Source organism: Lentibacillus saliphilus (assembly GCF_019093865.1).
GTDB lineage: Bacteria > Bacillota > Bacilli > Bacillales > Amphibacillaceae > Lentibacillus_B > Lentibacillus_B saliphilus.
In genome coordinates this window covers 1-230,686 of the sequence record NZ_JABJXD010000001.1, presented here as the reverse complement: position 1 = coordinate 230,686, position 230,686 = coordinate 1, and the positions used below count along the sequence as shown (strand labels likewise).

243 protein-coding genes, 1 other RNA gene and 1 pseudogene (1 of these 245 cut by a window edge) are annotated in these 230,686 nt (G+C 39.2%); 139 read left to right on the top strand and 106 right to left on the bottom strand.

Going from position 1 to position 230,686, the window contains the following annotated elements:
• The 95 genes from dprA to glnA all read left to right on the top strand — a co-directional run.
• Positions 1–452, top strand: the 3' portion of a protein-coding gene (gene dprA, locus HPC67_RS01220; protein ID WP_217585618.1) for a DNA-processing protein DprA. The gene continues 448 nt to the left of window position 1, outside the view; only the last 452 of its 900 coding nucleotides appear in the window; its start codon lies beyond the left edge, outside the window; the stop codon is at positions 450–452.
• A gap of 319 nt (positions 453–771) precedes the next feature.
• Entirely contained in the window at positions 772–2,850 is a 2,079-nt protein-coding gene (gene topA / locus HPC67_RS01215; RefSeq protein WP_217585617.1) for a type I DNA topoisomerase, read from the top strand.
• Between the two features lie 344 nt (positions 2,851–3,194).
• Positions 3,195–4,106 (top strand): tyrosine recombinase XerC, encoded by a 912-nt coding sequence (gene xerC, locus HPC67_RS01210; protein ID WP_217585616.1) that lies wholly within the window; start codon positions 3,195–3,197, stop codon positions 4,104–4,106.
• 25 nt (positions 4,107–4,131) lie between these two features.
• A complete protein-coding gene (gene hslV / locus HPC67_RS01205) occupies positions 4,132–4,680 on the top strand; it encodes an ATP-dependent protease subunit HslV (RefSeq protein WP_281417495.1) in 549 nt (182 codons plus the stop codon).
• Between the two features lie 14 nt (positions 4,681–4,694).
• Entirely contained in the window at positions 4,695–6,092 is a 1,398-nt protein-coding gene (hslU, locus tag HPC67_RS01200) for an ATP-dependent protease ATPase subunit HslU (RefSeq protein ID WP_217585615.1), read from the top strand.
• A 33-nt stretch (positions 6,093–6,125) separates the two neighbouring features.
• Complete coding sequence (gene codY / locus HPC67_RS01195) at positions 6,126–6,905, top strand: GTP-sensing pleiotropic transcriptional regulator CodY (RefSeq protein WP_217585614.1); 780 nt, start codon at positions 6,126–6,128, stop codon at positions 6,903–6,905.
• Positions 6,906–7,174: 269 nt separating this feature from the next.
• Positions 7,175–7,573 carry a flagellar basal body rod protein FlgB gene (gene flgB, locus HPC67_RS01190; protein ID WP_217585613.1) on the top strand — a complete coding sequence of 133 codons (399 nt, stop codon included), beginning with the start codon at positions 7,175–7,177 and terminating at the stop codon, positions 7,571–7,573.
• A gap of 2 nt (positions 7,574–7,575) precedes the next feature.
• Entirely contained in the window at positions 7,576–8,028 is a 453-nt protein-coding gene (flgC, locus tag HPC67_RS01185) for a flagellar basal body rod protein FlgC (protein WP_217585612.1), read from the top strand.
• Between the two features lie 15 nt (positions 8,029–8,043).
• Positions 8,044–8,346 carry a flagellar hook-basal body complex protein FliE gene (gene fliE, locus HPC67_RS01180; protein ID WP_217585611.1) on the top strand — a complete coding sequence of 101 codons (303 nt, stop codon included), beginning with the start codon at positions 8,044–8,046 and terminating at the stop codon, positions 8,344–8,346.
• A gap of 86 nt (positions 8,347–8,432) precedes the next feature.
• Complete coding sequence (gene fliF / locus HPC67_RS01175) at positions 8,433–10,028, top strand: flagellar basal-body MS-ring/collar protein FliF (RefSeq protein ID WP_217585610.1); 1,596 nt, start codon at positions 8,433–8,435, stop codon at positions 10,026–10,028.
• An 11-nt stretch (positions 10,029–10,039) separates the two neighbouring features.
• The gene (gene fliG / locus HPC67_RS01170; RefSeq protein WP_217585609.1) at positions 10,040–11,050 is read left to right on the top strand and encodes a flagellar motor switch protein FliG; all 1,011 of its coding nucleotides are present in this window, start codon (positions 10,040–10,042) and stop codon (positions 11,048–11,050) included.
• Positions 11,043–11,804 carry a flagellar assembly protein FliH gene (fliH, locus tag HPC67_RS01165; RefSeq protein WP_217585608.1) on the top strand — a complete coding sequence of 254 codons (762 nt, stop codon included), beginning with the start codon at positions 11,043–11,045 and terminating at the stop codon, positions 11,802–11,804. Before fliG ends, fliH begins: the two co-directional genes overlap by 8 nt.
• The gene (gene fliI, locus HPC67_RS01160) at positions 11,801–13,120 is read left to right on the top strand and encodes a flagellar protein export ATPase FliI (RefSeq protein WP_217585607.1); all 1,320 of its coding nucleotides are present in this window, start codon (positions 11,801–11,803) and stop codon (positions 13,118–13,120) included. The genes fliH and fliI overlap by 4 nt, the downstream gene beginning before the upstream one ends.
• Entirely contained in the window at positions 13,120–13,560 is a 441-nt protein-coding gene (gene fliJ / locus HPC67_RS01155) for a flagellar export protein FliJ (RefSeq protein WP_217585606.1), read from the top strand. The genes fliI and fliJ overlap by 1 nt, the downstream gene beginning before the upstream one ends.
• A 4-nt stretch (positions 13,561–13,564) precedes the next feature.
• A complete protein-coding gene (locus tag HPC67_RS01150) occupies positions 13,565–14,152 on the top strand; it encodes a MotE family protein (protein ID WP_217585605.1) in 588 nt (195 codons plus the stop codon).
• A 23-nt stretch (positions 14,153–14,175) separates the two neighbouring features.
• Complete coding sequence (locus tag HPC67_RS01145; RefSeq protein WP_217585604.1) at positions 14,176–15,471, top strand: flagellar hook-length control protein FliK; 1,296 nt, start codon at positions 14,176–14,178, stop codon at positions 15,469–15,471.
• Positions 15,472–15,480: 9 nt separating this feature from the next.
• The gene (gene flgD, locus HPC67_RS01140) at positions 15,481–15,948 is read left to right on the top strand and encodes a flagellar hook assembly protein FlgD (protein ID WP_217585603.1); all 468 of its coding nucleotides are present in this window, start codon (positions 15,481–15,483) and stop codon (positions 15,946–15,948) included.
• A 69-nt stretch (positions 15,949–16,017) separates the two neighbouring features.
• Positions 16,018–16,356 carry a TIGR02530 family flagellar biosynthesis protein gene (locus HPC67_RS01135; RefSeq protein ID WP_217586217.1) on the top strand — a complete coding sequence of 113 codons (339 nt, stop codon included), beginning with the start codon at positions 16,018–16,020 and terminating at the stop codon, positions 16,354–16,356.
• Positions 16,357–16,440: 84 nt separating this feature from the next.
• Positions 16,441–17,235 carry a flagellar basal body rod protein FlgG gene (gene flgG, locus HPC67_RS01130; RefSeq protein WP_217585602.1) on the top strand — a complete coding sequence of 265 codons (795 nt, stop codon included), beginning with the start codon at positions 16,441–16,443 and terminating at the stop codon, positions 17,233–17,235.
• A gap of 27 nt (positions 17,236–17,262) precedes the next feature.
• Positions 17,263–17,508, top strand: coding sequence for a flagellar FlbD family protein (locus tag HPC67_RS01125; protein ID WP_425514289.1), 246 nt, complete (start codon positions 17,263–17,265; stop codon positions 17,506–17,508).
• Positions 17,495–17,920: a flagellar basal body-associated FliL family protein gene (locus HPC67_RS01120; protein WP_343327783.1), complete on the top strand. Its 426-nt coding sequence runs from the start codon at positions 17,495–17,497 to the stop codon at positions 17,918–17,920. The genes HPC67_RS01125 and HPC67_RS01120 overlap by 14 nt, the downstream gene beginning before the upstream one ends.
• 29 nt (positions 17,921–17,949) lie before the next feature.
• Entirely contained in the window at positions 17,950–18,945 is a 996-nt protein-coding gene (gene fliM / locus HPC67_RS01115; protein ID WP_217585601.1) for a flagellar motor switch protein FliM, read from the top strand.
• Entirely contained in the window at positions 18,938–20,104 is a 1,167-nt protein-coding gene (gene fliY, locus HPC67_RS01110; protein ID WP_246569570.1) for a flagellar motor switch phosphatase FliY, read from the top strand. The genes fliM and fliY overlap by 8 nt, the downstream gene beginning before the upstream one ends.
• Before the next feature lie 24 nt (positions 20,105–20,128).
• Positions 20,129–20,491, top strand: coding sequence for a response regulator (locus tag HPC67_RS01105; protein WP_217585599.1), 363 nt, complete (start codon positions 20,129–20,131; stop codon positions 20,489–20,491).
• Between the two features lie 17 nt (positions 20,492–20,508).
• On the top strand, positions 20,509–21,144 hold the full coding sequence (locus HPC67_RS01100; RefSeq protein WP_217585598.1) for a flagellar biosynthetic protein FliO: 636 nt from the start codon (positions 20,509–20,511) through the stop codon (positions 21,142–21,144).
• Positions 21,137–21,802, top strand: a complete 666-nt coding sequence (fliP, locus tag HPC67_RS01095) for a flagellar type III secretion system pore protein FliP (protein ID WP_217585597.1) — start codon at positions 21,137–21,139, stop codon at positions 21,800–21,802. The genes HPC67_RS01100 and fliP overlap by 8 nt, the downstream gene beginning before the upstream one ends.
• 32 nt (positions 21,803–21,834) lie before the next feature.
• Positions 21,835–22,104 (top strand): flagellar biosynthesis protein FliQ, encoded by a 270-nt coding sequence (gene fliQ, locus HPC67_RS01090; RefSeq protein ID WP_217585596.1) that lies wholly within the window; start codon positions 21,835–21,837, stop codon positions 22,102–22,104.
• Positions 22,105–22,107: 3 nt separating this feature from the next.
• Positions 22,108–22,887, top strand: coding sequence for a flagellar biosynthetic protein FliR (fliR, locus tag HPC67_RS01085; protein WP_217585595.1), 780 nt, complete (start codon positions 22,108–22,110; stop codon positions 22,885–22,887).
• A 2-nt stretch (positions 22,888–22,889) separates the two neighbouring features.
• On the top strand, positions 22,890–23,972 hold the full coding sequence (gene flhB, locus HPC67_RS01080) for a flagellar biosynthesis protein FlhB (protein WP_217585594.1): 1,083 nt from the start codon (positions 22,890–22,892) through the stop codon (positions 23,970–23,972).
• 18 nt (positions 23,973–23,990) lie between these two features.
• Positions 23,991–26,024, top strand: coding sequence for a flagellar biosynthesis protein FlhA (gene flhA, locus HPC67_RS01075; protein ID WP_217585593.1), 2,034 nt, complete (start codon positions 23,991–23,993; stop codon positions 26,022–26,024).
• A complete protein-coding gene (gene flhF, locus HPC67_RS01070; protein WP_217585592.1) occupies positions 26,021–27,130 on the top strand; it encodes a flagellar biosynthesis GTPase FlhF in 1,110 nt (369 codons plus the stop codon). The genes flhA and flhF overlap by 4 nt, the downstream gene beginning before the upstream one ends.
• Positions 27,123–27,986, top strand: a complete 864-nt coding sequence (locus HPC67_RS01065) for a MinD/ParA family protein (RefSeq protein ID WP_217585591.1) — start codon at positions 27,123–27,125, stop codon at positions 27,984–27,986. The genes flhF and HPC67_RS01065 overlap by 8 nt, the downstream gene beginning before the upstream one ends.
• Before the next feature lie 5 nt (positions 27,987–27,991).
• Positions 27,992–29,056, top strand: a complete 1,065-nt coding sequence (locus HPC67_RS01060) for a protein-glutamate methylesterase/protein-glutamine glutaminase (protein ID WP_217585590.1) — start codon at positions 27,992–27,994, stop codon at positions 29,054–29,056.
• A gap of 1 nt (position 29,057) precedes the next feature.
• Positions 29,058–31,085: a chemotaxis protein CheA gene (locus HPC67_RS01055; RefSeq protein WP_217585589.1), complete on the top strand. Its 2,028-nt coding sequence runs from the start codon at positions 29,058–29,060 to the stop codon at positions 31,083–31,085.
• 25 nt (positions 31,086–31,110) lie between these two features.
• The gene (locus tag HPC67_RS01050) at positions 31,111–31,581 is read left to right on the top strand and encodes a chemotaxis protein CheW (RefSeq protein ID WP_217585588.1); all 471 of its coding nucleotides are present in this window, start codon (positions 31,111–31,113) and stop codon (positions 31,579–31,581) included.
• A gap of 4 nt (positions 31,582–31,585) precedes the next feature.
• Positions 31,586–32,224: a chemotaxis protein CheC gene (locus HPC67_RS01045; RefSeq protein ID WP_217585587.1), complete on the top strand. Its 639-nt coding sequence runs from the start codon at positions 31,586–31,588 to the stop codon at positions 32,222–32,224.
• Positions 32,214–32,714, top strand: coding sequence for a chemotaxis protein CheD (locus HPC67_RS01040; protein WP_281417483.1), 501 nt, complete (start codon positions 32,214–32,216; stop codon positions 32,712–32,714). The genes HPC67_RS01045 and HPC67_RS01040 overlap by 11 nt, the downstream gene beginning before the upstream one ends.
• A gap of 35 nt (positions 32,715–32,749) precedes the next feature.
• Entirely contained in the window at positions 32,750–33,532 is a 783-nt protein-coding gene (locus HPC67_RS01035; RefSeq protein WP_217585585.1) for a FliA/WhiG family RNA polymerase sigma factor, read from the top strand.
• 33 nt (positions 33,533–33,565) lie between these two features.
• Complete coding sequence (locus HPC67_RS01030; protein WP_217585584.1) at positions 33,566–34,951, top strand: flagellar assembly protein A; 1,386 nt, start codon at positions 33,566–33,568, stop codon at positions 34,949–34,951.
• A 27-nt stretch (positions 34,952–34,978) separates the two neighbouring features.
• Entirely contained in the window at positions 34,979–35,281 is a 303-nt protein-coding gene (locus HPC67_RS01025) for a hypothetical protein (protein ID WP_217585583.1), read from the top strand.
• Between the two features lie 13 nt (positions 35,282–35,294).
• Entirely contained in the window at positions 35,295–35,732 is a 438-nt protein-coding gene (locus tag HPC67_RS01020) for a DUF6115 domain-containing protein (protein WP_217585582.1), read from the top strand.
• 180 nt (positions 35,733–35,912) lie between these two features.
• Positions 35,913–36,683 carry a 30S ribosomal protein S2 gene (gene rpsB / locus HPC67_RS01015; RefSeq protein ID WP_217585581.1) on the top strand — a complete coding sequence of 257 codons (771 nt, stop codon included), beginning with the start codon at positions 35,913–35,915 and terminating at the stop codon, positions 36,681–36,683.
• A 149-nt stretch (positions 36,684–36,832) separates the two neighbouring features.
• Positions 36,833–37,717 (top strand): translation elongation factor Ts, encoded by an 885-nt coding sequence (gene tsf, locus HPC67_RS01010; RefSeq protein ID WP_217585580.1) that lies wholly within the window; start codon positions 36,833–36,835, stop codon positions 37,715–37,717.
• Between the two features lie 92 nt (positions 37,718–37,809).
• Positions 37,810–38,532: a UMP kinase gene (pyrH, locus tag HPC67_RS01005; protein ID WP_217585579.1), complete on the top strand. Its 723-nt coding sequence runs from the start codon at positions 37,810–37,812 to the stop codon at positions 38,530–38,532.
• 2 nt (positions 38,533–38,534) lie between these two features.
• Positions 38,535–39,092 (top strand): ribosome recycling factor, encoded by a 558-nt coding sequence (gene frr, locus HPC67_RS01000; RefSeq protein WP_217585578.1) that lies wholly within the window; start codon positions 38,535–38,537, stop codon positions 39,090–39,092.
• Positions 39,093–39,292: 200 nt separating this feature from the next.
• Positions 39,293–40,054, top strand: coding sequence for an undecaprenyl pyrophosphate synthase (gene uppS, locus HPC67_RS00995; protein ID WP_217585577.1), 762 nt, complete (start codon positions 39,293–39,295; stop codon positions 40,052–40,054).
• Positions 40,055–40,069: 15 nt separating this feature from the next.
• Entirely contained in the window at positions 40,070–40,852 is a 783-nt protein-coding gene (locus HPC67_RS00990; protein WP_217585576.1) for a phosphatidate cytidylyltransferase, read from the top strand.
• A 209-nt stretch (positions 40,853–41,061) separates the two neighbouring features.
• Positions 41,062–42,324 carry an RIP metalloprotease RseP gene (rseP, locus tag HPC67_RS00985; protein ID WP_217585575.1) on the top strand — a complete coding sequence of 421 codons (1,263 nt, stop codon included), beginning with the start codon at positions 41,062–41,064 and terminating at the stop codon, positions 42,322–42,324.
• Positions 42,325–42,402: 78 nt separating this feature from the next.
• Positions 42,403–46,698, top strand: a complete 4,296-nt coding sequence (locus HPC67_RS00980; RefSeq protein ID WP_217585574.1) for a PolC-type DNA polymerase III — start codon at positions 42,403–42,405, stop codon at positions 46,696–46,698.
• A gap of 281 nt (positions 46,699–46,979) precedes the next feature.
• The gene (gene rimP / locus HPC67_RS00975) at positions 46,980–47,450 is read left to right on the top strand and encodes a ribosome maturation factor RimP (RefSeq protein ID WP_217585573.1); all 471 of its coding nucleotides are present in this window, start codon (positions 46,980–46,982) and stop codon (positions 47,448–47,450) included.
• A gap of 13 nt (positions 47,451–47,463) precedes the next feature.
• Positions 47,464–48,573 (top strand): transcription termination factor NusA, encoded by a 1,110-nt coding sequence (nusA, locus tag HPC67_RS00970; protein ID WP_217585572.1) that lies wholly within the window; start codon positions 47,464–47,466, stop codon positions 48,571–48,573.
• Between the two features lie 15 nt (positions 48,574–48,588).
• Entirely contained in the window at positions 48,589–48,870 is a 282-nt protein-coding gene (rnpM, locus tag HPC67_RS00965) for an RNase P modulator RnpM (protein WP_217585571.1), read from the top strand.
• Positions 48,860–49,165, top strand: a complete 306-nt coding sequence (locus HPC67_RS00960) for a L7Ae/L30e/S12e/Gadd45 family ribosomal protein (protein ID WP_217585570.1) — start codon at positions 48,860–48,862, stop codon at positions 49,163–49,165. The genes rnpM and HPC67_RS00960 overlap by 11 nt, the downstream gene beginning before the upstream one ends.
• A 16-nt stretch (positions 49,166–49,181) precedes the next feature.
• A complete protein-coding gene (gene infB / locus HPC67_RS00955) occupies positions 49,182–51,287 on the top strand; it encodes a translation initiation factor IF-2 (protein ID WP_217585569.1) in 2,106 nt (701 codons plus the stop codon).
• Entirely contained in the window at positions 51,284–51,562 is a 279-nt protein-coding gene (locus HPC67_RS00950) for a DUF503 domain-containing protein (protein WP_217585568.1), read from the top strand. Before infB ends, HPC67_RS00950 begins: the two co-directional genes overlap by 4 nt.
• A 164-nt stretch (positions 51,563–51,726) precedes the next feature.
• A complete protein-coding gene (gene rbfA / locus HPC67_RS00945) occupies positions 51,727–52,068 on the top strand; it encodes a 30S ribosome-binding factor RbfA (RefSeq protein ID WP_217585567.1) in 342 nt (113 codons plus the stop codon).
• Positions 52,069–52,111: 43 nt separating this feature from the next.
• A complete protein-coding gene (truB, locus tag HPC67_RS00940) occupies positions 52,112–53,005 on the top strand; it encodes a tRNA pseudouridine(55) synthase TruB (RefSeq protein ID WP_217585566.1) in 894 nt (297 codons plus the stop codon).
• 47 nt (positions 53,006–53,052) lie between these two features.
• The gene (locus HPC67_RS00935; protein ID WP_217585565.1) at positions 53,053–53,994 is read left to right on the top strand and encodes a bifunctional riboflavin kinase/FAD synthetase; all 942 of its coding nucleotides are present in this window, start codon (positions 53,053–53,055) and stop codon (positions 53,992–53,994) included.
• A 141-nt stretch (positions 53,995–54,135) separates the two neighbouring features.
• Positions 54,136–54,405: a 30S ribosomal protein S15 gene (gene rpsO, locus HPC67_RS00930; RefSeq protein ID WP_217585564.1), complete on the top strand. Its 270-nt coding sequence runs from the start codon at positions 54,136–54,138 to the stop codon at positions 54,403–54,405.
• Between the two features lie 137 nt (positions 54,406–54,542).
• Positions 54,543–56,648 (top strand): polyribonucleotide nucleotidyltransferase, encoded by a 2,106-nt coding sequence (locus HPC67_RS00925; RefSeq protein WP_217585563.1) that lies wholly within the window; start codon positions 54,543–54,545, stop codon positions 56,646–56,648.
• A gap of 122 nt (positions 56,649–56,770) precedes the next feature.
• Positions 56,771–57,730, top strand: a complete 960-nt coding sequence (locus HPC67_RS00920; protein WP_217585562.1) for a polysaccharide deacetylase family protein — start codon at positions 56,771–56,773, stop codon at positions 57,728–57,730.
• A 23-nt stretch (positions 57,731–57,753) separates the two neighbouring features.
• Entirely contained in the window at positions 57,754–58,977 is a 1,224-nt protein-coding gene (locus HPC67_RS00915) for a M16 family metallopeptidase (protein ID WP_217585561.1), read from the top strand.
• Between the two features lie 58 nt (positions 58,978–59,035).
• Positions 59,036–59,275 carry a YlmC/YmxH family sporulation protein gene (locus HPC67_RS00910; protein ID WP_217585560.1) on the top strand — a complete coding sequence of 80 codons (240 nt, stop codon included), beginning with the start codon at positions 59,036–59,038 and terminating at the stop codon, positions 59,273–59,275.
• A 135-nt stretch (positions 59,276–59,410) separates the two neighbouring features.
• Entirely contained in the window at positions 59,411–60,280 is an 870-nt protein-coding gene (dpaA, locus tag HPC67_RS00905) for a dipicolinic acid synthetase subunit A (protein WP_217585559.1), read from the top strand.
• Positions 60,281–60,298: 18 nt separating this feature from the next.
• Positions 60,299–60,907: a dipicolinate synthase subunit B gene (dpaB, locus tag HPC67_RS00900; RefSeq protein WP_217585558.1), complete on the top strand. Its 609-nt coding sequence runs from the start codon at positions 60,299–60,301 to the stop codon at positions 60,905–60,907.
• Positions 60,908–61,948 carry an aspartate-semialdehyde dehydrogenase gene (locus tag HPC67_RS00895; RefSeq protein WP_217585557.1) on the top strand — a complete coding sequence of 347 codons (1,041 nt, stop codon included), beginning with the start codon at positions 60,908–60,910 and terminating at the stop codon, positions 61,946–61,948.
• A gap of 15 nt (positions 61,949–61,963) precedes the next feature.
• Entirely contained in the window at positions 61,964–63,196 is a 1,233-nt protein-coding gene (gene dapG, locus HPC67_RS00890; RefSeq protein WP_217585556.1) for an aspartate kinase, read from the top strand.
• 24 nt (positions 63,197–63,220) lie between these two features.
• Positions 63,221–64,105, top strand: coding sequence for a 4-hydroxy-tetrahydrodipicolinate synthase (gene dapA, locus HPC67_RS00885; protein ID WP_217585555.1), 885 nt, complete (start codon positions 63,221–63,223; stop codon positions 64,103–64,105).
• A gap of 160 nt (positions 64,106–64,265) precedes the next feature.
• Entirely contained in the window at positions 64,266–65,000 is a 735-nt protein-coding gene (locus tag HPC67_RS00880) for a ClpP family protease (RefSeq protein ID WP_217585554.1), read from the top strand.
• The gene (locus HPC67_RS00875; RefSeq protein WP_217585553.1) at positions 64,997–65,203 is read left to right on the top strand and encodes a YlzJ-like family protein; all 207 of its coding nucleotides are present in this window, start codon (positions 64,997–64,999) and stop codon (positions 65,201–65,203) included. Before HPC67_RS00880 ends, HPC67_RS00875 begins: the two co-directional genes overlap by 4 nt.
• A 420-nt stretch (positions 65,204–65,623) precedes the next feature.
• Positions 65,624–67,933 carry an FtsK/SpoIIIE family DNA translocase gene (locus tag HPC67_RS00870; RefSeq protein ID WP_217585552.1) on the top strand — a complete coding sequence of 770 codons (2,310 nt, stop codon included), beginning with the start codon at positions 65,624–65,626 and terminating at the stop codon, positions 67,931–67,933.
• Between the two features lie 82 nt (positions 67,934–68,015).
• A complete protein-coding gene (yfmF, locus tag HPC67_RS00865) occupies positions 68,016–69,293 on the top strand; it encodes an EF-P 5-aminopentanol modification-associated protein YfmF (protein WP_217585551.1) in 1,278 nt (425 codons plus the stop codon).
• On the top strand, positions 69,286–70,569 hold the full coding sequence (gene yfmH, locus HPC67_RS00860; RefSeq protein ID WP_217585550.1) for an EF-P 5-aminopentanol modification-associated protein YfmH: 1,284 nt from the start codon (positions 69,286–69,288) through the stop codon (positions 70,567–70,569). Before yfmF ends, yfmH begins: the two co-directional genes overlap by 8 nt.
• A 6-nt stretch (positions 70,570–70,575) precedes the next feature.
• Positions 70,576–71,295, top strand: coding sequence for an elongation factor P 5-aminopentanone reductase (gene ymfI / locus HPC67_RS00855; protein ID WP_217585549.1), 720 nt, complete (start codon positions 70,576–70,578; stop codon positions 71,293–71,295).
• A 100-nt stretch (positions 71,296–71,395) separates the two neighbouring features.
• On the top strand, positions 71,396–71,641 hold the full coding sequence (locus tag HPC67_RS00850; protein WP_217585548.1) for a DUF3243 domain-containing protein: 246 nt from the start codon (positions 71,396–71,398) through the stop codon (positions 71,639–71,641).
• 225 nt (positions 71,642–71,866) lie between these two features.
• Positions 71,867–72,655, top strand: a complete 789-nt coding sequence (locus HPC67_RS00845; RefSeq protein WP_217585547.1) for a DUF3388 domain-containing protein — start codon at positions 71,867–71,869, stop codon at positions 72,653–72,655.
• Between the two features lie 25 nt (positions 72,656–72,680).
• Complete coding sequence (locus tag HPC67_RS00840) at positions 72,681–73,586, top strand: helix-turn-helix domain-containing protein (protein WP_217585546.1); 906 nt, start codon at positions 72,681–72,683, stop codon at positions 73,584–73,586.
• Positions 73,587–73,686: 100 nt separating this feature from the next.
• Entirely contained in the window at positions 73,687–74,265 is a 579-nt protein-coding gene (gene pgsA / locus HPC67_RS00835; protein WP_217585545.1) for a CDP-diacylglycerol--glycerol-3-phosphate 3-phosphatidyltransferase, read from the top strand.
• Positions 74,262–75,530, top strand: coding sequence for a competence/damage-inducible protein A (locus HPC67_RS00830; RefSeq protein ID WP_217585544.1), 1,269 nt, complete (start codon positions 74,262–74,264; stop codon positions 75,528–75,530). Before pgsA ends, HPC67_RS00830 begins: the two co-directional genes overlap by 4 nt.
• Positions 75,531–75,678: 148 nt before the next feature.
• The gene (gene recA / locus HPC67_RS00825; protein ID WP_217585543.1) at positions 75,679–76,701 is read left to right on the top strand and encodes a recombinase RecA; all 1,023 of its coding nucleotides are present in this window, start codon (positions 75,679–75,681) and stop codon (positions 76,699–76,701) included.
• A 348-nt stretch (positions 76,702–77,049) separates the two neighbouring features.
• Positions 77,050–78,612, top strand: a complete 1,563-nt coding sequence (gene rny, locus HPC67_RS00820; protein ID WP_217585542.1) for a ribonuclease Y — start codon at positions 77,050–77,052, stop codon at positions 78,610–78,612.
• Between the two features lie 204 nt (positions 78,613–78,816).
• On the top strand, positions 78,817–79,614 hold the full coding sequence (locus HPC67_RS00815; RefSeq protein ID WP_217585541.1) for a TIGR00282 family metallophosphoesterase: 798 nt from the start codon (positions 78,817–78,819) through the stop codon (positions 79,612–79,614).
• Between the two features lie 102 nt (positions 79,615–79,716).
• Positions 79,717–79,977, top strand: a complete 261-nt coding sequence (locus HPC67_RS00810; protein WP_217585540.1) for a stage V sporulation protein S — start codon at positions 79,717–79,719, stop codon at positions 79,975–79,977.
• Positions 79,978–80,208: 231 nt separating this feature from the next.
• Positions 80,209–81,777 (top strand): tRNA (N6-isopentenyl adenosine(37)-C2)-methylthiotransferase MiaB, encoded by a 1,569-nt coding sequence (gene miaB, locus HPC67_RS00805; protein ID WP_217585539.1) that lies wholly within the window; start codon positions 80,209–80,211, stop codon positions 81,775–81,777.
• Between the two features lies 1 nt (position 81,778).
• Positions 81,779–82,210, top strand: coding sequence for a YlbF/YmcA family competence regulator (locus HPC67_RS00800; RefSeq protein WP_217585538.1), 432 nt, complete (start codon positions 81,779–81,781; stop codon positions 82,208–82,210).
• Between the two features lie 399 nt (positions 82,211–82,609).
• Positions 82,610–83,176: an outer spore coat protein CotE gene (locus HPC67_RS00795; protein WP_217585537.1), complete on the top strand. Its 567-nt coding sequence runs from the start codon at positions 82,610–82,612 to the stop codon at positions 83,174–83,176.
• Between the two features lie 156 nt (positions 83,177–83,332).
• Positions 83,333–85,891, top strand: a complete 2,559-nt coding sequence (mutS, locus tag HPC67_RS00790) for a DNA mismatch repair protein MutS (protein ID WP_217585536.1) — start codon at positions 83,333–83,335, stop codon at positions 85,889–85,891.
• 104 nt (positions 85,892–85,995) lie between these two features.
• The gene (gene mutL, locus HPC67_RS00785) at positions 85,996–87,846 is read left to right on the top strand and encodes a DNA mismatch repair endonuclease MutL (protein WP_217585535.1); all 1,851 of its coding nucleotides are present in this window, start codon (positions 85,996–85,998) and stop codon (positions 87,844–87,846) included.
• A gap of 61 nt (positions 87,847–87,907) precedes the next feature.
• The gene (locus HPC67_RS00780) at positions 87,908–88,357 is read left to right on the top strand and encodes a Dps family protein (protein WP_217585534.1); all 450 of its coding nucleotides are present in this window, start codon (positions 87,908–87,910) and stop codon (positions 88,355–88,357) included.
• Positions 88,358–88,376: 19 nt separating this feature from the next.
• Positions 88,377–89,312, top strand: a complete 936-nt coding sequence (miaA, locus tag HPC67_RS00775) for a tRNA (adenosine(37)-N6)-dimethylallyltransferase MiaA (RefSeq protein ID WP_217585533.1) — start codon at positions 88,377–88,379, stop codon at positions 89,310–89,312.
• A 36-nt stretch (positions 89,313–89,348) separates the two neighbouring features.
• On the top strand, positions 89,349–89,576 hold the full coding sequence (hfq, locus tag HPC67_RS00770; RefSeq protein ID WP_217585532.1) for an RNA chaperone Hfq: 228 nt from the start codon (positions 89,349–89,351) through the stop codon (positions 89,574–89,576).
• Between the two features lie 245 nt (positions 89,577–89,821).
• Positions 89,822–90,754 carry an AAA family ATPase gene (locus HPC67_RS00765; RefSeq protein ID WP_217585531.1) on the top strand — a complete coding sequence of 311 codons (933 nt, stop codon included), beginning with the start codon at positions 89,822–89,824 and terminating at the stop codon, positions 90,752–90,754.
• 321 nt (positions 90,755–91,075) lie between these two features.
• A complete protein-coding gene (gene hflX, locus HPC67_RS00760) occupies positions 91,076–92,326 on the top strand; it encodes a GTPase HflX (protein ID WP_217585530.1) in 1,251 nt (416 codons plus the stop codon).
• Positions 92,319–93,584, top strand: coding sequence for a methionine gamma-lyase family protein (locus HPC67_RS00755; protein WP_217585529.1), 1,266 nt, complete (start codon positions 92,319–92,321; stop codon positions 93,582–93,584). The genes hflX and HPC67_RS00755 overlap by 8 nt, the downstream gene beginning before the upstream one ends.
• Before the next feature lie 77 nt (positions 93,585–93,661).
• Complete coding sequence (gene glnA, locus HPC67_RS00750; RefSeq protein WP_217585528.1) at positions 93,662–94,999, top strand: type I glutamate--ammonia ligase; 1,338 nt, start codon at positions 93,662–93,664, stop codon at positions 94,997–94,999.
• Positions 95,000–95,072: 73 nt separating this feature from the next.
• On the opposite strand, the gene lexA is transcribed toward glnA, so the two are convergent.
• On the bottom strand, positions 95,073–95,696 hold the full coding sequence (gene lexA, locus HPC67_RS00745; RefSeq protein WP_217585527.1) for a transcriptional repressor LexA: 624 nt from the start codon (positions 95,694–95,696) through the stop codon (positions 95,073–95,075).
• Positions 95,697–95,974: 278 nt separating this feature from the next.
• On the opposite strand from lexA, the gene HPC67_RS00740 reads away from it, so the two are divergent.
• From HPC67_RS00740 to HPC67_RS00700, 9 genes are all read left to right on the top strand, one after another.
• Entirely contained in the window at positions 95,975–96,613 is a 639-nt protein-coding gene (locus HPC67_RS00740; RefSeq protein ID WP_217585526.1) for a YneB family resolvase-like protein, read from the top strand.
• A 90-nt stretch (positions 96,614–96,703) separates the two neighbouring features.
• Positions 96,704–96,937: a DUF896 domain-containing protein gene (locus HPC67_RS00735; protein WP_217585525.1), complete on the top strand. Its 234-nt coding sequence runs from the start codon at positions 96,704–96,706 to the stop codon at positions 96,935–96,937.
• An 89-nt stretch (positions 96,938–97,026) separates the two neighbouring features.
• Positions 97,027–99,030: a transketolase gene (gene tkt, locus HPC67_RS00730; RefSeq protein WP_217585524.1), complete on the top strand. Its 2,004-nt coding sequence runs from the start codon at positions 97,027–97,029 to the stop codon at positions 99,028–99,030.
• A gap of 148 nt (positions 99,031–99,178) precedes the next feature.
• A complete protein-coding gene (gene sirA, locus HPC67_RS00725) occupies positions 99,179–99,631 on the top strand; it encodes a sporulation inhibitor of replication protein SirA (RefSeq protein ID WP_217585523.1) in 453 nt (150 codons plus the stop codon).
• 50 nt (positions 99,632–99,681) lie between these two features.
• On the top strand, positions 99,682–99,903 hold the full coding sequence (locus HPC67_RS00720; protein ID WP_217585522.1) for a YneF family protein: 222 nt from the start codon (positions 99,682–99,684) through the stop codon (positions 99,901–99,903).
• A 331-nt stretch (positions 99,904–100,234) separates the two neighbouring features.
• Complete coding sequence (locus HPC67_RS00715; RefSeq protein WP_217586214.1) at positions 100,235–100,942, top strand: cytochrome c biogenesis CcdA family protein; 708 nt, start codon at positions 100,235–100,237, stop codon at positions 100,940–100,942.
• 63 nt (positions 100,943–101,005) lie between these two features.
• Positions 101,006–101,431 carry a Na(+)/H(+) antiporter subunit B gene (locus HPC67_RS00710; RefSeq protein ID WP_217585521.1) on the top strand — a complete coding sequence of 142 codons (426 nt, stop codon included), beginning with the start codon at positions 101,006–101,008 and terminating at the stop codon, positions 101,429–101,431.
• A 183-nt stretch (positions 101,432–101,614) separates the two neighbouring features.
• Positions 101,615–101,983 (top strand): response regulator, encoded by a 369-nt coding sequence (locus HPC67_RS00705; protein WP_217585520.1) that lies wholly within the window; start codon positions 101,615–101,617, stop codon positions 101,981–101,983.
• 19 nt (positions 101,984–102,002) lie between these two features.
• Positions 102,003–102,500 (top strand): CcdC family protein, encoded by a 498-nt coding sequence (locus HPC67_RS00700; RefSeq protein WP_217585519.1) that lies wholly within the window; start codon positions 102,003–102,005, stop codon positions 102,498–102,500.
• Between the two features lie 29 nt (positions 102,501–102,529).
• On the opposite strand, the gene HPC67_RS00695 is transcribed toward HPC67_RS00700, so the two are convergent.
• Complete coding sequence (locus tag HPC67_RS00695) at positions 102,530–103,015, bottom strand: DUF2621 family protein (RefSeq protein ID WP_217585518.1); 486 nt, start codon at positions 103,013–103,015, stop codon at positions 102,530–102,532.
• A gap of 204 nt (positions 103,016–103,219) precedes the next feature.
• On the opposite strand from HPC67_RS00695, the gene HPC67_RS00690 reads away from it, so the two are divergent.
• From HPC67_RS00690 to HPC67_RS00665, 6 genes are all read left to right on the top strand, one after another.
• Positions 103,220–104,302, top strand: coding sequence for an ATP-binding protein (locus tag HPC67_RS00690; RefSeq protein WP_246569567.1), 1,083 nt, complete (start codon positions 103,220–103,222; stop codon positions 104,300–104,302).
• A 209-nt stretch (positions 104,303–104,511) separates the two neighbouring features.
• A complete protein-coding gene (gene acnA, locus HPC67_RS00685; RefSeq protein WP_217585516.1) occupies positions 104,512–107,220 on the top strand; it encodes an aconitate hydratase AcnA in 2,709 nt (902 codons plus the stop codon).
• 139 nt (positions 107,221–107,359) lie between these two features.
• Positions 107,360–107,494 carry an FbpB family small basic protein gene (locus HPC67_RS00680; RefSeq protein WP_217585515.1) on the top strand — a complete coding sequence of 45 codons (135 nt, stop codon included), beginning with the start codon at positions 107,360–107,362 and terminating at the stop codon, positions 107,492–107,494.
• A 137-nt stretch (positions 107,495–107,631) separates the two neighbouring features.
• Positions 107,632–107,859 (top strand): small acid-soluble spore protein Tlp, encoded by a 228-nt coding sequence (gene tlp, locus HPC67_RS00675; protein WP_217585514.1) that lies wholly within the window; start codon positions 107,632–107,634, stop codon positions 107,857–107,859.
• Between the two features lie 104 nt (positions 107,860–107,963).
• Complete coding sequence (locus tag HPC67_RS00670; RefSeq protein WP_217585513.1) at positions 107,964–108,386, top strand: acyl-CoA thioesterase; 423 nt, start codon at positions 107,964–107,966, stop codon at positions 108,384–108,386.
• Between the two features lie 5 nt (positions 108,387–108,391).
• Positions 108,392–108,691, top strand: coding sequence for a hypothetical protein (locus HPC67_RS00665; RefSeq protein ID WP_217585512.1), 300 nt, complete (start codon positions 108,392–108,394; stop codon positions 108,689–108,691).
• A 22-nt stretch (positions 108,692–108,713) separates the two neighbouring features.
• Here the strand turns inward: HPC67_RS00665 and HPC67_RS00660 are convergent, their stop codons facing one another.
• From HPC67_RS00660 to plsY, 3 genes are all read right to left on the bottom strand, one after another.
• Positions 108,714–108,998, bottom strand: a complete 285-nt coding sequence (locus HPC67_RS00660) for a HesB/YadR/YfhF family protein (RefSeq protein ID WP_217585511.1) — start codon at positions 108,996–108,998, stop codon at positions 108,714–108,716.
• Positions 108,999–109,004: 6 nt separating this feature from the next.
• Positions 109,005–109,262 carry a membrane protein insertion efficiency factor YidD gene (yidD, locus tag HPC67_RS00655; protein WP_217585510.1) on the bottom strand — a complete coding sequence of 86 codons (258 nt, stop codon included), beginning with the start codon at positions 109,260–109,262 and terminating at the stop codon, positions 109,005–109,007.
• Between the two features lie 73 nt (positions 109,263–109,335).
• Positions 109,336–109,917: a glycerol-3-phosphate 1-O-acyltransferase PlsY gene (gene plsY / locus HPC67_RS00650; RefSeq protein ID WP_217585509.1), complete on the bottom strand. Its 582-nt coding sequence runs from the start codon at positions 109,915–109,917 to the stop codon at positions 109,336–109,338.
• A gap of 277 nt (positions 109,918–110,194) precedes the next feature.
• Here plsY and HPC67_RS00645 point away from each other — a divergent pair.
• The 15 genes and pseudogenes from HPC67_RS00645 (at position 110,195) to HPC67_RS00575 (ending at position 129,898) form a co-directional block, all read left to right on the top strand.
• A pseudogene (locus HPC67_RS00645) lies at positions 110,195–110,614 on the top strand (CoA-binding protein).
• A gap of 553 nt (positions 110,615–111,167) precedes the next feature.
• Positions 111,168–113,120 carry a DNA topoisomerase IV subunit B gene (gene parE, locus HPC67_RS00640; RefSeq protein WP_217585508.1) on the top strand — a complete coding sequence of 651 codons (1,953 nt, stop codon included), beginning with the start codon at positions 111,168–111,170 and terminating at the stop codon, positions 113,118–113,120.
• A gap of 15 nt (positions 113,121–113,135) precedes the next feature.
• The gene (gene parC / locus HPC67_RS00635) at positions 113,136–115,580 is read left to right on the top strand and encodes a DNA topoisomerase IV subunit A (RefSeq protein WP_217585507.1); all 2,445 of its coding nucleotides are present in this window, start codon (positions 113,136–113,138) and stop codon (positions 115,578–115,580) included.
• Between the two features lie 169 nt (positions 115,581–115,749).
• On the top strand, positions 115,750–116,892 hold the full coding sequence (locus tag HPC67_RS00630; protein ID WP_217585506.1) for an acyl-CoA dehydrogenase family protein: 1,143 nt from the start codon (positions 115,750–115,752) through the stop codon (positions 116,890–116,892).
• A gap of 25 nt (positions 116,893–116,917) precedes the next feature.
• Positions 116,918–118,267 (top strand): acetyl-CoA carboxylase biotin carboxylase subunit, encoded by a 1,350-nt coding sequence (locus HPC67_RS00625; protein ID WP_217585505.1) that lies wholly within the window; start codon positions 116,918–116,920, stop codon positions 118,265–118,267.
• A 27-nt stretch (positions 118,268–118,294) separates the two neighbouring features.
• A complete protein-coding gene (locus HPC67_RS00620) occupies positions 118,295–118,504 on the top strand; it encodes an acetyl-CoA carboxylase biotin carboxyl carrier protein subunit (RefSeq protein ID WP_217585504.1) in 210 nt (69 codons plus the stop codon).
• A gap of 28 nt (positions 118,505–118,532) precedes the next feature.
• Complete coding sequence (locus HPC67_RS00615) at positions 118,533–119,309, top strand: enoyl-CoA hydratase (protein WP_217585503.1); 777 nt, start codon at positions 118,533–118,535, stop codon at positions 119,307–119,309.
• A gap of 17 nt (positions 119,310–119,326) precedes the next feature.
• Positions 119,327–120,856 (top strand): acyl-CoA carboxylase subunit beta, encoded by a 1,530-nt coding sequence (locus HPC67_RS00610; protein WP_217585502.1) that lies wholly within the window; start codon positions 119,327–119,329, stop codon positions 120,854–120,856.
• Between the two features lie 223 nt (positions 120,857–121,079).
• Entirely contained in the window at positions 121,080–124,724 is a 3,645-nt protein-coding gene (locus HPC67_RS00605; RefSeq protein ID WP_217585501.1) for a dynamin family protein, read from the top strand.
• 15 nt (positions 124,725–124,739) lie between these two features.
• Positions 124,740–125,609, top strand: a complete 870-nt coding sequence (locus HPC67_RS00600; protein ID WP_217585500.1) for a 5'-3' exonuclease — start codon at positions 124,740–124,742, stop codon at positions 125,607–125,609.
• A gap of 19 nt (positions 125,610–125,628) precedes the next feature.
• On the top strand, positions 125,629–126,288 hold the full coding sequence (locus tag HPC67_RS00595; protein ID WP_217585499.1) for a CPBP family intramembrane glutamic endopeptidase: 660 nt from the start codon (positions 125,629–125,631) through the stop codon (positions 126,286–126,288).
• Positions 126,289–126,420: 132 nt separating this feature from the next.
• Entirely contained in the window at positions 126,421–127,203 is a 783-nt protein-coding gene (locus HPC67_RS00590; RefSeq protein ID WP_217585498.1) for an MBL fold metallo-hydrolase, read from the top strand.
• Positions 127,204–128,440: 1,237 nt separating this feature from the next.
• A complete protein-coding gene (locus HPC67_RS15705) occupies positions 128,441–128,734 on the top strand; it encodes an RNA polymerase sigma factor (RefSeq protein WP_343327782.1) in 294 nt (97 codons plus the stop codon).
• A gap of 4 nt (positions 128,735–128,738) precedes the next feature.
• The gene (locus HPC67_RS00580; RefSeq protein WP_217585497.1) at positions 128,739–129,227 is read left to right on the top strand and encodes a hypothetical protein; all 489 of its coding nucleotides are present in this window, start codon (positions 128,739–128,741) and stop codon (positions 129,225–129,227) included.
• A 14-nt stretch (positions 129,228–129,241) separates the two neighbouring features.
• Entirely contained in the window at positions 129,242–129,898 is a 657-nt protein-coding gene (locus HPC67_RS00575; protein ID WP_217585496.1) for a hypothetical protein, read from the top strand.
• Between the two features lie 526 nt (positions 129,899–130,424).
• On the opposite strand, the gene HPC67_RS00570 is transcribed toward HPC67_RS00575, so the two are convergent.
• Entirely contained in the window at positions 130,425–131,576 is a 1,152-nt protein-coding gene (locus HPC67_RS00570) for a tyrosine-type recombinase/integrase (protein WP_217585495.1), read from the bottom strand.
• A gap of 285 nt (positions 131,577–131,861) precedes the next feature.
• On the opposite strand from HPC67_RS00570, the gene HPC67_RS00565 reads away from it, so the two are divergent.
• On the top strand, positions 131,862–132,830 hold the full coding sequence (locus tag HPC67_RS00565; protein ID WP_217585494.1) for a helix-turn-helix domain-containing protein: 969 nt from the start codon (positions 131,862–131,864) through the stop codon (positions 132,828–132,830).
• Positions 132,831–133,174: 344 nt separating this feature from the next.
• Here HPC67_RS00565 and cydS read toward each other — a convergent pair whose 3' ends face one another.
• Genes cydS through HPC67_RS00555 form a run of 3 tightly spaced genes read right to left on the bottom strand, consistent with a single transcriptional unit; the run spans position 133,175 to position 135,671 of the window.
• Entirely contained in the window at positions 133,175–133,288 is a 114-nt protein-coding gene (gene cydS / locus HPC67_RS15960) for a cytochrome bd oxidase small subunit CydS family protein (RefSeq protein WP_425514288.1), read from the bottom strand.
• A 17-nt stretch (positions 133,289–133,305) separates the two neighbouring features.
• On the bottom strand, positions 133,306–134,328 hold the full coding sequence (locus HPC67_RS00560; RefSeq protein ID WP_217586213.1) for a cytochrome d ubiquinol oxidase subunit II: 1,023 nt from the start codon (positions 134,326–134,328) through the stop codon (positions 133,306–133,308).
• A 2-nt stretch (positions 134,329–134,330) separates the two neighbouring features.
• Entirely contained in the window at positions 134,331–135,671 is a 1,341-nt protein-coding gene (locus HPC67_RS00555) for a cytochrome ubiquinol oxidase subunit I (protein ID WP_217585493.1), read from the bottom strand.
• A 363-nt stretch (positions 135,672–136,034) separates the two neighbouring features.
• Between HPC67_RS00555 and HPC67_RS00550 the strand changes: the two genes are divergently transcribed.
• Positions 136,035–137,042, top strand: a complete 1,008-nt coding sequence (locus HPC67_RS00550; RefSeq protein WP_217585492.1) for a serine hydrolase domain-containing protein — start codon at positions 136,035–136,037, stop codon at positions 137,040–137,042.
• A 225-nt stretch (positions 137,043–137,267) separates the two neighbouring features.
• On the opposite strand, the gene HPC67_RS00545 is transcribed toward HPC67_RS00550, so the two are convergent.
• The 6 genes from HPC67_RS00545 to HPC67_RS15700 form a co-directional block, all read right to left on the bottom strand.
• The gene (locus tag HPC67_RS00545; RefSeq protein ID WP_217585491.1) at positions 137,268–138,797 is read right to left on the bottom strand and encodes an FAD-dependent oxidoreductase; all 1,530 of its coding nucleotides are present in this window, start codon (positions 138,795–138,797) and stop codon (positions 137,268–137,270) included.
• A gap of 96 nt (positions 138,798–138,893) precedes the next feature.
• Complete coding sequence (locus tag HPC67_RS00540) at positions 138,894–139,862, bottom strand: P1 family peptidase (protein WP_217585490.1); 969 nt, start codon at positions 139,860–139,862, stop codon at positions 138,894–138,896.
• Between the two features lie 150 nt (positions 139,863–140,012).
• Positions 140,013–140,252: a ferredoxin family protein gene (locus HPC67_RS00535; protein ID WP_217585489.1), complete on the bottom strand. Its 240-nt coding sequence runs from the start codon at positions 140,250–140,252 to the stop codon at positions 140,013–140,015.
• Positions 140,253–140,392: 140 nt separating this feature from the next.
• Positions 140,393–140,599 (bottom strand): DUF6501 family protein, encoded by a 207-nt coding sequence (locus HPC67_RS00530; RefSeq protein WP_217585488.1) that lies wholly within the window; start codon positions 140,597–140,599, stop codon positions 140,393–140,395.
• Positions 140,600–140,650: 51 nt separating this feature from the next.
• Entirely contained in the window at positions 140,651–141,607 is a 957-nt protein-coding gene (msrA, locus tag HPC67_RS00525; RefSeq protein WP_217585487.1) for a peptide-methionine (S)-S-oxide reductase MsrA, read from the bottom strand.
• A 198-nt stretch (positions 141,608–141,805) separates the two neighbouring features.
• The gene (locus tag HPC67_RS15700; RefSeq protein ID WP_217585486.1) at positions 141,806–142,321 is read right to left on the bottom strand and encodes a YqfQ family protein; all 516 of its coding nucleotides are present in this window, start codon (positions 142,319–142,321) and stop codon (positions 141,806–141,808) included.
• Positions 142,322–142,648: 327 nt separating this feature from the next.
• On the opposite strand from HPC67_RS15700, the gene HPC67_RS00515 reads away from it, so the two are divergent.
• Complete coding sequence (locus HPC67_RS00515) at positions 142,649–142,978, top strand: YolD-like family protein (RefSeq protein ID WP_217585485.1); 330 nt, start codon at positions 142,649–142,651, stop codon at positions 142,976–142,978.
• An 8-nt stretch (positions 142,979–142,986) separates the two neighbouring features.
• Here the strand turns inward: HPC67_RS00515 and HPC67_RS00510 are convergent, their stop codons facing one another.
• The 7 genes from HPC67_RS00510 to HPC67_RS00480 form a co-directional block, all read right to left on the bottom strand.
• Positions 142,987–143,208 carry a YozE family protein gene (locus tag HPC67_RS00510; protein ID WP_217585484.1) on the bottom strand — a complete coding sequence of 74 codons (222 nt, stop codon included), beginning with the start codon at positions 143,206–143,208 and terminating at the stop codon, positions 142,987–142,989.
• Between the two features lie 28 nt (positions 143,209–143,236).
• The gene (tatC, locus tag HPC67_RS00505; protein ID WP_217585483.1) at positions 143,237–143,983 is read right to left on the bottom strand and encodes a twin-arginine translocase subunit TatC; all 747 of its coding nucleotides are present in this window, start codon (positions 143,981–143,983) and stop codon (positions 143,237–143,239) included.
• A gap of 78 nt (positions 143,984–144,061) precedes the next feature.
• The gene (locus HPC67_RS00500; protein ID WP_217585482.1) at positions 144,062–144,238 is read right to left on the bottom strand and encodes a twin-arginine translocase TatA/TatE family subunit; all 177 of its coding nucleotides are present in this window, start codon (positions 144,236–144,238) and stop codon (positions 144,062–144,064) included.
• A gap of 29 nt (positions 144,239–144,267) precedes the next feature.
• Positions 144,268–144,468: a twin-arginine translocase TatA/TatE family subunit gene (gene tatA / locus HPC67_RS00495; protein ID WP_217585481.1), complete on the bottom strand. Its 201-nt coding sequence runs from the start codon at positions 144,466–144,468 to the stop codon at positions 144,268–144,270.
• Between the two features lie 107 nt (positions 144,469–144,575).
• The gene (mobA, locus tag HPC67_RS00490) at positions 144,576–145,160 is read right to left on the bottom strand and encodes a molybdenum cofactor guanylyltransferase (protein ID WP_217585480.1); all 585 of its coding nucleotides are present in this window, start codon (positions 145,158–145,160) and stop codon (positions 144,576–144,578) included.
• 20 nt (positions 145,161–145,180) lie between these two features.
• A complete protein-coding gene (locus tag HPC67_RS00485; RefSeq protein WP_217585479.1) occupies positions 145,181–145,669 on the bottom strand; it encodes a dihydrofolate reductase in 489 nt (162 codons plus the stop codon).
• Positions 145,670–145,705: 36 nt separating this feature from the next.
• Positions 145,706–146,659, bottom strand: a complete 954-nt coding sequence (locus HPC67_RS00480) for a thymidylate synthase (protein WP_217585478.1) — start codon at positions 146,657–146,659, stop codon at positions 145,706–145,708.
• Positions 146,660–146,837: 178 nt separating this feature from the next.
• Between HPC67_RS00480 and HPC67_RS00475 the strand changes: the two genes are divergently transcribed.
• Positions 146,838–147,875, top strand: coding sequence for a C40 family peptidase (locus HPC67_RS00475; protein ID WP_217585477.1), 1,038 nt, complete (start codon positions 146,838–146,840; stop codon positions 147,873–147,875).
• A 135-nt stretch (positions 147,876–148,010) separates the two neighbouring features.
• Here HPC67_RS00475 and HPC67_RS00470 read toward each other — a convergent pair whose 3' ends face one another.
• Positions 148,011–148,607: an HD domain-containing protein gene (locus HPC67_RS00470; RefSeq protein WP_217585476.1), complete on the bottom strand. Its 597-nt coding sequence runs from the start codon at positions 148,605–148,607 to the stop codon at positions 148,011–148,013.
• Positions 148,607–150,277 carry a formate--tetrahydrofolate ligase gene (locus tag HPC67_RS00465; protein WP_217585475.1) on the bottom strand — a complete coding sequence of 557 codons (1,671 nt, stop codon included), beginning with the start codon at positions 150,275–150,277 and terminating at the stop codon, positions 148,607–148,609. The genes HPC67_RS00470 and HPC67_RS00465 overlap by 1 nt, the downstream gene beginning before the upstream one ends.
• A 445-nt stretch (positions 150,278–150,722) precedes the next feature.
• Between HPC67_RS00465 and HPC67_RS00460 the strand changes: the two genes are divergently transcribed.
• Both HPC67_RS00460 and HPC67_RS00455 read left to right on the top strand, forming a co-directional pair.
• Positions 150,723–150,923: a cold-shock protein gene (locus tag HPC67_RS00460; RefSeq protein WP_217585474.1), complete on the top strand. Its 201-nt coding sequence runs from the start codon at positions 150,723–150,725 to the stop codon at positions 150,921–150,923.
• A 175-nt stretch (positions 150,924–151,098) separates the two neighbouring features.
• Positions 151,099–151,773 carry a queuosine precursor transporter gene (locus HPC67_RS00455; protein ID WP_217585473.1) on the top strand — a complete coding sequence of 225 codons (675 nt, stop codon included), beginning with the start codon at positions 151,099–151,101 and terminating at the stop codon, positions 151,771–151,773.
• A 19-nt stretch (positions 151,774–151,792) separates the two neighbouring features.
• Here the strand turns inward: HPC67_RS00455 and HPC67_RS00450 are convergent, their stop codons facing one another.
• From HPC67_RS00450 to HPC67_RS00410, 9 genes are all read right to left on the bottom strand, one after another.
• Entirely contained in the window at positions 151,793–152,317 is a 525-nt protein-coding gene (locus HPC67_RS00450; protein WP_217585472.1) for an isoprenylcysteine carboxyl methyltransferase family protein, read from the bottom strand.
• Position 152,318: 1 nt separating this feature from the next.
• The gene (locus tag HPC67_RS00445; RefSeq protein WP_217585471.1) at positions 152,319–153,404 is read right to left on the bottom strand and encodes a type III polyketide synthase; all 1,086 of its coding nucleotides are present in this window, start codon (positions 153,402–153,404) and stop codon (positions 152,319–152,321) included.
• Between the two features lie 189 nt (positions 153,405–153,593).
• On the bottom strand, positions 153,594–154,727 hold the full coding sequence (locus HPC67_RS00440) for a THUMP domain-containing class I SAM-dependent RNA methyltransferase (RefSeq protein ID WP_217585470.1): 1,134 nt from the start codon (positions 154,725–154,727) through the stop codon (positions 153,594–153,596).
• 116 nt (positions 154,728–154,843) lie between these two features.
• Positions 154,844–155,220: RNase P RNA component class B (gene rnpB, locus HPC67_RS00435), an RNA gene on the bottom strand.
• Between the two features lie 56 nt (positions 155,221–155,276).
• Positions 155,277–155,576: a cell division regulator GpsB gene (gene gpsB, locus HPC67_RS00430; RefSeq protein WP_217585469.1), complete on the bottom strand. Its 300-nt coding sequence runs from the start codon at positions 155,574–155,576 to the stop codon at positions 155,277–155,279.
• 222 nt (positions 155,577–155,798) lie between these two features.
• Positions 155,799–156,203: a cytidine deaminase gene (locus HPC67_RS00425; protein ID WP_217585468.1), complete on the bottom strand. Its 405-nt coding sequence runs from the start codon at positions 156,201–156,203 to the stop codon at positions 155,799–155,801.
• Complete coding sequence (locus HPC67_RS00420; protein ID WP_217585467.1) at positions 156,200–156,568, bottom strand: DUF1798 family protein; 369 nt, start codon at positions 156,566–156,568, stop codon at positions 156,200–156,202. Before HPC67_RS00420 ends, HPC67_RS00425 begins: the two co-directional genes overlap by 4 nt.
• Positions 156,569–156,619: 51 nt before the next feature.
• Positions 156,620–156,862, bottom strand: coding sequence for a hypothetical protein (locus HPC67_RS00415; protein ID WP_217585466.1), 243 nt, complete (start codon positions 156,860–156,862; stop codon positions 156,620–156,622).
• 386 nt (positions 156,863–157,248) lie between these two features.
• Positions 157,249–158,220, bottom strand: a complete 972-nt coding sequence (locus HPC67_RS00410; protein ID WP_217585465.1) for a DUF2515 family protein — start codon at positions 158,218–158,220, stop codon at positions 157,249–157,251.
• A gap of 122 nt (positions 158,221–158,342) precedes the next feature.
• Here HPC67_RS00410 and recU point away from each other — a divergent pair, with 122 nt between their 5' ends.
• Together recU and HPC67_RS00400 are read left to right on the top strand one after the other, a co-directional pair.
• Positions 158,343–158,942, top strand: coding sequence for a Holliday junction resolvase RecU (gene recU, locus HPC67_RS00405; protein ID WP_217585464.1), 600 nt, complete (start codon positions 158,343–158,345; stop codon positions 158,940–158,942).
• A gap of 3 nt (positions 158,943–158,945) precedes the next feature.
• A complete protein-coding gene (locus tag HPC67_RS00400) occupies positions 158,946–161,636 on the top strand; it encodes a transglycosylase domain-containing protein (protein ID WP_217585463.1) in 2,691 nt (896 codons plus the stop codon).
• 185 nt (positions 161,637–161,821) lie between these two features.
• On the opposite strand, the gene nth is transcribed toward HPC67_RS00400, so the two are convergent.
• The 12 genes from nth to HPC67_RS00340 all read right to left on the bottom strand — a co-directional run bounded on the left by nth (position 161,822) and on the right by HPC67_RS00340 (position 174,402).
• The gene (nth, locus tag HPC67_RS00395) at positions 161,822–162,469 is read right to left on the bottom strand and encodes an endonuclease III (RefSeq protein WP_217585462.1); all 648 of its coding nucleotides are present in this window, start codon (positions 162,467–162,469) and stop codon (positions 161,822–161,824) included.
• A 3-nt stretch (positions 162,470–162,472) separates the two neighbouring features.
• Positions 162,473–163,156 carry a DnaD domain-containing protein gene (locus tag HPC67_RS00390; protein ID WP_217585461.1) on the bottom strand — a complete coding sequence of 228 codons (684 nt, stop codon included), beginning with the start codon at positions 163,154–163,156 and terminating at the stop codon, positions 162,473–162,475.
• A 109-nt stretch (positions 163,157–163,265) separates the two neighbouring features.
• Complete coding sequence (gene asnS, locus HPC67_RS00385; protein ID WP_217585460.1) at positions 163,266–164,558, bottom strand: asparagine--tRNA ligase; 1,293 nt, start codon at positions 164,556–164,558, stop codon at positions 163,266–163,268.
• An 18-nt stretch (positions 164,559–164,576) separates the two neighbouring features.
• Positions 164,577–165,764, bottom strand: a complete 1,188-nt coding sequence (locus HPC67_RS00380) for a pyridoxal phosphate-dependent aminotransferase (RefSeq protein ID WP_217585459.1) — start codon at positions 165,762–165,764, stop codon at positions 164,577–164,579.
• Positions 165,765–165,776: 12 nt separating this feature from the next.
• Positions 165,777–166,301 (bottom strand): cell wall elongation regulator TseB-like domain-containing protein, encoded by a 525-nt coding sequence (locus tag HPC67_RS00375; protein WP_217585458.1) that lies wholly within the window; start codon positions 166,299–166,301, stop codon positions 165,777–165,779.
• 237 nt (positions 166,302–166,538) lie between these two features.
• Positions 166,539–169,334: an ATP-dependent DNA helicase DinG gene (dinG, locus tag HPC67_RS00370; protein ID WP_217585457.1), complete on the bottom strand. Its 2,796-nt coding sequence runs from the start codon at positions 169,332–169,334 to the stop codon at positions 166,539–166,541.
• 101 nt (positions 169,335–169,435) lie between these two features.
• Positions 169,436–170,479 carry a biotin--[acetyl-CoA-carboxylase] ligase gene (locus tag HPC67_RS00365; protein WP_217585456.1) on the bottom strand — a complete coding sequence of 348 codons (1,044 nt, stop codon included), beginning with the start codon at positions 170,477–170,479 and terminating at the stop codon, positions 169,436–169,438.
• A complete protein-coding gene (locus HPC67_RS00360; RefSeq protein ID WP_425514287.1) occupies positions 170,455–171,660 on the bottom strand; it encodes a CCA tRNA nucleotidyltransferase in 1,206 nt (401 codons plus the stop codon). Before HPC67_RS00360 ends, HPC67_RS00365 begins: the two co-directional genes overlap by 25 nt.
• Positions 171,657–172,787 carry an N-acetyl-alpha-D-glucosaminyl L-malate synthase BshA gene (gene bshA, locus HPC67_RS00355; protein WP_217585454.1) on the bottom strand — a complete coding sequence of 377 codons (1,131 nt, stop codon included), beginning with the start codon at positions 172,785–172,787 and terminating at the stop codon, positions 171,657–171,659. The genes HPC67_RS00360 and bshA overlap by 4 nt, the downstream gene beginning before the upstream one ends.
• Positions 172,784–173,200 carry a methylglyoxal synthase gene (locus HPC67_RS00350; protein ID WP_217585453.1) on the bottom strand — a complete coding sequence of 139 codons (417 nt, stop codon included), beginning with the start codon at positions 173,198–173,200 and terminating at the stop codon, positions 172,784–172,786. Before HPC67_RS00350 ends, bshA begins: the two co-directional genes overlap by 4 nt.
• 47 nt (positions 173,201–173,247) lie before the next feature.
• A complete protein-coding gene (gene dapB, locus HPC67_RS00345) occupies positions 173,248–174,024 on the bottom strand; it encodes a 4-hydroxy-tetrahydrodipicolinate reductase (protein WP_217585452.1) in 777 nt (258 codons plus the stop codon).
• A 27-nt stretch (positions 174,025–174,051) separates the two neighbouring features.
• Positions 174,052–174,402: a nucleotide pyrophosphohydrolase gene (locus HPC67_RS00340; RefSeq protein WP_217585451.1), complete on the bottom strand. Its 351-nt coding sequence runs from the start codon at positions 174,400–174,402 to the stop codon at positions 174,052–174,054.
• Positions 174,403–174,543: 141 nt separating this feature from the next.
• On the opposite strand from HPC67_RS00340, the gene HPC67_RS00335 reads away from it, so the two are divergent.
• Complete coding sequence (locus HPC67_RS00335; protein WP_217585450.1) at positions 174,544–175,416, top strand: YitT family protein; 873 nt, start codon at positions 174,544–174,546, stop codon at positions 175,414–175,416.
• A 48-nt stretch (positions 175,417–175,464) separates the two neighbouring features.
• Here HPC67_RS00335 and HPC67_RS00330 read toward each other — a convergent pair whose 3' ends face one another.
• From HPC67_RS00330 to HPC67_RS00150, 37 genes are all read right to left on the bottom strand, one after another.
• A complete protein-coding gene (locus tag HPC67_RS00330; protein ID WP_217585449.1) occupies positions 175,465–176,151 on the bottom strand; it encodes a zinc metallopeptidase in 687 nt (228 codons plus the stop codon).
• 49 nt (positions 176,152–176,200) lie between these two features.
• The gene (locus HPC67_RS00325; RefSeq protein ID WP_217585448.1) at positions 176,201–176,458 is read right to left on the bottom strand and encodes a sporulation protein YpjB; all 258 of its coding nucleotides are present in this window, start codon (positions 176,456–176,458) and stop codon (positions 176,201–176,203) included.
• Positions 176,459–176,521: 63 nt separating this feature from the next.
• Positions 176,522–177,106: a lipoprotein heptaprenylglyceryl N-acetyltransferase LhaT gene (lhaT, locus tag HPC67_RS00320; RefSeq protein ID WP_217585447.1), complete on the bottom strand. Its 585-nt coding sequence runs from the start codon at positions 177,104–177,106 to the stop codon at positions 176,522–176,524.
• A gap of 73 nt (positions 177,107–177,179) precedes the next feature.
• On the bottom strand, positions 177,180–177,956 hold the full coding sequence (locus tag HPC67_RS00315) for a c-type cytochrome (RefSeq protein ID WP_217585446.1): 777 nt from the start codon (positions 177,954–177,956) through the stop codon (positions 177,180–177,182).
• 19 nt (positions 177,957–177,975) lie between these two features.
• Positions 177,976–178,650, bottom strand: coding sequence for a menaquinol-cytochrome c reductase cytochrome b subunit (qcrB, locus tag HPC67_RS00310; protein ID WP_217585445.1), 675 nt, complete (start codon positions 178,648–178,650; stop codon positions 177,976–177,978).
• A gap of 6 nt (positions 178,651–178,656) precedes the next feature.
• Positions 178,657–179,169 carry a QcrA and Rieske domain-containing protein gene (locus HPC67_RS00305; RefSeq protein WP_217585444.1) on the bottom strand — a complete coding sequence of 171 codons (513 nt, stop codon included), beginning with the start codon at positions 179,167–179,169 and terminating at the stop codon, positions 178,657–178,659.
• Positions 179,170–179,302: 133 nt separating this feature from the next.
• Positions 179,303–179,761, bottom strand: a complete 459-nt coding sequence (locus tag HPC67_RS00300) for a DUF2487 family protein (protein ID WP_217585443.1) — start codon at positions 179,759–179,761, stop codon at positions 179,303–179,305.
• Between the two features lie 87 nt (positions 179,762–179,848).
• Positions 179,849–180,418: a ReoY family proteolytic degradation factor gene (locus HPC67_RS00295; protein WP_217585442.1), complete on the bottom strand. Its 570-nt coding sequence runs from the start codon at positions 180,416–180,418 to the stop codon at positions 179,849–179,851.
• Positions 180,419–180,457: 39 nt separating this feature from the next.
• Entirely contained in the window at positions 180,458–181,717 is a 1,260-nt protein-coding gene (locus HPC67_RS00290; protein ID WP_217585441.1) for a tetratricopeptide repeat protein, read from the bottom strand.
• Positions 181,718–181,775: 58 nt separating this feature from the next.
• On the bottom strand, positions 181,776–183,077 hold the full coding sequence (aroA, locus tag HPC67_RS00285) for a 3-phosphoshikimate 1-carboxyvinyltransferase (protein WP_217585440.1): 1,302 nt from the start codon (positions 183,075–183,077) through the stop codon (positions 181,776–181,778).
• On the bottom strand, positions 183,074–184,165 hold the full coding sequence (gene aroB / locus HPC67_RS00280) for a 3-dehydroquinate synthase (protein WP_217585439.1): 1,092 nt from the start codon (positions 184,163–184,165) through the stop codon (positions 183,074–183,076). The genes aroA and aroB overlap by 4 nt, the downstream gene beginning before the upstream one ends.
• Positions 184,165–185,331 (bottom strand): chorismate synthase, encoded by a 1,167-nt coding sequence (gene aroC, locus HPC67_RS00275; protein ID WP_217585438.1) that lies wholly within the window; start codon positions 185,329–185,331, stop codon positions 184,165–184,167. The genes aroB and aroC overlap by 1 nt, the downstream gene beginning before the upstream one ends.
• Before the next feature lie 26 nt (positions 185,332–185,357).
• Positions 185,358–186,137, bottom strand: coding sequence for a CheR family methyltransferase (locus HPC67_RS00270; protein WP_217585437.1), 780 nt, complete (start codon positions 186,135–186,137; stop codon positions 185,358–185,360).
• 89 nt (positions 186,138–186,226) lie between these two features.
• Positions 186,227–186,673, bottom strand: coding sequence for a nucleoside-diphosphate kinase (gene ndk / locus HPC67_RS00265; protein WP_217585436.1), 447 nt, complete (start codon positions 186,671–186,673; stop codon positions 186,227–186,229).
• Between the two features lie 80 nt (positions 186,674–186,753).
• Complete coding sequence (hepT, locus tag HPC67_RS00260; RefSeq protein ID WP_217585435.1) at positions 186,754–187,725, bottom strand: heptaprenyl diphosphate synthase component II; 972 nt, start codon at positions 187,723–187,725, stop codon at positions 186,754–186,756.
• Positions 187,726–187,765: 40 nt separating this feature from the next.
• Positions 187,766–188,473, bottom strand: a complete 708-nt coding sequence (menG, locus tag HPC67_RS00255) for a demethylmenaquinone methyltransferase (protein ID WP_217585434.1) — start codon at positions 188,471–188,473, stop codon at positions 187,766–187,768.
• Positions 188,470–189,237, bottom strand: a complete 768-nt coding sequence (locus HPC67_RS00250; protein WP_217585433.1) for a heptaprenyl diphosphate synthase component 1 — start codon at positions 189,235–189,237, stop codon at positions 188,470–188,472. Before HPC67_RS00250 ends, menG begins: the two co-directional genes overlap by 4 nt.
• A 136-nt stretch (positions 189,238–189,373) precedes the next feature.
• Positions 189,374–189,595, bottom strand: coding sequence for a trp RNA-binding attenuation protein MtrB (gene mtrB / locus HPC67_RS00245; RefSeq protein WP_217585432.1), 222 nt, complete (start codon positions 189,593–189,595; stop codon positions 189,374–189,376).
• Positions 189,596–189,715: 120 nt separating this feature from the next.
• Positions 189,716–189,988 (bottom strand): HU family DNA-binding protein, encoded by a 273-nt coding sequence (locus HPC67_RS00240; protein ID WP_217585431.1) that lies wholly within the window; start codon positions 189,986–189,988, stop codon positions 189,716–189,718.
• A gap of 355 nt (positions 189,989–190,343) precedes the next feature.
• Positions 190,344–191,822 carry a stage IV sporulation protein A gene (gene spoIVA, locus HPC67_RS00235; RefSeq protein WP_217585430.1) on the bottom strand — a complete coding sequence of 493 codons (1,479 nt, stop codon included), beginning with the start codon at positions 191,820–191,822 and terminating at the stop codon, positions 190,344–190,346.
• A 223-nt stretch (positions 191,823–192,045) separates the two neighbouring features.
• Positions 192,046–192,768, bottom strand: coding sequence for a hypothetical protein (locus HPC67_RS00230; RefSeq protein ID WP_217585429.1), 723 nt, complete (start codon positions 192,766–192,768; stop codon positions 192,046–192,048).
• Between the two features lie 17 nt (positions 192,769–192,785).
• Entirely contained in the window at positions 192,786–192,983 is a 198-nt protein-coding gene (locus HPC67_RS00225) for a DUF2768 domain-containing protein (protein ID WP_217585428.1), read from the bottom strand.
• A gap of 228 nt (positions 192,984–193,211) precedes the next feature.
• Positions 193,212–193,472: a stage VI sporulation protein F gene (locus tag HPC67_RS00220; RefSeq protein WP_217585427.1), complete on the bottom strand. Its 261-nt coding sequence runs from the start codon at positions 193,470–193,472 to the stop codon at positions 193,212–193,214.
• A gap of 66 nt (positions 193,473–193,538) precedes the next feature.
• Positions 193,539–194,576, bottom strand: coding sequence for an NAD(P)H-dependent glycerol-3-phosphate dehydrogenase (locus HPC67_RS00215; protein WP_217585426.1), 1,038 nt, complete (start codon positions 194,574–194,576; stop codon positions 193,539–193,541).
• Positions 194,577–194,588: 12 nt separating this feature from the next.
• The gene (der, locus tag HPC67_RS00210; protein WP_217585425.1) at positions 194,589–195,899 is read right to left on the bottom strand and encodes a ribosome biogenesis GTPase Der; all 1,311 of its coding nucleotides are present in this window, start codon (positions 195,897–195,899) and stop codon (positions 194,589–194,591) included.
• Between the two features lie 132 nt (positions 195,900–196,031).
• Positions 196,032–196,217, bottom strand: a complete 186-nt coding sequence (locus tag HPC67_RS00205) for a capping complex subunit for YIEGIA (protein WP_217585424.1) — start codon at positions 196,215–196,217, stop codon at positions 196,032–196,034.
• Complete coding sequence (locus HPC67_RS00200) at positions 196,214–197,113, bottom strand: YIEGIA family protein (protein WP_217585423.1); 900 nt, start codon at positions 197,111–197,113, stop codon at positions 196,214–196,216. The genes HPC67_RS00205 and HPC67_RS00200 overlap by 4 nt, the downstream gene beginning before the upstream one ends.
• 4 nt (positions 197,114–197,117) lie before the next feature.
• Positions 197,118–197,702, bottom strand: coding sequence for a YphA family membrane protein (locus tag HPC67_RS00195; RefSeq protein ID WP_217585422.1), 585 nt, complete (start codon positions 197,700–197,702; stop codon positions 197,118–197,120).
• Positions 197,703–197,801: 99 nt separating this feature from the next.
• The gene (gene rpsA / locus HPC67_RS00190; protein ID WP_217585421.1) at positions 197,802–198,926 is read right to left on the bottom strand and encodes a 30S ribosomal protein S1; all 1,125 of its coding nucleotides are present in this window, start codon (positions 198,924–198,926) and stop codon (positions 197,802–197,804) included.
• Positions 198,927–199,062: 136 nt separating this feature from the next.
• Entirely contained in the window at positions 199,063–199,653 is a 591-nt protein-coding gene (locus tag HPC67_RS00185; RefSeq protein WP_217585420.1) for a lysophospholipid acyltransferase family protein, read from the bottom strand.
• 14 nt (positions 199,654–199,667) lie between these two features.
• Entirely contained in the window at positions 199,668–200,348 is a 681-nt protein-coding gene (gene cmk, locus HPC67_RS00180; RefSeq protein WP_217585419.1) for a (d)CMP kinase, read from the bottom strand.
• A gap of 111 nt (positions 200,349–200,459) precedes the next feature.
• Positions 200,460–201,116 (bottom strand): flagellar brake protein, encoded by a 657-nt coding sequence (locus tag HPC67_RS00175; protein WP_217585418.1) that lies wholly within the window; start codon positions 201,114–201,116, stop codon positions 200,460–200,462.
• 169 nt (positions 201,117–201,285) lie between these two features.
• The gene (gene ypeB, locus HPC67_RS00170; RefSeq protein ID WP_217585417.1) at positions 201,286–202,629 is read right to left on the bottom strand and encodes a germination protein YpeB; all 1,344 of its coding nucleotides are present in this window, start codon (positions 202,627–202,629) and stop codon (positions 201,286–201,288) included.
• A 15-nt stretch (positions 202,630–202,644) separates the two neighbouring features.
• On the bottom strand, positions 202,645–203,457 hold the full coding sequence (gene sleB, locus HPC67_RS00165; RefSeq protein WP_425514296.1) for a spore cortex-lytic enzyme: 813 nt from the start codon (positions 203,455–203,457) through the stop codon (positions 202,645–202,647).
• A 298-nt stretch (positions 203,458–203,755) separates the two neighbouring features.
• Positions 203,756–204,445, bottom strand: coding sequence for a glutamic-type intramembrane protease PrsW (prsW, locus tag HPC67_RS00160; RefSeq protein WP_217585415.1), 690 nt, complete (start codon positions 204,443–204,445; stop codon positions 203,756–203,758).
• A 66-nt stretch (positions 204,446–204,511) separates the two neighbouring features.
• Positions 204,512–205,513 (bottom strand): YpdA family putative bacillithiol disulfide reductase, encoded by a 1,002-nt coding sequence (locus tag HPC67_RS00155; RefSeq protein WP_217585414.1) that lies wholly within the window; start codon positions 205,511–205,513, stop codon positions 204,512–204,514.
• A gap of 113 nt (positions 205,514–205,626) precedes the next feature.
• On the bottom strand, positions 205,627–206,904 hold the full coding sequence (locus HPC67_RS00150; RefSeq protein WP_217585413.1) for a Glu/Leu/Phe/Val family dehydrogenase: 1,278 nt from the start codon (positions 206,902–206,904) through the stop codon (positions 205,627–205,629).
• Between the two features lie 221 nt (positions 206,905–207,125).
• On the opposite strand from HPC67_RS00150, the gene HPC67_RS00145 reads away from it, so the two are divergent.
• From HPC67_RS00145 to HPC67_RS00135, 3 genes are read left to right on the top strand one after another with little or no spacing between them, the layout of a single operon-like run.
• Positions 207,126–207,353, top strand: coding sequence for a spore coat associated protein CotJA (locus HPC67_RS00145; protein ID WP_217585412.1), 228 nt, complete (start codon positions 207,126–207,128; stop codon positions 207,351–207,353).
• 4 nt (positions 207,354–207,357) lie between these two features.
• Positions 207,358–207,609 carry a spore coat protein CotJB gene (locus HPC67_RS00140; RefSeq protein ID WP_217586212.1) on the top strand — a complete coding sequence of 84 codons (252 nt, stop codon included), beginning with the start codon at positions 207,358–207,360 and terminating at the stop codon, positions 207,607–207,609.
• 29 nt (positions 207,610–207,638) lie between these two features.
• Entirely contained in the window at positions 207,639–208,208 is a 570-nt protein-coding gene (locus HPC67_RS00135; protein WP_217585411.1) for a manganese catalase family protein, read from the top strand.
• Positions 208,209–208,315: 107 nt separating this feature from the next.
• On the opposite strand, the gene HPC67_RS00130 is transcribed toward HPC67_RS00135, so the two are convergent.
• The 4 genes from HPC67_RS00130 to HPC67_RS00115 are packed head-to-tail and all read right to left on the bottom strand — an operon-like array spanning position 208,316 to position 211,766.
• On the bottom strand, positions 208,316–208,636 hold the full coding sequence (locus HPC67_RS00130; RefSeq protein WP_217585410.1) for a hypothetical protein: 321 nt from the start codon (positions 208,634–208,636) through the stop codon (positions 208,316–208,318).
• Complete coding sequence (locus HPC67_RS00125) at positions 208,633–209,217, bottom strand: CPBP family intramembrane glutamic endopeptidase (RefSeq protein ID WP_217585409.1); 585 nt, start codon at positions 209,215–209,217, stop codon at positions 208,633–208,635. Before HPC67_RS00125 ends, HPC67_RS00130 begins: the two co-directional genes overlap by 4 nt.
• The gene (locus HPC67_RS00120) at positions 209,201–210,742 is read right to left on the bottom strand and encodes a RecQ family ATP-dependent DNA helicase (protein WP_343327781.1); all 1,542 of its coding nucleotides are present in this window, start codon (positions 210,740–210,742) and stop codon (positions 209,201–209,203) included. Before HPC67_RS00120 ends, HPC67_RS00125 begins: the two co-directional genes overlap by 17 nt.
• The gene (locus tag HPC67_RS00115; RefSeq protein ID WP_217585407.1) at positions 210,732–211,766 is read right to left on the bottom strand and encodes a YpbB family protein; all 1,035 of its coding nucleotides are present in this window, start codon (positions 211,764–211,766) and stop codon (positions 210,732–210,734) included. The genes HPC67_RS00120 and HPC67_RS00115 overlap by 11 nt, the downstream gene beginning before the upstream one ends.
• 142 nt (positions 211,767–211,908) lie before the next feature.
• Between HPC67_RS00115 and HPC67_RS00110 the strand changes: the two genes are divergently transcribed.
• Positions 211,909–212,157 (top strand): ferredoxin, encoded by a 249-nt coding sequence (locus tag HPC67_RS00110; RefSeq protein ID WP_217585406.1) that lies wholly within the window; start codon positions 211,909–211,911, stop codon positions 212,155–212,157.
• A 102-nt stretch (positions 212,158–212,259) separates the two neighbouring features.
• On the opposite strand, the gene HPC67_RS00105 is transcribed toward HPC67_RS00110, so the two are convergent.
• The 13 genes from HPC67_RS00105 to HPC67_RS00045 form a co-directional block, all read right to left on the bottom strand.
• Complete coding sequence (locus HPC67_RS00105; RefSeq protein WP_217585405.1) at positions 212,260–213,507, bottom strand: hypothetical protein; 1,248 nt, start codon at positions 213,505–213,507, stop codon at positions 212,260–212,262.
• Positions 213,488–214,033 carry an RNA polymerase sigma factor SigX gene (locus tag HPC67_RS00100; RefSeq protein ID WP_217585404.1) on the bottom strand — a complete coding sequence of 182 codons (546 nt, stop codon included), beginning with the start codon at positions 214,031–214,033 and terminating at the stop codon, positions 213,488–213,490. The genes HPC67_RS00105 and HPC67_RS00100 overlap by 20 nt, the downstream gene beginning before the upstream one ends.
• A 214-nt stretch (positions 214,034–214,247) precedes the next feature.
• Entirely contained in the window at positions 214,248–216,011 is a 1,764-nt protein-coding gene (locus tag HPC67_RS00095; RefSeq protein WP_217585403.1) for an ATP-binding protein, read from the bottom strand.
• Positions 216,011–216,727, bottom strand: a complete 717-nt coding sequence (locus HPC67_RS00090; RefSeq protein ID WP_217585402.1) for a response regulator transcription factor — start codon at positions 216,725–216,727, stop codon at positions 216,011–216,013. Before HPC67_RS00090 ends, HPC67_RS00095 begins: the two co-directional genes overlap by 1 nt.
• 139 nt (positions 216,728–216,866) lie before the next feature.
• Positions 216,867–218,051 (bottom strand): c-type cytochrome biogenesis protein CcsB, encoded by a 1,185-nt coding sequence (gene ccsB / locus HPC67_RS00085; RefSeq protein WP_217585401.1) that lies wholly within the window; start codon positions 218,049–218,051, stop codon positions 216,867–216,869.
• 23 nt (positions 218,052–218,074) lie between these two features.
• On the bottom strand, positions 218,075–219,715 hold the full coding sequence (resB, locus tag HPC67_RS00080) for a cytochrome c biogenesis protein ResB (RefSeq protein WP_217585400.1): 1,641 nt from the start codon (positions 219,713–219,715) through the stop codon (positions 218,075–218,077).
• Between the two features lie 29 nt (positions 219,716–219,744).
• On the bottom strand, positions 219,745–220,317 hold the full coding sequence (resA, locus tag HPC67_RS00075; protein WP_217585399.1) for a thiol-disulfide oxidoreductase ResA: 573 nt from the start codon (positions 220,315–220,317) through the stop codon (positions 219,745–219,747).
• A gap of 54 nt (positions 220,318–220,371) precedes the next feature.
• A complete protein-coding gene (locus HPC67_RS00070) occupies positions 220,372–221,100 on the bottom strand; it encodes a pseudouridine synthase (RefSeq protein ID WP_217586211.1) in 729 nt (242 codons plus the stop codon).
• A 71-nt stretch (positions 221,101–221,171) separates the two neighbouring features.
• A complete protein-coding gene (locus HPC67_RS00065; RefSeq protein WP_217585398.1) occupies positions 221,172–221,702 on the bottom strand; it encodes a spore maturation protein in 531 nt (176 codons plus the stop codon).
• A gap of 2 nt (positions 221,703–221,704) precedes the next feature.
• A complete protein-coding gene (locus HPC67_RS00060) occupies positions 221,705–222,289 on the bottom strand; it encodes a nucleoside recognition domain-containing protein (protein WP_217585397.1) in 585 nt (194 codons plus the stop codon).
• Positions 222,282–223,358: a D-alanyl-D-alanine carboxypeptidase family protein gene (locus HPC67_RS00055; protein WP_217585396.1), complete on the bottom strand. Its 1,077-nt coding sequence runs from the start codon at positions 223,356–223,358 to the stop codon at positions 222,282–222,284. The genes HPC67_RS00060 and HPC67_RS00055 overlap by 8 nt, the downstream gene beginning before the upstream one ends.
• Positions 223,359–223,477: 119 nt before the next feature.
• Entirely contained in the window at positions 223,478–224,065 is a 588-nt protein-coding gene (gene scpB / locus HPC67_RS00050) for an SMC-Scp complex subunit ScpB (protein WP_217585395.1), read from the bottom strand.
• A complete protein-coding gene (locus HPC67_RS00045) occupies positions 224,065–224,796 on the bottom strand; it encodes a segregation/condensation protein A (protein WP_217585394.1) in 732 nt (243 codons plus the stop codon). The genes scpB and HPC67_RS00045 overlap by 1 nt, the downstream gene beginning before the upstream one ends.
• A 148-nt stretch (positions 224,797–224,944) precedes the next feature.
• Here HPC67_RS00045 and HPC67_RS00040 point away from each other — a divergent pair, with 148 nt between their 5' ends.
• Entirely contained in the window at positions 224,945–225,028 is an 84-nt protein-coding gene (locus tag HPC67_RS00040; RefSeq protein ID WP_217586210.1) for a YjcZ family sporulation protein, read from the top strand.
• 51 nt (positions 225,029–225,079) lie between these two features.
• Here HPC67_RS00040 and HPC67_RS00035 read toward each other — a convergent pair whose 3' ends face one another.
• The 7 genes from HPC67_RS00035 to HPC67_RS00005 form a co-directional block, all read right to left on the bottom strand.
• Entirely contained in the window at positions 225,080–225,454 is a 375-nt protein-coding gene (locus HPC67_RS00035) for a GNAT family N-acetyltransferase (RefSeq protein WP_217585393.1), read from the bottom strand.
• 167 nt (positions 225,455–225,621) lie between these two features.
• Positions 225,622–226,092: a M50 family metallopeptidase gene (locus HPC67_RS00030; protein WP_217585392.1), complete on the bottom strand. Its 471-nt coding sequence runs from the start codon at positions 226,090–226,092 to the stop codon at positions 225,622–225,624.
• Positions 226,093–226,111: 19 nt separating this feature from the next.
• Positions 226,112–226,546 carry a peptidylprolyl isomerase gene (locus tag HPC67_RS00025; RefSeq protein WP_217585391.1) on the bottom strand — a complete coding sequence of 145 codons (435 nt, stop codon included), beginning with the start codon at positions 226,544–226,546 and terminating at the stop codon, positions 226,112–226,114.
• A 27-nt stretch (positions 226,547–226,573) separates the two neighbouring features.
• Positions 226,574–227,881: a diaminopimelate decarboxylase gene (gene lysA / locus HPC67_RS00020; RefSeq protein WP_217585390.1), complete on the bottom strand. Its 1,308-nt coding sequence runs from the start codon at positions 227,879–227,881 to the stop codon at positions 226,574–226,576.
• Positions 227,882–227,973: 92 nt separating this feature from the next.
• The gene (locus HPC67_RS00015) at positions 227,974–229,449 is read right to left on the bottom strand and encodes a spore germination protein (RefSeq protein WP_217585389.1); all 1,476 of its coding nucleotides are present in this window, start codon (positions 229,447–229,449) and stop codon (positions 227,974–227,976) included.
• 24 nt (positions 229,450–229,473) lie between these two features.
• On the bottom strand, positions 229,474–229,905 hold the full coding sequence (locus tag HPC67_RS00010) for a stage V sporulation protein AB (protein ID WP_217585388.1): 432 nt from the start codon (positions 229,903–229,905) through the stop codon (positions 229,474–229,476).
• Positions 229,898–230,500, bottom strand: a complete 603-nt coding sequence (locus HPC67_RS00005; RefSeq protein ID WP_217585387.1) for a stage V sporulation protein AA — start codon at positions 230,498–230,500, stop codon at positions 229,898–229,900. The genes HPC67_RS00010 and HPC67_RS00005 overlap by 8 nt, the downstream gene beginning before the upstream one ends.
• Positions 230,501–230,686: the final 186 nt, after the last annotated feature.

Here is a 230,686-nt window from a genome sequence, read left to right as displayed (position 1 = left end):
TGGCGAAAGGAATTGATAGCTTTGCTCATCAAGTTGCACTTGCTAAAGGTGGGAAGACAATTGCAGTTCTAGGCAGTGGGTTTGAGCATATATATCCAAAAATAAATACAAATCTATTTCACCAAATGTGTTCTCAAGGACTTGTTTTATCCGAATATGCTCCTACAACCCCACCTAGAAAACACCATTTCCCAGAAAGGAATCGGATAATTAGTGGCTTGAGCTTTGGCACTCTCGTAATAGAAGCGACCGAAAAAAGTGGTACTCTTATCACAGTTGAACAAGCCCTTGATCAAGGAAGAGAAGTTTACGCTGTCCCGGGCTCACCATTAACTAAACAAACAATAGGGTGTCATCAGATGATTCAAGATGGCGCTAAACTCGTGTTTTCTTCTAATGATATTTTAGATGACTGGAAAAATACACGAATCGGATTGTTTTATAATATATAGGTAGTGATTGATTATTTGACAAAAGCAGTCTATGTATTTAGTATTAGTAGCGATTTAATAAAACATTGATCGATATGTATTAAATGTATCTTCTTTTATTTTTCTTAACGCTTTTTCAAATCAGTATAGCGATGTCGAGGAGCTATCTTAACAACTACGTTCCTTGATAACGTCCAATTTTGATTGGGTGATGATCGTAATAGTACGTCTTTAAGAGCCTTTACTTGAATAAAGCGTGGATATCATTAAATAAACACATAAATAGATTGTGTAGCAATGACTGAATGGTTGTTAAAACCTCAGTACAGGAGGAAGAATTATGTCTGATTATCTTGTGATCGTTGAATCTCCCGCTAAAGCAAAAACAATTGAACGCTATTTAGGCAAAAAATATACGGTTAAAGCATCCATGGGACATGTGCGAGATTTACCAAAAAGTCAAATGGGTGTTGATGTTGACAACCAGTATGAACCGAAATATATTACCATTCGCGGGAAAGGCGACGTATTAAAGGATTTAAAAAAAGCGGCTAAAAAAGCAAAAAAAATATATCTCGCAGCTGACCCGGATCGCGAAGGTGAAGCAATTGCATGGCATTTGGCACATGCTCTTAATGTAGATGATCAATCTCAATGCCGTGTCGTATTTAATGAAATTACGAAGGAGTCTGTTAAGGACTCATTTAAACATCCAAGAAAAATCAATGAAGATCTCGTTGACGCTCAACAAGCTAGACGAATTCTTGATCGCCTTGTAGGCTACAACATCAGCCCACTTCTTTGGAAAAAGGTCAAAAAAGGATTAAGTGCTGGTAGAGTACAATCAGTTGCAGTTAAGATGATTATTGATCGGGAAAATGAGATTAAGCAATTTAAACCTGAAGAATATTGGTCAATTACAGCAGATTTTTTAAAGGATCAAGAACCATTTGAAGGATCGTTTTACGGTGTTGACGGTAAAAAGCAAGAACTAGCAAATGAACAAGATGTTGATAAAATCATGAACACGTTAAGTGAGGACGAATTTACGGTTGATAAGGTTAATAAACGGGAACGGAAGAAGAATCCCGCAAAACCATTCACAACCTCGTCCTTACAACAGGAAGCGGCTCGAAAAATAAATTTTCGTGCTAAAAAGACGATGATGATTGCACAGCAGTTGTATGAAGGGATAGATTTGGGGCGTAAGTCAGGTGGCATACAAGGTCTTATCACATATATGCGTACCGATTCAACTCGTATTTCCGAAAGTGCTAAGCAAGAAGCTAAAACATATATTAAAGACTCGTATGGTGAATCCTATTTAGGGACGTATAAACAAGGGAAGAAGCAAGAAGGCACTCAAGATGCCCACGAAGCCATTCGACCAACATCCGTATTACGTGATCCTAAATCATTAAAGAGTATATTATCAAGAGATCAGTATCGGCTATATAAATTAATTTGGGAGCGATTCTTGGCGAGCCAGATGGCACCGGCGGTTCTTGATACAATGACGGTCCACCTTTTAAATAATGACGTAGAATTTCGAGCAACTGGATCAGTCGTTAAATTTAATGGGTTTATGAAGATTTATGTTGAAGGCACGGACGATAATAAAAAAACAGAGGATAAACGATTACCTGAGCTTGAAGAGGGAATTCGTGTTAAAGCCGCTAAAATTACGCCAAATCAACATTTCACTCAGCCGCCACCACGCTATACTGAAGCGAGACTTGTACGGACAATGGAGGAAAAGGGAATTGGTCGTCCTTCCACATATGCGCCTACGCTTGATACAATTCAACGTAGAGGCTATGTGAGCATGGATAATAAACGCTTTGTTCCAACAGAACTTGGAACCATTGTTATTGATATTGTTGAAGAATTTTTTCCGGAAATTATTAATGTTGATTTTACTGCTAAAATGGAAAATGATTTAGATTCGGTCGAAGACGGTCAGAAGAACTGGATTCACCTAATCGATCACTTTTATCAAGATTTTAGCAAGAGGTTAGAAAAAGCAGAGCAAGAAATGGAAACGATTGAGATTAAAGATGAACCAGCAGGGATTGACTGTGAAAAATGTGGTCATGAAATGGTTTATAAAATGGGGCGTTACGGGAAGTTTCTTGCATGTTCCAATTTCCCGGATTGCCGCAACACGAAACCGATTTTAAAAGAAATTGGTGTTCACTGTCCAAAATGTAAGACAGGTAACATTGTTGAAAGAAAATCAAAAAAACGTCGGGTGTTTTACGGCTGTGATCAATTTCCAGAATGTGATTTCGTATCATGGGATAAACCAATCGCTCGGCCATGTCCTAAATGCAATGAACTACTTGTGGAGAAAAAAAGCAAAAAGGAAACACAGGTTCAATGTACGTCTTGCGATTACAAAGAATCAACACAAAATTAAGGTTCACGCACTTAATTTTGAACTGTACGTCCAAACATAATTGGTCGTACAGTTCATTTTTCATGATTATTGTTAATTGAGGTTATAAAAAATAATAATTTGGAAATATTGATAATAACCTACATTGATTTTAGAATAATGCCATTCTTAAATGTTGACTATTGTATTTATACACTTTATAATTACCTATTGGTAAGTGATTTCACTTTACACCTGGTTGTAAATGAACTATTCTCACAATGTCTAACATGTACATCAGAATGTTGTTACAATTTTGTTAAATCCATTGCCTCTTATTGGGGATTATGCTATGCTTTAAGTGTGTAAAATTCTGAGGTGGAAGCATGAAAGCATTATTAAATGATCGCATAGCGTTCGTTGAATATTTAAAAGTTGAAAAGGCAGCATCACCGTACACAGTTGCGTTTTATCAAAAGGATTTGGATGCCTTTTTTGCATTTATGGCAGAAGAAGCAATCGAAGATGTGAAACATATTGATAAGAAGGTCGTACGGTTATTTTTGACGCGATTGTATGAAAGACGATTAAGTCGAAAATCTGTTGCTCGAAAAATGTCTAGTCTTCGTAGCTTTTTTAGATTTCTTGAACGTGAAGGCCGCGTCAACGCGAACCCATTTACAACAGTTGTACTTCCCAAAGGGGAACAAACAATTCCGGGATTTTTATACGAAGCCGAATTGGAGAAATTATTTGATGTCAGTGACTTAAGCACACCATTGGGACAGCGCAACCAAGCTTTATTAGAGTTGCTTTATGCAACGGGTGTCCGCGTAGGAGAATGTGCAGCTGTAGAGCTTGAAGACATTGATTTTTTTATTGGTGCAATGCTCGTAAGAGGGAAGGGAAGAAAAGAACGATATGTCCCCTTCGGCAGATTTGCTGCCATCGCCTTAGAAATGTACATAGAGGATGGGAGAAATCAGTTGCTCTCTAAATCAGGCATTACAACAGATGCATTATTTTTAAACGCTAAAGGAACAGCATTGACGCCTCGAGGGATTAGATTGATTTTGTCAAATATGGTTGAAAAAGCAGCAATGACGATACATGTTCACCCTCATAAGTTAAGACATACGTTTGCAACGCATATGCTTAATGAGGGAGCAGACTTAAGGATTGTTCAAGAATTGCTGGGACATGAGCATTTATCTTCCACACAAATATATACACACGTTTCAAAGGAACGACTACGCCATGTTTACATGGAAAGTCATCCAAGAGCGCAAGATTCTTAACTTTAGGGTTAATGGGGTGATCAAGCTGGATCAAAGCATGCATGCGACAACGATTTTTGCCATCACGCACAACGGTCAAAGTGCGATGAGTGGAGATGGTCAAGTTACGTTAGGCAATGCTGTCGTTATGAAGCATAAAGCGAAGAAAGTACGTCGCCTCTATAATGGTAAAGTTCTAGCCGGATTTGCTGGATCAGTGGCCGATGCCTTCACACTTTTCGAGAAATTCGAAGGTAAGCTTGAAACATACGATGGCAATTTAGCCAGGGCATCTGTTGAGCTTGCAAAAGAATGGCGAAGTGATAAAGTCCTGCGTAAATTAGAAGCAATGCTTATCGTCATGAACAAGGATAAGATGTTTCTTGTTTCAGGAACAGGAGAAGTGATTGAACCTGACGATGGTATTTTGGCAATCGGGTCAGGTGGCAACTTTGCTTTAAGTGCAGGTCGGGCCCTTGCAAGGTATTCTGAACAAATGTCAGCCAAAGACATTGCACAAGCTGCACTTCAAATTGCTGGAGAAGTTTGTGTGTATACAAATGATCAGATTACATTAGAGGTACTTGAAGAGTAGGGAGGTCTTTCTTGATGGAACGTAATTTGACCCCGAAGAACATTGTGGAACAGCTCAATCGTTATGTTATAGGACAGGAAAGTGCCAAGCGATCTGTCGCTGTTGCTTTAAGAAACCGATACCGACGTATGCAATTAGAGGATTCTATCAAAGATGAAATTGTTCCTAAGAACATATTAATGATTGGACCCACAGGCGTAGGGAAGACCGAAATTGCAAGACGTCTTGCCAAATTGGTAGCGGCGCCTTTTATAAAAATAGAGGCGACCAAATTCACCGAAGTTGGTTATGTTGGGCGAGATGTGGAATCGATGGTGCGCGATCTTGTTGAAATGGCCGTGCACATGGTTAAGGAAGAAAAAATGAAGCACGTTCAAGGGAAAGCAGAAGCGGAAGCGAATAAAAAGCTTGTGACATTGCTTGTACCCCAAGCTAAAAAACAAGCAAACTCGATGAGAAATCCGCTCGAGATGCTGTTTTCTAATCAAGAAGATTCAGATCAGGAAGATAAAGCGGACCAACCCGACGAGGACGTTAAGAACAAACGGAAACATGTAGAGCAACAGCTTCACAAAGGTGAATTGGAAGAATCAATTGTTACAATTGAAATCGAGGAACAACCACCCTCGATGTTTGATATGCTTCAAGGATCTGGAATGGAGCAAATGGGTATGAATATGCAGGATGCATTCAGTCAGTTTATGCCCAAGAAGAAGAAAAAGCAAAAGCTACCAGTATCAGAAGCGAGAAAGATACTGATACAGCAAGAAGCTCATAAACTTGTGGATATGGATGAAGCAGCAAATGAAGCGGTTAGGCGTGCGGAACAATCTGGAATTATTTTTATTGATGAAATCGACAAAGTTGCTGGAAAGCAAGATAATTCCCCTAACGTCTCACGAGAAGGTGTTCAACGAGACATTCTACCTATCGTAGAAGGTTCAACAGTTGTTACAAAATATGGCCCAGTGAATACAAGTCATATGCTCTTTATTGCAGCGGGTGCTTTTCACATGGCGAAACCTTCAGATCTCATCCCTGAACTTCAGGGTAGATTTCCAATTCGTGTAGAATTAGATAAGCTATCGGTCGATGATTTCAAGCGCATATTAAATGAACCGTCTAATGCGATGCTTAAGCAATATAAAGCGCTTTTGGAAACAGAAGGTATAAATGTTAATTTTACAGACCAAGCTGTAGATAGACTGGCAGAAATCGCATATCAGGTCAATCAGGAAACTGATAACATTGGAGCGAGACGCCTGCATACCATACTTGAGAAGCTTCTTGAAGATCTTTCTTTTGAAGCACCAGACATTACAATGGAAAAAGTGGACATCACAGCCGAGTATGTTGACAAAAAGTTAAACAATATTGTAGGAAATAAAGACTTGAGTCAATTTATTCTATAAAAAAACTTATGACTTGAATGGAGGATCATCATTATGAAACTATTGGATCGAGCAAGAAAAATCAATGCAATGTTGCAAAAAACTGCAGGAAAACCTGTTAACTTCGTGGAAATGGGTGAGTCACTGCGTGATGTGATTAAGGGGAATGTCTTTATTTTAAGCAGACGTGGTAAGTTATTAGGTTATGCCATTAATCAAGAAATTGAAAATGAACGTATGAAATCTATGCTTGAAGATAGACAATTTCCTGAAGAATACACACAACGTTTATTTAATATTTATGAAACAACAGCTAACTTAGATATCGATAGTCCGCATACAGCTTTCCCAATTGAGAACAAAGAACTATTCAAAGAAGGACTAACGACAATCGTCCCTATTATGGGCGGTGGTGAGCGTCTTGGTACCCTCATTTTAAGTAGATTATCTGATGAATTCAGCGATGATGATTTATTACTTGCTGAATATGGTGCTACTGTTGTAGGTATGGAAATTCTTCATGAAAAAACAGAAGAAATTGAAACAGAAGCTAGAAGTAAAGCAGTGGTACAAATGGCAATTAGTTCATTATCTTATAGTGAACTTGAAGCAATTGACCACATTTTTGAAGAACTTGATGGAAAAGAAGGTCTACTTGTTGCAAGTAAAATTGCCGACCGTGTCGGTATCACACGTTCAGTGATTGTTAATGCGCTCCGTAAGCTAGAAAGCGCTGGTGTTATTGAGTCGAGATCACTCGGAATGAAAGGGACATACATTAAAGTACTTAACGATAAGTTCCTTGTTGAACTAGAAAAACTACGTTCAAGATAATTTAATTTTACAGAACAGCTGCCCTCAGTAAAAACTGAGGGCAGCTGTTTTTTATTTACATAAATCAGATTATATTTAATTTTTAAATATTATTTTGTGATATTTATACCTATACCAGACCAAAAGGCATGGTCCATTATACCTATTTCCTAATTCCTACGAGAAAATTGTCGAAAGCCGATGGACATTGTCGGTTTTATATTTTACAATGTGGATATATCATACGGAAAAGCAAGAATTTACTATTCTTTATGCAGGGAGGGAAACATATGAACTTGTTTGGTGGAACACTTCGAAACCTTGAACAATCCCTTGATTATGCTGCCGTTAAAAACAAAACAATTGCAAACAACATTGCAAATGTAGACACCCCAAATTACAAATCTCAAAACGTGCGCTTTAAGGATGAATTAGATAGGTTTATGGGCTCATCTATTAAGGCGAAGCAGACACACCCACGTCATCTCTCCTTTGAGTCTCAATTAGATCAAAAGCCTTATGACATCTATACAAACCCTTCGACACTGTATAACCATAATGGAAATAATGTTGATATCGATAAAGAGATGTCAGAATTAGCTAAAAACCAAATTTACTATCAAGCTGCGGTAGATCGGTTAAACGGTAAATTCGGCAGCTTACAAACGGTTATTAGAGGAGGTCGATAACGATGTCAATATTTAATGCATTAAATACGAGTGCAAGCGCGCTGACTGCACAGAGATTAAGAATGGATGTCGTTTCTTCAAATATCGCAAACGCTTCAACGACAAGAGCAACATTGAATGAAAATGGGAATTACGAACCATATCGCAGGAAGATGGTGACGGTCGCGCCAAAAAACGACAGTTTTCAATCTTTTCTACACAAGGCTTCTCGAGTGCCTTCCTCAGGTGGAGGTGTGAAGGTGACTGGTATTATCGACGATGAATCACCCTTTAAAGTTGTTTATAATCCAACACACCCTGATGCTGATGAGAATGGTTATGTTCAAATGCCGAATGTTGATCCACTGAAAGAAATGGTTGACATGATGAGTGCAACGCGAAGCTATGAAGCGAATATTACGTCATTAAATGCAAGTAAAAATATGCTAATGAAAGCTTTAGAAATTGGGAAATAGTGAGGTGATAAATAAATGAAGATGGTACAACAAGTCGCGAACAATCCGACTTATACAAACAGAGTTCATGACACATTATCAAAGAAACAGAATGACCAAGTGTCTTTTTCCAGTGTCTTAAAACATGCCATAGAAGATGTTAATAAAGCTCAAGTTTTGTCAGATCAGAAAACGGATGCTTTTTTAACAGGGAAAATAGATAATTTACATGACGTCATGATTACTGCTCAAAAAGCTGGAATCATGTTAGAGACGTCTGTGCAGATTCAACAAAAAGCCATTGATGGCTATAACGAAATTATGAGAATGCAAATTTAACGATGAGTGATTCGAAATAGGACCTAATACATATAAAAAGCATCCAATTTACATAAAAATGAAGTTTAGAATTCGGCGGGGGAAATATGAAGAATATGATGAAGGACTACAAAGATAAAGCCTCGACTTTTTGGAACGGCCGAACGAAGACGCAAAAAACGGTCTTTGTTGGATCATTAGTGTTAACCGTCATACTACTTTCAACGATTATCGTCATGACAACAAGCACGAACTATGTTCCCCTGTATAAGGAATTGTCGCTTCAAGAGGTTGGGCAAATTAAAGAGGAACTTGATGCAAGAGGTGTTTCTTACGAGTTAAGCTCAAGCGGAACGACAATTCGTGTACCAAAGGAGCAGGCGGATAGCTTACTTGTTGATCTAGCGGCATTAGGTATCCCTAACAGTGGTAATATTGATTATTCTTTTTTTAGCGAAAATAAATCTTGGGGTACGACAGATAATGAATTTAATATTATGAAGCTGGACGCTATGCAAACAGAACTAGGGAATTTGATTAAGCAAATCGAAGGTATCAATGAGGCAGAAGTGATGATTAATATGCCAAAAGAACCTGTTTTTATTAGTGATATGCGAGAAGAAGCATCAGCATCCATCGTCATTAATACGAAGCCCGGCTTTCGATTTCAAGGGAATCAAGTCGATTCGCTTTATCATCTCGTATCAAAGGCTGTACCAAATCTGCCAGCAGAAAATATCGTCATCATGAATCAGTATTCTGAATACTATGACCAAACATCGAACGGTGGCTACCAGCAAGAAACGACGTATACATATCAACAAACCGTTAAAAAGGATATCGAACGTGATATTCAGCGTAGAGTTCAACAAATGCTTGGAGCAATGGTTGGTAGCGACAATGTCATTGTATCTGTTACAACAGATATTGATTTCACACAAGAGAATCGGATAGAAGAACTCGTTCAACCTGTTGATGTAGAAAATATGGCAGGTCTTCCTATCAGTATTGAAACGATACAAGAGTCATACACCGGTAATCCGCCTGTAGGAGGTACCGCTGGAACAGGCGATGAAGATGTATCTAACTATCCAGGAGCAGATGATGGATCGAACGGCGAATATGAAATGTCGAAAGAAACGGTTAATCATGAATTCAATAAGATTCGAAAGGATATTGTTGAAAGCCCCTATAAAATTAGAGATCTCGGTATACAAGTTGCGGTTGATAATGTGACAAACCGAACAGAAGATAATGTTCAATATTTATCAGCTGAAGATGAGGAAGCTGTTCAAGCTGGTATTTCATCTATCTTAAATTCAATGATTAATACCTCTATTGATCAAGACTATGGAGAGATTAATCCAGAGGACAAAATATCGATTGTGTTTCAAGAATTTAGCGATGATATCAAAGTACCTGATACACCTGAAAACATCATTCCGATGTGGCTTTATATCACGGGTGGTATCCTTTTATTCATCATTCTAATGTTATTGTTCCTTCTAATTAGAACCAAACGAAAAGAAAAAATAGATGAAGCAACTGTATCCGAAACAACAGCATCAACTGCAACGGAAATACCTGAAATAGAACAACAAGACACAGAAGAAACGGTGAGAAAAAAGCAACTCGAAAAAATGGCTAAAGATAAACCGGAAGAATTTGCAAAATTATTGCGCGGCTGGATATCTGATGATTAGGAGGTGCCATGATGGTAAGACAAAAAACGTTATCTGGCAAACAAAAGGCTGCCATTTTGCTTATTTCCATGGGGCCTGATGTTTCTGCGCAAGTTTATAAGCATTTAACTGAAGAAGAAATTGAAAAATTGAGTCTCGAGATTTCATCAGTCAAGAAAGTTGATAACAAGATAAAGGAAGATGTGCTCGATCAATTTCACCAAATTGCTCTTGCCCAAGACTATATATCTCAGGGCGGAATAGGTTATGCGAAAACAGTGCTAGAAAAAGCATTTGGAGAAAATGAAGCATCAAATATTATTAATCGCTTGACATCTTCCTTGCAAGTAAGGCCATTTGATTTTGCGCGCAAGGCGGATCCGATGCAATTATTAAACTTCATTCAAAATGAGCACCCGCAAACGATCGCACTTGTGCTTTCTTACCTTGATGCAGAGCAAGCAGGACAAATATTGTCAGGGCTACCAGAAGAATTACAAGCAGATATCGCAAAGCGTATCGCGACGATGGATTCAACCTCACCTGATATTATCAGTCAGGTTGAACAAATTTTAGAACGAAAAATATCATCGTCTATCACAGAGGATTATACACAAACAGGTGGTATACAATCTGTCGTTGAAGTGCTAAATGGCGTTGACCGTAGTACAGAACGTACGATTTTAGATGCGCTAGAAATTCAAGATCCTGACTTGGCTGAGGAAATCAAAAAACGGATGTTCGTCTTTGAAGATATCGTCATTCTGGATAATCGTGCAATTCAGCGTGTTGTCCGAGAAGTTGATAATGAAGATCTACGTTTAGCCCTTAAGGTAGCGAGCGATGAAGTGAAGGATATCGTCTTTAAGAATATGTCGCAACGTATGGCAGAAACCTTTAAAGAAGAAATGGAATTCATGGGTCCAGTTCGCTTGCGTGATGTAGAAGAAGCACAAACGAGAATCGTAGGATCAATTAGAAGACTAGAAGAAATTGGCGAGATTGTCATTGCGCGTGGTGGTGGAGATGATATTATTGTCTAATGCCTTTACTAATGGTAATCATAAGGAAAAAATCATTGGTATTAAAAAAATTCACCCGAAGCATCACGAGCGTGAGTTTGCAGAAGATAACGACCAGGTTGATGTTATAACGACTAAAGAAAATGAATTACAGCAATTAGTGAACCGTATAGAAAATCTGAAAGCTGAAGAACAAAAGCTTATTACACAAACAAAAGCATCAGTAGAAAAAGAACGTGCAGCCTGGGAAACAGAAAAACAACAACTGATGTTGCAAGCGAAAGAGCAAGGTTATCAAGCGGGGTATAATGCTGGCGAACAAGAAGCGATGAATACGTATCATGAACGTTTAACAAAGGCCAATACATTGATTGAGCAAAGTCGGGTAGATTATCATGCCACAGTTAGCAAGAGTGAGGATGCGATTATCCATTTGGCCATGAAGACCGCAGAAAAAATTATTTGCCAAAAATTAGATGAACACCCCGAGAGTTATGGGGATATCGTTAAATCTGCGATACAAGAGTTGAAAAGCCAAACGGTTATATCGGTATATTTGCATCCAGATAATTATGAGCATGTGTTAAAGCAAAAAGAAGAATTATCCAATCTTATCAATCCAAAGGCTCAGTTATCAATCTATGTGTCATCCGATTTAACAAAACATAATTGTTTAATTGAACATCCTTATGGACAGATTGATGTCGGGGTTGATACGCAGTTGAAACAAATACGACACGCCCTTCAAGAAAAGGTAATGGAGCAGAGCCAATGAACATCGATACATATTTAACTGTAATCGACAAAGCAGACCCATATAAGAGGTACGGAAAAGTGTTACGCGCAGTGGGACTCATGATTGAATCGTTAGGTCCAGATGTAAGCTTGGGTGAAGTGTGCTATATCCATCCAAAACAACATAATAGTTCACCCATATTATCAGAAGTGGTCGGTTTTGATCAGGAGAAAATTATCCTCATGCCTTACTCTGAAATTGGTGAAATTGGACCAGGGTGCCTTGTAGAAGCTACCGGTCATCCATTAACGATAAAGATTGGTCAAGGTTTAATAGGAAAAGTATTGGATTCTTTAGGGGATCCACTTGATCAACAAAGGTTGCCAAAAGGACTCGCGAATTACCAAACAGAACGCACACCACCAAATCCGCTTTCAAGAGCACCAATTCATAAGCCAGTACAAGTCGGTGTGAAAGCAATTGATGCATTATTGACTGTAGGGAAGGGTCAAAGGATTGGGATTTTTTCAGGTAGTGGAGTTGGTAAAAGTACTTTGCTAGGCATGATTGCCCGTAATAGCAGTGCAGATATTAATGTGATTGCACTCATTGGAGAGCGTGGCAGAGAAGTACGTGAATTTCTTGAGCACGACCTTGGTGAAGATGGCCTTGCTAAATCCATTGTCGTCGTAGCAACTTCTGATCAACCAGCTTTAATGAGAATTAAAGGTGCATATACAGCAACAGCGATTAGTGAGTATTTTCGCGATCAAGGCTACCATGTCAATTTACTCATGGATTCCGTAACAAGGGTTGCTATGGCACAGCGTGAAGTCGGTTTAGCGACTGGAGAACCCCCGACGACAAAAGGGTATACCCCTTCAGTGTTTGCAATTTTACCGAAGCTACTTGAACGCACTGGTACAAGTGCACAAGGTGCAATCACCGCTTTTTATACAGTATTGGTAGATGGTGATGATTTCAATGAGCCAATTGCAGATACAGTGAGAGGCATCCTTGATGGCCACTTCGTTCTTGACCGTAAGTTGGCTGAGCAAGGTCAGTTCCCAGCGATAAATATTTTAAAATCCGTGAGCCGAACAATGAATCAAATTGTCACAACTGAACATAGGCAAGCAGCCCAGGATATTCGCACAATGATGGCAACATATGAAAATAATGCTGAGCTTATCCAAATAGGTGCCTATAAACATGGATCAGATCGCTCAATTGACCAAGCAATTGTCCATTACCCTAAAATTCAAGCCTTCTTGAGACAGGACACATTTGAGTATTACACACTGGGGGAATCAATTGAGCACATGCAGCAATTGCTCCAAGGAGGTTCTACTTAATGACAGATACGTTGGCACTCTCGAAAATTTTGCGGCTTAGAGAAACAGAAAAGAAAGATGCCCAAAAACGATACGAACAATCAACGCGTACTTTTGAGGAAATCGCTACGGAACTGTTTCAGCTCTTAAAGAAGAAAGAAAAAGCTGAGGATTCGTATGACCACCATATTAAGCAGTCCAGTCAAATTGAAACAATAAGAGAACAGCTCTCTTATATAGATGTATTGAATGGCAAGATTATTGCGCTGCAACAAGATGTACAGGTCGCAAGAGAAAAGATGGAAAACCATCAAGAAAAGCTAACACACGCACACGTTGAAGTGAAAAAGTATGAAACGATCATTCGTCGTCGAGAGTGGGCACACGAAAAACAACTGGCGCGAATCGAAACGAACATGATGGATGAAGCTTCTACACAACAGTATTTAAAAAACAGGTGATGAGATGGCGAACGAACAAACTAAAAATAATATTAATAAGCAAAAATCACCGTGGATCTGGATACTGTTCATAGTGATCATTCCAACTTGCGTGGCTGTAGCACTTTCAATCATCGTATTACAATATGCTGGTGTCAATATGTCTGAGTGGGCAAAGGAGAAGGCAGAACAGATTCCAATTGTGTCATCATATGTATCCACAGAGGAAGAAGCTGAATCTGAGCCAGTTGACGAAGCTATGTGGAAAAAACGCCTTGCAAATAAAAATGAAGAAATTGATCAACTCAATAACGAAATTCGTGAGTTAGAGCATGCGATTGCAGGCCTTGAACAAGATGTCGCTAGCTTTAAATCCGCAGATGTCAATGAACATAAACAACAAGAACAACATGAAGAGCTTTTGTCGTCTATCGCACAAACCTTTAATAAAATTGACGGCCAACAGGCAGCGTTAATCATGAAAAACTTGGATAATGACCTCGCAGTACATATTCTAAAGCAATTGTCGAATGATGCACGAAGTCGTATTCTAGAAGCTATGCAACCTGAGCAGGCAGCAGAGCTCACACAGATTTTTGTGAACATAGATTAGTCCTCTTGAAAGGGGGTGAAATGATGAGTGACGTACACGCGATTAAACAGTCAATGCCCGATGCCGTTACACCATTTGTGAAAAAGATGACAAAGCAATCTGATTCATTGCTTTCATTCCAACAATTGTTGGCTGTCATTCAGCCTGTACAAACGGGTACGGAATCTGAAACAGTTCATGGTGAACAGGATGTCCATAAAGCGCTTGAATCTGGTGATCAAGAGCTTATGCTTAGTGAATTGGTTGATATGGTTAATGGTGTTCCTATTGCAGAAATGATGCATTCCGAACCTATAAAAGGATTCAATCGAGAATCTTTGCTGCAGATGTCTCAATCTAATGGTGTCGATATGTTATCGATGACGGCAAAGGTGGATGTGGAAGGTAAAGGTAATCACCATGCCATAGAGTCAATTAAAAAAGAGGCTATGGCGATTCTTGCAACTTTTTTAACAAAAACGGATCAAGAGGCACCTAAATTAGACGGGCTTAAGGATCAACAAAGCGTGCATCAAGCGGCTATTAAACTATTAAAGCTACTGGAACACTATCAGCAGCTCACCAAACAAGCCAATTTAGGAGCGACAGGACAAACGGGGCAAAGTGTTCAGCAAAGCTCTGATAACACAGGATCACAGCTAGGTGCTATTTGGGATGAGCTTGTTCAAACCTATGAAAAGCGCATGCAGCTAGCGTCAAAGCACCATTACAATGTGCATGCAACCGTGTCAAGTTCTGATATATCCAAGTGGTTAAAGGGTGTTTTAATCCAGTCTACAAGTCTGAATGGTCAAGAGCAGTTGGCTGCGCAAAATGTATCAACAACTACTATGCCGATGTCACGTGTTGAACAATATGTGATCCATATGACACAAAACGTCGATACAAATCAGTCAAACAAGCCAGTTATGGAGCAATTTCAAAAAGCAATCCAATCGAGTCGGTTTCTTGCACAGAACAATGGGCCAATGACATTAAATTTTGCGTTACGCCCTGAACATCTTGGTGACATGACTGTTCGTCTTGCCCAAATTAATGGCGAGTTGACTGTGAAAATTTTAGTCAGCACGGGCGCAGCAAAGGAAATGATGGAAAAAAACATCCATCAGCTTAAGCATATGTTTTCACCACATCAAGTCGTTATTGAACGGCAGGAAATGCAGGTGAATGCAAATCAAGGGCTTTATGCTGACCAGGATGACCATCAAAGCCATGATCACGATGAGCAATCTCAACAATCTGATCAAGATCAATCTAATCATCATGATGGTGATCGATTTAAAGAAGCGCTCGATGACATACTTAATCAGAAAGTGTAGGTGGGATGATTGACAAAAATAGACCCGTCACTTTATTTACACAATCAAACGACATCACGGACCCCAAGTTCTGAATTGGGGAAAGATGAATTCATGAAAATCTTAATGGCACAGCTTCAAAACCAAGATCCGCTGAATCCGATGGAGGATCGTGAATTTATTTCTCAAATGGCGTCATTTTCTTCACTTGAACAAATGATGCAGATGTCCAATTCTATTGATCATCTCGTTCAAAATCAACTTACATCGCCAGTTATTCGTTATAGCCACATGATTGGAAAAGAAGTGTCCTATCAGTCTTACGATGAAGAGACGGACGAGCCTGGTGACATTATGACGAGTAAGGTTATATCCGTAAGTCAGAAAGATGGTTGGGCGATACTGGAGCTTGAAAATGGTGAAAAAGTGTATGCTGATGCCGTTGTAAAAGTTATCGATCCCGAACAAAAAGAGACTCCTGACCAAAGTGATAAATAAAGGAATTATCGTGAAAGGGAGGTTATGAAAGTGGCAAATTACATTCACCAACTACAGCAACATCATACGATGCCACTGCCAAATACACATAAGCGCCCTATTAAAAGTCAAGGCCAAAGACGATTTAACGATGTTTTAATCGAAAATTTAGATTTAACCATTAGTAAACATGCGAAACAACGGATGGAAGAGCGCAATATAAAACTCAATGCAAAACAATGGCAGCAAATGAACGAAAAAATGATCGAAGCTAAGCAAAAAGGCGTTACGGATTCACTTGTATTTACAAATGATGCTGCACTTATCGTCAGTACGAAAAACAATACGATTGTGACAGCAATGAATCGTGATGAAGCATCTAGTAAATTGTTCACAAACATTAATGGCGCAATTTTGATAAATGATTAAAAGACTGGCCCCATTTTTGGGAAGTCGATAGTGCTGTGGACTGATAGAAGCAGCGCATATCAATTATAAAAGGAGAGTTTGTAAATGCTAAGATCAATGTATGCAGGCATTTCAGGTATGAAAGGGTTCCAAACTAAGCTTGATGTTATCGGTAATAACATTGCCAACGTCAATACAGTTGGATTTAAAAAAGGTCGCGTTACATTTCAAGATATGCTCAGTCAAACGACTTCTGGTGCATCTGGACCAACAGCAACTAGGGGTGGGATTAACCCGAAGCAAGTTGGGCTCGGCGTGCAACTAGGCTCGATCGATAATCTCCATACGCAGGGATTTAGTCAAACGACAAATAATCCATTGGACCTCCAGCTTGAAGGGGACGGCATGTTTGTCGTAGATACAGGAAACGGCGAAGCTTATACACGCGCTGGTAATTTTTACCTTGATGAAGACAGCAACATTGTTAATGCGGATGGCTTCTTCTTATTAGATGTTAACGGTGATCGGATAACGATTCCCGATAATGCGAAAAGTATCAGTATTGAACAAGATGGTTCAATTACAATTGTAGATGATACAAACACACCGCAAAATCTAGCACAAATTGGATTGGCTATGTTCTCTAATCCAGCAGGTTTAGAAAAGGCTGGGAGCAACCTATTTTTTGCAACTGAAAATGCTGGATTGGTTGCAGGCATGGTTGCACCTGAGACTGATGGTGCGGCATCCATCGTAAGCGGTGCGCTTGAGATGTCAAACGTTGATTTAGCAGAGGAATTCACAGAAATGATTACCGCACAACGTGGCTTCCAAGCAAACACAAGAATTATTACAACGTCCGATGAAATTCTTCAAGAGCTCGTAAATCTAAAACGATAATAGGGGGAAAGGGCATGTAATGACACATTGGAGTCATTACATGCCCACCATCATATGATTGAGTTAACACGATTGAATGGCGAATCATTTAAGCTAAATGTATTTTTAATTGAACAAATTCAGTCTTGTCCAGATACGACGATTACGTTAACCAGTCGCAAGAACCTCGTCGTATCTGAATCAGAAGATGACGTCACGACACGCATTATGCGTGTTTATCAGATGATTGGCTTATACGGCTTCCAGGCGAGGACAGGTGATGAACATGAGTAATCTGAAAAAAGCAATGCTAGTTTCATTGGCAATCATTTTAATTATGGGAATGATCGCGGTCGTCATTATTTTAAAAATTAATGATAGCAAAACAGTAGATGGCGAACGGTCAATTGATGATATTGTTGCTAATTCCCATGATACAGCTGAAATTACAACAGACCTAGATGATGGTACATTCGTCCGGATTCAGTTTCGGATTATATCTGATGGAAAAGAAGCAACCAAAGAAGTCGCAAAACGTGAATTTCAATTCCAAAACATTTTAATTAAAGAATTAGCAACAATGACAGAAACAGACTTCAAGGAAGGTCTAGCTGAACTTGAAGTTGCTGTGAAAGAGAAATTAAATGAAGTGATGACAGAAGGAACAATAACAGATGTATATACCATTAAAAAAATCCTTCAATAAAAAACACCCCGCAATGGAGGTGAGGGCCTTTGGTAGAAGAAATACTATCACAAAATGAAATAGACGCGTTATTGTCGGCGATTACCTCTGGCGAGATGGATGCGGATGAACTGAAGAAGGAAGATAAAGAGCCTAAAGTACGCGTTTATGATTTCAAGCGTGCACTCCGTTTTTCAAAGGACCAGATTCGGAGCATCTCTCGTGTTCATGAAAACTATGCTCGGCTTATGACCACTTTTTTCTCGGCTCATTTACGTACATATGTCGATATAACAGTAGCATCTGTGGATCAAATTCCGTATGAAGAATTTATCCGCTCGATACCAGAAATGACCGTCTTAAACGTTTACAGTCTAGCACCACTTGAAGGTAGAATCTTAATGGAAATCAATCCAAATATTGCCTTTAGTATGTTAGATAGAGTATTAGGTGGAGCAGGCACAAGCGTCAATAAAATTGATAACTTAACTGATTTAGAGACGAGCTTAATGACACAACTGTTTGAAAAAGCAATGGTGAATCTTGAGAATGCGTGGGCATCGATGGTCAATGTGACAGCTAACTTGGAAGAATTTGAAGTGAATCCACAATTTTTACAGCTCGTTTCTCCAAATGAAACAGTTGTCGTTGTATCACTTAATACCGAGATTGGTGAAACGAGTGGCATGATCAATATTTGTATACCACATATTGTTTTGGAACCGATCATTCCGAAGCTATCGGTTCATTATTGGATGCAAGCTCATACAAAGGCAAGAGACCCAGATTCATATGAAAAATTAACAAAAAATCTTCAAAAAGCAGATGTTGAAGCGGTTGTTGATCTCGGTAAAACGTCGATTACGATTCAACAGTTTCTGAACCTACAAAAAAACGATGTTATTACACTCAATCAACCGATTGATCAGCCGTTGGAATTTACTGTGAATGGCGAGCCGAAATTTTATGTTCAACCTGGGTTGTTTAAAAATAAACGATCTGTCCAAGTCCTAGAGGAAATAAAAGGGGGGAATGACGATGAATGATGGAATGTTGTCGCAAGATGAAATTGATGCACTTCTAAATATAGGCAATACAGAAGATGATGCAGAGCTTGATTCAACTGATGATCAAATTGTTGGCGAATATTTAACAAGCATTGAGGAAGATACGCTTGGAGAAATTGGAAATATATCATTCGGTAGTTCCGCAACAACTCTATCAACCTTGCTCAATCAAAAAGTAGATATTACGACACCTCATGTATCGATGATCAAAAGAGGAGATGTTGATGAAGAATTTAATTTTGATCATGTGACAATTGAGGTGAAATATGTAGAAGGTTTTACAGGTAAAAATGTCTTCGTCATGAAAAAGGAGGATGCCGCTGTTATTTCTGATATTATGCTTGGTGGCGACGGTACATCACCAGACGAAACATTAAATGACATACATATTAGTGCGGTTCAAGAAGCGATGAACCAAATGATGGGTGCAGCTGCGACAAGTATGTCAACGGTATTTGATATGAGAATCGATATCTCACCACCGACCATCCAAATGCCTGAACCACCAGACGAAATGGATGTGGAGGTTCTGCCTGAGGATGATATGTTTGTAAAAGTATCCTTCCAGTTAAAAGTCGGTTCACTCATAGATTCGAATATTATGCAACTTATACCGATCAAATTTGCTAAAAGTTTAACGGATATGTTGCTCAATGCACCAGAACCTGAATCACAACAGTCAATGTCGGAAGCTGCTGCTGCAGTTGATGCACCGCCGACACCAACATATGAAAGAGAAACATCTTACTCAACGGAGGAAGGCACAACAATCCAACAACCACATGAAACACAGCACATCGGTCATCCTGTTGATCACACGACGATTGAAAAAGCTGCTTTTACACAATTTGAACCTGTATCTCTTCAGGAGAGCGGTCAACGCAATCTTGACATGCTTCTTGACATTCAATTGCAAGTATCAGTAGAGCTTGGTCGAACGAAACGGACGATCAAAGATATTTTAGATTTTTCATCAGGGTCAATCATTGAGTTAGACAAGCTTGCTGGGGAACCAGTAGATGTATTAATTAATAATAAATTAATTGCAAAAGGTGAGGTTGTCGTAATCGATGAGAACTTTGGTGTTAGAATAACCGATATTGCAAGTCAATCTGACCGATTATTAAAATTAAAATAGTCATTAATTTAGGGGGAAGTAAACATGTCAAATAACATATTAATCGTAGACGACGCCGCATTTATGCGCATGATGATCAAGGATATACTTGTCAAAAATGGTTTTAATGTTGTCGGAGAAGCACCAGATGGCGCAGTCGCTGTTGAAAAATATAAAGAATTACAACCTGATCTCGTTACGATGGATATTACGATGCCAGAAAAAGATGGTATTGAAGCACTAAAAGAGATTAGAGCGATTAATCCTGATGCGAAAATCATTATGTGCTCGGCGATGGGACAGCAGGCAATGGTTATCGATGCGATACAATCAGGTGCCAAAGATTTTATTGTTAAGCCATTCCAGGCAGATCGCGTCATTGAAGCGATACAGAAAGCACTAAGCTAAAGAAATGAGTGAGATGATTGGCGCGAAAAACAGTTATCATTGTGTTCGTTAGCCTAATTGGTATATGGATGACCTTTGGCAGTGCTGTGCACGCTGAGAGTATAAAAGATTGTTTAGAAGGTGACATAGGTTGTGCAGAACTTGATGGGCATGGTGAACTCGACAGCAATCAAACAAATGCGACAACACCACAAGAAGCTGAAAGTACTGGATCCTTAATATGGAAACTCATTCAAATGGTGTTGGCGCTTGGATTCATTCTCGTCCTTATATACGGGCTACTCTATTTATTAAATAAGCGCAGTAAGACTTTTTCAAAAGTGCAGACGTTAGAGAATATGGGTGGCATATCAATCGGACAAAATAAATCAATGCAGATTGTAAGAATTGGAAAACAGTATTTTGTTGTTGGGGTAGGAGACAATGTACAGTTGCTTCACGAAATAACTGATGAAGACGTCAAGAAGCAATTGATTCAAAGTGGTGAACAGTCAACCGAACGTCAATTCAATCATTTGTTGCCAGGCTTCAAAAAAAAGCAAGCTCAACAGTCAAGCACCTCTTTCAAATCACTTTTTGCAAAGGAACTTGAACAAATGAAGAACAATAGACAACACATTATTAATGAGCACAAGGACGAGCGCCATGAATGATTTCATAAATATGTTCTCAGGCACAGATCCCGAAGCGGTTTCAACATCAGTTAAATTATTATTATTATTAACTGTATTGTCACTAGCACCGAGCATCCTCATATTAATGACGAGCTTTACCCGAATCGTCATTGTTCTATCATTTGTTAGGACGTCATTGGCGACGCAGCAAATGCCACCAAACCAAGTGCTCATTGGTCTTGCACTTTTTTTAACATTTTTTATTATGGCGCCTACGTTTAGCGACGTTTATAGTGAAGCGCTTGAGCCGCTTTTTAATGAAGAGATCACGCTAGATGAGGCTTATGATCGTGCGAGTAGCCCGATAAAAGATTTCATGGCCGAGCATACGAGGGAAAAAGATTTGGCTTTATTTATGAACTATGCTGAGCTTGAAAGACCAGAGACAGTTGACGATATTCCATTAACAACGCTTGTTCCGGCATTTGCGATTAGTGAACTAAAAACAGCGTTTCAGATGGGGTTTATGATCTTTGTACCTTTCTTAATCATCGATATGGCTGTAGCGAGTGTTTTAATGTCAATGGGGATGATGATGCTACCACCGGTCATGATTTCTCTTCCATTTAAAATTTTACTGTTTGTGCTTGTTGATGGTTGGTATTTAATTACATGGTCATTACTCGATGGTTTTTAACGAAACTTTACTAAAAAAGAAGGTGCATCTGAATGACGAATGAGTTTGTTCTGTCGCTAGCGGAAAGAGGAATATATACGATTTTGCTCGTTGTTGGCCCGTTACTCATACTCGCCCTCGCCGTTGGTCTGTTGGTCAGTATATTTCAAGCAACGACGCAAATACAAGAGCAGACACTTGCGTTTATCCCGAAAATTGTGGCTGTTCTAATCGGTTTAGTATTTTTTGGACCATGGATGCTCTCTCATATTGTTGAATTTACAACAGATCTCTATCTTAATATAAATAGATATGTAGGGTAGACAATGCTAGAATCTATTAATTTAGCCATTTTACCGACATTTTTACTTATTTTTGCTAGAGTTGCTGCGTTTTTCGTTGCAATGCCTTTGTTTTCTTATCGTACAATACCGGCACCGTTTAAAGTCGGTATGAGTTTTTTTCTTGCACTCATGATGGTTTATACGGTTGACGTGCCAGATGAAGCTATTTTAACAATGTATCCGGTCCTTCTTTTGAAGGAGGTTGTGGTTGGACTGTTTATCGGTCTTATCGCATACATCATTTTGTCTGCGGTTCAAATTGCCGGTGGTTTTATTGATTTTCAGATGGGGTTTGCCATTGCAAACGTAGTTGATCCACAGACAGGTGCCCAAAGCCCTTTAATCGGACAATATTTTTATATTATTGCACTCTTGTTTCTCTTATCTGTTGATGGTCACCATATTATCATTGATGGTATTTATAATAGTTATGCACTTGTTCCGCTTGAAGGCTTGATTGACTTCGGGCAGCAATCAATTGCAATGTTTGTCATAGAAACATTCAACAAGATGTTTGTAATTGCATTTCAAATTGCAATACCGATTGTAGGCTGCTTATTTCTCGTTGATGTTGCCCTAGGATTAATTGCAAGAACGGTTCCCCAGCTCAATGTGTTTGTTGTTGGATTGCCTTTGAAAATCTTTGTTAGTTTTTTAGTTCTCTTGTTTTTTATGAGTCTTTATATCTTTTTAGCTAAACAGCTATTCACACTATTATTTAGTACGATGCAAACATTGATGCAATTATTCGGGGGGAGCTAGTCGTGCAACTGCTAAAACTTGATTTACAATTTTTTGCGGGCGAAAAGACAGAAAAAGCAACTCCGAAGAAAAGAGAAGATGAACGCAAAAAAGGTAAGGTCGCTAAGAGTCAAGATATTAACACAGCCGTACTCTTATTGTTTTGTTTTATTATTCTTATCGTGTTTGGCAGCTTTATGAAAAACGGCATGCTGACAATGTTTCATCACACATTTACAGAATACATATATTGGGATGTCACCTTTGAGACGGTTCAACAAGTCCTGGTGGAAGCTTTGATTCAAATGGGACAAATACTTGCGCCAATAATGACGATTGCCATTATTGCAGGTGCCGCAGCGAACTTGGCACAGTTTGGCTTTTTGTTTACAGCAGAGCCCTTGAAATTCGACTTGAAAAAAATCGATCCAATTCAAGGTGCTAAGCGGATTTTCTCAATAAGAGCCCTTGTTGAGTTATTAAAATCATTTTTTAAAATCGTTTTTATAGGGACAATTACTTTTTTTATCATTTGGCTGTATAAAGACGATATGATGATGCTTGCTTTGAAAAATGCTGAGGATGCTCTCGCCTTCTTTGGACGAACAACGGTCATGATGGGGATTGCATCGACTCTCGCACTGTTATTCTTGTCAGTGTTCGATTATGCTTACCAGCGCTATGACTTTGAGAAAAACATGAAAATGTCGAAGCAGGATGTGAAGGATGAGCATAAAAACATTGAAGGTGATCCACTCATCAAATCGCGCATTAAAGAAAAACAGCGGCAAATGGCTACGCGTCGGATGATGAGTGAAGTGCCTCAAGCTGATGTCGTCATTACAAATCCAACGCATTATGCGATTGCAATTAAATATGATGAAGAGAAAGCGGATGCTCCATATGTTATTGCCAAAGGGACCGACCAGCTTGCCTTGAAAATTAGAGAGGTTGCAAAGGCGCATGATGTCATCACAGTTGAAAATAAGCCACTTGCTCGGTCGCTTTACGACGTTATTGAAATTGGGGACGTTATACCCGAGCAATTTTATCAGGCGGTTGCTGAAATACTTGCGTATGTGTACAGGTTAGACAAACAATTATAACGAGAGGGGGAAAAAATAATGAAAGCACGGGATTTGTCCGTTTTATTAGCAGTTATTTTAATTATTGTTATGCTTGTGATCCCACTTCCAGGCTGGATGCTTAGTATTTTAATTTTATGCAATATTACGTTAGCACTAGTGGTTATACTCGTTTCTATGAATACTAAGGAAGCATTGCAATTTTCAATTTTTCCTTCTTTGCTCTTACTATTGACCTTGTTTCGGTTGGGACTTAACGTATCTACAACACGTTCAATTTTGTCAGAAGGCAAAGCTGGTGGTGTTGTTGATACGTTTGGTTCTTTTGTAATTGGCAATAACCCGCTTGTTGGTTTTGTCGTTTTTGTCATACTCGTTATCATTCAGTTCCTCGTTATAACAAAGGGGGCTGAACGTGTTTCTGAGGTTGCAGCACGTTTTACCCTTGACGCTATGCCAGGGAAACAGATGAGTATTGATGCAGATATGAATGCCGGCTTAATTTCAGAGCAACAAGCGAAAGAACGGCGAGAGAAGGTAGAAGCAGAGGCTGACTTTCATGGCGCTATGGATGGTGCAAGTAAATTCGTTAAAGGAGATGCGATTGCTGGTATCATCATCGTTCTCGTCAATATTATTTTTGGTCTAATTATCGGAATGGCGCAAAATGGTCTTAGTTTTCAAGAAGCAATTAATATGTATATGCGTTTAACCGTTGGCGATGGACTTGTAAGTCAGATTCCTGCACTTTTAATTGCTACGGCAACGGGCATTGTCGTAACCCGTGTCACAACAACTGGTAACTTAGGTAGTGATGTCACAGATCAGTTACTCCAATTTCCTAAACTATTATTTATTGCAGCAGGGGCGATCTTTTTACTTGGCTTGACCCCAATCAATTTCTTACTTACGACAATTCTTGCAGGTTTTCTCGCACTTGGTGCCTTCTTCTTACTAAAGAAATCAGAAGAAGACGTTGTACCTGAAGAGGTTGAAGCAGAACAGGCGGAATCAAATGCTATGCAGTCACCTGAAAATGTGGTTAATTTACTGACAATGGACCAAATTGAATTTGAATTTGGCTATGCGCTAATTCCGCTTGTAGATGCTGACAAAGGTGGCGACTTACTTGATCGAATTGTAATGATTCGTAGACAGTTAGCGATAGAGCTTGGTATTGTTGTGCCCGTTGTTAGAATTCGAGACAACATTCAACTCAATCCTAATGATTACGTGTTAAAAATACGCGGCAATGAAGTCGCAAGTGGTGAACTGCTTTTGGACCATTATTTAGCCATGTCGCCAGATATGGATGATGATGGTGTAGATGGTATCGAAACGAGAGAACCAGCGTTTGGCTTGCCAGCAAAATGGATTAGTGAGGATCAAAAGGATGAAGCTGAGTTATTAGGCTATACTGTCGTTGATCCACCTTCTGTTGTTTCGACTCATATTACTGAAATCATCAAAACACATGCTCATACACTTCTCGGTCGTCAGGAAACAAAACAATTGATCGATCATTTGAAGGAAAGTTATCCAATCCTTGTGGAAGAAGTTACACCTGAGCCTTTGAGCATTGGCGATATTCAGAAAGTGCTCGCTAAACTTTTGAAAGAGCACGTATCTGTTCGAAATTTGCCGATCATCTTTGAAACACTTGCTGATTTTGCGAAGATGACAAGTGATACTGATTTAATGACCGAGTACGTCAGGCAAGCACTCTCGCCACAGCTGACGAAGCAATATGCTGGCGCTGATTTATCACTTAAAGTCGTTACAGTTTCTGGTAAGATTGAAAAAACAATTGCCGAGAGCATTCAACAAACTGAACACGGCAACTATTTGGCTATGGAGCCGGAAACACAAGAAATGATTATTAAAACAGTTCATGAAGAGGTTGAGAAGCTTTCGTTAGAAGAGGAAACACCAATTGTTCTTTGTTCACCAGCAATAAGAATGTATTTAAAACAATTGCTGGATCGCTTTTTCCCTCAAGTTGTTGTTTTATCCTATAATGAACTTGAACCTAATGTTCAAATTCAAAGCGTTGGGGTGGTGAATGTAGCATGAAAGTGAAAAAATATATTGCGCCAACCATGCCAGAAGCAATGCAGCAAATTAGAAAAGAACTGGGATCAAATGCAGTCATTCTTAATTCTAAAGAAGTGAGCAAGGGTGGCTTTTTTGGGATTTTAAAGAAAAAACATATAGAGGTTGTTGCTGCACTTGATCCATCGCCATTGGCTTCAAAGGCAAGAGACTCAGCACAACAACACGTGTCTGTACATAAAGGGGCCGATGGAAATGATCGTCAAAGTGATGTGCTCTCTGAAATAAAGCAGCTTAAGCAAATGTTTTTATCGACGAACCAGTCTAATGGTCATTATCCACCCGCTTATCAAATCATGTTTCACTATTTACGAGATCAGGACGTCTCACCTGAAATTTGCACATCGCTTATTGAAACGGTATTGAGCGAACATCCGGATGAAACTGATGAACGTATCGTATATCGGTATGTGAAGCAAGCGTTGACAGAGCAATTGCAACAACACTCATTCGGACAGATGTATTTTGATAAAAAAGTCATCCATTTTGTTGGACCTACAGGTGTTGGCAAAACGACTACATTAGCTAAAATTGCTGCAAAGGCAATGATTGGACACAATAAAAAGGTTGCGTTCATAACCGTAGACACGTACCGAATTGCCGCTATTGATCAATTAAAGACGTATGCTCGGATTTTAAATGTTCCAATTGAAGTGGCGTATGATATTGAACAGTATCGTCATGCTGTTGAACGTTTTAAAGATTATGATCTAATCTTTGTTGATACAGCAGGACGTAATTTCCAGTCTGAACGTTATGTTAAGGAATTAACTAATAGTATCGATTTCAATGACAACATTGATACATTTCTCGTATTGTCTATGACGGCTAAATCACAGGATATGCTCAACGTTCATGATCAGTTTAACCATCTGCCTATTAAAGGTTTGATTTTTACGAAGGTAGATGAAACACGGCAATACGGAGGATTATTAAATATGACGCTGTCCAATAATCGATCGTCAATTGCTTACATGACGAATGGACAAGACGTTCCAGATGATCTGATTGAACCAACGCCAGAGTATTTGGCTGGCCTTATTATGGAGGGTTTCCATAATGGGTGATCAGGCGGAAGGGCTACGAAGAATGTTGCAAATGCCACATCAACAAAAGCATGCTAAAACTATAGCAGTTGCCAGTGGCAAGGGCGGGGTAGGTAAATCAAACATTTCATTAAATCTTTCACTTGAGCTCATTAACCGTAATAAAAAGGTATTATTATTTGATTTAGATATCGGAATGGGTAACATTGATGTCTTACTCGGCCTTGATACAACGTATTCGTTTGTGGATTTGTTTGAACAAGATATCCCTATCACCGATATCATTGCAACTGGTCCAAAGGGATTATCTTATATTTCTGGTGGACGAGGCCTTAATCGTTTCTTTGTTGTTGATGAAGCTAAGAAAGCGTTGTTCTTCAATACATATGAAGAGCTTGTAAAAACGTATGACTATATCATTTTAGATATGGGAGCAGGGGCAACTGCAGATAGTTTATTGTTTATTTTAGCAGCTGATGAATGCTTTATCGTGACAACACCAGAGCCTCCATCGATTACGGATGCATACAGCATGATCAAACACATTGTGGGGCATGGGTTTACAAAACCAATTTCTATCCTGATGAACCGTTCAGTCAATGAAAAACGTGGAATAGCAGCATTAAACAACTTCCGTGCGGTCGTTAAACAATTTTTACAAATAGATGTGACAGCGCTTGGTGTACTTCCAGATGATAAAATTGTAACAAAATCAGTTATGAGACAGACGCCCTTTCTTTTAATGAATGATAAGGCACCAATATCGAAAGCGATTAAACATACCGTTGACTATTATTTATCTAATTTAACGAAGCCGCCCAACAGCCGGTCTTTATCATTTGTCAGTAAACTTAAACAACTTATGATGGAGAGGTAATAGCTATGGAACCGATACGTGTACTCGTCGTAGATGATTCAGCATTTATGCGGAAGATGATTACCGACATATTAACAGAAGATGATCGCATCGAAGTCATCGGAACAGCACGAAATGGACAAGATGCACTTAATAAAATCCATACTTTATCACCAGCTGTTATAACCCTTGATGTCGAAATGCCAATTATGGACGGTATTGCGACTTTGCAACATATTATGGCACATAACCCGATGCCGGTCGTTATGCTCTCGAGTGATGATAACGCACAAAAAACTGTACGGGCAATGACGAATGGCGCTGTTGATTTTATAAAAAAACCATCTGGGGCAATTTCTTTAAATATATCAGATATTCAGCAAGATATAATTGAAAGAGTCATTGGTGCATCAGGTGCAAAAATACCGCCGAATGAAGTCAGGGATCCTATTATGACAGATCAGCAATTTGTTAATGTATCCCCTTTTAAACAGCCGGATTTAAAGACAATGGTAGCAATTGGTACGTCTACAGGTGGTCCGAATGCATTACAGCATGTTTTAACAGTGCTACCGGAAGATTTCCCAGCCCCATTGCTCATTGTTCAACATATGCCTGCGCGCTTCACGAAGTCTTTAGCAGATCGCCTGAACACATTGTCTAACATCCGAGTTAAAGAAGCTGTTCACGGTGATATCGTCGAAAAAGGCACTGCATATATTGCACCAGGGGATTTTCATATGCGGATTCGACATATTGGGATGACACATGTCATTGAATTATCTAAACACCCAATCGATCTTCCTCATAGACCATCGGTTGATGTGTTATTTAAGTCATTAGCAACAATGAACAATGTAAATAAATTAGCAGTTGTTTTAACAGGTATGGGGAGTGATGGTGCCAACGGTCTGTTGGACATAAAAAAACAAGATGAGCATGCAATTATTTTAGCAGAATCAGAACAAACAGCCGCCGTTTACGGAATGCCCAAAGCAGCGATCAAGACGCATTTAGTTGATCATGTTATACCATTGCAAGAAATAGGAAATACGATTTTAAATCTGGTAGAACACTCAAGGGGGAAGTAAGATGGATACGACACAATATCTTGGCGTTTTTATTGACGAAAGCAGAGAACATTTGGATGTCCTGTACAATCAATTGCTTCAATTAGAAAAGCAACCAGGAGAAAAAGCCGTCATTGAAGAGATTTTCCGAGCAGCGCATACATTGAAAGGCATGTCAGCTACAATGGGCTACACCGATTTAGCAAACTTAACCCATAAGATGGAAAATGTACTTGACGGGATTCGGTACGAGAAGATCGCAGTAGATACGTCATTAATAGATTTATTGTTTGAAGCAGTCGAACACCTTGAATCAATTGTAGATGATGTTGAAAATGGTGGTGCGGGCACAAAGGACGTCGCACGTATCGTTGATCTACTTGACCGTGTTGAAATGGGTGAATCTATTCAAACGCACGATCGTAAACCTGCACCAGCTGTAGAAGCAACTGAAACAGTAACATTGATGTCTGTTGGTGGTCTTGATGAGTTTGAGATCTCCATATTAAGTGAATCTGAAGGTAGAGGGTATTCTAACTTTGAAATTACCGTTCAATTGCGTAAGGATTGTTTGTTAAAAGCCGCGCGTGTATTTATGGTGTTTGAAGTGCTAGAAAAGTTAGGCGAAGTGATCAAATCCTCACCTAGTGTTACGGAATTAGAGGAAGAGAATTTTGATCAATCATTTACTGTTCTTCTCGTTTCAAATATGTCTAAGGATGACATCTACCAAAATGTGATTAAAGTGTCAGAAATAGAAGATGTAACGATCAATGCTTTTTCTATCGCAGCTTATAAGGAACAGCAAACCGCTCAGTCAGAGACAACGACGGCTGCTGATCAGGAAGCTGAAACAACGACATCCGAAGACAGTTCTTCCAAAACGAAGAAAGCCGTGAACAAGACGATTCGCGTTAATATAGACCGTCTTGATGTACTCATGAATTTATTTGAAGAGTTGGTTATCGATCGAGGCCGATTAGAACAAATCTCACAGGAACTAAAGCATCAAGATTTAGAAGAAACTGTTGAGCGTATGACACGTGTGTCTGGCGATTTGCAAAATATCATTTTAACAATGCGTATGGTACCGATTGATCAAGTATTTAATCGTTTTCCGCGCATGATTCGCCAATTGGCAAGAGATCTTGATAAACAAGTTGATATTGAAATCATCGGTGCCGAAACGGAATTAGATCGTACGGTTATCGATGAAATAGGAGATCCGCTTGTTCATTTAATCAGGAATGCTGTTGACCACGGCATTGAAACGGCAGAAGAACGTAAGCAAGCTGGTAAGCCAGAACAAGGAACAATTAAACTTCAAGCCTATCATAGTGGCAATCATGTGTTTATAGAAATTTCCGATGATGGTGCAGGTATAAACAAAGAAAAGGTACTTGCCAAAGCCCTTGCAAATGGTGTGGTTTCAAAAGAAGAATCTCTGTTGCTCACAGATCAACAAGTATATGAGCTCATAATGACGAGTGGTTTCTCAACAGCTGAAAAAATATCAGATGTATCTGGCAGAGGCGTCGGATTAGATGTCGTCAAAAACACAATTGAATCTCTCGGTGGGCGTATGTCAGTAGATGCGACCTTAGGTAAAGGGTCTACTTTTTCAATTGAACTGCCACTGACACTGTCAATTATGTCCGTACTGCTCGTTGAATTAGGAACTGAAACATATGCCATTCCACTATCATCCATTATGGAGACGGCTATTTTTAGCAAAAAGGATATTATGCATGCGCATAACAAAAAGGTCATCGATTTTCGGGGGCATGTCGTCCCACTCGTTTTCTTAAGTGAGTTGTTTGATTCGACAAGCTCTGTTAATCAAGAAGATGATGCATATGTTCCGATTGTCATTGTTCGTAAAGGTGATAAGCTCACCGGACTTGTTGTCGACTCTTTGATTGGGCAACAGGAAGTTGTGTTGAAATCCATGGGGCAATATTTAACGAATACGTTCGCAATTTCTGGTGCAACCATTTTAGGTGATGGTCGAGTCGCATTAATTATCGATAGCAACGCACTTGTCCGATAAAAAACAATTATAGGAGGAATATCTTATGGCAAATGAATCCGCAACATATAGAAAATCGATTGTATTTCAATTAAAAGATGAATCTTACGCTTTGCCAGTAGACCAAATCGGACTGATTGAACGGATGCAGCCGATAACGAGGGTACCTCAAACAGCTCCATTCGTTAAAGGCGTCATCAATTTGCGCGGGGTCGTAACACCTGTCATCGATTTGCGAATAAGATTTGGTCTTGATCCAAAGGAAATCGATGAAGCGACGCGAATCATTATTGTCCATTTAGAAGAGATGGAAGTGGGCTTAGTTGTTGATGCAGCAAATGATGTGATCGACATCCCCGAGGACGCAATTGAACCAGCACCAGAATTGGTTGGAACAGTTGATGTTGATTATATTGATGGTGTTGCAAAAGTGGATCAGCGTCTTTTAATTCTACTCAACTTAGGAAAAGTACTCGCAAAAGAAGAAGTGAACGATCTTAACGTATTGGAAGGATAGGATTATGGTGATGAATCATCTGTCAAATGTGCAAAGAGACGTCTTAAAAGAGATCGGTAATATCGGTGCAGGAAATGCTGCAACAGCTATGGCACAATTAATCGATAAAAAGATCGAGATGGCAGTTCCTGTTGTGAATATCGCTGCATTTGATGAAGTCATGGACATCGTTGGTGGACCTGAAACACCAGCAGCAGCCGTATTGATTACGATCGATGGGGATGTAACAGGAAAGGTCTACTTTATACTACCAATAGAAGAGGCTGAATTCATTGTTGAACAAGTGACAGGTGATGATAACTTTAAACTTCTTGACAACGGGTCAGCTCAATCAATGGGATTATCTGCCTTACAAGAGGTCGGTAACATTTTAACAGGCTCTTATCTATCTGCACTTTCAGATTTCACCGGTTTAAATATGCACCCGTCTGTACCGCATTTAGGTGTAGATATGGCAGGCGCTATTTTAGCCTCAGGGTTGATTGATTTGTCTCAATGGAGTGACTATGCCATCATCATTGATACACAAATCCGTGATAAAAGTGGGATTAATAGTGTGCAAGGTCATTTCTTATTACTGCCAGATCCAATTTCGTTCAATAAAATATTTAATGCCCTAGGTGTCAACGATGATGACGAATGATACGGTATCGGTTGTACGAGTTGGAATTGCAGACTTAAATGTCGTTCAGGCACCATCATTGATCCGGACATCTGGACTCGGATCTTGTGTTGGCATCGTTATTTATGATTTAACGAAGAAAACAGCAGGACTAGCACATATTATGCTACCAGATTCAAGCTTAAGTAAACGAGATAACTTAAATAACTATAAGTATGCCGACACAGCAATTGACATCTTAATTCAACATCTTATAAAAAAAGGTGCAAGAAAGTTCTCGTTAAAAGCTAAAATCGCTGGTGGTGCAGAAATGTTTCAATTTGCAACTACATCAGAGTCAATGAGGATAGGCCCAAGAAATGTAGAAGCCGTTAAGCGAGAGCTGAAAACACATGGTATCCAAATTGTATCTGAAGATGTGGGTGGCAATAGAGGAAGAACGATTGAGTTTGACCCTGATAATGGCGCATTGCATATTCGGACTGTCAATAAAGGTGAATCAATTATTTAGTTTAAATATATAGCATTGGGGGGGAGCATGTGATCATGACAAAAAAGACGCCTTTGGAACATGAGTTATGGACCAGGTGGTTGCGTGATGGCGATCGTCATGCAGCAGGCAGTCTGATCGAGCATTATATGTATCTCGTCAGCTATCACGTTGAACGTATATCTGTACATCTACCAAAAAACGTCCAGAAAGAAGATCTACAAAGCTTCGGGATGATTGGCTTATATGACGCCATTCGCAAATTTGAGATTGAAAGAGAGCTTAAATTTGATACATATGCATCCTTTCGTATTCGTGGGGCTATTATTGATGGTTTGCGGAAAGAGGATTGGCTACCAAGAACAATTAGAGAAAAGGCTAAAAAAATCGAAAAAGTGTCACGTGAACTTGAGCAACGCTATCAACGCCAGCCAACTTCCTCGGAAATTGCGAAAGAACTCGGTCTAACTGCCCATGAAGTAGAAACACATACGAAGGATGTGCTTTTTGCTAATGTTCTATCCATTGAAGAAAAGCCTAAAGATGGTGGCAATAGTTATCATGAAGGCATTGGATATACAATACCTGATGAAGACGCTGCTTCACCAGAAGAGTATATTCAAACAGAAGAAATGAAGAAAGAGCTAGCAGAGCACGTTAAACAATTAAACAACAATGAACAATTGGTGTTGAGTTTGTTTTATCATCAAGATTTAACACTCACAGAAATTGGGAAAGTAATGGGATTAACAACATCGCGTATCTCGCAAATTCACAAGCGGGCAATTTTCAAACTAAAAGATCAGTTGCAGAAGGGCTACCAATTGACATTAAATTAACTCCTTTTAAATGAACATGGAGGGGCGGAGAATATGGACAATCACTTTCCTTATCACATTAAGATATCACATGATCGTATGGTTGCGACCTTAAATAAGGTAGAGGATACGGTTGAGGAAACCACTGAGGTGACACGAGAAGGTATTGAGCACATGCTACAGGACAATAAGATACTATTTGGTGTTGATTGGGACGCTCTTGCAGACTTTGAGAATGATCCCGAATCGGTTGCGTTTCCGTTAGTGATTGCAAAAGGTATTGCACCAATAAACGGGATTGACGGGGACATTACCTATCAAGCCAATTTAGCAACAGGGATAAAAGGGGAAAAAATAAACTTTAGAGACGTTATGCGTATTCCTTCTGCTCGAAAAGGGGAAAAAATTGCTACTTTGATTGCTCCGAAAGCAGGGCAGGACGGAACAGACGTTTCCGGACAGCCTATTCACGCTAAACCAGGTCAACCATATAAAATGAAAGCCGGAAAGAATGTCGTTTTTAGAGAGGCTGATCAATCCTTTTATGCTGCTGAAGAGGGGCAAATTAGTATAGGGAAACGGCGAATCGATGTTCAGTCTGTATATGATGTGCATGATGATTTATCAATGAGAACGGGAAATCTTGATTTTGTCGGAACAATCGTCATCCATGGCAATGTTCCAACAGGATATAAGGTCAAGGCAGATGGAGATATCAAAGTATTCGGCATGGTTGAAGCTGCGGAATTACAGGCTGGTGGTTCCATATATATTTCGGAAGGATTTTCTGGACAAGCTAATGGAAAGATACATGCCACTGAGAACGTACAAGCCGGCTATATTAATCAAGGACACGTAAGAGCGGGCAACAATATCCATGTGGAAAAGTCTATCATTCATAGTAACTGTATCGCCGGAAGTCATATAATATGTCCCAAAGGAAGTATAATAGGTGGTAGCATTTCTGCGGGGGTTCAAATTGAAGTTAATGATTTAGGTAATCGTATGAATTCCAAAACCGAGGTATTTTTAGGTCCTGATCAATCGTTACAACTTAAGTTAAAGCAATTAACAGCGAAAAAAGAGGAGTTAGAATCTACATTAGAGAAATTACACCTACTAGGTGAAAAATTGGCGCATACCCGAGATGATTCGCAAAAGACTAAAATGCAAATTATGAAATTGCGGCAAAAAAATGCCTTCCGTCAGACACGTGAACAGCTTCAAGACGTCATGACAGAGTTGGAAAGCATCACTGAAATATTTAATATCGGTGAGGATGCAACATTGCTCGTATCAGGAATGTTATATCGCAATGTCGGCATTTACTTTGGTAAATATGCACACATGGTCGCTCATGATAGAAAGTCTGTTTCTGTTCGATTGGTTGAAAATGATGTCAGCATCCAATCGTTACATACTGGCCAAAAACAGGATTAAACTTAACTCTCATAAAGGGTGATGTCAATGAGTTGGAAATCTGTTGAAATGCAAGTTGCTTTGCCACGTGTACAAGAAGCAGGGAAAATGCAAGATCAAATGCTCAAACACCATCAACAATTTCAAGAATCTCTTGCTCAAACCCATACGAAACAACAAAAGCTGGAACGTCAGCAAGTCAACGATTCGGAACATGTAAAAAACAACCCGGATTCTAATGACGCATCTTCAAAACACCATGCATCTGATCAAGAGCAGAAAGATGATAGGCAACAGGAGGAAAAGCATGCTCATCCATATCTCGGAAATCATATAGACTTAAGTAGATAGAAGGGATTCTCTCATGACACCAATACTGATATTTTTTAGCTTTATGCTGCATATACTTGCATTTATCATTATTTTCATATTGTATAAAAAAATCAATGCGCAAGAGAACCAAACACCTGAAGAGGTGATGGATGTACTCGACAGCTTTCTTCAGGATATCAAAGAAGAGAACACCCATTTATTGGCCCAAATAAATCGCAATTCAACAACAGAGCAGAAGGTAGAGGAAGCTTTGCCAGATGAAGGTATTGCGCATGCCATATTAGAAAAAAAAGACGATGCTCTCCACCTTAAAGCGCCTCAATCTAACGTAGAAGACACTTATGAACAATCACTTCAGTCGCGCATTCTCCATTTATATGGACAAGGTCATACAATTGAAGAGATTGCAAAGCAACTGGACTGCGGAAAAACAGAGGCTGAATTGATTATTAAAATGTATAGTAAATAAATAGCATAAAAAAACTTGCTTGTAAACTGTTGTTATGATATATTTATTTTTGGTGTAAATGCAATGTTTATTGCTTAATCACACACACTTGCGGATTTGCTGAAGGGTGCCGATGAAAGAATGGTCTTTAAGCAAATATGATGTAAGTGGAGGAAATTAACCAAACAGGAGGAAATAGTTATGTCAGTCATTTCAATGAAACAACTGCTTGAAGCTGGTGTACATTTCGGACATCAGACACGCCGCTGGAATCCTAAGATGAAAAAATACATCTTTACGGAAAGAAACGGCATCTACATCATCGATTTACAAAAAACGGTTAAGAAGGTCGATGAAACATATAAATACGTTAAGAATTTAGTCGCAAACGGCGGTACAATTCTTTTCGTAGGAACGAAAAAACAAGCACAGGATTCAGTTCGTGATGAAGCAACTCGTGCTGGAATGTACTATGTCAACCAACGCTGGCTTGGTGGTACATTAACGAACTTCCAAACAATCCGCAAGCGTATTGCACGTCTTAAGGATATTGAACGTATGGAAGAAGATGGTACGTTTGACGTGCTACCTAAAAAAGAAACAGTTGAACTATTGAAAGAAAAAGCACGTCTTGAAAAGTTCCTTGGCGGTATCAAAGATATGGATCGCCTTCCTGATGCGATTTACGTCATTGACCCTCGTAAAGAGAGAATTGCAATTGCAGAAGCTAAAAAGCTAAATATTCCGATTATCGGAATTGTTGATACAAACTGTGATCCAGATGAAATTGATCATATTATCCCTGCTAATGACGATGCTATCCGCGCTGTCAAATTGCTAACATCTAAAATTGCTGACGCAGTTTTGGAAGTCAAGCAAGAAGAAGAAGCAGAAGTTGCATCTGTAGAAGCAGAAGAAGCAGTCGAGTCACAAGAAGACGAAGCAGTAACAACAGAAACAGAACAAGCTTAGTTAAAAGGTGGGTGATAAGGGGATAAGCCTTTTATCACCCTTTTTAAAAGCATAAAGACATGAATGGCACGCATTTGAAGGATGCATAAAGGCATCTGAGCTCGGGAAGATATCAATTAAATCTACTTAACTTAATAGGAGGCTATATAATGGCAATTACGGCTAAAATGGTCAAAGAACTGCGCGAAAAAACAGGAGCAGGTATGATGGACTGCAAAAAAGCTTTGCAAGAAACTGATGGGGATCTTGAAAAGGCTGTTGACTATCTCCGTGAAAAAGGGATGGCAAAAGCAGCGAAAAAAGCTGATCGAATTGCGGCTGAAGGATCAACTCATATCGAACTAGATGGCAATACTGCTGTTTTACTTGAAGTCAACTGTGAGACAGATTTTGTTACTAAGAATGATCAATTCCAAAGCTTGCTCTCTGATCTTGGTCAACATGTTTTACAAGAAAAACCTGCAGATGTAGCAGAAGCATTGTCTCAAAAAATGTATAACGGAGACGACACAGTTGAAGCGTACATTAATGCGATCATCGCAAAAATCGGTGAAAAAATTTCTCTTCGTCGTTTCGAAATGTTCACGAAAACAGATGGAGATGCATTTGGTGCATACTTACACATGGGTGGACGTATCGGTGTTCTAACTGTTCTTGAAAATACAACAGATGAAGATACTGCGAAAGATGTTGCAATGCATATTGCAGCCGTAAATCCAAAATATGTATCTCGCGATGAAGTGGCAGAAGAAGAAGTGAACCGTGAACGTGAAGTATTAAAAACACAAGCTCTCAACGAAGGCAAACCAGAGCACATCGTTGAAAAGATGGTTGAAGGACGTCTTGGTAAGTTTTTCGAAGATATCTGCTTGCTTGAACAGAGCTTTGTAAAAGACCCAGACCAAAAAGTAAAAGCGTTTGTTGATGGTAAAGGCGCTCAAGTGAAAGGCTTTGTCCGTTATGAAGTCGGCGAAGGTATGGAGAAGCGCGAAGATAACTTTGCTGAAGAAGTTATGAGTCAAATGAAGCAGTAATGATATGACAGTGAAAAAGGGGCACATATGTTGCCCCTTTTCCGCAGTAAGTCTTCGGTTTTGAAAATTTTATATAACTGATGGAGGTTTATATGACAACAGCCCGATATCAAAGAATCGTATTAAAATTGAGTGGTGAAGCTTTAAGTGGGACACAAGGTTACGGCATTGAACCACAAGTTATCCAATCAATCGCAGCTCAGATTAAGGAAGTCGCAGAACTTGGAATTGAAATCGCTGTTGTTGTCGGCGGTGGAAATATCTGGCGTGGTAAAGTTGGCAGTGAAATGGGAATGGACCGCGCAACTGCTGATTATATGGGCATGCTCGCAACAATTATGAATTCATTGGCGCTCCAAGACGCACTTGAACATGTCGGTATTCCGACGCGCGTACAAACTTCAATCGAAATGAGACAGGTTGCTGAACCGTATATTAGAAGAAAAGCGATTCGTCACCTTGAAAAAAAACGTGTTGTCATTTTTTCAGCAGGGACAGGTAATCCTTACTTTTCAACAGATACAACAGCGGCACTTAGAGCAGCTGAGATTGAAGCAGATGTGATTTTAATGGCAAAAAATAATGTTGACGGCGTGTATTCAGACGATCCTAAGTTAAATGCTGAGGCAACAAAATACGATCAATTATCATATATGGACATGCTTAACGAAGGGCTAGGCGTCATGGATGCAACGGCTTCATCGTTATGTATGGACAATGACATTCCTTTAATCGTTTTCTCTATTACAGAGGAAGGTAACATTAAAAAAGTCGTACAAGGTGAAACTTTAGGAACGACAATAAGGGGGAAATAATTATGTCAAATGCGACTATGAATGAAATGCGTAATAAAATGCAACAGGCCGTACAGGCTTTTTCACGAAATCTCGCTACTGTAAGAGCGGGACGCGCAAATCCGTCTTTATTGGATAATGTGTATGTCGATTACTATGGCGCTCCAACACCTTTGAACCAACTATCAACGGTTTCAGCACCAGAGCCTCGTTTACTTGTGATTACACCTTATGATAAAACAGCTATCGGTGAGATTGAAAAAGCCATTCAAAAAGCAGACCTTGGTTTGTCACCGTCGAGTGATGGCAATGTCATTCGAATTAACATTCCAGCACTTACAGAAGAGCGTCGTAAAGATCTTGTTAAAGTTGTTAGCAAATTTGCTGAAGAAACACGTGTTCAAATTCGTAACATTCGCCGTGATGTAAATGATCAATTTAAAAAAGATGAAAAAAATGGTGATATTACAGAAGATGAATTACGCAATCTGCAGGATGATGTGCAAAAAGCAACTGATCAACATATTACAGAAGTCGATAACGTCGCAAAAACTAAAGAAAGCGAAATTATGGAAGTCTAACTGACATAAGGTGAACGGTTTTGCCCTCTTCGTCAAGAGGGTTTTTCTTTTTTTATTGTACATATAATTGTAAATAAATCGCTCATTATATGGTATAATGTAGACTTATCATGACTCATGAATATGGCGTGGGTTAAGCCATTAGGTTGATAATGGCCTATGTTTTATTACGATTAACCATGCGTACCGGAGGACGAATGATGTCATTTAAATTACCTTTCTTTAAAACTAAACAAAAAAGCGAAAAAGACACACCAACAATCGAGCATGTACCAAGACATGTTGCTATTATAATGGATGGCAATGGACGTTGGGCAAAAAATAGAGGTTTGCCACGGATAGCTGGTCATAAAGAAGGTATGGATGTCATAAAGGACATTGCTAAGGCAGCCTCCGACAGCGGTGTTGAAATTTTGACACTCTATGCTTTTTCTACTGAAAACTGGAAACGTCCTAACGCAGAAGTCGATTTTATTTTGCGATTACCAAAAGAATTTCTGCATCATTATTTACCTGATCTTATGCGACATAATGTCAAAATAGAAACAATTGGTAATTTGGATGTTCTTCCTGAACATACAAAAGAAGCTGTCGCCTATGCAAAAGCGCAAACGGAGAATAATGATGGATTATTGCTCAATTTTGCATTAAACTATGGAAGTAGATTCGAAATTATGGATGCTATGAAGCGTGTTATGCAAGATGTAGATGCGCTGAAACTGTCAATTGATGCTTTAGACGAATCGCTTTTTTCAAAGTATTTATATACTGATGGCTTGACGGACCCTGACTTGTTGATTCGAACGAGTGGCGAACAACGTTTGAGTAATTTTTTGTTGTGGCAGTCCGCTTATACAGAATTTTGGTTTACAGATGTACTGTGGCCTGATTTTAACGAAGACATTTTTAAAAATGCCCTTCATGACTATCAACAACGTAAACGTAGGTATGGAGGAATATGAGGTGCTGACTATATTATGAAACAACGTATTGTAACAGCAATCATTGCGCTAGGTGTATTTTTACCTGCTGCTATATATGGTGGGTGGCCGTTCTCCGTGCTCGTCTATACCATTGCAGCAGTCGGACTCTTTGAGTTTTTGCGAATGCGCCAAAATGTAAACATACTCATACCTGGTTTGATATCGGTAAGTGTATTGCTGTTATTTATTTCATTACCGGCTAATATTCCGTTTATAAATTTTGCTCAATCAGATCTAATTGTTCTGTTTGTGCTTGCAGTGCTTTTATTTACGGTTATATCTAAAAATAAATTTACCTTTGATGATGCGGCATTTATGATGATGGCTACATTTTATGTTGGTATCGGCTTTTTCTACATGCTTGAGACACGTCTTGCCGGTCTAGATTACTTCTTTTATGTATTGCTCATTATCTGGATGACGGATACGGGTGCCTATTTCTTTGGACGAGCTTTTGGCAAACATAAGCTATGGCCTGAGATTAGTCCTAATAAAACAATTGAAGGGGCTATTGGTGGTGTCCTTTCTGCTTGTATCATTGCAGTCGTTTACAACGTGTTTGTCACTCTACCAGTTGATTTTCCAATACTTATCGGAACAACGATTCTAGCTTCAATCTTTGGACAACTCGGGGATCTAGTGGAATCAGCCTTTAAGCGACATTACGGTGTTAAAGATACTGGACGTATTTTGCCTGGGCATGGTGGTGTTTTAGACAGATTCGATAGCATGTTGTTCGTATTTCCTTTTCTTCATTTAATTGGATTTATCGCTTAAATACGAACGTCTGCTTCATCGCTGCATATTTGTCTTATAGGACATATGAAAACGGGCAGTATAATACGAGTTTCACCCGTTATCGAGAAGTTCCATTAAGAGGTATTAAATAATTCACTCTTGAATCGCATAGTTTATAATGAGAGCTTGTTTGACTTTACTTTTCATATGGTCGATGTTTTATTCAGAGAAAAGGAAGGTGCATCTGTTTGAATACCGTTATCGCGTTTATTTTTATGTTCGGATTACTCGTTTTCATCCATGAACTTGGTCACTTAATATTCGCCAAACGAGCTGGGATGCTCGCACGAGAATTTGCTATTGGCTTCGGTCCAAAAATGTTTTCATTCACAAAAAATGAAACGTTGTATACAATTAGACTGCTGCCGATAGGTGGTTATGTTCGTGTGGCAGGCGAAGATCCTGAGATTATTGATCTTAAACCGGGGCACCATATTGGTCTTGAGTTCAATGATGTCGGAAACGTAAACAAAATCATCGTCAACAATAAAGCAAAGCACCCTAATGCACGGGTTATAGAAGTTAATCAGGCGGATCTGAATCATCAGCTTCGGATAACAGGCTATGAACCAGACGAAGAAGAAACACTCTTATCATTTGATGTTGATCCTAAGGCGATGTTTGTTATGGACGAAACTGAAACGCAAATTGCACCATATGATCGTCAATTTGCTTCCAAGTCTGTCGGAAAACGTGCGATGCAGCTTTTTGCTGGACCGATGATGAATTTTATCTTAGCAATTGTGATCTTTTTCATACTCGGTTTGATTCAAGGTGTCCCAATGAAGGAAGCTGTAATAGATCATGTTGAGCCTGGTACACCTGCTGCAGAAGCCGGCTTAGAAAAAAGTGATGAAATCATCCGTATTGATGGACAACCGATCTCGACTTGGGATACGTTCACATCAATTGTTCAGCAAAATCCCGAAGAATTATTGACGATGACGGTTAAACGTGAAAATGGCGAACAGAAAGAGATTGAGATTATTCCTGCAAGGAAAGAAATTCAAGGGATGGAAATTGGTCAAATCGGTGTTACCCATATGTTTGAAAAATCTATTGGTCGAACTTTAGTTTATGGATTTTCGCAAACATACGATACGACCAAATTAATCTTAACGAATCTCATGATGCTAGTCACCGGTCAATATTCGATTGATATGCTTTCTGGACCTGTTGGCATTTATGATGCAACAGATCAAGTTGTACAAACCGGGTTCATGAATTTTATGATGTGGACAGCAATGCTGAGTATTAATCTTGGAATCGTCAATCTTGTTCCTCTTCCAGCGCTCGATGGTGGTCGACTTTTATTCGTCGGACTTGAAGCTGTCAGGGGTAAACCGATAGCTCCAGAAAAGGAAGGCATGGTTCATGTTATTGGATTTGCTTTACTAATGCTACTGATGCTTGTTGTAACGTGGAATGACATCCAACGCCTGTTTTTATAATGAATAAACGTCCCCCTTGTTTACATCGATCCAGCAGGGGGGATTTTACATCATGTGCAAGAAAAGGGGGGACATGTGATGGATATGTCCAAACGAGAAAAGCTAACGATTTTGCTGAACCAACTAAAGATGCCTGAAGATATGATTCAAAAACATTTTAATGATAGCTATTTGGAAAAGCTAGATGTTTTCAAACAAAATAAAGCATGGCATTTTCATATACGTATTGATCGCGTGTTACCGATTGATGTGTATCAATTATTTGTCACGCAGCTAAAAGGCGCATTCCAACAGATTGCGACAGTAGAATGCTCATTATATTCAACACAGTCCGATGTGGATGCCGATATGATATGTACGTATTGGAATTATTTTATCACCTCCAAATCAACCATTTCCCCAGCATACAAAAGTCTAATACAATCTCAAGTGCCAGAAGTAACAAACAACAAACTCACGCTCGTTGCAAGAAACGAAGCGGAAGCAAAGGCACTAAAAAAAAGATTGGAAAAGGACATTGGCCAATTTTTCCAAAGTATTGGCGCGCCTGCGTATACACTTGACTTTCGTATAGAAGCAGATGTTGTTGGTTTAGAGCAATTTAAAGAAAAAAAAGCGCTTGAAGACGAACAAATTGTTCAAAAGATGATGCAGGATCGTCAACAACAGGAACGCAATAATGCAGCGCATGCTTCAGAAGGTAAGCCATTCTCTATCGGTTACAAAATACAGGACGAAGCTGTATTAATGGAGGTTATTCAAGAGGAAGAGCGGCGCGTGACCGTCCAGGGCTATGTTTTCGATGTAGATGTTAGGCAGCTGCGGTCTGGTAGAAGCCTCCTCATTGCCAAAGTGACCGATTACACAGATTCATTGCAAATTAAAATGTTCTCTAAAGGTGACGATGATGGTAGCATGTTTGAACAGCTTAAAGCAGGAATGTGGATCAAGGCGCGCGGCAGTATCCAAACAGATATGTATTCAAATGAGTTGGCGATGATGGCTAATGATATGCATGAGATAAAAGTTGCTATGAGAGAGGATCGAGCCGAACCTGATTGTAAACGTGTAGAATTACATGCTCATACGACAATGAGTCAATTAGATGCTGTTGTGTCCCCTAATAGAATCATAGAGCAAGCTGCTAAATGGGGACATCGAGCTGTTGCAATCACAGATCATGCAGGTGTGCAAGGCTTTCCTGAAGCACATAGTGCCGGAAAGAAACATAATATCAAGGTCATTTACGGTGTAGAAGTAAACCTCGTAGATGATGGTGTTCCGATTGCGTACAACCCGCAACAGCTTGAATTAAAAGAAGCGACATATGTTGTGTTTGACGTCGAAACAACAGGGTTGTCTGCTGTATATGACACCATTATTGAATTGGCTGGCGTTAAAATCCGTGACGGTGAAATCATTGATCGCTTCGAAGCCTTCGCAAATCCACATCATCCATTGTCACAGACGACGACGGATTTAACCGGCATTACAGATGACATGGTTAAGGATGCACCTGATATTTCAGAAGTTCTTAAGGACTTTTATGAGTGGACAGAAAATGATGTGCTCGTTGCTCATAATGCGAGCTTTGACATGGGTTTTCTGAACCAGGGCTATGAACGTATTGGCCTAAATCAAGCCTCAAACCCTGTAATTGATACATTAGAGTTGGCGCGGTTTTTGCTCCCTGAGCTAAAAAATCACCGACTGAACACGTTATGTAAACATATGGACATTGAATTAACCCAGCATCACCGGGCCATTTATGATGCAGAGGCAACAGGTTATCTTTTTTGGAAGTTGCTGCAAAAGCTATTAGAAAAGGGCATAACTGATCATATCCGGTTAAACGATCATATGGGCGAAGGTGATGCGTATCAACGCTCGCGCCCTTACCATTGCACGTTACTCGCTCAAAATCAAGAAGGCTTAAAAAATATTTATAAACTTGTGTCACATGCTCATATTGATTATTTTTATCGTGTACCGAGGATTCCGCGCTCTTTATTGCAAAAATTACGGACAGGTATTCTTGTTGGTTCTGGGTGTGATAAAGGTGAAGTATTTGAAACGATGATGCAAAAATCTGCTGACGCAGCAGAACGAGTTGCTCAGTTCTATGACTATATCGAAGTGCAACCACCAGAAAATTACAGTCATTTACGCGGTATGGATCTTGTGCAAAGTGACGCACAAATTCTCGATATTATTTCTAAACTCGTCAAATTAGGTGAACGCATCGATAAACCGGTCGTTGCAACAGGTAATGTACATTATATTGATCAGCACGAAAAAATGTATAGACAGATTTTAATTGCGTCTCAAGCGGGAAATCCACTTAATCGACAATCATTACCAGATACCCCATTTAGAACGACGAATGAAATGACGACAAGTTTTAAATTTTTAGGTGCAGAAAAAGCAAATGAAATTATTGTCACAAACACAAATGCGATCGCTGATTCGATAGAGGAGCTTTCACCTGTAAGAGATGGACTATACACACCGACTATTGAAGGCGCAGATCAGGAAATTCGCGATTTATGCTATACGCGTGCAAAGGATATATATGGTGAGAACATTCCAAAAATCGTCACTGATCGCTTGGAAAAGGAATTAAAAAGCATTATTGGACATGGTTTTGCTGTTATTTATTTAATATCCCAAAAGCTCGTTAAAAAATCATTAGAAGACGGCTATCTTGTAGGATCACGTGGCTCCGTCGGTTCTTCACTTGTTGCTACACTTACAGAAATTACAGAGGTTAATCCGTTACCGCCTCATTATGTGTGTCCGTCTTGTCATCATAATGAGTTTATTACGGACGGTTCAGTTGGTAGTGGTTTTGATTTGCCTGATAAAAATTGTCCGCACTGTGATGTGCCATATGTTAAGGACGGTCAAGATATTCCTTTTGAAACATTTCTCGGGTTTAAAGGTGATAAAGTACCTGATATCGATTTAAATTTTTCTGGTGAATACCAGCCACAGGCTCATAACTATACAAAGGTTTTATTTGGTGAAGATAATGTTTATCGAGCTGGAACGATTGGAACGATTGCTGAAAAAACTGCTTATGGATATGTAAAAGGGTATGCATCAGACAAGCAGCTTACGCTTAAGCAAGCGGAAGTGGACCGTCTAGTGAAAGGATGTACTGGCGTTAAGCGTACAACTGGACAGCATCCAGGCGGTATTATCGTTGTTCCTGATGATATGGAAATATATGATTTTACACCGATACAATTTCCAGCTGATGACCGAAAAAGCCAGTGGCGCACGACGCATTTTGACTTCCATTCTATTCACGATAATTTATTAAAGCTTGATATACTTGGACACGATGATCCGACGATGATTCGTATGCTCCAAGATTTGAGTGGCATTGATCCAAAAACAATCCCAACTCATGATACTGAAGTGATGAAAATATTTTCTGGTCCAGAAGCACTTGGTGTTACACCTGAAGATATTAATTGTAAAACAGGGACATTAGGTGTGCCGGAATTTGGAACACGTTTTGTAAGGCAGATGCTTGAAGACACGAAACCAACCACTTTTGCAGAACTTGTGATTATTTCAGGGTTATCGCACGGGACAGATGTATGGCTTGGCAATGCTGAAGAATTAATTAACGAAGGCATATGTGAGCTTTCTGACGTTATTGGTTGTCGCGACGATATTATGGTGTATTTAATGCACAAGGGTCTTGAAGCTTCATTAGCATTTAAAATCATGGAATTCGTTCGTAAAGGAAAAGGGCTTCAAGATGAATGGATCGTGGAAATGAAAAAGCACAACGTTCCAGACTGGTACATTGATTCATGTCAAAAAATAAAATATATGTTTCCGAAAGCACACGCTGCCGCTTATGTTCTCATGGCGATACGAATCGCTTATTTCAAAGTTCATCACCCACTTTATTTTTATGCTGCTTATTTTACAGTGAGAGCGAATGACTTTGAATTAGACACGATGATTAAGGGGGCGGATGCCTTGCGCAATCGAATAGACGAGATTACGCATAAGGGAAATGACGCACCTCCAAAGGAAAAAAGCTTACTGACTGTTTTAGAGATTGCGCTTGAAATGAATCAACGTGGATTCTCTTTTGATAGAGTCGACTTATATAAATCAAGTGCAAGTGAATTTTTAGTTGAGGGCAATCGGTTAATTCCACCATTTAATGCAATAGATGGCCTAGGCACAAATGCAGCGATAAATATTGTGGAGGCAAGAGAGCAAGGTGATTTCTTATCAAAGCAGGATTTACGTGAACGAAGCAAAATTTCTAAAACAGTTATCGAATACATGGAGCAGCATGGCTGTCTTGAAGGAATGCCGGAAAAAAACCAACTTTCTCTTTTTTAAATGGTGTACCCAGAATAAGGCAGTACCAACAAAATGCAACAGTATTTCTTGCAATTAACTGCTTACTGTGATATATTTTCAATGGTAAGCTACTGATACGATTGAGTAAAAAGAGTGGGGAAACCCACTCTTTCTTCATACATCAGCCATCTACAGCACACACGTCCTCCCTTGCCACGATTTATTGGCGGGGATTTTGTATTACTGACGTGCATTGCAAATGAAAACAGTGAAATGGTTTATAATAACAACCAAATGCTACGAAAAAAAGGAGGATTAATGTGAGTTCACCAGTCATTGAAAAGACAGAGGAATTGGTTCTCCCAATACTTCAAGAAAAGGGTCTTGAATTAGTTGATATCGAATATGTCAAAGAAGGTAAAGATTGGTTTCTCCGTGTCTTTATTGATAAAGAAGGCGGCATTGATATTTCTGAATGCGGATTAGTATCTGAAACATTGAGTGAAAAACTTGATGAAACAGATCCGATTAAAGAGGCATACTTTTTAGAAGTATCTTCTCCAGGAGCAGAGCGTCCACTGAAAACCGAACAAGACTTTCAAAATTATATCGGACATAACGTCTATATTAAATTGTATGAACCTGTCGATGGCAATAAGACGTATGAAGGAATATTAACCGATTACATTGATGGTACAGCAATTGTAGAGTATAAAATTAAAACACGGAAGCGACAAGTCGAGTTACCTTATAATAAGATAGCCAAAGCCCGACTTGCAGTAACGTTATAAAGGGGGATAATAATTGAATAGTCAGCTGTTTGATGCAATGGATTTTTTGGAAAAAGAAAAGGGTATTGACAAAAACATTCTAATGGAAGCACTTGAAGCCGCACTTATATCGGCATATAAGAAGAACTTTAATTCTGCGACGAATGTGCGGGTAGAGCTTGATGAAGCAACGGCTTCAATGCGTGTGTTTGCTCGTAAAACCGTTGTTGAAGAACCTGAAGATCACCAACAAGAGTTGTCATTAGAAGAAGCAAAAGCAATTGACCCTAATTATGAAATTGATGATGTTATTGAATTAGAGGTCACACCTAAAGATTTTGGTCGAATTGCAGCACAAGCGGCCAAACAGGTCGTAACACAACGCGTTAGAGAAGCGGAACGCGGTGTTATTTTTAGTGAATATGTTGAACGAGAAGATGATGTAATGACGGGTATTGTTCAAAGAAAAGACGCGCGCTTCGTCTATGTTCACTTAGGAAAAATTGAAGCGAAGCTAGCTGAATCTGAGCAAATGCCGACAGAGGAATATCATTCTCATGATCGACTAAAAGTGTATGTGACGAAAGTAGAAAATACGAGTAAGGGGCCTCAAGTATATGTGTCCCGTTCACATCCTGGTTTATTAAAACGCTTATTCGAAATGGAAGTGCCAGAAATCTATGATGGCATTGTTGAAATTAAATCTGTTTCACGTGAAGCTGGCGATCGCTCTAAAATAGCTGTTTTTGCTGAAGACCCTGATATCGATCCAGTTGGATCATGTGTTGGTCAAAAGGGACAGCGTGTTCAAGCAATTGTCAATGAACTAAGAGGGGAAAAGATCGATATTGTACAGTGGTCAGCTGATCCTGTCGTTTACGTCTCCAATGCGTTAAGTCCTGCCCAAGTTATAAAAGTAGTTGTCAATGAAGATGAAAAAGCAACGACCGTAATTGTCCCTGATCATCAACTGTCACTTGCAATTGGGAAGCGTGGACAAAATGCACGGCTAGCGGCCAGGTTAACTGGATGGAAAATTGACATTAAAAGTGAATCAGAAGCTAGAGAAAGTGGTTTTTTTGATGAAACCGACTTGGAGAAAGAAACGACTGATTCGGACATTGATGACCCTTTGTTTCAATAGGAAGGAGTCAACAACATGGTAAAAAAGAAGAAAACACCACTTCGAAAATGTATTGCAACAAATGAAATGAAGCCAAAAAAAGATCTAATTCGTATTGTCCGCAATAAGGATGGAGATATTTTTGTAGATGAAACAGGGAAACAAAACGGTCGTGGCGCCTATGTATCTCGAGACGTTTCAGCGATTGAACAAGCACGTAAATCGGGTGCTTTAAATCGTCAGTTTAAAACGGATGTAGATCAAGCTCTATATGACAAATTAATAGTTGTTGCTAGAGGGTCAGATCATGACGTCTAAGTATCTAAATAGTGTAGGTCTAGCATTTAGAGCGGGAAAATGTTCAGTTGGTGAAGAGAAAATCGTTAAAGATGTTCAAAATAAACGGGCTAAACTCGTTTTAATTGCTTCTGACATTGGACCACATACAAAAAAGAAGTTAATGGATAAGTGCCACACATACGAGGTTCCATTTGCTATAGTTGACGACAGACACACACTCGCACATGCCATAGGAAAACATCAGAGAGTTGCAATCGCCATTTTAGATGCTGGCTTTGCTGCTAAGATTAGCTCATTACTCTCTGACCAATAATTTTGGGGGTGAATGTATGCGTAAAATACGTGTATATGAGTACGCAAAAGACAATCAATTAACGAGTAAAGATGTGATTAAACACTTGAATGATATGAATATAGAAGTAACCAACCATATGTCGACGATTACAGATGATACAATTACTAAGCTTGATGCAAAAATTAAAGGCAATAAACAGCCATCTAAACAAGCAAAATCACAAAACCAAACAACTAGTAAAAATACGAGCAAGAAGCAATCGCCTCGTCCAGAAAACCAAAAGAAACAGAATCAAAAACAAGGTCGAAAAAATTCTGGACATGCCAAAAACAACAACAAAAACAAAGGTCATAACCCTAACACGGCGCCAGCAGCTTCGAAGCAAACACCAGACAATATTGTATACAGTGGTACACTCACAGTGTCTGACTTAGCTGAGAAACTCAATAAGGATGCGTCTGATATCATTAAAAAATTAATGTTTCTTGGCGTTATGGCAACAAAGAATCAGGACTTGGATGAAGATGCGATTGAACTAATTTGTGAAGAGTACGGTGTTAAGGTAGAAAAAGAAATTATTTTAGACGATACAGATTTAGATAAATACATCAAAGAGGATCGCCCAGAAGATCTTAAAGAACGTCCAGCTGTCGTTACGATCATGGGTCACGTTGACCACGGGAAAACAACTTTGCTTGACGCGATTCGTGATGCAAAAGTTACAGAAGGCGAAGCCGGAGGTATTACTCAGCACATTGGTGCTTATCAAGTTGAAAATGAAGGTAAAAAAATCACTTTCCTTGATACACCTGGCCACGCAGCCTTTACAAGCATGCGTTCACGTGGTGCACAAATAACCGATATCGCCATTTTAGTCGTTGCAGCTGATGATGGTGTTATGCCACAAACAACAGAGGCGATCAACCACGCGAAGGCCGCTGGTGTACCAATTATTGTTGCTGTGAACAAAATGGATAAAGAAACAGCAAACCCAGACCGTGTCATGCAAGAGTTGACAGAATATCAACTGATTCCAGAGGACTGGGGCGGTGAAACGATTTTTGTTAATATTTCTGCTCTCAAGCATGAAGGTATTGAAGACTTGTTAGAAATGATTTTACTCGTAGCTGAGGTTGAAGAATTAAAGGCGAACGCGAATACGAATGCGTTTGGTACAATTGTTGAAGCCGAACTTGATAAAGGGAGAGGCCCAGTGGCCACACTTCTTGTTCAAAATGGTACACTCCATGTAGGAGATGCTTTTGTTGTCGGTAATACGTTTGGCCGTGTTAGAGCAATGGTTAATGATTTAGGTCAACGCGTTAAACATGCGGGCCCATCAACACCAGTTGAAATCACGGGTTTGAATGACGTTCCACAGGCTGGTGATCAATTCCTCGTCTTTACAGATGAAAAGAAAGCCCGTCAAATCGGTGAAGCTAGACAGCAACAGCAAATTATTGAAAACCGTGGCGAACAAACAAAAGTAAGCCTCGAGGATCTATTTGAGCAGATTAAACAAGGTGAAATGAAGGAAATTAATGTCATCATAAAAGCCGATGTTCAAGGATCAACCGAAGCGTTAGCGTCCTCTTTACAAAAAATTGAAGTAGAAGGCGTAAAAATCAAAATTATTCATACAGGCTCTGGGGCAATAACTGAGTCAGATATTATTCTTGCATCTGCTTCAAATGCCATTGTTATTGGCTTTAATGTAAGACCGGATGCGAACGCTAAAAAAGCTGCTGAATCCGAACAAGTAGACGTGAGACTTCACCGTGTAATCTACAAAGCAATTGAAGAAATTGAAGCGGCTATGAAAGGCATGCTCGATCCGGAATTTGAAGAAAAAGTAATTGGTACGGCTGAGGTGCGCGAAACATTTAAAGTGTCAAAAATAGGTACGATTGCAGGCTGTTATGTCACAGACGGAAAAATCTCTAGAAATGCTGGTGTTCGATTAATTCGTGATAGTGTCGTTCAGTACGAAGGTGAAATTGACGCTTTAAAACGCTTTAAAGATGATGTTAAGGAAGTTGCCCAAAATTACGAGTGTGGTATTACGATCAAGAACTTTAACGATATTAAAGAAGGCGATGTAATCGAGGCATTTGTTATGGAAGAAATTGAACGGAAATGATCCTCTTGCTGGAGGTAGAATGCTTTTTATACAATGCCCACTCTTTGAAAGAAAAGCGCTCTGTATTGAAAAAGCTATTGTCAAGACTGCGACGAGAGTTTAATGTATCAGTCGCTGAACTTGACAACCAAGACCTATGGCAACGGACCAAGATAGGCATCGTGACGATTGCAAATGATCGCACATTTGCTGAACAGGTTATTGATAAGGTTTTAACAACAATTGATGCATGTCCAGAACTTGAGCGTACAATTACGGACATTCATCATTTATAACGGCTTAAAACATTAGAGAACAGTTATTAAAACACCTGATATATAGACGAAGTATTGACAGTTAAGGTTGGACTTTCGCTAGCAGGTGTTTCTGTTCATCCTATATTGAGCTTGAGGATAAAGCGCCATATAAATAAAGGTTTATATTTTGTGAGGTGATTATCATGCATGACATTCGCGCAAACAGAGTCTCCGAACAAATGAAAAAAGAACTCGGTGACATTTTAACGCGTAAAATCAAAGACCCCCGTGTTGGTTTCGTTACTGTGACAGATGTTGAAGTTTCTGGCGATTTGCAGCAGGCTAAAATCTTTATCTCAGTATTTGGAGATGATAAGAAGAAGCAGGATTCGCTTATTGGGCTAGCTAAAGCGAAAGGGTATATTCGCTCCGAAATCGGTAGACGGATTCGCTTACGCAAAACACCTGAGATTAGTTTTGAGTTTGATGAAGCACACGAATATGGAAACAGAATTGACGCGATCTTAAGAGACTTAAATAAATAAACCGCGTTGTTGAAGCGTCACGGAATGAAATGGAGACATTCACATGGATGGAATATTGCCATTATGGAAGCCGGCGGGAATGACATCACACGATTGTGTTATGCGCATTCGTCGCCTGCTTCAAACAAAAAAAGTTGGACATACAGGTACACTTGATCCAGATGCAGAGGGCGTTCTTCCTCTTTGTATTGGCAAGGCGACAAAGCTCGTTCCGTTTATGACGAATACGAGCAAAACGTATTTAGCTGAAGTCATACTTGGTCAATCAACCGATACAGAAGATGCATCTGGCGTCGTTATTGAACAAAAAATACCGCATCAAATGCCAACGAATGAAAACATTGAACACGTTCTGAACATGTTTACAGGCGACATTGTACAAATACCACCGATGTATTCAGCTGTTAGAGTGAATGGTAAACGATTGTATGAATATGCGAGAGCTCAGGAAACCGTAGAGCGCCCTTCAAGGCACGTTACCATTGAGCACCTCGAACAAACATCCCCAGTTGACACAGGCGACCATTCTTTTGGTATCAAAGTCGTTTGCTCAAAAGGGACATACATTAGAACACTCTGTGTTGACATCGGGAAAGCGCTTGGATACCCAGCTCACATGGGTCGCCTGATCCGTATGGAGACGGGTTCTATTGCCAAAAAGGCTACATACACATTTGAGCAAATCGAACAAGCGGTCAAAACGTGTCAAGTACATTCTTTATTATTGGATATGAGAGTTGGCATTGGTAATATGGATCAGCTACGAGTTGATGAGGCGACACGCCAAAAAGTTCTATTTGGTCAAAAGTTACCATCACCGTCTCAAAAGATGTCAACGAACCCATTTGCAATAATAGCTGGATCAGAACTCATTGCCATTTATCAGTATCACCCCGATAAAGACGGTGAAATTAAACCAGTACGTGTATTTCATTAAATGATAAATAATTAAAATCGATCCTTTTGAAGTGCAGGTGACATATTGTGCAGACAATTAAATTGGCATATCCACATTCGGTTAAACTAGAAACACTTCCAGAGACCGTAGCTGCAATTGGATTTTTTGATGGCATACATAGGGGACATCAAAAAGTAATTGAATCAGCAGTAGAGATCGCTAAGGCAAAAGGAAATGCAAGTGCAGTGATTACGTTTGATCCGCACCCTTCAGTCATTTTAAATCCAAATATTGATCATGTTGATTATATTACTCCGCTTCCAGAAAAACAGCGGATTTTAACAGAAATGAATGTGGACAGAATGTATATTATTTCATTTGATCACATGCTTTCCAAATTATCTCCTCAGGAATTTATTGATCATTTTATTATTGGTTTAAACATTAAACACCTTATAGCAGGGTTTGATTTTTCATATGGTCATAAAGGTCAAGGTAATGTACAGACGTTAGAAGCGCATAGTAGAGGTCAATTTTTGTTCACTGTTCGAGACAAGGTGGAATCGGAGGGGGAAAAGATCAGTTCTACGAAAATCCGCCAATTGTTTTCGAGAGGGGATGTGCGTGATGCGACACATTTGCTCGGTCGTTACCCTAGAGTATGGGGCATCGTGATCGAAGGCTATAAACGCGGTCGCACGTTAGGCTATCCGACAGCGAATATAGATGTCATTCCAAATACATTGTTACCTGCTCCGGGCGTTTACGCTGTTTTTGTGCACCATAACGATAAGGTATATAAAGGTATGGCAAGCTTAGGGTTTAATCCAACCTTTGAAGATGATCGCCGTGATCCAAGTTTAGAAGTATTCATATTTAATTTTTCTGGAAACTTATATGGTGACCACGTGCAACTTGAATGGTGTACATTTATAAGACAAGAAAAGAAGTTTAATCACGTATCAGATCTTGTCGCTCAAATGAAAAATGACGAGAAGGTTATTAATACGTATTTTGATGACATCTAAATTGATCGAAATGTATCGTACGACTTGCATTTTTACTTCAAACAATGTAAGCTATAAAAGATCAACCTTCGCTTGGCAATTCGTAACTCCGACGATTGCTGGGGGACAGGGGCTATAATTTAACAATAGGAGGTGCGCTAGATGGCTATTTCACAAGAACGTAAAAATGAAATTATCAATGAGTACAAAGTTCATGATAATGATACGGGTTCTCCAGAAGTACAGATTGCTGTACTAACTGCTGAAATCACGACATTAAATGATCATTTGCGTGTTCACAAAAAAGACCATCATTCACGCCGTGGGTTATTTAAAATGGTTGGTAAACGTCGTAATTTACTAACGTATTTACGTAAAAAAGACGTTACTCGCTACCGTGAATTGATTAAAAAGCTCGGTTTACGTCGATAATACTAATGGGAAAAGCAGGAGAAATCCTGCTTTTTTCTCATAGTTTACTCTATTTAAAAACATAGAAAATCATTTACTCATTTTCATACTACTTATAAAATAAATGTATGATGTATTTGAAAGGAGTTTCTGTATTAATGTCAGACGCAAAGAAAACATTCTCCATTGATATTGCTGGACGACCGTTTGTTGCTGAAGTTGGCGAACTTGCCAAGCAAGCAAATGGTGCCTGTATGATTCAATATGGAGATACATCCGTATTAGCAGCTGCTACAGCATCTAAAGAACCGAAAGACCTTCCTTTTTTTCCATTAACAGTGAATTATGAAGAACGGCTTTATGCGGTTGGGAAAATTCCAGGTGGATTTATTAAACGTGAAGGTCGACCAAGCGAAAAAGCTATACTGTCATCAAGATTAATTGACAGACCAATTCGTCCACTTTTTCCTGACGGCTATCGTAATGAGGTACAAGTAATCAGTACAGTTATGAGTGTAGATCAAGACTGCTCTTCTGAAATCGCAGCGATGATTGGTTCTTCAATAGCACTATGTATTTCTGATATCCCATTCGAACAACCTATTGCTGGTGTTCATGTGGGACGGGTTAATGGCGAATTTATCATTAATCCAACAATTGATCAGCATGCTCAAAGTGATATTGATTTAACGGTTGCGGGCACAAAGGACGCTGTTAACATGGTTGAAGCCAATGCTAACGAAGTTCCAGAGGCTGTTATGCTCGAAGCAATTATGTTCGGACATGAGGAAATTAAACGCATTGTTGCCTTTCAAGAACAAATTATTGAAGCTGTGGGTTCCGAAAAGAAACCTTTCACACCACTCGAATTAGATGCAGATTTAGAAGCAAAGATAAAAGAAGACTGCAAATCTGAATTAATTCAAGCAATCCGTGTTCAAGAAAAGCATGCACGCGAAGAAGCAATTTCCGACGTTAAAGCATCAGTTTTGGAACATTATGAGGAAGATGAAGCGGTTTACAAAGAAGCGAAACAAATTTTGGATAAGATGGTTAAAGAAGAAGTTCGCCAGCTTATTACAAAAGATAAAATTCGTCCAGATGGCCGCGAGGTTGATGAAATTCGCCCATTGTCTTCACGTGTAAGCGTCTTACCACGTACACATGGTTCAGGGTTATTTACACGCGGACAAACACAAGCATTAAGTGTTTGTACACTCGGAGCTTTAGGTGATGTTCAAATCTTGGACGGACTAGATCTTGAAGAATCCAAGCGCTTTATGCACCATTATAATTTCCCACAATATAGTGTCGGTGAAACTGGACCGATTAGAGGGCCGGGTAGAAGAGAAATTGGTCACGGTGCTCTTGGCGAACGTGCCCTTGAAAAAGTGATCCCATCTGAAGCGGAGTTTCCATATACAATTAGACTTGTATCTGAAGTTTTAGAGTCAAATGGTTCTTCATCACAGGCAAGCATTTGTGCGAGCACAATGGCTATGATGGATGCAGGTGTTCCGATTAAAGCGCCAGTAGCTGGGATTGCAATGGGCCTCATTAAATCAGGTGAGAACTATTCAATTTTGACGGATATCCAAGGTATGGAAGATGCACTTGGTGATATGGACTTTAAAGTTGCAGGTACGGCAAACGGTATTACTGCGCTACAAATGGATATTAAAATTGAAGGTTTATCTCGTGACATACTTGAAGAAGCTTTGAGTCAAGCAAAACAAGGGCGTCAACAAATTCTTGAGTCCATGCTTGCAACAATTAACGAACCAAGAACTGAATTATCACCTTACGCACCAAAAATACTCACAATGTCCATTAAACCGGAGAAAATCCGTGATGTTATCGGTCCAAGTGGGAAGCAAATCAATAAAATCATTGATGAAACAGGTGTGAAAATTGACATCGAACAAGATGGCAGTGTCTTTATTTCATCAACAGATGCTTCAATGAACAACAAAGCTAAAGAAATCATCGAAAGCTTAGTGCGTGAAGCTGAAGTAGGCGAAATATATCTCGGTAAAGTCAAACGAATTGAAAAATTTGGTGCCTTTGTTGAGTTATTTAAAGGAAAAGATGGACTCGTTCATATTTCTGAGCTTGCTGAAGGTCGCACAAATAAAGTAGAAGATGAAGTATCCATCGGCGATGAAATTATGGTCAAAGTAAAAGAAATCGATTCGCAAGGTCGAATTAATTTATCAAGAAAAGCTGTTCTGCAAGAAGAAAAAGCAAGCAAAGCAAAACAATAAAATACGTTATTACAAAACAAGAAGCTGGCGTTAACCAGTTTCTTTTTTTTATTGGACGAAATGAATCCATAACATATCTTGTCCCTCCTACTCATATAGCTTTAGAGAGGGGGGAAGAAAGCATGAATCGGTATAAAAAAATTATTCATATGCTTGTTTTTGCTTTAATTGTTGTTATTTCCTTTAATAAAGGGTTATACAATCCATTTGCTACAAATGATATAAGTCGCTTGGCTCACGATGTAGATGTCGCTGTTAAATCAAATGATCCGCTGTATGAGGAAATTGTCAATAAAAGTAGCTCATTAGAGGAATCCCCTCAAAATGCATACATTGATCGTGTGTGGAAAAAGACACCTGGGCGCAATGGTATTCGAGTCGATGTAGAAGCATCATACGCTCAGATGCATGAAAAAACGGTTTTTGACAAATCCTTATTAGTATATGAACAAATTCCACCTGAAGTGGCGTTTAAAGATCTTCCGGCAGCACCTGTTTATCGGGGGCATCCAGATAAGAATATGGTTAGTATATTAATAAATGTATCTTGGGGCAAAGAGCACATCCCAGATATACTTCGAACCTTAAAGAAGCACCGCGTTCAAGCGACATTCTTTATCGAGGGGCAGTGGGCAAAAAAAAATGTGGATTACGTTGAGATGATTGATGAGCAAGGGCATCTGATTGGTAATCATGCGTACAGCCATCCGAATATGGAATTATTGTCAAAAGCAAAAATCGTTGAGGAAATTCAACAAACAAATGATGTGCTAAAGGCCATAACAGATACACAACCGAAATGGTTTGCACCACCAAGTGGCAGTTATAACGATCATGTCGTTAATGTCGTCCATAACATGAACATGGAAACAGTGCTCTGGACAGTAGATACAATAGATTGGAAAAATCCAACCCCATCAGTCATGATGGATCGTGTCATGTCCAAGCTTCATAAAGGCGCAACGATATTAATGCATCCAACTCCAGTAATTGCTGAAGCACTTGATTCAATGATTGCTCAAATTAAAGAACAAGGATATAACATCGGCACAATTGAACAATTAGTAGATGAAAAAAGGTAATACGTTATAGGAGGACAACGACGATGCTCAAAAAACATATATGTCAAAACGGTGTTACGGTCATAAACGAACATGTACCAGCCGTCCGGTCTGTAACGATTGGAATTTGGATTGCAGCTGGATCTAGATATGAATCAACACATAACAACGGAATTTCCCATTTTTTAGAGCACATGCTATTTAAAGGAACGAAAACACGAACAGCCCAAGACATTGCTGAAGCTTTTGATGCAATTGGCGGACAGGTCAATGCATTTACATCAAAAGAGTATACGTGTTTTTACGCAAAAGTTATGGATACGTATCAAACATACGCTGTCGACATTTTGGCAGACATGTTCTTTAATTCAGTTTTTGATGAAGCAGAGGTTGAACGTGAAAAAAATGTCGTTCTAGAAGAAATTAAGATGTATGAAGATACGCCAGATGATATCGTCCACGATCTCTTGGCGCAGGCATCTTATGGGCAACATCCACTCGCTTATCCAATTCTCGGAACAGAAGCACATGTACAGTCGTTCACATCTGACTTACTTAAAACCTATATGAAAGAACGATATACGCCAGAAAATGTTGTTATTTCAGTAGCTGGTAATGTATCAGACGGTTTTGAAGACATCATTGAGGCTCATTTTGGCCACTATTCAGCAACGTCACCAATAGAGGAGCATAACATAGAACGGCCTCAATTTTTATCAGAGCACATCGTTAAACCGAAACATACTGAGCAAGCCCATTTGTGTCTCGGTTTTAATGGATTATCGGTTACAGATGATGACATATATAGCTTAATGGTCATGAACAACGTCTTAGGAGGCAGCATGAGTTCTCGACTGTTTCAAGATATAAGAGAAAAGCAAGGACTTGCTTATGCTGTATTTTCATATCATTCTTCATTTCTTGATCATGGATTATTAACGATTTATGCTGGAACAGGTCGTAACCAGCTCAACATATTAAAAGAAAAAATTAATCAAACGATTGATCAATTTAAGAGGAAAGCAATAACAGACAAGGAACTGGCCAATAGTAAAGAACAGCTTAAAGGAAATCTCTTGCTGAGCTTAGAAAGTACTAATAGTCGGATGTCCAGAAATGGTAAGAACGAATTATTATTAAAAAAGCACCGAACGATTGATGATATGCTACGCGATATTGAAGCTGTTAATCATCAAACCGTTCAAACGGTTATTGAACGTGTATTTACGCAAAATCCTTCCTCAGCACTCGTAACAGCAACAGAATAAATACTGAACGCCTAACATACGGTTATAGTACGATACTGTTATGTTAAGGGGGGATGATATGCGCTATAACAATATTAGTGGTAAAGAAATTGTTAACATTACACACGGTACACGGTTAGGTGTGCTCGGTCAAACGGACTTGCAGATTAATGAAAAAACAGGCCAAATTGAATCTTTAATCATTGCGAATTATAAATGGCTCGGATTAAAAAAAGAAGGTGCTGAAACAATTATTGAATGGTCTTCCATAAAAAAAATTGGCGAAGATATGATCATGATAGAGACACCTTATTTATAAAATCAAACGCATATTTGAGCGAATTGTAAAGAGGCTGATGCATGTCAGCCTCTTTTATTTATGCACCAACAATAAAGCGCTACATACGCTATAGAGAATGAATAATTCATCAATTGATGGAGGGTGCATGACCATATGAATAAAAGCATTGCAGTAATCGGTGGTGATGGACGATATTTGGAGTTAATAAGACAATTGAAGCTTCTTCCAGATACGACCATCCATCTTGTTGGCTACGATAAGCTAGAGCAAGGTTTTACAGGATTAAAACAGGTCGATTTTTCTGACCTTGACCCTGGATCTCTCGATGCAATTATATTACCAATTACGGGAACTGATGACGACGGATATGTAAATCCGGTATTTTCTGATGATGACATACAACTGACAAGTGATTGGTTTCGACAACTTAAGCACACGGCATTAATTTTCACAGGTATTGCTAACGGGTACTTACGGAAGCAGGCGAAAACAGCAAAAAAACAATTAATTCCTTTGCTTAATCGTGATGATGTAGCCATTTATAATTCTATACCGACAGCAGAAGGTGCCATTATGATGGCAATTGAACAAACGGATTACACTATTCATGGCTCAAGAGTGATTGTAGCTGGATTTGGAAGGGTCGGGCATACAGTCGCAAATAAATTTTCCGCACTCGGCGCAAAGGTCTCAGTGACAGCTAGACATATAAAAGACTTAGCTCGAATTACAGAAATGGGATTGAAAGCCATTCCTTTAAATGAATTGAAAGATCATACGAACACGTGTGACCTGCTCATTAATACAATACCATCTCAGGTCATAACAAAGGGTGTTATTCAAGGCTTGCCATCACATGCCCTCATCTTTGATTTAGCCTCGCAACCTGGTGGGACAGATTTTGAATACGCTGAACAACGAGGTATAAAAGCCATATTAGCAAAAAGTTTGCCTGGAATTGTTGCGCCTAAAACAGCCGGGCAAATCTTGGCAGATGTCATTAAACAAATTTTAAATGAGTGAAAGGAGAATCATAATATCATGTCCTTAAAAGGAAAGCGGATTGGATTTGGATTGACGGCCTCCCATTGCACGTATAGTGATGTTTTTCCACAAATAGAAAAGCTGATTGAAGAAGGGGCAGAGGTTGTACCAATTGTCACTTATAATGTCCAGCACGTCGATACGAAATTTGGAAAGGCAGCAGATCATATTTTTAAAATAGAGTCCTTAACTGGACGCCGTGTTATATCTACAATACCAGAAGCTGAACCACTCGGCCCTGCATACCCACTAGATTGTATGGTGATTGCCCCTTTAACCGGTAATTCTATGAGTCGTCTAGCAAATGCAATTACAGACTCACCTGTCCTAATGGCCGCAAAAGCGACGATGCGTAACCACAAACCTGTTGTGCTTGGCATTGCAACAAATGACGCGCTCGGTTTGAATGGTGTTAATTTGATGCGGCTCATGTCAACCAAACTCATATATTTCATACCGTACGGGCAAGATGATCCTTTTAAAAAGCCAAACTCGCTCGTTTCTGATATGACTTTATTAACCGACACGATTGAAGCAGCACTTGGTTTCAAACAGATTCAGCCTGTCATTATCCCTCACGATCATCAAGAAAAGGATATAACGTAAATGAATAAAGGCTATAACGTAGCAGTTGTTGGTGCAACAGGGGCGGTTGGTCGGACCATCATTGACATTCTTGAACAGAGAGCTTTTCCCATTGATGAATTGCGACTGTTTGCTTCAGAGCGGTCTCGAGGAACTAAAATACCGTTTAAAGGCGCGTCCATTTCATTGGACACTGTGTCTCAAGGTGCATTCAACAACATTGATCTTGTGTTTTTTTCAGCGGGAGGTACCGTTTCCAAAGCATTCGTACCACAAGCGGTTCAAGAAGGTGCGGTTGTAATTGATAATACGAGTGTATATCGGCTGCATCCGGATGTTCCTCTCGTTGTACCAGAGGTTAATGAGGATGAATTATGTCGTCATCAAGGCATTATTGCAAACCCGAATTGCTCAACGATTCAAATGGTCGCCGCCTTAAAGCCGATTAGTGATGCATTTGGCTTGAAGCGGGTCATTGTCTCAACCTATCAATCTGTATCAGGTGCAGGTTCAAAAGCAGTCTTTGAATTAGAGACATCGGTTCAAGATTATCTAGAGGTTGGTTTATCTACTTCTCAAAAGTCACCCCTCGATGAACCATTAAATCAAAAGAATATCGCATTTAACGTGATACCACAAATAGATGTTTTTCGTGAAGGTGGTTATACCTTTGAAGAATTAAAAATGATTAATGAAACTAAAAAATTGCTGAGAATGCCTCAATTAGCGGTAGCTGCAACCTGTGTCCGGGTACCTGTCGTCACATCACATGCTGAAAGTGTATATATTGAAATTGACAGCGATAATATTTCTGTAGGCGATATTAAGCATGTCATGAGGGAAGGAAAAGGGATTGTAATTGAGGATGATCCTAATTCAAATGTATATCCGACACCGTTAAGTGCTGCGCAAAAAGATGACGTTTTTGTTGGACGAATTAGAAAGGATTTTGACCATAACAACGGCTTTCATATGTGGATTGTAAGTGATAATCTTCGGAAAGGTGCCGCACTCAATTCGGTACAGATCGCAGAATCCCTCGTTAGCAAAAGCTGGATATAAATTAGAGGTGATGGAATGCCAATCATCGTACAAAAATTTGGGGGCACATCTGTTAGCACCCGAAACAATCGTAATTATGTCATCAATCATATTAAAGAAGCAATAGAAAATGGCTTTCAACCTGTTGTTGTTGTTTCTGCCATGGGGCGATTCCCAGAGCCATATGCGACGGATACATTATTGAGTTTACTTGATCTGCCTAATTCATGTAGCTCACCTAGGGAAAAGGATTTACTCATGTCTTGTGGTGAAACAATTTCAGCTGTCATATTGGCAAATGAAATCAGAGCACAACATATTTCTGCAGTTGCGCTTACAGGTGGTCAGGGAGGCTTATTAACATCAGATGATTTTACGAGAGCAAAAATAAAAGACGTTAGACCAAACAGAATCTTAAAGGAATTACATGCAAATGATGTCGTTGTAGTGGCTGGATTTCAAGGGATAACAGAACTGGGAGACACGACGACGATCGGACGAGGAGGAAGTGACACAACAGCCGCTGCATTAGCAAGTGCGTTAAAAGCAGAACGTATCGATATTTTCACAGATGTGAATGGCATTATGACGGCTGACCCTCGAATGGTTACTTCTGCCCAACCGCTCCATCATACGACGTATATCGAATTGTGTCATATGGCATACCAAGGGGCTTCTGTAGTTCATCCGCGGGCGGTGGAGCTGGCGATGCAGGCTAATATTCCGATGCGCATTACGTCAACTTACTCTAAAGCATCAGGTACACGTGTGTCCCATCGTCGCTCAAAAACAAAGACAGATGGCTCATTTGATCGTCCTGTTACTGGAATTGCACATATGCAGGGATTAACGCAAATTAAAGTCAATACAAAAGACACGTCAAGGCAATCTCAATCAGAAGTCTTTAAAGCAATGGCATCAGCAGGGATATCGGTTGATTTTATTAATATTTCTACGACAGAGGTGGTTTATACAGTCCCTGACGTACTGGCGGATCGCGCGTTAGCACAATTAAACACATTGGGGTTTGCTGCGACTGTTCATAGAGAATGTGCTAAAGTATCGGTCGTTGGAGCCGGGATGAGTGGAATGCCTGGTATTGCTTCAAAAATGATTGAGGCATTGACAGATAAAGGCGTCCGTATTTTGCAGTCAGCTGACAGCCATACAACGATATGGGTTCTCGTAGCTGGTTCAGAATTACCGGTGGCAGTTAATGCACTTCATGAAGCATTCGACCTTGGATCTTCAGTTCTCAAGACCGTTTAAATTCATTTAAGAGAGGAGATGCCTATGGAACACACAAAACTATTAACAGCGATGGTCACGCCGTTTAACGAGCATGGCGAATTAAGCTTTGAGCATACAGCACAATTAATCGAACACTTAATTGCAACTGGATCAGATGGTTTGGTCGTTGCAGGAACAACAGGTGAATCAGCAACATTGACCACTTCAGAAAAACTGACGTTATTTGAGCAAGTGGTGCAATTGGTAAGAAAGCGCGTTCCTGTTATTGCGGCGACCGGTTCTAATGATACTGCGAAGTCTATACAATTAACGAAACAGGCTGAAGCATGTGACGTCGATGGTGTTATGCTCGTTACGCCATATTATAACAAGCCGTGTCAAGAAGGGCTTTATAGCCATTTCTCTAAAATCGCTGAACAGACATCCTTACCGATAATGCTTTACAATATACCGGGACGTTCAGCTATTCAGCTTGAGCCCGATACGATTATTGATTTGAGTCGTATCCGTAATATTGTAGCGTTAAAACAAGCTGATCATGATTTGACGAGCCTTTCCAAAGTGATCACACATACGTCTGACGATTTTCTTGTATATTGTGGAGAGGATAGCATGACGTTGCCGATGCAATCGCTTGGTGCACATGGTGTTGTTTCTGTCGCGTCTCACATTATAGGGCGCCAGATGAAAGCGATGATACAGGGGTATGAGGCAGGTCAAGTTGAAAAAGCAGCTAAACTGCATCATAACAGCCTACCCCTAATGGAGGCGCTGTTCGCTCAACCTTCACCCGCGCCGGTTAAAGCTGCATTACAGTATATTGGTATTGAAACAGGAAGTGTTCGCTTGCCGCTAAAAGATCTTTCACAACAACAAGCAAATGATTTAACGGAATTGTACGAAAGTGTGACCAAGGTAAATTATTGATAGCTCAGGATCATCCAAATGGTTATGATCAAATTATGTAAGCAAAAAACAAGCGGTTTGTTCAATCGCTTGTTTTTTGCTGTAGTGTATCCCGTGTATTGACTGATCTGTTTTTGTTTATACTAACGCTTAAAAGCTCTCTACTGGAGGTTATGTCTATATGACGAATGATACACCAAACAAAAACGATGATAAACAAGACACACAACAAGGTGGTTCGTCTCTTGTACAAAAAATTCAGCAACTCGGTCAAGCAAATGTTGCACAAGCACCTGATTCTAATATTCACGTGTTATCGATAATTGGCCAGGTTGAAGGTCATGTTCAATTGCCGCCACAAAATAAGACAACAAAATACGAGCATTTATTACCCCAGCTCATCGCAATTGAGCAAAATCCCAAAATCGAAGGGCTGATTATCTTACTCAATACAGTTGGTGGTGATGTTGAAGCGGGACTTGCACTATCAGAAATGATTGCGTCAATATCAAAGCCAACTGTATCGATCGTGCTCGGGGGCGGGCACTCTATTGGGGTACCGATCGCTGTTGCATCAGATTATAGCTATATTGCACCGACAGCGACGATGACGATTCACCCGATCCGATTGACCGGATTAGTCATTGGTGTGCCTCAAACCTTTGAATATCTTGATAAGATGCAAGACCGTGTGATCGATTTTGTCGTGAGTCATTCTCACATTAAAGAAGATAAATTTAAGGAATTAATGTTTGCCAAAGGGAATTTGACGAGAGACATAGGGACGAATGTTGTTGGTAAAGATGCTGTCGAATATGGTCTTATCGATGGTATCGGAGGCGTGAAAGAGGCCATGCAAAAAGTAAATGAACTCATTAGTCAAACGGGTGGTCAGGGAGAAGGGGTGATTCAATGATTCTTTATACACCCTTATCAGAAACAGATATTTTCCCAACTGATGAACAAACACTTGTAAAAAGACAGTGTATGACCCATCAAGGAAAGATGTGCTTTGTAGAACAAAAAGGGGATGGTAGCTATGAAATGCTACAGCTTTTATCAACCGATCCAAATGATTTTTTAAATGGTGATTTTCAACCTGGAACCATTATCAAATGATATGAAATTACAAGATAATATAACAGCTCAAGATTTAGCAACAATAAGCTGTTATCCGTTGTTACGTACCTTAATTAAGACATCAATCCTACCCAATATATGATATAATGGAATTAATTGGGCTAACATTTAAAGAGACTGGGACATAACAAAAAGGTTAATCCAAAAGACGAATAATGCTCAACACTAGCTCCGGAAATACACGTAGACTCCAGTGGGAGCGAGGCTCAACAGCCGCCCACGGTCGCCTAAGTTCGGTCACGTCCTGTGACCAACGCCGACACTTAAACATCATGTTTGTCGGTCGCGAAGTGTATTTTCGGAGCGGCCGTATTATTTGGATTTCATTTGGGTAAAAGACTTTTGTCTCAGCCTCTTTCTTTGCAATGAAGGTCGGCTAACAGATAAGAGGTGATGGAAATGGCAAAAAAACGCCGGAAGAAAAAAAGCAGCAGACTGAAGAAACAAGTTAAATTTGAACTATTAGGCTTATTATTTATATTTTTGGCTATTTTTGGAAGTGGTGCGAGAGCGATCAGTGACGGGGTCATCCCTGGAGGTCTTGAATACATATTTAGGTTCTTTCTAGGAATCTGGTATTTTGTCGCATCCATTATCTTATTAATACTAGGAATTTCGTTACTTGTAAAAAGACGTTATCCAGATTTTAAGCATAAGAGAATGATCGGCTTTTATATCATTTTTCTCGGAATTCTATTATTCACGCATATTCAAACCTTTGAACGTTTAATAATGGTTTCAGAAGATACGTCTATTATTAATGCGACATGGCAACACTTCATAGCATTTGTTCAAGGAGAGGGAACAAGTGCTCAAACAGGCGGCGGCATGATCGGTGCCCTTCTTTTCGCTTTTTGCTACTATTTGTTTTCGTTTGTAGGGGCGAAAATTGTATCAGTCTTCACCATAATAGTCGGCATTATTTTTCTAACGGAATTTTCTCTAGGTGATTTCTTTAAAAAACTAATTGGAAAACTAAAAATGACGATCAGTGGCATGCTTAATCAAATTAAAGCGTCACGAGAAAAACGCTTAGCGCAAAAAGAAGCACATCAAGAAATGACTTATGAGGAAGAAGTGTCTCCAGAGACGACTGAACATTCGTCAGAACCCATCATTCAAGATTTCACTGATGTTGCTTATTCAAATCCTAATTCCACAGAAAGCAATATGAAAGAGCATGAGAAGGAAACACGTAAAAGTCAAAACAATACTACCGATACTGCCGAAGATGATATGGCATTAGGACAAACATTACCAATGGCTGAAACAGAAAACCATGATTATACTTTGCCACCAATGCATTTATTAATTGAGGGTGAACAAGGGTCACAACAGCAGGAAAAAACGCATATTCAAGCTGTTGTTCGTAAGCTTGAACGGACATTCCATAGTTTTGGCGTAAAGGCGAAAGTGAGTAAAGTTCATGTTGGGCCTGCCGTAACGAAATATGAAGTTTATCCAGAAGCTGGTGTCAAGGTGAGTAAAATTGTCGGTCTGCACGATGATTTGGCATTAGCATTAGCAGCAAGAGATTTAAGAATTGAAGCACCAATTCCAGGTAAATCAGCTGTTGGAATTGAAGTACCAAATCAAGAAGTTGCAATGGTCTCTTTGCGAGAGGTTATTGAAACTGTTACCCCAAAACAAGCAGGGAAGTTAATTTTTGCACTAGGCCGCGACATATCAGGGGATTCGATTATTGCTGAACTGAACAAAATGCCACATCTATTAATCGCAGGTGCAACAGGCAGCGGTAAAAGTGTTTGTGTGAATGGTATTATTACAACAATTTTAATGCGAGCAAAGCCACACGAAGTGAAGATGATGATGATTGATCCAAAAAAGGTCGAATTGAATGTATACAATGGCATCCCACATTTGTTGGCACCAGTCGTGACTGATCCGAAAAAAGCGTCACGCGCATTAAAGAAAGTTGTAGCGGAAATGGAAAGACGATATGACTTGTTCTCGGATACAGGCACACGAAATATTGAAGGCTACAATGAGTATGTGCGCCGTTATAACCAAACGACAGCGCCTGAAGATCAACAGCCTTTATTACCTTATATCGTCGTTTTAGTTGATGAACTCGCTGATTTGATGATGGTCGCTTCCAATGATGTAGAAGATGCGATCACTCGACTTGCTCAAATGGCTCGAGCTGCTGGAATTCATTTGATCATTGCGACGCAACGACCATCAGTAGATGTTATCACAGGTATTATTAAAGCAAATATCCCATCAAGAATTGCCTTTAGTGTGTCTTCACAAACTGATAGCCGAACAATACTTGATTCAGGGGGTGCAGAAAAACTCCTTGGCAGAGGGGACATGCTGTTTATGCCTGTAGGTGCATCTAAACCGATTCGCGTACAAGGCGCATTTTTGTCAGATGAAGAAGTAGAACGAGTTGTTGATCATTGTATTGAACAACAAAAAGCGTCTTATCAGGAAGATATGATTCCTGAAGAAACAAATGAAGCTGTGGAACAAGTTGATGATGATTTATATGATGATGCTGTTCAATTAGTGATCGAAATGGGAACTGCGAGCGTGTCCATGCTTCAAAGGAGATTTCGCATTGGCTACACACGTGCTGCCCGACTTATTGATGCAATGGAAGATAGAGGTATCGTTGGACCGTATGAAGGCAGCAAACCACGAACTGTCCTTGTTTCTACCGCATCAGAAGAAAAAACATCTTAACATGCGAATCCATTCTCAGTTACTTTCTGTGATTAAATAACTCCGAGGTGTACACAATATAGACAAGTTGGAGGGATGATAGATGGAAACCATATTCGAGCACCAAAATATTCGCTTTCATATCGTGCCCAATAAAGCATTTAAAACCATTACAATTGTTGTGAAAATAAGAGGAGACCTTACGCGTGAAACAATTACAAAAAGAGCGCTGCTTCCATATGTGTTAAGACAAGGTCCAGCTAAATATCCGACACGACGGGACCTACAGCTTAAGCTCGATCATTTATATGGTGCACGCTTATCGCTTGATGGTTCAAAAAAAGGCGATAACCATATCATTACATTACGTCTTGATACCGCAAACCAAAAATACATTTCAGACGAATCGTCGATATTAGAAGAAGCAATACAATTATCGAGTGATGTTTTATTCAACCCGAATGTAACTGTAAATGGTTTTAAATCAGACATCATTCAACGGGAAAAAGAAACGTTACGTAAAAAGCTGCTGTCTATTTATGATGATAAAATGGCATATGCTAACATGCGCTTAATAGATGAAATGTGCAAGGAAGAGCCCTATCATCTGCATGCACACGGATATGAAGATGATTTAGGAGCGATACAATCTGATACACTTTACGAATACTATCAACAGATGCTAACTGAAGACGATATTGATGTGTATGTGCTAGGTGATGTGGAAAAAGCTGATGTTCAAGATCAACTCTTTTCCTCATTTCAGCGTCGTCACAAGCTCGAACGAACAGAAAAAGCGTCAGAGCCTTCACACACTGTCAGTGCACCTAATACCGTTATTGACGAGCAGGCTGTTCAGCAAGCAAAGCTTCATATCGGGTACCGGACTTATTGTACATACAGTGATGATGATTATGGTGCATTACATGTGTTCAATGGTCTTTTTGGAGGCTTCCCCAGCTCTAAGTTGTTTGTGAATGTGCGCGAAAAAAACAGCTTGGCCTATTATGCAGCTTCAAGAATTGAAAGTCATAAAGGGCTTTTACTCGTCTTTTGTGGCATTGCACCAGAGGATTATAACGCTGCCAAAACGATCATATCCGAGCAGCTTGAAGCAATGAAACAGGGCGATTTTACGGAGCGCGAACTAGAAGAAACGAAGGAATTGATCGTAAATCAGCTTATGGAGACGATGGATCATCCTAAGGGCTTAATTGAAATGCTTTATCAGCAAGTGTTAGCTCACACAAAACTTGATCCAAAAGCGTTAATTGACAGGATTAAAGCTGTCGAAAAATCAGCAGTCGCTCGAGTTGCAAAGCAGGTGGAGCTAGACACTGTATACTTGTTGACACGTAAAGGTGGTGGTCACGGTGAATAAATTCACATATGACGATATTTCAGAAACGATCTATAAGACAACATTAAGCAATGGGCTTACAGTATGTCTCATTCCACGGGAAGAAATGGCAAAAACATATGGTGTTTTTTCAACAAATTACGGGTCAATAGACCGCATGTTTACCCCTTTCAATCAACAAGAACCAATAAGTGTGCCAGATGGAATCGCGCATTTTTTGGAGCATAAGCTCTTTGAAAAAGAAGACCATGATGTGTTTGCGGACTTCGGAAAACAAGGGGCATCAGCCAATGCTTTTACATCGTTTACAGAAACCGCATATTTATTTAGTGCGACATCTCGCATTCAGGAAAACGTCACAACACTATTAGATTTTGTACAAGACCCTTATTTTTCTGATCAATCAGTGGAAAAAGAAAAAGGCATTATTACACAAGAAATTACAATGTATGATGATCAGCCTGACTGGCGGATGTTTATGGAAACGATAAAGGCGATGTATCATGATCATCCTGTCAATATCGATATTGCAGGCACTGCTGAGTCTATACAACTAATTACGAAGGATGATCTATATACATGCTACAATACGTTTTATCATCCTAGCAATATGACGTTGGTCGTTGCTGGTCGTTTTGACCCTAATGACATGCTCAAACTGATTGAAATGAATCAATCAAATAAAACATTTTCAGAAGTACTGCCGATTAATCGTGTCTTTCCAGACGAGCCCACTGTTGTCGCAAAAAAAGAACATGTCTTCTCAATGCCAGTGTCAACGCCTAAATGTACGATTGGAATTAAAGAGCCAGAAATTCCAGTGGATGGGGATGCTTTTCTGAAAAAGGAACTGTTCATGAGTATGTTTCTTGATTTCTTTTTCTCAAAGAGTGGTGCATTTTACGAACAGCTTTACCAAAAGGATCTGATTGATGACAGCTTCTACTTTGAAACAAATTTAAATCCTAATTTTGGATACGCGCTCATTGGAAGCAACACTACTCACCCTGATGTTTTTGCTGAGCACGTTAAACATATGCTCTTAACGATCGGTCAAAATGAAGTGTCACTTCAAGATTTTGAACGAATGAAAAAAAAGAAAATAGGCCAATTGCTTATGGCGATGAACTCACTTGAATTTACGGCTAATAAATTCATCCATTATGACCGCCTTGGCATTGATTTGTTTAGCATGATTAACGTCATTCAATCGCTTTCCGTTGAAGAAGCACAGCAGTTTCTGAAAAACTGGATTAAACCAGATCAAATAGCTGTGTGCAAGCTGATAACGGAGTAAATGATCATGGGGAAGAATATATTAATTATTGGAGCGAGTGGTGGTATTGGCCAAGCGACGGCCATTCAATTGGTCCGAGACGGTCATCAAGTGATTTTACACTACAACAAAAATCGTTCCGCCATTGACTATATTATCGACCAAGTTGAAATGACACGTGTTTTATCTGTTATCCAAGCTGATTTAACAATTCATGCATCGGTTGAGCAGCTCCTGACAAGTTTGGCTTTTACTGTTGATGCTGTTGTATTCGCGGGGGGAGAGGCTCATATTAATTTATTCCAGGATACAACAGAGACTGTGATGGATCATATGCTTATGCTTCATGTTAAATCTCCTTGGCTCATATCTCAGAGGCTACTGCCTGGCATGCTTCAAAAACGAGCAGGTGACATCATATTCATTTCCTCAATTTGGGGAGATTGTGGTGCAAGTATGGAGGTTGTGTATTCTTCTGTGAAAGGGGCACAAAACAGCTTTGTTAAGGCGCTAGCCAAAGAATTAGCACCGAATGGTATTAAGGTTAATGCCATTAGTCCAGGCTATGTTGATACAAAAATGAATGATCATTTATCCGATGAAGATAAACAAAGTCTACTGGATGAGATACCTATTAAAAGAGCAGCTACGCCTTATGACATTGCACAAACCGTTCGCTTTCTAATCGGAGAGGCGACCTGTATAAATGGGGAGATCATTCGTATCGATGGTGGATGGCGTCCTTAATCGGCGTTTACAGTGCCTGTCTTTAGGCGAAATGACATGCATAAAACCTCTTAAACAACAAACACTATGTGTGTAAAATTGATAAAGGAGGCATGTGGGCATGTCAGTTCTTGATAATTTTGAGACGTGGAAAGATTTTTTGTCCAATAGATTGGAGCAAGCTCAATCGCAAGGTATGGACCAACAGACGATATCTAATGTAGCCTATGAAATTGGTGACTATCTTGCGAAGCATGTTGACGCCAAAAATAAAGAAGAAGCGATTTTGCGTGAGCTTTGGAATGCCGCTTCTGAAGAAGAACGGCATACACTTGCAAACACAATGATCAAGCTTGTTCAACATTAGAAACCAATAGCCGACCTTCGATAACACACGCACGCATCAAATAACACTCTTTCATGAAGAAAGGGTGTTATTTGTCTTTTCATATGATTTCATTGGGAAATTTAGGTTTTGATTTGAAGAAATGTATCAATCGGCTTTTCACAGAGCGAGAAATCAGATATGATGTATGTAGATAACTTTTTGATAAAATGGGTACCATAAGCAAAGTGTGTAAAGGGGTTTCTCATGAAAAAAACAGAATGGTATCTTGAATATGAAATTATAATTAATCGTCCCGGTCTGCTTGGTGATATTTCTTCCTTGATGGGGATGTTGTCGATTAATATTATTACGATTAATGGCGTAGAGGACTCTCGTCGTGGGATGTTGCTTTTGTCAAAAGAGGATGAGCAAATTACACGATTGTCATCTGTTTTAGCAACAATGGATACGATTCACGTTAAAAAATTAAGAAAACCTAAATTACGTGATAAACTTGCTGTTAGACATGGGCGTTACATTCATCGTGATGCCGATGATCATAAAACAGTACGGTTTGTGCGTGATGAACTGGGTTTGTTAGTAGATTTTATGGCTGAATTGTATAAGACACAAGGACACAAGCTTATTGGTGTTCGTGGCATGCCGCGCGTCGGTAAGACGGAATCGATCGTTGCAGCTAGTGTAAGTGCAAATAAAAGATGGGTCTTTGTGTCAAGCACACTTTTAAAGCAAACTGTTAGAAATGAGCTCATTGAAGGGGAATATAGCCAAAATCATATTTATATCATTGATGGCGTTGTATCAAAACGACGGGCAAATGACGTACACTGGCAATTGATTAGGGAAATCATGCAACTTCCGGCAGTGAAGGTTGTTGAGCATCCTGACGTTTTTATACAAACGACCGAATATGAATTAGAGGACTTCGATTACATCATCGAATTAAGAAGTAACGAGGACGAAAAAATTACTTATGAAGCGATTGAACAACCTAACATAATTCAAGATAATGGTTTTTCCATGTTTGATTGATTTCTAAAAATGGATGGTGTTATTTATGGGAATAGGTACTAGGCTCAAAGAAGCGCGTGAAGCGAAAGATATTTCATTAGATGAATTACAGGAAACGACTAAAATACAAAAGCGTTATTTACATGCAATCGAAGAAGAAAATTACCAAATACTACCAGGGACATTTTATGCACGAGCATTTATTAAAGAGTATGCTGTCAGCGTAGGCTTAAATGCTGATGAGCTCCTTGCTGAGTATGAAAATGATTTACCAAAACTGCAAGAGGATGATGCGCCACAATATACACGCATTCAACGTTCACGTAAAAGTACTGTTCCGGCTAAAAACTCTGCTGTTTTTTCGATCATCCCTAGAATCATCGTTGTTATATTAGTACTTGGCATTGTATTTGCTGCTTGGTACTTTATTAAAGAGAACCTCACTGATGAGGCACCAGAAAATGCGATTGAAGAACCAGGAGACAATGAAGTGATTCGTAACCCTGGAAGCAACGACGGTGCATCAAATGATGGTACATCGAATACGGACGATAACGCTGAAGAAGAAAATGATACTGAGGACAATGCTGATACGACTGAAGAACCAGCAGAACCAGAACTAGAGCTTGAACTCATTGACAATCAAACGACTGGCAATAGTGCAACGGCAGTATACGAATTAAAGCACGCAGGTGACGCCATTTTAGCAACGTTAGAAACAGATGTTAAAACGTGGCTGACAGTAACAGATACAGATGAAGAAATGCTCTATTACGATTTCTTTGAAGCGGAGCAATCCCCTTTAGAAATTGATTTTTCAGGTGAAAATGAAGTGTATCTCAAGATCGGCAATGCTTCAGGTATATCCATTAAAATTAATGGTGTAGAATTGGATTTACCAAATGATCCAAAGCAATATGTCGTTCAAAACATTACCATAAACATCAAATGAGTTTTACACTAAAGAATAAAAATTTAATGTTATGACTGGACCCTTCCTATAAGTCCTGTTTTGGAAGGGTCCTGTATATTGATTAGGAGGATGTACGACTGTGAATTTACCAAATAAACTTACTTTATCACGAATTATTTTAATACCGATTTTTATTGTTTTGTACAGCGTCCCGTTTGGTTGGGGAGAATGGGAGATCGGTGATACGGTTCTACCAATTGCACATTTTAGTGCGGCAATGCTTTTTATTTTAGCATCAACAACGGATTGGATCGATGGTTATTATGCACGCAAGTATAACTTGGTAACAAATCTAGGGAAATTCCTCGATCCACTCGCTGATAAATTACTCGTTTCCGCGGCTTTGATCCTTCTTGTTGAATCAGGCCTAGCACCTGCATGGGTCGTTATTGTTATATTAAGTAGAGAATTTGCTGTTACAGGCCTTCGACTCGTCGCTGCAGGTGAAGGGATCGTTCTTGCCGCAAGCAGTATGGGCAAAATCAAAACAGTGACCCAAATTGTTGCAACATCTGCTCTTTTGCTGCACAATTTCCCATTTTCATATACAGGTATCCCGTTTGCAACGATTATGCTTTACATTGCTATGATCTTAACATTTTGGTCAGGTGTCGAATACTTTGTTAAAAATTGGCATGTTATGAGGGATTCTAAATGAACACATCATCTATAAATGCGGAGATTATTGCTGTAGGAACAGAGTTGTTGTTAGGTCAAATCGCTAATACGAATGCACAATGGTTGTCTGATCAATTAGCACAAAATGGTATTAATGTCCTTTATCATAGTGTAATCGGTGACAATTTAAACAGGGTTCAAGAAACGTTTTCCCATGCTCAATCTCGATCTGATCTCGTTATTGTAACTGGGGGACTTGGTCCGACCGAAGATGATATGACAAGAGAGGCATTCAGTGCGTTAAGCGGACTCTCCATGATTAATCATGAATTATCCTTAAAAAAAATAGTCGACTATTACGAACGACATCAGCTTGAAATGACTCCTAATAATGAAAAACAAGCGCGTGTATTTGAAGGGGCAATCGTTTTAGAAAATATGGCTGGAATGGCTCCAGGTATGATTGTTGAGCATGCAGATTGCACGTGGATATTTCTCCCGGGTATCCCAAGAGAAATGAAGCAGCTGTTTGGTGAAGGGGTTTTGTCTCATATTAAGAAGCTTGTAGGAACTGATATGGTCATTAAGTCGACAGTGTTAAAATTTGCAGGCATTGGTGAATCGCAACTTGAACATGAACTGAAAGATTTAATTGCGAACCAGCATAATCCAACAATTGCACCTTTGTCACAGTCAGAGGGTAATGTCATTCGTCTAACAGCAAAGGAACGTTCCGATGAACATGCTGATGTGTTATTGGAGGCCACAAAGTCCGTCATTGTAAAGCGCCTCCACAATTATTATGTTGGCTCGGATGAAGACACACTTGAATCTGTCGTCGTTTCTCAATTAAAAGCTCTGCATTGGACAGTCGGGGCTGCTGAAAGCTTGACAGGCGGCCTCTTTACAGCCAAACTCATTTCCGTACCTGGTGCATCAGACGTGTGTCCGGGTGGACTTATTACCTATCATAACGATGCTAAACAACAACTGCTTGGTGTATCAAAAGACATCTTAGACAATTACGGAGCTGTAAGTGAACAGTGTGCATTGGAAATGGCGCGTCAAGTTAAGACCACCCTTCAAACAAAAGTCGGCATTAGCTTTACAGGTGTTGCTGGTCCAGATCAAGTGGAGGAACAGCCTGTTGGCAGTGTTTATATTGCACTGAGTGCCGATAACGGCTTCGAAAAAGTTCATCATATAGAGCTTGAAGGTAATCGGAACACGATTAGACAGAAAGCCGTGATGAAAGGTTTAACGCTTCTCTTTAATTTTATAAATTCGCAATCGACGAAGGTCTAAAATGGTCATATGAGCCACTAATGAAGGCAGTTTATTCATTTTCAGAAATATTCACACGCAAAAACATAAGAACATCTATTCGTTTTTCACTTGGCAAAACATAAAAAAACAGTTATGATGGGTTTAGATGAAAAAGGAGGTAGTCTTTGTGAGTGATAGAAAACAAGCGTTAGATATGGCGTTAAGACAAATAGAGAAGCAGTTTGGTAAAGGGTCAATTATGAAATTAGGTGAACAAGCTGAGCAAAAAATGGCTACGATCCCTAGTGGGTCATTAGCACTTGATATTGCCTTAGGAATTGGTGGTTATCCACGGGGACGTGTCGTGGAAATCTACGGTCCTGAATCATCAGGTAAAACAACTGTTGCCCTTCATGCGATTGCTGAGGCACAGAAAAAAGGCGGACAGGCCGCTTTTATTGATGCAGAACATGCACTAGATCCAACATATGCCAGAGCACTTGGTGTGAACATTGAAGAGTTACTCTTGTCCCAACCCGATACTGGAGAACAAGCGTTAGAAATCGCTGAAGCGTTAGTTCGAAGCGGGGCAGTTGATATTATTGTTGTCGACTCTGTTGCAGCACTCGTTCCGAAAGCAGAGATTGAAGGGGAAATGGGCGATTCACACGTTGGACTGCAGGCACGACTCATGTCTCAGGCGTTAAGAAAACTATCTGGTGCCATTAATAAATCAAAAACGACTGCCATCTTCATTAACCAGATCCGTGAAAAAGTCGGGGTCATGTTCGGAAATCCAGAGACGACACCAGGAGGACGTGCACTAAAGTTCTATTCATCTGTTCGTCTTGAAGTGCGTCGCGCAGAAACACTTAAACAAGGCAATGAAATGGTCGGTAATAGAGCACGGATTAAAGTTGTTAAAAACAAAGTCGCTCCGCCATTCAGACAAGCCGAAGTCGACATCATGTATGGAGAAGGCATTTCAGCTGAAGGAGAAATTCTCGACATCGGTTCTGAACTTGATATCGTACAGAAGAGCGGTGCTTGGTATTCTTACAATGAAGAACGTTTAGGTCAAGGTCGTGAAAATGCCAAACAGTTCTTAAAAGAAAACACAGACACATTGCTTGAAATTCAACAGGCTATTCGTCAGCATTACCAATTAGATGAAACGGTTGAAGAAGAGCCCGAAGAAGTAGAACAATAGACAGATGGATCAAATCCTTTATCTTCCTAAACGAGATAAAGGATTTTTTCGTTTGCAAAAGCTACAAAGGATTGGCTATCTTCATTTAAGGTTACTACTACAAACGTTCTATACATCAGCAAGCATCTGTGTGCCTCAAACATTCAAAAAATGTTAGCCCCTATCAATATCCATAAAAATCCAATCTCTTTTTGACGTTTTCTTGACTTTATGCGCGTTGACAATTAAAATTAACATGTATAATTATATAGGTTGATTATACGCGTCCATTCATTCTTTTTGTTATTTGAAATGGTATATGCCGACAATAAAGAATTTGACAAATTTATAGCAATAGGAGGTGAATTCGTGGATCCAAAGACTATTATCATCTCCATTTTGCTTACCCTACTCGTCGGTATTGTTGTTGGTTATCTGATTCGAAAATCCATTGCAGAAGCCAAAATATCCAGTGCGGAAAATCTGGCAAAACAAATTGTTGATGAAGCACATCGAAACGCAGATGCGGCCAAAAAAGAGGCACTGCTGGAAGCGAAAGAAGAAAACCATAAATTTCGTCAGCAGGTAGAAGATGAACTTCGTGAGCGCCGTTCAGAAATACAAACTCAAGAAAATCGCCTGATGCAGAAAGATGAAAATCTGGACAGGAAAAGTGATACGCTGGATAAGCGTGAGCTCTTGTTAGAGAAAAAGGAACAATCGTTAGCAGAAAAGCAACAACAAATTGAAGAAATGGAAAGCAAAGTGGAGCAACTAAAACAAGAGCAGCAAGCAGAGCTGGAACGTATTTCCGGCTATACAAACGAACAAGCTAAACAAGTGATACTGGAACGTGTTGAAAAAGAGCTTGCACATGAATCAACTCTGAAGATAAAAGAAGCAGAAAACCATGCGAAAGAAGAAGCTGATAAAAAAGCTAAGAATATATTATCTCTCGCATTACAGCGTTGTGCTGCGGACCATGTTGCTGAAACGACTGTATCTGTTGTTAACTTGCCGAATGATGAAATGAAAGGTCGAATTATCGGTCGAGAAGGTCGTAACATTCGGACACTTGAAACATTAACAGGGATTGATCTCATTATCGACGATACACCAGAAGCTGTTATTTTATCTGGATTTGATCCCATCCGTCGAGAAATCGCTAGGATGGCATTAGATAGACTTGTACAGGATGGTCGAATCCATCCAGCTAGAATTGAGGAGATGGTTGACAAGGCAAGAAGAGATGTTGATGAACATATACGCGAAGTCGGAGAGGAAACGACTTTTGAAGTAGGTGTACATGGACTGCATCCGGATCTCATAAAAATTCTAGGTCGCTTGAAGTATCGGACAAGCTATGGTCAAAATGTACTCAAGCATTCCAGTGAAGTCGCTTATTTATCTGGTTTACTTGCTGCTGAATTAGGTGAAGACCAAACCCTGGCGAAACGCGCAGGTCTACTTCATGACATTGGTAAAGCAATCGATCATGAAGTTGAGGGTAGTCACGTTGAGATTGGTAAAGAACTCGCTATGAAGTATAAAGAGCATGAGGTCGTTATTAATTCAATTGCATCACATCATGGCGATGAAGAACCAACTTCAATTATATCCGTGTTGGTAGCAGCCGCTGACGCATTATCAGCTGCTCGCCCAGGAGCGAGAAGTGAAACGTTGGAAAATTACATCAAACGTCTCGAAAAACTCGAAGAAATTTCTGAGTCCTTCAAAGGTGTTGAGAAATCATTTGCGATTCAGGCTGGACGTGAAATTAGAATCATGGTGAAACCAGATGAGATAGATGATCTCGAATCGATTCGTGTAGCCAGAGATATTCGAAAACGAATTGAAGGCGAATTGAACTATCCAGGTCACATTAAAGTAACCGTTATTCGAGAAACAAGAGCTGTAGAATACGCTAAATAAAATACAATGCCAGAGAAGAGCGTGTGTCCATATGCTGAAACTGCAAATGGACACATGCTTTATTTATAGGGAAATAGGTGTGATTGTTGCGTACAATATATAAGACATTTAAATCCGATCTGCTTCTACCTGTCTCATTTTTGACAATATAGATATGATGTGAAACACTATGATAAACGCACACATAAAAGGATGGAGTGTACTATGAACATATTATTTATAGGCGATGTCGTTGGATCTCCGGGAAGAGATATGGTATCAGCTTATTTGCCAAAATTAAAAGAAGCCTATCATCCACAATTAACGATTTTAAATGGTGAAAACGCCGCAGCTGGAAAGGGTATCACCGAAAAAATATATAAACAATTTCTTGAATTAGGTGTTCAAGTCGTAACGATGGGTAACCATACATGGGATAAAAAAGACATCTTTGATTTTATAGATGACGCTGAACATATGATTAGACCGGCTAATTTTCCAGAAGACACACCAGGAACAGGATTAACATTTGTAAAAATAAATGGAAAAGAAGTCGCGGTTATTAATCTCCAAGGGCGTACATTCCTCCCGCCTCTTGACGATCCTTTTCGAAAAGTGGATGAACTTATTGAACAAGCTCAAAAACGTACATCAATGATTTTTCTCGACTTTCATGCTGAAGTGACGAGCGAAAAGCAAGCGATGGGCTGGTATGTAGATGGCCGAGTGAGTGCAGTTGTTGGCACACATACACATACACAAACCGCAGATGAACGCATATTGCCAAAAGGCACAGCATACATTACTGATGTAGGTATGACCGGACCGTATGATGGTATCCTTGGCGTTGAAAAAGATGCTGTTCTTAAACGATTTTTGACTCAGCTCCCTGTTCGATTTGAAATTGATAAAACAGGCCGTAATCAATTAAATGGTGTGTTAGTAACCATTAATGAGCAAACTGGAAAAGCTCAACAGGTTAAACGTATCATGATTAATGATGATCATCCGTTTTTTGGATAATTATTTTGATCGTATTCGAATTCATTCATAATACAGTAATAAGGCATGGACATAACGAATATATTGACAATAGAATGGCAATATCAAAAGGAGGTACCAGGCATGGAAGTATTGAAGGTTTCAGCTAAATCAAATCCAAACTCAGTAGCAGGTGCACTTGCAAATGTATTACGAGAACGTGGCACAGCCGAAATTCAAGCGATTGGTGCAGGTGCTCTAAATCAATCCGTAAAAGCAGTTGCTATTGCACGAGGGTTTGTTGCTCCAAGTGGTGTCGACCTAATTTGTATCCCTGCGTTTACGGATATTATGATTGATGACGAGGAACGTACAGCCATTAAGTTGATTGTTGAGCCTCGCTAACAACAACTACAAAGAAAAAGTGTGTTGCGCATCGCGCAGCACATTTTTTTGTGCCCTGTTTTTTCGACCATTATATTATGCGAACAATTTAAATGATAACGATAACCATTAAGCCAAAAGAACGTTTTTGTTTGCGGTTTATCATCGGTTGTTGTTATATTATTAATTAGGCTCTATACTGTAATATTGTACAATAGTGACGTTGATATAAAGAAAAGAAGAGGTGTTCCTATGAACGAACAACAACGAAAAGAACAAGCACAAATTAAGCAGCATGCATCCGCGGACAAAAAATCCGGCCTGGATAAACCATTATCTGAGAAAACATCTGCTGATTTTGCCAAATATTTTGAGACGACGTATGAGCCACCTAACATCAATAAAGCGCGGAAACGCGGACGTGAAGATGTTGAAGTTCATTATGACTTTAGCATCCCAGAAGATATGAAACGAATTGGTGAAGGAAAGAAATTCTTAATTCGGACATACGGCTGCCAAATGAATGAGCATGATACAGAAGTTATGGCAGGGATTTTTAGTGAAATGGGTTATGAAGCAACAACGGAAACAAATGAAGCTGACATCATCCTATTAAATACGTGCGCCATCCGAGAAAATGCCGAGAATAAGGTATTCGGCGAAATTGGACATTTAAAACCTTTGAAACTCGAAAAACCTGATTTAATTATCGGTGTATGTGGTTGTATGTCGCAGCAGGAGTCTGTCGTTAATCGGATTTTAAAAAAGCACCAGCATGTTGATTTGATTTTCGGTACGCATAACATTCACCGTTTACCGCACCTGGTCAAGGAAGCGATGTTTGGAAAAGCGCAAGTTGTCGAAGTGTGGTCCAAAGAAGGCGATATTATTGAGAATCTCCCCAAAGTGCGTCACGGAAAAATTAAAGCCTGGGTTAACATTATGTATGGCTGTGATAAGTTCTGTACGTACTGTATTGTACCAATGACACGCGGCAAGGAACGGAGTAGGCTACCAGAGGACATTATTCAAGAAGTCCGTCATTTAGCGGCTCAAGGTTATCAGGAGATTACAGTGCTCGGACAAAATGTTAATGCGTATGGTAAAGATTTTGAAGATCGTGACTATCGGTTTGGCGATCTCATGAATGATTTACACAAGATTAACATTCCGAGAGTTCGCTTTACGACATCACACCCTCGAGACTTTGATGACCATTTAATTGACGTGCTAGCACAAGGCGGTAATTTGCTTGATCACATCCACTTACCCGTTCAATCAGGTAGCAGTGATGTATTAAAGAAAATGAATCGTAAATATACACGCGAGGACTATTTGGAACTGGTTCGAAAAATTCGTGCCGCGATTCCAAATGTCACACTCACGACAGATATTATTGTCGGTTTCCCTAACGAAACTGATGAACAATTTGAAGAAACAATGACACTCGTAGAAGAAGTTGGCTTTGAAGCGGCCTATACTTTTATATACTCACCACGTGAAGGTACACCGGCTGCACGTAAGAAAGATGATGTCCCAGAAGACGTCAAGAAGCAACGCTTGTATCGTTTAAATGAACTTGTTAATAAGCAATCAGCTGACGCAATGAAAACATATCTAGGAAAAACTGTAAAAGTACTCGTTGAAGGTGAAAGTAAAAAAGATCCAAATGTTTTGGCAGGATATACCGAAAAAAATAAACTTGTTAATTTTATCGGACCGAAATCAACAGTTGGACAAATCGTTGATGTAACAATTACCGAAGCAAAGACATGGTCATTAGATGGCGTTATGGTAGAAAACACGATAGGAGCGAAATAACATGGCACAATACACACGTAAAGAAGTGCTTGATGAAGCGAAGTATCTGGCTAACATGATGGCAAACATGGAGGAAATTGATCGGTTTAAGCAAGTCGAGGCTAAAATCAATGCAAATCAAAAAGTTCAGCAAAACATTAAGCGAATAAAAGCTTTGCAGAAGCAAGCCGTTAACTTTCAAGCGTATGAAAAAACAGAAGCACTTGCAAAGGTCGAAGCCGAAATTGATCGACTTCAAGCAGAATTAGATGAGATTCCAGTTGTTCAAGAATTTAAAGACATTCAATTACTCGTTAACGATGTTCTCCAGCTCGTTACAGGTACAATCGCACGCGAGGTTACCAATCATGTGATCGAATCGACCGGCGGTGACCCGCTTTCCGGTGAAACAGGTTCAAAGATTGCTAACAGCACATCGTGTGGCTTTAAGTAAGAGCATGGGGCAAAAGAGGATTAGCCAAATCAAAATCAGAATAAAACCACCGCTCCGGAAATATACTTCGTGACCGACAACCAGGACGGTTTAGTGTCGACGTTGGCGCAGGAAGCGCCGAACTTAGTCGACCTTCCCCACTGCGGGGTCTAACCTATGTTTTCCTCCCGCTGGAGTTTGCGGATATTTCCAGAGCTGGTGTAGAGCATTGTTCATATTTTGGATTAAAATTTAAGTTATGTCCCAGCCTGTTAAAGTAAGACATAAGCGAATGATGCAACATTGATATACATGTTATGGGTGTTTTAAAAAACCTCTTCTATGTTTTCAGAGTCACTTATGCACTTTAGGTATTTGTCTTGCATAAAATGACTATGAAAAAGAGGAGGTAAACGCGATATGAGTTTTTTGGATAAAAAATATAGAGAAGTCATCACAAGAGCTGTTTGTGGAAAAGGCCGCAAGTTCACACAGGCAACCCATACTATTTCACCTTCACACCGCCCATCTAGTATTCTAGGGTGCTGGGTCATCAATCATCTTTATAACGCTAAAAAGAAATCAGCTGACACTGTAGAAATTAACGGAAGCTACGACATAAATATTTGGTATTCGTATAATGACAATACAAAAACGGAAGTTGTCACAGAGCGGATTACGTATTGCGACTATGTTCCTTTGGCCGTTAAAGATGACCATTGCATAGGTGATGACTTCGATGTTGTCGCTAAAGTTATTCAGCAACCGAATTGTCTCGAATGCAAGATCGCAAAAGAAGATCAAAAAATTATCGTAGAAGTCGAACGTGAATTTGCTGTTCAAGTTATTGGTGATACGAAAATGTATGTTAAAGTTGCTCCAAAGGATTACGAACATGAAGATGACGATGATGATTCTTGGGATTTTGAATTGACCGATGATGAACTGAGTGACGTCAATCCGGATTTTCTATCCCATAAAGATTAAATAGGTTGTGAGAGAGCCATCCTCTCTCGCAACTTTTTTTCTTTTCCTCAAATAAACAAATTTGAATCCGAATAACGTGCAGTCTTGCATGTGCATTTATGTTATAATGGACCTTATTAAACACTACTAGAAAAAAAGGACGGTCGGGGGATAATCATGTCTAAGCACACACCTATGATGCAGCAATATTTAAAGATTAAGGCAGCGCATCAAGATGCCTTTTTGTTTTTTCGGTTAGGTGATTTCTATGAAATGTTTTTCGACGATGCGATACACGCATCAAGAGAATTAGAAATTACGTTAACGAAACGCGACTCCGGACAAAAAGAAGCAATACCGATGTGTGGCGTACCTTATCACTCCGCAGATAATTATATTAAAATATTAATTAGCAAGGGTTATAAGGTTGCAATTTGTGAACAAGTAGAAGATCCTAAAGAAGCAAAGGGTGTTGTCAAACGAGAAGTTGTTCAAATGATCACGCCTGGTACAGTAATGGAAACAACAATGTTGAATGAAAAAGAGAATAATTATATCGCCAGTCTGTCTCATTTTAATGACGGATCTTTTGTCATTGCCTATAATGACTTATCTACTGGAGAAAATGCTTTAGTTTTAATTGAGCAGGGTTGGAGTGCTGTCGTTCATGAATTGTACAATCGACATATAAAAGAAATCGTCATTTCATCCAACTTACCAGAACACATGCAGGATGAACTTAAGAATACGTTAAACATCATATTATCGTTTCAAGATGATACAACGTTTAATGCTGAATATCGTACACTTTGCGAAGCATTAGATGACGAACGATTCATGCAGGCGTTTAGCAGACTGTTAAACTATATACAAGACACACAAAAAAGATCACTCGATCATTTACAGCCAGCTCAACCGATCGTTTTAAAAGATTACTTATCCCTTGACATGTATTCAAAACGAAACCTGGAATTAACGGAAACAATTATGAAAAAACAACGGCAAGGCAGTTTATTATGGGTCCTTGATAAAACGGTTACGGCAATGGGATCAAGACTGTTAAAGAAATGGCTGGAAAGGCCGCTCATTCATCAATATAAAATAGAACAGCGACTGGATCTTGTTGAAGGATTGTTGGAAGGTTTTATGGAAAGAGATACACTTCGACACCTTTTAAAAGATATTTACGACCTTGAACGTCTTGCGGGGCGAATTTCTTTTGGAAATGTTAATGCACGGGACTTACTGCAGCTTAAACAGTCTTTGCAAAAAATTCCTCATATTAAAATCGTATTAAAAGAATTTCCAAATGAAAAAGTACAACAGCTCGGTGACAAGCTCAATTATCCGACTTCTGTTGTTGAGCTCCTTGAAAACAGCTTGACTCAAGATCCACCTGTGACAATTAAGGAAGGCAATCTCATCAAAGACGGTTATCATGACCAGCTTGACATCTATCGAGACGCTTCAAGAAATGGAAAACAGTGGATTGCAGAGCTTGAGAAACAAGAAAAAGAACAAACCGGAATTAAATCTCTTAAAATCGGTTATAATCGTGTGTTTGGTTATTACATTGAAGTATCAAAGGCAAATTTACACGTACTACCAGAGGGACGTTATGAAAGAAAGCAGACGTTAACGAACGCCGAACGGTTTATTACGCCTGAATTAAAGGAGAAAGAGCAGCTTATTCTAGATGCGGAAGATAAAAGCATTGAACTTGAATATGAGCTCTTTTTAGACATTCGCAATCAAATTAAATCTTATATTAAGGAAATACAACAATTAGCTGAACACGTGAGTGAAATTGATGTTCTCCAATCATTTGCGACAGTAAGTGAGGCGAATCATTATAGTCGTCCGTCTTTTTCTGAGCATAAGGTATCCATTCAGAATGCCCGACACCCTGTTGTTGAGCAAGTGATGAAAGATGAGATGTACGTCCCGAACGATGTAATTATGGACGCGAACCGTCGCATGCTATTAATCACTGGTCCAAATATGTCAGGGAAAAGCACGTATATGCGCCAGCTCGCTTTAATTGCTATTATGGGACAAGTTGGCTGTTTCGTTCCTTGTGAAAAAGCAGAGCTTACAATTTTCGACCAAATTTTCACAAGAATTGGTGCTGCGGATGATCTCGTCTCAGGAAAGAGCACGTTTATGGTTGAAATGCTAGAGGCTAAGCATGCATTAACACACGCGTCTGACAAAAGTTTAATTCTACTTGATGAAATTGGCCGTGGTACAAGTACATATGACGGCATGGCACTTGCTCAAGCAATCGTAGAATATATTCATAATCAAATCGGTGCAAAGACGTTATTTGCTACCCATTATCATGAATTGACAGATTTAGAGAACAGTTTATCTAGTTTACAAAATATACACGTGAAAGCAGAAGAATATGAAGGGAAAGTTATTTTCCTCCATCAAATAGAAGATGGTCCTGCCGATAAAAGTTATGGCATCCATGTTGCCAAGCTAGCTGATTTACCGCATATTTTAATCGAACGCGCTTCTTTCATCTTAGAAGACTTAGAAAAAGCGAACGAGCCGACATCTGGCCAGTTGTCATTGTTTGGCATAGCTGAACATGCTGTCAAAGAAAAGCCAGATAAAGGAACAGGAAAGTCTGAAGCATTAGTAAAGGAACTCACAGAACTTGAATTATTTGACATGACACCAATGGACGCAATGAACGCATTATATCGCTTGCAAAAAATGATCAAATAATAACTACATCTAATTAAATTGTCAGTGCCCGGTTATTGGTATTGCGGGAATGCCCCATATAAGCCGAGGATGATTATTCAGGATAGGTTGAAAGGAAGATGTGCATGCGAATCATTCAAATGCCCGACAGCCTCGCCAATAAAATAGCCGCTGGAGAAGTCGTCGAGCGGCCGGCCTCGGTTGTTAAGGAGCTTGTTGAGAATAGTATTGATGCCGAAAGTACTTGGATTCGAATTGAAATAATAGAAGCTGGCTTAAAAAAAATACGGCTCGTTGATAATGGCGTTGGAATGTCAGAATCAGATGCAGATCGCGCTTTTTTGCGACATGCGACGAGTAAAATCAAGCATGAGGCTGATTTATTTCACATTCGCTCACTTGGGTTTCGTGGCGAAGCGCTAGCAAGTATTGCAGCCGTTAGCCGGTTAATGATTAAAACATCTGAAGGAGAGGAAGCGGGTACGCTCCTAACGATGGAAGGTGGTAAAGTAATCGGGAAAACGAAAAGCGATGCCCGAAAAGGGACGGAAATTGTCGTCGAAGATTTATTTTTTAATACACCTGCCCGATTAAAATATATGAAGAGCCTTCATACAGAACTTGGTCATATAACTGAGCTGCTCAACCGCTTTGCGCTGTCACATCCGCATATTCGATTTGATGCGTTTCATAATGGGAAGTCACTGTTCAAGACAACTGGATCAGGGCAGTTACTTCAAGTGATTCAAAATATTTATGGTATGGGCGTAGCACAAAAAATGCTACCGATTACTGCCAATACACGTGATTTTAAGCTGGACGGGTATATTGGAAAACCAGAGCTGACGCGAGCATCACGACAGTACATTACGCTTATCATAAACGGGCGCTTTGTTAAAAGCTATCCATTGTCTCAGGCTATTAGTAGAGGCTATCATACGATGCTTCCAATTGGAAGACACCCAATTGTCGTTCTTGCGATTCATATGGATCCTATACTCGTTGACGTTAACGTTCATCCTGCTAAAATGCAAGTTCGTTTTAGTAAAGAAAAAGAACTTGAAGCTCTTGTTGAGGATGCGATTAAACAAACGCTTCATCAAACCGATTTAATTCCCACTGTGCAAAAGGAAAAACGTGAGCAACCACGCACGACTCAACCTAGCATGGTGCTTGAAGAACCTACGACGCACATGCGGGATCGGAACCATGCGCAAAACAATTATGTTTCAGAACGTAACAGGCGAGTTTTCAATCACTTTACCGATGAGCCAAAGCCAGAAAGTGATATGCAACGTTCTGAGAATGATGTTTTAGCGTCTGAAAGTCATTTATCAAACCAACCTGAGCCTAGCAATGTCCCAATGGAGGCAGAAATTGAGCAAAATAGAGAAAAAATCCCTGTCATGTATCCAATTGGACAGTTACACGGCACGTATATTCTTGCACAAAATGACAATGGATTTTATATGGTAGATCAGCATGCTGCTCAAGAACGTATAAAATATGAACACTTTAAAAAGGAGCTGGGAACGCCTTCGAACGAGTTACAGGATATGCTGATACCACTTACATTTGATTTTTCGGGTCAGGAAGCCCTTTTTATTGAAAATAACCGCCAAGAGCTTGAAGCAATAGGACTTTACTTTGAATCGTTTGGACCACAATCGTACGTGATTCGTTCCCATCCAAATTGGTTCCCTAAAGGGATTGAAGAAGACATTATTAGAGACATGGTCGAACAGATTATTCAAAAAGGCTCCATTAATCTCGAGAATGTAAGAGAAGAAGCAGCCATAATGATGTCTTGTAAACGATCAATTAAAGCTAATCACCATTTGAATCAAGACGACATGACACAGCTTCTTAATGATTTACGAATGGCTGACAACCCTTATACGTGCCCACATGGACGACCAGTCATTGTGCATTTTTCATCATATGAAATAGAAAAGATGTTCAAAAGAGTGATGTAACGGGTATAAGTGAAGATCTTTATGTCGATGCTGATATAAAAATGTGTTTGAGGTGAATGACATGGATCAGCAACGATTAATTAACTATTTAAACCAGCTTTTATCGAACCAGTTTATCATGTACGTGAAACTACATCGATACCATTGGTTCGTAAAGGGCCCACACTTTTATGAACGGCATCGACTTTTTGAAGTATTGTATGACGAGACAGCAGAACAGCTGGATCAAGTTGCCGAACGCATATTAGCCATTAATGGTAAACCACTCGCTACAATGGCTAAGTTTCTTAAAGAAGCGACACTGACTGAAGCTTCCGCAGATGATACTGAAGCAGAAATCATGTCTCAGCTACAAGCAGACTTTGAATCGCTCGTTCAAACAATAAAAGAAACAGGACTTACATTGGTATCTCGTGAAGAGGATGAACCAACAACCGACTTACTTGTATCTCTACAAAGCACTTATGAAAAACACATATGGATGCTTAAGGCAAGTCAATCAACACAATAAAAATTGCAGGGGAATACGCATGAAGAAAAAACTTGTTGCAATAGTTGGACCAACGGCTGTCGGGAAAACAGACCTTAGTATTGAAGTTGCTAAACGGTTTAACGGTGAAATTATTAGCGGCGATGCAATGCAAGTGTATAAGGGAATGGACATAGGAACAGCAAAGGCAACCATCGAGGAAAGGGAAGGTATACCTCATCATATGTTAGATATTAAACAGCCAGATGAGCCTTTTTCTGTTGCCGATTTTCAATCACATGTTTATGCATGCATTGAAGACATTATTGCTCGTAACAAGCTACCGATTCTAGTTGGAGGTAGTGGACTATATGTTCAAGCGGTGATTCATCATTATCAATTTGCTGAACATAAACGGAATGAAGCATTCACACAAAAATTAGAGACGTTTGCTGAGGCAAACGGGGTAGAGGCGTTGTACGAAAAATTAGTGGTCATTGATCCTGAGCATGCCCGAACGATCCATCCTAACAATTATAGACGGGTAATAAGAGCATTAGACATTTATGAATCTACGGGCCTTACGATGACAGAATATCAACAAGCACAAGTAAATAATCAGCCCTACGATGCTTATTTAATAGGTCTTGAAATGGATCGAGCTTCCCTATATGATCGCATTAATCAACGTGTTGACAAGATGGTTGCAACGGGACTCATTCAAGAGGTTGAATATCTGTATAATATGGGATATGAGCACGAACAGGCGATGAAAGCGATCGGATATAAAGAACTTATCCCATATTTAAAGGGCGAAATCGGCTTAACAGAAGCGATTGAACACCTTAAACAGAATTCCAGAAGATTTGCAAAACGTCAATACACATGGTTTAAAAATAAAATGGATGTCACATGGTATGCTGTATCTGAACAAAATAAATCCCGTGTATGGAAAACTATTTTCACAGATTTAGAAGGATTTTTAAAAGACATGTAGAAAATATATAGTTAGATAGAAAAGAGGAGGAGAAAGATGTCACAGCAAATTAATATTCAAGAGCAATATTTAAATCAGCTTAGGAAAAATCATGTTTTAGTCACCGTTTTTTTAACAAATGGATTCCAACTTAGAGGAACTGTGAAAGCATTCGACAATTTCACCGTTTTATTTGATATCGACGGTAAACAGCAGCTTATTTTTAAACATGCCATTTCTACATTTGCGCCGTCCAAAAATGTTGTATTGGATACTGGTGAATAACGATTAAGTGTAAAGCATCATGCTTACCTAAGAATAGTAGTTGAAACGGACGCTCAGTCGTCCGTTTTTCAATTGTTAACAGTTTGTATCCTGTAATGACAAAAGCTTTGAAGTAATATGTTTATTGAAATACATAATTGGTCATAAGTTTATTACAATTCAAGCATCTTCTATTTGAGAAATAACTAGGCGTTTATCACACGAACATGCCTCCGAGCGTATGATATGGAGAACGAGGTGATGATGTGGAAACTCAAGTAAAGCATGATAAAAGCGGGCAAATTAACATCGTTTTACAGAAAAAAAATAGTGAATATCATCAAGAAGTGCGACAGGACCATCAACAAATTAATCCGCCATTTACCGATATTGATCAAGCGTTTTCGTCTGTAGTCGGTTTAGAGCGTCTCAAGCAGAATATAAAGGAAATTTATGCTGTGAAAATCATCAATGAAAAACGTGATATGCTAGGTCTTGCCAATACCAATCAGGTGCTGCATATGATGTTCAAAGGAAATCCTGGTACAGGAAAAACGACAATGGCGAGAAAGTTAGCCACCTTATATCATGAAATGAACCTCTTGTCTAAAGGGCATCTGATAGAAGCAGAAAGAGCCGACCTCGTTGGCGAGTATATTGGTCAGACCGCACAAAAAACAAGGGCTTTAATAAAAAAATCAATGGGTGGTATTTTATTCATTGATGAAGCCTATTCATTAGGACGGGGTGGCGAAAAAGATTTTGGTAAAGAAGCAATTGATACATTGGTAAAGCATATGGAAGATCATCATAATGATTTTGTGTTAATTTTGGCTGGTTACCCTCAAGAAATGGAACGGTTTTTAGCATTAAATCCAGGGTTGAAATCGAGATTTCCATTTATTATTAATTTTAAAGACTATGATACTGACCAACTGATTCATATTGCTGAACAGATGGCAGCAGAGAGGGAATATAAACTATCAACTCAAGCAAGATGGAAGTTGAAAAGCCTTATTCAACAACAATTGACATATGAACGCGCAAATTTTGCTAATGCGCGTTATGTAAGAAATCTAATCGAGCAAGCAATTAGGGTGCATGCAATGCGTTTAGTGTGTGCCAATAGGATTTCTAATGAAGAATTAATTCAATTAACCGCTGATGATATTAAAGATGAACAGCACCATTCCTCTTAATAATGTGTTTATGACCATCTCACTGTATACAGTATTTATGACTGTTTAAAAAAGAATTTTATAAGTGAATACGATAATTTCTTAAAAAATTGTTTTGTGAAACGCGTTATGATTTGCTATTATGTATAAATATAAAACGAATAGAGCACTTATTAAGGGATTATCCTGAATACAAGATTAAACAATCTAATTAGATGACTAAACATCGGATAGGCTCTATTCGTCATTTCGCGTACTCCCTTATCATGGCATGTGAACCATAGCAGTATAAGCGCATTGAAACGCATCTCAAATATATACTTGGAAACGAGGGCTTCATAGATGGTAAAACAAAATATTCTTGCCTTAGCGGTCCATCAAACAGCAGATGATGATGCTTCTTTTGAATCTTCACTTGATGAGCTCATCTCATTATGTGAAACAGCAGGTGGCGATGTAAGAAATATAGTTACACAAAATCGTCACACGGTTCATGCAGCCCATTATATAGGTAAAGGTAAAATTGAAGACGTGCAAGCGTTAATTAAAGAAAACGAAATTGAATTAATTGTAGCAAACGATGAGCTCACACCCAGTCAATCGAGAAATTTGAACGATGAGTTGGCTGTGCCAATTATTGATCGTAGTCAACTCATATTAGATATTTTTGCCCAACGTGCAAAAACGAAGGAAGGACAATTACAAGTAGAGCTTGCACAGCTTCAATACATGCTGCCGAGACTCCGAGGTCAAGGCGCTCTCATGTCTCGTTTAGGAGCGGGAATTGGAACGAGGGGACCAGGGGAGACAAAGCTCGAAACAGATCAACGTCATATTAGACGTAAAATCCATGATATAAAACGGCGACTTAATAGCATTGTTAAGCAGCGCGAACAATATCGGAAGCGTCGTAAAACAAAAGATATGTTTCAAATTGCAATTGTCGGGTATACGAATGCTGGGAAGTCTACATTATTCAATCGAATTACGTCTAGTCACACACTAGAAGAAGATCAACTTTTTGCAACTTTAGATCCATTAACAAGAGAAATTCGTATGCCTTCAGGGTTTAGGACATTGCTAACTGACACAGTAGGGTTCATTCAAGATTTACCGACAACACTTATTGCTGCTTTTCGCTCAACGTTGGAAGAGGTAAGTGAGGCCGATTTCATTTTACACGTTGTAAATAGTGCTGATCCGGACCTTGAACAACAACAAAAAACGGTACAAGCTCTATTGGAAGATTTGAATGCGCAACACATCCCAACGTTAACCGTGTATAACAAGAAGGATCTCTTGACAGAACCATTTATTCCCTCATATCATCCGAATATCTTAATGAGTGCATATGCACCTGATGATGTTAAACGCATGCTGGAAAAAGTAGAGCACATGTTAAAGGATGAGTGGTCGATGTACCATGTGTCAATTCCACCACAAGAAGGACATGTGTTCAATCGGTTAAAGCTAGATTCTATTATTCGTTCACAGTACTTTGATGAAGAAAAACAGACTTATGTCGTATCAGGTTATATTCGTAACAATCATCCCCTGAACGGCCTTTTGAAGGAGAAGAGCACCAATGATTGATAACATCGCACAACAAGCAGAACAGGATTGTAAACTTCAACATGAACAGGTTAACCAGATGGCTGAACGTAATCAAAAGCGTGTTCTGGAGGCCTTTAAACTACATCGTATTAGTGATAGTCATTTTCATTCAACAAGTGGTTATGGTTATGACGACATAGGTAGAGACGGCCTTGAAGCCGTTTATGCTTCAATATTTGGTGGTGAAGATGCTTTAGTTAGACCACAAATTGTGTCGGGAACACATGCGATTTCAACCGCCTTATCAGGCGTACTTCGTCCGGGCGATGAATTACTTTATATTACTGGACATCCTTATGACACATTAGAAGAAGTCATTGGCACACGAGGGAATGCATCTGGATCACTAAAGTCATTTGGCATTACTTATAATGAAGTTGCGCTAAGTGAAGATGGCACAGTTGATTTTGATGGAATCCAAAAAGCCATTCATAGCGAAACAAAGGTGATTGGTATTCAACGATCAAAAGGGTATGATGATCGACCTTCCTTCACAATACATGATATAGCCGAAATGGTTCACTTTGTAAAGCAAATTCGTGAGGACCTTATTATTTTTGTGGACAATTGTTATGGAGAATTTGTTGAGGATCAAGAGCCATTACACGTTGGTGCCGATCTGATTGCGGGATCGTTAATTAAAAACCCTGGTGGTGGTATTGTACGTGCGGGTGGATATATTGTTGGTCGTGAAGATCTTATTAATCAATGTGCCAATCGTCTAACGGCACCGGGTCTTGGTAAAGAAACAGGTGCTACATTTAATATGTTACAAGAAATGTACCAAGGTCTATTTCTAGCGCCACTTATTGTGGGCGAAGCTGTTAAAGGCGCCATTTTCACATCAAGATTTTTGGAATTGCTCAACTTTAAGACGACGCCACATTACCAATCTAAACGGACAGATTTAATTCAGTCTGTCACACTTAATGATAAAGATTTAATGGTTGCTCTTTGCCAAGCGATTCAGGCACAATCTCCTATTAATTCCTTTGTCGCTCCATATCCAAGTGACATGCCCGGATATGATCATGATGTGATTATGGCTGCAGGTACTTTTATACAAGGTTCGAGCATAGAATTGTCTGCGGATGGTCCAATAAAAGCACCTTATATCGTTTTTATTCAAGGTGGATTAACGTATGCGCATGTTAAAATTGCCGTAGTAGAGGCAATAAAAGATTTAATATCAAAAGGCTATCCTATTCAGGTTTCACATATTGAGAGGGGGAACTGATTTCGGAATATCTTTAACTGAAACGGAAAAACAGATGTTGTGAAAAGCTATAATTATAACTATTAGGAGGAAATTGAATGAGCTTTAAGGTCACACAAGACAGTATCATGCAAAAAATAAAAGAAGAAAATGTGCGTTTTATCCGCCTTCAGTTTACAGATATGCTTGGTACGATTAAAAACGTAGAAATCCCATTAAGTCAGCTTGACAAAGCACTGGACAACAAAATGATGTTTGACGGGTCCTCTATCGAAGGATTTGTAAGAATTGAAGAGTCAGATATGTATCTTTATCCAGACCTTGATACGTTTGTCGTATTTCCTTGGACGTCTGATAAAGGCAAGGTTGCGCGCTTTATATGTGATATTTATAATCCAGACGGCACTCCATTTGAAGGGTGTCCTCGATACAATTTGAAACGTAATCTAAAGAAAATGGAGAAGCTCGGATTTTCATCATTTAACATTGGTACAGAGCCCGAGTTCTTTCTCTTTAAATTAGACGAACAAGGTGAGCCATCTCTTGAATTAAATGACCATGGAGGCTACTTCGACTTGGCGCCGACTGACCTTGGTGAAAATTGCCGTCGTGACATTGTTCTTGAATTAGAAGAAATGGGATTTGAAATTGAGGCATCGCACCATGAAGGGGCACCTGGACAGCATGAAATTGACTTTAAATATTCGGATGCGGTGAAGCATTGTGATGATATTCAAACGTTTAAGCTCGTCGTTAAAACGATTGCCCGAAAACATAATTTACATGCAACCTTTATGCCGAAGCCACTTTTTGGTGTTCATGGATCAGGCATGCACGTCAATATGTCTCTATTTAAAGACGGGGAAAATGTGTTTTTTGATACAAGTACAGAATTACAATTAAGTGAATATGCCCATCAGTTTACTTCTGGTCTGCTGCAGCATGCAACTAATTTCACAGCAATTACAAATCCGACTGTCAACTCTTATAAACGGTTAGTACCGGGTTATGAAGCACCTGTTCATGTCGCATGGTCAGCATATAATAGAAGTCCACTTGTTCGGATTCCTTACTCGAGAGGCTTGAGTACTCGAGTGGAATTAAGAAGTGTTGACCCAACGGCTAATCCATATATGGCCATGGCCGTTCTCCTTGCTGCTGGACTTGATGGCATACGCAATCAAATGACACCACCAGAATCTATTGATCAAAATATATATGAAATGACAGAAAAAGAGCGCGCTGAATGTGGTATTAAAACATTACCATCCACTTTAATGGACGCATTAAAAGAATTAAAAAAGGATGACATCATTATCGAGGCATTGGGATCTCATTTATATGAACATTTCCTCGAAGCGAAGCATATTGAATGGGATATGTTCCGAACGACGGTTCATCCGTGGGAGAGAGAGCAATATTTATCAGCGTATTAAATGCATGAAAAAGCTGCAGTAACAAAAGAGAACTTGTATCTCTTGTTACTGCAGCTTTTCTATTTTTAAGCTGTTATTTAATTGAGCGGAACAGGCCAACAATTTTCCCTAAAATGGAAACATCTTGATAGATTAAAGGTTCCATCGTCGCATTTTCTGGTTGCAACCGAATGCAATCTTTTTCTTTGAAAAATCGTTTGACTGTTGCTTCATCATCCTCAGTCATGGCAACAACAATATCTCCGTTATTGGCTGTGCTTTGTTGCTTGACGATGACTTTATCTCCTTCGAGAATACCTGCTTCTATCATACTGTCACCTTCAATAATCAGTACGAAAAGCTCATCATCAATGCCTGCAGTTGATTGTGGTAGAGGGATAAATTCTTCAATATTCTCTACAGCTGTAATCGGCAGACCTGCAGTTACTTTTCCGATAACAGGCGCATATCTAACATTTTCTCTCGTAATGGTCGTATCTGAATAAGGATCCAACAATTCTATCGCACGAGGTTTTGTTGGATCTCTTCTAATATATCCTTTCTTTTCGAGTCTTGATAAATGTCCATGTACAGTTGAACTTGAAGCAAGACCGACAGCTTCAGCAATTTCTCTTACAGAGGGTGGATAGCCTTTTTCATTGACTTCATCTCTTATAAAATCAATGATCATTTGTTGACGCGCGGATAATTTTTTCATTTAATAGACTCCTCTCGCATATCATATAACTAGGTTAATTGTAGCATCTAAAAGATAGAAATACAAACATTCGTTCGAAAGATCATTGACAAGATCATATGTTCGGAGTACAATGAAAATGCGAACAAAAGTTCTTTGCTTTGAAAGGAGATGATACGGTTGTTTAGTAATCTTTCAAGAGTAGATGTATTTTATATCGTAACGTTCATTTTGTCATTAGGATTGTTATATTTTGCTATGATTAACAGTGCCTAACGTTTATAAAGGAGTCTTATGAAGTGAAAGCGGTTATATATTGTAGAGTAAGTACGAAGAAAAGCACACAAGAATCGTCTTTATCTCGGCAAAAACAAGAGCTTGTTGCATTGGCCGAGCGTTATCATATCGAAGTTGTTGATATTATTGAAGAACAGGCGAGTGGCTATGACATTGAGCGTGATGGTGTTTTTTCATTGCTCGATCACTTTGCTCATAAAAAAGCTGATTGTCTCTTAATACAAGATGAAACGCGACTTGGACGTGGCAATACAAAAATAGCGTTGTTTCATCAACTAGGTAAACTAAATGTCACGATTTATACAACCATTCATGATGGCCAATTGGAAATGTCTGAATCTGATTCTATGGTTTTGCAAATTGTTGGGATCGTAGAAGAATATCAGCGTCGCATACATAATATGAAAATTAAACGCGGCATGAACAAAGCGATTGAGAACGGGTACGATCCCACAAAAAATCTTAAAAATATTGAACAATCTCCTGGAAGAAGTCGTGTTGAGTTTCCAATTGAAGAAGTTATTCGACTTAGACAAAAAAATTTAACATTTGAAGAAATCGCTGTGACATTGAATGGACTTGGTTTTTCAGTTTCCAAAGCGACCGTTCATCGGCGTTATCGTGAGTATCATAATACTTGAATATCGAGCTGCGACAGCGTAATATTAAAGAGTAGGGAGTGAATGTTCTCCCCGCTTTTTTTGATGTTCGGTAAACAGGAGGTAACCGTATTGATTTCCAAAGACAAATTAAATAGGATCAATGAATTAGCACATAAATCAAAAAATGGAGGTCTGACAGAAGCTGAAGCTGAAGAACGTCAAACACTCCGGGAGGAATATTTGAAAAATGTCCGTTCTTCTTTTAAAAATCAATTTAAAACGATGACTGTCATTGATCCAGAGGGTAACGATGTGACGCCAGAGAAAGTAAAAGATTTACGAAACAGACAAAACAAGCATTAAGATCCCTTAATAACGTCATCAATCCACACCCATTAACTCGTATAAATGCTGTATAGTTGAATTTTTTGCAAATGAAAGGGGAATGGTTTATGTCAAACCAAATTGAACAATTGTCCATAAATACAATTAGAACACTATCCATCGATGCCATTGAACATGCAAATTCGGGTCACCCTGGTTTACCTATGGGGGCGGCGCCCATGGCTTATACACTATGGACAGAATGTATGAATCACAACCCCAAACACTCCAAGTGGTTTAACAGGGATCGTTTCGTTTTATCAGCAGGTCATGGCTCAATGCTATTGTATAGCATGCTTCACCTATCGGGTTATGATGTCACAATGGATGATATTAAGGCGTTTCGCCAATGGGGATCAAAAACGCCAGGACATCCTGAAGTTCATCATACAGATGGTGTTGAGGCTACGACAGGTCCACTTGGCCAAGGCATAGCAATGTCTGTTGGTATGGCTATGGCTGAAGCACATTTAGCTGCTTTATATAATAAAGAGAATTATCCTGTCATTGATCATTACACATATGCACTTGTAAGTGACGGTGACTTAATGGAAGGTATTTCCCATGAAGCAGCATCATTTGCTGGACATTTAGGCTTAGGGAAACTGATTGCCTTGTACGACTCAAACGATATTTCTCTTGACGGTGACTTAGACAAGTCATTTTCAGATGATACAAAGAAACGGTTCGAGTCCTATGGCTGGCAAGTGTTATACGTAGCAGATGGAAACGATGTAGAAGCCATCAAACAAGCCCTAATCGAAGCTAAAGCTAACACAGAGCAACCAACATTAATTGAAGTGAAGACTGTTATTGGCTATGGGTCGCCTAATAAATCCGCCTCTGCAGCTTCACATGGTGCACCGCTTGGCACAGATGAAGTTAAACTAACGAAGGATTATTACCAATGGGCGCATGAGGATTTTTATGTTCCTGAAGACGTATATGCTGATTTCAAAACAAAAATTGTTGATAAAGGCGCTGCCACTGAGGAAGCATGGAATGCCTTATTTACAGAGTACAAGCAACACTATCCAGAGCTTGCCGACGAGTTGTTATTAGCGATAAAAGGGGATTTACCAGAAGGCTGGGACAAAGATTTACCTGTTTATGAAGCTGGTAAAGACACTTTAGCTACACGCGCATCGTCTGGTGAAGTTCTCAATGCAATCGCTAAAACTGTCCCATATTTCTTTGGGGGCAGTGCAGACCTTGCTGGATCTAATAAAACGACGATTAAAGCAGTTGATGATTTCTCAAAAAATCATTATGCAGGACGCAACATCTGGTTTGGTGTTCGGGAATTTGCTATGGCTGCAGCGATGAATGGCATGATGCTTCACGGCGGTGTTAAAGCATATGCAGGTACCTTCTTCGTGTTTAGTGACTATTTACGTGCAGCTGTGCGATTGTCTGCCATTATGAATAATCCGGCAACCTATGTGTTTACCCATGATTCAATTGCGGTTGGAGAAGATGGGCCGACTCATGAACCTGTTGAACAACTCGCAGCTTTCAGAGCAATGCCAAATCTATCTTTAATTCGTCCAGCAGATGGCAATGAAACACAAGCTGCTTGGCGTCTTGCATTAGAATCAAAAGATAAACCTACAGCAATTGTGTTGACGCGTCAAGGACTTCCAACCCTAGAGGATACAGCTACGCGTGCCTATGAAGGGGTTAAAAAAGGCGCCTATGTCATTAGTAAATGTGATAAAGACACACCAGATGCCCTACTCATTGCAACCGGATCAGAAGTTCAGCTTGCTATAGCTGCACAACAGCAGTTGAAAGAAAAAGGAATTGAAGCTAATGTCATTAGCATGCCTTCATGGGATCGTTTCAATGCCCAGGATGAAGCCTATAAGAACGAGGTTTTACCGAAAGAAGTGAAAGCCCGTCTCGCAATTGAAATGGCTTCACCTATGGGGTGGGAACGCTATGTAGGTGATCAAGGTGACATTCTAGCGATCGATACATTTGGTGCATCCGCTAATGGAGATACCGTTATAGAGAAGTACGGCTTCACAGTTGAAAATGTCATTAACCGTGTTGAAGCTTTATTAAAATAATTTGCTACAGAAAACAAGGATGATCTTTTTTGTCATCCTTGTTTTTATTATGGGTCATTCGACAAAACTAGTGGCTTCTTCTAACATAAAGTGACAGCATCTCTACTCTAGTTCGTCTATGATAAAGAAAATAGAGGGAGGGGTTAAATTGAAAACGTATTCGATTTATTGGATAGAAGAAGAAATTGCCCAATACTACCTTCATAAAGGTGAATTGTTATATCGTTTTTTCTCAGAATATCACGAGAGAGAAAATAACATCGTTCTCCAGAAACAGTTTCATTACATCACAAAACAGATACCCCAGCATAAACTACATCGACACATCAATTCGAGCCTACATATTAAGCGTTCTTCCAAAAATATAAATGACCTCATTTTATTTAGTCTTGACCATGATCCTATTTATGTGGCACTATTTAATAGACAAATCAAGTTTCAATGTGATATGCTCCATGATGCTGAACGTTACTTATTTCCATTATTAAAAGAGATACAGCCATTTTTGTTTGTTGTTGGTGATGACCATGATAATTATGGATGGATGTCGCCTCCAACACAATTCAAGCTGGACTATCACAAACAAATATTGTATTCTTGACTTTGATTAATTATACTGTATAAGAGTCAACACGAAGGAGGAAATTGAATATGGACGTCATATGGGTTGTACTTATAGGTATCGCAGCACTTATTGCTGGTGTTGCTCTTGGATTTTTCATCGCTAGAAAATATATGATGAACTATTTAAAAAAGAACCCACCAATTAATGAACAAATGCTTAGAACACTCATGATGCAAATGGGTCAAAAGCCATCACAAAAGAAAATTAATCAAATGATGCGTGCTATGAATAATCAAACTGATAAGTAATACATGCATTTATAGAGTTATTTAACATTTTTTATATTGAAGTTTAGATATCACCATATCAAAACTTAGCATACTCTTAATACGTTTGATTAAATTAAAAATCCACGTTTCTTTTTATGTCTAAAAGGAAAGGTGGATTTTTATATGTATATGGTCCATTCATGTCCTGCACTATGCAATCATCTGAGATACACGCTGAGAATAAATAACCGCTTCAGTGAATAATTTAATTTGAGTTGATTTAAGATGAATTACTTGAATTGAAAGCTGTTTGATATGATACTAATATTAGTGTGAATTTCAGAGGGGGACAATGGAAGATATGCTCGATATTCATGACATTAATATTTTTATTGCGTTTGGAGCTGGCTTTTTATCATTCGTATCGCCTTGTGTTTTGCCGTTATACCCGGCGTTTCTGTCTTATATTACTGGGATGAGTGTGAATGAGATTAGTGAAGAAAATAAAATGCTCCAACGAAAAAGCATTTTACATACACTATTTTTTTTATTAGGCTTTTCCGTCGTATTTTTATTGATGGGCGGTTTTATGGGAACAATTATTTCCGATTTTCTTAAATCGTATCAAGGCTTGATTAGACAGCTAGGCGCGGTTGTCATTATATTCTTTGGTCTTGTCATTGTAGGCGTGCTTAGATTTGACTTTCTTATGAAAGGTCGAACATTAACATTTAAAAATCGTCCGAGCGGTTATATAGGCACTTTTCTAATTGGCCTTGCCTTTTCCCTCGGATGGACGCCTTGCATGGGCCCAATATTAGCTGTTGTCATTTCCGCTTCAGCTACGACACCAGATATTGCTATGATGATGATGATCAGCTACGTACTCGGATTTTCAATTCCATTCTTTGTATTATCTTTTTTTATTGGCAAACTCACTTGGATAAGAAAACACAGCCATCTGATTGTTCAGGTTGGTGGCTATTTAATGATTTTTGTAGGAATTGCACTGTTTTTTGATTGGCTAACGAAATTAACGTCTTATTTGGCTAATTTGTTCGGTTTTACTGGTTTTTAGTGTAGATTTTAAGCGATGTTTATATTATGATAGAATCAACATCTAACTAAGGAGCGCCTCACGATGTACAAACCAAATGATTTAATTTTTCGTACGACAACGTCTTTGATAGCATTTATTTTACTAGGCTTTTCAATTTACTTACTTTTAGCTGGACATAATTCTCCCGGTGGTGGGTTTATTGGAGGCTTAATGACTTCATCTGCAATATTGTTAATGTACATGGCATACGGCATGGACATTGTAAAAAAAATTCTCCCCATCAATTTTCGTTTATTAATATTGATTGGATTGCTCATTGCTGTTACAACAGGAATTGTGTCGCTTTTCATTGGTGTACCTTTTCTTTCACAAACATTTACATATGTGACATTACCGATATTTGGTAAAATTGAATTGGCGACGGCAATGATTTTTGATATTGGTGTGTTCCTGACAGTGTTGGGCGTTACCATTACCATTATTTCAACGATTGCAGAAGATCAATAAACCAAACGCATAGCACATTGGTTTTTAACATGAATTGCATGTTCATTGTTTTACACAAGAGGGGCCTTGCATAAACAAGGCATTTTTATATGTTCACCATCTATTTGTTCATGATTTTGCCTAGTCTCACAAATGATATGGGCAATGAATATGTCTTTAGTGATTATGATCGGGGGGATATATATGGCACGCATACTCGTTACGGACGATGCAAATTTTATGCGCGTGACATTGTCGAATATATTACAAAGAGAAGGTCATGAAGTTGTAGGTCAAGCAGAAAATGGTCAGGAAGCTGTTCATCTTTATCAAACTTTAAAACCCGATCTTGTTACGATGGACATTACAATGCCAATTATGAATGGAATTGATGCCATTCAGGAAATCATTAAAATAGATGCTAATGCCATTATTGTCGTCTGTTCTGCGATGGGCCAACAAAAAGTGGTCGTTGAAGCCATTGAATTTGGTGCTACTGATTTTATCGTTAAACCATTTGATCCAAGTCGCGTTCTCGAAACTATTGGACGAGCACTAATGAGAGCACAATGAGCAAGGATGTTGGTTTTTTATGTTTTGGATAATTGCCAGTACTGTTTTAGCAGCGTTCATGGCCATATTTATGATCATAATTCGGATGAAAGCTGCACGAAAGCCCGTTACTGTTAAAAAAATTATTATTCCACCAATCATGATGAGCACTGGCGCCTTAATGTTCCTGTTTCCTGTGTTTCGCGTTCCATGGACACAAGTATTAGAGGCTGTTGGCGTTGGCTTGATTTTCTCTCTCTTTTTAATCAAAACATCAAAGTTTGAAATTCGCCGTGACGGTATATATTTAATACCTTCTAAAGCATTCGCCATTGTTTTAATTGGATTATTGGCTGCGCGAATTATTTTAAAGCTTGTCATCGGTGGTTGGACAGCTATCTCATTAGGAGAGATGAGTGGTATGTTCTTTTTACTAGCATTCGGTATGATCATTACATGGCGATTAGCCATGCTGTATCAATTTCAAACACTAAAAAAGAAATTAGCTACAAAAGCACCATCACACATGATATCGTGATGGTGCTTTTTATGTACACGTCTCTGTATTTACTGTTGCTTTTGTTTTTGGTAGCGTTCTTCCCACTTTTCTTCATAGTCGTCTCGAGAGTAAAGGAATAGATGCTCATATTGTTCTATATCGATCTTTTTTTGCTTGAGCTTCTTTTTAAGAAATTTATGATCGCGCTTTGGTGTAGCGATAATATATCCTCTAATAATTAAATCTTGATCAATCTGATTTTTTTCCTCGAGAAGTGCCAATTCACCAATCTTACTTGCAATTTTATGTCTCGCAACATCACGGAACAATTCTGGAACAGGTGCAACAAGCTCCTCTAACAATTGCTTTTCAACATCAGGCCATGAGTCTTTTGTTTCGTTAAAGTAGTATTCCTCCCAATCCATATCTGATTTCCCGTCTTCTTTCGGCAAACGTTTAAGGAATTTGCGAAACATAAAAAACCCGCCAATTGCCATGAGTCCAATTAATAAAAACCCCCAAAGAATAATGAATAAATCGACAAAAATAGACATTATACCACCCATTTTTCAAGAAAAATCTTCCTTTGTCGTTCACAAAAAGGACAAAGTTTTATTTTTCTGCTGTTATATAGTAATATTACACATTATAATGGGAATATCGAATACATACAAGAAATCATCATTTTTTTACGATTATTGTCATATGAATGTTTGGAGTACTTAATTTGTAGTAAATTGACAAAAGGAGGGATGGTCATGATATCAAAATCCGAGAGAAATAATGTGATGGAAGATCTGACGGCAATAAAGCATTTAGAAGATTTACCACCATCTATCTTACAATGGCTTGATCATCATAATCACGATATCGTAATGATGTATAATGAAAACGGCGAAAATGTTTATACTTCTCAATCTGTTAAACGTAAGCTGGGCTATGAACCGCTTGAACTCATTGGAACAGGATGGCATGATAAGTTAGCACCAGCGGATATAGAATCAATGAATGCCGTTGAAATAACTCATTCTGATCATACAGAGATTTTTAATGTACGTGTGAGTGATAAATATGGAAAGTGGATTTGGTTTGAAACATGCATTACAAAACGTGATCTTGATACACAAACATATTATATTGCACTTTTAAAAGACATTTCTGATAAAAAAGAGGCAGAGGAGCTAATGATTCGATCGGAAAAAATGTCTGTAGCCGGGCAATTAGCTGCTGGAATTGCACATGAAATTCGAAACCCTTTAACGTCATTAAAAGGATTTATACAACTGTTACAGGGTGGGTTAAATCAAAAAGAAGAATATTATAAAATTATGCTTGATGAGATTGATAAGATGGAAGCAATTACGTCAGAGCTCCTGTTTATTTCAAAGCCTGTATCTAATGATATTAAGTTAGAATCTATTAATGAGATGATAAATGATGTCATTTATTTACTACGACCACAAGGGAAAATAAGAAATATTGATATCGTTTGGCAGCAAGGCGACGATTGCGAGATCCAATGTAATCGTTCACAAATCAAACAAGTACTCATTAATATTATAAAGAACGCATTAGAAGCTATGGCACATAAAGGTAAGGTGGTCATTCAATCCTATCAAGCGAACAACTCGGTCAATATTGATGTAAGTGATGAAGGTTCTGGAATACCACAGGAAATCATTCATAAGCTTAAGGAACCTTTCTTTACAACTAAAGAAGGGGGAACAGGACTTGGTCTCATGATTACCCATCAAATCCTGACAAAGCATAATGGGACATTAAACATCTTTTCTAAACCGAATGAAGGTAGTACCTTTCAAATTATATTACCGGTTCAATAATCAAATACAGTAAATGTATAAGCAATACTTATCACACTGAATAATTATTTCATATCTATGAAACGTCTCTAATTCATTGAGTTATCCGCAATCTTCATATACTATTAAAGTAGGCAGACGATTGATATTAAACAGTCGTTTGTCTTTTGGGGTGTACGAGAAGCATGAACCGGCAAGATTTGCACAGAGCTGAAAGGAGTTATAAGCAAATGGGAGAGAATCAATCGTTAAATGCGCGAAAGCAATTTGAATTAAATGGAAAAACGTACAATTACTATGCTTTAAAATCACTTGAAGGCAATCAAGCGGGGACTATTTCAAGGTTGCCGTACACAATACGTGTATTACTTGAATCTGTTCTCCGGCAACAAGATGGACACGTCATTAAAGAGGAACATATCGAGGGATTGCTCAATTGGGGCAAAGCTCAGGGGAATGTCGATGTACCATTTAAACCATCTCGTGTTATTTTACAAGACTTCACAGGAGTTCCAGCCGTTGTGGATTTGGCATCATTACGTAAAGCAATGGTTGACTTGGGAGGGGAACCAGACAAAATTAATCCAGAGGTCCCAGTCGATCTTGTTATTGACCATTCAGTTCAAGTGGATGAATATGGCACAGCGACTGCTTTAAAAGCGAATATGGAGCTTGAATTCAATCGAAATGCTGAGCGTTATGAATTTCTTCACTGGGCTCAAAAAGCATTTGACAATTACCGGGCTGTCCCACCAGCAACAGGCATTGTTCACCAAGTGAATTTAGAATATATTGCAAACGTCGTACATGGAATAGAAAATGGCGATGGTCAGTATGATGCTTTTCCTGACACATTAGTAGGTACAGACTCACACACGACAATGATTAATGGACTCGGTATCCTTGGCTGGGGTGTTGGCGGCATTGAAGCAGAAGCTGGCATGCTCGGACAACCGTCTTATTTTCCAGCACCTGAAGTTATCGGTGTTAAATTTACCGGTAGTTTCCCACAAGGAACAACAGCTACTGACCTTGCATTAAAAGTAACGCAAGTATTACGTGAACATAATGTTGTTGGTAAATTTGTTGAATACTTCGGTCCTGGTCTTGCAGATATGCCATTAGCAGATCGTGCGACAATTTCAAATATGGCACCTGAATATGGAGCGACTTGTGGTTTCTTCCCAATTGACGAGGAAACATTACGCTATCTTCATCTCACTGGGCGCAGTGATGAACAAATAGATCTTGTAGAAACCTACGCTAAGAAAAATGATCTTTGGTATACGTCTGATCAACCTGATCCACATTATTCTCAAGTTGTTGAAATTAATCTTTCTGAACTTGAGCCGAATTTGTCAGGACCTAAACGCCCACAGGACCTGATCTCATTATCAGATATGCAGCATACATTCAATAAAGCTATAACAGCACCTGAAGGGAATCAGGGCTTCGGATTAGATGCATCTGAATTTAATAAAGAAGTAACGATTCATCATGACAACGGGCAAACATCCGTCATGAAAACAGGCTCTTTGGCGATAGCTGCCATCACGTCTTGTACAAATACGTCTAACCCATATGTAATGCTTGGTGCCGGTCTTTTAGCGAAAAAGGCTGTTGAAAAAGGATTATCTGTTGCAAGCTATGTTAAAACGTCATTAGCACCTGGCTCAAAGGTCGTAACACGGTACCTTGAAGATGCAGGGTTAATGTCCTATTTGGATAAGCTCGGATTTAGTCTTGTTGGATACGGTTGTACGACATGTATCGGAAACTCTGGACCACTTCTTCCAGAAATTGAAGATGCAATTGTCAAAAATGATCTAACGGTTTCAAGTGTGCTTTCTGGTAACCGTAACTTTGAAGGTCGTATTCACCCACTCGTCAAAGCAAATTATTTAGCCTCACCGCCGTTAGTTGTTGCATACGCATTAGCAGGGACTGTCGATATCGATTTAACTAAAGATGCGATCGGCACAGACGCAGAGGGTCATCCAGTTTATATGAAGGATATTTGGCCATCAATGGAGGAAATAAAACAGGAAGTAGAAAACGTCGTGAATCCATCTATATTCCGAAAAGAATATGATGATGTTTTCCGTTCTAACGATAAATGGAACGACATACAAACGACTGACGAACCATTATTTGAGTGGGATACAGATTCAACTTATATTCAAAATCCACCATTTTTCGAGAACCTAGAAAAAGAAGCAGGGTCTGTTCTTCCTTTAAACGCGTTACGTGCCATTGGGAAATTTGGCGATTCTGTTACAACAGATCACATCTCACCAGCCGGCGCAATCGCAAAGGATATGCCTGCAGGCCAATATTTACAAGATAAAGGGGTTACACCGAGAAACTTTAACTCCTATGGTTCACGCCGAGGCAATCACGAGATTATGATGCGCGGTACGTTTGCGAATATTCGGATACGCAACCAGCTTGCACCAGGAACTGAAGGTGGCTATACGACATATTGGCCAACAGGGGATGTTATGCCAATTTATGATGCTGCTATGAAATATCAAGCGGAAGGTACGGGGCTTATCGTACTCGCTGGAAAAGATTATGGTATGGGATCATCACGAGACTGGGCAGCAAAAGGAACAAATTTATTAGGCATTAAAACGGTTATTGCTGAGAGCTTTGAGCGCATTCACCGTTCCAATCTCGTCATGATGGGGGTCCTTCCATTACAATTCGAGAAAGGTCAAAGTGCTGATTCGCTTGGCTTAACCGGTAAGGAAACGTTCCACGTTCAAGTAGACGAATCTGTTCAGCCGCATGACCTTGTAAACGTCACTGCTATTGATGAAACTGGAAAGCAAACAGTGTTTAAAGCGGTTGCCCGTTTTGATAGTGAGGTTGAAATTGATTACTACCGTCATGGTGGCATTTTGCAGATGGTATTAAGACAAAAGATGAGCAACTAACTGTTCACGTCAAAAAAAGTCTCTCACAGATGTGTGAGGCTTTTTTTTGACGTTTTTTGGTTACATCTAATAATGACGTACGTAGAACTGTATATAGTTTTTAAAAAATGGTCACACTTCTTTTAAAGGAGTGATAACGATGGCATTAAAAAAACGGGTATCATTTGAAGAGCTCGTACAGGAAAACCGCAAACAAATCTTACAAGACCGAGCACTTATGGGTAAAATTGAAGAAAACTTGGAACAAAAGCGTAAAAAAATGTCCAATAAATGAAGATAGGACGTATACACGATATAACCACTATTTAAAATCAGGTATTGCTTAAAGCACGTTTAATTCCAATGCATAAGCTTTTAAGAAATCGTGAAAACTACTGATGTATGTCATTAAATCAAATGGAGGTACGATAGATGACAGATCATAAGTATGAACCAAAACCTGATGACAGAAGTGATAATGTAGAAAAACTGCAGCAGATGGTGCAAAATACAATCGAAAATATTGAAGACTCTCATGATACGATGGCACATTTATCGGGCAATGAAAAACAGCAATTGGAGGCCAAAAATAAACGCCGTGAACAAGCAATTGAAGGCATGAGACAGGAAATTAAAGACGAATATCATGATCAACAATAATGAGGTACGAAACCAGGTCAGCGATTTATAGACCTGGTTTTTTATGTCTGTAATGGCCCATTATGTTAAAATAGAGTTACATCTCATAGAAAGGGGCCTTTTTTTTGGCTGATAAAATCCAAACACCAATAGACGTTCGATATCAAGAAACGGATCAGATGGGGGTCGTATACCATGCAAATTATTTAGTTTGGTTTGAAATTGGACGAACGCACCTCATTAAACATCTAGGATTCGATTATGCAGAAATGGAAAAACGGGGTATTGTTTCTCCAGTTGTAAATGCACACATTTCATTTAAGAAGCCGATTCGTTACGGTGAAAATGTACATGTTGAAACATGGCTTAAGGCTTATGACGGTATACGATCGGTATATGCTTATGACATCATCAATAAAGACGGCGAAGTAGCTGTCAGTGGTGAAACAGAACATGTTATCGTAAAAAAAGATAGTTTTCGCCCATTATCTCTAAGAAAAGCATTTCCTGAATGGCATCATACATATAGCATGCAAGTAAAGGAGTAGATGTAATGGCGTTTGGAATATCAAGAACGGAGCTTAATAAATGGAAAAGAACGGTAGAGCAAGGGGAAATTGCTTTTTTAACCCATTACTGGCTTGATGAGCGCTTTCCTGATTGTGACACAGTCACTAAAGTCGGATGTTCTGATTTAGCTAAATTAGAAGCTTGGGGGCAAAAATACGGCTTAAAAAGAGAATGGATTGATCAGAAACAAAAGCATTACCCACATTTTGATTTGTTTGGATCTGCACAAAAAAAGATCCTGATGCAAGAGGGGCACCTGGATCAACTTAATCATTTTAAATGACAAATAAAGCTTATGACTCACATTAATAATAGTTAAACTGTGGCGCTTGAACATGTTCATCAAATGATACATGCAGTTCAACACCTTCAAAATACCATGCATCACTTTCTTCAATAAAAAACAACATACCGTCCACTTCGGTTGATGTAAAGACATCAACCGGAGTGGCTTGTTTGACGCCTAGGGAAAATCCCGGAATCCGGCCACCAAACCCATAGCGAGGAAAAAATCGTATCGCCGTCGTTTCAGTTGCGTCAAAATCTTCCCTGTACCAATTGGCAGCTGATGGTGTTAATGTAATGTTCATAATATGTCACTCCTTAGATCGGACGACCTCGTTATTAACGCTATTGCCTTTCTTCTCAGGAACTAAATCAACGCCCCCTGGATGAAGGGGATGACATTTACTAATGCGCTTTATCGTCAAATAGCCCCCTTTAATTACCCCAAAGCGTTTAAATGCTTCTAGACCATATGCCGAACAGGTCGGAAAAAAGCGACAAGATGGTGGTTTAAAAGGACTTATTGCTTTTTGATAAAATTTAATGAGCCCAATAAACAGGTATTTCATAGCATAAATTCCTTTACATTTTAATCATACGTCAGGATCCTGTTATGTTCAAATTAATTGACTTATGGATGATTTACATCCATTTTATTTTCGGTTCAGTTTTATTTTTAATGCGTTTAATGTTGTCTTTATGTCGGTAAAAAACGAACGCTGTTAGCGCAAATATAATAATGATGAGAAGTGTATCATCGATAAGAAATGACACAATAATTGTAACGACACCTGTAATCATTGAAGACAAAGAAACATATTTAGAAAAATACAACGTGACAAAGAATGTTAAAATCATTATAAAAAATAGAATGGGATACACACCGAGCACAATACCAGCTGACGTCGCAACAGCTTTTCCGCCTCTAAATTTGGCGAATAATGGATATGTGTGACCTAGGACAGCAAATAAACCAATTAATAACGGGTGAAGCTCTGCGCCCATTAATACTGGGATAAGGGTTGCGACTGTTCCTTTCAAAATATCACTTAATGTTACAATACTGCCAGCCTTTATTCCAAGCACTCTAAAAGCGTTTGTTGCGCCTAAATTACCGCTCCCGTGCTCTCTAATATCAATTTTAAACGCTATTTTTCCGACGATTAATGCTGATGGTATTGACCCTAATAAATAAGCAATAATAGCATACATAACAAATTCCATACATGTGACCTCTCTCGCTTTAAAATACGTATAACGCTGAAAAAAGAATAACGCTTTGTCTGCGTCATTTAGTTTGATTATAACATAGGTTACTCGAGATCGTGAAAGTGAATTTTACAAAGTGAAATGAATCAATACCATAATGGAATATACTATCATAACGTTCACTAAAATCGTAATGAATCAGCAAATGCCCCATACTGCTCTTAATGTATTCGATTTTATATGATAGAATAAGCTGTAAACGTATGAATTATCATTGGAGGGGGACATATATATGTCATGGAACAATCCAAGCCATGCTGAGATTCGTGAAATATTAGAATCTGCAAAAACAATTGCAGTTGTGGGTTTGTCAGCAAATCCGGACAAAACTTCCTACCAAATTGCAAAATTGATGCAAGCGAATGGATATTGAATTATTCCAGTCAACCCAACTATTGATCATGTCCTCGGAGAACAGGCTTACAATTCATTAACCGATGTACAAGAACCAATTGATATTATTAACGTTTTTCGTAGACCAGAGCATTTACCAGCCGTTGCCAAAGAAGCTGTCCAGACAGATTGTCGTATTTTTTGGGCGCAACAGGGGATTGTTAATGATGAAGCCGCTCAGTATTTAAACAACCATGAGTTTACGGTTATTATGGATCTCTGCATAAAAGTTGTCCATTCACTACTCGTCAAACGTTAAAAACCAAGCGAGGTTGGGACATAACTGAAAGTTGAACTCAAAAGACGAACAATGCTCACCAGTAGCTCCGGAAATATACGCAGACTCCTGCGGGAGGAAGGCTAGGTTAGACCCTGCAGTGCGTGGGGAAGGAAGGCTAAAGTCGCGACGACAATCGCAACGCCTTCATGACCAACATCGTGTTGGCCCGAGGCTAACCGAGGGGATGGTCGACTAAGTTCGGCGCGTCCTGCGCCAACATCGAACGACTAACCTCCTGTTAGCCCGCGACCGACTAAGTTCGGTCACGTCCTGTGACCAACGTCGCCACTAAAACATTGTGTTTGTCGGTCGCGAAGTATATTTCCGGAGCGGTCGTATTGTTCGGCTCTTCATTTGATTAAACTTCTTTTGTCCCAGCCTCTTTTATGGCAAAGCGTCTCTATACAAGGAGGATTTAATTATAGTATACTTATAGTCATTCGTTTACCCTAATTAAGAACGCAATTGAAACACATGTTCTATTATTTATAATTAAGAAAAGCTTAGGAAGTAAGAGGGGAGCAAAAGGTTCATGACAAAACAACCGTCACAGTACACGGATGATTCTATACAAGTACTAGAGGGCCTAGATGCTGTACGAAAAAGGCCAGCTATGTATATCGGTAGTACTGATCATCGAGGTTTGCATCATCTCGTTTTTGAAATTGTTGACAACGCCGTTGACGAAATGCTGAACGGTTTTGGTGACACGATTAAAGTAACCATACATAAAGACAATAGTATTTCTGTAGAAGACCGGGGAAGAGGCATCCCAACTGGCATGCACCGCACTGGGAAACCAACGATTGAAGTTATCTTTACAATATTACATGCTGGTGGGAAGTTTGGCCAAGGCGGTTATAAAACGAGCGGTGGTCTTCATGGTGTTGGCGCTTCAGTCGTTAATGCCCTTTCAGAATGGCTTGAAGTAACGACATATCGTGATGGGTATACATATTACCAACGGTTCTCTAACGGTGGCAAAGACATTGAACCATTGAAAAAAGGGCTACCCGTCAGAAAATCCGGTTCCCGTGTTCATTTCAAACCGGATCCGGCTATTTTTTCTACAACTTCTTATGATTATGATGTGATTGCAGAGCGCCTTCGGGAAGCTGCCTTTTTGCTAAAGGGGCTGCGTGTTGAATTAACAGATGAACGTTCAGAAAGAAAAGATGTGTTTGAATTTCCTGACGGTCTCATATCATTTATTCATTACTTAAATGAAGAAAAAGATGCCCTCCACGAAGCGGTTGACTTTAGTGGTGAAACAGATGGGATTGAAGTTGATTTCGCTTGCCAATTTAATGATGGGTACGCGGAAAATGTCCTGTCATTCGTCAACCACGTTAGAACCCGTGATGGTGGCACACATGAATCAGGGGCTAAATCCGCAATGACACGTATATTCAATGAATTCGCTCGAAAGAATGGCTTGCTCAAGGAAAAAGAAAAAAACCTTGAAGGCAGTGATATCCGTGAGGGGTTAACAGCAGTCATTTCTGTACGAATCCCTGAAGAAAAACTTCAATTTGAAGGTCAAACAAAAGGAAAGTTAGGAACATCTGAAGCACGTTCAGCGGTTGATGCTGTTGTATCAGAAAAGCTTTCTTTTTTCTTAGAAGAAAATCCAGAGATATTAAACATGCTCATTCGGAAAGCGATAAAGGCAAAGGAAGCACGTGAGTCCGCTCGAAAAGCACGTGAAGAGGCTCGTACAGGAAAGAAAAAACGTAGAAAAGATGCGCTACTTTCCGGAAAATTAACACCAGCCCAGTCCAAAAACCCAAAACGCAATGAATTGTATCTTGTTGAGGGTGATTCTGCCGGTGGCTCCGCTAAACAGGGACGTGACAGGAAATTCCAAGCTGTCTTACCTTTAAGAGGAAAAGTCATTAATACAGAGAAAGCTAAAATCCAAGATATTCTAAAGAACGAAGAAATCTCTACAATCATTCATACGATCGGTGCTGGTGTCGGTGGGGATTTTCAAATGGATGATGTTCAATATGATAAAATTATCATCATGACAGATGCCGATACAGATGGGGCGCACATCCAAGTTTTATTACTGACATTTTTCTATCGGTATATGCGGCCGCTTGTAGAGGCTGGAAAGATTTATATTGCACTGCCACCTTTGTATAAAATATCTAAAGGTAAAGGTAAGCAAGAAAAGATTGTTTATGCCTGGAATGAAGAAGAAATGCAAGAAGCAACGAAAGCTTTTAAGCAAGGATATGTGATACAACGCTATAAAGGTCTTGGTGAAATGAATGCTGATCAGCTTTGGGAAACAACAATGAGTCCAGAAACAAGGACTTTAATTCGAGTGACGATCGAGGATCTTGCTCGAGCAGAACGACGTGTTACGACATTAATGGGCGATAAAGTCGAACCAAGACGCAATTGGATTGAAGCCAACGTTGAATTCGGCATGCACGAAGATGCCAATATTTTAGAAAACGATAAAATTCATTCGTAATAGGGGGGATTTAGTTTGCCACGTCCAGAAAATTACCTCGATCTCCCATTAGAAGAAGTGATCGGGGACCGTTTTGCACGATACAGTAAATATATTATTCAGGACAGAGCACTGCCCGATGCGCGTGACGGCTTAAAGCCGGTACAGCGTAGAATATTGTTTGCTATGCATGAGGAAAAAAACACACATGATAAAAACTTTCGTAAAGCCGCCAAAACAGTCGGAACAGTTATTGGTAACTATCACCCTCATGGTGATTCGTCTGTTTATGAAGCGATGGTTCGGCTTAGCCAGGAGTGGAAGGTTCGAAATGTACTCGTCGAAATGCATGGTAATAACGGAAGTATCGACGGCGATCCTCCTGCTGCTATGCGTTATACCGAAGCAAGGTTAGCGAAAATCGCTTCCGAAATGCTTCGTGATATTGATAAAGAAACTGTTGACTACATACCAAACTTTGATGACACGATTTCTGAACCAGTCGTTTTACCTGCTAAATTCCCTAATTTACTGGTGAACGGCTCTACAGGTATTTCGGCGGGATATGCTACTGATATTCCTCCACATAATCTTGACGAAGTCATCGATGCTGTCATTAAAAGAATTGATCACCCTACTATTGATGTTGATGGCTTAATGAAGGTGATGAAAGGACCTGATTTTCCGACAGGTGGTATTGTTCAAGGCATTGACGGTATTAAGAAGGCATATGAAACTGGTAAAGGAAAAATAATTATCCGCGGGAAAACAGCGGTTGAAACGCTTCGTGGGAATCGCCAACAGATTGTCATAGATGAAATCCCATATGAAGTGAATAAAGCGGTGATGGTGAAAAAGATTGATGAACTTCGCGTAGACAGAAAAGTGGAAGGCATAGCAGAAGTTCGTGATGAAACAGACCGTACAGGCCTTAGGGTCGTCATTGAGTTAAAGAAAGATGCTAATGCGAATGGTATTTTAAATTATTTGTATAAGAACACAGATCTACAAGTAACCTATCACTTTAACATGGTGGCAATACAGGACAAAACACCAAAGCTACTATCTTTACCTGCGATGCTCGATGCCTATATTGCCCATCAAAAAGAAGTTGTAACGAGACAAACGATTTTTGACTTAAATAAAGCGCAAGCGCGGGCACACATCGTTGAAGGGCTCATCAAAGCTGTTTCAATACTTGACGAGCTGATTGCGACAATACGCGCATCAAAAGACAAATCAGATGCTAAGCAACGCATAATGGAATTATATGGGTTTACAGAAAAGCAAGCTGAAGCCATTGTTATGCTTCAACTTTACCGTCTCACAAATACAGATATCACGTCATTACAAAAAGAAGCGGCTGAATTAAGGGATAGTATTGCTAAATTAGAAGCAGTACTTTCAAGTGAAGCCAAGCTGCTTCAAACGATTAAAAAGGATTTACGTCAGCTGAAGAAGACTTTTTCAACCGAGCGTCGTACCAAAATAGAGCATGATATAGAAGAATTAAATATCAATATTGAAGTTCTCGTAGCAAGTGAGGATGTTCTCGTTACGGTTACGAAAGCAGGATATATTAAACGAACGAGCCTTCGATCATATAGTGCGTCTAATGGCGAGGATTTTGCCATGAAGGACGATGATCACCTTGTTAGCTTATGTGAGCTTGATACGACTGATCACATACTCCTGTTCACGAATAAAGGACGCTTCATGTATATACCGACACATGAACTGCCTGATATTCGCTGGAAGGATATCGGTCAGCACATCTCAAACATTGTAGCCATTGATTCCGATGAGCATATCGTCCAATCAATTCCAGTTCGCGAATTTGAGGATGACACTTACTTGTTATTTTTCACTAAAAATGGGATGGTCAAAAAGAGTGCCTTCCAATTGTATAAGGCTCAAAGGCTTTCACGCGCGCTCATTGCGATTAACTTAAAAGATGGTGATGAGGTTGTGAATGTCCATATGACAAAGGGATATTCAGATGTCTTCATTGCCTCTAACAAGGGCTATGGTTTATGGTATCACGAATCCGAAATATCTATAGTTGGCCAACGGGCTCAAGGTGTTAAGGCAATTGCCTTGAAAGAAGATGAATATGTGGTCAGTGGTCAAGTATTTGATGACTTGGCAGATCCATCTTTAGTGATGATGACACAACGCGGCGCATGCAAGCGGATGAAGCTCAAGGACTTTGAGAAATCATCTAGGGCGAAGCGTGGATCTGTCATGCTTCGCGAGCTGAAAAGTAAGCCACATAGACTACGTGGCTTCTATGTTGTCACAGAAGAAGATATGATTGCATTTAGAACGGCTCAAGGCAAACAGTTTGATGTGTTCCCATTAGAATTAGCCATTAGTGATCGATATAGTAATGGGTCGTTCGTAATAGACTCGGAAACAGACGGCGAAATAATCGACGTTTGGAAGCAAGCGACTTATGCAAAGCCTTTTGATCCATCATAAATCATCTCGTTATTTTATAACCCTTATCAAGCTGAAGGATTTATATCAAATCAGCCTGATAAGGGTTTAAATTATGTAAATGATATTGAATACTGCACCAATGTTAAATTTATTGTATAATGACAAAAGACCAATCCATCGGTCTACTAAAATTAGCAGGAGGTTTGAGATGAATTTTGAACTTGATAAAGAACAACTCATGATCAAAAAGATGGTGAGCGACTTTGCACAAAATGTGATACGGCCACGAGCTGTTGACATCGATAGAACTGCACAATTCCCTGTTGATATTTTCGAGCAAATTGGTGAACTTGGTTTGTTGGGCATACCTTTTCCTGAAGAATATGGTGGGGCAGGATCAGATACGATTTCTTATGCCATTGCTGTTGAAGAGATTGGTAAAGTGTGTGGGAGCACAGGCTTAAGCTACGCCGCTGCCGTTTCACTTGGCGCGAGCCCGATCTATTATTTTGGGACAGAAGAACAAAAGAAACAATATTTAACGCCTTTGGCTGAAGGTAAAGCACTTGGCGCCTTTGGTTTAACGGAACCTAATGCCGGTAGTGATGCAGGTGGAACGAAGACGACGGCTGTCGTTGACGGTGATGATTTTATTATTAATGGTGAGAAATGTTATATTACAAATGCGAGCTTTGCAGAAACCGTTATTGTAACCGCTGTTACAGGAAAAGATGACCGCGGCAAAAACATTATATCAGCCATCATCGTCCCAACAGATACGGATGGCGTTACCATTACGAGCAACTATGATAAAATGGGCGTGCGCGGTTCAGACACAGCTGAAATCGTCCTCGATCATGTAAGAGTTCCGAAAGAAAATTTACTTGGTGACCCAGAAAAAGGATTTAAACAATTTTTACATACACTTGATGGGGGTCGAATTTCGATTGCAGCGCTTGGTGTAGGTATCGCTCAAGCATCACTCGATCGAGCGCTTGAGTACGCGAAAGAAAGAAAACAGTTCGGAAAAGCAATTTCAAGCTTCCAGGCAATCCAGTTTAAGCTTGCAGATATGGCAATGGAAGTAGAATTGGCCCGTAACATGGTTTATAAAGCAGCCTGGCTTAAAGATCAAGGAAAGCCGTTTACAAAGGAATCGGCTTACGCTAAGTTGTTCGCAACTGAAACCGCTTTCCGTTCTGCTAATCAAGCGATTCAAATACATGGTGGCTACGGCTATATGAGGGAATATGAAGTCGAGCGTTTTCTTCGTGATGCAAAACTACTCGAAATCGGGGAAGGCACATCGGAAATTCAACGCCTCGTCATTGCTAGACAGCTACTAGATTAATAAATCGATAGAGAGGGGATAATGGGTGATCAAAAAACTATTAATTGCAAACAGAGGGGAAATTGCAGCACGGATCATTCGAACATGCAAAAACATGAACATTGAAACCGTCGCAGTGTATTCTGAAGCAGACAAAGCTGCACCATTTGTTTCGATGGCTGATGAAGCCTATTTACTTGGCCCGGCTCGTGTTCAAGATAGCTATTTAAATGTCGATAAAATCTTTTCAATTGCTAAAGAGACTGGAGCAGATGCCTTGCATCCAGGTTATGGATTTTTGAGTGAAAATCCGACCTTTAGAGAGCAATGTGATACAGCAGGGATCATTTTTATTGGTCCCGATAGCCAAGTGATTCAAAAAATGGGCAGTAAAATTGAGGCAAGACGAGTAATGAAGGAAGCGGGCGTTCCGATTGTTCCTGGAACAGAGACCGCTGTTGCATCACCAGATGAAGCTGTTCAGTTCGCTGAGCATATCGGTTATCCGATTTTATTGAAAGCGTCATCAGGTGGAGGCGGGATCGGTATGCAGACAGTCTACTCGGCTGAAGAGCTCATAAAGGCATTTGACGGTAATCAAAAGCGTGCTCAAACATTTTTCGGTGATGGCTCAATGTTTCTTGAAAAGAAGATTGAAGCTGCGCACCACGTGGAAATTCAGCTCCTAGCAGATGAGCACGGTCATGTTGTACATTTGTTTGATCGCGAGTGCTCTATTCAAAGACGTAATCAAAAAGTGATTGAAGAGGCGTCCTCCCCTTTTATAAGTGATGAAACAAGGCAGGCTATGGGAAAAGCTGCTGTTAAAGCGGCTCAAGCGATCGGCTATACAAATGCGGGAACAATTGAGTTTCTCGTTGATGACAATGAGCAATTTTACTTTCTAGAAATGAATACGCGCATACAGGTTGAGCATCCCGTTACAGAAGAAATCACTGGTATTGATATTGTTGAAGCACAAATTCATATCGCTAACGGAGAGAAGCTTGCTTTTGAACAAACAGATATTAAAAAGACAGGTCATGCGATTGAAGCGCGTATTTATGCCGAAGATCCCGTTACATTCTTTCCTTCACCTGGAACGATTACAAAACTTGAGTTGCCAGAGGGAATCGGAGTACGTCATGACATTGGTGTTGTGAGTGGTTCTCAAGTTACACCTTTCTATGATCCGATGATTGGAAAGCTGATTGTGTCAGGTGATACAAGAGATGAAGCCATTTCCCGCTTAGAAAAGGCTTTGGACGCTTACCAAATAGAAGGAATCAAAACAAATATTCCAATGCTGAAGGACGTCATAGAGCATCCACTCTTTAAAGCGGGACAGACAACAACAGCTTTTGTTGAATTGTTCTATCAATCGATTAAAAAATAACGTGCAAATTACGAGGAGGTTTCCATAATGGATATTAAAGCAACTATGGCAGGAAGTGTTTGGAAGATTGTCGTTGAAGAAGGTCAGAGCGTTCAAGAAAATGACGATGTGGTCATTCTTGAGTCGATGAAAATGGAAATACCAATTGCTGCAGAATCAGCTGGAACGATCAAAGCGATTAAAGTGGCTGAAGGTGATTTCGTAAATGAAGGAGACGTCATTGCCGTCATCGAATAATCGGTAGCATGAACAAGGAGGGGTTTCTATGTCTCTCGTGAAATTAGAGATTGAGAAGCACACAGCCGTTCTTACGTTAAATCGACCAGAGGCTGCAAATGCGTTGTCAAAGGCTTTACTTGATGAAGTAAACAAAACATTAACGACCATCAAGCAAAACCCGGCAATCTATTGCTTAATCATTACTGGTCACGGAGAAAAAGCATTTTGTGCGGGGGCTGATCTAAAGGAACGTAAAGGCATGTCTGAACAAGAAGTAATTCAAACTGTTCAATATATCGGTGAGACAATATCACATATCGAGAAGCTTGACATCCCTGTGATCGCTGCATTAAATGGGGTCGCCTTTGGTGGCGGACTAGAGCTGGCCTTAGCGTGTGACTTGCGACTTGCTGCGAGACATGTACAGATGGGCTTAACAGAAACGTCCCTCGCGATCATACCTGGAGCCGGTGGCACACAAAGGTTGCCACGTCTGATAGGGATCGGTCAGGCCAAGCAAATGATCTTTACAGCGCAAAAAAAGACGGCCGAAGAAGCTCTCGGAATTGGTCTTGTGGAGCATGTCGTTGAATCCGAGCATTTAATGACTGCTGCATACGAGCTGGCTAACCAAATAACCAAAAACGGACCGGTCGCGTTGCGTCAAGCGAAAAAAGCGATGAACCTTGGTATGCAACATGATGTAGAAACAGGTTTAGCAATTGAGCATTTATGCTATACCCACACCATTCCGACAGAAGATAGACGTGAAGGCCTACAAGCATTTAAAGAAAAAAGACAGCCAAATTATCAAGGAAAGTAGCAAGGGGGGCTTAACATATGTCTAATATAAAGAACTTACAAGAACGGATTGCGCACATCGAAAAAGGCGGTCATGAAAAATATCATGAGAAAAATGCTGAAAAAGGGAAGCTATTTGTAAGAGAGCGACTGAGATTGTTATTTGATGATGATATGAATATAGAGGATGCATTTTTCGCCAATTGCATGGATGATAGCCTTCCATCAGATGGTGTCGTGACAGGGATCGGTACCATTAATGGCCAATCTGTCTGTGTTATGGCGAATGATTCAACTGTAAAAGCGGGATCGTGGGGTAAAAGAACCGTTGAAAAGATTATTCGGATTCAAGAAACTGCGCTTAAATTAGAAGTTCCGATGCTGTATTTAGTCGATTCAGCCGGTGCCCGAATTACCGATCAAGTAGAAATGTTCCCTGGCAGACGCGGCGCTGGACGTATATTTCATAACCAAATTAAAATGTCTGGACGCGTGCCACAAGTCTGCTTGTTGTTCGGGCCGTCAGCAGCAGGTGGAGCCTATATACCCGCATTTTGTGATATCGTTGTCATGGTCGACGGTAATGCATCAATGTACCTCGGCTCACCACGTATGGCGGAAAAGGTCATCGGTGAAAAAGTATCTCTTGAGGAAATGGGCGGTGCGACTATGCATTGCTCTGTATCAGGATGTGGCGATGTTCTCGTTCAATCTGAACAAGAGGCTATTGAATATGCCCGTCGTTACCTCGGATATTTTCCACCTAACTTTAGACACAAGCCTGACCGAGCACCTGTGGAAGATCCGAAGACGTTTGAAAAAACCATTGCCCAACTCATACCAGAGAATCAAAACGCGCCATTTAATATGTACGATTTAATCGAGCGATTAATTGATGCTAATAGCTTTTGTGAAATTAAGAAAAAGTTTGCACCAGAATTAATTACCGGATTGGCACGTATTAACGGACAATCTGTTGGCATTATTGCGAATCAGCCACGCATGAAGGGCGGCGTGTTATTTCCGGATTCAGCGGATAAGTCCGCGAAATTCATTCAATTATGCGATGCCTTTAACATACCGCTCCTTTTCCTCGTAGATATTCCAGGCTTTATGATCGGTACGAAGGTTGAGCGTGCAGGAATTATTAGGCATGGTGCCAAAATGCTCGCTACGATGAGTGAAGCAACCGTGCCGAAGATTTCTGTTATTGTCCGCAAGGCATACGGGGCTGGATTATACGCAATGGCAGGCCCAGCATTTGAACCAGATGCGTGTATCGCCTTACCGACTGCACAAATAGCGGTTATGGGCCCTGAAGCAGCTGTTAACGCTGTATATGCGAATAAAATTGCTGAGCTTTCAGAAGAAGAGCGTCCTGCCTTTATTAAAGAAAAGCAGGAGGAATACAAGGAAAATATTGATATTTATCGCCTCGCTTCAGAAATGGTCATTGATGCAGTTGTTGATCCTGATCAATTAAGGGATGAATTGATCAACCGGTTTGCAGTATACGACTCGAAAAATGTTGCGTTTACAGAACGGAAACACGGCGTCTATCCAGTGTAATGAGTTTTTAAACAAGATTTGACCGCCTGTTACTATAGCGAATTATAAAGGAAACTTGACACACAATAACTTTAAGGTTTTTAGTTTCATATCAATATGTAAAGTAAACAACAGATTACATTTGGTTAAACGAATGTGATCTGTTGTTTCTTTTCTCAATTTTGTAGCAAACATATTGTCAATTACGTATAATAGACGCTGGGAGATCAATAGAGGAAAGGACATGAAGCGTGTGGTGTTACTCAAACAAAGTGGGGGAAACGTAAAGCCGTATCATATGGCGGCGGCCTATAAAAAAATGATCGAACATAACGATCACGTAAATGCACATAAACTATTAGATTTGTACAGTAAACAAAGACAAAAACAGACGATCATTAGCTTCGCTGGACATTTTTCAGCTGGTAAATCGTCCATGATCAATGCGTTGTTAGGCGAGGATATTTTACCGAAAAGCCCAATACCGACAAGCGCCAATATTGTTCGCATCACATCGGGCGAAGGGGTTGCCCGTATTTACTTTAAGGATCAAGAACCAGTGGAGTACAGTGAACCATATGACATTGACCAAATTAAAGCGTACTCTAAAGACAAATCAAGCATTAAACAAATTGATATTAGTACCTCGGATCCGATTATACCGGAAAACTGTTTTATCGTTGACACACCTGGGATTGATGCAGCAGATGACGCTGATCGCGTTATGACGGAGGGATCAATGCATTTAGCTGATGCGGTCTTTTATGTTATGGATTACAATCATGTGCAATCAGAGGTTAACTTAAATTTTCTTAAAGGGTTACAAGAACAAGCCATTCCATTTGATATTATTATAAACCAAATTGATAAACATGATGAGAACGAGCTCTCTTTTTCTGATTATCAACAGCGGATTGAATCGACATTTACGCAATGGGGATTAGAGCCTGAACGCGTTTTTTACTCGTCTTTAACCGAACGTGAGCTGCCATATAATATGTATGACGATATTCAAGCACATCTCGTCTCATTCATGACGCGTGATTATGAAGCGGTTCAAAATACCGATGCTGCCTTTAAACAAATTATTGATGCTCATAAGCTCTATTTGGATGATCGTTACAAAGAAAAAGAGCAAGAATTGACGGCTTTTGATGCATCATCATTTGATGATACCCAATTGAATCGCTTAAATGAACGCATCACTCAACTTAAGCAGCAACCATTTGACATAGAAAGCGCGCTTATTTTTGAGGTGCAGCAAACATTAAAAAATGCCTATTTAATGCCTGCTCAAACGAGGGAAACAGCCAAAGCCTTTTTAATATCGCGTCAACCTAACTTCAAAGTTGGTTTCATCGCATCAAAGAAGAAAACAGAAGATGAACAAGCGAATCGGCTACATACGTTTTTAACAGAGCTACACAATAATATGCAAACGACCATCCAATGGCGATTGCGGGATAAACTAACGGATATATTAAAGACATATGATATGAATGATGCTGATCTTCTACAAAAGCTTCAAGACATTCACGTTACCTATACAGACAGCGATGTGCTACACCATGTCAATACAGGTGCAAACGTAAATGGACAATATGTTTTAAACTTTACGAACGACGTGGCTAACGGTATAAAACAGCAGTTCAAACAACAAGTTATGGAGATCATTGATGCTGTAAAAGTCCGTCTAGAGAGCGTGAACAAACTACTTTTACAACAGCTCCTACAAGAAAAACGTGAAATGGAAAGAATGTATGATGAGCAACAACACATAAAGGCATTACATCATGAACGACAACAAGCACACGCTTCGCTGGATGCGATCTTATACACCAATACAACTGATGAAACAAGTTTGAACGATATAGAGGAGGCACTTAAGCACAGGCATGTCTCTTTTATCAAACGATCTGGTACAGCATTAAACAGCTTGACATTAAAAGAGAACGTAGAGCACGTGATTCATTCAGAAGCCGGCCAACCAATTGTTGATCAATCCGTTGCAAGATCTGGTGACGTTATTTCGCATGTCGAACAAACAATCGCCTTGGTCGAAAATATGCCAGGCTTTGATATGCTTGTTGCAGATCTACAAAGAAAAAGCGCGCGACTCGAACAGCAGACATACACCATCTCTTTATTCGGTGCATTTAGTTCAGGGAAATCTACCTTTGCCAATGCACTGCTCGGTGAGTCAGTTCTGCCAATGTCACCAAATCCTACAACAGCTTCTGTCAATCGCATTAATCCCGTCTGTGCAGAATATCCTCATGGAACGGTCATCATTCATGTGAAAGATGAAGCGACGTTGAAACAAGATGTGCTCATGATGGCGAACACTTTTTCGCTTCCAGAAGATGATTTCGGTTCTATGGTAAAATGGATAGAACAGATCGACCTTCAACATAATTTAGAGATAAGCAGTGTCTATCGGGCCCATTTACAAGCCTTATTAACTGGGTATTCGGAGATGGAGGGGGCAATCGGTCAAACGCTATCTGTCTCAATCGATGAATTTCCACGATATGTCGCTGATGAAACTTACGCAAGTTATATTGAAGCGATTGACTTATATTATGATTGTGAGCTGACGCAGAAAGGGATTACACTCGTTGATACGCCTGGTGCTGATTCTGTTAACGCGCGCCATACGTCGGTTGCCTTTGATTATATTAAGCAAGCAGATGCGATTTTATATGTGACCTATTATAACCATGCTTTATCACGCGCCGATAAAACGTTTTTAACACAGCTGGGCCGTGTAAAGGACACATTTGAACTGGATAAAATGTTCTTTCTCGTGAATGCTGCCGATTTAGCCGTGGACGAAAATGAGCTCAAGCTTGTTACATCATACGTTGATGAACAACTTGTAAAACTCGGGATTCGACAGGCGAGATTGTATCCTGTTTCAAGCAAACAATCACTCAATGAAAAAATTAATGGTGAACCTTCTAATCAAAACATGCAGCAATTTGAGCATGACTTTAAACAATTTATTGAAGACGACCTAACGGCGATCATCTCTCAATCTACTTATTGGGATATACAACGGGCACATAGCAGTATGATGACGTACATGAATACGGTCAAGATGAACCAAACAGAGAAACAAGCGTTGAAAGACACACTCGCTATACATTATAAACACGCTCAAAAAAAGGTTGACCAACTAGGAACAGATGTTCAGGCACAGCAAATTCGCCTGCGGATTGATAAACAAATCTACTATGTATGGGAAAGGGTATCCATTCAATATCATGATAGGTTTAAAGAAGCGTTTAACCCGACTACAATTACGGATTCAGGAAAAGATGCTAGACATCAGCTCAACCATGCATTGCGCCAGTTAGTCGATGAGATCGCCTTTGAGTTGTTACAAGAATTAAGAGCGGTCTCATTAAGGGTTGAAGCAACAGCAAAAAAACTCGCTGAGACGGTATATATGGAACTGATTGATAGCTGTCAACAGATCGATTCTGTTTTTACATTTCCGGCCTATGATAGCGCTGAAATGAACACGCCAGAATACGAAGCGGCTTTTCAAGCGGTTGACATGGCACATTTCCAAAAAGCATTGGCTCTATTTAAAAATACGAAACGATTTTTCGTTGATCACGAGAAAGATATTATGAAAAATCAAATCTATGAACAGCTCCAACCGTTAGCAATGGATTATTTGGAAACAAACAAGGCTGTCATGAATGAGCATTATATGAGAGAATGGGAACAGCGCATTCAATCTATTAAACAAACTGTAATGTCATATCTGGATCATTACGTGAACAGTCAACTCACAATGATGTCATCATCCGTTGATACAGAAGAGATTAAACAAACGTTGAGCAAACTAGAACATATTCTCAGTGATGAGAAAAGATAAGGAATGATTGTAATTATGGATAAGAAACACATATTACTCGTTGATGGAATGGCATTATTATTTCGAGGGTTTTACGCAACATCATTTCACGGCAATTTTATGCTGACTAAGGCAGGGGTACCTACAAACGGCGTCTATCAATTTATGCGATATTTTCTTGATGCGGTTCATACATTTACACCTTCACACGTCATTTGCTGCTGGGATATGGGCAGTCGAACATTCCGAACAGACATTTATGATCAGTACAAAGCGAATAGAGGAGCACCGCCAGAAGAACTTGTTCCACAATTTGACCTCGTTAAGGAGGTTGTCGATGCGTTCGACATTCCTAATATTGGTCTAGAAAACTATGAAGCTGATGATTGCATCGGCACATTGGCTGCTGCCTATTCAGAGACTGATAATGTGGTCATTTTAACAGGGGATCATGATATGCTTCAGCTTGTAAATGGAGGAACGAGTGTTGCGATTATGAAAAAAGGCATTGGGAACTATGACGTTTATAACCATGATAATTTTATAGATAAAAAGGGTATTACCCCAGCACAAGTCATAGATATGAAGGCGTTAACTGGAGATAGTGCTGACAACTATCCTGGCATTAAAGGCATCGGCGAAAAGACAGCTCTTAAGCTGTTGCAAAAATATGACACGGTTGATGCCCTGCTTGAAAAACAAGCGGAACTAACACCAGCTCTGCAAAAGAAAATAGCAAATGATCTTGATATGTTACACATCTCCCGAACACTCGCTCGTATTAAATGTGATGTTCCGATTACATGTGACTTGGAAACGGCATGCTGGAACTTTAACCGCGAAAAAGTTCAACAAGCATTTAGTGACCTTGAATTCCGTAATCTAGATAAGCTTATCGCACTTTAAATCATTGGGGGCATCATCAATGAAAACAAAAAGCCTATATATCATCATCAGCTCAATCCTCGTATGTGGATTGCTCGCCTGGATTGAACATGGCATTCAAATTAATTATGTGATTAAGACGGGCGCAAAAATTGGCTTGTTTTTTACGGTTATTGCCATTTATATGAAGCAATTTAATGATTTTAGGTGGGGCGATGTCCTTCGCATGAACCAAGCGAGTAGCAACTGGAAGCGGTTGTTGCTGCTTGGAATTGCGTCGGCAACAGTTATTTTAATCGCTTATATGAGCTTAGAGCCGTTTATTGATACCGCGATGATTAAAACGGATTTAACGGATCGACTCGGTATTACGCCAATTGGATTTATATTTGTCGGGTTGTATATCACGTTTGGAAATTCATTGTTAGAGGAGTATTTTTTTAGAGGCTTCATCTTTTTTAATTTGCCAAGGAACATTGCCTATGTATTCAGTCCGATTTTGTTTGCGGCCTATCATATCCCAATGATTGTTCTATGGTTTGAAGCGTATCAGGTTGCTTTATGCTTTTTTGGTTTATGGTTAATTGGTGTTATTTTTCATAAAGTCAACGAGCAGCAGGAAACGATTTGGTCATCCTGGATCATACATATTTGCGCAGATGTCATGATTATCATTATTGGACTCACTTTATTTTATTAGACGTGCATAAAATAAAGTGGTTAAGGTAGATACAATGGGCCATAAAGACATTAAAACATTCAATACGATGTGTCCACGACTAATGCAAAAATTCCCCATACATTACAAAAAGAGTATATTTGGAGGCATTTTATGATTGCGGATCCCTGGTTTACAGTGCAAACAATTGACGATCACACGTATGCGATTAGTGAGTATGGGCATTGGGAAAGCGTTCATTCATTTTTATTGTTAGGTAAAGAAAAAGCCGTGCTCATTGATACCGGTCTTGGAATAGCAAACATAAAAGACGTTATAGATCAATTGACGATGCTACCGGTTGAAGTCATAACGACCCATGTACACGTTGATCACATCGGGAGTCATGGAGAGTTTGAACAGATTTATGTCCACGAAAAAGATAAAGATTGGCTCGTTAATGGCATAGAAGGATTAACGATAGAACGCATACGACAAGATATTAGTAGAGATATCACATTGCCCACGCCAAATACATTCCATCCAGATACATACACACCCTATCAAGGAGAACCGACGGGGCTATTACATGACGGTGATGCAATCGATTTGGGGAATAGAAGATTAATCATACACCATACGCCCGGTCATTCACCAGGTCACATTTGTATTTTCGATCAAACGAACGGTTATTTGTTCACCGGAGATCTCCTATATGATCAGTTGCCTATATATGCTTTTTATCCATCAACAAATCCTCTTGATTTAGTGAATTCGTTGGAGAAAATAACAGAGATACCAAATGTAACACAGGTTTTTGGCTCGCATCATACGCTTGGACTTCATCCGACAATATTAGATGATGTAAAGCATGCTGTTAAATATTTGAGAGAAAATGATTTGGTGGAATTCGGGACGGGTGTTCATCGATTTAATGGGTTTAGCATTCAGTTTTAACGTGTTTGCTTGTTGGATAGAGCGTATCTTCAAACTGCTTGCTGTTCATTCATGTTAATTGTATGAGAGATTGATACGTTCATAAAAAAGTCTAATGCCTCATTGAGGGGTACCACCAACAAACCACGGAAAACATAAGCTAAGCGAAATTCGACAAAAAAAGCCAATTTTTCCTACGTTAAGGAATTATTCGGTTATCTTTTTATTGGTTGAGAGGACGCAGGGAAAAGAGGTGAGCGCACCCCTTTATTTAAAAAGAGAAGCGCCATGACGTTCTAACCTAAACGGCGCTGCACTGCACCGCAAATTAGCCACTGATTTACGTGAAATAGAAAGAAAATCGATGCTAGAAATAAATTAGTTCTGACAATAAGATGAGTTATGAAACAAGGTATTCACCTCCATCTACTGATTAGGTTCCATTAGACCAAACAGATACCCGCAAAGATAAATCTTTGCGGGTTTTTTCATGTATTTTTGTATAAAAAAAATGGACTTCTCCCACAAGGGGTTGTAAGAGAATCCAAGATAAAAATAGTTTTTTCGATTGATAACGTCGCCATCTCTTAACTATATGACCGTCCTCTTCACCCTTTATTGATTCTGTTACAGAGAATACCATTTGAGCGGTATTTTCGCTGTTGTGTAATTGTAAGTACCTAGTGTACTTGGCTTCTTTTGCAGGGAATGTATTGAACTGATATCCCATCACTACTTCCAAGTCTTCAAGGTTTACCCATTCTCTTGTAAAATCGTCTCTTACCTTATCAAAGGCGGGAAGGTGATAGAGTTCTTCTAACGTCTTGAGGAAAATTATTAGAAAGGAAGTTTGAAAATATTATAATAGTTAATCATTTTTAAGTTATAATGTTTCACGGGGAGATCAGCTTTTATTCCTTCCTACCTCTCCATTTTTTATACATGCCGACTAATCAACATTTTTCCAACACGTAAAATAAAAAAAGAAATTAAAAGCAACTTTATTAGCTACGAAGTCGTCTCACTTGTGAAGGGGAAATGATTTAGGGAGATTAAAAAAATGCCTAAAAAGAAGCCATTAGTTCTTATTGAAGAAATATACAATGAGCATTATGTGTATCTAAGAAACTTTTTAATAGGTCTGACCAAAAGTGACTTAATCGCTGATGATATTATCCAGGAATTATTTACAAAAATCTTAATTTCACCCTCAAGTGTTACAGAAGTTAAATATATACGAAGTTGGTAAATAACAGGGGTGAAAAACACACTGCTTGATTATTATAAAAAGAAGAAACCTGAGTTGTTACGAGATGAGAACACTATTGAAACCCTGTTGGTTGATAATTATACTCCAGAAGTAAGTGCAACGATAAACAATGAACTGGAAACAATTTTAGGTAAACTGTCTACTACCGAGCAAGCAATTATTATTGCAAAAGAAATTTATGGTTATGACTATCAGGAAATTAGTCAACTTTTAAATGTATCAGTACCTACAATAAAATCGACTGTTTTCAGGATGAGGAAAAGAATGATTAAAGAGAGGTGATGATATGGATGCTTATAAAAAAATACATCTGTTATCCCAGGAGTTAATTCCCGTTATCAATGATCTAGATGATGAACCAAGACAGATTATTTTAGAACATATAACAGACTGCAGAGATTGTAGGAAACTATATGATAGTACATTGAACTTTGACGATAGCATGCCAAAGCAAGATTACACGGAGGATGTTGAATTAAAGCCATTGAAAAAATTAGTGCAATTTAATAATGGTTTAAAGTTATTATTGATTACAGTAAGAGCGCTAATTTTGTTTTATATTTTTTACTCCAGTTTTAAATTCTATGGTGTCGAGTCTGCAACATTAATGCTAGAGTATTTCAGATCGGGAATATTTTTATTTTACACACCGGCTGTAATATTTTTACTGGTATTTACAAGTGTTTTTTTCAATAAAAAATGGGTCTGGATTCCTCTAGTTTTTGATTTTGTGATTATTTTACTTTTAGACAATATAGTGCAGTTATTTTTATAAATGGAGGTGCTAACATGGCATATTTAATCATGTTGGTTGGACTGTTTTTAGGTGTTATATTATTTGCGTTTATTTTTATAGTTTCAAAAAGGGGCGGCAAATATTATTTAGCACCAGTAATCACCTTTCTTTTTTCTGGAATGATTGTTGCGTACAGCCTATTCATCGTTGGAGGATTCGAAGGGGTAGGTTATCTATTTATAGCAGTAGGTTTTTTTATTGTTAGTATTGTTGGTACACTGCTTTTACCCTTATTAATCCGTAGAATAGAACCACAACATCTCAATAAAAGAGATAAAATCAGTTTAGTGCTTTTACCTATTATATTTTTTTCAACAATTGGGATAGCAATTAATTCAGGAGATGGATATTGGATTATTAAACAGGCAAGCGCTGCCCCTGTAGAAACAGAAGGTTACCGAATTTCCACTATCTCTGAGGGAAGCAAAGAAGTTACTTTACTATTGGGAGAAAAATACCTTGGAAAAGAGGTTGAAGTTGAAAATGTAAGTAAACGGGGATCTACTGAAATTATTTTAAAATTTGTAGATGGAGGGGATGATGATAAAGTTCCTTTTATACAAATAGGTATTAAAGAAATAAACGAACCATTGAAAGTTAAAACAACGGATGGTGATATTTTTGAACCAATAGGTAGTCCAAGAGATTGATGTATGTATCCAATGAAGAATAGACAATTTTGAGTATCATCAGGAGTTCAAATCTTAACTTGAGACTCACCGCTCATAAGTTCGGTTAATATTTTGTAATAGCAGCCGCGTTGGCGAACCTCTTGGTGAGATTGTCGCTCACGTCTCCCTCTTATCGTGACGATGAAAACCCACTCTATGATTAGAGCGGGTTTTTTGTTGTAACTATAATTGAATAGGCAGTGAAAGAATAGAGGGGGAGTTTATTCCTTTCTACTAATGAATTCCAAAAATCCTGGTGCCTCTAATTTTTCCACAGGCAACATCATCGATTTTACAAATAGAAATCCCTCCTAATTATCCTTTATGGATTGTCTTAGAACTTTTATGGCTTTATTGTGGTTATAGGAAATGATTTGCTTAGTTTAGAATAAGATATCCGCTATTTCTACATCCTTTAAATTGTCCAAATTTTTGTTGGTAGGACCGCTCATTGTTATCTAAGGGAATTAGACTTTTATTTTTAATAATCGTTAGCGCCTTGATTTTAAAGCCCCTTTATCACAGATGAATCCTTCCAAGTATGAGCCACATGATTCTTTCTTTTTTGCTGCTTTTCTAAATAGATCATTGTTGTTGCAATGTTTTCATGTCCAAGTGCTTGTTGAATCCGGAATACATCAGCGCCTTCTTCAGCACTTATGATGGCGAAACCGTGTCTCAATGTATGGGGTGTAATCGTACGAGACGAATCTGCGACAAATGAAAGATCCGCTTTACTAAGCGCATTTGATAAATAATTCGATAGATACTTATAGGAGTAAGGCTTATGTCGAGCCGTTACAAAAATGGGCGATGCATCTTGTTTGTCAAGCTTGGTATTGAGTTGGCGCCGCTGTCGAAATGTCACAATTGCTTCATACACCGCTGGAAAGATAAACAATTCTCGCTTCTTATTACCCTTACCAATTACCTCTAACCAATAGCCATCATTGTCATAAGATAAATCACATATGCGAGCGGCACATAATTCAGCAACACGTGCACCGGTCGTCAGTAATACTGATAAAAGCCCATGTAAGATCGGGTGTTCTTTATAATAGTTCAACAGTTCAATCGCTTCATCCGCGTATAAATCACGATCTGGACGATCCGCCATATGAACTGCGGCACTTTTAAAGGACTCATGCAGCGGATGCTGAATGTATTTTTTATCATGTAAATAGCTAATAAACGCCTTAAATATACTCGTTTTACGCGAAATAGTCGCCACAGAATACCGTTTACCACCTTTTCCTAGCGGAGCCTGCGTCATCCACTGTTGGAACTTCCGTATATGCCGTGGTTTAATACGTTTTAAAACAGTTGCCACATCAAGCCCCGTTGAATCAAAATCAAATTGCAAGCCTTCAGCTACAAATAGGTGATACATCCATAGCAATTCCCGCAAGTATTCCTTCTTCGTCTGTTCTGTTCTATTTTTATGGACATCAAGATCTCTTTCTTCATGCACAAATAAATACATCATTTCAATATCATTAAATGCCGAATAATCTTCCTCATCATTTACATCTACAATATCTAACATCTTCTCATGCAGTTTGGGATCTAACATATTATGTATTAAGTCATTTGAAAATGTTTCTTCAATTGAGTGAATATCTTTTGTATTTATATTTACAATAGTCGGTTGATTCATGGTTTATCACATGCCTTTTTTTGTTATCTATATATAAGTATAACGTCTTTCTTATAATGATACAATGAAAGGAAAATAAATATAATACTTAATGCAATATCTTATGAGTATAGAAAAATGGTTTATTTGTCTACCCACCTACAATTATGTTATAATTTATTATATAAAGTCATATATATAACGATATTACATAATGTGACATGATATATGTGTTGTTAAACGTGATGAAAAAACAGTAAGAAGTATATGAAGTAGATTGTAAAGATAAAGAGAGGTCGAAATAATATGGGAAATTACTTAACAACGAAAGAAGTTGCCCAAGTTTTGGAAGTTGCAGTGCCGACGATATATAAATATGTGAGAGAGCGTAAGTTAAAGCCTGTGTATGATGACAAATGGCAAATCGACGAAACGCTTTTATTTGCGCCTGAAGACGTAGAGCGCCTAGAAGAAGAGATGGTGAAGCCTGGACTAACGACAGGGGATGTTGCTGACGAATTAGGTATACATCCTAGTACGGTGGCGTCTTATATTAAACGTGGGATCATCAAAGCGGAGAAGCATCATTATATGGGACGCGAACTCTTTTTTGTGACTAGGGAAGAGCTGGATACGTTTAAACAGCATCATAATTTGCAGCAGCGCCGCAACAGTAAGTCATTTTATTCTAAAAAAACAGGGCTTTATTTGTTTCAAGCATTGCTACATGAAGAAACAAATGCTTTGGCACGTATTATGGAGCTTAATCATGAAGACGGGAAAATTGTAACAGAGAACGGAGAAATGATCGCCTTGTCCGAGATGGATATAAAGGGGTTTTCACCGATAGAGCATTTTACCGATCGACCATACATTACAAAAAAAGGATATGTGTCCTTCAAATTTGAAAAACCGTATCATATCGCATCACCGATCTTTAATATCATTGAAATCTTGTACAAGGAAAGCGGTTATAAAAATATACGGTTACAGGAAGCAGACGGCCACATTTATCTCGACATTAAACCGATGATCATTCAATCATTAACAGAAGATAAACACCCTCATGAAATTGGTTTATTGAAACGCCATATCACTGAAGGAAAGATTTCCATACGGCATAATGGCGTCATGCTAGACAGTGGATTAGAGCGTTTAACGATTCATTTACCTTCAAAACTAAAGGAAGCTGTTGTAACAAAGGCGAAAGAACAGCATCTGTCGATTGATGATTATGTAGAGAAGCTATTACAAGAGCAGTTGACTAAGGCGTAATGGGGAAGGGAAGTGGGCTGGCACATAACATAAAGATTAATCTAAAAGACAAATAATGCTCAACACTAGCTCCAGAAATTTACGTAGATTCCAGTGGGAGGAAGGCATAGGTGAGACCCCGCAGTGTGTGGGAAAGAAGGCTAAGACCGCGACGTCATGTCGCAACGCCTTCATGACCAACATCCTGTTGGCCCGAGGCTCACCGAGGGGAGATTCGATTAAATTCGGCGCGTCCTGTGACCAACGGCGACACTAAAACATCGTGTTTGTCGGTCGCGAAGTGTATTTCCGTAGCGTCTATATTATTCGGATTTCATTTGGTTAAACTTCTTTTGTCCTAGCCCTTATTGTGATTCATCCTTTGTAACGGCGTCATCTTGTAATGATACCCAAAATGCGATGACGATTGAAATAATCAATACGATAAAGGGCGCAATAAAAAGCAAGAAATTTTCCATTCGATTCACCTCATAACTTAATAATGGTCTGTTTTGCCACGCACATAATCCTTACTAAAAAGAAAAAGCCGCAGCAACAAATACAAAGAAGGGATGAGTAGTAATAACCCTAATATAAATGCAACGATGAGCGATATGGCCATTGCTTCATTCGTAAAGCTGTCATAGATCGTTAAGTAAGGGTAGAGGAGATACGGATAGTGCGATATCCCATAGCCGTAAAATGCAAAGGCAAATTGTCCGACGAGCAATCCAAAGGCAAGCCCGTAGTTTTTGCGCTTCCAAATGAGCCAAACCGTGCCTAAAAAGAAGAGCGTGGAAATCGCAAACATCCACCAGATCCCCAAAATACGTTCATAATGAGCTGGATTGTGAGAACTAAGTTGATAGATAATACCTCCGGCAGTAATAATCATCGGGAATGCCCACGTTAACGCGTATTTTCGCAACAGGTTCGTCGCATCTACGTCCTCAGCTTTATTGGCATACCACGTTAGAAATACAGCTGATATATAAAGAACAGCGGTTAAACTGAGCGCTACGATACTCCATGATAAAGGACTCGTGAAGAGCGCCCAATAATCTAGAGTAGGCTGTCCAGATACGATGGCTACAAATCCGCCCTCCGAAATGGTTAATACAATTGATAACGCTGCCGGTAAAAAAAGGCCTGCAACACCATACATAAATGCGTAGCCTTTATGTCCTTTTGTACCGTACGTTTCAAAGGCATAGTAAGAACCACGTATACCTAATAGAACGACGGCAATGCTCACTGGAATAAGGAGAACGGTACCATAATAAAAGGCGGTTTTCGGGAAAAAACCAATAATTCCTACGAAGAAGAAGACTAAAAAGACATTGGTCACCTCCCAAACAGGTGATAAGTACCGTTGGATAATTTTAGTAAGAATATGTTGTTTATTGGTAAATTCACTAAAGGCATTGAAAAATCCGGCACCAAAGTCGATGGACGCAATAATGACATACCCGAATAAAAATGTCCAAAGAACTGTAATTCCGATAACCTCTAAATTCATCGTCATAAGTGAACAGCTCCTTTTCTTTCTTCGAGCTCTCGTTCAATAGGATTGTTTCGAAACATGCGAGATAGAACGACAACTGATCCAATTCCAAGAATGAGATAAAGACCAGAAAACAGATAAATCATAATATCGACGTGATCACTCGTCGTTGCTGCTTCAGCTGTTTTCATGATGCCACGCAATATCCACGGCTGTCGCCCAACCTCAGCAAGCCACCAGCCAGTTTCTATTGCGATAATCGATAAAGGACCACCTGCTACAATTAGCCATCGAAAAGCACGCGTATGAATGAACCGCCAATGACGTCTCACACCGATCCAGTACATAAATGATACGACAATCATGAGCATGCCTATGCCGACCATGATGTTAAATAAGTAATGAATATATAACGGTGGAATCTCATCTTTCGGAAACTGATCAAGCCCGATCACCTCAGCAGACGGCCAGGCGTGAGCTAACATACTGAGTGCGTACGGAATTTCAATGGCATACTTCACATTATCCTCTTCATCTAACCAGCCGAGTAAAATGAGTGGAGCATAATCCTCTGTCTCAAAATGCCATTCGGCCGCAGCTAACTTCTCTGGTTGATAGGCAGCTAAATATTTTCCAGACAGATCACCTATTAAGAGTGTCGCAATCGAAAACACGAAGCCAATCTTCATCATTAAATAGAGTGCCTTTTTATGGTACATATGCTGAGAGCCTCGCAACAGTCGAAACGCGCCGATGGCAGCAAGCACAAAGGCGGATGTCATGTAAGCTGTGGCAACAACATGAGCAACCTTCGTTGGCATAGCCGGATTGAACATCGCTACAAGTGGATTCACATTGACAAGCTCTCCATTGACGATGTCAAAGCCTTGTGGCGCATTCATGAATGCATTGACCATTGTAATAAATACGGCTGAAAAAGACGCCCCAATTGCAACAGGAATGAGCAATAATAAATGCTTGCGCTGATCTTTAAAGCGATCCCACGTATATAAGTAAATGCCGAGGAATATCGCTTCAAAGAAAAACGCAAAGGTTTCCATAAACAATGGTAATGCGATGACTTTGCCAGCTAATTCCATGAAATTAGGCCAAAGTAAGGATAATTGTAAGCCTATAGCTGTACCTGTCACAACACCTACAGCAACCGTAATAACAAATCCACGTGTCCAACGGCGAGCTAGTAGAATGTAGTGCTCGTCCTTTTTTTTAATGCCAACCCAATGGGCAATCATAATCATGACTGGTACACCGACACCCAGCGTCGCGTAAATAATATGAAACGACAGTGTAAGCTCTGTTAGCACTCTGCTAGCGAAAACAGCATCTTCATTAATCAATATAAAGCCCCCTTAACCACTGAATAGTCGTCCAACAATGGAGAGAAGCATGATAGCTGCAACAATAAACGTGAGCCATAGTAGCTTCTTTTCATGACTTTTAAACATATAATTCGCTCCTTTGTATAGGTAGTGTGCCCAAAATCTGTCATTTAAAAGGGGTTTTTTAGTTCAAAATGAGTTAGAAGGGGATTGATGACTTATAGAATTCATTTTAATAATTGTGAAAAATATAGCCTGATGCTATACTCAAAAAGTAAAGGGGGAGAGCAAGATGAATCGTTTTCAAATGTGAAAAAGGTAATTGAATGTGTTATTCAGTCCATTGAACCTTAAGAAAAAACACATTCAGGGGGAACAAAGATGAATAGATTGATCAAAAGACAACAGGAACTCCAATTTTCTGGGAGTATTTACTCACGCAAGGATGATAAGACTCTTTTATCGGAGAGCTTTGGCTATGCGAATCAGTCGGAAAAAATTTCAAATCAATCACACACTCGATTTTCGATTGCATCCGGCAGCAAGATTTTTACAGCTATTGCAATTTGCAAGTTGGTGGAGGAAGGACTCATCACATTTGACACAAAACTCATCAATTGCTTGGATATTGAATTTCCGTATTTTGATGAAAAGATCACCATTCATCATTTATTAACGCATACATCTGGAGTACCAGATTATTTCGATGAAGACGAAATGGATGATTTTGAGGTGCTTTGGGAAAGCTTGCCAATGTATCGTGTTCGCTGTGCAAAAGACTTTCTTCCAATGTTTCAGTATGAAAAAATGCAAGCAGAGGTAGGTAGTCCTTTCAAATACAATAATACGGGTTATATTATTTTAGGGCTTATTGTTGAGCATATCAGTGGCATAGATTTCGCTGATTATATCGAAAAAAATATCTTTCAAACAGCTGGCATGACTGAATCAGGGTATTTTTCAATGGATGAATTACCTGAAAACGTTGCAAACGGTTATATAGAAAAACCAGATGGTACATGGAGGACGAACATTTATTCTCTGCCAGCAAAAGGTGGACCTGATGGTGGTGCTTATGTGACTGTAACGGATATGTCGATTTTTTGGGAGGCATTAATGAATGGCAGGATAGTGTCCAAAGAAATGACTCGGACCTTGTTGACGCCTCGTGAAAATGTAGTAGAAGATATCTTTTACGGTTATGGTGGGTATATGGAGTTAAACGAAAAGGGTGTCGTGAAGTATATTCAAATGGGATATGATCCAGGCGTGAATTATCGTTCTGTCTATTATCCTGATTTAAATCTCACCATCGTTGTTTGCTCAAATAAATCAGAAGGCGCTTATGAGATGCTTAAGGAAATCGAAAGTTTAGCAGTAAATAAGTAAAGTGTCAATAAGGGCTAATTTAGCGATTAGCCCTTATTGATTAAAGGAATGATCATGGCGTGAAGGGAGAATAGGTTTTCTTTATGTCTTTTCCCTTTTTTGTTTTCTTCTAGTTTACATAATATATATTATAGGAAGTTAGATACAAAGCTTTATTTCATATCTCATAAACAAAGTATACTAGAGATAGTGAGATGAAACAAAAAACAGCCTCATAGAGACTGTTTAGTCAAGATTAATCGTTTTTAACGGATCTGTTGCGGGTCCATTAACAATATCTCCAGTATACGTAAATCTTGAACCATGACAAGGACAATCCCAAGTTCTATCACCTGAATTCCAATGCACTTCACACCCTAAATGCGTGCATGTCGTATCAACGGCATGTAATTCATTGTTTTCATCTTTATACACACCTGTGCGTTTTCCGTTAATCCGTGTCACTGTTGCTTCATCGCTCTGTAAAGCGTTTACATCACCGTTTGTATATTCGAGTTTTCCTTTGATTAAATGCTTTGCAACATCAGTATTAAATGAAACGAATTTGCGAAGGGCTGGGTCTGCTTGAAACCGTGATGGCGAATAGAGATCTGCATATGGTGATTCGCCATTCACAATCAAATCTGAAAGCATTTTAGCTGCTATTGTGCCGTTTGTCATTCCCCACTTCCGAAAGCCGGTTGCAACGTACACATTTTCCTGACCCCTTGTAACCGGGCCAATATAAGGCATTTTATCAAGCGTTGTTAGATCCTGAGCAGACCAACGATAAAGGAAATTTTTAATACCTATTCTCTGTTCTGTGAAGGCTTCTAAAGCCTCATAATGCTTAATCATTGCTTCACCCTGGCCCGTTTTATGATTTTCGCCTGCAATTAACCATGCATCTTTTCCATTTATCGTGACATTTCGGATCGATCGGGTTGGCTGATCAGCATTTATGTACATCCCACCTGGATACGCTTTGGAGGACTCTACAGCAATTATATAAGCCCTTTCTGCATACATTCTCGTTGGAAAAAATGCTTCGCCGTCATAAAATGGATAATGTGACGCTTGAATAATATGTTTACAAGTAATTCGGTTACCATCTCTCGTTACAATCGCTGGATGTTTTCTATATTCAACATCAACTGCAACAGTACCTTCATAGATACGTAAACCGTTCGAAACAGCTTTTCTTAGCAATCCGTTTAAATAATTCAGCGGGTGAAAATGTGCTTGACTAGACATTCTTAATGCCGATCTACATGGAATGTCTAGCGGCATATCATCGGCCAGCTCTCCTTTTATACCCAGTAGATCATACGCCTTTGCTTCTTTTTCTAATTGTGTCCGTTTATCATCGGATTCGGTATAAATATAAGCATCTTCTTTTGTAAAATCACAATCCAACTTATGTGTCTCAATGAGCTGTTCAACCATCCGCATAGCTTCCATATTCGCTTCATAATAAAGAGTTGCCTTATCCTGACCGAAATGCTGAATGAATTCGTCATAAATCAATCCGTGCTGAGCCGTCACTTTTCCAGTCGTATGCCCTGTTGTGCCCTGTAAAACGGGGCCAGCGTCGATTAATACGACGTCAAGACCTTTTAACGTTAGTAAATAAGCTGCTGTAATGCCTGTGATCCCACCACCGACAATGCCAACATCAGCCTTTATGGATTCATTAAGCTTTGGGTAGTGTGATAAACTCACAGATTGTCGCCAATATGATTCTGGGTATTGCGGCATGTGATTGCCTGAAGTCATAAACGTTCACAGTCCTTCCATACTTACTCGTATCGTATATGTAGTGTTAACGTTTTATCGGTTGTTTATACGAGCACGCACAGGTTTAAAACAGGTTTATTTAATGCTTTGATAACTTGGTATACCACGTGCTGGTTGCGCATGTTTAATCGCATTAACGACTGCTTTTTCCACGACTTCAACGACAACTGCTGCCAGTGCATTTAAATCAACATCAACCTTATTCGTAGACAAAGCAAATAATGTATCTCCGTCGACAGGCGTATGAGCTGGATGAATCACTTTGGCGAAACCGTTATGACCTACAGAGGCGATTTTGTTTGCTTGCGCTTTCGTTAACGCTGCATTCGTAACGATTGTACCGATTGTTGTATTTCCCGAAAATGGTTGTGAATTGCCATCTAAAATGTTGCGTTTTAACTGATCATGCGTTGAGATGAATGTCTGCGTCTCTCGATCATATGCGCCAGCCAAAACACTTCCTGTATCAGGATCAACAATGTCTCCAAACGCATTAACTGCAATGACTGCACCCACCTCTAATTGACCGATACGGATCGCATAACTGCCTAAACCACCACGCATCACATATTCTGGACCGAGCACCTTTCCAACAGTGGTACCCATCCCAGCGCCCACGCTCCCTTGTTCAAATGGTTCATTATGAATAGCATAACGACACGCCTGTATCCCCATTTCTTTCCCTGGACGAACCGACGGATCTCCTGGATATAAATCAAATAAGATGGCACCAGGAACGATCGGTACCTTTGCAACGTGAACATCCACTCCAACATTTCTTTCTTCTAAAAACGTCATAACACCACTGCCAACTTCGAGTCCAAAAGCACTTCCCCCTGATAAAAACACGCCGTGAACCGTATCGACCGTATTTTCGGATGCAAGTAAATCTGTCTCGCGCGTTCCTGGTGCCCCTCCTCTTACATCGACACCACCCACAGCACCTTTCTCACATAATATAACGGTACAGCCTGTTAAAGCCTCATGATCGTCTGCATGTCCAAAATGGAAGCCATTCATATCCTCAATACGTATCTCTACCATCTGCAAGTCTCTCCCTTTAACTAGACGTTAACTAACGATATCATTGGCATAGAGGTGATTGCAATATGGAATTGGGATATTATGTGACTCGCGAAGCATTCCCTCTACAAAATAAAATCATCCGCTACACAAGTGGCAGCGGATGATTAATTATTGCTCTTCAAAATACTTACGATTCAACTCGATATAGTCACTTTCTTCTTCAGGTACTTCATCTTCCATGTATATCGCTTCAACAGGACAAACGGCTTCACATGCCCCACAGTCTATGCAAATATCTGGATCAATATAAAACATGTCTTTGCCTTCTTCAATACAATCTACAGGACAAACTTCCACACATTCGCCGGATTTTTCGTCCTTACACGGTGACGTTATAACAAATGCCACTGTTATCTCCTCCTAAACATTAGGTAACATTGTACTGCTGGAGCCCTAACGCGATGGGCTTAGCTTTCAGTATTTAATAACGAACAATACCTATTATAATATAAAATCGTTATAGATGGCTATACTTTATAACAATCGTGTTATTCAGCTTCAGCAAAATATGTTTTAAGAAAACCGCCGATACGGTCACTATTGTCAATAATAAAGTAAAATTCATCTGTCTCATTTTTTACATCATACAACTTACCTGGTGTGAGTTTATTATGGACAATGAACTTTTCTGCATCTGCGTGAACACACTTGATCTGCTTAATTGTATCTCGTTTTTCCCAATTTAAATGAATCATGAATCGTCACCTCAATAAATGTATGTTGTTTACATCATCATAAACTATATTCTAGTCATTAAACAAATATAAATAATTTCCGTAGCCTTCTAAGGCCATATCTTCTTTTGATATAAAGCGCATCGCTGCCGAGTTGATGCAATATCTCAATCCGCCTGTTTCCCTCGGTCCATCATTAAAAACATGCCCTAAGTGTGAGTCAGCGTGGCGACTTCGAACCTCTGTCCGTCTCATACCATGAGTTGTATCGGCTTTTTCACTTATTTCATATGGATCAATAGGTTTTGTGAAGCTTGGCCACCCACAACCGGCATCATATTGATCACGCGAGGAAAATAACACCTCTCCAGAAACAATATCTACATAAATACCTTCATCTTGATTATTCCAGTATTCGTTTCTAAATGGGGGCTCAGTCCCATTTTCTTGTGTTACGTGATATTGCATCGGAGATAGTTGCGCCTTCAATTGCTCACGGCTTTTTGCCTGTTTCCAGTGCGTGTTAATGAAATCTTGCCGACCTGATCCCTTTTTATACAGACGATAGTGAAACGATTGTTTCTTATAGTAATTTTGATGTTGATCTTCAGCAGGATAAAATGATTGAGCTGGTCGTATTGGTGTAACGATCGGTTTACTGAATTTCCCACTATCCTCTAGTGCTTGCTTGGACTGTTCTGCTATTTTGCGCTGACTGTCATTATGATAAAAGATTGCTGTTTCATACGAGGTACCTCGGTCAGCAAATTGACCACCGGCATCGGTTGGATCAATTTGCTGCCAAAACGTATCGAGCAGCTGCTTATATGAGACAATGCTTGGATCATATTCAATTTGAACCGCTTCAACATGCCCCGTCGTATTAGAACAAACTTCTTTATACGTCGGGTTTGCAACATGTCCACCAGTATAACCTGATAGAACCTTTACAATTCCTGGACGCTCGTCAAACGGTTCTACCATACACCAAAAACATCCACCTGCAAATGTTGCGAGTTCGTTTACCATATGACTACCTCCATTATAATTGTGAGTCTATTAATTGTATCATAATGTATGCATTAAATTTCCAGTTATTAATAAATGAAGCTTCATTAAACAACGATTTCCTACACACCATTATAAATTGGAAGCTTTTACAGAACATCCAGTTACTTAAATAGGTTGCCTTCCCTAAACTAACAAAAGGGATTTTCTAATTTTAAATTACTGTGGAATAAATAATTTAGGAACAGATTCTCCCTTATATAAATGCTTATCATTTGGCAGCTTATCTTCTTCGTCATCAAGATCATCGACATACACTGAATTACTTTCTACAGATTCATCTTCATCGTGTTCATCAACGTCATCAGACGACAATGCCTCGTCATCAGTTGCCTCATCATCTAAGTCAGCATCATTTAATATCTTCAACATCTGATACATTGTGGGCAAATTTTTAATTAATGGACCATACTGTTGGACAATAGGGGCACTTGACTGTATAACCCCTAACACACGTTGAACGTTATTCAGTGTATTCATCATGCCATCAACACTTACGCCTCCGCTTCCACCAGAACCAGATATTTTACCGAGGAGTTGCTGCATGATCCCTTGTTTAGGATAACCATAATTGACACCACTATGTGTATAGCTTGGCGCTGAAGCCACATAAGGTGACCTTGCTGGCATCTGACGATTAGCATTAATTGGTGAACGTCTTATTGGAAATGGCACACATATCCCCCACCTTCATCAAGTACTTTAGGTTATTGTACGTGTGGCATAAAAGAAACGTTCGGGACAATAAACCAGATTACAATATTTCCCGGGCAACCGCATAGAAGTGGTTTTTTCACCACATTTTGCTGTCGAGATGTCGAATGAACGGGATCCGTGCACCAATACCATTAGCGTTAAAGATATAAACAGCCTGAACTTTAAAGCTTTTAGTTCTCTTTGTTTTCGTCAGTTTCTTTTTTAAACAAACGTTTGATCAATATATTTCTATGGATAGAGAACGTATATTCGTATATAATGTATTTTAAGAAAGGATGATACATCATGCTAAAAGATCGAGGCACCATCAAATGGACATCGCTTATGTTGCCAGAGCATGTTAAGATGCTTAAGGAATTATGGGATGAGCAGCAAATAGAGCCGCGTCCTATTCTCGATGCTCAGGAGCTTGATCGCTTTAATAATCAGCTCATCCAAGCGTACGAGACGCAAACATCACTCAAAATTGCTGTTTATATGGTGAATCGCGTTTCATGGCAAACGGGTTTCATTACCAAACTCGATCCAACTTCAAAAAGTATTGAACTCCAAACAAATACTCACAAGCGAAGTATATCCATTTATGATGTCGTTGATATACAAACCGACGATTGAGGTGTTCATTATGACAGCTCTCTTGATTGGTAAACAGCCCATAATTCATCAAATAGCGATAACGCAGTGGAAAATGGGCTATTCCATTCAAGATAGCGGCTAATTTCATCGTAATCCAAAGAGTGCTTTGGAAAATCATGGTCATGAAACATCCAATCCGCCAATCGCGCAGCATCATCAGCTGGTTTTTTACCACGATATGACATCATGTGATGATAAAAAGACTTCATCTATTCCGTTTCCTCCTTCTATAACGGGCTAGCTTTGATTCATAAATTCACGGTGTTTCTTTTCTTTTCTGCGATAAACGATTGCTGATAAATAAATGCTTATTTCGTATAAGATAAACATCGGAATGGCCACCGTAATTTGTAATACGATATCAGGTGGTGTCACGAGCGCACCGACGATGAGCAAAATGAAATAAGCGTATTTTCTAGTTTTGCGGAGAAATGCTGGTGTCATGACACCTAAGCTGGTTAAGAACATCGCAATAATCGGTATTTCAAATAAAAAAGCAAACGGTAGCGTCACTCGAAATAAAAACTTAAAGTAGCGATCGACCGTAAACAGCTCATTAAACATGCCATCATTTAAACTAAGCAGAAATGGTAAAATTAATTTTATGAATATAAAATACCCAAAAACAAGGCCACCAATAAATAAAAGAAAAATAGCCGGTACATATGGTAAAGATGCTTTACGCTCAAATTTTGTTAATCCTGGTTTGATAAATAACCAAACTTGCAACGCTAACACAGGAATGGTTGCTGCAATTGCAACGATGCCGGCGACCGTAAAGTAAATCCATATCGTATCAGCAGGACTTGTAATCGTTAATTTGAAGGCAATATCCTGTTCAAAAAAACGATAAATATCTTTAATAAACGTAAAACTAACTAAGAAAGCGATCACGAAAACAACCGCTGTCACAATAAGTCGATTCCTCAGTTCTGTCATATGATCGATGATGTTCATGTCTTTATCACTAGACTTTGCGGACATGGTTTCACTCTCTCCCTATACATAAAAGAAGATGTAAGGCATTGACGACTCCCTACACCTTCATCATATGTGTTATGTTTATCGTTTTTTTGTGTCTTGATCTGAATCCATAAGATCGCGTGTAGCGTGTTTAAATTCTTTTAAGGTATGACCGAAAGCTTTACCGATTTCTGGCAATTTCGATGGGCCAAATATAATTAAGGCCACTACTAAAATCAAAATCATGCTTGGAAATCCGATGCTTCCCAATCCCATAACCACCACTCCCTATGTTTCTATCTCATTTAAGCGTTTTTTGACTTGTCAGATGTATGAGTAGAATCATCCTCATCGTCATCATTGGCTAGGTCTCGCGTTGATTTCTTGAATTCACGCAACGTTTGCCCTGCCGCTTTACCGATTTCTGGCAATTTGGATGGGCCAAATATAATTAATGCGACAATCAAAATCAAAATTAAACTCGGTATTCCTATGTTTGGTATCATACGTCATCGCATCCTCTTTATAAAATTTAACAAGATCATGAATGAGAGCGTTAATAGATATTAAGTATCAATGATTCATAGCTAGTTTAACATAATAAACATCACAATCACAACTTGTATATCTCTAGCGCCCTCTCATATTGTTCAGGTGTATTCATGTTAAAAAAATGCTGGTCAACGATCTCTCTTGATACCGAATTAAAGTCAGTAACATAATGAACCTTAATATGATCAAACACGCGTCTGATTTGACGCTCATCACGCAGGAGCTGTTGACGTACAACTGTGTGTACAGATTTTCGATAAACGCCAGATAATGGATGCATCTGACCAGCTATAACAGGAATAACTGCATCGTTGTCCTCAAGTTGGCCTATGAGCTCATCATAGATGCGCATATGCACAAAGGGTGTGTCACAAGCAGCGATGGCACATACATCATACTGACAATGACTGAGCGCTGATTCAAGTCCCGCCAATGGACCTTTGTCTATGAAATGATCAGGATAAACTGGACATTCAAGACCAGCATATAATTTAAGGTCATTCGCAATGACAAAACATTCATCATAGCTGCACATCGTACGCATCACATGGTCAATCACCGTTTGATTACCTAATGGCAACAATGATTTTGTCTTCCCCATGCGAGATGATTGGCCCCCAGAAAGAATTACACCACTGACCTTCATTCTCGTCCCCCCCTTAAAGACTAAAGTCGGTCATATTGAATGAAGCAATAGTCATAAGGGTTATCTTCATTTTTATCCCCTTTTACTTTGGATGTGACCTGCCAAGTCTCTTTACAGAACTTTGGAAAATATGTATCGCCTTTAAAAGATGATTCAATTTCTGTAATGTACATCCGATGGGCGATCGGTAAAATCTGTTCAAAGACATGTCCCCCACCAATAACAAAAATTTCTTCATCAGGATTGGCGTCATGCCACTCTTTGATTAATGCGATATCGTGAATAACGGTCACATTATCAATTGCTTCAAGTGATTGACGTGTCAATACAACATTTTTACGATTGGGTAATGCTTTACCAATGGATTCATACGTTTTTCTCCCCATGACGATCGTATGACCGGTTGTTTTCTGCTTGAAAAATTGTAAATCAGCAGGTAAATGCCAAGGCAAATCGTTTTCAAATCCAATAACATGATTTTGGTCCATTGCAACAAGTAAAGAAATCATAGTATATAGCCTCCTTAGATGAGTTACAAAGATGTATTAAACAGCAATTGGCGCTTTGATAGCAGGGTGAGGGTCATATCCTTCTAAAATAAAATCCTCCACTTCAAAGTCAAAAATTGAACGCTCTTGATTTAATTTTAATGTTGGCCACTGGCGAGGTTGACGAGCAAGCTGTGTTTTAATTTGTTCGGTATGATTTAGGTAGATATGAGCATCGCCAAGCGTATGAATAAATTCTCCTACTTCGAGATTACACTCATGCGCAATCATGTGTGTTAATAGTGCATAACTCGCAATATTAAACGGTACGCCTAAAAAGACATCCGCGCTCCGTTGATACAACTGGCAGGAGAGCTTCCCATCAGCGACGTAAAACTGAAACAATGTATGACACGGTGGTAGAGCCATTTGTGGAATGTCCTCCGGATTCCAAGCAGATACAATATGACGTCTTGAATCAGGATTTGTTTTGATTGATTCAATTACATCCTTTAACTGATCAATCGTGTCATGTCTCGATGTTTTCCAGTGTCGCCATTGTTTCCCATATACTGCGCCGAGATCACCAAATCGGCTTGCGAACGCATCATCAGAAAGAATTTTTTCCTTGAATTGAGCCATTTGGGCATCATAAAGCTCTTTAAATCCGGGGTCTTTTAAGCTTCGGTTGCCAAAATCAGTCATATCAGGACCTGAATAGTCATCACTTTCGACCCATTTTTTAAATGCCCATTCGTTCCATATATTGTTGTTATGCTTGAGCAGGTAGCGAATATTTGTATCTCCTTTTATAAACCAAAGAAGCTCACTTGCAACCAGCTTAAAAGGAACTTTTTTAGTTGTTAAAAGCGGAAAACCTTCTTGAAGGTTATACCGTATTTGATGGCCAAAAACAGATCGTGTACCTGTATTTGTCCGATCAGACTTTTCACACCCTTGCTCTAATATGTGTTGACATAAGGCTAAATAGCCGTTTTCTCCTGTTGTCATGCATGAACCCTCCTACTCAATCATCACATTTCATATGTTGTACTCATTGAAACTTATTGTAACACAAACGTAATGACAAGACAGTGATAATCAACTCGTCCATCACATAAATTAAGAAAAGTGAAGGTCTTAAAATGAATACATAGTAGAAAGCAGCTATGAGAAAGGGGACATTTACATGTTAAATGGTACGGTAGAGCAGGTGGTTAAACATTCATTCCTATACAGCTACATGCTTAGTCAACCGTTTTCAGTATATGTGGATGCATACCCAGTATTGCAAAACAATATACTACTTGAAGCAGAGCAGGTTCAGTATGGAGAACACGGTGAGACAGTACGCATATTACAGCACAAAATGAATCTTTTAAATTACTATGATGACGACATCGATGGTGATTTCGGTATTTTCACGGAGCACGCCTTAAAGAAAATCCAAGCAGATCTCAATATCAAAATAACAGGCGAAGCCGATTTTCAAACATTGCATAGCATTGTAGAGTTAGAAAAAGAAAAGCACGTTGAAAAACTAAAAACGATGAGTGGATCTGTTCAGCAAGGCATGAATAGTGAAGATGTTAAAATCGTTCAAGAGACGCTTCAATATTTCGGGTATTATACAGGCGAAGTCGATGGATTGTTTGGTCCACTAACGACAAAAGCGGTTGAAAAAGCTGAGGACATTCATGACATTCAATTAATGCCACAAGTGACTGAAACTGCGCTACAAACGTTGTATGAAACAGACACCACAGAATCAACCGTCTCTACAAATCAACAGCCAGCTCAACAAGAAACCGAAGCAACCGAACAAAAAAAGCCTGTTGAAACAAAAGAAGTAAAGAAAAAGAGCGGGAATGATGTAACCAGCCTTATCCAGACAGCACAATCTTTATTAGGTACACCTTATGTTTGGGGAGGTACGTCCCCAGGCGGATTTGACTGTAGTGGCTTTATACAATATGTGTTTAAGTCTCAGAACAAAACAACACCAAGAACTGTTAGTGACATGTGGAATTTTTCTCAGCCTGTCAACAATCGATCAATTGGTGACCTTGTATTTTTTGAAACATATAAACCAGGCCCGTCTCATATGGGAATTTATATCGGGGATGGAAAATTCATACATGCAGGGGTGTCTAAAGGCGTCTCAGTTAGTCACCTCAGTGAAAACTACTGGAAAACGCGGTACTTAGGTACGCGTCGCGTTCAATAATCCCATTTGAAATGAAGTGCCTAGAACATAACCTAAAAGTTTAACGTAAAAGAAAAACAATCCTCAACACTAGCTTTGAAAATATACGCCTTGATATGAAACACAGCCGGGTAAGCACCCGGCTGTTCAATAATTTCATACCCATTCATCCATAAATTGCGCCATAAATTGTTCCATAAACTCATGGCGTTGCTGTGCTAAATCTCGAGCAGCTGTTGTGTGCATTAAGCCTGAAAGCTTAAATAGTTTGTCGTGAAAATGTTTAATTGATGTCGCATCTTGCATATCATTAGAATGAATGAGTTGGTCGTTTGCAGCACCATATGCAAACGTACGTGCTATACCAATTGCACCAATTGCATCAAGTCGATCAGCATCTTGTACAATCTTTCCTTCAAGGGTATCAGGTGTTTTTTGGCCAGATGTAAAGGACACGCCTTTTATAATCGATTCAATTTGATTCATTTGACCAGTGTTTAAGCCAATATGTTTGAGCAACTGTCGCATGTCCAAGATCGCTGCATCAGGTTCAGTAAACAATTTGCGGTCTCCTACATCATGGAGCCAGCCTGCTGCTTCACAAATGAACACGTCTCCCTGTTCTTTAATCGCAATCGACTTAGCAACGGTCGCCACCCGCTTCATATGGTAGAAATCATGACCTGTTACATCACTACGAAACAACTGAGCAACGTACTCACGAATTGCCTCAATTTGTTGCGCGTAATTCATTAAAACAACCCGGTTATTTTGCCGTCTTCTAAAACATCCATATTGAGCGCGGCTGGTTTCTCAGGCAAACCTGGCATTGTCATCATATTACCTGTTAACACAACGATAAACCCAGCACCTATAGATGGTCTCAATTCTCTAACATTCACTGTGAACCCTTTAGGGCGTCCGACAAGAGAAGGATTATCAGAAAGTGAGTATTGTGTTTTAGCCATACAGACAGGCAAATTCCCCCAGCCTTGCGCTTCATAAAACGCAATTTGCTTTTTAGCTTCTGAGGACAGTTCAATGTCATCCGCACCGTAAACATTTTGAGCAACTTTACGAATTTTCGTCTCAAGATCTTCTTCAAGTTCATAAACATGCTTCAATTGAGACGTTGCAGAATTGGCTTTTTCAACGATTTTCTCAGCGAGCTCAATGCCGCCCTCTCCTCCTTTTGCCCAAACATCTGCAAGTGCTACATCAACTTCTCTCGCTTCACACCAAGATTTAATAAATGCAACTTCTGCATCCGTATCTGTTGGGAATTTGTTAATGGCTACAACATACGGCAAACCAAATGATTCAATCGTCTCGATGTGTTTCTCTAAATTCGCCATTCCGGCTTCCAATGCATCTAAATTTTCATCCGTTAATGCATCTTTCGCTAAACCACCATGCATTTTCAAAGCACGTACTGTTGCAACAATGACGACGGCATCCGTATCAAACTGACCCGCTCTCGATTTAATGTCTAAAAACTTTTCTGCGCCTAAATCAGCACCGAATCCAGCTTCAGTGACAACATATTCCCCTAGCTTAGCAGCTGTTTTCGTTGCTATAATACTGTTACATCCATGTGCAATATTCGCAAATGGTCCACCGTGAATGATAGCCGGTGTATTTTCTATCGTTTGAACGAGGTTTGGTTTAATAGCATCCTTTAAAACAAGGGTTAAAGCACCTTCAACCTCTAAATCCTTAACACGAACAGGTGTCTCGTCGTATGTATATCCAACGACAATTTCAGACAAGCGTTTTTTCAAATCTTCAATATCATTTGCAAGGCATAATATAGCCATAATCTCTGAAGCAACAGAAATATTAAAGCCATCTTCCCTTGGCACACCTTGTGTTGCACCACCCAATCCAACAACGATTTGCCGTAATGCACGGTCATTCATATCCATAACGCGCTTCCACTCAACACGTCTTGGATCGATATTTAAGGCATTACCTCTATGAAGATGGTTATCTATGATGGCAGATAATAAATTATTAGCGGTCGTTATCGCATGTAAATCACCTGTAAAATGAAGATTAATGTCTTCCATAGGGAGCACTTGTGAGTAACCACCACCTGCTGCGCCTCCCTTAATACCCATAACAGGACCAAGTGATGGTTCCCGTAGGGCGATGACAGTCTTTTTGTTAATCTTATTTAAAGCTTGTCCTAATCCAACGGTTACAGTGGACTTCCCTTCACCAGCAGGTGTCGGATTAATGGAGGTCACTAAAATGATCTTTCCATCAGGTCGATCGGCAAGTTTACTCTGAATTTGATCTGATAACTTAGCTTTCGTATGACCATAAGGCTCCCAATCCTCTTGCTGAAGGCCCAAATCATCAGCAATCTGTTGAATTGGCTTGAGTTTGGCACTTTGTCCAATTTCAATATCTGTTAGCATACTAAAACCCCTCTCTTTATTTATCCCACTTTTTTTCTGTTGCACAAATCTAGTTTAATACTTTTTTCAAAAGTAAGCCAATCTTAAGAAGCGAAGATTAATATAGATAATACTCTCAAATTATAGCTGGTATTTAATGGACATTTCTTGACTCATATATGCATATACGTTATATTAGACTCAAGCAAAGAAGATTTATGGCGTCATTAAAGTAAGCACCTTCAATGGAAGTGGATGTTGTTAATGATCCGATCTTCTGTAAAGGTGTTTTTTTGTATGCCATGATCTGATTTGTATTAACACGTTTTAAGTATGTTCAGACTGATTCGACGATAAACGTATAGCAATCGCTTAACGATCATGATCAAGCTTCTATATTGCTCTTGGAGTTTTATCGTATCATCGAACGACTGGCGGAACGTGAAAGTTTTTAGGAGGCTTATTAATGGAAAATGGAGTAGTAAAGTGGTTCAACGCTGAAAAAGGGTATGGCTTTATCCAATTGGAAGAAGGCAATGATGTTTTTGTACATTATTCAGCAATCCAAGAAGAAGGCTTCAAGACTCTAGAAGAAGGTCAGAACGTCACGTTTGAAATTGTTGAAGGTGAACGTGGTCCACAAGCTGCCAACGTTGCTAAAAACTAATACACACCATATATGAAACAGAACATTATCGAGCGGCAATTTTAATTGCCGCTTTTTTTGATGCCTCATTCTCGTGTTGCTTTCCACAAGAAATCGACGTATAATGAGTTCTGTTCGATTTTTTTAATCGCGGTTCGCAAACTCCCGCGTTACCAAAACTAAGGAGGAAACAATAATGTCCAATGAATGGTTATGGATTGTGTTTGCATTGGTGAATTTTTCACTACTGCTTCTGTTTTACCGTATGTTCGGGAAAACTGGATTATTTGTCTGGATCGGGATGTCGACCATCCTCGCCAACATTCAGGTGTTGAAAACAGTTGAGCTGTTTGGTTTAACAGCAACGTTAGGAAACATCTTGTATGGCACAGCTTATTTAGCGACTGACATCTTAAATGAAAAATACGGAAAACAAGAGGCAAAAAAAGCTGTATGGCTTGGTTTTTCAACATTGATCATGATGACAATCATTATGCAGATTGCATTACGTTTTATACCAGCTGCAGATGACATTGCTCAAGGGTCATTAGAAAATTTATTTGGCATCATCATACAAATTGCTGCTGGAAGTCTTGCTGCTTATATCGTCAGTCAATATTTTGACGTGTGGATTTACGATAAAATCAGGGAATGGTTGCCTTCCGATAAATTTTTATGGGTGAGAAATAACGCGAGTACAGGCATTAGCCAATTACTTGATTCTGCAGTGTTTTGCTCGATCGCATTTTGGGGTATGTACGACTGGTCTGTATGGTTAGAAATATTCATGACGACTTATATCATTAAGTTTGTCGTTGCAATACTGGATACACCTTTTATGTACGCAGCTAAATATATTCATCGCCAGTAACATGTTAAAAAGGGCTGACTTAAACGTCAGCCCTTTTATTAATGAGTCTTAATGCAGCCTCTTCTTGGGGGATTCGTACTTTCAACAGCAGTAAATGCAGTAATGGAAAGACGATGGCTGTGTAGAGAGCGCCAACAAGTAATGGAATGACGATTAATTCAATGGCAACGATGATGTAATTCGGATGACTGACATACTTATAAGGACCTTTATCAATCAGATGTACGCCAGGCAACACGATAATTTTTGTGTTCCAAAAGCGTCCAAGCGACGTAATGCACCATACGCGTCCCATTTGCACAACAACAAACAACGCGAACAGCCAAACGTTGAAACGAAGCGGTTGTTCATGACGAAGCAACAGCTCACTCATTAATGAGATAAAAAAGAGTGTATGAACAACAATAAACCACTTATAATGTGCCTGCCCCTTTTCTATTCCCCCGTTCTCCAACATCCACCGTTCATTCCGTTTTGCAATTAGAAGCTCAGCCAAACGCTGAAGAATTAAAAACCCGATGAACAACTGAACCCATACTAGCATTTCACATCCACTCCAATAGTAACAACTCTGAACTAAACCCTGGTCCAAGAGCTGAAAGGATACTACGTTCGTGATTCGGCACACCCGTATTCATCCAATTCTCCAACACATATAGCACTGTTGCGGACGACATATTTCCATGCTGTCTTAAAATATCACGAGAGGGCAAAAGTTTACGTGCTGGAATTTGAAGCGCTTCCGTCATTGCATTAAGTACCTTTTTACCACCTGGATGTACAATATAAGAATGAATCTGTTCATTGCTCAAATCATTGGTTTGCAAAAATTGTTCGACGTGTTGCTTCCATACAGTATGGACCATAGATGGAATTTCCTTGGAAAATACAACCTCGAATCCACTATTCGTTACGTTCCAGCCCATGATAGACAATGTGTCTTTTACAGTATAAGCGCTACGATCAACGATGGATGGGCACGGTCTTTTACAATGAGCAACATATTTTGATTGTTCTCCGATTAACAATGCAGCGCCTACTCCGTCCCCGAATAAAGCGGTTCCTACAATATTGCTCGGTTGTAAATCATTTTGTTGAAATGTCAAACTCGCTGTCTCAGCACAAATTACGAGGGCTGTCTTATTTGGATAAGCTGTAAGCCAGTCATGTGCCAGTGATAAACCAATCGCTCCACCAGCACAACCAAGTCCCCACAATGGCATACGCACAGTTTGTTCATTAAAAGGCCGTGCATTTATTAGCTGAGCATCTATTGATGGTGTTGATATGCCTGTACTTGATACGAATACGATTAAGTCGATCGCTTCATATGGTACATCTTGTGTTAAATATGTATCATGTTTTAAACAGTTGTCTATTGCCATTAATGCATATTTAAGGACCGCTTTAACATAGACATCATTTCTATCTTTAAAAGCGCCATGTTTTTTAAGCCAATCAAGCTCGACAACGAGCTGCCGTTCGTCGATATCAGCATGATCAAAAACAGATAACAACCGATCAAGATCAGCTATTTTATCAACAAATAATTGTTCCACCATCTTTTTGGCAGTTGCTTGTGGCAGTGTGTGTTCTGGAACCCCTAAACCAATTGACGCAATATGTGACATCACAATCCCTCCTGAGAGTATTATGAGCGAATTATTCATGATATATCCTCTTTTAGCTCATAAAATCAAACGGTCGATACTGCATCAAGGGTTGTGACACGATATATCTTCAAAAACGAATGACACAATAAAAGTCATAAAACAGTGTCTCCACCGCTTTATGACTTATTTACACGTCTCAGACCATTTTTAGTTAATTTTTTTCCCGAAATATTGATAATAATCGGTTCGAATAAACCCATTAAATAGCTTGCGTTTTTTCGTTGGCTTCTGACCATATCGTGCTTCAAATTCATCAAAAGCAGTTAAAACATACACACTCCAAGAAGGATGCTGCTGCATAACGTGACCAAATGCCTGATAGAGATCGCCAACTTTTTTCTTGTCACCAATTCGTTCTCCATAAGGAGGATTCGTTATCACGTAACCGTTATTTTCTTTAATGGACAAGTCTCGAACTTGCATTTGCTTCCATGAAATGAGATCGGACAAGCCTGCTTCCATTGCATTTTTGTTTGCGATGCTTACCATGTTGTGATCGATATCGCTTCCTGTAATAGAAAGCTTCTGGTCATAATTCGCCAGATTTTCAGCTTCTTGAAACGCTTGATCCCACTTTGAGGAACCAATTAAGTTCCAACCTTCCGAGGCGAACTCCCGGTTAAAGCCCGGGGCGATATTTTGTCCGATTAAAGCCGCTTCAATTGGAATTGTTCCAGACCCACAAAATGGATCAATTAAAGGAAAGTCTGGCTTCCAATTCGTTAAGAGCACAAGTGCTGCCGCCATCGTTTCCTTTAATGGGGCATCTCCCTGTCCAACACGATAGCCTCTCTTATGTAACCCAGCTCCCGATGTATCAAGCGTCAATGATGCAGTATCTTTGAGCAAAGCAACCTCAACCTTATAAAGAGGACCGTTTTCCGGCATTCTCGAGGCGAGTCCGTATTTTAATTTTAATCTTTCAGCAATTGACTTCTTAACGATAGCTTGACAATCTGGAACACTGTGTAGCTGTGATTTAACAGATTTACCTTGTACGGGAAATGCTCCATCTTCACTTATGTACCTTTCCCATGGCAAGGCTTTTGTAGCTTCAAATAAATCATCAAAGGTCGTTGCCTCGAATTGACCAACAAGTATTTTGACGCGATCTGCCGTTCGCAGCCAAAGGTTACAACGCGGAATAGCAGTGACGGGAGCGTTAAAAAACACACTACCATTTTCTATTCGAGGATCATATCCAAGATTTTTGACTTCTTGTGCGACGACGGATTCCAAACCCATTGCAGCAGTCGCAATTAATGTTATGTCTTGTTTCATCCAGCATAATTCCTTCCAACTCATTTTAATATCATTTTTAGTGTACCACGTTTAATGGCAAAATAAAAAACCTTACCACTATTTACGGTAGGTTTTATCATTTGACCTTAGGGATACTCGGTAAGCCATATTCTGTTCCGACGTACTTCAAACGGTGGTCAGCCTCGTACAACGGGCGTAATCATCTGTCTACAAGACGTATCTTGTCCCTTGTTCGGTTCATTTCCCTAGAAGGGTGCCCCTACCTTTGTTTGGGTTGCTCACTCGTGGGGTTTACCGCGTTCCACTCGAAATGTTTCCATTTCGATTCGTCACTGTGGCACTTTCAAGCGTACTCATCCATATCATAATGACTTAGGATCTTTCCGCTGCCGTTAGCCAATGTGGCTACCTTGACTTATCGTTTCGTCAAGCACGAACACTACAAGCATCGCAGCTTGTGTGAGTATGGACTTTCCTCTGTAGCATAAAGCTACAGCGATTACGTGAGTATCCTTACGTATTATATCATATTGCTCAGCATATACCAATGGGAAAAAATAACACCCATTAAGAGTCGCTACTGCGCTTTCCGAATACAGCTTTTTCTAAATTGGATAGTCGCTTTAACACGTCATAGTTCACTTGATGATTCGGTGTTGTTGTTTGCGTGCGAGAAGGTGTCGATTGTTTTTTCAGACGGTCATTTTCTTGCCTTAATCGATCAATTTCTTGTTGAAAAGCTTCATAGTCCTGAATGACCACATCAAGAAATTCATCCACTTCTTCTTGGTTATAGCCCCTAAGTCCTGTTTTAAAATCTTTTTCTAAAATATCATTTCCAGTTAATTTTGTACCACTGATTGTCATATCACATGTCACCTCATTATTTTTACAAAGAATCTCTACATTCCTCTATAGTACAAGTTTATTTCCGACATTTCGGTTTATGTATAACGTACAGTTTTCTTTCTTAGAAGGGCGTATTTGTCCCGATCGTGAAACGGACATCCAATCCGATACACATTGATCACGATTAAAAATAAGAAGCTGTTATCCAGCCTCTTATTGTTTTTTCAAAATGTAGGATGCTCATGTTTCATGGCTCATGTCATTTGCTTCAAATGAATAAGGTAAGAGCTCCTCCATCTTTAAAGCTGTGACATCTTTGTTTCCATTAGCTAGAAGAATTTCTGTTTCAGGTGCAAAAAATTCACTCATGACTTGACGACAAGATCCACATGGAGGAACAGGTCGCTCCGTATTAGCAATAACTGCCAGCTGCTTAAAGTCTGTAAAGCCTTCAGAAATTGCTTTAAATATTGCTACACGTTCAGCGCAGCACGTTACAGGATAAGCTGCATTTTCAATGTTACAGCCTGTATATATGTGACCAGACGACGTCATGACCGCTGCTCCGACAGAAAAATTAGAATAAGGTACGTAAGCCTTTTGCATCGCTTCTGCTGCTTTTTGAACTAAATCATGTTTATTCATGGCGTCCTCCCTGTTTTCAAACTTCTAAGCAATTGGTCGAAGATGTATTCAATTGACTGATAAAGTTCCATATAGCGTTTCTGTCTTGCATCCTTATAGTAGCTATGCATAAGCAAAAGCTCCATGTTTTCGCGAGTTGAAACAACCTGTTGTGGGTGAAGGTTAATGTCCTGTTGCTGAACGACATTGAGAGCAGTCGTTTCCCAATCAGCGAGCATATCATAAACTGGAGTAGAATCAGCTTTCATCCATAGAAAGAATTGTTTATCCTTAAAATCTTCTGGTGGGTTATTCTGCTCATACATCTGCTTAAGGCGATTGAGTTCTTTTTTTAGTTGTTCTGTTTTTACCTTTAATTGTTCCATAAAAATCCTGCCTTTTAACACTTCTTCATTATCATTATAGCATGTTTTCATTTATTTAGCATGGTTAAGTGGATAAATTTCCCCTGACATCGTTTCGAGACGATTTACAATGAGTGCGCCCGTTGAAATACGATATTGCAAGGCATAATACGCTTCATCAATTTTCCGGTCAAAGGTTTCCGTGATTGTTTCTTCTGCCATCGTTAAGCGATTCGTCATCTCAAGGAGTGTTTGTAAATATTGTGACGTCTCGACGCCGTTTCTTTCCTCTTTTTTTAATACGGGTATTGTCACGATAATCACTTCCCCTTTCTTCATTTATTGTTACATTCGATAGAACGATTTAAATCCCTTCATAGTCGACAAAACTAGAAAGGAATAGCTAAAAAAGTGTATTTTTGTAATGTATTCGCGCCTATCGTGGCACACTATAAATATTCCTAAGACCATTATCTAGGAATAGCTTTTAATCCTTTACATGCTTAAGGGCTTAGAATAAACAGGCTTCAAATCAATACCTAAATATACAATACGAGGAGGATCAGTATGAAGGAAAACGAGAAACATTATGAAAAACAAAAGATTAAAAAGCGCAAGCAACAAGGTGACATAAAACAACGGGACAAAAAATTGGCAGGCCCTAATCGTCCTGCGACTTAATATTTCAAATAACCCAGACATCATTGGTCTGGGTTATTTGCTTTTAATAGATGCTTCATATGGTTATATATAAATAACAGATGTCTCTTTTGATAAAATGTTGAGCTGAAATCTCTTGCATCATCTACATTAATGGGCTTTCTCCATTTAGGTTTTACGTCTCTTTCGGAATACCAGTCACGGCGTACATGATCATTATGCTGAATGATTGGGTATGCGCATCTTAATGGCGGTGCATATGGAAATGGCACATCGACATAACGCTCATAATCCCGTCTTGAACCGGTATGCTCAATATGTCGAACGAAATCAATAACATCTGGATAAACACTCGTATCAAACAGCGCTAAAGCAAGTTTTTTACCAAGTTGAATCCGCTTTGTCACATGTGTAAATGCCTTTACAGGATATTCGTACATAGTAGTTGACCGTGTAGGTAATATAACCGCATTCATCCCAAGAAGATTTTGTAATACATACGGGATGTCATGAAATACCTTTTCTTTAAAAAATGATTGCGCGATAACAGGCCCTTCTATCACATTTTGCTCATTAATAATTTGAGCTGTCATTAAACGGTTCAAATCTCTGTAGTGCCAAAAATGTTCCCATTCCTTTATGATGAATGAAGATACATGAAACGCATGCAAGACATTAAACATCGGTTTATTGATGTGCTGCGACCATTTGTATACGAGTAATTGCGGATATGCATCCGAAAAGATAAGCCAATTGGCACGCTCATACGTCATGAATAGCCACCTGATTTCTTTGTCGCTTAGCATATTCATATAAGGCGGCAATAGAAGATCTGTCATATTCCAACCTGCGTTTCGAGAAACGACTGAGGCTAACAAAGCCCATTTAATGTCTGGTTGCGAAAAATAAAAGCTTTGATACGCTTTCGTTCGAGAAATGTTATCGATATTGTGCGAACGCGTCTGTTTTATTATATAATGAATGTAATCATCCACTCCCATATGGATATACATGATAACCACTCAACTTCCTATTTTTATTTGTTAATATGGCTTTCGACACATAAAATATGCTCAAGGGTTATCATGACATGGTTGTTTCTGGTATGATACTGTGAGTAATGGGGGTGCCATAAATGAATTATCCCAATGGGCGTAAAAAACAAGGACAATCGTTCCATCAACCGAAGCAAAAGGAAGGGTTTGGTAAACGCGGTATGACGCTTGAGGACGATATAAATGTAACCAATACATATTATATATCGACAAATAAAGCAGTCGTGCATAAAAAACCAACACCCGTTCAAATCGTAAAGGTTCACTATCCAAAGCGAAGTGCAGCTGTTATTACAGAAGGCTACTTTAAACAAGCATCAACAACAGACTATAATGGCATATATCGAGGCCGATATATTGACTTCGAAGCAAAGGAGACTAAAAGCACAACCCGATTCCCTCTTGCCAACATTCATGAGCATCAAGCAGAGCATATGAAAGCGATTATTGCACATGGGGGGATTGCATTTATGATTATTCGGTTCACAATGTTGGACCTCACTTATTTACTAGATGCAGAAAAGCTTTTGAGTTACTGGTACGGCCAAAACAAAGGCGGCAGAAAGTCCATTCCTTTAACTTACATTGAACAGGAGGGCTTTCACATTCCGTTTCACTACCAGGCGCGAGTTGATTATTTAAAAATAGTCGATAGGCTTTATTTTAGATCGGAGGAATAAGCCATGACGGAAAACAATAAATCCCGGACGGCACGTAGAAAACAAAAAAAATCAGGTAAAAAAATAAATTGGAAAAAAATCCTTTTGATAGGACTCATAATTGGTCTTGTCGGATTTATCAGTGTAGGCGGTTTATTTACCTATTATGCAGCAACAGCACCAGATATTGACCCAGAAAAACTACAGGACCCGTTCTCTTCTAAATTTTATGATATTAATGGAGATCTTATTGGTGACCTTGGCACTGACCAACGTACAAAAATTGAGTTTGATGACCTCCCTCCTATCCTCATCGATGCGGTAACAGCAACTGAGGACGTTCGTTTTTTTGAGCATTCTGGCATTGATTTAAGACGGATTGGTGGCGCGATTATCGGTAATATAAAAAACGGTTTTGGCTCTGAGGGTGCCAGTACGATTACACAACAGGTTGTAGAAAACTCCTTTTTATCCCGTGAGAAAAAAATCAAATTAAAGGTTCAAGAACAATGGATGGCTTTAAAGCTTGAGAGAGAATATGATAAAGAAGAGATTCTCGCCATGTATTTAAATAAGATCTTTTACGGAAGTAATGCCTATGGCGTCGCAAAAGCAGCAGAGATCTATTTCGGTAAGACAGATTTAAATGATCTAACCTTACCTGAAGCAGCAATCCTTGCAGGGTTGCCACAGCGGCCAACAGCTTACAATCCATATGAAAACCCGGATTTAATGAAGGAACGTATGGATACGGTTCTTAATCTAATGGTGCGTCACGATAAGATTACGGAACAACAAGCGGATAAAGCTAGACAAGTCGATATTACATCTCTATTGGCAGGTAAGAAGCCTCAAGCAACACCATACGAAGCTTTTGTTCAACAGGTGAAAGAAGAAGTCAAAGCAAAAGCAGATGATGCGGATATTTATACAGACGGTCTAAAAATATATACGACCCTCGATCCATCTATTCAAGAGCATGTCGAATTTTTATTAACGCGTGATGGCGAGCATGGTATCGTTTACCCAGAGGACAAAGAAGACCAAGATGGCAATAAACGTAAATTCGAAGCCGGCTTGACCGTTCTTGACACGAAAACGGGTGCCATTCGTGCGATCGGTGGAGCCATTGATGGAGTGGAAAATGATAGCTGGAATTATGCGATATCTGGAACAGGGAGACAACCAGGATCGACGTATAAACCGATCATTTCTTATGCGCCCGCTATTGAATACAATAAGCTGTCTACTTATCATCAATTAGATGATACAAAGCCATATCAATTAAAAGGAACAAATAAAACGGTTGATAACTGGGATCAAGGCTTCCATGGTTGGGTCACGATGAGAACAGGTTTAGTACAATCATACAACGTTCCAACATTACACTTACTAGAAGAAGTCGGTAACGGTAAGGCCCAAGCTTTTGCTGAATCACTCGGCATTACCTTCCACGATGACAAGATGATGACGACTGACGCGATTGGTGGCGGTTCAGACGTTACCCCATTGACGCTTGCAGGTGCTTATCGGGCGTTTGGTAATGAAGGTGTTTATAATGAGCCTTATGCCGTAACGAAAATCGTTTTTCAAGATGGTGAAACACTTGAATTTAACCCTGAACCAAAAGCGGTTATGTCTGATTACACTGCTTATATGGTAACCGATATGCTTAAAGACGTCATTAAATACGGTACAGGGGCGAAGATTAACCTTCCAGGGGTACCTGTTGCTGGTAAAACTGGAACAACGAATGATGCAGCTGATATATGGTTCAGTGGTTACACGACCAATTACACGATGTCTGTTTGGACAGGGTATGCAGGTGGTAATGATCTAAGTGTAGATAATCGGACTATTGCGCGACAGCTGTTCGAAAAGACAATGAGTACCATTTCCAAAGATATTGATACACCGGATTGGTCGATGCCGAGCTCTGTTGTAAAAGTTCAAGTTGAAAAAGGGTCTAACCCTCCTGCTCTTCCTAGTGAGTACACACCAGAATCAGAGATCGTCACAGAACTGTTTGTAAAAGGGACCGAGCCGACGAAGACATCAGAAAAATATGATCAGCTTGATCCAGTAAGTGAGCTAACAGCTGAGTATAACGAAGAACAACAGCTTATAGATGTATCGTGGGCATATGAGTCAGACGAAGAAGTCTCGTTTGAAATTAGTGCCGCCATTGATGATGGCGATATGAAACGGCTATCCTCTACTGATAAAAAGTCGATTGAAATCTCTAACGTAGAGCCTGGATCTGAATACGCCATTCAAGTGGTTGTTGTTGGAGAGGATACCGAAGCAGCTAATAGTGAGCCTGAAACGGTCACCGTCTTAATACCTGAAGACATTCCTGAAGAAGATGAAGAAAACGACGAGAACGATGGGAATGAAGAAATAGAATTACCAGCAGTTGAAGATTTAACGGCGCAATATCTACCTTCTGAAGCGAATTCGATGATTGATGTGAGTTGGACATATAATGGCCCACCTGCATCATTTGAAGTGAAGGTGAGTGGTCCAAATAGCAAAACACAAATTGTTCGTACTGAAGGTATTGAAATAACAGGTGAATTGGCCCCTGGTGAATACACAATTACCGTTACACCAATAGGGACAGACATTGCCACGGAGGATATAAGAGGTCCAGAAAAGGTAACTACAGTCGTCATTGAACCACCTAATGAAGACGCAGGAAATCAATCAGAGTAACATACCAAACAAACTGAAATAAAGGGGCACACTCATTGTTTTTGATGAGTGTGCCCCTTTTTTCTGATTGATCTTTAGTTGCTTGACTGGAACGAAAGATCGCCGAAGAAATGCCCGCAGAAAGGCGTCCCTTTAAGGCACGTCCATATGCTGTCAACTTCTCATTATCATGCTTAAATCATCTCTTAACGCTTCTTCATACGTTTCTGACCTTCGCGACACACAACGAGCAGTGGGCACTCTGTGCAATTCGGATTTCTCGCTTTACAATGATATCGACCAAAAAAAATCATTCTATGATGCGTATCAGACCATTCGTCTTTAGGTACTTTTTTCATTAATGTTTGCTCAACTTCAAGAACGGTATCTTTCCAACGGCAAATCCCTAACCGTTTCGATACACGTTCGACATGGGTATCAACCGCAATGGCAGGTTCTTTAAAGGCGACCGATGCGACTACATTTGCCGTTTTACGTCCAACACCTGCTAATTCCATTAGATCATCTTTTGAACGAGGAACTTCGCCATTATATTGATCAATTAGTGATTGACACAGCTTCTGTATATTTTTTGCCTTGTTCCGATACAATCCAATCGATCGTATATCCTGCTGAAGTTCTTCAAGTGATACAGCCAAAAAATCCTCAGGCGTTTTGTATTTCTTAAACAGCTCATCCGTGACCTTATTGACTAAAACATCCGTACATTGTGCCGACAATAAAACAGCGATTACGAGCTCGAAAGGGTTCGCATGGTTTAATTCACAAGCCGCATGTGGAAACATTTTCTCCATCTCATCTAAGCAAAAGCGAATTTCCTTTTTATTCAACATCCATTAATCGTCCCCTTCAAGCCAATTATAGTATATTGACGTATCCCTTTTTTGAGCAGGAGCTTGCTGTTGGTCACTCTGTTGTTTGCCGTGAAATGCTTTACCTGCTTCTCTTGCCTGTTCGACCGTACGTATGCCTTTCTTCTTCCATTCTCGCAAAATACGGTCAATGTACTTAAAGTTAAGTTTGCCCATTAAAACCGCTTCCCTTAGCGCAGCCTTAATTAAAGCCGGCTTCATACGATCTTCATCCAGCCATATGTTCACGGTTTCTATTTCGAAGGGCGATAACGGTCTACCAAACTCTTGCTCAAATAAAATGAACAGCGTCCCTTCATTGTTCTCATCATGTTCCTTCGGTTGAGTGTACATTTTTTCTAAAAGCGGATTAAGGGAATATGTCTCACTTAATTGCCCATATTCATTTTTCGTTTCATTTATTTCCAGTAAGTTTTTTTGCACGAGCTTACGTAATATAAGGATACACGCTTCCTCATCCAAACTGACATGCGCTGCCAAATTACTCGGTGTCGGAAAGGCGACCTGCATATACATAAACCGATATAGTTGCAATATAACCATTGCTTCCTTTTCATCCAGACCGAATTTGGTATAAGACGCCAAGAATTGATTTGGAATAGGTATTTGATCCATCATAATGGCCTGTTGATTCAATGAATTTGTCATTCGATTGCACCTCATATAAAGTATAGCATGTTTATGAACGTTACTTTAAATTATGTGAAAGCAAGACCCTCTGCAACTGAAATATGCAGAGGGTAATGCCTCAAGTGATTTATGGATAAAGGCGGTTGAGAAGACGTGGAAATGGTATTGTTTCACGAACGTGTTCGACCCCACAAATCCAGGCGACAGTCCGCTCAAGTCCTAATCCAAATCCGGAATGTGGCACATTACCGTATTTCTGTAAATCAAGATACCATTGATAGGCATCGCCAGTTAATCCGTGTTCTTCATAGCGTTGTTGCATCAATTCTAAGTCATCAATTCGCTGTGAACCACCGATAATCTCACCATAGCCTTCTGGTGCAATTAAATCTGCACAAAGAACGACTTCAGGTCTACCAGGTACCGGCTTCATATAAAAAGCTTTAATGTGAGCTGGGTAGTTAACAATAAAAACTGGTTTATCAAATTCTTCGGCTATCGCTGTCTCGTGAGGTGCACCAAAGTCTTCTCCCCACTCAATATCGTCAAACCCTTTTTCCTTTAAAAGCGTAATAGCATCATCGTATGATATACGTGGGAAAGGTGCTTTCACGTTTTCTAGCTTCTCGATATCACGCTCGAGCGTTTTTAATTCAAGCTGACAATTTTTTAATACGGATTCAACGACGAATGAAATATACGCCTCTTGTATATCCAAGCTTTCATCATGATCCACAAAAGCCATCTCCGGCTCAATCATCCAAAACTCGATTAAATGGCGTCTCGTTTTTGATTTTTCTGCTCGGAAGGTTGGTCCAAATGAGAATACTTTTCCGAGTGCCATGGCAGCGGCCTCCATATAAAGCTGACCACTTTGTGATAAATAAGCTTCTTCACCGAAGTATTCAGTATGAAATAGTTCAGTCGTTCCTTCCGCAGAAGAACCTGTTAAAATTGGCGGATCAATCTTGACATATCCATTATCATTAAAAAATTGGAACGTTGAACGAATAATTTCGTTACGGACTTTCATAATAGCATGCTGTTTTTTAGATCTTAGCCATAAATGGCGATGATCCATTAAAAACTCTGTACCATGTTCTTTCGGTGTGATTGGATAGTCATGTGCTTCATGAATCATTTCAATGTTCGTTGCATGCATTTCATAGCCCAATGGTGACCGTTTATCTTCAACGATCGTGCCAGTTATGTAAAAAGATGACTCTTGTGTCATATTTTTAGCGACGTTAAACACTTCTTCAGTAACATCATTTTTGGCAACGACAGCTTGCATAAAGCCTGTACCATCTCTTAATTGAAGAAAGGCAATCTTGCCGCTTGAACGTTTATTGGCTAGCCAAACGCCAATTGTTACTTCTTTTCCTTCATATGCTTTTACATTAGATATTGTTGTTTTCATTCTAAAGACCTCCAGTTGCTATTTTATTTTGTGATTTAAAACAAAGCGTTTGATGCGTTTTGCTGCTTCTTCCAACGTATCTAAAGATGTTGCATATGATAAACGCACATTGTTTGGAGCTCCAAATCCGGAGCCAGGTACAAGTGCAACACGTTCTTCTTCAAGAAGTGCTGCAACCCATTCGTCGACAGTTGTAAAACCGTTTAAATGCACAGTCTTTTCAACGTTAGGAAATAAATAGAACGCCCCTTTTGGCTTACGACACGTGACACCAGGAATATCAATGATCATATTATAAAGCCGATCCAAACGCTCTGAAAAATGTGCACGCATATTAATAATATCTGATTTTGGTCCCTCATATGCGGCAAGAGCTGCATACTGGGATATGGATGCTGGGTTAGAGGTTGCATGAGACGCCATACTTGTCATCGCTTTAATGATGTTTTTGTTCCCCGCAGCAAACCCAATACGCCACCCTGTCATGGCATGCGATTTGGAAACACCGTTAATAATAACGGTTTGTTCTTTAAGTGCTTGCGACAATTGAGCAATTGACACATGCTTGTCATCGGTATAAATAAGTTCCTCATAAATTTCGTCAGAGACAATTAATACATCATGTTTAACACAAATATCGCCTAATGTGCGCAGTTCCTCTGCATCATACATCATGCCTGTCGGATTACTAGGTGAATTAATGATGACAGCTTTTGTTTTTGATGTAATCGCCTGTTCCAGTTGTTCAGGTGTAAGTTTAAAATCATTTTGTTCTTGGGCATTCACGATAACAGGCTTTCCCCCTGCTAATTTAACTTGCTCAGGATAACTCACCCAATACGGAGCTGGAACGATCACCTCATCATCCTCATCTAACAAGACTTGAAACAAGTTGTATAGCGCATATTTCGCACCTGATGTCACGATAATTTCATCTGTGGCATACGTCAGTTCATTGTCTCGCTTTAATTTGTTGACGATCGCCTGCTTTAACTCAACAATTCCACCAGCCGGTGTATATTTCGTGTGCCCGTTTTGCATGGCATTCTGGGCCGCTGCAATAATAAATTCAGGTGTATTAAAATCAGGTTCACCAACACCAAGACCAATTACATCATGCCCAGCCTTTTTAAGTTCTTGTGCCTTTGCTGATATGGCCAAAGTTGGTGATGGTGACAATGATTGTATGCGTTCAGCCAAGTTCATTTATGATCCCCCTTATTTAAAATTCCGCTTGAATCGTAATTGCTCATATCGCTGCCCATCCTGCATTGATACATAATCAAGTACATGACGGTCATGCTCATCTTTGTAGGTGAGCTCCCATAATGGATTGGACTCTATCATAGCAGCTTGTATATCCAATAACTCACAGCTCTGACACGTCTCATTCCATTCTTTTTCAATGTCTTGTTCTGTCATCATATCTGTTCGGTTAAACGTCATCATATCTGCATCTGAATCGTTTATTGGTACAAAAACAACTTTATCATTGCCACGCTCAGTCGTTCCAAATACAATATGATAACTTATCGCTTCGTGAAAAACGTCGATATGCTCAACAGAGACAATGTCTGTCTTTTCGATTACAGTCTCTTCTGTTTTTGCAAAACCTGCGTCTCTTTCTGCCTGTATTTGATGAATGGTAACCATACCATAAATGATTAGGCCTATTGCGAGTATAACACCAGAAATTCCAATCCATTTGAGCCAGTAAAACAACACGTGCTTTTTAGATGACATGTTGCTCAATCCTTTCTTTGCCCATCAAAAACCCGTTATATAAAATGTTTAACCACATGTTGATTGCATCACACTCCCAAGGCGGCATATTTTTGTCAGACATAGTTCTTACCCCTATGTGCATAATGTAAGTACAGACGCTTCTTAGATGATGTGTCGGCGAGTGTTATAAAATGACGAACAAAAATGATTAACCCATACCTTTATATGAGCTGGTGTGTCGCTACACCAGCTTTTTTAAAACCATTTTTTAGCATATTGAATTAAATTAGATGTTGAATCATGAATCACGGGTACGTCTGGAATCGACTTTGTAAAAAAGCGTCCATAACGTGATTTAACAATACGTGCATCACATACGAATACGATACCACGATCTTGTGTTGAGCGAATTAAACGGCCAAAACCTTGCTTGAATCGAATAACCGCTTGTGGTAATGCTAACTCCATAAAGGCGTTTTTGCCTTGTTCTTTTAATATATGCCCCCTTGCCTCAAAAGCCGGTTGACCAGGAGGCTGAAACGGAAGGCGTACAATTACAAGGCTGGATAAATCCTCCCCTGGAATATCAACACCCTCCCAAAAAGAGCTTGTCCCTAACAAAATGGCTTGATCAAATGTCTGGAAATTCTTTTTCAAGCGACTTCGACTACCACTTGTAATACCTTGAGCAAATAAAACAAATTGTCCCGAATCAAGCGTTTCTTTTAACAAATCATATGATCTTCGTAGCATATCGTATGATGTAAACAAGACAAGCATTCTTCCGTTGGTCACTTCTGCTAACGATACAATAGCCTCACAAGTTGCATATATAAATTCATCAACATTGCCATGCTTTATATCAGGAAAATCTTTCGGAACCATAAGCTTAACTTGATCCTCATAATTAAAGGGCGATTTAATATGTGCCGTTTTAGCATCACTCGGTACACCTAGTCTATTCATCATATATGAAAATGACTGATTCATTGTGAGTGTAGCACTCGTTAATATAATGCTGTTCTTTTTCATAAAAAATGACTCGTGGAGTATATCAGATACCTCCAACGGCTCGCTAAATATGCTTACTGTATTTTTTGACCCGGACCTATCTATTTCAAGCCATTTCACAACGTTTTGATCATCTTCTAATAAAAATAAGCTTTCAATTTGATCAATGACGTCTTGAAGTTTGCCAATATGATCCTCGGCTTCCTCCCAAATGAGATCGGCTTTTGCACAATTTGATACAGGTTCCTTTAGCAAAGTCAACATATGTATTAAGTCACGCAAATAAAACGTGAGCCTTGCGCACATGTCAACGATAACTGCCCATTTTTGACCATCTTCCTGTTGATGTTTAAACCGATATTGGATACGCCCTATATCACTGATCACATCTGCACGATTCTGTTTTAGTTTAACATATTGGAACAATTGATTGAAGAAATCGTCAATTTCTTTTTTTGTCTCATGATACGTGTCATGCCACTTTTCCTCAGCAAATGGCCTTAGCTGTACATCAATCTCATTGATGACCCTGTCTAACCAATCGCCGTCCTTCGCTGAACCGATTTGATTAAGAACATACTGGATACCTTGATAATCAAGCTTTAAACCGTAATGTCTAGATACAGTATCTTCAAGGTGATGCGCCTCATCCACAATCGCCTTATCGTAAGCCGGGATAAAATTAGAATCATTTAAAAGGTCTGTACATAGCAACGCATGGTTGGTAACGATAACGTTCGCCTTTTGTGCACGCTGTCGCGCTTTTTGATAATACGATTTACTGAACCAGATAGAATCTGATCGATGATACCCCTCTCCTTCTGCTGATACCTTATTATAAAAGGCGTATCCACTCGAAGGAAGGGTTACTTCCTCAATATCACCTGTTTTCGTTTCGGTGAGCCATATTAAAAGCATAGCTTTTGTTAATGTAATGCCATAATGGTCATATTCGGTCGTATTCAGTTCTTGGGAAAACTTTTCCAAACTAATATAATGTCGCTTTCCTTTTAAAAGAGCGATCTTAAAAGGGAACGGTAAGAGCGATTTTACAAGCGGGACTTCTTCCTCTAATAATTGTGACTGTAATTGTGTTGTATATGTACTTATGACAACCCTCGAGGACGTTCGGTATGCTTCATAAATTGCTGGTATTAAATAAGCCAATGATTTGCCTGTCCCTGTTTCTGCTTCGATAAGCGCATGCTTCTGAGACTGAAACGCATCAAAAATAGCCTCAGACATAAAGCGTTGGCCTGGTCGTTTTTCATACCGCTCAAGTTTCTGCGACAATACACCTTCTTCTTCATAAATGTCATCCAACAAATCACCATAGGAAGAGATGTCTTCCTCATCATGAGTGATGATATCGTCCGTCTTTTTAATTGCAAGCCCTTTAAAGATGTCAATATCATCACGATCAACAAAGTCGAATTCAAGTGCATCACGACGCGCACTTAACAAATGCTGGATATTGGATTTAAGCTGATGTGACAATCGTTCTAAGTGAACAATTGTTTCGTATGGCAATTGATTCATTTTCGCGATACTTTTAATGAGCACCTTTCCAGTAACAATCGCATCAGATAAAGCACGATGTGGATCTTCATGTTGAATCTTTAAATAATCAGCAAGCTGACCGAGCTTAAATGCTGGGGCTGTTGGATATAGAATTCTAGCGAGCTCAACAGTGTCAATGACCGGATTTGTTAGCTTTGGTAATCCTTCCAGCAAAAATGCATCATTAAGAAAGCCTACATCGAAGTCTGCATTATGTGCCACTAGAAAACAATCTGCTAGTAAGCCCTTTATATGATCAACAACATCACCAAACAAGGGAGCTGAAGCCACATCTTCATCAGATATCCCTGTTAGAGACGTAATAAAAGTTGGAATCGTCATATTAGGATTAATTAAAGTTGAATACTGATCAACAATCTGATGATCTTCAATGATGACAAGTCCAATTTCAATAATTTTATCATGTGATTTAGGCGAATGCCCTGTTGTCTCTAAATCAATTACTGCATATTTGGTCATGGTAATCCCCTTAATCTCCTACTATGTACGCAATCAATCATTAAAAATTGATTAAGTGCATTTATATCATAGCAGACTCTACGTTTACGTCAACATTGCTGTTAATCAGAAGCCTCGTTAACAGTCGGTGGACCGTATTCATGCGCCGCTGCAACGTCCTGTTTTTCGTCCCAATCGATTTCAGCCGAATAAATCTTTCTTACATCTCCGGCTTGTTCAATGAGTAAAGCACCGTCATCGGCAATCCCACAAAATTGAACATCCTCTGAATGGTGATGTGTCGTTACCCGGATGAGCTGGTTCATCCGATAGGCGTGTTGTTCCCACAAGATTTTAATCGGTTTAAACCCTTGCTTGAGGTAAATTTCATACATGTCTTCAAATACATCGAGGATACGGTGAATGATTTGTACTAAACTCCATGTTAACCCCGTTTCTTGGTACAACGACGTCGCGCGTTCTGTTAATGGATCATTTAAGTCTTCATCAGTATGGTTTACATTAATACCGATCCCAACAATGACGTATTGAATTTGATCCTGTTCAGCTTGCATTTCGGTTAAAATACCGACGACTTTTTTTCCGTTTATTAAAATGTCATTTGGCCATTTAATTTGTGCATCAACGCTTGTATCGGTTCTGAGCACTTTTGCAATTGCACAAGCTGTTAGCAATGTTAATTGAGGTGCTAAATGAGGCAATATCTTGGGACGTAAAATGATACTCATCCATATACCCTTGTCTTTCGTTGATTGCCACTTACGATTAAGTCTCCCTCTTCCAGCTGTTTGCTCATTCGCTACAACAACTGTTCCATGCTTTGCATCAGATTGAGCAGCTTCATGGGCAGTGAATTGTGTAGACGTGGTCGTTTGTTTATGAATGATCGATTGTCCTAACCACTTCGTTGTCAGACCCCATTGAATTGCATTGACACTTAACGTATTGGGAAACTGTTCAATGCGATAGCCTTTATTCGGAACTGCTTTTACGCCAAAGCCATCATGCTCTAAATCTTTCATATGCTTCCACACAGCTGTTCTTGAAATTCCGAGTTGATCTGATAATTGCTGTCCAGAGATATAAGCATCTTTCTCGGCAGTATCCACTAATAATTGAATTAATCGATGTCGGGTGGATGACATATAATCCACTCCTTTAACTCATTTTTATGGTTCATGAGAGTCCCCATAACGACATTTTTTTCTATACTTGCAAGCATTTCTTTTAACCAAGGGCCTGGTTTTAATTCAGGAAAGAGCTGTTGCAAGTCATGTCCGTTTATGGCTAAATCATGTTTAGATGTTATTTGTAACGTTTGTTTCAACTGACGTATCTCTTGTACGGTAACGTCGTTTAATTTTAGGATGTGAACGAGCGTCATAAAGTGTTCAATATGTTTGTCATTAAGATGATAGACGAACCACTGATCAAGACCATGCATATGATAATACGTTAAGGCATGTGTCAATGCCATAGCTTCATGCTTTGTTTTGTTCGACGCCTTCCACTCTCGTATCCATGTATTCATCGGAATGTCTGAGCGCTGAAAATGACACAATGCAATAAATTGAGCAAACGATTGTAATGGTGTCTTTAAGTCCATCATGAGCTTGAACACACCTGGATGATCTTTAAATACAGGTAAGTGCTTGTAAATACCAGTTTGGTCTAGGTAAGAAACACCTGTTTGAATAAACGCACCTGACAGGAACTTTTCCATTTCTGTCCGGATACGTTCTACCGCTAAATGAGCCACTTCCCGTTTCATTTCAATCATACATTCCAAAGTTGTTTGTTCAATTGTAAACCCGAGCTGTGCTGAGAATCGAAGCCCTCGAATCATCCGAAGGGCGTCCTCACTAAACCGTTTCCGACTATCTCCTACTGTTCGAATCAGGTTTGTTTTGATATCAGACTGACCATTAAATGGATCTATTATTAGTCCGTGATGGTCCATAGCAAGGGCGTTCATCGTGAAGTCTCTGCGCTTAAGATCTTCAACGATAGACTTTACAAACGTTACCGAGTCAGGGTGGCGTTGGTCAGAGTATTGTCCATCTACACGAAAGGTCGTGACCTCATATGATTCACCTTCATGTCTAACAATCACTGTTCCATGCTCGATCCCAACCGGAATAACCTTGGAAAAGATACGTTGAACGTCTTCTGGTGATGCGGACGTCGCAATATCGATATCTCCTATAGCGCGTTTGAGTAACCAATCCCTTACACAGCCCCCAACAAAAAAAGCCTCATGGCCCTGCTGGTGAAGCTGTTCAATTATACCAATCGCTTTTTGAAATGGATGCTTCAAGGTGATCACTCTTTCTCGGTCTGTAACACATCTTTATAGACTTGCATGTATTGTTGTAATATTTTTTCGGTGTTAAATTGTGTTTTTGCATGTTGAACTGCGTTATAAGAAAATTGCTTTAGACGTTCATCATTAGAGAGCAATTCAATCGCATAATGGGCAGCAGCATGGATATCCCCTACTTCCACGACGAACCCTGTTTCACCTTGTGATATAACTTCAGGTATGCCGCCAGTGTTCGTGCCAATGCACGGGACTTCACATGCCATAGCCTCAAGCAAAACGAGACCAAAGCTTTCTTTTTCGGACATTAACAATTTCAAATCTGAAATCGACAAAAGGTCACTAATATTTTTCTGTTTCCCTAAAAGTAATATATCGTCTTCAAGACCTAACTGCTTCGTTAACTCATACGCTTCAGAATACTCAGGGCCATCTCCAATTAATAACAGCTTTGCATCAACTTGTTGGTTAATTAAATGAAATGTCTGTATCACATCTCTAATACGTTTCACCTTACGAAAATTAGAAATGTGAATGATCACTTTTTCGGTTTCTTGAATACCATATTGTTTTTTGAGGAGTGGCAACTGTTTTTTGAAGTATTCCGCTTCATTGACAAAATTATAGATGACATGAATGTCTTTATGAACGTCTAGCGTGTCTTGGGTTTGCTTAACAAGACTTTGCGATACAGCTGTAACAGCATCTGATTGTTCAATGCCGTGTTTAATCATATTTTTAAAAATATCGTCAATGCCTAATACCGTAATATCTGTCCCGTGTAATGTCGTCACAATTTTAACCTTATGTTTAGCAATATCTCGAGCCAAAATGGCACAAATAGCATGGGGCATTGCATAATGAACATGGAGTATATCTAGCTTTTCTCGATCGATGACTTCTGCCATTTTTGAAGCAAGGGCTAAATCATAAGGCGGATACTGAAAAACGGGATAATGGCTCGGCTCTACTTCATGATAATATATTGATGGATTAACTTGGTTCAGTCGAAAAGGCAAACTGGATGTAATAAAGTGTATTTCATGACCTTGTTGAGCAAGCAACATGCCTAATTCAGTTGCTACGACCCCTGAACCGCCTACAGTTGGGTAACATGTGATACCAATTTTCATGAATTGTTGTTCTTCCTCTCAGCTACAATCTCGCGCCATTGTAAATCGCCTCGTTCGAGCCCTCTAATTGTAATTTCTGCAGCAGCTATATTAGTTGCTAATGGAATAAGATGTACATCACATAACCGCATGAGAGCGCTAACGTCGGGTTCATGAGGCTGGGCTGTTAATGGGTCACGGAAAAAAATCACAATATCCATTGCGTTTTCGGCAATCATTGCGCCTATTTGCTGATCGCCGCCCTGTGGACCTGATTGAAATCGTGTAACTTGCATAGCCGTTGCCTCTTGAATGAGCTTTCCTGTTGTTCCTGTGGCATATAGCTTATGGTCCTTTAGGACATGTTTATAAGCTAAACTAAAACGAATCATTTCTTCTTTCTTATTATCGTGAGCAATTAAAGCGATGTTCATAATATTCACCCCATATGTATTGTGTTATCGTCATGCTGTTTTTTTAGCTATTTTAGAATATCGTCAAGGCCGTATGCAAGATGGTCAATCGTTACAACATAGTGAATCGCCCATAATATTCCATTCATATATGACTGACGGTTAAACGAATCATGTTTAATCGTCAGTGCTTCACCTAAGCCTCCAAAAACGACTTCATGGTGTGCTAACAGGCCTGGAAGTCGCACACTATGGATGGGTATGTCAGAAGCAGTTGACGCGCTTCTATCTCCCTTAAATCGCTTCTGTTCTTCATCAGATTGTGACACAGTTTGCCTCATCATTTCAGCTGTTCTTAGCGCTGTTCCAGATGGCGCATCTAATTTTTGATCGTGATGCTTTTCAATGATTTCTGCTGATGAAAAAAATGTTGCAGCTTGTTTGGCAAAATGCATCATTAATAAAGCTCCAATAGAGAAGTTAGGGACGATGATACCGCCTGTACGGTGAGTTTCTGCAATTTGACTTAAGTGCATCATTTGTTCGTTTGAAAGGCCAGACGTGCCAATGACAGGATGTACATGAGCTTTAAGTGCCAGTTTACTATGTTTAAAGCAAGCATCCGCAACAGTAAAGTCAATAAACACATCTGCTTCACATTGTTGAAAGCACTTCTCAGCATCTTCATAGATCACAACTTCATCCAGGTCTACACCAGTCGAACGATCTTGAGAAGCTTTGTCAATACATGCAACTAGCTGTAAATCTGACCTATTATGAATGAGATTTATTGTTTCGGATCCCATTTTACCACGAGGGCCAGCTAAAATCAGGCGGATTGTCATAAAGTTGTACCTCCTATAATAAGGATTTTAATTTTTTTTGGTCCAACGATCTTTGTCCCGCGTTTCAAATTTATGCATCGATTGTTCGAAGGCTTCAGAAAGGTCGATATCAAGTGAGTTGGCAAATGTTGTGATGACAAATAATAAATCACCTAGCTCTTCTTCAATGGTTCTTATATCCTCTGTGCTTTTCTTCGGCTTCTCCCCATAAAAATGATTAATTTCCCGAGCAAGTTCACCGGTTTCCTCTGTTAAGCGCGCCATCATGGCTAACGGTGAAAAATAACCTTCTTCAAATTGGGAAATATACCGATCAACACGTGCTTGTATCTCTTTTGTACGGTAATTGATGTTAATGATTAAAAACTCCTTCAGCATTTTTCTTTATGTTAATGTTAGCTAAAAGTTGCCTATTTGACAAATGTTTTATTTGCTTCCATTGTACGCCTAACAGTTTTTGGATATAATGGATAGCGTGCGCTTAAAGGAAATTTGGTTTTACAGATGGGAGGAATGACGATGTTTTTTGGCTTAAAAATTAAAAACACCTTATTTATTTTACTTGGATCAGCTATATTCTCCTTTGGAATTGTTCATTTTAATATGCAAAACAATTTAAGTGAAGGTGGATTTACAGGTATTACGCTTTTATTTTATTTTTTATGGGACTGGGACCCTGCAGTTATGAATATTGTCCTTAATATTCCAGTATTTTTTGTTGGTTGGAAGTTTTTAGGACGGACAACCTTTCTTTACACAATCATCGGCACGTTTGCCGTTTCACTTTTTCTCGGTATATTTCAGGTTCACCATTTCCCAACTTATTTACAATCAGACATGACGTTAGCCGCTCTGTTTGCAGGTATCTTTATAGGTAGTGGTTTAGGTATTATCTTTAAATATGGCGGCACGACCGGCGGTGTAGATATCATCGCTCGAATTGTACATAAGTATGCTGGATGGAGCATGGGAAAAACGATGTTCATGTTTGATTTTGTCGTCATTACGACTTCAATCTTTGTTGTCCTAGATTTAATTGAAGGCATGTACACGCTAGTAGCCGTCTATATTGCAGCACGCGTTATAGACTTTATCCAAGAAGGGGCTTATTCAGCAAGAGGTGCAACGATCATATCTTCTAAAAGCGATGACATCGCTGAAAAAATTAACATTAAAATGGATCGCGGTGTCACTGTTCTTGAAGGTCGCGGCAGTTTCACAGGAGAAAAACGTGACGTCCTCTACTGTATCGTCGCTCGAAATGAAATTGTCCGCCTAAAAGCTATTATTAATGATATTGATCCACATGCATTTGTAGCCGTAAGCTCCGTACACGATGTCATGGGTGAAGGATTTACCCTTGACGAAAACAAAAAGCCATTACACCCATAAAAAAACTGTCCCTAGCTGGCATATACCCAGTTAGAGGACAGTTTTTTATTAATCGTTATTGAGGAAAATCAACACGAATCTTAATAGTTCCATAAGAGCAACAACTGCAGCAGCAACATATGTTAAAGCAGCTGCATTGAGAACCTTTTTAGTTGAGCGCTCTTCATTATTTAAAATCACACCCGTAGAGACGAGCTGAGTCATTGCACGATTTGAGGCATTAAATTCAACCGGCAGTGTTACAAACTGGAACAAAACAGCTGCTGCCATGAAGATAATACCGAATAAAATCAAACCAGACAAATTAAGTAGTAACCCACCTATGATCAAAAAGAACGACATATTGGATCCTAAGTTGGCTACCGGGACAAGTGCATGTCTGAATCGTAGAAACGCATAAGCTTCTGCGTCTTGTATCGCATGTCCAACTTCGTGAGCCGCAATGGCAGCTGCTGCCATCGAGCGCCCATGGTAGTTCGCGCTGGATAGTCGAACCACTTTCTTGCGCGGATCATAATGATCTGAAAGCATTCCTCTCGTTTCCTCTATTTGTACATCAAACAATCCATTGTCATTTAAAATTTTACGAGCGACTTCCGCACCCGTCATTTGTGAAGAATACCCAATTTTTGAATATTTATTGTACGTACTTTTCACTTTCCCTTGCGCCCATAATGGAATGATTATCAAAAGCGCAAAATATACGAGGTATATACCCAATTTGCATGCCTCCATAAATAGATTCATTACTTAAGGTCAATTATAGTCAAAAACATAATGATCGTCAACTATTGTGATCCTTTTCTTGCTTTTTATGCTCTGCACGATATTTCTTCCATCCCACATAAACGAGCGTCGCAATAATCGAACCGCCAACAATGCTGACTAACCAGTAAAATGGCGTCATATCAGTCGCTTGAGCCGTGGATTGCACTGAATCAGCGACAATCACACCAGTGACATTCACAAAAATAATCCATATTAGGCCAACCACAAAGAGAAACATCAAACGATGCTTCAACCTATTCGTGGGTTTTCTCATATCAAAACACCCCGCATACATATCTTTCTGTCAATATATGCGCGTTATAAAGTGTTTATCACTTTATTCCCAACGATGGTTTTGGCGCTTTATCGTTGCAGCATAGACGATGACAATCGTAAAAATGCTTAGCCAAAATGTAAAGTAGCCAATTTCATTCATATATTCGGTTAATGAAGAATAGATGGGCATCATTTCAAATACATAATCGATGATATCATTATGCAAAATCCAAATGGCCCCAACTGCAAAATGACGCCATTTAATTCTGTAATACGGCGCATACAATAACCCTTGTATCGCCATCGCGCCATGAGATGCCATTAACATATAGCCACTCCAGCTCAAGGTGCCATTAACATATAACGTCAAAAGATTCATCACAACTGCCCATACACCGTATTTAACCAAAGACATGACAGCAAGTGCTTCTACATAAGGAACGTTTTTACCAAGCAGAAAAAACAAAAGAAAGATCGTAAAAAAAAGACTCGCTGTTGGGCTATCTGGTACGAATGGTAAAAAGATCGTCGGTGTTTGAGCTAATTGTGACTCATACCATATGTATCCGTAAATGGTACCAAATAAATTAATGAAAAATAACATCGCTATGAAAGGCTTATTGAGAAGTATGTATTTAAGTGGCATCGGTCTTATCCCTTCCTTGATCAATATGGAGAAAACACCTTTGTCTTAATAAGACAAAGGTGTTTAAACGACTCTACTCTCCATCTTGCTTGGAACTTACAATAAAGTCAACAAGTTTTTCTAATTCTTCATCAGATCCTTGGAACATATTTGGTCCCATACCGCCTATCCCTTCACGGGCGATCGTTGCAATCTCCTCAGCGGTTTTTTCTGTATCTAAGAGAGCTGGACCAGCGCCTGTTCCTTCAAGATTACCTCCATGACATGTCATACAGTTTGCCTCATAGAATTCATAGCCAGGATGACTCGTATCAACTGTCATCTCATCAGGATGAATCGGCTTATTCGCTTCAGCACGTTCTTCCCAATTAACAACAGAAGCAGATTCATAGGTTAACCACACAACTGATGCGACCGCTAAAAGCATCATTGTAACTGCAACTGGTCGTTGATGTGGTCTTCTTCCTGGACCATTGTCTAAGAAAGGTGCGAGCAACAAAGCTCCAAAAGCAATACCAGGAAGAACTAGAATTCCAAATAAAACGAACGGACCACTCGCAAATTGGTATTTTAATAATTCATACAAGAACAGAAAGTACCAGTCAGGCAATGGAATATAACTCGAACTCGTAGGATCTGCAACACCTTCTAATGGTGCTGGATGTGCGAGTGTTAATGTTAAGAAACCGACTAGAAAAACAGCACCGACTAGCCACTCTTTTAAAAGGAAGTTTGGCCAAAAGGCTTCTGTTCTTCCGGGATATTCAGAATAATCTTTAGGTATATTTGATTTCCGTTCAGCGGATACACGAGAGTCTCCGACAAACTTCATTCCTTTTCCCTTATGCACAGCGTTACCTCCTTTTAAATTATAGTGGACCGGATATGCCCTGTCTTCGAATCAAGATAAAGTGAATGGCCATTAATGCGAATAAAGCACCAGGTAAAAAGAAGACATGAATAGCAAAGAATCTTGATAATGTCTGCGCACCAACGATATCTGGATCACCGGCAAGCAACGTTTTAATTTCCGGACCAATTAAAGGTACCTGTTCCGCAATTTCAAGACCTACTTGTGTAGCAAAATAAGCTTTGTTATCCCAAGGTAACAAGTACCCAGTGAACCCTAAACCAAGAATGGTGAAGAATAACAATACACCGACCATCCAGTTTAATTCACGAGGTTTTTTGTATGCGCCTTGGAAAAAGACACGCAACGTATGTAAGAAAAGCATTACAATTACAACACTTGCGCCCCAATGGTGCATCCCTCTGACAATTTGTCCATGAGCTACATCAATCTGCAAATAATAAACAGATCGCCAAGCATTTTCAATGTCATGCACATAGTACATCGTTAAAAACATTCCGGACAAGATTTGTATAACGACGACAAAAAACGTCAGACCACCAAAACAATACACAAACGCTGAAAAATGGTGTGCTGGATTGACATGCTCAGGTACTTCGTGATCAGCAATATCCCTCCATATAGGCGTAATATCTACGCGTTCGTCTATCCAGTCATATAGTTTTTGCAGCATATATCATTACGCCTCCTTATGTGGTTTTACTTCACCAAGATACAACATGCCATTTTCAACTTTTTTCTCATACATGTCTAGCGGTGCAGTCGGTGGTGTGCCTTCTACGTTTACGCCGCTTTTATAGTATCGACCGTCATGACATGGGCAAAAGAATTCATTTGGATGTTGATCACTACCTTCCCATGTGACCACACACCCCAAATGTTTACAGATGGGCGAAAGCGCAATAATATCGCCTTCATCATTTTTATACACCCACGCTGCTTTTTTTACATTTGACTTGTACCAACCATCAACCTGTTCAATCTCCCACTCTACACGCTGTGGATCTTTAGTAATGTCATCTACAGCCAAGTTCACATTGGCAAAATCGCCGTGACCGCTTGTCTTTAGTACTGGATCGACCGCCATCCTAAGCATCGGAACCATAATACCAGCTGCCATAAAGCCTCCAACCCCTGTAAGCGTATAGTTCAAAAACTGACGACGGGACACCTGCTGTTTGTCTCCACTCACGTTTTTCCCCCCTCTATACGTTATAATCACGGACATTTTACATTTATACAGATTACTAGGACATAACCATGATAGCGTAATCTACTGTAAGGGTCAATCAATTATACTCCTATTTCTACCATTTATACCATGACTATGCCCAAAACGTTCGAATCACTTCAATGACCTGGTCTATTTGTTCCTGAAGTAAATCACCTGTTCCACTATCATTCTTGTAATCATACATCATCGGAAACCATAGCAAGTTTCCTGTAAGTGCACCTTCTTCTTTTTTCCATGCTCCATCCATTGTTAAATAGAATATATGTTTAAAAGGCTGTGCTTGAATATTTGCCATCCAATCGTTTAAGCGCTCAATCTCCATTTGTTTATCAGCGGATTTTAAATAATGATAACTCGGTACGAGCATGACCCGACCGGCAAGTTCTTTTTCTATGCCCATTGCAAATAAGGATACCCACTCAGACTGTGACGCTTCTTTTTCCATATCCTTCTCTTGTGAAAACTGAAACGGTATTAAAGGGATCAAAATTGTATCTACATACTCTTGAGCTTGTAAAAATTGCGCTAAATCTGTTTTCGTCCATTTCATAATGACGATACCTACCTTTCTTATGTATATATAAAGTCGTACTCAATATCCCTTAAAATCGTGGTTGAGTCAAATAAAAAAATCAACCTAAAATGAATCAGGTTGATTTCCATATCGATCTTCAAGATGCTTCAATTGTTTAGCAAGCTTCATAAAGCAGGCTTCATTTCTATTTTCTAACGCCTTGTCGATTTCTGTTTGAATTTTCTTTTTTTTGTATTGATATAGTGTATAATCTAGCAATTGTCTAGCATTCACTTCATCTTTTTTCGTAATAAAATGTGCATCCGGGATAAACGGGTTCTCTTCTAGAACCGCAGCATAATATGTGCTTTGATGACTGTTATTAAAGTTCAATTGTATGTACAACGGTTCTTCTTGATTCAACCGAATATCGTGGAATGATTTCTCAGCATTTGTTGTAACAATTTGCTTTTTATAAAAACGAAAAGGAACTTCTTGGGAGCATTGGCTCGTCATGATGATACCTCTAGGACAAAATTTAATGTTACGTACAAAATGAACGTTAGACAACACGTTATGGTGTTTGGATAAATAATTTAGGATCCATACACTTTCCCGTTTCTTCAACTGATAATGATTAAGAAACCATTTTATAAACGACTGTTTATCGTGAGTCGAAATTGGCGTCTGCACCCGTATCATCGCCTCCTCAAATACATTTGAGAAATGATATTAATTTTGGGCTTCCTTTAACCGATCGACGTAAGCTTCTGTTTCCGAATCGAGCGGCTGAAGCGTCATATAAGCATCGAATATGCGTATAGCGGTATCGACCATCCCCTCCTCCATTAGGAAAAAAGCATACTCTTTTAAGAAGTCACTATCTTTGTTAAGGGTATTATATGCAGCCTCATAATGCTTTAATGCATCTTTATATCTGTCAATTTCATTATATGCACGCGCAAGCTCCCAGTCATAAAGCGCATCCACCGTTTCAGTACGCTTGATGCTTTGTAATAACTCAATAATGGCATCATGCTGGTCATTCGCTTTCAATAGTTCAATTAAAAATAAAACTGCTTCTTTAAAATCCGGATCGAGGGCAACAGCTTGTCTAACATACTTTTCGCTCTCTTGATCCTGATTAAGCTTATGAGCCATTTGACCAGCTAATAAATAAAGATGTGCGTTATATTCATCGACAGCCAAGCCTTTTTCTGCAGTCAATAAAGCGTCATTCGTCATTTCCTCAGCATCATACGCTTCAGCGAGATAGTAGTAAGCTGTATAATAATATTTATCTATCTCAAGAACATGTTCCCACACTTTGATCGCAATGTCGTTTCGATCGACTTGATGAGCAGAAAGGCCATATTTGAATAGCGCATCAGGATGCTCAGGATTCGCTTGCTGATAATAGGTTAACGCTTGTTCGTAAGCCCCCGAAGCTGCATGCGCTTCAGCTAGTCTTAAAGGTATCGATACATCTGCAAGCGACGTTGTCTCTGATAAGACATGTTCATAATATGTGATTGCTTTTAAATATTCACCAATAGAAAAATACAATTCTCCTAAAGCTAAATCAATTACAACTTCATTCGGCTCAATTTGTTTAGCTGTGAGCAATTTCTGCTCTGCTACTTCAAATAAACCTTGTGACTGATATAAATCTGCTAATTGAACGAGTGCTTGAATGTAAAATTCATCTTTCTCGTCAATAACATTAAGGAGTTCGATCGCTCGTTCATCATCATCCTCTTCAATATACAGTTCTGCCAACATGACGTTCAACTCAGATTCATTTGGATATGCTTGCTTGAGCGATTCCAAAACAGCAATGGCTTCCTTTACATAACCCCATTGCACATAGATTTCTGCGATTGTAAATGTTTGCTCGTCATCAGCTTTCTCTAAAGAAGCTTCAAGCTGAGCGATTGCTTTATCATGGTCATTATTTTCCATCAAGTGAATGGCTTTCATAATATCTTCCATTCAGGTCATCCTTTCTTAACACGATTAATACGGTGTTTGCAGAGGGATTGATCAAACATTAATAAATGGCACCAGTGACATTCGTTAAATCAGATATAAATTGGGGATAGGACACATTAATTGGCTCGATATCATCAAGCGTTACTGGTGATTCTGCTATGAGAGATGCGATTGCAGACATCATAGCCAGTCGATGATCACCGTAAGCGGAAACCGTGCTACCTTTAAGCGACGTTGGCCCTTCAATGATCATACCATCTTCTGTTTCCTCAATCTTTGCTCCAAGACGCGTTAATGTATGAACCACTGCTCTGATTCGGTCTGTTTCCTTATGACGCAGCTCCTCTGCATTCCGAATTCGGGTCCTTCCTTTTGCTTGTGTTGCGGCAAGGGCAATGAGCGGAAGTTCATCGATAAGACGCGGAATAATAGATCCATCAATATCTATTCCTTCCAAAGCACTTGATCCAACTTGAATATCACACACCGGCTCTTCGTTAGCAATTCGCTTATTCAGTTGTTTCATCGATGCACCCATTTGTTCAAGCACATCTATAACACCTGTTCTTGTCGAATTAACCCCAACGTTCATCAGTAAAAGGTCACTATTTGGAACGAGCAATGCTGCAACTAAAAAAAAGGCTGCCGATGAAATATCGCCTGGAACTTGAATGACTGGCGTTGTTTTTGGGTTTTGAGGTGTGAGCTGTATGCGGGAACCTTCATGTTCGACTTTCATCCCAAATGCGCGCATCATTAATTCAGTATGGTTACGCGTTGGAACGTTCTCAATAACCGTCGTTGGACAAGCTGCTCCTAGACCCGCAAATAGGATAGCAGACTTCACCTGGGCACTATTGACCGGGAGCTCATATTCAATCCCTGTTAAAGGCGTTCCACCAATAACTGTAAGCGGTAAATGTTGATCATCATTCGTACCTTCTATCGTTGCACCCATCAGTTGTAGCGGTTTGACAATACGCCCCATCGGCCGTTTTGATAAAGACGCATCTCCATAAATTGTCGTATTGAACGGAAGGGTTGCTAAAATACCGAGGAGAAGGCGTGCTGTTGTACCAGAGTTACCGAGATCTAATGCTGTTGTTGGCGCTGTAAATCCGTCTACGCCAGGGCTTTCTACAATAAGCTGTGAATGCTCTTCGCGAAAGGTCACACCCATTTGCTGAAAAGCATGTACAGTCCGCCGACAATCCTCAGCATTCAGAAATCCTTCGATCGTTGTTTTCCCTTCTGCAAGTGAAGCAAGCATAACGGCTCGATGTGAGATCGATTTATCACCTGGCACACGAATCGTCCCTTTTAGTCCCGTTTGCACGGGGTGAAATGTCCATTGTTTCATACGCAATCACCTTCCTTCAAGTCATCCAATACAGTCATGAAACTTTGAAGATATTGATATAGATCTTCATCTGAAATTGGCTTTGTAACTGGCTTACCGATCGCTTCTAACAACACCATCTGAACAACCGCTTGACTTGTTTTTTTGTCTGATTTCATTGTTTGAATATAAGTGTTTAATTGACGATGAGGAAAATTTAAAGGATAGTTTTGGGTGTGCATCCATCTGAATAAGCGTTCAAATGGCAATGCCACTTTAAACATGTTTTGGCTCACAAACAGCGCAAACAATAGGCCGATTGCAACAGCTTCTCCGTGCGCATATTTTCCATAGCCTGATTCTCGTTCTATAGCATGACCTAATGTATGGCCTAAATTTAAAAAGACTCTATTGCCTGCCTCTCGTTCATCTTGTTCAACGATTGACGATTTTATCGTTATCCCAGTTGTTAAATGGGATGTTATATCTTTTGGAAGACTTGTATACAGCTGTGACTTTAACAACTGATCAAAGAAGACCTCATCGGAAATTAATGCTTCCTTAATTAATTCAGCATAGCCAGATCGAACATCTTTCCGACGAATCGTGTTTAATGTATCTACATCATACACGACAGCAACCGGAGGATAAAAACTACCGATTAAATTTTTCCCTTGAGCATGGTTAATACCAACTTTGCCGCCAATGCTGCTATCATGCGCTAAAATTGTCGTTGGCATTTGAATATAGTCAATTCCACGCATATATGTCGCTGCCACAAACCCGGCTACATCACCAACAACACCGCCACCAAGGGCAATTATTAATGCATTACGATCCAAATGATGGCTTAAAGCTGCTGTATGAAGTGCGTGGAAGACATCAAGACTCTTACTGCTTTCTCCTGGTGTAATACTAGCATGATAGACATTATGATCTGTTAAGGCGGTTAGGACATCTGCTAAATAATAGTGTTCAACATTTTGATCGGTAATAACAAATATGGATGAATAGTTCTTTGGTAACAATTCACGGACATGAAACCTGATATTTTCTCCAATATATACAGGATAAGAGTGTGTTCGAGATTGAACATGAATGGTTTCCATTAAAACCACCTAGTGCTTTCTCGGTACTGATCGACAGCGCGTTTTAATGCAGGAAATTGATCGTTCGTAAACTGTTCTAAGAGCGCATTGGCCAGTTCAAATGCCACTACATGTTCCATAACGACTGCAGCAGCTGGAACAGCACATGAGTCAGACCGTTCTATACTCGCATGAAAAATTTCTTTCGATTCAATATCAACGCTTTGAAGTGGTTTATACAAGGTCGGTATCGGCTTCATTGCACCTTTAACAACAATAGGCATCCCTGTCGTCATCCCACCTTCAAATCCACCTAACCGATTTGTTCTTCGATAATAACCACGATCTTCGTCCCAAAGTATTTCATCGTGGACATCACTACCATTCTTGCGTGACGCCTCAAAACCAAGTCCAAATTCAACACCTTTAAACGCATTGATACTCATAACTGCTGCTGCAAGTCTTGCATCGAGCTTACGATCATAATGGACGTAAGAGCCAATTCCTGCTGGCATCCCGTGAGCGATTACTTCCACAATACCGCCGATTGAATCCCCATCTTTTTTAGCTTTGTCAATCGCAGCCATCATTTTTTGCTCTGCATCTGCATCTAGCGTTCTCACAGGTGAGGCTTCCGAAAGTTGTGCAAGATCTGCCACTGTCACGTTTAAAGGATCCTTTGCTTGAATACCTGCAATTTCTTTCACATAACCAACGACATGAATATCAAGCAATTGAAGCAGTTTTTTCGCTACAGCACCAGCAGCAACACGCGCAGCTGTTTCTCTTGCCGATGATCGCTCTAACACATTACGCATATCTCTATGACCGTATTTAAGGGCGCCATTCAAATCTGCATGTCCTGGTCGGGGTTTAGTCACAACACGGCGTATTTTTTGATCAGCTTCTGGTGGGACCTCCCCCATAATATCTGACCAATGTTTAAAATCATCATTTTTTACCATCAGCGTAATTGGTGATCCAAGTGTATACCCATGCCTTACGCCGCTTGCAATTTCTGCTTCATCCGTTTCAATTTGCATACGTTTTCCGCGACCATAACCCTTTTGTCTACGCTGTAAAGAATCGTTTATATCTATCGCAGCAAGTGGCATTTGAGCAGGTACACCTTCTATTATTGTTGTCAATTGTTTCCCGTGAGATTCCCCTGCAGTTAAATAACGCATATATGAGTCCTCCTGAATTTAAAACGTTAATCAGTTGATTTCTGATAAAAAAATGTATCCAACAATTGCAGGTCGTATTTGTCAGGTGAAAAAATTTGCTCAGTGCTCCCAACAAACAATACCCCGTTTGGATTTAATGATTCACTAATATTTGTATAAATCCGTTCCTTCGCTTGATCTGTAAAATAAATTAAAACATTTCGACATATGATTAAATCTGTATGATCTGGATAAGGATCCTTTAATAAATCATGCTTTTTAAACGTAATCATACGTTTAAGATCCTCATGTATATAATATCGCCCAGAACGTTCTTCAAAATAAGCTTGCTGTAATGTTGTCGGTACGTCCACTAGTGATTGACTTTGATAAATACCTGAACGCGCTCTATTTAATATGTTGTCATCAATGTCGGTTGCAATAATCGTTGCCTTAACATCTGGGAAATGGGTTTTTAGCATCATTGCCATACTATACGGCTCTTCTCCTGTCGAACAAGCAGCACTCCAAATTTTAATGGATGATTTATGTTCAATTAATGCTGGCAATATGCTGTTTTGAAGTACGTCCCACCGATTAGAGTTGCGAAAAAATGATGATACATTAATCGTAATTCTATCGACAAATTCACTCAGTAATGCATCATCTGTATCAAGCGCTTTAAAATATAAATCAAAATTTCGAAAGCCGCGTTTATCTCTTAATGAGGTGAGACGGCGCTTCATTTGAGCTTCTTTATATAGTGTTAAATCAATGTTGAGTTTATGTTTAATACGTGACATAAATTGTATATAATCTTCGGCCACGGTTCATTCTCCTCTGACTTCATGATGAATCGTCTATTTTTTTTCAATTATGTAAGAAAACCCCCGCTCGAGAACGGAGGTCGTAAACTTTAGTAAATCCAGTTGTCTTGTTGCTTTGCATAATCAACGAGTTCTGCTTCCTTAAAGAACAAGTTGATTTCTCTTTCAGCACTTTCTGCTGAATCAGAACCATGAATAATATTTTTTCCGACTGTGACACCGAAATCACCGCGAATTGTTCCTGGACCAGCTTCTTGAGGATTTGTTGCACCCATCATTTGTCGAGCTGTTTTAATGACGTCCTCACCTTCCCAGACCATTGCGAATACTGGACCTGAAGTAATGAAATCAACCAATTCACCGAAAAATGGACGCTCTTTATGTTCGCCATAATGCGTTTTGGCAAGTTCATCAGAGATTTGCATGAGCTTTCCACCAGCAAGTTTGAAACCTTTTTGTTCAAAACGTTTTACAATATCACCAATCAAATTGCGTTGTACACCGTCTGGTTTTACCATTAAAAATGTTTTTTCCATATTTACACCTCATTATTTTTATGTATATGTTCAACCTTTAAGATTTTATCAAATTTTTATCGATATGACAAACCTCACGATCAAGATCGTCTGTTTCCGATAAATTTTGCAATACTTTGTAGCGTTTCTTTTGTTTTGGAAGCTGGAAAACACTCAAGTGTTGCGTGAGCCTTTTGTAAATATCGGTCACTTAAAGCATAAGCTCGATCAATGGCGTTCGTTCGCTTAAAGGCAGTCAAAAGTTGCTCAAAATTTTGTTGATTACCACTCTCAATCTGCGACATTGTTTCAGCTACAAATTCTTTAAATATCGGATCTTCCATTGCATACAACAAAGGTAATGTCACATGCCCTTGCAGTAAATCATTCCCTGCTGGTTTTCCTAGAATTTTTTCACTAGACGTAAAATCAAGGATGTCATCAATAATTTGATAGGACATTCCAACATAGTAACCGTATTTAAATAACTGCTTTGCATGATGATCAGGAACGTCTGATACGATCGCACCTAGCTTACAACTTGTAGCGATCAGTAGCGCAGTTTTGCGTTTAATGCGACGTAAATAATGACGCAAATTCTGATCCCAGTTATATTTATCTTTGATTTGCTCGATTTCTCCACGTGCCAATTCAACCATTGAGTGTGACAGCAACTTATGGGCAGCTGGTTGATCAACAGCTGTTATATGCTCGAGTGCTCGTGCCAATATATAGTCACCCATATACATGGCAACTCGATTGTCATATGTATGCTTGACGGTTGCCTTCCCGCGTCTTAAATCGGCATTATCAATCACATCATCATGAACGAGCGATGCCATGTGAATAAGTTCAAGGGATACCGCAACTGTCTTAACCTTATCCGCATTATAGTTCCCCATTTGTGCTGATAACAACACGAAAACGGGACGTATACGCTTCCCGCCTGCCTGTAATAATTGACTAGATGCTTTACGAAGAATGTCATGATCCGCATCAATGGCCTCTTCTAACGCTTCTTCTATCATAGCCAAGTCTTTTTTTAAATATCCGTATGTTTTGGTTAATTTCATGCAGGTCACCTTTTGTGTAAATGCCGGCCTCACATGTGAATTATTTCTTATAAGCCATGTGCATCGCTGCTACACCACCAGTGTAGCTTTTAACATCAACGTGATTAAAGCCAGCATTCAAAAACATTTTTTTAAGTCTCTTTTTATCCGGAAAGTCTTTCGCTGATTCATGCAACCAGGCATATTCTTTATAACTCTTAGCAAATATTCTTCCAAATAGCGGCATAATAAAGCGAAAATATAAATAATACAATTGCCTGAAACCGATTAATGTCGGTTGGGATGTTTCTAAACACACAACAATTCCACCAGGCTTCACAACACGATACATTTCTTCTAAGACTGTATTGTAATCTGGTACATTTCTCAATCCAAATCCAATCGTCACATAATCAAATGTATCATCCGAATATGGCAGATCCATTGCATTTCCATGCGTAAATTCAAGGTGTTGTATGTGGTCACGCTCTTTTTTTTCTTCCGCTACCGAAAGCATGTTCTGACTGAAATCAAGTCCAATTACTGATCCTTCACGACCAACAGCTTCAGCCATTGATAATGACCAATCCCCTGTTCCACAGCATACGTCAAGGGCTTTTGCACCAGGAGTAATGTTCATGCGCTTCATAACGTCTTTACGCCATGCTTTATGACGCTGAAAAGATATAACTGAATTCATGACATCGTATTTACCGTATATTTTTTCAAACACATGGTGCACACGCTCTTCTTTTGATTGTTCTGTCACTGGTATCCTTCTTCCTTCTTTTCGGTTTGCTGAAATAAAAAATCATAAAAACGTGAATAAGATTGCTGTTCGAGTATAGACTGTTCGAACATTTTCGGAAGTGTCGATTGAAGTCTCTTTATCCCTTGTTCTACGCGTTGTTCGATTAAGTGAAGCATCTGTTCACGATCCGTTTTTGGTTTAGAATCCAACCAAGGTGAAAACCACGACGAAACTCTATTTTGAGTCATATGTTTATTTTCATTGAACAATGTATGTATCAACACCCAATCCCGGGCGATATCAATCAACTCATCTAATTGTACATGCTGAGCAACACGGGTAATTAAAAGGGTTTGAATACGTTCTATATGATCAATATATGCATTAATTGTCACGTCATCTCCATAGTAGAGTGACATTTTATGTTCATTAATATCTTTGATCGCGGTTGCAAGTTGCCTCACCATAGGAAGGTCATCTATTTCGGACAATAGATAATAGTAAAGGCCACTATAGTAATCACCTGCAAGAACCGTCAGTTGGTCAGGCTTAGCAAATGAATTGTCTGTGGAGTTGGCATTTACCGGGACTAAGTCATGTGAATCGAGTGCGATTTGAACGAGCATTGTCGTAAGTATGTACTGCTTCTTAATGTTATAAGGCAACTTCGTATGATTCAAGATCGCGATCAGCATGAATAGTTTTTCGTCATTAAACCTAGGAACTTTAATATATTGATCCAAGTATGATTGCTGAATGGTCCGGTTTATAAATCGCTTCATGTCCTCCATTGTAATGATGGAAGTCTGCATCTGATCACGCCTTTTACCCTAGTAATATCAATCGCTATTATAGCATACAACAATGACCAAGAATAGTACAAAATAACGCTTTAACAACGTAAGAAAGTTTTTAACGTCAATTCGTTGATATTTCACCATGTCTCGTCTGAATGACTGCCCGCCCTCTGACTTTTACAGCAGACGTATGTTCTGTGAATTGCGCAATCATAACTTCATGTTTATCTAGCTTTTCAGAATGATGAAATCTTGTATCTGTACCTCTTGTTAACCCAATAACGTTGACGCCATCCTCTAAAGCTTTAATGACAAAGAAATCATTTTGATTGGACGTATCCATGATTAGCCTCCTTATGGATTAAGTATGCTTGTATCTATCATACCATCATATGAACCCGGCGCAATGTTAAATAAAAAAGGGTACGCATACACGCACCCTTTTTTTGCCCTATGTAGCTTATTATTTAACCGCATCTTTGAGGGCTTTTCCTGGTTTGAAAGCAGGAACTTTACTTGCTGCAATTTCTATTTCCTCACCTGTTTGTGGATTACGGCCTTTTCTGGCTGAGCGCTCACGTACTTCAAAGTTACCGAAGCCGATCAACTGTACTTTGTCACCATTTTTAAGTGAATCCATGACAGAATCAAAAACAGCATCTACAGCTTTAGCTGCGTCCTTTTTAGAAAGTTCGCTTTTCTCTGCAACTGCATTTACGAGATCTGTTTTGTTCATGACATTCACCTCCTCCCAATTAAAATCAGAACAAATAGAGCTTATCTACATTTGTTCACTATTTTACGTGCTTTTATACGTCAAACCCATTTAAACCAATGGTTGACAACGATTATCATAACTGAGTTTCACATAAAATTCAACATTAATCCGCTTTTTTTTTCGTTTTTCTTGGTATTTTTAACAGATTCTCCTTTATAACGTACACGTTTTCAATCTATCGTTCTTAATAACCTTACTTATTTACTTACAAGATACATCTCCTAAATCCTGCTATTTTTTCAAATTAATCTTGTATTTTAGAGGAAATCACACGAAACACAAAAAAGCAGCTTATGCAGCTGCTTCAGTAGTTTTATAAAATAATCGCGATTAACCCTCTTGAGCCTTCATTGATCATCCGCTCTAACGTTTCTTTTAATTTATACCTTGTATGTTCCGGCATCAACGATATTTTACCTTGGATACCTTCTCTTACGATTGAACTGAGTGATCTTCCGAAAATATCAGATTCCCAAATCGATAACGGATCATCCTCAAAATCCTGCATTAAATATCTGACCAATTCTTCACTCTGTTTTTCAGTACCAATGATCGGAGAAAATTCGGATTCAACATCCACTTTTACCATATGAATAGATGGTGCAACTGCCTTTAACCGGACACCGTATCTGGACCCTTGGCGGATAATTTCTGGCTCATCGAGCTCCATATCTTCAAGAGTTGGTGCTGCAATCCCATACCCCGTCTGCTTAACCATCTGCAAAGCGCTTGCAACTTGATCATACTCTCTCTTTGCATGAGCAAAATCCTGCATAAGCTCTAATAAATGATCTTTACCCCGAATTTCTTCGCCGACGATTTCCTTGAGGATGTGATCGTACAATTCATCTGGAGCATGTAAGTCGATTTCCGCTATACCTTCGCCCATTTCCATTCCAGCCAAGTTTGCCCGTTCAATATATTCATAAGCGTTAAAATCGCCCATGATATGATCAACATCTCTTAATCGCTTAATATTTTGTACGGTTTCTTGAATCGCTTCCTCGTAATTCCGTCTCAGCCAATGATTTTCATTTAGAACCATCACCCAGCTCGGCAAATTAACATTAACCTCGAGTACTGGGAATTCATACAATGCTTCCCGTAGAACGTTGTAAACATCATGTTCTTCCATCTTTTCTACACTCATTGCTAGCACAGGAATATCATATGCATCTACGAGTTCCTGCCTTAGGAGCTCAGTCTCTTGACTTGAAGGTCGAACCGAATTAATGACCATAATAAACGGTTTGCCAACTTCTTTAAGTTCTTCAACGACTCTTGCTTCAGCAGGCTCATAATCAGACCGTGACAGTTCTCCTATCGTCCCATCTGTCGTCACTATGACGCCAATCGTTGAATGCTCTTGAATAACCTTCCGTGTTCCGATCTCAGCCGCATCATGAAATGGAATTGCTTCCTCATACCACGGAGTATGAATCATTCTTGGCCCATTTTCATCTTCAAATCCTTTAGCCCCTTCTACCGCATACCCTACACAATCAACTAATCTAACATTGACATCAAGTCCTTCGTCTACTTGTACAGATACTGCTTGATTTGGTACAAACTTAGGCTCTGTCGTCATGATGGTCTTGCCGGCTGCACTTTGTGGTAATTCATCATGTGCTCTACTGCGCGCACCTTCTTCTTCAATGCCGGGCAGAACAACTAACTCCATGAATTTCTTAATAAATGTTGACTTGCCTGTCCGGACGGCTCCTACAATGCCTAGATAAATATCTCCATTTGTCCGTTTCGAAATATCTTTGAAAATATCAACCCGTTCCAAACGATCCCCTCCCGATCTCCTTTGCCGTATAGTAATCATAAACAATCTCCATGAATTGACACTACAATTCTATGATGTTGTCCTATCAGAATATGACATCAATATGTATAAAAGACTTATTAAGTTTTTCTCGATATCTTATACACATCTGGAGTCTTATTTAAGGCATAAAATAACCCCTTGACACAATATATGTATCAAAGGGGGCAATATGCGTATGAAATTATTTTGTAAGCATAAAAATAGGCTCACCGTCTTTAACGGTATATGGTAACGAATATGCTGGAACGAATGGATGATGCTCAGCTAACAAATACCGAATATCATCATTTTCTTCATACGAATGGTCTAGTTGATTAAGGGCTTCATTTAAATCAATTCGATAATCAACATATAATGTACCAGTTGTGTCCATAACAATGGGTAGATTAACACCTGAAAAAGGACTAACAACATAAGGTGGCTCGTCCAAACCTAATTTTTTATAATTAATTTGAAACACACCATCTGCTATTTTCTCACCAAAAGGTGGATATATATGTTCATTGCGATATATATTTAATTTCATGTTTACACTACGAATTTCATCAGCAATTCTTAAATCAATCAACTTAACTTGAGGGGCGGTCTCGGGATCAATGATTGTGTAACTATATATGCCACCATTCTCAAATGCGTTACCAGGAATTTCCGTCAAGAGATTCTGTTCCTTTAACTGTGTAAAATCAATCAAATACTTTTGAAACACCGGCGTATCACTTGACTTTGTACGAATAGGTAATAAGCCTTCTGTTTGTTCACGAAACTGCTCAACAGCTGTTTGTACCATTTGAAGCTGATCAATATTCGGCGTTTGACTTTTCACTTTCTCGCTTTCGGGATACATACAGCCGCTTAAAGAGACAACGATTACAAAGAGTACGAGTGTTTTATATATACGTTTCATCTTCATCCCCCTGTGCTCTATACCGTTGGGCCACTGAATACGATGTAAAGGACAATTAATCCCCCTACAATTAAAAATATGTAAGCTATAATGGCTGTTATTCCCGCAAGTACTCCGGTAAACTTACGTCTACTAAGCTGTATGAAAGCGAGCGCTGCTATCAAAAGACCAATTCCGGCAAATGAAATAATTTCCTTTAATCCTGCTGCACTCATGATTCATCCCCCACTAAAATTCAATCATTACAATTTGTATTATAGCATTAAATGTAAATTTACGATAAAAATTGCGCGATCTCATAAATTCCGGGATGAAGGGGGCCAAGGCTGGCTTCATCCCGGGTGACCAAATAATATCCAAAAGGGCAGTTCTATCCATAAATCCTTGTACGATTTATCCTATGCAATCTTACATGGTGGTGTATCATCACTTGCCCAGTCAAGCTAGTTTTTAAACATTTTCGACAATGATTGCATATTCATTGGCACATCATTGTTAATGATAGATGCAACAATTTTATCTTCTTTTTCTTTTGATATTCGCTTATTCGCCATTTTTGACAACCGTCTTACAAGGTTTCGGACTGTCTTTTCATCTGAGAAATCAGCGTTTTTGACCGAGTTGGCAACCTTGTATATCTCATCAGGATTGATGTTGGCATTTTTTTGGAGATTATCAAAAATATTATTTTGTGAATGGCTCACATGCTCTCCTCCTTATGATGATGATTCACCATATTGTATGCATGTTGAGACATCCGTGTTCGTGTGCTATTGCGGATTGTGTAATAGGTTTTCTAGATCATCCATTTCTTCACGTTTTGTACGATTCATTAATTGCTCAACAACTTGACGAGGGTCTTTATCTTCAAACAATATTTGATAAATACCAGCTGTGATCGGCATTTCAATATTATGCTCTTGAGCAAATTGATAAGCCGCTTTCGTCGTTCTTACACCTTCAACAACCATCCCCATTTGATCCAATACATCTTCTAGCGCTTTACCCTTCCCGAGTAAATTACCTGCTCGCCAATTTCTACTATGGACACTCGTGCATGTAACAATCAAATCACCAACACCTGGCAATCCGAGGAATGTAAACGGATTTGCGCCCATTTTTGTACCGAGACGTGAGATTTCAGCTAAACCACGTGTAATGAGAGCCGCTTTGGCATTATCGCCATAGCCTAGTCCGTCTGATATGCCTGCTCCAAGAGCAATGATGTTCTTAAGCGCTCCGCCAAGCTCAATTCCAATCACATCTTTACTCGTGTATACACGGAAAGCTTCATTCATAAATAGGTCTTGTGTGTACTTTGCATACCCCTCATTAACAGAGGATACTGTCACAGTAGTCGGCTGTCGTTTTGCAACTTCTTCAGCATGACTTGGCCCTGACAACACAACAATATCAGCTTCACGATAAGCTGGTACTTCTTCACCAATCACTTGTGACACACGCGCTAACGTTCCTGGCTCAATGCCTTTTGATGCATGTACAATGATAGGTGGATTATCGCTATCAATATATTGCGTGAGTTCTTGACACACCTCACGCATCGCCTTAGACGGCACAACAATTAAGATTACATCTACATGTTCAACAGCCTCTTTCATGTTCGCGTAAGCAACAATTTGTTTCGGCATCATAATTTCTAAATAGTTCTCATTTTTGTGGGTCTTATTGATTTCATCAGCATGTGCTTTGCGATGTGTCCATAAACGAACATCATGACCATTATCAGCGAGTACAATGCTTAATGCACTTCCCCAGCTACCTGCTCCAAGAACGGCTATTCGCTTCAATTGCATTCACTCCTAATCTCTTCTTCTTGCAAAGATTTTAATCGGGGTACCCGAAAAACCAAATGCTTCTCTAATTTTATTTTCTAAAAATCGCACATAAGAAAAGTGCATCAGCTCAGTATCATTAACAAACACTACGAATGCTGGCGGTTTAACAGCAACTTGCGTTGCGTACAATATTTTTAGTTTTTTCCCTTTATAAGTAGGGGTTGGATTGACCGCAAGTGCATCCATAATAACATCATTGAGCACGTTTGTAGAAATACGTTTTGAATGGTTCTCACTTACAAGTTTAATAGTCGGGATCAATGTGTGTAATCGTTTCTTTGTCTTAGCAGATAAAAATACGATCGGTGCATAGTCGAGAAATTGGAATTGTGACCGCAATTTGTCCTCAAATTCCTTCATGGATTTCTCAGTTGTCTCCACAGTGTCCCATTTGTTAACAACGAGAATGATGGCTCGTCCAGCATCATGAGCATACCCTGCAATGCGCTTGTCTTGCTCCCTAATGCCCGTATCAGCATCAATTAACACGAGGACAACATCTGAACGTTCTATCGCTTTCAAAGCGCGTAGTACACTATATTTTTCAGTCGTTTCATAAACCTTCCCTTTTTTTCGCATTCCGGCTGTATCAATGATGACATAATCCTGGCCATCTTTATGAAGTTGTGTATCAACCGCATCTCGTGTCGTTCCCTCTATATCACTAACAATAACACGTTCTTCATTGACTAATGCGTTCACTAACGATGACTTCCCAACATTCGGTCGTCCAATCAAACTAAAGTATATCGTATCCTCATCTTTCTCAACCGGTTGATCATGAGGAAATTTCTTAACAACATCATCAAGTAGGTCACCCAGTCCCAAACCATGTGATCCAGATATTGGAAATGGTTCTCCGAAACCGAGGGCATAAAAATCATAAATTCGCTCACGCATTTCACTGTTATCTATTTTATTAACAGCTAACACAACTGGCTTGCTTGACTTGTATAACAGCTTAGCCACTTCTTCATCAGAAGCGGTTACGCCTTCTCGTCCATTCACCATAAAGATAATTACATCCGCTTCGTCAATGGCGATTTCAGCCTGATGACGGATTTGAGCAAGTAACGGCTCATCTCCAACTTCAATCCCACCAGTATCGATAATATTAAATGATGTATTCAACCATTCTGCCTCACTGTATATACGATCCCTTGTAACGCCAGGGATATCTTCAACAATTGAGATTCTTTCACCAACAAGCCTATTGAAAATTGTCGACTTGCCTACATTAGGTCTGCCGACAATCGCAACTACTGATTTTCTCATGAATCAGGAACATCCTCTCCTGTATATGAATATGTCATGCTGTAAAGTCTGTTATACATTCTATCAAAGATACGCGATATAGACAATTTTTATATAGCATTAAAAGAAGCTCATGTCCACTATATTGAAAAATTAATGCTTGACGATAATATAAAGGTTTTCGGAAAGCGCATGCGCAATTCCATCCATGATCGCCTCAAGGTTGGCGGCCACAACCTGCATTTCCTCTAAATCATCACAAAGAAAAATAGGAGCACCCCCGTCTATCTTCGCTTTATCCGTCGTAATAACAGCCAAAATGGCTTTTTCTATGTTCACAGGTCGGCCTCCTCATTTTTATTGTGTGTACGTGATTGGGAAGGCATTCTAATCGCATTTTCTAAAACAGGTACCGCACCAATAATCTCTGCAGCTTTCTCTACCTCTCTGACTTGCGGTAAGATAAACACACCTATCCGTCCATCATCAAGATCACGTTTAATAAGCGGGGTAAGAGCAGGTGTACCAGAATCACGAAATACACCTAGCGAGATTGACACATCATGTAATATGGCTTGACGTTGTCCAAGATTAGCGATTGTCGTTATAACATTCATGTTTTTCGGCGTTAAAATAAAACCCATGCCATATTTTAATATTTCCTCTTGTCTTGCCTTTAGACCAATATTCATAATATAAATGTTATCAATATAAAGTCCAGCGTCCTTAAAATGTAGAGGATGATGATCAATCGCAACAATATCTTTCAAAGTGGATCCACTCATTAACGATTTTGCAATGATTAAACAAATCAAACCTGTTATTAAAGCGACATAGACGTTAAATAAGATATATACGAGGGTACCTACAAGTGACGTCAAAATAACAAGATAATTTCGTCCCTCAAATGAAATTGCGATACCTTCAATATATGTTTTCCCTCTGGAAACGAGCTCTAATTCATCAATTTCCGTAAGGGTTTGGCGTTCCATGTTGCGCACTTCTCTAAATTGGCTTGCAGCGAGGGTCAAAAATGTAATGGCGGTATATTCTTGCTCCATAAGAGCTGGGACAGCCATCGCACCTAAAGATGCTGCGATAAAGCCAAGCGACAAATGAATAATTTTCCCGTGTAAATTCGTCGGGTATTGCCTGTAATCTGTTCGTAGCATGATGATTCTCGCGACAACACCAATTAATATCCCAAATACAATTGCATATATGTACTCATTCATGACATCACCTCACTAAAAGTTTACTCATGTTAGCGACATACTGCTTCACTGTTTTAAATAAATGCCAAGTCATAATCAGACAAGTGATGACAACGGCATAATCGAAGAATTCAGGGGAACCAATCGTTGTTGGCACACGGTATTCAGCCAATATGAGTTTGTATAATAACTCACCATGAGACAATCCAAGTAAACCAATCCAAAGTTTGTTATACATCGCTTTAGTCATTGCGATTAATATCACAATTAAAATCATTGGAACCATAACGAGCTTCGGCATGAACATCCATATCGGCATGAGTTCTTCCCATAGCAAAATTCCCATAAACGCAATTGAAAAAGTTAAAGCACAAAACAAATGGTATAGCGATGCAGGTAAACGTGCATGCATCCCCATACTGCCAATCATTAAAATGATAAATGACAATGACACATCGTATGACGCGATGTTGATATATACGTGACTACATGAGATCAACAATAAAACCCATATTGAAAGACGTGAATGTCGTTTTGTTGGCTGCATAAAGAACACGATCATAACCCAATACATCCATGCCAGCCAATAAAATAGCATGCCCTCAGTCATTATTAACCACCTACCCCTATTCATTATGGGTCTGTCAAACTGTTTTTAAACAAAAAAATCCCCCTTCATCGATTTGAAGGGGGAAGCCGGAGTTAAAGTTTATTTATATTTGTCTAGTTTATCACCAATGACATCACCGAATGAAAAGCTCGATTGATCATTGTCTTTTTCATAAGACTTAAATTCTTCTGCTTCTTGTTCTTGTTCAAGCTCTTTAATGCTTAGAGCAATGCGTTCATCTTGTTCGTTTACATCAATAACTTTCACTTGAACAGACTGACCAACTTCCAGTACTTCAGATGGCGTACCAATATGACGGTTTGCAATTTGAGAAATATGAACAAGTCCTTCAACACCAGGGAATAATTCAACAAACGCGCCAAAATTCACAAGACGTTTCACTGTACCTTCTATGACATCACCGCGTGCGATTCGAGATTCAATATTCGTCCACGGACCAGGTAATGTACTTTTGTGTGATAAAGAGATTCGTTCATTATCACGGTCAACTGATAAAATTTTAACAGAAATCGTATCACCTTCAGTGACAACATCTGACGTTTTTTCGACATGCTCATGTGATAGTTCAGAAATGTGTACAAGTCCATCGATGCCACCAAGGTCAACAAATGCACCGAAGCTTGTAATGCGCTGAACAGTGCCTTCGATGATTTGACCTTCCTCTAATGACTGTAAGACACTATGTTTGTTTTTCTCATTTTCTTCTTCAACAACAGCCCGATGAGACAAAATAACGCGATCTTGTTCTCGGTCAAGCTCTGCTACTTTAACTGTAATCGTTTTGTTTAGATAATCAGAGAAGTCTTCAACGTAAAATGTTTCTACGAGTGAAGCAGGAATAAAACCACGTAATCCAACATCAACTACGAGCCCACCTTTCACAACTTCTTTGACTTCTGTCTCAAAAACCTCTTGGTTATTATATTTTTCCTCCAACGTTACCCAAGCCTGATCAGCTTCGACGATACGTTTGGATAGAATGACCTCATCATCTTCCACTTTTTTAACTTTTAACGTGAGTTCATCGCCTTCTTTTACAACATCAGACGTTTGTTCTACATGGAGATTGGACAACTCACTAATCGGAACAATGCCTTCAGTTTTGTAGCCAATATCTACTAGGACCTGTTTATCTTCGACCTTTACAACAGTTCCTGTAACAACATCACCTACATTAACGTTTGGTACTTCATGCTCACTCATACGTATAGCCCTCCTTAGAATACAAACAGCAATTTCATCATACATGCATATGATTTCATTTTTTTATTTGTCCACCATAATATATCATAAATCGCTTTATTTTTAACGCGAAAACATCTGTTTTTATTAAAAAATGCTATTTTTGTGCGTCAAATTCGGAAATTAACGTCTGTATTTCATCCATTACTTTTGTTACAGCTTCTTTTGCAGACAGTTTATTTTCTCTAGCAACATCCATATCAACAGGCTTTCCATAAATCACATTAAGCTTCTTACCAATCTTGTATGGCCCGATTATTGCACAAGGAACAATCGTTGCTTTTGAGCGTAGAGCAAAAAATCCTGCTCCAGCTAATGGTTCTCCCATTTTCCCAGTCTTACTTCTCGTCCCTTCAGGAAAAAGTCCAAGTACATGCCCTTTTTCAAGAACATCAAGTCCCATCCTTAGAGCATTACGGTCCTTCATGCCTCTTTTAACAGGAAAGGACTGAATGGCCAGAAGAAATTTACCTAGAAATTTTTTCTCAAACAACTCTGCTTTAGCCATAAAATGAACATTTCGAGGAGACGTAATCGCAACAACCGGTGGATCAAAATTAGAAATGTGATTAGAACAAATGATGACCGGTCCGTCTTTAGGTATATGTTCTTTTCCATGTACTTGAACCCGCAGCAAAGGATAAAGAACGATTTTTACGATGTTTCGAGCAAGTCGATATAAAAACATGACGTTCTCCTCCCTTATCCTTTAATAACCCGTTCTGCATACTGTAATATTAAATCTACAACCTCTTGAATTGATAACTCTGTTGTATTAATCTCTATAGCGCCTTCAGCCTTTAGTAACGGTGAAGCTGCACGCTGCGAATCGATTAGGTCTCGTTCCTCAATGTCTTTCTTTAACGTATCATAATCAGCCTTGAGCCCTTTTTTGATGTTTTCTTCATATCTTCTTCTCGCACGCTCCTCAACGGAAGCAACGAGAAATATTTTAACTTCCGCGTCTGGGATGACATGAGTCCCAATATCTCGTCCATCCATGACAACACAGCGTTTTGAAGCAAGTTCCTTTTGTCTTTTAACCATTTCTTCCCTTACTTTAACATGAGCAGACACATGTGAGACGTTGTTAGAGACGGCATCTGTTCGTATATGAAATGTCACATCCTGACCATTCACATACACATGTTGTCCGTCATCTTGCTGATCTAATATAATATCTGTTTCAAGCAGCAACTCATAAAGAGATGGTTCATTATGTACATCCACTTGTTCTTCAAGTGCTCTTAACGTTAATGCACGATACATTGCCCCTGTATCAATATAAATGTACGATAAATGTTTAGCGACCATCTTCGCCACAGTGCTTTTTCCAGCGGCAGCTGGCCCATCAATGGCAATCGCAATTTTATTTAGTTCCATTATTGTCATTCCTTCCATTCCACTTACCATCTATCATTTCTCATATCGTTAGATGTCGTTCATTCATTGTTTATCATAACACAACTGTTAAAATGTCGTCTAACACAGTCATTAGCTCAATTCTTTTCTACGGGCTTCACGCTGTTTTTCAAAACAGTACATAATGATTGCCTGTCTGTCAGAATCGGTAATGTGCGTGAATCCAAGTGATGCAATTGTTAATTGATCACGAGAATGTATGCGAACAACTTTTGAATCTGCGTGAATGTACTTAATCTCACCTGATACAAAAGGAAGCACTAAGCAAACCGACACACTCTCGCCTTCATAAAGTTCATACTCATTGATGATTAACGATAATCCACCACCACTGATATCAAGTGTTACGGATACAAATGGTTCTTTATACGCATGCTCATTTTGTAAAGCAACATCTACAGCTGTTTCGATACGGACATATTGTCTACGCTGTATTTTTTTAACATCTTGTTTTTCTGGTAGTGACAACTTTAATGCAGGTATTGTTAATTTTTCTCGTGAAACAACGTTCGTTTTAAAGGTATAAACCGTATCATTATCTCCTATATATGACACATAGACTATTGAGTCCATCGGTAAGAAAGCGGTTCGTTTCGTCACCTCATCTATAGGATAGTCAATAAATATATGTTTATCTCTTACATCAATTACTTTAGCGCGATAGTGGTCACGATTTGTGTCGCTCGAATTCTCTAAAGTGATTGTTAACGTCGTACCAACAGGCAGCATAAGACCCCCCCTGATTCCTTTGCTCTTATTATTGCAGAAAAACAGCAAAAGGGAAAGGCATTTAACCCTTCCCTTTAAAAGAAAACCGTTTTGTATACGTTCATAGGCATATATTAAAAAGAGTGTTTCTCTGTTGATCCTTTAGACCACCTGTTTTAATGATCGGCCCTTAAGACAAGCCTTCGTAATTTATTTCTTTGCCTCCAAGCTTCTCCACGCGCTCTTCCGTTCCGTCCATAGCGTTAATGAAAATGCGATACGTATCATCGCCCATTGTTCCGATAAATTCATGGGTCAATACTTCTTCGCCTAATTCGTTTTCAATAATAGACAAGTACTCTTCTTGAATAGACACGTTTTCGTTTACTTTTTCTCTTGCTTCTTGAACCGTTATTCCCGGTTCAGGAATATCTCTTTCAACGTGATTCATAAAATAATTACGTGCTGTTAGACCCAGTATTTCGCCATTATCTAATGCGACCTTCACTTCTACGGCATCTGGATAGACTCGAACATCTCCTTGCTGATAGAGAAATGAATACACACCAATATGTTCGTATTCGCTACTATTAAACAGAGACATGTCATCAAATTTAAATGACTGTAAATACTTCTGCGCTTTTTCCATACCTTGATTTAAGCTCAGTTTCTTTTCAGCGATTGGACGATCCACAAGAAGATTTAAAGGATACCCTCCATTTTGTGTCATATCCATATAACCATGCCGATCATTCTTTTCGTATGATATGCTATAAAGTGGTATATCCGCACCTTTGCCGGTTTCCGACAGATTTAATTGTGAACCATCTTCTAACTTGAAAATTGACTGACCTTTAGTGATAGCTTCTTGTTTACTTATTTTTTTCTCAGGCAGATTTTTAAACTCATGGTCTTTTGTTGCCATACCGATGATGGACGATTGAATGTTTCCTTCTGAAAAACCTTCAACCTTTTTTTCTACCGTCTTAAAACCATCAATAATTGTGTTATCCGCTTGTTCATCTTTTGTCGCTAAAGCGAGCTGAACGTCCATCCAACGGAGATTATTTTCTAATGCCAAATGCTGAACTTGTCTTAATTCATTTTTAATATCAGCTGCTTGATCATATAAATTTTCTAGCGACTCTGTTTCTTTAGCCGTTAACGGATCTTTTTCAAGGTCTCGAACAGCGGTGCGATACGTAAAATCACCAATATCCGCTAAAAAGGATTCCGTCTTATTAAACGGCAGCAATGATAAAGGTAAATTCCCAACGTCAGATAACGCTTCTGATGTTAAACGCCAAATTTCAACCATTTGTGGTGAAAGGCGCTCCTTTGAATCCATCGCTAGGGCGGTGCCTATCTTATCATGAAGCAAATCCATATGGTATGTTAAATTATGGAACGACTTTTGATAATTATTTTCAGCCTGAATCAATATGGCATTTTTTTCTTGTCGCTCTTGATATCCCCATATACCTGCTGCAACAGTTGTCACAGACAATACCCCTATAAGAATCCAACGAACCATGTTCATCTCACCTTCCTATTTACAAAATATATGTTTCCCAATTTGCTTGATTTGTGGTCTTGTCCAGATCCAACCTGACGTGGCAGTATTCGGGTTAAAATAATATAGTGCATTCCCAGACGGGTCCCAACCATTAATGGCATCTAGAACGGCTTTTTTTGACGTTTCATGAGGCGTCAACCAAATTTGCCCATCAGAAACAGCTGTAAATGCACGCGGTTCAAATATTACACCTGATACTGTATTCGGGAATGTCGGGCTTTTGACTCTATTCAAAATAACAGCGGCAACCGCAACCTGTCCGACATATGATTCGCCTCTTGCCTCGCCATGAACAGCATTTGCTAATAACTTAATATCATTTTGAGAATAGCCTTGTGGAACGTTAACAGCTGTCGTATTTGTTTCTGGTGGTTGGTCCCCACTAGGAGATGGAGCAGGCTGTTGTGGCTTTGGTGCAGGCTTCTCAGGTTGATCCGTTCCACCTTTATTATCCGTTCCACCGTAATGCGTAAATCGATTTCCCTCTCTTATTTGTTGTTTAACATAGTACTCATTATATTCGCTTGCATTTGCAAGCTTTTGCTTGGTTTTAGCCCCCGCTAAACCATCAATGTCTAGACCGAACTCATATTGAAAATTCCTTAATGCCCAATATGTCCCCCATCCAAAGACACCGTCAATCTTTCCATTATAAAATCCTAAATACTGTAATCTCGCTTGTAATTCTATAACGTCATCACCAACAGCGCCGTGCTGAATAACCTGATTCGTGAATGCATCTACTTCATGTTCTGGCTTAAACATTGATGGCAAACAAATAGTCATCGAAAGAATCAAACCAAAAATTATCAACTGCTTCTTGTTCATATCTTCTCCTCCTGCTGTTATACATGGTCTGTTACGTTATTTTTTCTGTAAAAGCTCTTTTTATGCATCGGTCGAAGATGGGAAACAGAGAATCGAATGGAATGAACAACTATAATCAAAAGAGAAACAGCATTAGGACGGGTTTATAACGATTGAAAGCAACTTTATGCCATAGAAAAAATCCGAACAATGATTCAATCACAAGAATCAGTTCGGATTTTTTCCTTCATACATATAACGTCTATAATAGCCTTTTTTAGGCGTTTTTTTTATAAGTTGTAATTGGTATGACATCATGGTTAGCGTGAGATGATTCCGCTGCAATTTTAACACGTCTCATACAAACCATCCATAGAGCTAACATAAATGGAACTAAAATAAATACCCAATTGGACGCTGAAGCTTTTAATATATAATTATATGTTCCATGCAATATAAATGGAAACAAAAGCGCCATCGTAATATGGCTTTTTTTATATGTGGCGTTCATCTTCGCTTTCCCGAAATAATAGCCCATAATGACGCCAAAAAGCGCGTGAGAAGAGACAGGGAAAAGTGCTCTCGTTACAGCGTATTCAATACCATTCGTCATTAAATAAAGCACATTTTCAAACGTCGCAAATCCTAGACTGATGGCAACAGCATAAACAATGCCATCATAATGCGTATCAAATTCAGCATGGTGATAAATCATATACATAAATATAAACCACTTGAAAAATTCCTCAGAAAAACTCGCCACTATGAATGATTGGAAAAACTCATTCTCTACCCAACCTTCTTGACCGATTGCATATTGCAAAAACATAATCGGAAACACAACTAATACGCCCCACAAAAACATTTTAATAATGAGTGGTAGCGGCTCGGCGTATTTATCCTTTAAGTAAAAAAAAGACATGAGTGCAATGGCAGGTGCCAAACTTGCCGATAAAACAGCAAACATAAAATGCCCTCTTTCAAGTTGATACTGTCATCGTATCATTTACTTAAAGAAATGAAAACCGTATTCTTAATTTTTATTGCTCGTGTCTTCTCTTTCGGCAATGGCGGTTGCAATTAAAGCGCCATGAAAACGACCATTCTCAATAAATATTTTATTGTTGTTAAACCCAGCTGCAACAACGCCAGCAATAAAAATGTTTGATATGTTTGTTTCATACGTCTGCTCATCAAATGACGGTTTACCAGAATCACGGTCAATATGGATACCTGCTCGTTGTAAAAACGTTACATCAGGTCGATATCCTGTCATTGCAAATACAAAATCATTATCAATCGTATACATTTCATTGTCTTTTGCGTATGTGACAGACGTCTCTGTTATGCTTTGAACATGTGCATTAAACACCATGCGAATATGTTTTTTTTCTACTAATTGGTCAAAATTTGGTAAAATCCACGGTTTAATACTAGGCGAATAGGCCTCTCCTCGATACAACACAGTCACACGTGCCCCCGCAGCATAAAGCTCGAGAGCAGCATCAACAGCTGAATTTTTTCCACCAATTACAACAACATCCTTATTAAAATATGGATGTGCTTCTTTAAAATAGTGCATCACTTTCGGCATGTCTTCACCAGGGACTCGAAGCATATTTGGCTGGTCATAGTATCCAGTTGCAATTACAACATAGCTTGCTGTATATGCCTTTTTATGCCCTGTGGCCGTTTCTACATCTACATGAAATAGATGCTGTGACTGCTTAATTGAAACAACTTTTTCAAAGGTGTTCATCCTCAGCTCTTGTCGCTTTGCAACCGTTCTATAGTAAACGAGTGCTTCATTTCGTACAGGTTTTTGTTTTTCTGTAATAAAAGGGATATCGCCTATTTCTAATTTATCACTGGAGCTAAAAAACGTTTGATGTGTAGGAAACTGATGAATGGTATGAACAACATTCTCTTTTTCTATAATAAGTGGATCGATGCCTTGCTTTTGTAATTCAATTGCACAGGACATACCACACGGTCCGCCTCCTACAATAATGACTGTTTCGTGTTGTTCTTTCATAATGAGCCTCTCCTTTATAAAATCGATCGCATACAGCTTAAAGGCAAAAAACTCTTATCCTTAACATATGATAAGAGTTTTCGCCTATTGAATGGTCAATGATTAGGACACATTTATACCCAGCCACGGAATCGTGCAGCTTCGGCCATCTTTCTCACCCCGACCATATATGCGGCAAGTCTCATATCAATTCGTCGTGTTTGGGCAGTTTTGTATATTGTATTAAATGATTTGATCATAATTTCATGTAGTTTTTCATCAATTTCCGCTTCTGACCAATAGTAGCCTTGGTTGTTCTGGACCCATTCAAAATAAGAAACTGTTACACCACCAGCAGAGGCCATAACATCAGGGACGAGTAAAATCCCCCTGTCAGTCAAAATTTTAGTTCCTTCCATCGTTGTTGGCCCGTTCGCAGCTTCCACGACTATTTTCGCTTTAATATTCGGTGCGTTTTCAGCTGTAATCTGATTCTCAACTGCAGCTGGTACAAGGATATCACAATCCAGCTCTAGCATATCTTTATTAGAAATGGTCGTATCAAATAAATTCGTAACCGTACCAAAGCTGTCACGTCTATCGAGCAAATAATCAATGTCTAGGCCGTTTGGATCATGAATCGCACCATAGGCGTCGGATATTGCAATGACCTTTGCACCTGCATCATGCAAGAACTTTGACAGAAAACTCCCGGCGTTGCCGAATCCCTGAACAATAACTCTGGCACCCTTGAGCTCTATCCCTTTTTTCTTAGCTGCTTCATTAATACAAATTGTTACCCCTTTTGCTGTAGCGGATTCTCGACCATGTGAACCACCTAAAACGATTGGCTTACCCGTAATAAATCCAGGACTATTATATTCGTCAATACGGCTATATTCATCCATCATCCAAGCCATAATTTGTGAGTTTGTAAAGACATCTGGTGCTGGAATGTCTTTTGTTGGACCTACAATTTGACTGATAGCCCTTACATAACCTCTACTTAAACCTTCAAGTTCTCTGAATGACATCTCGCGTGGATCGCAAATAATACCACCTTTACCCCCACCATATGGTAGATCAACAATTCCCGCTTTCAGACTCATCCATATTGATAACGCTTTCACTTCTTTTTCAGTTACGTCAGGATGAAAACGAACCCCACCCTTTGTTGGACCAACAGCATCATTATGTTGTGCGCGATAACCAGTGAATATCTTTATGGAACCATCATCCATTCGTACAGGGATACGAACAGATAACATCCGTATCGGTTCCTTTAATAATTGATAGACCTCATCAGGATAACCTAATTTATCCAACGCATTTTTAACAACTACCCTCGTAGAATGCAAAACATCCATCTGTTCGTTTTCTGTGCTAGAAGCTGCTGCTTTCTCGGCCACCATGATTACCTCCTACAAATCCATAAAAATATTAATATAAGTTGTACTCAGAGTTTAGTATACACGTTCATAATAAATATGCAATCATAAGAATTCTTTTTTTATACAAAAACATCTTCCTAATCCTTTTTAAGTTTCAAACGGTATAAATGCAGAATAAGACAAACCTTTATTTCATACCTTTTAAGGATGCATATGTATTTATAAGAAAGGAGGAATATGTGATGTTTTCGCAATTTAAGTATTGGGAACCCTATATTAGTCCGTTCGATCCCTGTCCACCTATCCGCGTAAAAAGCTACAGTACCCCGCCAAATCTCTATATCAATTTCCAACCTCCGGGTATGCCACAATTTAAAACCCCGAAACAGGCCTTGTTACACGGCACATTATGGCCTGATTTATACAGCCCGTACCCTAACCCGGCAAAACGAGGTGATCAGCTTGAATAAACAAATGCCCCCTGAATATTATAAACAGCTCGAAGACATTCAGGCTGTCGACTTTGTCCTTGTTGAATTAACGCTTTATTTAGATACACACCCGAACGATTGGGATGCCATTGAACAATTCAATCACTACGCCAAAAAAAGCAAAGCATTAAAAAGCGAATTTGAAAAGCAGTTTGGGCCACTAATGCAATATGGTCGCAGCTACTCTAACTATCCGTGGGATTGGAACGACACCCCATGGCCGTGGCAAGTGTAACGTCTCTATTTAAATAGGAGGAGATTGTGATGTGGTATTATGAAAAAAAACTGCAATACCCTGTGAAGGTCAGGGACTGTAATCCGAGACTAGCAAAATATTTAATTGAACAATATGGTGGTGCAGATGGTGAACTTGCAGCGGCATTAAGATATTTGAATCAACGTTATACAATTCCTGATAAGGTCGTTGGCTTGTTAAACGATATTGGCACAGAGGAATTCGCTCATTTAGAAATGATTGCGACGATGGTTTATAAACTAACAAAAGACGCTACACCAGAGCAACTTAAAGAAGCGGGACTTGGAGCACATTACGCGAATCATGATCGCGCTCTTTTTTATCAAAATGCTGCAGGAGATCCTTTTACTGCGACTTACATTCAAGCAAAAGGAGATCCGATAGCTGACCTTTATGAAGACATTGCAGCTGAAGAAAAAGCACGGGCCACGTATCAATGGATTATTAACATGTCTGATGACCCAGAATTAAATGACAGTCTTAAATTCCTCCGTGAACGAGAGGTCATTCATTCTCTAAGATTTAGAGAAGCGGTTGAAATTTTAAAAGACGAGCGGGATCGCAAAAAAATATTTTAACGCTTACGGCATGTGTTTTGAAACGAGTTACAAACAAACTAAAGTGCCCCCAACAAGTGATGATATAAGCTCACTTGCATGGGGGCACAATCCGTCATATTCATTTTCTACAATGGGATCAATGAATCGATCATGTGGTCATCCATCATGATCCAAGAAGCAATTAGTACGCATAATACAATCACACTAACGACAATCAATCGAATCAATGGACGGCGCAATTTGAACTTAAACCCGGTTTTATCGTTTTGATGGACTGTTTTCCTCGGTGGTAAGTTTAAAATATCAATCTTGTCATCGGTTTCTAAAAATTGTTGATCACTCGGTGAAGGCGATTCTTCAATTTTATGCTCGACATCCTGCACTTCACCAATCAATTTACGAAGTTCTGCTGCTTGATCGTCTTGGAAATTTGCTTCATCATTCATTTGAACGCCCCCCACTTACGAAATCGTATAAGAAGTCCTAGTAAAAAATCAACTGTAAAATGTGCTATGATGCATACCCATAGATTAGCAGTCAACTCATATATATAGCCGATAAAAAAACTAACAAATAAAATAGACACGAATAAAACTGGCTTCGACAAATATCTAATATGGACAAGGGCAAATAGAGTACTAGCGATCACGTAGCCCAATGTCGTCTGTAGTACCCCGCGAAACAGCACTTCTTCCGATATCGCAACAACACTTGCAATGGTGAAAATACTTATAACAGAACGATTTTGGAAAATTCGTTGATTAATGCCCCCATCATCATAATACCGTGATGGGAAAACCTTCATAAGAACAATATCAAGCGCAACAACAACTAAACCAGAACCAACGCCATAATAGATGATCGGCAGCAATTGCCAATCAAACAACGTCCACCAACGACTAAAATCCTCGAATAAAAATAAACTTAGAATGATCGCTGTAAAAAAAATAACCCCTTGTGACATGTATAATTGTATCGTTAACTGCTTGTCCGATAATTGCTTAATGATTTCACTCTGTTTTTGCATATACATTATCCTGTAACAAAAGTTTTTTCAGATGATCTTGCCAATTGTTATTCTGTTGTTCGAGGATTTGAGCTTTTAGTTGAACATCTCTTATTGTATACCCACAATTTGAACAGCATTCGGCGTGTTTTTCTGTGTATCCGTCTTGGAAATGTTTATATAACTGTCGTCTTAAACAATCGGATTCACGAATCCAAGCAATCATTTTTCGAAGCTGACGACGTTTGATAAACATACGCTCAACAATATGTGCGCGAATGTCTTCACGTGCACGTTCCCATTTCATATCATCACACACCACTTGTTTTCCGTTCATTATATCATGTTTAATAAGCTGATGTTTTAAATATCGCCATTGAATTTCATTTAAGTTGATTAATGCAGCTATTTCTTCATCAGAAGATTCACGATCATTCGTCTGTAAAATTTGCTTTATACGCTGAAATATCCCTTCAAGATTCGCCTCATCAGGAAGTTCTCTTGTAATGAGATTTTCAGATATCATAATATCCGCTTCAGAAAATAGCAATAAAGCCACACTATGTTCCCCATCTCTTCCGGCACGTCCAACCTCCTGAATGTAGGATTCAAGCTCTGTTGGAAAGTGGTAGTGTATGACGAGTCGAATGTTACTTTTATCAATCCCCATGCCAAAAGCACTTGTACAGCATATGACATCAACTTGATCTGTCATGTATTGCTGTTGAATCAATAATCTATCCGTTTGTTCCATTCCGCCATGATAATAAGCAATCCGACGGTCTGGTAGTTTTTGAGACAGTGTTATTGCTAATTGTTCAGCTAATTGTCGACTAGAAAAATAAATAATGGTCGGGACGTGATGCTTAGCCAGCAGCGATGTCATAATCTCAAGCTTATCTTGTGGGTTTTCCGTTTCTTCCACAATAAATGCAATATTTTCTCGGTCCATTGGAAAAATATGACGCATCATATGTGGTCGTTTTAAAGCAGCCATAATATCTTCTTGTACTCGAGGTGTGGCTGTTGCGCTAAGGGCAAGTATCGGTGGATGACCTAGCTGTGCAATAATAGCTGACAGCTTTAAATAATCAGGGCGAAACTCATGTCCCCATTGTGAGATACAATGGGCCTCATCGACGACAAACAAACTAATCGTCTGCTGTTGAATCATGCTTAGAACATGGGATTGCTGTAATAGTTCTGGTGAAATGTAAATAAGCTTATATGCCGATAAATTTCGGAGTACAGCTTGTCTGTCTTTCATCGATAAAAAACTATTAAGTGCAACGACACCTGTATAATGCCGGGCTTTTAATTGTTTTACTTGATCTGTCATGAGTGAAATAAGTGGACTAACGACAATGGTCAGGCCTGGAAGTAATTTAGCGGGTAATTGATAACAAACGGATTTCCCTGATCCTGTTGGTAATATCCCTAACACATCTTCACCATTGAGGACATCCTCGATAATAGTTTTTTGCCCTAATCGGAAGGTTTCATATTGGAAATGTGTGTATAGTTCTTGTTCTAAATTAAAGCACACCATTTATATCACCTGTCCTTTGCAAGGCCGCTAATACCAATCGAATTTGAAAATATGATACATCTGAATGGACCCGTTGTTTAATTTCCTTCAGCCGAAAGGACTGTGTTTCATAAATCGCTTCAATAATCTCTTGCTCTGTTTGGTTTGATACATATGGTTCTAGTGACATGTTTGCATCAACGTATACAATTTCAACGAGATGATCATAAATCGTATTTAACTTCAATTGTCTTATTAAAGCAATTTGCTCTAATGTATACTGTTTTTTTAGAAGTGCGTACGTTTGCTTCGCTGATTGTGTAATCATGTTAGATTGCTGTAAATCAGCTCGTATCATACTTAAGGTCGGATAATGATGACCTTCACTTACTTGTCTCATAATTTGATGATGAACTTTTTTGAGCAATAGCTTTACCGTGTGTATATCTAAGTGATATTTATGAGCGAGTTGTGGCGTGCTCATGCCATAATGCTGATAACCTGTTAAACGATCTACGAAAAGGCTGGCTTCCAATTCTGTTAATGTATTAAGGATATCGTATAATTCATCATAAATGGCTTTTAGCGCTTGATGAGGTTTATTGATTTGTTTAAACACCGATTTAACCCACTGTGTAATGTACCGATCATCTTCAACAGGAATAAATGAATAATGCCCTTGAGCTGTGTTTGTAAGTGTTTGAATCAGCAATAACAATCGACTAGAAAATACAGGTTCAACGTTAGAGTATGCAAGTCCATTAAAGTGCTGCAGATTTAACGATGTCTGTTGCAGCCACTTCTCACCCAAGTGTGTTGGTGTCATTGTATGCGCGTCAATTTGCCTAAGCCATTGGTTATTCATCATAGTTGTAACCGTTTGATCAAAGGCATATTTTTGGAGCTCCTTATAAACACCATAAAAAGTTCCGAGCTGATATATGTGAACATCTTGGACGGTTTGAATTGATTTTTTTCCAGTCATAATATTAAAGATAGCTGATGTTGATCGATGTTCGCGCATAGCTACACTACACGTCATTATAATTCCTTCAAGCTGCATATTCATCAATTCCCTTTAAGGCATAGATTCGCATATGTGTAAGAGTAATACAGAGTTGTCAATTCGTCCATGTCGTTTTAAAATAAATGATGTGGTTTGTGTTTAAGAGGAGGAACGTCGCATGTCCAAATATACCATCATAGATCAAGAAACGTGCATCGCATGTGGAGCGTGTGGAATGGCTGCACCTGACATATATGATTACGACGATGAAGGCATTGCTTTCGTCTCTTTAGATCGCAATACAGGAACAGAAGCTGTGCCAAAGCATTTCGAAGACGATGTACGAGATGCATGGGAGGAATGTCCCACTCAATCGGTTAAAATTGCCTCTCAATCCTTTGAAGGTGACCCAGTTAAATTCGAGTAAACTGTTCACTATATAGCATAAGTTGTTCCGTAAAAATTGTCAAAAGAACGCAGACCTCATTAAAAAGGGTTAGCGTTCTTTTGACCTGTGCTGAGAGATTTTTTATTGTGCTATTTCAATAGGATTAATTGCCTTTGGAACAGCAATCTTCTCTGTGACATCATAAGGACCAATGCTTTCCAGTCCGCTATTTTTAACAACAACATGCGTGAAGCCAAAATCTTTTGCTGTCATGAGCATCGCTTCAATCATGACTTGTGTATCACGATCATTTTCCAGCTTTTCTGGTGTGACAACAGATAAAATGAGTACATTCTCATCAACTGAAGCCGTTAAGTTAACATCTTCCGGAATAGATGCAAACACATCATTTGCAAGTTCATTTTCCTTCATCAGAGAAATTCCTGTTGTGATATCAATTGTTTCATCCTGCGGCACAGGTAAGAGAAATGAACGAGTTGCTTTATCTGGATAATACATTTTATAAATCGCTTTACCCTTTTCCTCAATTGGCATTTCGTCAATCTCACCAAACGGTCCGAGCTCTATAGTTTCTTTACCTGAGACTGTTTTAAAGTCAACCTGTTGAATGCCTAGCGGACGAAACATCATGTTTAAGGTCTTCTCAAACATATATGCCCGCGCTGATCCATCACCAATTGAAAAATCATCTGCGACTTCAGCAATCACACGATTTTCTTTCATATCGATTTGAAATGTTATGTCTTTAATCGGAAAGGCGCCCATTCCCCACTCATTTGGCGTTAACACCTTTTCTAACTCGTTATAAAAAGAAGTCAGTGCATTATCCGTAGCAATTTCAGCGTTCGCATAAACAAAGGTCATCGGTATGACATATTGTGCATATTGATCAGGTAATGCCCCATATACCAATGGTTGTGATTCTGAGGATTGTTTAAGAACATAAGAAGAGAAGGTGTCACCCTCAGTCACCTTTTCGGCACGTTCTTCTTGATCATGTTCATCAATGGCTGCTTGATCGGTATCAAATGTGTCACTTTCAGCATCATGTATCTCCTTATTTGATTGATCATCAGCACTTTTTCCTTCGTCATCATGTTGTATGTCATTCGCTTTTTCAAAGTGATTTGCTTCATTTGCCTCTTCATTAAATAAACCCGGCAATAGTATGAGTCCAATTAAAAAGGCCGCCGCAGTTGCTAAAATTGGAAATAGCATAACGTGTTTTTTCCGTTTGATGTTGCGTGGGGATTCTATGTTTTGAATGACACGTTGGTAGAGTTCATCTTTTGACTGTTCATCATCAATAGATGGCAATGACTTTAACATATCAATGATTTTTTTGTCTTTATCGTCGTATGATGTCATCTTCGTCTCCCCTTTGCTCTTCACTCATCAATGTTTTTAAAACTTTGAGTGCGCGATGTTGTGTTGTTTTAACCTTACTCGTACTGAAATTTAAAATATTGGCTGTTTCTTTAATGGAAAAATCATGTATGTATCTTAATAACAACACACTTTTTTGATTTGGTGTGCAGTGATCAAGATAGCTGTATAAACGTTTAATATCTTCATTTAGGACGGTTATTTCCTCAGGTAGTGGTTTCGTATCCTGAATATGTTGTTGCCGCTCATTCCAATCAGGTAATTGGGCAACATGTTTTTGTTTTCTCTGGTTCGACCGAAAATAATCAATCGTTTGATGTCTCGCAATGGAAAAAATCCACGTTTTTAAACTGCTCTTTCCTTTATAAGAATGATAAGACTGCAGGATTTTAATATAAACGTCTTGAATTAGATCCTCAGCCGTCTCTTTATCTTTAACCATATAAAATATGAAACGGTATAAATCATGATGATACGTTTCATAAATATCATCGAAGAGCTCTTTCATGTATATCCCCCGTTCAAACGTTTAGTCGTTTGGCATGTATTAAAAGTTACATACATATTCGATTATACCATAGCCAACATATTTCCAAATAGATAATGGCAATTTTCAAACAGATAAAACGTTAAAAACCAATAGCCAGGTGGTTACCCCCAAAACGTTAGATTTTCAACTCTAACTTTTGAGGATCGGTACCTACAGCTACTGGTTTTTTACATTATCGCTTATTTGGTATTTTTATTGTAAACGTCGTGCCCTCATTTAGCTTGCTGTTAACAGTGATGGTCCCCCGATGTGCTTCAACAAGATGCTTCGCAATGGCAAGACCTAGCCCAGTTCCTTTTTTCTTACCATTTCGTGTCCGGGCTTTATCAGCTTTGTAAAACCGTTCAAACACAAATGGCAAATCTTCTTCTGGAATACCAGAGCCATTATCCTTGATCGATATGGATAGCATATCTTGATCATTTGAAGCAATCACATTAACAAACCCTTGTTGATCAGTATGACGAATCGCATTATCAATTAAATTGGTCAACACCTGATCCATTTTATCAACATCTAAGCATGCAACAGCATATTTAATATCTTTGTCATTCAAAAGTTGTATATTCGCTTCATCTGCTAATCCTTTAAATTTACGTATGATGCGTTCGAGGAAGAGATGAATGTCAACAGACTCTTTATTTAAATGAATATGTCCTGCTTCCATTCGAGCAAGATCTAGCAATTCATTCACCAATCGGCCCATTCTAAGTGACTCTTCATGAATGATATGCGCAAGCTCATTCTTGTCCTCTTTACTCTCTGCAACGTCATCAACAATTGCCTCACTATAGCCTTGAAGCATTGCAATTGGGGTCCTAAGCTCATGCGAAACGTTGGCAATAAAATCCTTCCTTAATTTATCTAGACGACGCTCATCGGTCATATCACGGATAACTGCAACAGCTCCTCTAACATACGTCTGATTGTAAAGAGGCGTCATTATCATAACCCATGTTCGTCCTTGTAAATTAATTTCCCTCATGACCTCAGTTTCTTTATTAACAACTTCAACAAGCAGTTCATTTAATTCGATCGGTAGTACTTTATGAGAATCTCGCTGTACAATATCTTTATCAAAGTACCAACTATCCATAAACTGATCAGCCGGTGTGTTCGTGACAATGATATTACCATTACGATTCAAGGTCATGACACCATCAGCCATTGAACTAATGATGCTCGACATCTGTTCTTTTTCTTGACGCAAAGCATTAATATGAAATTTCAACTGGCGGCCCATCCTGTTAAAGGCCATCGCCAAACCACCAATTTCATCATTTGTCAAAATGGGAACCTTCGTATTAAATTCACCTCGCGTCAAATCAAATGCAGCTTCTCGCATTTTTATGAGCGGAGATGTAATACGTGTCGACAAAAAGAAAGCAAAAATAGTTGTTAAAACGATTGCAATACCAGCAGCTATAAATATAATTTTAGTTGTTTCTGCTTTTGTTTGATCAATAACTGCTAACGTTTGAAAGACATAAACAGCACCAGTCGCATTAGGAATTGGTGTGCCGACGACCATAATCTCACTATTGGTCCCTGGAAGCGTTAATTGTTTTTTTACCTTTTCCCCACCGATTGCCTTTTTTAAATCTGGATCTTTTTCAATCCAATCTTTAGGCGTATTTAATAGCTTATGATCACTCGAATCAGAAAACCAATGGTCTTGATGTTCATCAAAAGCAATCATGACTCGACTTGAAGGGTCTTTCACAAAATCAACCGTATTCAATAACTGTGCTTGGTCTTCATACTGCGTCACCATCATTGAAATTTTAGTTGCTGTTTCCATAATGTCTTCTTCTGCTTCCTGAATATGAAACGTCTCAAAAAACTCAAGTAAAAAGATTGTTAATACAAATAATACAAAAGAAACTAGCAATAAAATCGTTATTGCTAGCTTTCCGACTACGCTACGCCAAAACATTATGCATCATCTACCTCAAATTTATATCCGACGCCCCAAACTGTCACGATCATCTTAGCCGCATCTTCTGAAACTTGATTGAGCTTTTCTCTAAGACGCTTCACATGTGTATCAACTGTCCTTAAATCACCAAAAAATTCATAATGCCAAACTTCTTTTAACAATTCTTCACGATGATATACTTTATCAGGTGACTTTGCTAAAAAACAAAGAAGTTCATATTCTTTTGGGGTTAAGCTTACTTCTGATCCATCTGCAGTTACACGATGGGCATCATGATCAATTGTCAAATGAGGATAGGCAATAATGTCTTTAGGTGGTACTGCCACTTGTTCAAACTGCGCAGCAGATACACGACGTAAAATGGCTTTAACCCTAAGAACAACCTCGCGTGGACTAAATGGTTTAACAATATAGTCATCCGCACCCACTTCAAACCCCTGAACGCGATTTGATTCTTCACCTTTAGCTGTTAACATAATAATCGGTGTTTCTTTTTCTTTTCTAATCTCTCTACAGACGTCTATCCCATTCATCTCAGGCATCATAATATCTAACAAAATAACATGAAAATCATCATTTATGGCCTTTTCAAGCGCCTCCGTACCATCTTGTGCTTCTTCGACAATATAGTCTTCACGCTCAAGATACATACGAATGAGACGTCTAATTCTTTCTTCATCATCTACGACTAATACTTTTGTTGTTTCAGACACGGGACATTCCCCCCTAGACTTTATATTAAATTATAAACGAAATCTATCCAAAAGTATAAGGTATTTATGCTTTTACGTCTAATTAAAAGAACACAGGACATCACAAATCGTAATTTGCTAATGCCCTGTTCACAGTCAATTAAGCGTAGGAATGTAAACCTGCCAAAACAAGGTTTACGACAATGATGTTGAACATAATGATTGCAAAGCCACCAACGGCTAACCACGCTGACTTCTCACCATGCCAGCCTCGAGATAACCGCAAATGAAGAAACGCAGCATAAAAGAACCAAGTAATCAGCGCCCACACTTCTTTTGGATCCCATCCCCAGAATCGATCCCAAGCAATTTGTGCCCAAATAGCTGCAAAAATCAAGCCGCCAAGGGTAAATACTGGAAAACCGATTGTCACCGCACGATACGTCACTTCATCTAGCATATCTGGATTTGTTTTATTCAAATATGGTTGAATTGCGGCTCCAACTCTTTTTCTTAACACCAATCGCACAATACCATAAATCAGCGTTCCTGCCATAATTGACCAAATAATTGTATTTAATTTTTGACCCGCATCTTTTCCGTGCATCCAGCTTGGTGCTTCAAATAAAGGCTTCATAGCACCAGGTGTTAAGATTTCTCCGTTATGCGGACCAGCAATAGGTGGCATATGATAGGTTGACTGATAGGATTTATCATTATATTGATATCCATATACGGCTTCATAGTTCGTCGCATTGAACACTGATGAAATCACGATGAAACCTATAAACAAGAAAAGGGAATATATAATCAGTTCAAGCCATATGTTTTTCTTGTTTTTCACAGTTTGATCAATTTGTCTGATTAAGAAGATCAAGCCTGATACAAAGCTAACCGCTAAGATGGCATTACCAAGAGAAACAGTTGTGACATGAATGTAAAGCCAATGACTCTTTAATGATGGTACTAATGGTGCAATTTCTGTTGGAAACATACTCGCATATGCGATCAAAATCATCGCAATCGGTAATGCAAACAAACCTAAAACTGTAATTCTATAAATAAAATAAAGAATAAGAAACGCTAGAACAAGCCCCATTCCAAAAGACGTAACAAATTCAAACATATTGCTAACTGGTGCATGACCACTTGCAATCCATCTCGTAATAAAATATACAAGTTGGGCAATTAGACCGGCGATTGTCAATGCAATGCCAATCGTTCCAGATTTCCCTTTATGAGTTGTCTTTTTATCTTTGATCGTAGCACCAAAAAAGAAAGTCGCAATTAAATACAGAATAAATGCTGTGTATAACGCCCCACTACTAATACTGAACCAATCCATAAATATCCTCCTCGATAAAAACCTTAGTCAAGTTCTTGTTGGTCAATCACTTGATTAATCGATGTATCTGAAATGACCTTTTCTATATCTTTTTTCAGACCAAACCAGTTTTTATTTGTATGACCTGCTAATAAAACGCCGTCACCTTTAACATTCACCCAAATTCTTCTATGCTGCCAGTACATTCCCTGCATGACACCGATCATAAATATCGCAGCCCCTAAGCCAAATAAAGGGAGTGTATAGTCACGACGTACCGTTAGACCACTGACATTGTGCATTTCTGCATCAATGAGTTCTACTCTATAATCGTTTTCACCTGTTGCATCAAAATTCGTTGGCGTGTTCATATAGTCTCCCACAAAACTCACTTCAGCACCTTCTGAATCTGGCGTGCTTACTGCAAATACAAAAGCAGGATTCTTAGTGTTATCGGTTCTAGAGTCGGGGCCATTATCGCTCATATAATATTCAGGATAATACTCACTAATCATGACTCGAAAACCATCGTTCAGCTCATATGTTTCTTGCGGATTTGTCAGGTCAATCATAAATTGATCGATCTGTTCATTATTATTAATATCCGTCACGGCAAACGTCATCGTCGTAAATTCATTTAATTGATAACCAGCTTGATAGAGTGTGTAGCCCTCAAACTTATATGGATGATTCATATAAATCTCTGCTTCATCATACACTTCTAGTTCAAGCTCTTGCCCTGGTACTTCCTGTTCTTTTGCTTTATAAATGATCACATTCGTTTGGAAGTTACTTGGAATAGCGCCCTGTTTCTTGATTGCTTCCGCAAAACGTTCATCATTTTCGTCATACGTTTCCAAAATAAACTCTTTATTTTCAATGTAAAATTGGCTATCCGTTCCATCGATAACGGTCTGTTCACCTTCTCGAACCCACACGTATTCATCTATATACATAAATGATGACGTACGGAGAAGTGCAGCAAGTAAAATAATAATTAACCCGATATGATTAACGTAAGGTCCCCATCTTGAAAAACGACCTTTTTCTGCAAGAATATGTCCTTCTTCATGTCGGACTTTATATTTTTGTTTTTTTAAAGCCTGAATAACCTGCTCTTTTTCACCATCCGTCACATGATCTGTTTGACTAAACAAGCGCTGTCGTTCTAAAAATGACGGATGACGCTTTGCCTTTTGACGCTTTAACGCTTTATAAAGCGGTACAAATCGGTCTAAGCTACAAATAACGAGTGATACACCAATTAAAGCAATTAACAGCATGTACCACCAAGAACTGTATAACACGTGAAATCCGAGTTGGTAAAATATTTTCCCTGTTAATCCATATGTCTCTTCATAAAAAATAGACGGGTCTCTAGAAATTGCATCGGCTGGTATGTACATTTTTTGCGGATAAATTGTTCCGATTGCAGAAGCAACCAGAGCGATTACAATGAGCCAAACCCCTACTTTTACTGACGAAAAGAAGCTCCATATTTTATCAATAATGGACTTATTATACGTTTGTGAGCGACGTGCGCTGCCCTCATAACGCATATTAAGCAGTTTTTTTCGATCATTGCCATCAATATGTTGATTTCCTTCGATCGGTTTTCCACATGCTTCACAGAGCACCGTACCTTCAGGATTCACATGGCCACATTCACATTTAATATGCTTCATTTAAACCCCTCGTTCCCAATCATACGTTGTTATTGTGGTGTTATTTCTTCTAAATGGCCTTCAAGACTTTCCAACGTTAAAGCACCCTCGACCTTGTCAACGATTACACCTTCAGGATTAATAAAGAATGTACTAGGGATCGGACCGACTTTATACAATTCTCGCACTGTATCTTTTTTATCATGCGGGATTGGAAATGTTAGTCCATATTTTTCTATAAAGCGATTAATCCTCAATTCGGCGCCGTCCAAGCTAACAGCTACGATTTCAACGCCTTTTTCTTTATATTCCGGATAAAGACTTTGCATATAAGGCATTTCCGCTTCACACGGATCACAATACGTCGCCCAGAAATTAAGCATAACACCTTTTCCACGTAATTCACTTAATCTCACTTTCTCCATCTCATTATTGTCATTCACTTGGAGAAGTTCAAAATCAGGTGCCTCATCCCCCACTTTGTAAATAGATTTATCTTTCTGCAAATTATCCACCAATGCATAAACAATGGCGCCTAGTAGTACAGACAATATAATTGCTCTGAATACTAAACGCTGTTTTTTCTTTTTATGTTTGGACGCTTTTCTGTCCTCAAGACTCATCTAGATCACTCCCGACGACATTATACCATGTAAACATAGTGGAAATTATGACTATTATTCAACATTTTCCAATGCGAGCGACCGCATTTGCTTAACTTCATGTGGTGTTAATGGTCGAATATCACCTGGTTGCATACCATCGAGCGTTAAGAGTCCGTATTGCTCGCGCTTTAATTTTTCAACTGGATAGCCAAGTGCTTCCATCATACGTCTGATGTGGCGGTTTTTACCTTCATTCAAAGTCAGTTGAATGATCATCGTGTTTTTTTGTTTATCTGTTGACATGATGTCATAACGTAACACCTTCAAGATGTCGTCATCTGATTTTACACCTTTTCTTAATTGATTTAATTCCTTTCGTTCCGGAATACCTTTTATTTTAGCGACATATTTTTTTTCAATATCATGGCTTGGATGCATGAGCAGATTTGCAAACGTCCCGTCATTTGTTAGCAAAATGATACCGGAAGAATTATAATCCAATCGCCCAATCGGGTACACTCTTTCTTGAATACCTGGTAGGAAATCCGTTACAACCTTTCTACCCTTCTCATCATGAACACTCGAAATGACACCCCTTGGCTTATACAGCACAAAATAAACAGGTTCTTCTTTTTCAATCGGAATGCCTTCAACTTCTATTTGATCAGTTGGTGAAACCTTTACACCTAGTTCTGTTACAGTTTGACCGTTCACAGTAACCTTGCCTTCTTGAATTAATTTTTCAGCTTTTCTTCTTGATGTAATACCACTTTGGGCAATTACTTTTTGCAAACGTTCCATTGTCATAGTTAGTCACCATTCTTTTTTAGGATTAAATAATAATAGCGTTAACACTATGTTAACGCCTAATATCAACCGAACACAATTGTTACGATGATTATCGATGCTATTATACCAATTAAATCCGCTACAAGTCCAACTTTTAGAGCGTAGCGCATTTTTCTAATTCCTATCGCACCAAAGTAAACGGTTAGAATATATAATGTTGTATCCGTGCTCCCCTGCATTGTAGATGCCAATCGTCCAATGAACGAGTCTGGACCGTGCGTTCCAACAATTTCAGTCGTCATACCTAAAGCAGCTGTTCCAGAAATTGGTCGTACTAAGGCTAATGGAATAATATCAGGTGGTACCCCTATAATGGACAATAATGGTGATATAAGGTTAATAAAGGCTTCAAGTGCACCAGAGCTTCTTAATATAGAAATCGCCACGAGCATCCCAACTAAAAATGGCAAAATAGAAATGGCCATTTTGATGCCTTCTTTACCACCTTCAACAAACAATTCATATGAAGGTATCCGTTTCCATGTAGCAATGATTAAAACGAGTAGGATGAAGCACGGTATAAACCACGTACTAATTGAAGTAATCAGGGCCATTATTATTGCCTCCGCATACTACGATAATAAAAAAACCGATCCGTTAAAATCGCACCTACAGTTGATATGGCTGTTGCCATAATTGTTGTAGCAACAATCTCAGTTGGTGATACGGAATCATACTGCATTCTAATTGCAATAACTGTCGTTGGAATAATGGTTAAACTGGACGTATTAAGTGCCAAAAAAGTAATCATTGATCTTGATGCAGTGTCTGATTGACTTAAAGTTTTCATTTGCTCCATTGCTTTGATACCCATAGGTGTAGCAGCATTACCTAATCCGAATAAATTAGCCGTCATATTTGACAGGATATATCCCATTGCTGGGTGGTCTTTTGGAATTTCAGGAAAGAGGCGAACAATGATTGGTTTAAACATCTTAGCTAATACTCTTAATAAACCAGCACGTTCTGCGACCTTCATAATACCGAGCCAAAATACAAGAATGCTTATGAGGCCAATAGACAGTGTAACAGCTTCACCAGCACTTTCTATAATTGCTTTGTTGACGTGCTCCATTGTTCCGTTAAACATCGCATACAAGATGCCAATCACTGCCATCAATGCCCAAATCACATTAACCATTAAAATCCATCCTCATCATCGCTTTAAAAGCTGTTTGAAAATAGGATAAAAAACCGCTCTTATTTTTTTGTTGTTCTGTGACGTTTGATTCCCAAATCACCTCGCCATTCAAGTGAAAAATCTTTTTTTCACCAACAGCCATTTGCGAATCGTCTGATTGAATGGTTACCGTCTGTTCTGTTACCTTAACCTCATCTTCTGAGCTTAACGGGTATAAGGCACTTTCTCGTTTCAATATTTCATTATTATCGCTGTCGCCCTCATCTTCCAATTGTTCCATTGTGTATGTATCAAAGGCCCATTCATACATGTTTATATGATCATTCCAGTCATCAGGTGCATTTAACGTGACTGCAATAAGATTCATATTATTTTTGTGTGCTGTCGAGACAAGGGTTCTGCCAGCTTTTTTTGTAAAGCCTGTTTTACCACCTGTACAATATTGGTAATAGGATGTGAGTAGTTTGTTTTTATTCTTCCAAGCATATACTCTTGATTCCGCTGTATAGGACTCCGTACTAGATACTTTTTGAAATAGATCATTTTCCATCGCATAACGCATCAGGATTGCCATATCATACGCGGTTGAATAATGGTTGTCTGAATGAAGCCCATGAGGATTTTCAAAATGGGTATTATCCATCCCAATCCATGCTGCTTTCTCATTCATCAAGTGTACAAAGCCTTCAACACTTCCTCCGATATGCTCACTGATTGTAACAGCTGCATCATTACCTGATCGAAGCATTAGACCATACACGAGGTCTTTCATGAGCATCGTTTCACCTTGTTCTAAATAAATTGATGAGCCTTCAGTATATACAGCACGTTTACTAGCTGTTGCTTCATCATCCAGTTTTCCTGATTCTATTGCAATAATCGCCGTCATAATTTTCGTTATGCTAGCAATAGGCTGTTGCTGATGAGCATGTCGATCATACAATACTCTTCCACTTGATTGTTCCATTAAGACAGCATTATTCCCTGATACATTTGGCTGTGCATGTCCAATTGTAGGCCATGTGAATATGCATATTAACAAAGATAGTATAAAGACGATTAACCGCATAGTTTGGTAACCTCCTAGGGCTCTTTTCTTTATATTCATATGCACACGGACGCGCAATATGAATATTGATCTTTGCAGAATAATAGCCTTGTCATTTTTGACAAGGCTATCATCGTCTCTTATTCTTGTTTATATTCTTCGTTCAGAGCATTAAAAAACAAATCTGCTTCCTGTGTAATATCCTGAACATCCACATCCTCAGGTAAATCTGGTAGTTCTTCTAACGTACTTAATCCAAAATATGTTAAAAACGTCATACTTGTTCCAAACAATATCGGTCGTCCGACGCCATCCCTTCTGCCAACTTCTTCTATCAAAGACCGTGCTAAAAGTGTCTGTACTGGTCGATCACTTTTCACACCACGTATATCTTCAATTTCTGTACGTGTAATCGGCTGCTGATATGCGATAATTGCCAACGTTTCCAAAGCTGCCTGAGAAAGCTTTGACGAATGTGGCGTATTTAAAAGCTTTTGCACGTAAGGGCTGTATTCTGGTTTCGTAGCCAGAAAAAACGTTTGATTAGATTCCACCATCATAATACCGGTATTTTTATTTTCATAGTCAAACTTTAATTCGTCTAATATATGTTCAACCATTGTGCCATCAATCTCAAGCACACGTGATATTTGCCTAATTGTTACGCCTTCATCACCACTCGCGAAAAGCAAGCTTTCTGTGATCGCCTTTACAGCTGCATATTCCATCATGCTCCCCCCGCATAAATAATGATATCATCAAAATGACGTTTTTGTTCACATATAACATCATTGTTTTTCATAAGTTCGAGAACCGCCATAAACGTAACAACGATATGGGTTCGTGAACGCACTGTAAATAATTCGTTAAAATGAATACCGTCCACACAACGGCTAACGGATTCAAGGACTTGTTCCATCCGCTGCTCGATTGAAATATCTGTTCGTTTTACAGTCGTCTCTAAAGGTTCATTCCATCTTTTTCTGTCAAGTACATGTGCAAGTGCGGCCAACATATCATAAACTGATACGTCACCTTTCTCCATAACAGGTTGTGTGCTCTCTTTATCAGCCAACACAGGCGGACGCGTATAAATACCCAATGCGTCACTTTCTTTTTCTTCTAGCTTTTTTGCAGCTTCTTTGTACTTCTTGTAAACGATTAACCGTTCCATCAATTCTTGACGAGGATCTTCAACATACTCATCCTCCTCATCTAGTTCTTGCTTAGGCAAAAGCATTTGACTCTTAAGGGCGAGTAAAGTGGATGCCATGACAAGGTATTCACTGGCGATATTTAACTCAAGGCGTTGCATCGTATGGATATACACCATATACTGTTCTGTTATTTGTGCTACTGGGATATCATAAATATCGATCTCATACTGGTAAATCAAATGTAAAAGTAAATCCAATGGACCTTCGAAAGCATCTAGCTTAACTTCATATGACACGTTCATAACCGTTCCCCTTCTTCCAAATAAAACATATCATTTAAGCACATGCGCCCAAACAACTTAAGACATTCAAACATAATTTAATAATGTAAGATCAAGGTTTGTCAGTCAATGTAATCTGACAAGATTTTTTAAAAGGAGGTATTCACTTATGAGTGGATATTATGGTGGAGGATTTGCGTTAATCGTCGTCTTGTTTATTCTCCTTATTATCGTTGGTGCTGCGTGGCTTTAGGATAAGCAGCTCTACCAAATAAGCCAGCTCCTCTCATCTAGGGCTGGCTTATTAAATCTGATCTTCTTCATGTCCTTTTTCGTCACACATATTAATAAATGGCTCTGTAATGGCATCCGCACAAACGGCATATTGATCTTCGTACATATGCTTAACACTATGCACCATCTGCTTTCCTACTCCCGTGTTGCGATGAGATGGGTTAACGCTAACATGCTGAATGACAGCATTAATGTCATTGTCAATACGAATCCCAATGGCGCCTATAATATCATCATCCTGTTTCCAAAGAAAGAGGTGCCAATCCTCATCTGTTTCATAAGCTTTTATAGTTTGCTGAAGTTTTTTTACATCTCTTTCTTCGGGCATAAATGACAAAAGGCCCATAGCTATTTTTTCAAACGCTTTTTTATAACGAATTAACATACGAATCCCTCATTAAGATAGCAAATGATAAAGTTGCTGTAGTTAGTGATCGTTCAAGTTGATATATCTATTTATGCATGAACATAAATGAATGTCAACCTTCCAACGTATAAGTGAAGTCCGTATTATCTTTCACACTTTATCAACTTTACATACGTTCAATTACACTACCGATTATTTTTGTATTCTAAAAAACTTGAAAGCATGACATAACCGTCTGATTGGTTATTTTTGATTTTAAATGGTATCACATTGATAGCAGCTAGCCACATATTATACCAAATAAATAATTCTATAAAAGGAATCGCTACCCACTGGAGACTCATGATTCCAATTGTTGCAAATAACGCATTCATTAGGGGGCCACAAAAGGACACCAATATCTTTTCACCAGACGTAAAGGAACGTTCTCGACTATTGGATACAGATCCTCCTAGAAAAAAAGTACTGTAAAAGATGAGCGTATACCGTCCTCGCGTCCATTTTGAAAACTGGCTGCCCCTACCAAGGGTAATGCAAATACGATCTGATTGAATTAAAGCTGCACCAACCGAATGTCCAATTTCATGTGCAAAATTGGACATTGGTGCAATAATTAAGAGTAAAACAAGCACTGTAGATACACTGAAAAACGTCATCTACGCCTCCTACAACGCCTTAACCTGTTATCTTAACTTCTTTCATAACATCACCATTTTTCATGGCTTTTACATGCTCCATACCAGATGTTACTTTACCAAAAACTGTATGTACCCCATCTAAATGTGGCTGTGGTTCATGTACAATGAAAAACTGGCAGCTACCAGTATCTTTACCAGCATGTGCCATGGATAAGCTTCCTGTTTCATGACGATGTGGATTGTTTTCCGTTTCACACTTAATTGTATAGCCTGCTGAACCTGTACCATTGCCAACAGGGCAACCACCTTGACTCACAAAACCATCAATGACACGATGGAATGTCAAGCCATCATAAAATCCATCCTTGATCAACGATACAAAATTCTCTACTGTTTTTGGTGCAGCCTCTGGGTACAGCTCAAATTCAATTTTCGCTTCATTGTCCATCAAGATATATCCTTTATTTTCCATTTTTAAATCTCCTTTGTAATTAAAGTATCATTCATACGATAAGTCATGCTTCACTATATCGTCAAGTGTTTCTCTCCGAACGACGAGATGATCCTTTCCATTTTCAACAAATACAACAGCTGCTTTCGGGAAGCGATTATAGTTGTTTGCCATTGAATACCCATATGCCCCCGTTGAAAACACAGCAAGTATATCTCCTGTCTCCGGAGATGCAACACTTAAATTGTCAATCAGCATATCTCCTGATTCACAGCATTTACCAGCGATTGATACAATGGCCGTTTTATCCATTGTTGCCTTATTTGCAACTATGCCGTCATATTTCGCGTCATACAAAGCTGGTCTCAAATTGTCCGTCATCCCACCATCAACAGCTAAATAAGTTCTTACATCCGGAATATGTTTAAACGATCCAACTGTGTAAAGTGTTATGCCCGCATTTCCAGCAATGGCGCGACCGGGTTCAAGCCAGATTTCTGGAAAAGGCATACCGAGTTTTTTAACATGAGTGTCGATCACTTTAACCAATGCGTCTACATAATGACTGAATGGAATCGGGGTATCAGCTTTCGTATACTGAATACCGAACCCCCCACCAAAGTTCATCACTTCTGGATAATAACCAAACCGTTGATGCCATGCTTTTAACTTTTGAAACAGATGGTCTGCCGCTAACACATAAGCATCTGGAGAAAATATTTGTGATCCAATATGGCAATGTAACCCTTTTATACGGATATGAGAGTGATCAATTAACCGTTCCATAGCTTCATCAGCTTGTCCGTTATGTAAATCAAAACCAAATTTAGAATCCTCATGGCCCGTCATAATATACCGATGGGTAGCCGAGTTGACGCCTGGTGTGACACGAATCAGGACATCGATGTGCTGATTTTTCTGTTTTAACAGCTCTTCAAGCACATCAATGTCTCTAAAATTGTCAATCACAATACAGCCGATATTGTGTTCGAGAGCCATTGAAATCTCTTCAGTACTTTTATTATTACCGTGTAAATGGATGTTTTGCACTGGAAAATCGGCTTTTAATGCGGTATGCAATTCACCAACAGACACAACATCAAGACTGAGCCCTTCTTGTTTCATAACTTGAAGCATAGCAATTGTTGAAAACGCTTTGCTTGCATAGGCAATTTGGCCTGTAATGCCGTGCTTTTGAAATGCTTTTGTAAATGCTTGGGCATTTCGACGTATTAAATCAACGTTATATACATATAGAGGTGTCCCATATTTATGCGCCAGGCTAACAGTATCAACACCATCTATCGTCAAATGTCCTAGTTCATTCGTATTAAAACCTTCACGATCATAAACCATACTTTTTCACCTCGCATCAATGAACGCTCGACGCTTCAATAGAAACACAATACCATAAAATGAGTGAAAACAAAAGAAGTGATCAGAGACTTCTATTTTACTGGTTGTCGGTAATTGTTTTCTGGATGAACAATACTTGGCCGCCTGTTGGAATATGGTATAGGTATTCTAAATATAATGTGTAGCAACGCCTTTAAATTAAAGGGGATAAATGGCCATAGATAAGGTGTTCTTAACGCTGACAAATTAGCCAACAGTAAAATATGAAGTAGTACCCCAACTAAAAACCCAATTAAACCGAATAAGGCAGTTACAACGACGAGAACAACGTTGACAAATTTATTAGCAACGCTGAGCTCATAGCTCGGTGTTACGTAGCCACCTATTGCAGAAAGCGAGACGTAAAGAATCACTTCAGAACCAAATAAACCTACATCGATGGCTATTTGTCCAATTAAAACAGCCGCAATTAAGCCCATCGCTGTTGATAATGGTGTCGGTGTATGAATGGCTGCCATCCTAAGAAATTCAATTCCAGCTAGACCGAGTATGATTTGGACAGGTATCGGAATATTGCCCTCCTCACTTGGTCCAATAAATGACAGTGCCTTTGGAAGTAGCGTCGGCTCCATTACAAACAACAGCCATAACGGTAATAAATAAAGTGACATTAGAATCGCACTAAAACGCAACCATCTAATCGATGTTCCAATTAAAGGTGCTTGGTGAAATTCCTCTGCATGCTGTAAATGATGAAAAAAAGTCGTCGGTACAATGATCGCACTCGGAGATGTATCCACAATGATGAGTACATGTCCTTCCAACAAATGATTTGCTGCAACATCCGGACGTTCTGTAAAACGTACCAATGGATAGGGTATAAACCCCCGCTTTACAATGAATTCTTCCACCGATTTCTCCGCCATTGATATCCCATCAATTTCAATTTCATTTATTTTGCTCTTGATGAGATTAATCAGACCTTCATCCGCAACATCTTGCAAATAACTCACACACACATCAGTTTTCGATCGCTCTCCAACCTTTAACATTTCATTTCGAAGGCGTTCATCTCGAATACGCCGCCTTGTTAAAGCAGTGTTTTCAACGATATTTTCGGTATAGCCATCTCTCGATCCTCTTATAACTCTTTCTGTATCTGGTTCTTCAGGTGTTCTACCTGGGTATGAACGGACATCAATTACAAAAGCTTCACGAACCCCATCAATAAACAAAACGATTAACCCTGTTAAAACTTGATCCACAACTTCATCCATCGTCTGAATCGTCGTCACTTGTTGATGTACAAGGCGGTTTTTAATAATCTCTGCGATCTTATTTTGATCGACTTCTGTATCATTAATATTAACGAGTTCTTCTAATAGCTCAACAATGATTGGTGTTTCACATAAACCAGTAACATAATATAATTGAATCGTTTGACCGAGTATCGTTTGTTCTCGATATCCTAAATCAAACGATACACCAACACCAAGTTTTTGTTTGAGATATCCTTCATTTTCTTTAATTTTTCTCGAAATGAGGCGTTTACCTCGTCTCTCTCTCATACGTACACCACTTTTCTACTAAGTCTATTTACCTACAAAATAAAGCCATTGAAATAGCGAACCAGCAATTTTCCCAAACACAATCGCCATCATCAACGACTTTAATTGTCTATCTAAGCCTATTCGTTTAGATATAAGTGGAAAGACATTCAATACCTCGGTAAGTCCAGCGGCGAGCATACCGACAAACATACCGTGAAAGCTCCCCCAAATTACGAGCAGAACAACTGGGTGATCCCAAGATACATTGGAAAAAGACAAGTAAATGCCAAACATCGACCCCAGTATAATGCAGGTAGCAAAAACAGATATCAAATTGCGCGTTTTACTTAATTGAATTAATCGAGGAATCACACCAAGTACAGTTAAAAAGGCAACATACCCTGCCCCAACAGCTAAACCACCAGCAAAGCCAATTACACATTCAACGATCCTTAAGAGCAGCCAATTAATCATTTAACTTGTTTTCATGTTGAGCGGCATATTGATCAAGGTTTTGCTGGTAGTTAAATATCTCAACTTCCAAGGGACTTGGTTCTTCGTTAAACTTCTTTTTAAACCAATGATTAAAGAAGAGAAGCATACCCAATCCTAATCCGATTGAGTAAGGGATTTGCAACCATAACGGATAATCATTTTCTTTTCCAGTAATGATAAAATGCAGCTTTTGCTGAACTTCTTGCATGCTCACATCGTAATGAAAGTTCATAATCGTCATTGCTGTTCCGATAAATAGAAGCAGCCAAATAAAGGCGACGATGAGCACATTTGGTGATTTTTTTTCTTGATTAACCTTAATAATTGATTCATTTGGACCAAGCAAACGAAAGTCAATTTCAGAAAAGGCCTCTCTTAAGTGCTTGATAATGACGAATGCATCAATTACGACGGTCGTCCCATCCCGTTTCGTAATACGATATATATGTGTTTCAAGTAATGCAGACTCAATATGCTGCGGGGCTGTTATATGGGCAATATCTCTCAGTCGGATTGTCTGTTCATGTGTAATTTCGACGTTTTTCTTTATTCGCAAATAAACTGTGTCTATCATGTTGTCACCAATCCTTGATCAAATAGGTTTATGATTTATTATGGACAATGGCGCTCAAATTATGACATTTTGTGCGAAACTCATCTTCTTATTTGCCTCCAGAATATCTGCTCAAAAATAAAAACCGCCACATAAGTGACGGCATCATATATTCGGTTGTACAATAAATGACGTTGGTGGGGAAAA

Excerpts from the sequence above, each read along its gene's own strand:
- hepT (WP_217585435.1), bottom strand. The coding sequence starts at position 187,725 with ATGAAATTAACCAAAACATACGGATATTTAAAAAAAGACTTGGCTATG.
- HPC67_RS00290 (WP_217585441.1), bottom strand. The coding sequence starts at position 181,717 with ATGGAAGATATTATGAAAGCCATTCACTTGATGGAAAATAATGACCAT.
- HPC67_RS00810 (WP_217585540.1), top strand. The coding sequence starts at position 79,717 with ATGGAAGTATTGAAGGTTTCAGCTAAATCAAATCCAAACTCAGTAGCA.
- HPC67_RS00540 (WP_217585490.1), bottom strand. The coding sequence starts at position 139,862 with ATGGTAGAGATACGTATTGAGGATATGAATGGCTTCCATTTTGGACAT.
- HPC67_RS00010 (WP_217585388.1), bottom strand. The coding sequence starts at position 229,905 with ATGATTAATTGGCTGCTCTTAAGGATCGTTGAATGTGTAATTGGCTTT.
- HPC67_RS00400 (WP_217585463.1), top strand. The coding sequence starts at position 158,946 with ATGACGGAAAACAATAAATCCCGGACGGCACGTAGAAAACAAAAAAAA.
- pyrH (WP_217585579.1), top strand. The coding sequence starts at position 37,810 with ATGACAACAGCCCGATATCAAAGAATCGTATTAAAATTGAGTGGTGAA.
- HPC67_RS00325 (WP_217585448.1), bottom strand. The coding sequence starts at position 176,458 with ATGAGAAAACCCACGAATAGGTTGAAGCATCGTTTGATGTTTCTCTTT.
- tatC (WP_217585483.1), bottom strand. The coding sequence starts at position 143,983 with ATGTCCGCAAAGTCTAGTGATAAAGACATGAACATCATCGATCATATG.
- nth (WP_217585462.1), bottom strand. The coding sequence starts at position 162,469 with ATGTTGAATAAAAAGGAAATTCGCTTTTGCTTAGATGAGATGGAGAAA.
- HPC67_RS00780 (WP_217585534.1), top strand. The coding sequence starts at position 87,908 with ATGGATCAGCAACGATTAATTAACTATTTAAACCAGCTTTTATCGAAC.
- HPC67_RS00480 (WP_217585478.1), bottom strand. The coding sequence starts at position 146,659 with ATGACAACAGGAGAAAACGGCTATTTAGCCTTATGTCAACACATATTA.
- HPC67_RS00250 (WP_217585433.1), bottom strand. The coding sequence starts at position 189,237 with ATGAAGCGATTTATAAACCGGACCATTCAGCAATCATACTTGGATCAA.
- scpB (WP_217585395.1), bottom strand. The coding sequence starts at position 224,065 with ATGGAATATGCAGCTGTAAAGGCGATCACAGAAAGCTTGCTTTTCGCG.
- HPC67_RS01030 (WP_217585584.1), top strand. The coding sequence starts at position 33,566 with ATGGACAATCACTTTCCTTATCACATTAAGATATCACATGATCGTATG.
- HPC67_RS00240 (WP_217585431.1), bottom strand. The coding sequence starts at position 189,988 with ATGAACAAAACAGATCTCGTAAATGCAGTTGCAGAGAAAAGCGAACTT.
- HPC67_RS00150 (WP_217585413.1), bottom strand. The coding sequence starts at position 206,904 with ATGGTGGCCGAGAAAGCAGCAGCTTCTAGCACAGAAAACGAACAGATG.
- fliJ (WP_217585606.1), top strand. The coding sequence starts at position 13,120 with ATGACAGATACGTTGGCACTCTCGAAAATTTTGCGGCTTAGAGAAACA.
- HPC67_RS00425 (WP_217585468.1), bottom strand. The coding sequence starts at position 156,203 with ATGAATAAACATGATTTAGTTCAAAAAGCAGCAGAAGCGATGCAAAAG.
- parE (WP_217585508.1), top strand. The coding sequence starts at position 111,168 with ATGACAAAACAACCGTCACAGTACACGGATGATTCTATACAAGTACTA.
- HPC67_RS00845 (WP_217585547.1), top strand. The coding sequence starts at position 71,867 with ATGAAAAAAACAGAATGGTATCTTGAATATGAAATTATAATTAATCGT.
- HPC67_RS00795 (WP_217585537.1), top strand. The coding sequence starts at position 82,610 with ATGAGTTTTTTGGATAAAAAATATAGAGAAGTCATCACAAGAGCTGTT.
- HPC67_RS00100 (WP_217585404.1), bottom strand. The coding sequence starts at position 214,033 with ATGAAAGAGCTCTTCGATGATATTTATGAAACGTATCATCATGATTTA.
- ymfI (WP_217585549.1), top strand. The coding sequence starts at position 70,576 with ATGGGGAAGAATATATTAATTATTGGAGCGAGTGGTGGTATTGGCCAA.
- HPC67_RS01045 (WP_217585587.1), top strand. The coding sequence starts at position 31,586 with ATGGTGATGAATCATCTGTCAAATGTGCAAAGAGACGTCTTAAAAGAG.
- uppS (WP_217585577.1), top strand. The coding sequence starts at position 39,293 with ATGTCATTTAAATTACCTTTCTTTAAAACTAAACAAAAAAGCGAAAAA.
- hfq (WP_217585532.1), top strand. The coding sequence starts at position 89,349 with ATGTCACAGCAAATTAATATTCAAGAGCAATATTTAAATCAGCTTAGG.
- HPC67_RS00580 (WP_217585497.1), top strand. The coding sequence starts at position 128,739 with ATGGATGCTTATAAAAAAATACATCTGTTATCCCAGGAGTTAATTCCC.
- HPC67_RS00610 (WP_217585502.1), top strand. The coding sequence starts at position 119,327 with ATGTCTAATATAAAGAACTTACAAGAACGGATTGCGCACATCGAAAAA.
- HPC67_RS00560 (WP_217586213.1), bottom strand. The coding sequence starts at position 134,328 with ATGAATTTAGAGGTTATCGGAATTACAGTTCTTTGGACATTTTTATTC.
- recU (WP_217585464.1), top strand. The coding sequence starts at position 158,343 with ATGAATTATCCCAATGGGCGTAAAAAACAAGGACAATCGTTCCATCAA.
- dpaB (WP_217585558.1), top strand. The coding sequence starts at position 60,299 with ATGTCCTTAAAAGGAAAGCGGATTGGATTTGGATTGACGGCCTCCCAT.
- HPC67_RS01150 (WP_217585605.1), top strand. The coding sequence starts at position 13,565 with ATGGCGAACGAACAAACTAAAAATAATATTAATAAGCAAAAATCACCG.
- lysA (WP_217585390.1), bottom strand. The coding sequence starts at position 227,881 with ATGGTTTATGATCGTGAAGGTTTTAATACGAATGAACTAGGACATTTG.
- HPC67_RS00195 (WP_217585422.1), bottom strand. The coding sequence starts at position 197,702 with ATGACTGAGGGCATGCTATTTTATTGGCTGGCATGGATGTATTGGGTT.
- HPC67_RS00070 (WP_217586211.1), bottom strand. The coding sequence starts at position 221,100 with ATGGAACGTTTGCAAAAAGTAATTGCCCAAAGTGGTATTACATCAAGA.
- HPC67_RS00875 (WP_217585553.1), top strand. The coding sequence starts at position 64,997 with ATGATTCTTTATACACCCTTATCAGAAACAGATATTTTCCCAACTGAT.
- hslU (WP_217585615.1), top strand. The coding sequence starts at position 4,695 with ATGGAACGTAATTTGACCCCGAAGAACATTGTGGAACAGCTCAATCGT.
- HPC67_RS00410 (WP_217585465.1), bottom strand. The coding sequence starts at position 158,220 with ATGTATATCCATATGGGAGTGGATGATTACATTCATTATATAATAAAA.
- plsY (WP_217585509.1), bottom strand. The coding sequence starts at position 109,917 with ATGGAATTTGTTATGTATGCTATTATTGCTTATTTATTAGGGTCAATA.
- HPC67_RS00375 (WP_217585458.1), bottom strand. The coding sequence starts at position 166,301 with ATGTCATCTAAAAAGCACGTGTTGTTTTACTGGCTCAAATGGATTGGA.
- HPC67_RS00600 (WP_217585500.1), top strand. The coding sequence starts at position 124,740 with ATGGATAAGAAACACATATTACTCGTTGATGGAATGGCATTATTATTT.
- flhA (WP_217585593.1), top strand. The coding sequence starts at position 23,991 with ATGAAAGCACGGGATTTGTCCGTTTTATTAGCAGTTATTTTAATTATT.
- HPC67_RS00550 (WP_217585492.1), top strand. The coding sequence starts at position 136,035 with ATGAATAGATTGATCAAAAGACAACAGGAACTCCAATTTTCTGGGAGT.
- HPC67_RS01065 (WP_217585591.1), top strand. The coding sequence starts at position 27,123 with ATGGGTGATCAGGCGGAAGGGCTACGAAGAATGTTGCAAATGCCACAT.
- HPC67_RS00895 (WP_217585557.1), top strand. The coding sequence starts at position 60,908 with ATGAATAAAGGCTATAACGTAGCAGTTGTTGGTGCAACAGGGGCGGTT.
- lexA (WP_217585527.1), bottom strand. The coding sequence starts at position 95,696 with ATGAAAAAATTATCCGCGCGTCAACAAATGATCATTGATTTTATAAGA.
- HPC67_RS01060 (WP_217585590.1), top strand. The coding sequence starts at position 27,992 with ATGGAACCGATACGTGTACTCGTCGTAGATGATTCAGCATTTATGCGG.
- HPC67_RS00695 (WP_217585518.1), bottom strand. The coding sequence starts at position 103,015 with ATGTCTATTTTTGTCGATTTATTCATTATTCTTTGGGGGTTTTTATTA.
- HPC67_RS00545 (WP_217585491.1), bottom strand. The coding sequence starts at position 138,797 with ATGACTTCAGGCAATCACATGCCGCAATACCCAGAATCATATTGGCGA.
- fliF (WP_217585610.1), top strand. The coding sequence starts at position 8,433 with ATGAAGAATATGATGAAGGACTACAAAGATAAAGCCTCGACTTTTTGG.
- hflX (WP_217585530.1), top strand. The coding sequence starts at position 91,076 with ATGGTAAAACAAAATATTCTTGCCTTAGCGGTCCATCAAACAGCAGAT.
- HPC67_RS00870 (WP_217585552.1), top strand. The coding sequence starts at position 65,624 with ATGGCAAAAAAACGCCGGAAGAAAAAAAGCAGCAGACTGAAGAAACAA.
- HPC67_RS00110 (WP_217585406.1), top strand. The coding sequence starts at position 211,909 with ATGTCCAAATATACCATCATAGATCAAGAAACGTGCATCGCATGTGGA.
- asnS (WP_217585460.1), bottom strand. The coding sequence starts at position 164,558 with ATGAAAACAACAATATCTAATGTAAAAGCATATGAAGGAAAAGAAGTA.
- fliI (WP_217585607.1), top strand. The coding sequence starts at position 11,801 with ATGAACATCGATACATATTTAACTGTAATCGACAAAGCAGACCCATAT.
- rnpM (WP_217585571.1), top strand. The coding sequence starts at position 48,589 with ATGGTAAAAAAGAAGAAAACACCACTTCGAAAATGTATTGCAACAAAT.
- cmk (WP_217585419.1), bottom strand. The coding sequence starts at position 200,348 with ATGGAACTAAATAAAATTGCGATTGCCATTGATGGGCCAGCTGCCGCT.
- HPC67_RS00125 (WP_217585409.1), bottom strand. The coding sequence starts at position 209,217 with ATGCAAAAACAGAGTGAAATCATTAAGCAATTATCGGACAAGCAGTTA.
- flgB (WP_217585613.1), top strand. The coding sequence starts at position 7,175 with ATGAACTTGTTTGGTGGAACACTTCGAAACCTTGAACAATCCCTTGAT.
- HPC67_RS00420 (WP_217585467.1), bottom strand. The coding sequence starts at position 156,568 with ATGGAACAATTAAAGGTAAAAACAGAACAACTAAAAAAAGAACTCAAT.
- flgC (WP_217585612.1), top strand. The coding sequence starts at position 7,576 with ATGTCAATATTTAATGCATTAAATACGAGTGCAAGCGCGCTGACTGCA.
- miaB (WP_217585539.1), top strand. The coding sequence starts at position 80,209 with ATGAACGAACAACAACGAAAAGAACAAGCACAAATTAAGCAGCATGCA.
- fliY (WP_246569570.1), top strand. The coding sequence starts at position 18,938 with ATGAATGATGGAATGTTGTCGCAAGATGAAATTGATGCACTTCTAAAT.
- HPC67_RS00060 (WP_217585397.1), bottom strand. The coding sequence starts at position 222,289 with ATGGTTAATGTGATTTGGGCATTGATGGCAGTGATTGGCATCTTGTAT.
- HPC67_RS00460 (WP_217585474.1), top strand. The coding sequence starts at position 150,723 with ATGGAAAATGGAGTAGTAAAGTGGTTCAACGCTGAAAAAGGGTATGGC.
- HPC67_RS00960 (WP_217585570.1), top strand. The coding sequence starts at position 48,860 with ATGACGTCTAAGTATCTAAATAGTGTAGGTCTAGCATTTAGAGCGGGA.
- HPC67_RS00475 (WP_217585477.1), top strand. The coding sequence starts at position 146,838 with ATGTTAAATGGTACGGTAGAGCAGGTGGTTAAACATTCATTCCTATAC.
- mutS (WP_217585536.1), top strand. The coding sequence starts at position 83,333 with ATGTCTAAGCACACACCTATGATGCAGCAATATTTAAAGATTAAGGCA.
- HPC67_RS00660 (WP_217585511.1), bottom strand. The coding sequence starts at position 108,998 with ATGAACATTACATTAACACCATCAGCTGCCAATTGGTACAGGGAAGAT.
- aroA (WP_217585440.1), bottom strand. The coding sequence starts at position 183,077 with ATGAAACAATGGACATTTCACCCCGTGCAAACGGGACTAAAAGGGACG.
- qcrB (WP_217585445.1), bottom strand. The coding sequence starts at position 178,650 with ATGCTGCAAAAACTATATGACTGGATAGACGAACGCGTAGATATTACG.
- HPC67_RS01135 (WP_217586217.1), top strand. The coding sequence starts at position 16,018 with ATGCCACTGCCAAATACACATAAGCGCCCTATTAAAAGTCAAGGCCAA.
- dinG (WP_217585457.1), bottom strand. The coding sequence starts at position 169,334 with ATGACCAAATATGCAGTAATTGATTTAGAGACAACAGGGCATTCGCCT.
- resA (WP_217585399.1), bottom strand. The coding sequence starts at position 220,317 with ATGAGTCTTGAGGACAGAAAAGCGTCCAAACATAAAAAGAAAAAACAG.
- HPC67_RS00620 (WP_217585504.1), top strand. The coding sequence starts at position 118,295 with ATGGATATTAAAGCAACTATGGCAGGAAGTGTTTGGAAGATTGTCGTT.
- flhF (WP_217585592.1), top strand. The coding sequence starts at position 26,021 with ATGAAAGTGAAAAAATATATTGCGCCAACCATGCCAGAAGCAATGCAG.
- rbfA (WP_217585567.1), top strand. The coding sequence starts at position 51,727 with ATGCATGACATTCGCGCAAACAGAGTCTCCGAACAAATGAAAAAAGAA.
- dpaA (WP_217585559.1), top strand. The coding sequence starts at position 59,411 with ATGAATAAAAGCATTGCAGTAATCGGTGGTGATGGACGATATTTGGAG.
- HPC67_RS00630 (WP_217585506.1), top strand. The coding sequence starts at position 115,750 with ATGAATTTTGAACTTGATAAAGAACAACTCATGATCAAAAAGATGGTG.
- HPC67_RS01025 (WP_217585583.1), top strand. The coding sequence starts at position 34,979 with ATGAGTTGGAAATCTGTTGAAATGCAAGTTGCTTTGCCACGTGTACAA.
- aroB (WP_217585439.1), bottom strand. The coding sequence starts at position 184,165 with ATGGAAACCATTCATGTTCAATCTCGAACACACTCTTATCCTGTATAT.
- HPC67_RS01035 (WP_217585585.1), top strand. The coding sequence starts at position 32,750 with ATGACAAAAAAGACGCCTTTGGAACATGAGTTATGGACCAGGTGGTTG.
- gpsB (WP_217585469.1), bottom strand. The coding sequence starts at position 155,576 with ATGACAATCAGTGGTACAAAATTAACTGGAAATGATATTTTAGAAAAA.
- truB (WP_217585566.1), top strand. The coding sequence starts at position 52,112 with ATGGATGGAATATTGCCATTATGGAAGCCGGCGGGAATGACATCACAC.
- HPC67_RS00445 (WP_217585471.1), bottom strand. The coding sequence starts at position 153,404 with ATGTCACATATTGCGTCAATTGGTTTAGGGGTTCCAGAACACACACTG.
- HPC67_RS00800 (WP_217585538.1), top strand. The coding sequence starts at position 81,779 with ATGGCACAATACACACGTAAAGAAGTGCTTGATGAAGCGAAGTATCTG.
- HPC67_RS00065 (WP_217585398.1), bottom strand. The coding sequence starts at position 221,702 with ATGGCCCTGATTACTTCAATTAGTACGTGGTTTATACCGTGCTTCATC.
- HPC67_RS00575 (WP_217585496.1), top strand. The coding sequence starts at position 129,242 with ATGGCATATTTAATCATGTTGGTTGGACTGTTTTTAGGTGTTATATTA.
- rpsB (WP_217585581.1), top strand. The coding sequence starts at position 35,913 with ATGTCAGTCATTTCAATGAAACAACTGCTTGAAGCTGGTGTACATTTC.
- tkt (WP_217585524.1), top strand. The coding sequence starts at position 97,027 with ATGTCAAACCAAATTGAACAATTGTCCATAAATACAATTAGAACACTA.
- HPC67_RS00500 (WP_217585482.1), bottom strand. The coding sequence starts at position 144,238 with ATGGGATTGGGAAGCATCGGATTTCCAAGCATGATTTTGATTTTAGTA.
- rpsA (WP_217585421.1), bottom strand. The coding sequence starts at position 198,926 with ATGAGTGAGCATGAAGTACCAAACGTTAATGTAGGTGATGTTGTTACA.
- HPC67_RS00440 (WP_217585470.1), bottom strand. The coding sequence starts at position 154,727 with ATGAAACAAGACATAACATTAATTGCGACTGCTGCAATGGGTTTGGAA.
- HPC67_RS00040 (WP_217586210.1), top strand. The coding sequence starts at position 224,945 with ATGAGTGGATATTATGGTGGAGGATTTGCGTTAATCGTCGTCTTGTTT.
- HPC67_RS00980 (WP_217585574.1), top strand. The coding sequence starts at position 42,403 with ATGGATATGTCCAAACGAGAAAAGCTAACGATTTTGCTGAACCAACTA.
- dapG (WP_217585556.1), top strand. The coding sequence starts at position 61,964 with ATGCCAATCATCGTACAAAAATTTGGGGGCACATCTGTTAGCACCCGA.
- glnA (WP_217585528.1), top strand. The coding sequence starts at position 93,662 with ATGAGCTTTAAGGTCACACAAGACAGTATCATGCAAAAAATAAAAGAA.
- HPC67_RS00340 (WP_217585451.1), bottom strand. The coding sequence starts at position 174,402 with ATGCTGAAGGAGTTTTTAATCATTAACATCAATTACCGTACAAAAGAG.
- ccsB (WP_217585401.1), bottom strand. The coding sequence starts at position 218,051 with ATGGATTGGTTCAGTATTAGTAGTGGGGCGTTATACACAGCATTTATT.
- HPC67_RS00850 (WP_217585548.1), top strand. The coding sequence starts at position 71,396 with ATGTCAGTTCTTGATAATTTTGAGACGTGGAAAGATTTTTTGTCCAAT.
- HPC67_RS00710 (WP_217585521.1), top strand. The coding sequence starts at position 101,006 with ATGTACAAACCAAATGATTTAATTTTTCGTACGACAACGTCTTTGATA.
- HPC67_RS00200 (WP_217585423.1), bottom strand. The coding sequence starts at position 197,113 with ATGAATGAGTACATATATGCAATTGTATTTGGGATATTAATTGGTGTT.
- HPC67_RS00910 (WP_217585560.1), top strand. The coding sequence starts at position 59,036 with ATGCGCTATAACAATATTAGTGGTAAAGAAATTGTTAACATTACACAC.
- HPC67_RS00175 (WP_217585418.1), bottom strand. The coding sequence starts at position 201,116 with ATGCTGCCTGTTGGTACGACGTTAACAATCACTTTAGAGAATTCGAGC.
- HPC67_RS00485 (WP_217585479.1), bottom strand. The coding sequence starts at position 145,669 with ATGATTTCTTTACTTGTTGCAATGGACCAAAATCATGTTATTGGATTT.
- HPC67_RS00755 (WP_217585529.1), top strand. The coding sequence starts at position 92,319 with ATGATTGATAACATCGCACAACAAGCAGAACAGGATTGTAAACTTCAA.
- HPC67_RS00350 (WP_217585453.1), bottom strand. The coding sequence starts at position 173,200 with ATGAACATCGCTTTAATTGCTCACGATAATAAGAAAGAAGAAATGATT.
- HPC67_RS00720 (WP_217585522.1), top strand. The coding sequence starts at position 99,682 with ATGGACGTCATATGGGTTGTACTTATAGGTATCGCAGCACTTATTGCT.
- HPC67_RS00565 (WP_217585494.1), top strand. The coding sequence starts at position 131,862 with ATGGGAAATTACTTAACAACGAAAGAAGTTGCCCAAGTTTTGGAAGTT.
- HPC67_RS00300 (WP_217585443.1), bottom strand. The coding sequence starts at position 179,761 with ATGAAATGGACGAAAACAGATTTAGCGCAATTTTTACAAGCTCAAGAG.
- HPC67_RS01120 (WP_343327783.1), top strand. The coding sequence starts at position 17,495 with ATGAACATGAGTAATCTGAAAAAAGCAATGCTAGTTTCATTGGCAATC.
- mutL (WP_217585535.1), top strand. The coding sequence starts at position 85,996 with ATGCGAATCATTCAAATGCCCGACAGCCTCGCCAATAAAATAGCCGCT.
- aroC (WP_217585438.1), bottom strand. The coding sequence starts at position 185,331 with ATGCGTTATTTAACTGCAGGGGAATCTCACGGGAAACAATTGACAACA.
- frr (WP_217585578.1), top strand. The coding sequence starts at position 38,535 with ATGTCAAATGCGACTATGAATGAAATGCGTAATAAAATGCAACAGGCC.
- HPC67_RS00335 (WP_217585450.1), top strand. The coding sequence starts at position 174,544 with ATGTTTTTTGGCTTAAAAATTAAAAACACCTTATTTATTTTACTTGGA.
- HPC67_RS01040 (WP_281417483.1), top strand. The coding sequence starts at position 32,214 with ATGACGAATGATACGGTATCGGTTGTACGAGTTGGAATTGCAGACTTA.
- HPC67_RS00665 (WP_217585512.1), top strand. The coding sequence starts at position 108,392 with ATGGCGTTTGGAATATCAAGAACGGAGCTTAATAAATGGAAAAGAACG.
- rpsO (WP_217585564.1), top strand. The coding sequence starts at position 54,136 with ATGGCTATTTCACAAGAACGTAAAAATGAAATTATCAATGAGTACAAA.
- tsf (WP_217585580.1), top strand. The coding sequence starts at position 36,833 with ATGGCAATTACGGCTAAAATGGTCAAAGAACTGCGCGAAAAAACAGGA.
- mobA (WP_217585480.1), bottom strand. The coding sequence starts at position 145,160 with ATGAAGGTCAGTGGTGTAATTCTTTCTGGGGGCCAATCATCTCGCATG.
- HPC67_RS00365 (WP_217585456.1), bottom strand. The coding sequence starts at position 170,479 with ATGTCATCCACCCGACATCGATTAATTCAATTATTAGTGGATACTGCC.
- HPC67_RS00450 (WP_217585472.1), bottom strand. The coding sequence starts at position 152,317 with ATGCTAGTATGGGTTCAGTTGTTCATCGGGTTTTTAATTCTTCAGCGT.
- prsW (WP_217585415.1), bottom strand. The coding sequence starts at position 204,445 with ATGTTTGCTGTTTTATCGGCAAGTTTGGCACCTGCCATTGCACTCATG.
- codY (WP_217585614.1), top strand. The coding sequence starts at position 6,126 with ATGAAACTATTGGATCGAGCAAGAAAAATCAATGCAATGTTGCAAAAA.
- HPC67_RS00815 (WP_217585541.1), top strand. The coding sequence starts at position 78,817 with ATGAACATATTATTTATAGGCGATGTCGTTGGATCTCCGGGAAGAGAT.
- ypeB (WP_217585417.1), bottom strand. The coding sequence starts at position 202,629 with ATGGTTCGTTGGATTCTTATAGGGGTATTGTCTGTGACAACTGTTGCA.
- HPC67_RS00015 (WP_217585389.1), bottom strand. The coding sequence starts at position 229,449 with ATGAGAGAGAGACGAGGTAAACGCCTCATTTCGAGAAAAATTAAAGAA.
- HPC67_RS00455 (WP_217585473.1), top strand. The coding sequence starts at position 151,099 with ATGTCCAATGAATGGTTATGGATTGTGTTTGCATTGGTGAATTTTTCA.
- HPC67_RS00925 (WP_217585563.1), top strand. The coding sequence starts at position 54,543 with ATGTCAGACGCAAAGAAAACATTCTCCATTGATATTGCTGGACGACCG.
- infB (WP_217585569.1), top strand. The coding sequence starts at position 49,182 with ATGCGTAAAATACGTGTATATGAGTACGCAAAAGACAATCAATTAACG.
- mtrB (WP_217585432.1), bottom strand. The coding sequence starts at position 189,595 with ATGGATACGTCCAATCAAAATGATTTCTTTGTCATTAAAGCTTTAGAG.
- HPC67_RS00380 (WP_217585459.1), bottom strand. The coding sequence starts at position 165,764 with ATGAACTTGGCTGAACGCATACAATCATTGTCACCATCACCAACTTTG.
- fliE (WP_217585611.1), top strand. The coding sequence starts at position 8,044 with ATGAAGATGGTACAACAAGTCGCGAACAATCCGACTTATACAAACAGA.
- HPC67_RS00465 (WP_217585475.1), bottom strand. The coding sequence starts at position 150,277 with ATGCTAACAGATATTGAAATTGGACAAAGTGCCAAACTCAAGCCAATT.
- dapB (WP_217585452.1), bottom strand. The coding sequence starts at position 174,024 with ATGACAATCCGCCTGATTTTAGCTGGCCCTCGTGGTAAAATGGGATCC.
- lhaT (WP_217585447.1), bottom strand. The coding sequence starts at position 177,106 with ATGCCACTTAAATACATACTTCTCAATAAGCCTTTCATAGCGATGTTA.
- HPC67_RS00830 (WP_217585544.1), top strand. The coding sequence starts at position 74,262 with ATGAACACATCATCTATAAATGCGGAGATTATTGCTGTAGGAACAGAG.
- miaA (WP_217585533.1), top strand. The coding sequence starts at position 88,377 with ATGAAGAAAAAACTTGTTGCAATAGTTGGACCAACGGCTGTCGGGAAA.
- HPC67_RS00105 (WP_217585405.1), bottom strand. The coding sequence starts at position 213,507 with ATGACATCATACGACGATAAAGACAAAAAAATCATTGATATGTTAAAG.
- HPC67_RS00950 (WP_217585568.1), top strand. The coding sequence starts at position 51,284 with ATGATCCTCTTGCTGGAGGTAGAATGCTTTTTATACAATGCCCACTCT.
- HPC67_RS00915 (WP_217585561.1), top strand. The coding sequence starts at position 57,754 with ATGCTCAAAAAACATATATGTCAAAACGGTGTTACGGTCATAAACGAA.
- HPC67_RS00030 (WP_217585392.1), bottom strand. The coding sequence starts at position 226,092 with ATGACGTTTTTCAGTGTATCTACAGTGCTTGTTTTACTCTTAATTATT.
- HPC67_RS00145 (WP_217585412.1), top strand. The coding sequence starts at position 207,126 with ATGTTTTCGCAATTTAAGTATTGGGAACCCTATATTAGTCCGTTCGAT.
- cydS (WP_425514288.1), bottom strand. The coding sequence starts at position 133,288 with ATGGAAAATTTCTTGCTTTTTATTGCGCCCTTTATCGTATTGATTATT.
- HPC67_RS00705 (WP_217585520.1), top strand. The coding sequence starts at position 101,615 with ATGGCACGCATACTCGTTACGGACGATGCAAATTTTATGCGCGTGACA.
- yidD (WP_217585510.1), bottom strand. The coding sequence starts at position 109,262 with ATGAAATACCTGTTTATTGGGCTCATTAAATTTTATCAAAAAGCAATA.
- HPC67_RS00230 (WP_217585429.1), bottom strand. The coding sequence starts at position 192,768 with ATGAAACGTATATATAAAACACTCGTACTCTTTGTAATCGTTGTCTCT.
- HPC67_RS01055 (WP_217585589.1), top strand. The coding sequence starts at position 29,058 with ATGGATACGACACAATATCTTGGCGTTTTTATTGACGAAAGCAGAGAA.
- HPC67_RS00880 (WP_217585554.1), top strand. The coding sequence starts at position 64,266 with ATGACGAATGATACACCAAACAAAAACGATGATAAACAAGACACACAA.
- HPC67_RS00510 (WP_217585484.1), bottom strand. The coding sequence starts at position 143,208 with ATGAAGTCTTTTTATCATCACATGATGTCATATCGTGGTAAAAAACCA.
- HPC67_RS00055 (WP_217585396.1), bottom strand. The coding sequence starts at position 223,358 with ATGCGGTTAATCGTCTTTATACTATCTTTGTTAATATGCATATTCACA.
- HPC67_RS00615 (WP_217585503.1), top strand. The coding sequence starts at position 118,533 with ATGTCTCTCGTGAAATTAGAGATTGAGAAGCACACAGCCGTTCTTACG.
- HPC67_RS00390 (WP_217585461.1), bottom strand. The coding sequence starts at position 163,156 with ATGACAAATTCATTGAATCAACAGGCCATTATGATGGATCAAATACCT.
- HPC67_RS00530 (WP_217585488.1), bottom strand. The coding sequence starts at position 140,599 with ATGATTCATTTAAATTGGGAAAAACGAGATACAATTAAGCAGATCAAG.
- HPC67_RS00330 (WP_217585449.1), bottom strand. The coding sequence starts at position 176,151 with ATGGAGGCATGCAAATTGGGTATATACCTCGTATATTTTGCGCTTTTG.
- HPC67_RS01105 (WP_217585599.1), top strand. The coding sequence starts at position 20,129 with ATGTCAAATAACATATTAATCGTAGACGACGCCGCATTTATGCGCATG.
- HPC67_RS00840 (WP_217585546.1), top strand. The coding sequence starts at position 72,681 with ATGGGAATAGGTACTAGGCTCAAAGAAGCGCGTGAAGCGAAAGATATT.
- HPC67_RS00570 (WP_217585495.1), bottom strand. The coding sequence starts at position 131,576 with ATGAATCAACCGACTATTGTAAATATAAATACAAAAGATATTCACTCA.
- resB (WP_217585400.1), bottom strand. The coding sequence starts at position 219,715 with ATGAAGCATATTAAATGTGAATGTGGCCATGTGAATCCTGAAGGTACG.
- HPC67_RS00025 (WP_217585391.1), bottom strand. The coding sequence starts at position 226,546 with ATGGAAAATAAAGGATATATCTTGATGGACAATGAAGCGAAAATTGAA.
- HPC67_RS00035 (WP_217585393.1), bottom strand. The coding sequence starts at position 225,454 with ATGTTAATTCGTTATAAAAAAGCGTTTGAAAAAATAGCTATGGGCCTT.
- HPC67_RS00225 (WP_217585428.1), bottom strand. The coding sequence starts at position 192,983 with ATGAGTGCAGCAGGATTAAAGGAAATTATTTCATTTGCCGGAATTGGT.
- HPC67_RS00155 (WP_217585414.1), bottom strand. The coding sequence starts at position 205,513 with ATGAAAGAACAACACGAAACAGTCATTATTGTAGGAGGCGGACCGTGT.
- yfmF (WP_217585551.1), top strand. The coding sequence starts at position 68,016 with ATGGAAACCATATTCGAGCACCAAAATATTCGCTTTCATATCGTGCCC.
- fliR (WP_217585595.1), top strand. The coding sequence starts at position 22,108 with ATGCTAGAATCTATTAATTTAGCCATTTTACCGACATTTTTACTTATT.
- fliP (WP_217585597.1), top strand. The coding sequence starts at position 21,137 with ATGAATGATTTCATAAATATGTTCTCAGGCACAGATCCCGAAGCGGTT.
- HPC67_RS00590 (WP_217585498.1), top strand. The coding sequence starts at position 126,421 with ATGATTGCGGATCCCTGGTTTACAGTGCAAACAATTGACGATCACACG.
- ndk (WP_217585436.1), bottom strand. The coding sequence starts at position 186,673 with ATGGAAAAAACATTTTTAATGGTAAAACCAGACGGTGTACAACGCAAT.
- msrA (WP_217585487.1), bottom strand. The coding sequence starts at position 141,607 with ATGGTAAACGAACTCGCAACATTTGCAGGTGGATGTTTTTGGTGTATG.
- HPC67_RS00115 (WP_217585407.1), bottom strand. The coding sequence starts at position 211,766 with ATGACGTGTAGTGTAGCTATGCGCGAACATCGATCAACATCAGCTATC.
- fliQ (WP_217585596.1), top strand. The coding sequence starts at position 21,835 with ATGACGAATGAGTTTGTTCTGTCGCTAGCGGAAAGAGGAATATATACG.
- HPC67_RS00690 (WP_246569567.1), top strand. The coding sequence starts at position 103,220 with ATGATATCAAAATCCGAGAGAAATAATGTGATGGAAGATCTGACGGCA.
- HPC67_RS00185 (WP_217585420.1), bottom strand. The coding sequence starts at position 199,653 with ATGTTTTTATATCGACTTGCTCGAAACATCGTAAAAATCGTTCTTTAT.
- HPC67_RS00680 (WP_217585515.1), top strand. The coding sequence starts at position 107,360 with ATGGCATTAAAAAAACGGGTATCATTTGAAGAGCTCGTACAGGAAAAC.
- bshA (WP_217585454.1), bottom strand. The coding sequence starts at position 172,787 with ATGAAAATTGGTATCACATGTTACCCAACTGTAGGCGGTTCAGGGGTC.
- HPC67_RS00135 (WP_217585411.1), top strand. The coding sequence starts at position 207,639 with ATGTGGTATTATGAAAAAAAACTGCAATACCCTGTGAAGGTCAGGGAC.
- HPC67_RS00595 (WP_217585499.1), top strand. The coding sequence starts at position 125,629 with ATGAAAACAAAAAGCCTATATATCATCATCAGCTCAATCCTCGTATGT.
- HPC67_RS00700 (WP_217585519.1), top strand. The coding sequence starts at position 102,003 with ATGTTTTGGATAATTGCCAGTACTGTTTTAGCAGCGTTCATGGCCATA.
- HPC67_RS00140 (WP_217586212.1), top strand. The coding sequence starts at position 207,358 with ATGCCCCCTGAATATTATAAACAGCTCGAAGACATTCAGGCTGTCGAC.
- acnA (WP_217585516.1), top strand. The coding sequence starts at position 104,512 with ATGGGAGAGAATCAATCGTTAAATGCGCGAAAGCAATTTGAATTAAAT.
- sleB (WP_425514296.1), bottom strand. The coding sequence starts at position 203,457 with ATGACTATTTGTTTGCCATCAATGTTTAAGCCAGAACATGAAGTAGAT.
- HPC67_RS01050 (WP_217585588.1), top strand. The coding sequence starts at position 31,111 with ATGGCAAATGAATCCGCAACATATAGAAAATCGATTGTATTTCAATTA.
- HPC67_RS00990 (WP_217585576.1), top strand. The coding sequence starts at position 40,070 with ATGAAACAACGTATTGTAACAGCAATCATTGCGCTAGGTGTATTTTTA.
- HPC67_RS00005 (WP_217585387.1), bottom strand. The coding sequence starts at position 230,500 with ATGATAGACACAGTTTATTTGCGAATAAAGAAAAACGTCGAAATTACA.
- tlp (WP_217585514.1), top strand. The coding sequence starts at position 107,632 with ATGACAGATCATAAGTATGAACCAAAACCTGATGACAGAAGTGATAAT.
- HPC67_RS00095 (WP_217585403.1), bottom strand. The coding sequence starts at position 216,011 with ATGTTTTGGCGTAGCGTAGTCGGAAAGCTAGCAATAACGATTTTATTG.
- HPC67_RS00920 (WP_217585562.1), top strand. The coding sequence starts at position 56,771 with ATGAATCGGTATAAAAAAATTATTCATATGCTTGTTTTTGCTTTAATT.
- HPC67_RS00605 (WP_217585501.1), top strand. The coding sequence starts at position 121,080 with ATGAAGCGTGTGGTGTTACTCAAACAAAGTGGGGGAAACGTAAAGCCG.
- xerC (WP_217585616.1), top strand. The coding sequence starts at position 3,195 with ATGAAAGCATTATTAAATGATCGCATAGCGTTCGTTGAATATTTAAAA.
- HPC67_RS00515 (WP_217585485.1), top strand. The coding sequence starts at position 142,649 with ATGCTAAAAGATCGAGGCACCATCAAATGGACATCGCTTATGTTGCCA.
- HPC67_RS00130 (WP_217585410.1), bottom strand. The coding sequence starts at position 208,636 with ATGAATGATGAAGCAAATTTCCAAGACGATCAAGCAGCAGAACTTCGT.
- tatA (WP_217585481.1), bottom strand. The coding sequence starts at position 144,468 with ATGATACCAAACATAGGAATACCGAGTTTAATTTTGATTTTGATTGTC.
- dapA (WP_217585555.1), top strand. The coding sequence starts at position 63,221 with ATGGAACACACAAAACTATTAACAGCGATGGTCACGCCGTTTAACGAG.
- der (WP_217585425.1), bottom strand. The coding sequence starts at position 195,899 with ATGAGAAAATCAGTAGTTGCGATTGTCGGCAGACCTAATGTAGGCAAG.
- HPC67_RS01020 (WP_217585582.1), top strand. The coding sequence starts at position 35,295 with ATGACACCAATACTGATATTTTTTAGCTTTATGCTGCATATACTTGCA.
- fliG (WP_217585609.1), top strand. The coding sequence starts at position 10,040 with ATGGTAAGACAAAAAACGTTATCTGGCAAACAAAAGGCTGCCATTTTG.
- HPC67_RS00045 (WP_217585394.1), bottom strand. The coding sequence starts at position 224,796 with ATGAACGTGTCATATGAAGTTAAGCTAGATGCTTTCGAAGGTCCATTG.
- HPC67_RS01145 (WP_217585604.1), top strand. The coding sequence starts at position 14,176 with ATGAGTGACGTACACGCGATTAAACAGTCAATGCCCGATGCCGTTACA.
- topA (WP_217585617.1), top strand. The coding sequence starts at position 772 with ATGTCTGATTATCTTGTGATCGTTGAATCTCCCGCTAAAGCAAAAACA.
- flgG (WP_217585602.1), top strand. The coding sequence starts at position 16,441 with ATGCTAAGATCAATGTATGCAGGCATTTCAGGTATGAAAGGGTTCCAA.
- HPC67_RS00470 (WP_217585476.1), bottom strand. The coding sequence starts at position 148,607 with ATGAATTACGCGCAACAAATTGAGGCAATTCGTGAGTACGTTGCTCAG.